The sequence below is a fragment of the Serratia sp. CY83965 genome, from assembly GCF_052166375.1.
In the GTDB taxonomy this organism is placed as follows: domain Bacteria; phylum Pseudomonadota; class Gammaproteobacteria; order Enterobacterales; family Enterobacteriaceae; genus Serratia; species Serratia marcescens.
In genome coordinates this window covers 1,075,498-1,295,546 of sequence record NZ_JBJNOV010000001.1, presented here as the reverse complement: position 1 = coordinate 1,295,546, position 220,049 = coordinate 1,075,498, and the positions used below count along the sequence as shown (strand labels likewise).

The 220,049-nt window shown below is 57.9% G+C and carries 236 protein-coding genes, 2 tRNA genes, 1 other RNA gene and 10 pseudogenes (2 of these 249 only partly in view); 92 read left to right on the top strand and 157 right to left on the bottom strand.

Annotation, left to right across the window (positions count from 1 at the left end; translation table 11 throughout):
* Positions 1-1,410: the 3' portion of a glycoside hydrolase family 32 protein gene (locus ACJ8PL_RS06590; RefSeq protein WP_097102281.1), read on the top strand. The gene continues 33 nt to the left of window position 1, outside the view; 1,410 of the gene's 1,443 nt are visible here — the last part of the coding sequence; its start codon lies off the left edge, out of view; its stop codon occupies positions 1,408-1,410.
* Positions 1,411-1,451: 41 nt separating this feature from the next.
* Here ACJ8PL_RS06590 and ACJ8PL_RS06585 read toward each other — a convergent pair whose 3' ends face one another.
* The 3 genes from ACJ8PL_RS06585 to ACJ8PL_RS06575 form a co-directional block, all read right to left on the bottom strand.
* Positions 1,452-2,453 (bottom strand): LacI family DNA-binding transcriptional regulator, encoded by a 1,002-nt coding sequence (locus ACJ8PL_RS06585; protein ID WP_028127390.1) that lies wholly within the window; start codon positions 2,451-2,453, stop codon positions 1,452-1,454.
* A 69-nt stretch (positions 2,454-2,522) separates the two neighbouring features.
* Positions 2,523-3,080 carry a HutD/Ves family protein gene (locus tag ACJ8PL_RS06580; protein ID WP_016928027.1) on the bottom strand — a complete coding sequence of 186 codons (558 nt, stop codon included), beginning with the start codon at positions 3,078-3,080 and terminating at the stop codon, positions 2,523-2,525.
* Positions 3,080-4,450: a formimidoylglutamate deiminase gene (locus tag ACJ8PL_RS06575; protein ID WP_097102283.1), complete on the bottom strand. Its 1,371-nt coding sequence runs from the start codon at positions 4,448-4,450 to the stop codon at positions 3,080-3,082. Before ACJ8PL_RS06575 ends, ACJ8PL_RS06580 begins: the two co-directional genes overlap by 1 nt.
* Positions 4,451-4,630: 180 nt before the next feature.
* Between ACJ8PL_RS06575 and hutC the strand changes: the two genes are divergently transcribed.
* The 4 genes from hutC to ACJ8PL_RS06555 all read left to right on the top strand — a co-directional run bounded on the left by hutC (position 4,631) and on the right by ACJ8PL_RS06555 (position 9,338).
* Positions 4,631-5,386: a histidine utilization repressor gene (hutC, locus tag ACJ8PL_RS06570; protein WP_028128056.1), complete on the top strand. Its 756-nt coding sequence runs from the start codon at positions 4,631-4,633 to the stop codon at positions 5,384-5,386.
* A 156-nt stretch (positions 5,387-5,542) separates the two neighbouring features.
* Positions 5,543-6,766: an imidazolonepropionase gene (gene hutI, locus ACJ8PL_RS06565; RefSeq protein WP_016928030.1), complete on the top strand. Its 1,224-nt coding sequence runs from the start codon at positions 5,543-5,545 to the stop codon at positions 6,764-6,766.
* On the top strand, positions 6,763-7,566 hold the full coding sequence (gene hutG, locus ACJ8PL_RS06560) for an N-formylglutamate deformylase (protein WP_016928031.1): 804 nt from the start codon (positions 6,763-6,765) through the stop codon (positions 7,564-7,566). Before hutI ends, hutG begins: the two co-directional genes overlap by 4 nt.
* 236 nt (positions 7,567-7,802) lie before the next feature.
* Positions 7,803-9,338 carry a serine hydrolase domain-containing protein gene (locus ACJ8PL_RS06555; RefSeq protein ID WP_442530980.1) on the top strand — a complete coding sequence of 512 codons (1,536 nt, stop codon included), beginning with the start codon at positions 7,803-7,805 and terminating at the stop codon, positions 9,336-9,338.
* Positions 9,339-9,341: 3 nt separating this feature from the next.
* Here ACJ8PL_RS06555 and ACJ8PL_RS06550 read toward each other — a convergent pair whose 3' ends face one another.
* Together ACJ8PL_RS06550 and ACJ8PL_RS06545 are read right to left on the bottom strand one after the other, a co-directional pair.
* Entirely contained in the window at positions 9,342-9,872 is a 531-nt protein-coding gene (locus tag ACJ8PL_RS06550; protein WP_028128276.1) for a chorismate mutase, read from the bottom strand.
* A gap of 114 nt (positions 9,873-9,986) precedes the next feature.
* The gene (locus tag ACJ8PL_RS06545) at positions 9,987-10,481 is read right to left on the bottom strand and encodes an anti-virulence regulator CigR family protein (protein WP_033640576.1); all 495 of its coding nucleotides are present in this window, start codon (positions 10,479-10,481) and stop codon (positions 9,987-9,989) included.
* 442 nt (positions 10,482-10,923) lie between these two features.
* Here ACJ8PL_RS06545 and ACJ8PL_RS06540 point away from each other — a divergent pair, with 442 nt between their 5' ends.
* The gene (locus ACJ8PL_RS06540; protein ID WP_025160261.1) at positions 10,924-11,103 is read left to right on the top strand and encodes a hypothetical protein; all 180 of its coding nucleotides are present in this window, start codon (positions 10,924-10,926) and stop codon (positions 11,101-11,103) included.
* A 54-nt stretch (positions 11,104-11,157) separates the two neighbouring features.
* Here ACJ8PL_RS06540 and ACJ8PL_RS06535 read toward each other — a convergent pair whose 3' ends face one another.
* The 6 genes from ACJ8PL_RS06535 to ACJ8PL_RS06510 form a co-directional block, all read right to left on the bottom strand.
* Positions 11,158-12,039, bottom strand: a complete 882-nt coding sequence (locus ACJ8PL_RS06535) for a nucleoside-specific channel-forming protein Tsx (RefSeq protein WP_028128054.1) — start codon at positions 12,037-12,039, stop codon at positions 11,158-11,160.
* Between the two features lie 416 nt (positions 12,040-12,455).
* Entirely contained in the window at positions 12,456-13,328 is an 873-nt protein-coding gene (locus ACJ8PL_RS06530; RefSeq protein WP_442530978.1) for a glycosyl transferase, read from the bottom strand.
* Between the two features lie 179 nt (positions 13,329-13,507).
* Entirely contained in the window at positions 13,508-13,780 is a 273-nt protein-coding gene (locus tag ACJ8PL_RS06525; RefSeq protein ID WP_004941292.1) for a hypothetical protein, read from the bottom strand.
* Between the two features lie 73 nt (positions 13,781-13,853).
* The gene (yddG, locus tag ACJ8PL_RS06520) at positions 13,854-14,747 is read right to left on the bottom strand and encodes an aromatic amino acid DMT transporter YddG (protein WP_016928038.1); all 894 of its coding nucleotides are present in this window, start codon (positions 14,745-14,747) and stop codon (positions 13,854-13,856) included.
* 91 nt (positions 14,748-14,838) lie between these two features.
* Positions 14,839-16,209, bottom strand: coding sequence for an APC family permease (locus ACJ8PL_RS06515; protein WP_016928039.1), 1,371 nt, complete (start codon positions 16,207-16,209; stop codon positions 14,839-14,841).
* A 308-nt stretch (positions 16,210-16,517) separates the two neighbouring features.
* Entirely contained in the window at positions 16,518-17,936 is a 1,419-nt protein-coding gene (locus ACJ8PL_RS06510) for a glutamine synthetase family protein (protein ID WP_033638248.1), read from the bottom strand.
* 219 nt (positions 17,937-18,155) lie between these two features.
* On the opposite strand from ACJ8PL_RS06510, the gene puuD reads away from it, so the two are divergent.
* Genes puuD through ACJ8PL_RS06490 form a run of 4 tightly spaced genes read left to right on the top strand, consistent with a single transcriptional unit; the run spans position 18,156 to position 22,275 of the window.
* Positions 18,156-18,917 carry a gamma-glutamyl-gamma-aminobutyrate hydrolase gene (puuD, locus tag ACJ8PL_RS06505; protein WP_025302552.1) on the top strand — a complete coding sequence of 254 codons (762 nt, stop codon included), beginning with the start codon at positions 18,156-18,158 and terminating at the stop codon, positions 18,915-18,917.
* Positions 18,914-19,471 (top strand): HTH-type transcriptional regulator PuuR, encoded by a 558-nt coding sequence (puuR, locus tag ACJ8PL_RS06500; RefSeq protein WP_016928041.1) that lies wholly within the window; start codon positions 18,914-18,916, stop codon positions 19,469-19,471. The genes puuD and puuR overlap by 4 nt, the downstream gene beginning before the upstream one ends.
* 15 nt (positions 19,472-19,486) lie before the next feature.
* A complete protein-coding gene (puuC, locus tag ACJ8PL_RS06495; protein WP_060445309.1) occupies positions 19,487-20,983 on the top strand; it encodes an aldehyde dehydrogenase PuuC in 1,497 nt (498 codons plus the stop codon).
* Positions 20,984-20,994: 11 nt separating this feature from the next.
* Complete coding sequence (locus ACJ8PL_RS06490) at positions 20,995-22,275, top strand: NAD(P)/FAD-dependent oxidoreductase (RefSeq protein ID WP_016928043.1); 1,281 nt, start codon at positions 20,995-20,997, stop codon at positions 22,273-22,275.
* Between the two features lie 44 nt (positions 22,276-22,319).
* Here ACJ8PL_RS06490 and ACJ8PL_RS06485 read toward each other — a convergent pair whose 3' ends face one another.
* Positions 22,320-23,075 carry an SDR family NAD(P)-dependent oxidoreductase gene (locus ACJ8PL_RS06485; protein WP_016928044.1) on the bottom strand — a complete coding sequence of 252 codons (756 nt, stop codon included), beginning with the start codon at positions 23,073-23,075 and terminating at the stop codon, positions 22,320-22,322.
* Between the two features lie 315 nt (positions 23,076-23,390).
* Entirely contained in the window at positions 23,391-23,819 is a 429-nt protein-coding gene (locus tag ACJ8PL_RS06480; RefSeq protein WP_033633267.1) for a universal stress protein, read from the bottom strand.
* 253 nt (positions 23,820-24,072) lie between these two features.
* Here ACJ8PL_RS06480 and ACJ8PL_RS06475 point away from each other — a divergent pair, with 253 nt between their 5' ends.
* Positions 24,073-24,750, top strand: coding sequence for an isochorismatase family protein (locus tag ACJ8PL_RS06475; RefSeq protein ID WP_016928046.1), 678 nt, complete (start codon positions 24,073-24,075; stop codon positions 24,748-24,750).
* 215 nt (positions 24,751-24,965) lie between these two features.
* Here the strand turns inward: ACJ8PL_RS06475 and ACJ8PL_RS06470 are convergent.
* Positions 24,966-25,041: pseudogene (locus tag ACJ8PL_RS06470) on the bottom strand.
* Positions 25,042-25,155: 114 nt separating this feature from the next.
* Complete coding sequence (gene cspE, locus ACJ8PL_RS06465; RefSeq protein ID WP_016928047.1) at positions 25,156-25,368, bottom strand: transcription antiterminator/RNA stability regulator CspE; 213 nt, start codon at positions 25,366-25,368, stop codon at positions 25,156-25,158.
* A 558-nt stretch (positions 25,369-25,926) separates the two neighbouring features.
* On the opposite strand from cspE, the gene ACJ8PL_RS06460 reads away from it, so the two are divergent.
* Positions 25,927-26,328 (top strand): hypothetical protein, encoded by a 402-nt coding sequence (locus tag ACJ8PL_RS06460; RefSeq protein WP_033641431.1) that lies wholly within the window; start codon positions 25,927-25,929, stop codon positions 26,326-26,328.
* An 8-nt stretch (positions 26,329-26,336) separates the two neighbouring features.
* On the opposite strand, the gene ACJ8PL_RS06455 is transcribed toward ACJ8PL_RS06460, so the two are convergent.
* The 3 genes from ACJ8PL_RS06455 to ACJ8PL_RS06445 form a co-directional block, all read right to left on the bottom strand.
* On the bottom strand, positions 26,337-26,981 hold the full coding sequence (locus ACJ8PL_RS06455; protein ID WP_015377630.1) for a Qnr family pentapeptide repeat protein: 645 nt from the start codon (positions 26,979-26,981) through the stop codon (positions 26,337-26,339).
* 74 nt (positions 26,982-27,055) lie between these two features.
* A complete protein-coding gene (locus ACJ8PL_RS06450) occupies positions 27,056-28,129 on the bottom strand; it encodes an SMP-30/gluconolactonase/LRE family protein (protein WP_442530975.1) in 1,074 nt (357 codons plus the stop codon).
* A gap of 151 nt (positions 28,130-28,280) precedes the next feature.
* On the bottom strand, positions 28,281-28,490 hold the full coding sequence (locus ACJ8PL_RS06445) for a hypothetical protein (RefSeq protein WP_004941260.1): 210 nt from the start codon (positions 28,488-28,490) through the stop codon (positions 28,281-28,283).
* Between the two features lie 141 nt (positions 28,491-28,631).
* On the opposite strand from ACJ8PL_RS06445, the gene ACJ8PL_RS06440 reads away from it, so the two are divergent.
* Entirely contained in the window at positions 28,632-28,982 is a 351-nt protein-coding gene (locus ACJ8PL_RS06440) for a GFA family protein (protein WP_016928050.1), read from the top strand.
* A 13-nt stretch (positions 28,983-28,995) separates the two neighbouring features.
* Here the strand turns inward: ACJ8PL_RS06440 and ACJ8PL_RS06435 are convergent, their stop codons facing one another.
* From ACJ8PL_RS06435 to ACJ8PL_RS06415, 5 genes are all read right to left on the bottom strand, one after another.
* Entirely contained in the window at positions 28,996-30,168 is a 1,173-nt protein-coding gene (locus ACJ8PL_RS06435) for a Gfo/Idh/MocA family protein (RefSeq protein ID WP_442530974.1), read from the bottom strand.
* A 14-nt stretch (positions 30,169-30,182) separates the two neighbouring features.
* Positions 30,183-31,106: a TIM barrel protein gene (locus ACJ8PL_RS06430; protein ID WP_442530973.1), complete on the bottom strand. Its 924-nt coding sequence runs from the start codon at positions 31,104-31,106 to the stop codon at positions 30,183-30,185.
* A 186-nt stretch (positions 31,107-31,292) separates the two neighbouring features.
* A complete protein-coding gene (locus tag ACJ8PL_RS06425) occupies positions 31,293-32,324 on the bottom strand; it encodes a LacI family DNA-binding transcriptional regulator (protein ID WP_397609502.1) in 1,032 nt (343 codons plus the stop codon).
* Between the two features lie 72 nt (positions 32,325-32,396).
* Positions 32,397-32,813, bottom strand: coding sequence for a DUF2000 domain-containing protein (locus ACJ8PL_RS06420; protein ID WP_004941246.1), 417 nt, complete (start codon positions 32,811-32,813; stop codon positions 32,397-32,399).
* 98 nt (positions 32,814-32,911) lie between these two features.
* On the bottom strand, positions 32,912-33,370 hold the full coding sequence (locus ACJ8PL_RS06415) for a hypothetical protein (RefSeq protein WP_079449331.1): 459 nt from the start codon (positions 33,368-33,370) through the stop codon (positions 32,912-32,914).
* Positions 33,371-33,598: 228 nt separating this feature from the next.
* Between ACJ8PL_RS06415 and ACJ8PL_RS06410 the strand changes: the two genes are divergently transcribed.
* On the top strand, positions 33,599-34,807 hold the full coding sequence (locus tag ACJ8PL_RS06410) for an MFS transporter (RefSeq protein WP_079449332.1): 1,209 nt from the start codon (positions 33,599-33,601) through the stop codon (positions 34,805-34,807).
* On the opposite strand, the gene ACJ8PL_RS06405 is transcribed toward ACJ8PL_RS06410, so the two are convergent.
* A complete protein-coding gene (locus ACJ8PL_RS06405) occupies positions 34,782-35,117 on the bottom strand; it encodes a LysR substrate-binding domain-containing protein (RefSeq protein ID WP_239441841.1) in 336 nt (111 codons plus the stop codon). The two genes, ACJ8PL_RS06410 and ACJ8PL_RS06405, sit on opposite strands and share 26 nt — an antisense overlap.
* A 111-nt stretch (positions 35,118-35,228) precedes the next feature.
* Between ACJ8PL_RS06405 and ACJ8PL_RS06400 the strand changes: the two genes are divergently transcribed.
* A complete protein-coding gene (locus ACJ8PL_RS06400; RefSeq protein WP_033633277.1) occupies positions 35,229-35,438 on the top strand; it encodes a tautomerase family protein in 210 nt (69 codons plus the stop codon).
* A gap of 85 nt (positions 35,439-35,523) precedes the next feature.
* On the opposite strand, the gene ACJ8PL_RS06395 is transcribed toward ACJ8PL_RS06400, so the two are convergent.
* Positions 35,524-35,661, bottom strand: coding sequence for a hypothetical protein (locus ACJ8PL_RS06395; protein ID WP_170913118.1), 138 nt, complete (start codon positions 35,659-35,661; stop codon positions 35,524-35,526).
* 294 nt (positions 35,662-35,955) lie between these two features.
* Between ACJ8PL_RS06395 and ACJ8PL_RS06390 the strand changes: the two genes are divergently transcribed.
* Both ACJ8PL_RS06390 and ACJ8PL_RS06385 read left to right on the top strand, forming a co-directional pair.
* Positions 35,956-37,071 carry an AI-2E family transporter gene (locus ACJ8PL_RS06390; protein ID WP_442530971.1) on the top strand — a complete coding sequence of 372 codons (1,116 nt, stop codon included), beginning with the start codon at positions 35,956-35,958 and terminating at the stop codon, positions 37,069-37,071.
* Between the two features lie 94 nt (positions 37,072-37,165).
* Complete coding sequence (locus ACJ8PL_RS06385; RefSeq protein WP_004941224.1) at positions 37,166-37,378, top strand: hypothetical protein; 213 nt, start codon at positions 37,166-37,168, stop codon at positions 37,376-37,378.
* On the opposite strand, the gene ACJ8PL_RS06380 is transcribed toward ACJ8PL_RS06385, so the two are convergent.
* On the bottom strand, positions 37,375-37,794 hold the full coding sequence (locus ACJ8PL_RS06380) for a GNAT family N-acetyltransferase (RefSeq protein ID WP_016928058.1): 420 nt from the start codon (positions 37,792-37,794) through the stop codon (positions 37,375-37,377). The two genes, ACJ8PL_RS06385 and ACJ8PL_RS06380, sit on opposite strands and share 4 nt — an antisense overlap.
* Before the next feature lie 145 nt (positions 37,795-37,939).
* Here ACJ8PL_RS06380 and ACJ8PL_RS06375 point away from each other — a divergent pair, with 145 nt between their 5' ends.
* Positions 37,940-38,230 carry a hypothetical protein gene (locus ACJ8PL_RS06375; protein ID WP_025302534.1) on the top strand — a complete coding sequence of 97 codons (291 nt, stop codon included), beginning with the start codon at positions 37,940-37,942 and terminating at the stop codon, positions 38,228-38,230.
* 30 nt (positions 38,231-38,260) lie between these two features.
* Here ACJ8PL_RS06375 and ACJ8PL_RS06370 read toward each other — a convergent pair whose 3' ends face one another.
* The 3 genes from ACJ8PL_RS06370 to ACJ8PL_RS06360 all read right to left on the bottom strand — a co-directional run bounded on the left by ACJ8PL_RS06370 (position 38,261) and on the right by ACJ8PL_RS06360 (position 40,623).
* Positions 38,261-39,163 (bottom strand): HNH endonuclease, encoded by a 903-nt coding sequence (locus tag ACJ8PL_RS06370; RefSeq protein ID WP_033640596.1) that lies wholly within the window; start codon positions 39,161-39,163, stop codon positions 38,261-38,263.
* A 148-nt stretch (positions 39,164-39,311) separates the two neighbouring features.
* On the bottom strand, positions 39,312-39,755 hold the full coding sequence (gene tolA / locus ACJ8PL_RS06365) for a cell envelope integrity protein TolA (protein WP_028128048.1): 444 nt from the start codon (positions 39,753-39,755) through the stop codon (positions 39,312-39,314).
* A gap of 268 nt (positions 39,756-40,023) precedes the next feature.
* Positions 40,024-40,623: a hypothetical protein gene (locus tag ACJ8PL_RS06360; protein WP_033634277.1), complete on the bottom strand. Its 600-nt coding sequence runs from the start codon at positions 40,621-40,623 to the stop codon at positions 40,024-40,026.
* A gap of 828 nt (positions 40,624-41,451) precedes the next feature.
* Between ACJ8PL_RS06360 and uspF the strand changes: the two genes are divergently transcribed.
* Positions 41,452-41,907, top strand: coding sequence for a universal stress protein UspF (gene uspF, locus ACJ8PL_RS06355; protein ID WP_016928063.1), 456 nt, complete (start codon positions 41,452-41,454; stop codon positions 41,905-41,907).
* 84 nt (positions 41,908-41,991) lie between these two features.
* Here the strand turns inward: uspF and ACJ8PL_RS06350 are convergent.
* A pseudogene (locus tag ACJ8PL_RS06350) lies at positions 41,992-42,171 on the bottom strand (isocitrate/isopropylmalate family dehydrogenase); the annotation flags it as partial.
* 158 nt (positions 42,172-42,329) lie between these two features.
* Between ACJ8PL_RS06350 and ACJ8PL_RS06345 the strand changes: the two are divergent.
* Positions 42,330-42,395, top strand: a pseudogene (locus ACJ8PL_RS06345) (DinI-like family protein); the annotation flags it as partial.
* 230 nt (positions 42,396-42,625) lie between these two features.
* Positions 42,626-44,320 (top strand): serine/threonine protein kinase, encoded by a 1,695-nt coding sequence (locus ACJ8PL_RS06340; protein WP_442530969.1) that lies wholly within the window; start codon positions 42,626-42,628, stop codon positions 44,318-44,320.
* A 204-nt stretch (positions 44,321-44,524) separates the two neighbouring features.
* Here the strand turns inward: ACJ8PL_RS06340 and umuC are convergent, their stop codons facing one another.
* The 43 genes from umuC to ACJ8PL_RS06125 all read right to left on the bottom strand — a co-directional run bounded on the left by umuC (position 44,525) and on the right by ACJ8PL_RS06125 (position 76,059).
* Positions 44,525-45,793, bottom strand: coding sequence for a translesion error-prone DNA polymerase V subunit UmuC (gene umuC, locus ACJ8PL_RS06335; protein WP_442530967.1), 1,269 nt, complete (start codon positions 45,791-45,793; stop codon positions 44,525-44,527).
* Complete coding sequence (gene umuD / locus ACJ8PL_RS06330; protein ID WP_044550118.1) at positions 45,793-46,215, bottom strand: translesion error-prone DNA polymerase V autoproteolytic subunit; 423 nt, start codon at positions 46,213-46,215, stop codon at positions 45,793-45,795. Before umuD ends, umuC begins: the two co-directional genes overlap by 1 nt.
* A 645-nt stretch (positions 46,216-46,860) precedes the next feature.
* Positions 46,861-47,559: a hypothetical protein gene (locus ACJ8PL_RS06325; RefSeq protein WP_442530966.1), complete on the bottom strand. Its 699-nt coding sequence runs from the start codon at positions 47,557-47,559 to the stop codon at positions 46,861-46,863.
* A gap of 20 nt (positions 47,560-47,579) precedes the next feature.
* Positions 47,580-48,707: a contractile injection system protein, VgrG/Pvc8 family gene (locus tag ACJ8PL_RS06320; RefSeq protein ID WP_442530964.1), complete on the bottom strand. Its 1,128-nt coding sequence runs from the start codon at positions 48,705-48,707 to the stop codon at positions 47,580-47,582.
* Positions 48,708-48,710: 3 nt separating this feature from the next.
* Positions 48,711-48,926: a tail protein X gene (locus ACJ8PL_RS06315; RefSeq protein WP_442530963.1), complete on the bottom strand. Its 216-nt coding sequence runs from the start codon at positions 48,924-48,926 to the stop codon at positions 48,711-48,713.
* Positions 48,901-49,359, bottom strand: a complete 459-nt coding sequence (locus ACJ8PL_RS06310) for a phage tail protein (protein ID WP_122078824.1) — start codon at positions 49,357-49,359, stop codon at positions 48,901-48,903. Before ACJ8PL_RS06310 ends, ACJ8PL_RS06315 begins: the two co-directional genes overlap by 26 nt.
* Complete coding sequence (locus tag ACJ8PL_RS06305) at positions 49,359-50,978, bottom strand: hypothetical protein (protein ID WP_442530962.1); 1,620 nt, start codon at positions 50,976-50,978, stop codon at positions 49,359-49,361. Before ACJ8PL_RS06305 ends, ACJ8PL_RS06310 begins: the two co-directional genes overlap by 1 nt.
* Positions 50,979-51,080: 102 nt before the next feature.
* Positions 51,081-51,380 (bottom strand): phage tail assembly protein, encoded by a 300-nt coding sequence (locus tag ACJ8PL_RS06300; RefSeq protein ID WP_442530961.1) that lies wholly within the window; start codon positions 51,378-51,380, stop codon positions 51,081-51,083.
* Positions 51,381-51,436: 56 nt separating this feature from the next.
* Positions 51,437-51,943 (bottom strand): phage major tail tube protein, encoded by a 507-nt coding sequence (locus tag ACJ8PL_RS06295; RefSeq protein ID WP_311266506.1) that lies wholly within the window; start codon positions 51,941-51,943, stop codon positions 51,437-51,439.
* Positions 51,940-53,481, bottom strand: coding sequence for a phage tail sheath family protein (locus ACJ8PL_RS06290; RefSeq protein ID WP_442530959.1), 1,542 nt, complete (start codon positions 53,479-53,481; stop codon positions 51,940-51,942). The genes ACJ8PL_RS06295 and ACJ8PL_RS06290 overlap by 4 nt, the downstream gene beginning before the upstream one ends.
* Positions 53,482-53,529: 48 nt before the next feature.
* Complete coding sequence (locus ACJ8PL_RS06285) at positions 53,530-54,261, bottom strand: tail fiber assembly protein (protein WP_442530957.1); 732 nt, start codon at positions 54,259-54,261, stop codon at positions 53,530-53,532.
* Positions 54,258-55,604, bottom strand: a complete 1,347-nt coding sequence (locus tag ACJ8PL_RS06280; protein ID WP_442530956.1) for a phage tail-collar fiber domain-containing protein — start codon at positions 55,602-55,604, stop codon at positions 54,258-54,260. The genes ACJ8PL_RS06285 and ACJ8PL_RS06280 overlap by 4 nt, the downstream gene beginning before the upstream one ends.
* On the bottom strand, positions 55,604-56,752 hold the full coding sequence (locus ACJ8PL_RS06275) for a phage tail protein I (RefSeq protein WP_442530955.1): 1,149 nt from the start codon (positions 56,750-56,752) through the stop codon (positions 55,604-55,606). The genes ACJ8PL_RS06280 and ACJ8PL_RS06275 overlap by 1 nt, the downstream gene beginning before the upstream one ends.
* Entirely contained in the window at positions 56,742-57,656 is a 915-nt protein-coding gene (locus ACJ8PL_RS06270; protein ID WP_197763124.1) for a baseplate assembly protein, read from the bottom strand. The genes ACJ8PL_RS06275 and ACJ8PL_RS06270 overlap by 11 nt, the downstream gene beginning before the upstream one ends.
* Complete coding sequence (locus ACJ8PL_RS06265) at positions 57,631-57,990, bottom strand: GPW/gp25 family protein (RefSeq protein ID WP_442530953.1); 360 nt, start codon at positions 57,988-57,990, stop codon at positions 57,631-57,633. The genes ACJ8PL_RS06270 and ACJ8PL_RS06265 overlap by 26 nt, the downstream gene beginning before the upstream one ends.
* Before the next feature lie 32 nt (positions 57,991-58,022).
* Positions 58,023-58,643 (bottom strand): phage baseplate assembly protein V, encoded by a 621-nt coding sequence (locus tag ACJ8PL_RS06260; RefSeq protein ID WP_442530952.1) that lies wholly within the window; start codon positions 58,641-58,643, stop codon positions 58,023-58,025.
* The gene (locus ACJ8PL_RS06255) at positions 58,636-59,190 is read right to left on the bottom strand and encodes a hypothetical protein (protein ID WP_430969633.1); all 555 of its coding nucleotides are present in this window, start codon (positions 59,188-59,190) and stop codon (positions 58,636-58,638) included. Before ACJ8PL_RS06255 ends, ACJ8PL_RS06260 begins: the two co-directional genes overlap by 8 nt.
* A gap of 7 nt (positions 59,191-59,197) precedes the next feature.
* A complete protein-coding gene (locus tag ACJ8PL_RS06250; RefSeq protein ID WP_420286670.1) occupies positions 59,198-59,854 on the bottom strand; it encodes a hypothetical protein in 657 nt (218 codons plus the stop codon).
* A gap of 4 nt (positions 59,855-59,858) precedes the next feature.
* Positions 59,859-60,224 (bottom strand): head-tail joining protein, encoded by a 366-nt coding sequence (locus tag ACJ8PL_RS06245; RefSeq protein ID WP_197788644.1) that lies wholly within the window; start codon positions 60,222-60,224, stop codon positions 59,859-59,861.
* 9 nt (positions 60,225-60,233) lie between these two features.
* Entirely contained in the window at positions 60,234-60,644 is a 411-nt protein-coding gene (gene gpFI / locus ACJ8PL_RS06240) for a DNA-packaging protein FI (protein ID WP_442530951.1), read from the bottom strand.
* Between the two features lie 53 nt (positions 60,645-60,697).
* Complete coding sequence (locus ACJ8PL_RS06235) at positions 60,698-61,735, bottom strand: major capsid protein (protein WP_171884969.1); 1,038 nt, start codon at positions 61,733-61,735, stop codon at positions 60,698-60,700.
* A gap of 59 nt (positions 61,736-61,794) precedes the next feature.
* On the bottom strand, positions 61,795-62,127 hold the full coding sequence (locus ACJ8PL_RS06230) for a head decoration protein (protein WP_171884968.1): 333 nt from the start codon (positions 62,125-62,127) through the stop codon (positions 61,795-61,797).
* Positions 62,128-62,138: 11 nt separating this feature from the next.
* Entirely contained in the window at positions 62,139-63,416 is a 1,278-nt protein-coding gene (locus ACJ8PL_RS06225; protein ID WP_442531042.1) for a S49 family peptidase, read from the bottom strand.
* A gap of 19 nt (positions 63,417-63,435) precedes the next feature.
* Positions 63,436-65,037, bottom strand: coding sequence for a phage portal protein (locus ACJ8PL_RS06220; protein ID WP_171884967.1), 1,602 nt, complete (start codon positions 65,035-65,037; stop codon positions 63,436-63,438).
* The gene (locus ACJ8PL_RS06215) at positions 65,034-65,240 is read right to left on the bottom strand and encodes a phage head-tail joining protein (RefSeq protein ID WP_026142328.1); all 207 of its coding nucleotides are present in this window, start codon (positions 65,238-65,240) and stop codon (positions 65,034-65,036) included. The genes ACJ8PL_RS06220 and ACJ8PL_RS06215 overlap by 4 nt, the downstream gene beginning before the upstream one ends.
* A 1-nt stretch (position 65,241) precedes the next feature.
* Complete coding sequence (locus ACJ8PL_RS06210) at positions 65,242-67,167, bottom strand: phage terminase large subunit family protein (protein ID WP_442530949.1); 1,926 nt, start codon at positions 67,165-67,167, stop codon at positions 65,242-65,244.
* Positions 67,142-67,696, bottom strand: a complete 555-nt coding sequence (locus ACJ8PL_RS06205) for a terminase small subunit (RefSeq protein WP_122078345.1) — start codon at positions 67,694-67,696, stop codon at positions 67,142-67,144. Before ACJ8PL_RS06205 ends, ACJ8PL_RS06210 begins: the two co-directional genes overlap by 26 nt.
* A 334-nt stretch (positions 67,697-68,030) precedes the next feature.
* Positions 68,031-68,486 (bottom strand): hypothetical protein, encoded by a 456-nt coding sequence (locus tag ACJ8PL_RS06200; RefSeq protein ID WP_420286682.1) that lies wholly within the window; start codon positions 68,484-68,486, stop codon positions 68,031-68,033.
* Positions 68,487-68,762: 276 nt separating this feature from the next.
* Positions 68,763-69,044: an Acb2/Tad1 domain-containing protein gene (locus tag ACJ8PL_RS06195; protein WP_442530947.1), complete on the bottom strand. Its 282-nt coding sequence runs from the start codon at positions 69,042-69,044 to the stop codon at positions 68,763-68,765.
* 123 nt (positions 69,045-69,167) lie between these two features.
* Positions 69,168-69,365 carry a hypothetical protein gene (locus ACJ8PL_RS06190; RefSeq protein ID WP_089180404.1) on the bottom strand — a complete coding sequence of 66 codons (198 nt, stop codon included), beginning with the start codon at positions 69,363-69,365 and terminating at the stop codon, positions 69,168-69,170.
* Positions 69,331-69,558 (bottom strand): Rz1-like lysis system protein LysC, encoded by a 228-nt coding sequence (lysC, locus tag ACJ8PL_RS06185; RefSeq protein ID WP_442530945.1) that lies wholly within the window; start codon positions 69,556-69,558, stop codon positions 69,331-69,333. Before lysC ends, ACJ8PL_RS06190 begins: the two co-directional genes overlap by 35 nt.
* Positions 69,518-69,904, bottom strand: a complete 387-nt coding sequence (locus ACJ8PL_RS06180; RefSeq protein ID WP_442530943.1) for a hypothetical protein — start codon at positions 69,902-69,904, stop codon at positions 69,518-69,520. Before ACJ8PL_RS06180 ends, lysC begins: the two co-directional genes overlap by 41 nt.
* Entirely contained in the window at positions 69,901-70,293 is a 393-nt protein-coding gene (locus ACJ8PL_RS06175) for a M15 family metallopeptidase (RefSeq protein ID WP_442530942.1), read from the bottom strand. Before ACJ8PL_RS06175 ends, ACJ8PL_RS06180 begins: the two co-directional genes overlap by 4 nt.
* Positions 70,283-70,639, bottom strand: a complete 357-nt coding sequence (locus ACJ8PL_RS06170) for a phage holin family protein (RefSeq protein ID WP_442530941.1) — start codon at positions 70,637-70,639, stop codon at positions 70,283-70,285. Before ACJ8PL_RS06170 ends, ACJ8PL_RS06175 begins: the two co-directional genes overlap by 11 nt.
* 656 nt (positions 70,640-71,295) lie before the next feature.
* Positions 71,296-71,703, bottom strand: coding sequence for a type II toxin-antitoxin system death-on-curing family toxin (locus ACJ8PL_RS06165; RefSeq protein ID WP_442531040.1), 408 nt, complete (start codon positions 71,701-71,703; stop codon positions 71,296-71,298).
* Positions 71,703-71,975 carry a type II toxin-antitoxin system Phd/YefM family antitoxin gene (locus tag ACJ8PL_RS06160; protein WP_442530939.1) on the bottom strand — a complete coding sequence of 91 codons (273 nt, stop codon included), beginning with the start codon at positions 71,973-71,975 and terminating at the stop codon, positions 71,703-71,705. Before ACJ8PL_RS06160 ends, ACJ8PL_RS06165 begins: the two co-directional genes overlap by 1 nt.
* Before the next feature lie 195 nt (positions 71,976-72,170).
* A complete protein-coding gene (locus tag ACJ8PL_RS06155) occupies positions 72,171-73,007 on the bottom strand; it encodes an antitermination protein Q (RefSeq protein WP_442530938.1) in 837 nt (278 codons plus the stop codon).
* Positions 73,004-73,198: a hypothetical protein gene (locus tag ACJ8PL_RS06150; protein ID WP_442530937.1), complete on the bottom strand. Its 195-nt coding sequence runs from the start codon at positions 73,196-73,198 to the stop codon at positions 73,004-73,006. Before ACJ8PL_RS06150 ends, ACJ8PL_RS06155 begins: the two co-directional genes overlap by 4 nt.
* Positions 73,195-74,169: a DUF968 domain-containing protein gene (locus tag ACJ8PL_RS06145; RefSeq protein WP_442530936.1), complete on the bottom strand. Its 975-nt coding sequence runs from the start codon at positions 74,167-74,169 to the stop codon at positions 73,195-73,197. Before ACJ8PL_RS06145 ends, ACJ8PL_RS06150 begins: the two co-directional genes overlap by 4 nt.
* Positions 74,166-75,188, bottom strand: coding sequence for a helix-turn-helix domain-containing protein (locus tag ACJ8PL_RS06140; RefSeq protein ID WP_442530934.1), 1,023 nt, complete (start codon positions 75,186-75,188; stop codon positions 74,166-74,168). The genes ACJ8PL_RS06145 and ACJ8PL_RS06140 overlap by 4 nt, the downstream gene beginning before the upstream one ends.
* Positions 75,185-75,367: a DUF4222 domain-containing protein gene (locus ACJ8PL_RS06135; RefSeq protein WP_075686568.1), complete on the bottom strand. Its 183-nt coding sequence runs from the start codon at positions 75,365-75,367 to the stop codon at positions 75,185-75,187. Before ACJ8PL_RS06135 ends, ACJ8PL_RS06140 begins: the two co-directional genes overlap by 4 nt.
* A 133-nt stretch (positions 75,368-75,500) precedes the next feature.
* Positions 75,501-75,815: a hypothetical protein gene (locus ACJ8PL_RS06130; protein ID WP_442530933.1), complete on the bottom strand. Its 315-nt coding sequence runs from the start codon at positions 75,813-75,815 to the stop codon at positions 75,501-75,503.
* Between the two features lie 16 nt (positions 75,816-75,831).
* Positions 75,832-76,059 carry a transcriptional regulator gene (locus tag ACJ8PL_RS06125; RefSeq protein WP_442530932.1) on the bottom strand — a complete coding sequence of 76 codons (228 nt, stop codon included), beginning with the start codon at positions 76,057-76,059 and terminating at the stop codon, positions 75,832-75,834.
* A gap of 97 nt (positions 76,060-76,156) precedes the next feature.
* On the opposite strand from ACJ8PL_RS06125, the gene ACJ8PL_RS06120 reads away from it, so the two are divergent.
* The 10 genes from ACJ8PL_RS06120 to ACJ8PL_RS06075 all read left to right on the top strand — a co-directional run bounded on the left by ACJ8PL_RS06120 (position 76,157) and on the right by ACJ8PL_RS06075 (position 82,726).
* A complete protein-coding gene (locus ACJ8PL_RS06120; protein ID WP_442530931.1) occupies positions 76,157-76,795 on the top strand; it encodes a S24 family peptidase in 639 nt (212 codons plus the stop codon).
* A 22-nt stretch (positions 76,796-76,817) separates the two neighbouring features.
* Positions 76,818-77,264, top strand: a complete 447-nt coding sequence (locus ACJ8PL_RS06115) for a hypothetical protein (protein ID WP_442530929.1) — start codon at positions 76,818-76,820, stop codon at positions 77,262-77,264.
* Positions 77,264-77,605, top strand: coding sequence for a hypothetical protein (locus ACJ8PL_RS06110; protein ID WP_442530928.1), 342 nt, complete (start codon positions 77,264-77,266; stop codon positions 77,603-77,605). Before ACJ8PL_RS06115 ends, ACJ8PL_RS06110 begins: the two co-directional genes overlap by 1 nt.
* Before the next feature lie 477 nt (positions 77,606-78,082).
* On the top strand, positions 78,083-78,238 hold the full coding sequence (locus ACJ8PL_RS06105; protein ID WP_442530927.1) for a hypothetical protein: 156 nt from the start codon (positions 78,083-78,085) through the stop codon (positions 78,236-78,238).
* A 911-nt stretch (positions 78,239-79,149) separates the two neighbouring features.
* The gene (locus ACJ8PL_RS06100; RefSeq protein ID WP_154582428.1) at positions 79,150-79,293 is read left to right on the top strand and encodes a hypothetical protein; all 144 of its coding nucleotides are present in this window, start codon (positions 79,150-79,152) and stop codon (positions 79,291-79,293) included.
* Positions 79,294-79,296: 3 nt separating this feature from the next.
* On the top strand, positions 79,297-80,118 hold the full coding sequence (locus ACJ8PL_RS06095) for a ParB/RepB/Spo0J family partition protein (RefSeq protein ID WP_442530925.1): 822 nt from the start codon (positions 79,297-79,299) through the stop codon (positions 80,116-80,118).
* Entirely contained in the window at positions 80,115-80,984 is an 870-nt protein-coding gene (locus ACJ8PL_RS06090; RefSeq protein WP_442530924.1) for a DNA cytosine methyltransferase, read from the top strand. The genes ACJ8PL_RS06095 and ACJ8PL_RS06090 overlap by 4 nt, the downstream gene beginning before the upstream one ends.
* Positions 80,971-81,336 (top strand): hypothetical protein, encoded by a 366-nt coding sequence (locus tag ACJ8PL_RS06085; RefSeq protein ID WP_442530923.1) that lies wholly within the window; start codon positions 80,971-80,973, stop codon positions 81,334-81,336. Before ACJ8PL_RS06090 ends, ACJ8PL_RS06085 begins: the two co-directional genes overlap by 14 nt.
* 36 nt (positions 81,337-81,372) lie before the next feature.
* The gene (locus ACJ8PL_RS06080) at positions 81,373-81,618 is read left to right on the top strand and encodes an excisionase (RefSeq protein ID WP_017892513.1); all 246 of its coding nucleotides are present in this window, start codon (positions 81,373-81,375) and stop codon (positions 81,616-81,618) included.
* Positions 81,599-82,726, top strand: coding sequence for a site-specific integrase (locus ACJ8PL_RS06075; RefSeq protein ID WP_442530922.1), 1,128 nt, complete (start codon positions 81,599-81,601; stop codon positions 82,724-82,726). The genes ACJ8PL_RS06080 and ACJ8PL_RS06075 overlap by 20 nt, the downstream gene beginning before the upstream one ends.
* Positions 82,727-82,781: 55 nt before the next feature.
* Here ACJ8PL_RS06075 and ACJ8PL_RS06070 read toward each other — a convergent pair whose 3' ends face one another.
* From ACJ8PL_RS06070 to icd, 4 genes are all read right to left on the bottom strand, one after another.
* A complete protein-coding gene (locus tag ACJ8PL_RS06070; RefSeq protein WP_442530921.1) occupies positions 82,782-83,615 on the bottom strand; it encodes an HNH endonuclease in 834 nt (277 codons plus the stop codon).
* A gap of 194 nt (positions 83,616-83,809) precedes the next feature.
* Positions 83,810-84,163, bottom strand: a complete 354-nt coding sequence (locus tag ACJ8PL_RS06065; RefSeq protein WP_060440155.1) for a nucleotide pyrophosphohydrolase — start codon at positions 84,161-84,163, stop codon at positions 83,810-83,812.
* On the bottom strand, positions 84,144-84,989 hold the full coding sequence (locus tag ACJ8PL_RS06060) for an HNH endonuclease (RefSeq protein WP_442530920.1): 846 nt from the start codon (positions 84,987-84,989) through the stop codon (positions 84,144-84,146). Before ACJ8PL_RS06060 ends, ACJ8PL_RS06065 begins: the two co-directional genes overlap by 20 nt.
* A 401-nt stretch (positions 84,990-85,390) precedes the next feature.
* The gene (gene icd, locus ACJ8PL_RS06055; RefSeq protein WP_015377612.1) at positions 85,391-86,644 is read right to left on the bottom strand and encodes an NADP-dependent isocitrate dehydrogenase; all 1,254 of its coding nucleotides are present in this window, start codon (positions 86,642-86,644) and stop codon (positions 85,391-85,393) included.
* A gap of 131 nt (positions 86,645-86,775) precedes the next feature.
* On the opposite strand from icd, the gene rluE reads away from it, so the two are divergent.
* From rluE to mnmA, 4 genes are all read left to right on the top strand, one after another.
* Positions 86,776-87,402: a 23S rRNA pseudouridine(2457) synthase RluE gene (gene rluE / locus ACJ8PL_RS06050; protein WP_016928064.1), complete on the top strand. Its 627-nt coding sequence runs from the start codon at positions 86,776-86,778 to the stop codon at positions 87,400-87,402.
* A gap of 22 nt (positions 87,403-87,424) precedes the next feature.
* The gene (locus ACJ8PL_RS06045) at positions 87,425-87,763 is read left to right on the top strand and encodes a lysozyme inhibitor LprI family protein (protein WP_033640599.1); all 339 of its coding nucleotides are present in this window, start codon (positions 87,425-87,427) and stop codon (positions 87,761-87,763) included.
* A gap of 9 nt (positions 87,764-87,772) precedes the next feature.
* Positions 87,773-88,219 carry an NUDIX hydrolase gene (locus tag ACJ8PL_RS06040; protein ID WP_015377609.1) on the top strand — a complete coding sequence of 149 codons (447 nt, stop codon included), beginning with the start codon at positions 87,773-87,775 and terminating at the stop codon, positions 88,217-88,219.
* 106 nt (positions 88,220-88,325) lie between these two features.
* The gene (mnmA, locus tag ACJ8PL_RS06035) at positions 88,326-89,426 is read left to right on the top strand and encodes a tRNA 2-thiouridine(34) synthase MnmA (RefSeq protein WP_442530919.1); all 1,101 of its coding nucleotides are present in this window, start codon (positions 88,326-88,328) and stop codon (positions 89,424-89,426) included.
* Positions 89,427-89,476: 50 nt separating this feature from the next.
* Here mnmA and kup read toward each other — a convergent pair whose 3' ends face one another.
* Complete coding sequence (gene kup, locus ACJ8PL_RS06030; protein ID WP_016928067.1) at positions 89,477-91,345, bottom strand: low affinity potassium transporter Kup; 1,869 nt, start codon at positions 91,343-91,345, stop codon at positions 89,477-89,479.
* 330 nt (positions 91,346-91,675) lie between these two features.
* On the opposite strand from kup, the gene hflD reads away from it, so the two are divergent.
* Positions 91,676-92,302: a high frequency lysogenization protein HflD gene (gene hflD, locus ACJ8PL_RS06025; protein ID WP_016928068.1), complete on the top strand. Its 627-nt coding sequence runs from the start codon at positions 91,676-91,678 to the stop codon at positions 92,300-92,302.
* A gap of 22 nt (positions 92,303-92,324) precedes the next feature.
* Positions 92,325-93,695, top strand: a complete 1,371-nt coding sequence (purB, locus tag ACJ8PL_RS06020) for an adenylosuccinate lyase (RefSeq protein WP_016928069.1) — start codon at positions 92,325-92,327, stop codon at positions 93,693-93,695.
* A gap of 51 nt (positions 93,696-93,746) precedes the next feature.
* Here purB and ACJ8PL_RS06015 read toward each other — a convergent pair whose 3' ends face one another.
* The 3 genes from ACJ8PL_RS06015 to pdxR all read right to left on the bottom strand — a co-directional run bounded on the left by ACJ8PL_RS06015 (position 93,747) and on the right by pdxR (position 96,550).
* A complete protein-coding gene (locus tag ACJ8PL_RS06015; protein WP_442530917.1) occupies positions 93,747-94,451 on the bottom strand; it encodes a GNAT family N-acetyltransferase in 705 nt (234 codons plus the stop codon).
* A gap of 15 nt (positions 94,452-94,466) precedes the next feature.
* Complete coding sequence (locus ACJ8PL_RS06010) at positions 94,467-94,919, bottom strand: GNAT family N-acetyltransferase (protein WP_049300649.1); 453 nt, start codon at positions 94,917-94,919, stop codon at positions 94,467-94,469.
* Positions 94,920-95,035: 116 nt separating this feature from the next.
* Entirely contained in the window at positions 95,036-96,550 is a 1,515-nt protein-coding gene (gene pdxR / locus ACJ8PL_RS06005; protein WP_016928072.1) for a MocR-like pyridoxine biosynthesis transcription factor PdxR, read from the bottom strand.
* Between the two features lie 138 nt (positions 96,551-96,688).
* Here pdxR and ACJ8PL_RS06000 point away from each other — a divergent pair, with 138 nt between their 5' ends.
* The gene (locus ACJ8PL_RS06000) at positions 96,689-97,453 is read left to right on the top strand and encodes a GntR family transcriptional regulator (RefSeq protein WP_016928073.1); all 765 of its coding nucleotides are present in this window, start codon (positions 96,689-96,691) and stop codon (positions 97,451-97,453) included.
* Between the two features lie 4 nt (positions 97,454-97,457).
* Here the strand turns inward: ACJ8PL_RS06000 and ACJ8PL_RS05995 are convergent, their stop codons facing one another.
* Positions 97,458-98,477: an ADP-ribosylglycohydrolase family protein gene (locus tag ACJ8PL_RS05995; protein WP_079449340.1), complete on the bottom strand. Its 1,020-nt coding sequence runs from the start codon at positions 98,475-98,477 to the stop codon at positions 97,458-97,460.
* A gap of 378 nt (positions 98,478-98,855) precedes the next feature.
* On the opposite strand from ACJ8PL_RS05995, the gene phoP reads away from it, so the two are divergent.
* The 3 genes from phoP (at position 98,856) to ACJ8PL_RS05980 (ending at position 102,196) form a co-directional block, all read left to right on the top strand.
* A complete protein-coding gene (gene phoP, locus ACJ8PL_RS05990) occupies positions 98,856-99,527 on the top strand; it encodes a two-component system response regulator PhoP (protein ID WP_004941169.1) in 672 nt (223 codons plus the stop codon).
* A 5-nt stretch (positions 99,528-99,532) separates the two neighbouring features.
* A complete protein-coding gene (gene phoQ, locus ACJ8PL_RS05985) occupies positions 99,533-100,990 on the top strand; it encodes a two-component system sensor histidine kinase PhoQ (RefSeq protein ID WP_028128045.1) in 1,458 nt (485 codons plus the stop codon).
* An 84-nt stretch (positions 100,991-101,074) separates the two neighbouring features.
* Positions 101,075-102,196 carry a ribosomal protein uL16 3-hydroxylase gene (locus ACJ8PL_RS05980; RefSeq protein ID WP_004941161.1) on the top strand — a complete coding sequence of 374 codons (1,122 nt, stop codon included), beginning with the start codon at positions 101,075-101,077 and terminating at the stop codon, positions 102,194-102,196.
* 40 nt (positions 102,197-102,236) lie between these two features.
* On the opposite strand, the gene ACJ8PL_RS05975 is transcribed toward ACJ8PL_RS05980, so the two are convergent.
* Positions 102,237-103,325, bottom strand: coding sequence for a malate/lactate/ureidoglycolate dehydrogenase (locus ACJ8PL_RS05975; RefSeq protein ID WP_028128044.1), 1,089 nt, complete (start codon positions 103,323-103,325; stop codon positions 102,237-102,239).
* Between the two features lie 91 nt (positions 103,326-103,416).
* Positions 103,417-104,646, bottom strand: a complete 1,230-nt coding sequence (gene pepT, locus ACJ8PL_RS05970; protein ID WP_004941154.1) for a peptidase T — start codon at positions 104,644-104,646, stop codon at positions 103,417-103,419.
* A gap of 57 nt (positions 104,647-104,703) precedes the next feature.
* Here pepT and ACJ8PL_RS05965 point away from each other — a divergent pair, with 57 nt between their 5' ends.
* From ACJ8PL_RS05965 to ACJ8PL_RS05940, 6 genes are all read left to right on the top strand, one after another.
* Complete coding sequence (locus ACJ8PL_RS05965) at positions 104,704-104,994, top strand: hypothetical protein (protein ID WP_126502237.1); 291 nt, start codon at positions 104,704-104,706, stop codon at positions 104,992-104,994.
* Between the two features lie 8 nt (positions 104,995-105,002).
* Positions 105,003-106,118, top strand: coding sequence for a spermidine/putrescine ABC transporter ATP-binding protein PotA (potA, locus tag ACJ8PL_RS05960; RefSeq protein ID WP_016928080.1), 1,116 nt, complete (start codon positions 105,003-105,005; stop codon positions 106,116-106,118).
* Entirely contained in the window at positions 106,102-106,962 is an 861-nt protein-coding gene (potB, locus tag ACJ8PL_RS05955; protein ID WP_004941149.1) for a spermidine/putrescine ABC transporter permease PotB, read from the top strand. Before potA ends, potB begins: the two co-directional genes overlap by 17 nt.
* Positions 106,959-107,741, top strand: coding sequence for a spermidine/putrescine ABC transporter permease PotC (gene potC / locus ACJ8PL_RS05950; protein ID WP_016928081.1), 783 nt, complete (start codon positions 106,959-106,961; stop codon positions 107,739-107,741). The genes potB and potC overlap by 4 nt, the downstream gene beginning before the upstream one ends.
* Positions 107,742-107,959: 218 nt before the next feature.
* Complete coding sequence (locus ACJ8PL_RS05945; protein WP_016928082.1) at positions 107,960-109,519, top strand: PTS transporter subunit EIIC; 1,560 nt, start codon at positions 107,960-107,962, stop codon at positions 109,517-109,519.
* 24 nt (positions 109,520-109,543) lie between these two features.
* Positions 109,544-110,929, top strand: a complete 1,386-nt coding sequence (locus ACJ8PL_RS05940; RefSeq protein ID WP_079449344.1) for a family 4 glycosyl hydrolase — start codon at positions 109,544-109,546, stop codon at positions 110,927-110,929.
* Between the two features lie 17 nt (positions 110,930-110,946).
* Here ACJ8PL_RS05940 and ACJ8PL_RS05935 read toward each other — a convergent pair whose 3' ends face one another.
* Positions 110,947-111,657, bottom strand: a complete 711-nt coding sequence (locus ACJ8PL_RS05935) for a MurR/RpiR family transcriptional regulator (RefSeq protein WP_016928084.1) — start codon at positions 111,655-111,657, stop codon at positions 110,947-110,949.
* A 236-nt stretch (positions 111,658-111,893) separates the two neighbouring features.
* On the opposite strand from ACJ8PL_RS05935, the gene potD reads away from it, so the two are divergent.
* Positions 111,894-112,937 carry a spermidine/putrescine ABC transporter substrate-binding protein PotD gene (potD, locus tag ACJ8PL_RS05930; protein ID WP_079449345.1) on the top strand — a complete coding sequence of 348 codons (1,044 nt, stop codon included), beginning with the start codon at positions 111,894-111,896 and terminating at the stop codon, positions 112,935-112,937.
* 48 nt (positions 112,938-112,985) lie between these two features.
* Here the strand turns inward: potD and cobB are convergent, their stop codons facing one another.
* The 5 genes from cobB to lolC all read right to left on the bottom strand — a co-directional run bounded on the left by cobB (position 112,986) and on the right by lolC (position 118,031).
* Positions 112,986-113,822 carry a Sir2 family NAD+-dependent deacetylase gene (gene cobB, locus ACJ8PL_RS05925; RefSeq protein ID WP_016928086.1) on the bottom strand — a complete coding sequence of 279 codons (837 nt, stop codon included), beginning with the start codon at positions 113,820-113,822 and terminating at the stop codon, positions 112,986-112,988.
* Between the two features lie 91 nt (positions 113,823-113,913).
* On the bottom strand, positions 113,914-114,831 hold the full coding sequence (gene nagK / locus ACJ8PL_RS05920) for an N-acetylglucosamine kinase (RefSeq protein ID WP_016928087.1): 918 nt from the start codon (positions 114,829-114,831) through the stop codon (positions 113,914-113,916).
* Between the two features lie 53 nt (positions 114,832-114,884).
* Complete coding sequence (gene lolE, locus ACJ8PL_RS05915; RefSeq protein ID WP_049300655.1) at positions 114,885-116,132, bottom strand: lipoprotein-releasing ABC transporter permease subunit LolE; 1,248 nt, start codon at positions 116,130-116,132, stop codon at positions 114,885-114,887.
* Entirely contained in the window at positions 116,132-116,836 is a 705-nt protein-coding gene (lolD, locus tag ACJ8PL_RS05910; RefSeq protein ID WP_004941120.1) for a lipoprotein-releasing ABC transporter ATP-binding protein LolD, read from the bottom strand. The genes lolE and lolD overlap by 1 nt, the downstream gene beginning before the upstream one ends.
* Positions 116,829-118,031, bottom strand: a complete 1,203-nt coding sequence (gene lolC, locus ACJ8PL_RS05905) for a lipoprotein-releasing ABC transporter permease subunit LolC (RefSeq protein ID WP_442530914.1) — start codon at positions 118,029-118,031, stop codon at positions 116,829-116,831. Before lolC ends, lolD begins: the two co-directional genes overlap by 8 nt.
* A gap of 38 nt (positions 118,032-118,069) precedes the next feature.
* Between lolC and ACJ8PL_RS05900 the strand changes: the two genes are divergently transcribed.
* Both ACJ8PL_RS05900 and mfd read left to right on the top strand, forming a co-directional pair.
* The gene (locus ACJ8PL_RS05900) at positions 118,070-118,330 is read left to right on the top strand and encodes a hypothetical protein (RefSeq protein ID WP_115435891.1); all 261 of its coding nucleotides are present in this window, start codon (positions 118,070-118,072) and stop codon (positions 118,328-118,330) included.
* A gap of 10 nt (positions 118,331-118,340) precedes the next feature.
* On the top strand, positions 118,341-121,814 hold the full coding sequence (gene mfd, locus ACJ8PL_RS05895) for a transcription-repair coupling factor (protein WP_049300657.1): 3,474 nt from the start codon (positions 118,341-118,343) through the stop codon (positions 121,812-121,814).
* A 32-nt stretch (positions 121,815-121,846) separates the two neighbouring features.
* Here the strand turns inward: mfd and ACJ8PL_RS05890 are convergent, their stop codons facing one another.
* Complete coding sequence (locus ACJ8PL_RS05890; RefSeq protein WP_317006194.1) at positions 121,847-122,947, bottom strand: GGDEF domain-containing protein; 1,101 nt, start codon at positions 122,945-122,947, stop codon at positions 121,847-121,849.
* Between the two features lie 324 nt (positions 122,948-123,271).
* On the opposite strand from ACJ8PL_RS05890, the gene ACJ8PL_RS05885 reads away from it, so the two are divergent.
* On the top strand, positions 123,272-123,757 hold the full coding sequence (locus ACJ8PL_RS05885; protein ID WP_004941092.1) for a heme-degrading domain-containing protein: 486 nt from the start codon (positions 123,272-123,274) through the stop codon (positions 123,755-123,757).
* 232 nt (positions 123,758-123,989) lie between these two features.
* Positions 123,990-125,678 (top strand): C4-dicarboxylic acid transporter DauA, encoded by a 1,689-nt coding sequence (gene dauA / locus ACJ8PL_RS05880; RefSeq protein WP_016928094.1) that lies wholly within the window; start codon positions 123,990-123,992, stop codon positions 125,676-125,678.
* Positions 125,679-125,725: 47 nt separating this feature from the next.
* Here dauA and kdsA read toward each other — a convergent pair whose 3' ends face one another.
* Genes kdsA through hemA form a run of 6 tightly spaced genes read right to left on the bottom strand, consistent with a single transcriptional unit; the run spans position 125,726 to position 131,100 of the window.
* The gene (gene kdsA, locus ACJ8PL_RS05875) at positions 125,726-126,580 is read right to left on the bottom strand and encodes a 3-deoxy-8-phosphooctulonate synthase (RefSeq protein ID WP_004941087.1); all 855 of its coding nucleotides are present in this window, start codon (positions 126,578-126,580) and stop codon (positions 125,726-125,728) included.
* Between the two features lie 58 nt (positions 126,581-126,638).
* Positions 126,639-127,448: an invasion regulator SirB1 gene (gene sirB1 / locus ACJ8PL_RS05870; protein ID WP_016928096.1), complete on the bottom strand. Its 810-nt coding sequence runs from the start codon at positions 127,446-127,448 to the stop codon at positions 126,639-126,641.
* On the bottom strand, positions 127,445-127,846 hold the full coding sequence (locus tag ACJ8PL_RS05865) for a SirB2 family protein (protein WP_170913124.1): 402 nt from the start codon (positions 127,844-127,846) through the stop codon (positions 127,445-127,447). The genes sirB1 and ACJ8PL_RS05865 overlap by 4 nt, the downstream gene beginning before the upstream one ends.
* 41 nt (positions 127,847-127,887) lie before the next feature.
* Entirely contained in the window at positions 127,888-128,721 is an 834-nt protein-coding gene (prmC, locus tag ACJ8PL_RS05860) for a peptide chain release factor N(5)-glutamine methyltransferase (protein WP_016928098.1), read from the bottom strand.
* Positions 128,721-129,806, bottom strand: coding sequence for a peptide chain release factor 1 (prfA, locus tag ACJ8PL_RS05855; protein ID WP_016928099.1), 1,086 nt, complete (start codon positions 129,804-129,806; stop codon positions 128,721-128,723). The genes prmC and prfA overlap by 1 nt, the downstream gene beginning before the upstream one ends.
* A 31-nt stretch (positions 129,807-129,837) precedes the next feature.
* Complete coding sequence (gene hemA / locus ACJ8PL_RS05850) at positions 129,838-131,100, bottom strand: glutamyl-tRNA reductase (RefSeq protein WP_016928100.1); 1,263 nt, start codon at positions 131,098-131,100, stop codon at positions 129,838-129,840.
* Positions 131,101-131,567: 467 nt separating this feature from the next.
* Between hemA and lolB the strand changes: the two genes are divergently transcribed.
* The 3 genes from lolB (at position 131,568) to prs (ending at position 134,176) form a co-directional block, all read left to right on the top strand.
* A complete protein-coding gene (lolB, locus tag ACJ8PL_RS05845; protein WP_004941069.1) occupies positions 131,568-132,191 on the top strand; it encodes a lipoprotein insertase outer membrane protein LolB in 624 nt (207 codons plus the stop codon).
* The gene (ispE, locus tag ACJ8PL_RS05840; RefSeq protein WP_016928102.1) at positions 132,188-133,054 is read left to right on the top strand and encodes a 4-(cytidine 5'-diphospho)-2-C-methyl-D-erythritol kinase; all 867 of its coding nucleotides are present in this window, start codon (positions 132,188-132,190) and stop codon (positions 133,052-133,054) included. Before lolB ends, ispE begins: the two co-directional genes overlap by 4 nt.
* 174 nt (positions 133,055-133,228) lie before the next feature.
* Positions 133,229-134,176, top strand: a complete 948-nt coding sequence (gene prs, locus ACJ8PL_RS05835; protein WP_004941061.1) for a ribose-phosphate diphosphokinase — start codon at positions 133,229-133,231, stop codon at positions 134,174-134,176.
* A gap of 185 nt (positions 134,177-134,361) precedes the next feature.
* On the opposite strand, the gene ychH is transcribed toward prs, so the two are convergent.
* Entirely contained in the window at positions 134,362-134,640 is a 279-nt protein-coding gene (gene ychH, locus ACJ8PL_RS05830; RefSeq protein WP_004941056.1) for a stress-induced protein YchH, read from the bottom strand.
* 301 nt (positions 134,641-134,941) lie between these two features.
* On the opposite strand from ychH, the gene pth reads away from it, so the two are divergent.
* The gene (pth, locus tag ACJ8PL_RS05825) at positions 134,942-135,532 is read left to right on the top strand and encodes an aminoacyl-tRNA hydrolase (protein ID WP_028128042.1); all 591 of its coding nucleotides are present in this window, start codon (positions 134,942-134,944) and stop codon (positions 135,530-135,532) included.
* Between the two features lie 37 nt (positions 135,533-135,569).
* Here pth and ACJ8PL_RS05820 read toward each other — a convergent pair whose 3' ends face one another.
* Positions 135,570-137,099: a SulP family inorganic anion transporter gene (locus ACJ8PL_RS05820; protein ID WP_016928106.1), complete on the bottom strand. Its 1,530-nt coding sequence runs from the start codon at positions 137,097-137,099 to the stop codon at positions 135,570-135,572.
* Between the two features lie 334 nt (positions 137,100-137,433).
* Here ACJ8PL_RS05820 and ychF point away from each other — a divergent pair, with 334 nt between their 5' ends.
* The 5 genes from ychF to ACJ8PL_RS05795 all read left to right on the top strand — a co-directional run bounded on the left by ychF (position 137,434) and on the right by ACJ8PL_RS05795 (position 144,821).
* Positions 137,434-138,525, top strand: coding sequence for a redox-regulated ATPase YchF (gene ychF, locus ACJ8PL_RS05815; protein WP_442530912.1), 1,092 nt, complete (start codon positions 137,434-137,436; stop codon positions 138,523-138,525).
* Between the two features lie 296 nt (positions 138,526-138,821).
* Positions 138,822-139,406: a TetR/AcrR family transcriptional regulator gene (locus ACJ8PL_RS05810; RefSeq protein ID WP_016928107.1), complete on the top strand. Its 585-nt coding sequence runs from the start codon at positions 138,822-138,824 to the stop codon at positions 139,404-139,406.
* 911 nt (positions 139,407-140,317) lie between these two features.
* Positions 140,318-141,484, top strand: coding sequence for an efflux RND transporter periplasmic adaptor subunit (locus ACJ8PL_RS05805; protein WP_442530911.1), 1,167 nt, complete (start codon positions 140,318-140,320; stop codon positions 141,482-141,484).
* A 10-nt stretch (positions 141,485-141,494) separates the two neighbouring features.
* Positions 141,495-144,551 (top strand): efflux RND transporter permease subunit, encoded by a 3,057-nt coding sequence (locus tag ACJ8PL_RS05800; RefSeq protein WP_442530910.1) that lies wholly within the window; start codon positions 141,495-141,497, stop codon positions 144,549-144,551.
* 9 nt (positions 144,552-144,560) lie between these two features.
* Positions 144,561-144,821, top strand: a complete 261-nt coding sequence (locus tag ACJ8PL_RS05795; RefSeq protein ID WP_258029381.1) for a transporter suffix domain-containing protein — start codon at positions 144,561-144,563, stop codon at positions 144,819-144,821.
* A gap of 54 nt (positions 144,822-144,875) precedes the next feature.
* On the opposite strand, the pseudogene ACJ8PL_RS05790 reads toward ACJ8PL_RS05795, so the two are convergent.
* Together ACJ8PL_RS05790 and ACJ8PL_RS05785 are read right to left on the bottom strand one after the other, a co-directional pair.
* Positions 144,876-145,238: pseudogene (locus tag ACJ8PL_RS05790) on the bottom strand (tautomerase family protein); the annotation flags it as partial.
* 38 nt (positions 145,239-145,276) lie between these two features.
* Positions 145,277-145,960 (bottom strand): helix-turn-helix transcriptional regulator, encoded by a 684-nt coding sequence (locus tag ACJ8PL_RS05785; protein WP_442530909.1) that lies wholly within the window; start codon positions 145,958-145,960, stop codon positions 145,277-145,279.
* Positions 145,961-146,335: 375 nt separating this feature from the next.
* Here ACJ8PL_RS05785 and ACJ8PL_RS05780 point away from each other — a divergent pair, with 375 nt between their 5' ends.
* From ACJ8PL_RS05780 to ACJ8PL_RS05755, 6 genes and pseudogenes are all read left to right on the top strand, one after another.
* Positions 146,336-146,869, top strand: a complete 534-nt coding sequence (locus tag ACJ8PL_RS05780; RefSeq protein WP_028128040.1) for a fimbrial protein — start codon at positions 146,336-146,338, stop codon at positions 146,867-146,869.
* A 59-nt stretch (positions 146,870-146,928) separates the two neighbouring features.
* Positions 146,929-147,681 (top strand): fimbrial biogenesis chaperone, encoded by a 753-nt coding sequence (locus ACJ8PL_RS05775; protein ID WP_228988404.1) that lies wholly within the window; start codon positions 146,929-146,931, stop codon positions 147,679-147,681.
* 20 nt (positions 147,682-147,701) lie between these two features.
* Positions 147,702-150,233, top strand: a complete 2,532-nt coding sequence (locus tag ACJ8PL_RS05770; protein ID WP_318669658.1) for a fimbria/pilus outer membrane usher protein — start codon at positions 147,702-147,704, stop codon at positions 150,231-150,233.
* 27 nt (positions 150,234-150,260) lie between these two features.
* Positions 150,261-151,601, top strand: a pseudogene (locus ACJ8PL_RS05765) (fimbrial protein).
* Positions 151,601-152,350 carry a fimbrial biogenesis chaperone gene (locus ACJ8PL_RS05760; RefSeq protein WP_442530907.1) on the top strand — a complete coding sequence of 250 codons (750 nt, stop codon included), beginning with the start codon at positions 151,601-151,603 and terminating at the stop codon, positions 152,348-152,350. Before ACJ8PL_RS05765 ends, ACJ8PL_RS05760 begins: the two are co-directional and overlap by 1 nt.
* A 44-nt stretch (positions 152,351-152,394) precedes the next feature.
* On the top strand, positions 152,395-153,261 hold the full coding sequence (locus tag ACJ8PL_RS05755; protein WP_033640644.1) for a hypothetical protein: 867 nt from the start codon (positions 152,395-152,397) through the stop codon (positions 153,259-153,261).
* Between the two features lie 5 nt (positions 153,262-153,266).
* On the opposite strand, the gene ACJ8PL_RS05750 is transcribed toward ACJ8PL_RS05755, so the two are convergent.
* The 5 genes from ACJ8PL_RS05750 to ACJ8PL_RS05730 all read right to left on the bottom strand — a co-directional run bounded on the left by ACJ8PL_RS05750 (position 153,267) and on the right by ACJ8PL_RS05730 (position 155,748).
* Complete coding sequence (locus ACJ8PL_RS05750) at positions 153,267-153,860, bottom strand: ATP-dependent Clp protease proteolytic subunit (protein WP_016928119.1); 594 nt, start codon at positions 153,858-153,860, stop codon at positions 153,267-153,269.
* A gap of 45 nt (positions 153,861-153,905) precedes the next feature.
* Complete coding sequence (locus tag ACJ8PL_RS05745; protein ID WP_016928120.1) at positions 153,906-154,235, bottom strand: SRPBCC family protein; 330 nt, start codon at positions 154,233-154,235, stop codon at positions 153,906-153,908.
* A complete protein-coding gene (locus ACJ8PL_RS05740) occupies positions 154,232-154,546 on the bottom strand; it encodes an ArsR/SmtB family transcription factor (RefSeq protein WP_016928121.1) in 315 nt (104 codons plus the stop codon). Before ACJ8PL_RS05740 ends, ACJ8PL_RS05745 begins: the two co-directional genes overlap by 4 nt.
* Before the next feature lie 110 nt (positions 154,547-154,656).
* Positions 154,657-155,082 (bottom strand): universal stress protein, encoded by a 426-nt coding sequence (locus tag ACJ8PL_RS05735; protein ID WP_015377548.1) that lies wholly within the window; start codon positions 155,080-155,082, stop codon positions 154,657-154,659.
* Between the two features lie 147 nt (positions 155,083-155,229).
* Entirely contained in the window at positions 155,230-155,748 is a 519-nt protein-coding gene (locus ACJ8PL_RS05730; RefSeq protein ID WP_016928122.1) for a hypothetical protein, read from the bottom strand.
* 236 nt (positions 155,749-155,984) lie between these two features.
* Here ACJ8PL_RS05730 and metQ point away from each other — a divergent pair, with 236 nt between their 5' ends.
* Positions 155,985-156,800 (top strand): methionine ABC transporter substrate-binding lipoprotein MetQ, encoded by an 816-nt coding sequence (metQ, locus tag ACJ8PL_RS05725; RefSeq protein ID WP_016928123.1) that lies wholly within the window; start codon positions 155,985-155,987, stop codon positions 156,798-156,800.
* Positions 156,801-156,847: 47 nt separating this feature from the next.
* Here the strand turns inward: metQ and ACJ8PL_RS05720 are convergent, their stop codons facing one another.
* The 5 genes from ACJ8PL_RS05720 to ACJ8PL_RS05700 form a co-directional block, all read right to left on the bottom strand.
* Entirely contained in the window at positions 156,848-157,612 is a 765-nt protein-coding gene (locus tag ACJ8PL_RS05720; RefSeq protein WP_274985380.1) for an SDR family oxidoreductase, read from the bottom strand.
* 139 nt (positions 157,613-157,751) lie between these two features.
* Positions 157,752-158,672, bottom strand: a complete 921-nt coding sequence (locus ACJ8PL_RS05715; RefSeq protein ID WP_048795219.1) for a sugar ABC transporter substrate-binding protein — start codon at positions 158,670-158,672, stop codon at positions 157,752-157,754.
* Positions 158,673-158,735: 63 nt separating this feature from the next.
* Positions 158,736-159,776 (bottom strand): ABC transporter permease, encoded by a 1,041-nt coding sequence (locus ACJ8PL_RS05710; protein WP_025160279.1) that lies wholly within the window; start codon positions 159,774-159,776, stop codon positions 158,736-158,738.
* A gap of 15 nt (positions 159,777-159,791) precedes the next feature.
* Positions 159,792-161,276, bottom strand: coding sequence for a sugar ABC transporter ATP-binding protein (locus ACJ8PL_RS05705; protein ID WP_033640651.1), 1,485 nt, complete (start codon positions 161,274-161,276; stop codon positions 159,792-159,794).
* 75 nt (positions 161,277-161,351) lie between these two features.
* Positions 161,352-162,281 carry a sugar ABC transporter substrate-binding protein gene (locus ACJ8PL_RS05700; protein WP_016928128.1) on the bottom strand — a complete coding sequence of 310 codons (930 nt, stop codon included), beginning with the start codon at positions 162,279-162,281 and terminating at the stop codon, positions 161,352-161,354.
* 484 nt (positions 162,282-162,765) lie between these two features.
* On the opposite strand from ACJ8PL_RS05700, the gene ACJ8PL_RS05695 reads away from it, so the two are divergent.
* From ACJ8PL_RS05695 to dcuR, 3 genes are all read left to right on the top strand, one after another.
* On the top strand, positions 162,766-163,608 hold the full coding sequence (locus tag ACJ8PL_RS05695; RefSeq protein ID WP_015377543.1) for a class I fructose-bisphosphate aldolase: 843 nt from the start codon (positions 162,766-162,768) through the stop codon (positions 163,606-163,608).
* A 125-nt stretch (positions 163,609-163,733) separates the two neighbouring features.
* Complete coding sequence (locus ACJ8PL_RS05690; RefSeq protein ID WP_442530906.1) at positions 163,734-165,347, top strand: sensor histidine kinase; 1,614 nt, start codon at positions 163,734-163,736, stop codon at positions 165,345-165,347.
* The gene (gene dcuR / locus ACJ8PL_RS05685; protein ID WP_016928130.1) at positions 165,340-166,059 is read left to right on the top strand and encodes a two-component system response regulator DcuR; all 720 of its coding nucleotides are present in this window, start codon (positions 165,340-165,342) and stop codon (positions 166,057-166,059) included. The genes ACJ8PL_RS05690 and dcuR overlap by 8 nt, the downstream gene beginning before the upstream one ends.
* Positions 166,060-166,096: 37 nt before the next feature.
* Here the strand turns inward: dcuR and ACJ8PL_RS05680 are convergent, their stop codons facing one another.
* From ACJ8PL_RS05680 to ACJ8PL_RS05660, 5 genes are all read right to left on the bottom strand, one after another.
* Positions 166,097-166,432 carry a hypothetical protein gene (locus ACJ8PL_RS05680; protein WP_016928131.1) on the bottom strand — a complete coding sequence of 112 codons (336 nt, stop codon included), beginning with the start codon at positions 166,430-166,432 and terminating at the stop codon, positions 166,097-166,099.
* A 48-nt stretch (positions 166,433-166,480) separates the two neighbouring features.
* Positions 166,481-166,786, bottom strand: a complete 306-nt coding sequence (locus ACJ8PL_RS05675) for a hypothetical protein (protein WP_016928132.1) — start codon at positions 166,784-166,786, stop codon at positions 166,481-166,483.
* A gap of 171 nt (positions 166,787-166,957) precedes the next feature.
* Positions 166,958-167,176 (bottom strand): hypothetical protein, encoded by a 219-nt coding sequence (locus tag ACJ8PL_RS05670; protein ID WP_049300683.1) that lies wholly within the window; start codon positions 167,174-167,176, stop codon positions 166,958-166,960.
* A 226-nt stretch (positions 167,177-167,402) separates the two neighbouring features.
* The gene (fabV, locus tag ACJ8PL_RS05665; RefSeq protein ID WP_004940952.1) at positions 167,403-168,602 is read right to left on the bottom strand and encodes an enoyl-ACP reductase FabV; all 1,200 of its coding nucleotides are present in this window, start codon (positions 168,600-168,602) and stop codon (positions 167,403-167,405) included.
* A gap of 183 nt (positions 168,603-168,785) precedes the next feature.
* Entirely contained in the window at positions 168,786-169,136 is a 351-nt protein-coding gene (locus ACJ8PL_RS05660; protein WP_442530903.1) for a DUF4377 domain-containing protein, read from the bottom strand.
* 248 nt (positions 169,137-169,384) lie between these two features.
* Between ACJ8PL_RS05660 and ACJ8PL_RS05655 the strand changes: the two genes are divergently transcribed.
* Complete coding sequence (locus ACJ8PL_RS05655) at positions 169,385-169,735, top strand: hypothetical protein (protein ID WP_033640660.1); 351 nt, start codon at positions 169,385-169,387, stop codon at positions 169,733-169,735.
* 74 nt (positions 169,736-169,809) lie between these two features.
* Entirely contained in the window at positions 169,810-170,028 is a 219-nt protein-coding gene (locus tag ACJ8PL_RS05650; protein ID WP_033640661.1) for a hypothetical protein, read from the top strand.
* Here the strand turns inward: ACJ8PL_RS05650 and ACJ8PL_RS05645 are convergent.
* A complete protein-coding gene (locus ACJ8PL_RS05645; RefSeq protein ID WP_442530901.1) occupies positions 170,025-170,429 on the bottom strand; it encodes a hypothetical protein in 405 nt (134 codons plus the stop codon). The two genes, ACJ8PL_RS05650 and ACJ8PL_RS05645, sit on opposite strands and share 4 nt — an antisense overlap.
* Before the next feature lie 287 nt (positions 170,430-170,716).
* Here ACJ8PL_RS05645 and ACJ8PL_RS05640 point away from each other — a divergent pair, with 287 nt between their 5' ends.
* On the top strand, positions 170,717-171,370 hold the full coding sequence (locus tag ACJ8PL_RS05640; RefSeq protein WP_317006201.1) for a hypothetical protein: 654 nt from the start codon (positions 170,717-170,719) through the stop codon (positions 171,368-171,370).
* Positions 171,371-171,948: 578 nt separating this feature from the next.
* Here the strand turns inward: ACJ8PL_RS05640 and ACJ8PL_RS05635 are convergent.
* From ACJ8PL_RS05635 to ACJ8PL_RS05610, 6 genes and pseudogenes are all read right to left on the bottom strand, one after another.
* On the bottom strand, positions 171,949-172,143 hold the full coding sequence (locus tag ACJ8PL_RS05635) for a hypothetical protein (RefSeq protein WP_317006202.1): 195 nt from the start codon (positions 172,141-172,143) through the stop codon (positions 171,949-171,951).
* Positions 172,092-172,301 (bottom strand): VRR-NUC domain-containing protein, encoded by a 210-nt coding sequence (locus ACJ8PL_RS05630; protein ID WP_394817499.1) that lies wholly within the window; start codon positions 172,299-172,301, stop codon positions 172,092-172,094. The genes ACJ8PL_RS05635 and ACJ8PL_RS05630 overlap by 52 nt, the downstream gene beginning before the upstream one ends.
* 235 nt (positions 172,302-172,536) lie before the next feature.
* On the bottom strand, positions 172,537-173,805 hold the full coding sequence (locus ACJ8PL_RS05625; protein ID WP_442530899.1) for a hypothetical protein: 1,269 nt from the start codon (positions 173,803-173,805) through the stop codon (positions 172,537-172,539).
* 145 nt (positions 173,806-173,950) lie between these two features.
* Positions 173,951-174,145, bottom strand: a complete 195-nt coding sequence (locus tag ACJ8PL_RS05620) for a nuclease domain-containing protein (protein ID WP_442530898.1) — start codon at positions 174,143-174,145, stop codon at positions 173,951-173,953.
* Positions 174,146-174,640: pseudogene (locus tag ACJ8PL_RS05615) on the bottom strand (DUF1367 family protein). It abuts the gene before it with no gap.
* An 83-nt stretch (positions 174,641-174,723) separates the two neighbouring features.
* Positions 174,724-175,252 (bottom strand): annotated as a pseudogene (locus ACJ8PL_RS05610) (phage N-6-adenine-methyltransferase); the annotation flags it as partial.
* Between the two features lies 1 nt (position 175,253).
* Between ACJ8PL_RS05610 and ACJ8PL_RS05605 the strand changes: the two are divergent.
* A pseudogene (locus ACJ8PL_RS05605) lies at positions 175,254-175,523 on the top strand (DUF4113 domain-containing protein); the annotation flags it as partial.
* A 181-nt stretch (positions 175,524-175,704) separates the two neighbouring features.
* On the opposite strand, the gene ACJ8PL_RS05600 reads toward ACJ8PL_RS05605, so the two are convergent.
* Positions 175,705-176,202 carry a hypothetical protein gene (locus ACJ8PL_RS05600; protein WP_442530896.1) on the bottom strand — a complete coding sequence of 166 codons (498 nt, stop codon included), beginning with the start codon at positions 176,200-176,202 and terminating at the stop codon, positions 175,705-175,707.
* Between the two features lie 62 nt (positions 176,203-176,264).
* Positions 176,265-176,962: pseudogene (locus ACJ8PL_RS05595) on the bottom strand (SOS response-associated peptidase family protein).
* A 132-nt stretch (positions 176,963-177,094) separates the two neighbouring features.
* Between ACJ8PL_RS05595 and ACJ8PL_RS05590 the strand changes: the two are divergent.
* Both ACJ8PL_RS05590 and ACJ8PL_RS05585 read left to right on the top strand, forming a co-directional pair.
* On the top strand, positions 177,095-177,292 hold the full coding sequence (locus ACJ8PL_RS05590) for an excisionase (RefSeq protein WP_317006206.1): 198 nt from the start codon (positions 177,095-177,097) through the stop codon (positions 177,290-177,292).
* A gap of 46 nt (positions 177,293-177,338) precedes the next feature.
* A pseudogene (locus ACJ8PL_RS05585) lies at positions 177,339-178,424 on the top strand (tyrosine-type recombinase/integrase).
* A gap of 318 nt (positions 178,425-178,742) precedes the next feature.
* On the opposite strand, the gene ACJ8PL_RS05580 reads toward ACJ8PL_RS05585, so the two are convergent.
* The 4 genes from ACJ8PL_RS05580 to ftnA form a co-directional block, all read right to left on the bottom strand.
* A complete protein-coding gene (locus ACJ8PL_RS05580) occupies positions 178,743-179,084 on the bottom strand; it encodes a YebY family protein (protein WP_016928154.1) in 342 nt (113 codons plus the stop codon).
* 69 nt (positions 179,085-179,153) lie between these two features.
* The gene (copD, locus tag ACJ8PL_RS05575) at positions 179,154-180,035 is read right to left on the bottom strand and encodes a copper homeostasis membrane protein CopD (protein WP_442530895.1); all 882 of its coding nucleotides are present in this window, start codon (positions 180,033-180,035) and stop codon (positions 179,154-179,156) included.
* 2 nt (positions 180,036-180,037) lie between these two features.
* On the bottom strand, positions 180,038-180,454 hold the full coding sequence (yobA, locus tag ACJ8PL_RS05570) for a CopC domain-containing protein YobA (protein ID WP_046686875.1): 417 nt from the start codon (positions 180,452-180,454) through the stop codon (positions 180,038-180,040).
* Between the two features lie 292 nt (positions 180,455-180,746).
* Complete coding sequence (gene ftnA, locus ACJ8PL_RS05565) at positions 180,747-181,265, bottom strand: non-heme ferritin (protein ID WP_015377481.1); 519 nt, start codon at positions 181,263-181,265, stop codon at positions 180,747-180,749.
* Positions 181,266-181,609: 344 nt separating this feature from the next.
* Here ftnA and ACJ8PL_RS05560 point away from each other — a divergent pair, with 344 nt between their 5' ends.
* Positions 181,610-181,840 carry a DNA polymerase III subunit theta gene (locus ACJ8PL_RS05560; protein WP_016928156.1) on the top strand — a complete coding sequence of 77 codons (231 nt, stop codon included), beginning with the start codon at positions 181,610-181,612 and terminating at the stop codon, positions 181,838-181,840.
* 32 nt (positions 181,841-181,872) lie between these two features.
* Here the strand turns inward: ACJ8PL_RS05560 and pip are convergent, their stop codons facing one another.
* Positions 181,873-182,826, bottom strand: coding sequence for a prolyl aminopeptidase (gene pip / locus ACJ8PL_RS05555; RefSeq protein WP_004928848.1), 954 nt, complete (start codon positions 182,824-182,826; stop codon positions 181,873-181,875).
* Positions 182,827-182,982: 156 nt separating this feature from the next.
* Complete coding sequence (locus ACJ8PL_RS05550; RefSeq protein ID WP_123867630.1) at positions 182,983-183,378, bottom strand: RidA family protein; 396 nt, start codon at positions 183,376-183,378, stop codon at positions 182,983-182,985.
* Positions 183,379-183,526: 148 nt separating this feature from the next.
* Here ACJ8PL_RS05550 and ACJ8PL_RS05545 point away from each other — a divergent pair, with 148 nt between their 5' ends.
* On the top strand, positions 183,527-184,423 hold the full coding sequence (locus ACJ8PL_RS05545; RefSeq protein ID WP_116403894.1) for a LysR family transcriptional regulator: 897 nt from the start codon (positions 183,527-183,529) through the stop codon (positions 184,421-184,423).
* 4 nt (positions 184,424-184,427) lie between these two features.
* Here ACJ8PL_RS05545 and dksA read toward each other — a convergent pair whose 3' ends face one another.
* Positions 184,428-184,853, bottom strand: a complete 426-nt coding sequence (gene dksA / locus ACJ8PL_RS05540; protein ID WP_442530893.1) for an RNA polymerase-binding protein DksA — start codon at positions 184,851-184,853, stop codon at positions 184,428-184,430.
* 369 nt (positions 184,854-185,222) lie between these two features.
* On the opposite strand from dksA, the gene ACJ8PL_RS05535 reads away from it, so the two are divergent.
* Entirely contained in the window at positions 185,223-185,969 is a 747-nt protein-coding gene (locus tag ACJ8PL_RS05535) for a carbon-nitrogen hydrolase family protein (protein ID WP_197818625.1), read from the top strand.
* 26 nt (positions 185,970-185,995) lie between these two features.
* The gene (gene exoX / locus ACJ8PL_RS05530) at positions 185,996-186,664 is read left to right on the top strand and encodes an exodeoxyribonuclease X (RefSeq protein WP_033641436.1); all 669 of its coding nucleotides are present in this window, start codon (positions 185,996-185,998) and stop codon (positions 186,662-186,664) included.
* Positions 186,665-186,699: 35 nt separating this feature from the next.
* Here exoX and ACJ8PL_RS05525 read toward each other — a convergent pair whose 3' ends face one another.
* From ACJ8PL_RS05525 to ACJ8PL_RS05500, 6 genes are all read right to left on the bottom strand, one after another.
* Complete coding sequence (locus ACJ8PL_RS05525; RefSeq protein WP_442530890.1) at positions 186,700-188,733, bottom strand: S9 family peptidase; 2,034 nt, start codon at positions 188,731-188,733, stop codon at positions 186,700-186,702.
* Positions 188,734-188,801: 68 nt separating this feature from the next.
* Positions 188,802-189,455, bottom strand: a complete 654-nt coding sequence (locus tag ACJ8PL_RS05520) for a tellurite resistance TerB family protein (RefSeq protein WP_033641437.1) — start codon at positions 189,453-189,455, stop codon at positions 188,802-188,804.
* A 149-nt stretch (positions 189,456-189,604) separates the two neighbouring features.
* Positions 189,605-190,183 carry a TorD/DmsD family molecular chaperone gene (locus ACJ8PL_RS05515; RefSeq protein ID WP_442530889.1) on the bottom strand — a complete coding sequence of 193 codons (579 nt, stop codon included), beginning with the start codon at positions 190,181-190,183 and terminating at the stop codon, positions 189,605-189,607.
* 42 nt (positions 190,184-190,225) lie between these two features.
* Positions 190,226-190,963, bottom strand: coding sequence for a phosphatase (locus ACJ8PL_RS05510; protein WP_004928821.1), 738 nt, complete (start codon positions 190,961-190,963; stop codon positions 190,226-190,228).
* A gap of 90 nt (positions 190,964-191,053) precedes the next feature.
* Entirely contained in the window at positions 191,054-191,995 is a 942-nt protein-coding gene (gene ghrA / locus ACJ8PL_RS05505; protein ID WP_274985366.1) for a glyoxylate/hydroxypyruvate reductase GhrA, read from the bottom strand.
* Positions 191,996-192,122: 127 nt separating this feature from the next.
* Positions 192,123-193,589 (bottom strand): peptide MFS transporter, encoded by a 1,467-nt coding sequence (locus ACJ8PL_RS05500; RefSeq protein ID WP_016928165.1) that lies wholly within the window; start codon positions 193,587-193,589, stop codon positions 192,123-192,125.
* A 447-nt stretch (positions 193,590-194,036) separates the two neighbouring features.
* On the opposite strand from ACJ8PL_RS05500, the gene ACJ8PL_RS05495 reads away from it, so the two are divergent.
* The 3 genes from ACJ8PL_RS05495 to ACJ8PL_RS05485 all read left to right on the top strand — a co-directional run bounded on the left by ACJ8PL_RS05495 (position 194,037) and on the right by ACJ8PL_RS05485 (position 194,758).
* A tRNA-Ser gene (locus ACJ8PL_RS05495) sits at positions 194,037-194,126 on the top strand.
* Between the two features lie 375 nt (positions 194,127-194,501).
* Positions 194,502-194,591: transfer RNA gene (locus tag ACJ8PL_RS05490), tRNA-Ser, on the top strand.
* Positions 194,592-194,638: 47 nt separating this feature from the next.
* A non-coding RNA gene (locus ACJ8PL_RS05485) (RtT sRNA) lies at positions 194,639-194,758 on the top strand.
* 54 nt (positions 194,759-194,812) lie between these two features.
* On the opposite strand, the gene ACJ8PL_RS05480 is transcribed toward ACJ8PL_RS05485, so the two are convergent.
* On the bottom strand, positions 194,813-195,169 hold the full coding sequence (locus ACJ8PL_RS05480) for a helix-turn-helix domain-containing protein (protein WP_033640674.1): 357 nt from the start codon (positions 195,167-195,169) through the stop codon (positions 194,813-194,815).
* 296 nt (positions 195,170-195,465) lie between these two features.
* Here ACJ8PL_RS05480 and sdeA point away from each other — a divergent pair, with 296 nt between their 5' ends.
* Positions 195,466-196,653 (top strand): multidrug efflux RND transporter periplasmic adaptor subunit SdeA, encoded by a 1,188-nt coding sequence (gene sdeA, locus ACJ8PL_RS05475; protein WP_033640675.1) that lies wholly within the window; start codon positions 195,466-195,468, stop codon positions 196,651-196,653.
* A 24-nt stretch (positions 196,654-196,677) separates the two neighbouring features.
* Entirely contained in the window at positions 196,678-199,821 is a 3,144-nt protein-coding gene (sdeB, locus tag ACJ8PL_RS05470) for a multidrug efflux RND transporter permease subunit SdeB (RefSeq protein WP_261419702.1), read from the top strand.
* 65 nt (positions 199,822-199,886) lie between these two features.
* Here the strand turns inward: sdeB and ACJ8PL_RS05465 are convergent, their stop codons facing one another.
* From ACJ8PL_RS05465 to hinT, 9 genes are all read right to left on the bottom strand, one after another.
* Positions 199,887-200,366 (bottom strand): RrF2 family transcriptional regulator, encoded by a 480-nt coding sequence (locus ACJ8PL_RS05465; RefSeq protein WP_028128027.1) that lies wholly within the window; start codon positions 200,364-200,366, stop codon positions 199,887-199,889.
* Positions 200,367-200,630: 264 nt separating this feature from the next.
* Positions 200,631-201,167 (bottom strand): glycine zipper 2TM domain-containing protein, encoded by a 537-nt coding sequence (locus ACJ8PL_RS05460; protein WP_167325016.1) that lies wholly within the window; start codon positions 201,165-201,167, stop codon positions 200,631-200,633.
* Between the two features lie 355 nt (positions 201,168-201,522).
* Positions 201,523-202,827, bottom strand: coding sequence for an NAD(P)/FAD-dependent oxidoreductase (locus ACJ8PL_RS05455; protein ID WP_004928794.1), 1,305 nt, complete (start codon positions 202,825-202,827; stop codon positions 201,523-201,525).
* Between the two features lie 332 nt (positions 202,828-203,159).
* A complete protein-coding gene (gene ycfP / locus ACJ8PL_RS05450) occupies positions 203,160-203,702 on the bottom strand; it encodes an alpha/beta hydrolase YcfP (RefSeq protein ID WP_016928172.1) in 543 nt (180 codons plus the stop codon).
* A gap of 79 nt (positions 203,703-203,781) precedes the next feature.
* The gene (gene nagZ, locus ACJ8PL_RS05445; RefSeq protein WP_016928173.1) at positions 203,782-204,801 is read right to left on the bottom strand and encodes a beta-N-acetylhexosaminidase; all 1,020 of its coding nucleotides are present in this window, start codon (positions 204,799-204,801) and stop codon (positions 203,782-203,784) included.
* A gap of 37 nt (positions 204,802-204,838) precedes the next feature.
* Complete coding sequence (gene thiK, locus ACJ8PL_RS05440) at positions 204,839-205,705, bottom strand: thiamine kinase (RefSeq protein ID WP_028128025.1); 867 nt, start codon at positions 205,703-205,705, stop codon at positions 204,839-204,841.
* The gene (gene lpoB, locus ACJ8PL_RS05435) at positions 205,686-206,276 is read right to left on the bottom strand and encodes a penicillin-binding protein activator LpoB (RefSeq protein ID WP_004928784.1); all 591 of its coding nucleotides are present in this window, start codon (positions 206,274-206,276) and stop codon (positions 205,686-205,688) included. The genes thiK and lpoB overlap by 20 nt, the downstream gene beginning before the upstream one ends.
* A gap of 26 nt (positions 206,277-206,302) precedes the next feature.
* A complete protein-coding gene (locus ACJ8PL_RS05430) occupies positions 206,303-206,692 on the bottom strand; it encodes a YcfL family protein (RefSeq protein ID WP_016928175.1) in 390 nt (129 codons plus the stop codon).
* Positions 206,693-206,703: 11 nt separating this feature from the next.
* Complete coding sequence (gene hinT / locus ACJ8PL_RS05425; protein ID WP_004928776.1) at positions 206,704-207,054, bottom strand: purine nucleoside phosphoramidase; 351 nt, start codon at positions 207,052-207,054, stop codon at positions 206,704-206,706.
* Between the two features lie 221 nt (positions 207,055-207,275).
* Here hinT and ACJ8PL_RS05420 point away from each other — a divergent pair, with 221 nt between their 5' ends.
* Positions 207,276-208,181 carry an ABC transporter substrate-binding protein gene (locus tag ACJ8PL_RS05420; protein ID WP_049191427.1) on the top strand — a complete coding sequence of 302 codons (906 nt, stop codon included), beginning with the start codon at positions 207,276-207,278 and terminating at the stop codon, positions 208,179-208,181.
* Here ACJ8PL_RS05420 and ACJ8PL_RS05415 read toward each other — a convergent pair.
* A complete protein-coding gene (locus ACJ8PL_RS05415; protein WP_072270887.1) occupies positions 208,178-208,555 on the bottom strand; it encodes a winged helix-turn-helix transcriptional regulator in 378 nt (125 codons plus the stop codon). The genes ACJ8PL_RS05420 and ACJ8PL_RS05415 overlap by 4 nt on opposite strands.
* Before the next feature lie 99 nt (positions 208,556-208,654).
* Between ACJ8PL_RS05415 and ACJ8PL_RS05410 the strand changes: the two genes are divergently transcribed.
* Positions 208,655-209,404: an SDR family oxidoreductase gene (locus ACJ8PL_RS05410; RefSeq protein WP_442530887.1), complete on the top strand. Its 750-nt coding sequence runs from the start codon at positions 208,655-208,657 to the stop codon at positions 209,402-209,404.
* A 51-nt stretch (positions 209,405-209,455) separates the two neighbouring features.
* Here ACJ8PL_RS05410 and ACJ8PL_RS05405 read toward each other — a convergent pair whose 3' ends face one another.
* The gene (locus ACJ8PL_RS05405; RefSeq protein WP_016928179.1) at positions 209,456-209,974 is read right to left on the bottom strand and encodes a YybH family protein; all 519 of its coding nucleotides are present in this window, start codon (positions 209,972-209,974) and stop codon (positions 209,456-209,458) included.
* Positions 209,975-210,132: 158 nt separating this feature from the next.
* On the opposite strand from ACJ8PL_RS05405, the gene ACJ8PL_RS05400 reads away from it, so the two are divergent.
* Positions 210,133-211,038, top strand: coding sequence for a LysR family transcriptional regulator (locus tag ACJ8PL_RS05400; RefSeq protein WP_016928180.1), 906 nt, complete (start codon positions 210,133-210,135; stop codon positions 211,036-211,038).
* A 9-nt stretch (positions 211,039-211,047) separates the two neighbouring features.
* Here ACJ8PL_RS05400 and ACJ8PL_RS05395 read toward each other — a convergent pair whose 3' ends face one another.
* The gene (locus tag ACJ8PL_RS05395) at positions 211,048-212,352 is read right to left on the bottom strand and encodes an Nramp family divalent metal transporter (RefSeq protein ID WP_028128024.1); all 1,305 of its coding nucleotides are present in this window, start codon (positions 212,350-212,352) and stop codon (positions 211,048-211,050) included.
* Between the two features lie 230 nt (positions 212,353-212,582).
* On the opposite strand from ACJ8PL_RS05395, the gene mntR reads away from it, so the two are divergent.
* The 3 genes from mntR (at position 212,583) to ACJ8PL_RS05380 (ending at position 214,258) form a co-directional block, all read left to right on the top strand.
* A complete protein-coding gene (mntR, locus tag ACJ8PL_RS05390) occupies positions 212,583-213,053 on the top strand; it encodes a manganese-binding transcriptional regulator MntR (protein ID WP_016928182.1) in 471 nt (156 codons plus the stop codon).
* A gap of 14 nt (positions 213,054-213,067) precedes the next feature.
* On the top strand, positions 213,068-213,433 hold the full coding sequence (locus ACJ8PL_RS05385) for a DUF4180 domain-containing protein (protein WP_110146879.1): 366 nt from the start codon (positions 213,068-213,070) through the stop codon (positions 213,431-213,433).
* Between the two features lie 645 nt (positions 213,434-214,078).
* Positions 214,079-214,258, top strand: a complete 180-nt coding sequence (locus ACJ8PL_RS05380; protein ID WP_071525972.1) for an ogr/Delta-like zinc finger family protein — start codon at positions 214,079-214,081, stop codon at positions 214,256-214,258.
* A 176-nt stretch (positions 214,259-214,434) separates the two neighbouring features.
* Here the strand turns inward: ACJ8PL_RS05380 and ptsG are convergent, their stop codons facing one another.
* From ptsG to pabC, 6 genes are all read right to left on the bottom strand, one after another.
* Positions 214,435-215,868: a PTS glucose transporter subunit IIBC gene (gene ptsG / locus ACJ8PL_RS05375; protein ID WP_016928184.1), complete on the bottom strand. Its 1,434-nt coding sequence runs from the start codon at positions 215,866-215,868 to the stop codon at positions 214,435-214,437.
* A gap of 343 nt (positions 215,869-216,211) precedes the next feature.
* Positions 216,212-216,988: a metal-dependent hydrolase gene (locus tag ACJ8PL_RS05370; protein ID WP_016928186.1), complete on the bottom strand. Its 777-nt coding sequence runs from the start codon at positions 216,986-216,988 to the stop codon at positions 216,212-216,214.
* Between the two features lie 19 nt (positions 216,989-217,007).
* The gene (gene holB, locus ACJ8PL_RS05365; protein WP_033640744.1) at positions 217,008-218,015 is read right to left on the bottom strand and encodes a DNA polymerase III subunit delta'; all 1,008 of its coding nucleotides are present in this window, start codon (positions 218,013-218,015) and stop codon (positions 217,008-217,010) included.
* The gene (tmk, locus tag ACJ8PL_RS05360; protein WP_016928188.1) at positions 218,015-218,653 is read right to left on the bottom strand and encodes a dTMP kinase; all 639 of its coding nucleotides are present in this window, start codon (positions 218,651-218,653) and stop codon (positions 218,015-218,017) included. The genes holB and tmk overlap by 1 nt, the downstream gene beginning before the upstream one ends.
* Positions 218,643-219,668: an endolytic transglycosylase MltG gene (gene mltG, locus ACJ8PL_RS05355; RefSeq protein WP_016928189.1), complete on the bottom strand. Its 1,026-nt coding sequence runs from the start codon at positions 219,666-219,668 to the stop codon at positions 218,643-218,645. Before mltG ends, tmk begins: the two co-directional genes overlap by 11 nt.
* A gap of 13 nt (positions 219,669-219,681) precedes the next feature.
* A protein-coding gene (pabC, locus tag ACJ8PL_RS05350; protein WP_197784514.1) for an aminodeoxychorismate lyase crosses the window boundary here: on the bottom strand, positions 219,682-220,049 show its end. 430 nt of this gene lie beyond the right edge of the window; 368 of the gene's 798 nt are visible here — the last part of the coding sequence; its start codon lies beyond the right edge, outside the window; the stop codon is at positions 219,682-219,684.

Below are 220,049 nucleotides of genomic sequence, written 5' to 3'. Positions count from 1 at the left end.
GTCGAAGCCCTGCGCGCAGAACGCCGAGACGATTATTATCCGCAGTTCCATCTCGCGCCGCCCGCCGGCTGGATCAACGATCCCAACGGACTGATCTGTATTGACGGCGTCTATCATGCCTTCTTCCAGCATCACCCCTATAGCGAGCACTGGGGCCCCATGCACTGGGGGCACGCGACCAGCCGCGACCTGATACGCTGGCAGCATCAGCCCATCGCCCTGGCGCCCGATGCGCCCTATGACCAAGACGGTTGCTTTTCCGGCTGCGCCGTGGATGACAACGGCGTGCTGACGCTGATTTACACCGGCCACGTGTGGCTGGGCGAACCCGGTGACGACAGTCAGGTGCGGGAAGTGCAATGTCTGGCCACCAGCGAAGACGGCATACGCTTCGTCAAGCACGGGCCGGTGCTGGCCCCGCCGGACGGCATTCAGCATTTTCGCGATCCGAAAGTCTGGCGCGAGAACGGCGAATGGTGGCTGGTGGTCGGCGCCAAAGAAAACGGCCTGGGCCAGGTGCGCCTGTACCGTTCTGCCGACCTGCGCGCCTGGCGCTTCGATCGGGTGCTGGCCGGCGCGCAAACGGCGCATCAAGGGTATATGTGGGAATGCCCGGATTTCTTCCCGCTGGGGGAACAACACCTGCTGCTGTTCTCGCCGCAAGGACTGGCGGCGCAGGGCTACCGCTACCGCAATCGCTTCCAGAGCGGCTATCTGCTTGGCCACTGGCGGCCTAATAGCGACTTTACGGTGACCCAGCCCTTCTGTGAGCTGGATGCCGGCCACGATTTCTATGCGCCGCAGACCTTCACCGCCGCCGACGGCCGTCGGCTGCTGTTTGCCTGGATGGATATGTGGGAATCACCGATGCCCAGCAAAGCGCACCGCTGGGCCGGCGCCCTCACCCTGCCGCGCGAGCTGACGCTGGCCGCCGACGGCAGCGTCCGCATGAACCCGGCGCGTGAACTGGCGGCGCTGCGCCGAGAATCACACACGTTGTCGGCGCAGACGCTGACCAATCGGCAACTGCCGCTGGCGAACGATATGCAGGAGCTCATCCTGACGTTGAGACCGACCGACAGCGACGCCGAGCGTTACGGGCTGGCCATTGGGAGTGCGGCGCGGCTGTACGTCGACAATCAGTCACACCGACTGGTGCTGGAGCGTTTTAATGAACATCCGGCGCTGTGCGCCTGCCGCAGTGTGCCGCTGCCGGAAGGTGACACCGTGTCGCTGCGGATCTTTATTGACCGCTCCTCGCTGGAAATCTTCGTTAATCAGGGAGAGGCCTGCCTGACCAGCCGCTTCTATCCGACGGCGGGCGATCGCCGTCTCAGCCTGTTCGCCGAAGGCGGCCGGGCGCAGTTCGAGTCAATCGAGGGATGGCAGTTGGCGAGCATCTGGGGGTAATGGGAATGAGCACCGGGCGCGCAGCGACGCACCCGGTGCGGTTACAGCGAACCACGCGCCAACAGCGGGCAAGGCACTTTCACCGTATCACGCTGTTCCCGCTGCTCGATCACATGCAGCGCCGCAAGGCGACCCAGCGCATAGTGCGGCAATTGCACCGTCGTCAACGCCGGCAGGAACAGCTCGCCGATGCCAACCATGTTGTCGTAGCCCAGCACCGCCACCTGTTGCGGTATCCGCCATCCTTGCGCCAGCAATACCTGATACACCAGAAACGCTATCCGATCGTTCCCGCATACCACGACATCGCAATCGCGCCGGCCGGCAGAGAAATGCCGCGCCAGCACCGCGACGCAGTCGCGATAGCCTTGATCGCCGCCGCTCAGATCGAGATGATACTGCCGCAGTTGTTCAACATCGCGCCCCGCTTCGCGCCAGGCGCGCTCCAGACCGCGACGGCGCAGCCCCGCCGCCAGCGTATCCGCCGGTAAATGTATGCACAGCGGCGAACGATAGCCTTTGGCGATCAGCGTGCGCGTGGCGTCATACTGCCCTTGCTCATCATCAGGAATGTAGCTGGCGATCGCGTGCGCCGGGCTGACGCAGTTGGCCAGCACCAGCCTTTTGTCCAACAGTTTGGCCGGCACATCCACCTGACGCAGCCCCATGGTGGTGAAGATCACGCCGTCCGGTCGATGCGCCAACAGCAGATCGACGGTCTGTTCAGCGTTGTCGTCGGCAAACAGGTTGACGACGAAGCTGTTCCAGCCGCGCTCACGCGCGGTTTTTTCAATCGACAGGATCATGTCCACCGAGAACGGCGTCGTGGCGGTGTCCAGCGCCAGCACGCCGAGCGTCTGTACGCGATTTCCGTCACCGCGAATACGCCGCGCCGACAGATCCGGCACGTAGTCCAACTGGTCGATCGCCTGTTTGACGCGGTGATAGGTTTCCGGCCGCAGCTTGCCGGGTTCATTGATGGCGCGGGACACCGTCATCAACGAGACTCCGGCAAGTTTTGCGACGTCTTTCAGCGAAGCCATGCGCCCTTCTTTATGATTAATGGGGAAAAGTGAATAATCCCATAACCGGGCGCAGGACTCTACTCTGCGTTAGCAGGCTGTGATGTTCGCCCACAGGATCGCGCCGTCGGCCGTCAGCGGCGTCACTTCGCCACCCGCCGCCGTCCACCAGACACCTTCGCGCGCCCGCAGTTCGCCGCCCTCCGGCAGCGACCAAACGCCGCCCAGCACATACAGCACGCCCGCCCGGTTGGGTGACAGGGTGACGGGCGCCGTGCTGCGCCGCACCTCGGCCGCCTGCCGGCCGCGGCGTGTCATGATGTTGAAATCCTGACTGGCGCCGCCCAGCAGCGTCGCTTCCAGCGCCACGTCGCCGGAAAACGCGAACGGCTCCCCGACGCGCGCCAACTGATGGTCGATATGCCCGGCGCTGAACAGCCGCACGCCGTCGCCTTCCAGCAGGGTGATCGAACGATCGATGCCCGCAAAGGCGGAAAACGGCCCGTCCTGCGCGATGGTGGCGATGCTGGCGCGCCAGTCAAAATCCTGCGCGCCCGGCGGCCAGCTGACGATTTCACGGGTTTCCCCACCGCCGTTGCGCCACGGGCTGACCGGCAGCGCGGCGAAGTTAAAACGGTTCAGGCTCATTACGCCTCCTGCTGAAAGGTTTTCAGCACCTGCAGGAACTCGGCGCTGCTCTGCTGCTGCAGCGCGTGCCGCCCCTGCTCGATCACCTGCCGGCCGCCGACGAACACGTCGCGAATTTGCTCCTTGCCGCCGGCGAACAGCCAGCGATTGAGGATCGAGGCGTCCGGCGCCGCCGCCAGATACGGATCGTCGCCGTCCAGTACCAGCCAGTCGGCGCGATAGCCGCTCTGCAGCCGACCGATCGGCGCGCCGCACGCCTGCGCGCCGCCCTGCAGCGCCTGCAGGTACAGCACATCGCCTACCGCCGACTGTTCCGGTGTCGTCAGGCGATTGCGACGCTGATCGCGCAGCCGCTGGCCGTATTCAAACCAGCGCAGCTCTTCCACCACGTTGAGCGAAACGTGGCTGTCGGAACCGATGCCCCAGCGCCCCTGCTGCTGCAGGTAAGCGTCGCCGGGGAAAATGCCGTCGCCGAGGTTGGCTTCGGTGGTCAGACACAGGCCGGCCACCGCGCGGCTGCGCGCCAGCGCTTCCAGCTCGTCGCGATCCAGATGGGTGGCGTGCACCAGGCACCAGCGCTGATCCACCGGCAGATGGTCATACAGCCAGGCCACCGGGCGCTGCCCGCTCCACGCCAGACAGTCGTTCACCTCTTTTTGCTGCTCGGCGATATGAATATGCACCGGCAAGGTGCGATCCGACGCGGCCAAAATCTGCTGCATCTGCCCCAGCTCCACCGCACGCAGTGAGTGGAAACACAGCCCCTGATTCTGCAACGGGCGATCCGCCAGCTGACGGGCAATCACCTGCTGCTGATGCAGATAGCTTTCGGTGTCCTGGATAAACCGATTCTGCCCCGGCTGGGCCGGCTGGGCGCCGAAACCGGCGTAGCTGTAAAGCACCGGCAGCATCGTCATGCCAATGCCGGCCTGATGTGCGGCCTCGCTGAGGCGGCCGGTCATCTCACCGCGATCGGCGTAAGGCTTGCCGTCGGCGTCGTGATGCAGGTAGTGGAATTCGGCCACCTGGGTGTATCCGCCCTTGAGCATTTCGATATACAGTTGACGGGCGACCACCTCCACCTGCTCCGGCGTCAGACGCTGCACCAGGCGGTACATCAGATCGCGCCAGGTCCAGAAGCTGTCCTGCGGGTTGCCCGCCACTTCCGCCAGCCCGGCCATCGCGCGCTGGAAAGCGTGGGAGTGCAGGTTCGGCATGCCCGGCACCGCGTCGCCGTGCAGCCGAATGCAGCCTTGCGGCTCAGCGTTGGCGGTAACTTGAGTCAGATAACCTTGCGCATCGACGTCCAGCCGGACGTTATGCGCCCAGCCCTCTGGGAGCAAAGCGCGTGGGGCAAAATAAGCAGGCATGGCAGTATTCCACGGTTAATGTAACGGCGAATAAGGCGCGGCGATGGCGCGTCTTAAGGAATTTTTGGCGGTCGCCGGCAAGTTTCTGGCGCGACGGCCACTAGTTGTATATACATATACATACGCCGACATCAACAGTAAACTGGTGTTATTATTTTTTTATTTGACGAGGTTAACGTCGTGGCTGAACAACAGACCGTGTTACAACTGGCGGCTGCAATGAGCGATGCCCCCGCCCCGATCTACCAACGGGTCAAACAGGCGATCGTGAATCAAATCCGTGCGGGGCATTGGCAACCGCACCAGCGCGTGCCCTCCGAAAGTGAACTGGTGGCGGAACTGGGCGTCAGCCGCATGACCATCAACCGCGCGCTGCGCGAGCTGACCAGCGAAGGTTTTTTGATTCGCATGCAGGGCGTCGGCACCTTCGTCGCCGAAGCCAAGGCGCATACCGCACTGCTGGAAGTGCACAACATCGCCGATGAGATCGCCGCGCGAGGTCATCACCACAGCAGTAAAATCCTCGAGCTGAAGGCCCGCCCGGCCAGCGAGGAAGAAGCGACGGCGCTGGGCATTCAGCCCGGCCAACGGCTGTTCTACTCCCAGATCGTGCATTACGAAAACGACGTGCCGGTGCAGGTGGAAGACCGCTGCGTCAACCCACTGGTGGCGCCGGATTACCTGAAGCAGGATTTCGACCGCGTCACGCCCTATACCTATCTGACGCAGGCCGCGCCGCTGACCGCCGGCGAACACATCGTCGAAGCGGTGATCCCCACCCGGCGCGAGCGCGAGCTGCTGCAGCTGGAGGACCACGAACCCGGCCTGCTGATCCATCGCCGCACCTGGTCCGGCAAAACCGTGGTCACCTCGGCCCGGCTGCTGTACCCCGGCAGCCGTTATCAACTGTTCGGCCGCTTCACCAGCGAAGTCTGATCCCCGGCGGGCGCCCCTGCGCCCGCATCTCCGCGGTCGATCACATCCTGATAACAAAATCTCTCCCGCCTCTTGTGACATCCCGGTGAATGCGTTAGGTTGTTTTTAATTGTATATACAACCATGTGGGAGCTGCGGCTCCGGCGGAGGAAAGCAATGACGTCTGAGATTCACTGTGACAGCCTGTGGCACGGCGCCGATATCGTCACCATGCGCGACGGCAAATATCACACCCTGACCGACGGCGCGATCGCCGTGCGCGACGGCAAGATCGTCTGGATTGGCGAACATGCGGCGTTGCCGCCCGGCCTGATCGCGGACGAAACGGTGAAATTCGACGGCGGCATCGTCACCCCCGGCTTTGTTGACTGCCACACGCACCTGGTGTTCGGCGGCAACCGCAGCGGCGAGTTCGAACAGCGGCTGAACGGCGTAAGCTACGCCGACATCGCCGCACAGGGCGGCGGCATTATCTCCACCGTGAAAGCCACCCGCGAGGCCGACGAAGCGCTGCTGCTGGAGCAGGCGCTGTTCCGCCTGCGGCCGCTGCTGGCGGAAGGCGTCACCTGCGTGGAGATCAAGTCCGGCTATGGCCTCAGCCCGGAGAGCGAACTGAAAATGTTGCGGGTGGCGCGCAAGTTGGGCGAGCTGCTGCCGGTCGAGGTGAAAACCACCTGTCTGGCGGCCCATGCGCTGCCGCCGGAATACGCCAACCGCGCCGACGACTACATTAATCTGGTCTGCGACACCATCATCCCGCAGGCGGCGGCCGCCGGCCTGGCGGATGCGGTCGACGCCTTCTGCGAGCATCTGGCGTTCTCACCGGCGCAGGTGGAGCGAGTCTTCGCCGCCGCCGAAGCCGCCGGTTTGCCGGTCAAGCTGCACGCCGAGCAGCTCTCCGCCCTCGGCGGCAGCACGCTGGCGGCGCGCCACCACGCGCTCTCCGCCGACCACCTCGAATACGCCACCGAGCAAGACGCCCGCGCCATGGGCGACGCCGGCACCGTGGCAGTGCTGCTGCCGGGCGCCTACTACCTGCTGCGTGAAACTCAGTGCCCGCCGGTAGCGCTGTTCCGCAAGCACCACGTGGCGATGGCGATCGCCAGCGACGCCAACCCCGGCACCTCGCCGGCGCTGTCGCTGCGCCTGATGATCAACATGGCCTGCACGCTGTTCCGCCTGACGCCGGAAGAGGCGCTGGCGGGCGTCACCACCCACGCCGCCAAAGCGCTGGGGCTGCAGCACAGCCACGGCACGCTGGAAACCGGCAAGGTGGCGGACTTCGTTCACTGGCCGCTGTCGCGGCCGGCGGAACTGGCTTATTGGTTGGGCGGTCAACTGCCCTGTACGGTGATTTTCCGAGGAGAAGTACGTCAATGACCATTCGCGATCCTTTTAGCTTCCAGACCGGCAGCCTGCCGCTGCTGATCAGCATTCCGCACGCCGGCACGCAACTGACGCCGGCGGTCGAGGCCGGGCTGACCGACGACGCTCGCCCGCTGCCCGATACCGACTGGCACATTCCGCAGCTGTACGACTTCGCCCGGGCGATGGGCGCCAGCGTGCTGGTCGGCAACTATTCGCGCTTCGTCATCGATTTGAACCGCCCGGCGGACGACAAGCCGCTGTACACCACCGCCACCACCGGCCTGTATCCCGACGTGCTGTTCGACGGCCGCCCAAGCTTCCTGCCGGGCAAAGCGCCGACGGACGAAGAACGCGCCGCCTACCTGCAGCAAATTTGGCAACCTTATCATCAGCAGCTGCAGAACGAACTGGCGCGCCTCAAAGCGCGCCATGGCTATGCGCTGCTGTTCGACGCGCACTCCATCGCCTCAGTGATCCCGCGGCTGTTCGACGGCCAACTGCCGGATCTCAATCTCGGCACCAACGGCGGTGAAAGCTGCGCCCAGGCGCTGAGCGATCGGCTGGTCGCCTGCTGCGAGCAGCAACAGCAGTACACCCACGTGCTCAACGGTCGCTTTAAGGGCGGTTATATCACCCGCGCCTATGGTCAGCCGCAGCAACAACAGCATGCGATCCAGCTCGAACTGGCGCAGGTCAACTACATGTCCGAACAGTATCCTTTCGCGTTCGAGCCCCAGCGCGCCGCCTCGCTGCAGCGCCTGCTCAAGCAGATGATTGAAAGCCTGTTGGACGGCGCCGCCAGACTGAATTGATTCCCCTTTACAGGCGCCGTCGCGCGCCTGTTTTTCTCCCGCCTCTAACCGCAACGCCAGCAGCAATCTGCGCGCTATATCAAAGTTTCGCGTGATTCCCCGCTAACTGGTCTAAACAGCGCACAAAACAGCGGCCGACGAAAAACGCACTGCGCCACAATCAGCCCAAAAGCCCGCGCTCAGCGCTGGGCGGCGTGTGGCCAGCTGGCCCGTTTCGAATACTCTCTGGAGGCCCTATGTCTGTAACACCGTTAAACTGGCGCGCTGCCGGCGCCTTGGCCGAACAACTGCTGGCCGGCTGGCAACGGCATGGCGAACCCGGCGGCGCCATCACCCTGTTTGACGCCCAACAACGCCGCGCCACCGCCTGCGCCGGCCTGGCCGATCTGGCGCAGAACACCCCCTTCACCGCCGACAGCGTGGTGCGTTATGCTTCAGTGACCAAGCATATCTTCGCCGCGCTGGCGCTGAACGCCACCGATCGCGCCATTCGGCTGGAGCAACGTCTGGGTGAACTGCTCCCCGCCCTGCAGCCCGCGTTGGCGGACGTTACCGTCGGCCAGGCGCTGGACATGACCGGCGGCCTGCCCGACGTGCGCGAGACGCTCGGCCTGCTGGGCATCTCGCTGCACGCCGTCAGCGAGGCGCAGCCGGTGATGCGGTTTGTCGAGGGGCTGGAGAAATTGAACTACGAAGCCGGCAGCGAGATCGCCTACAGCAATACCGGCTATCGGCTGCTGGAGGCCGCGCTGCGCAGCAAAGGGTATGATTTCGACCAACTGGTGCAACAGCACATCGCCCGGCCGCTGCAGGTGCAGATGCGGGCGCCGGAAAGCTGGTTCGACGTGGTGCCGGGATTGGTGCCGGGTTACTGGCGTGCGCCGCAGGGCTGGCAACACGCCAGCGCCGGCCTGCACCTTTCCGCCTCCGGCAGCCTGACCGGCAGCCTCAACGCCCTCACCCGCTGGCTGCAGACGCTGCTGGCCGACCAGGGCCCCGGCCAGGGCGTGCTGGCGCAACTCGGCGCACCGCGCCGTCTCAATCAGGGCCAGCTCAGCGCTTATGGCCTGGGTCTGGCGCAAACCCCGCTGGGCCGCCGCCGCTTGCTCGGCCACGGCGGTTCCCACGCCGGTTACAAAACCTATTTCCTGCTGGCGCCCGACCGTCAGGCCGGCGTCGCGCTGGTGGCCAATCGCGAAGACTGCGACAGTTTCGGGATGGCTTTGCAGGTGATGGCGGCGCTGCTCGGCGAACCGCTGCCGCAGCGCAGCACGGCGATCCCCGACGGCCTCTACGCCACGCTGGCGGAGCCGCACTGGCTGGAGGTCAAAGACGGCAACCTGGCCTATCTGGGCAGCGATGAACCGCTGTATCAGGGCGAGGACGGGTACGCCGTGTCGATGTCCGCCCATATGCCGCTCAAATTGAAATGGACCGGTGAAGCGATCGAGGGCGAAGTCGGGCATGTGGCGCGCCGTTTTCTGCCGGTCACGGCTAACGGCGACTGCCTGAAGCATGTGCAGGGGCTGTGGTATCACCCGCACTATCGCACCGCCTTTGAAATTCGCGGCGATCGGGTGCATATTGGCGTCGGTCCGGCGGCGCAGACCGGCACGCTCAGCCCGCTCGGCCAGGGCCGCATGCTGGTGGAGTGCCAGGACGGCCCGTGGTTAAAACGCTTTTGCCTCTATTTCCGCGGTTACAACGTGGATCTCATCGCCAACCGCAGCCGGATGCTGACCTTCCGCCGCAGCACCGTCGGCCGCGACTGACGCTCAGCGTGCGCTGCCGGTTTTGACCGCCAGCAGCGCATCCGCCAACCGCCGCTTGTCGGCGGCGCTGAGATTCACCTGATCCACCGACGCCATAAATGCCGCCCGATCCGCCTCGCCGAGCGGGCCGGCACGCAGCCGCTCCGCCAGGCGTTGCAATATCTGGCTGCTCAGTTGCGCGATCTGCGGGCGCACCTGCGCCAACGGCCGCGGCTGCCAGCCGGGCTCCGGGCTCGCCAGCCAGTCGGCGCGATAGCGGTACTGAATCGCCTTGGCGGCGTCCATCTGCGCGGCGATAAAAGGCCGCACCGACGCCGGCTCCAGCCCCAAATGCCCCGCCTCCGCCTGCGCGCTGGCCAACACCTTCGCCTCCTGCGCCAGGTCTTCGATCGGTAAATGCTGCTGCGCCTTGTAACCGGCAACGTCTTTCATCAACGACAGCCGTTGGTTCACCAGCTCGCCGATGGCGGCGGCGCCGTCTGCCAACGCCGGAAAACTGGTCAAACAGCAGGCTATCAATAACGCCCTGAACATGGCGCCTCCCTTATGATGCAGTGAAAATGTCAGGCCCAAAGTTCACCACGTCCGCCCCGCGCTGGCAAATAAAAAGGCCCCGCCGCAGCGAGGCCCGATAACGCTCGACAAACGTTAGTCGAAAACGCCATTGATCACGGAGGCCACAATCGCGGTGCTGAGTGCGACCAGCACCAGGTCGTCGCCGGCGATACGCCACTCATAACCCGGGTACTGCGGCAACTCACGCAGCATCGAGTAAGGCACCACTTTTTTGGCGATACCCGGCGGCAGCGGTTTACCGCGCGCCAGATTTTTGGCGATGCCCGGTGGCAGCGAGCTGTAGCCGGTCAGGCCATAGTTGTGCGCCAGCGAACGGGCGCGGTCGCGCGAGAGGCTGACGGAGACCAGATTATCGTCGTTCCTATAGCCGCCTTTATCTTTATTGCCTTTGTTGCCGTGATTGCCGTTGTTGCCATGGTTACCGTTATTGCCGTGATTGCCGCTGTTACCATGGCCGTTCCCGTTGCCGTTACCATTGCCGCCTTTGTCGGCCAAGGCCGGGGCGGATGACAACCCCAGCGATGCAATCAGCGCCAACACCGTGAGAGTCGTACGACGTTTGTTCATGTTGTGTATTCCTGCGTGGGTGACTCTGTTGACTATAGCCAGCCTTTTCCAGACAAAGTATAAGGAAAACTCCGAGATAACGGTGCGCTTTTACGGCATTCGCTTGCAAACCTTGTCTCAACGCAAAATGCCTCGAAAATGCCGATGCTTGTCTCAGATTTTTCTTGAAGAAAAATAAGCCTTACGCTAGCGTGGGAAGGTAACAAAAAAGAGTTAGCGTGCTCTTTTTCGTCGCACCTCAAATCTTATTCTTATCATCCATAATGATAATAGCGAACATTTCCCGCCTCTCCGTGCGGGATTCTTTTTCACACCGCTGTCGCCCCAATCTGGTGCTTTATGTTGAGATTTGGTTGCCGATAATTTACATTCGCTGTCTGAGAAACCTCAACCTCCCGCGGTGGCCAGGCTGGCAACGGGTGGGCGTTCAGGAGCAAAAGACGTGCAAATGACCCTCATGGAATACATCACTCGGCACTTTAATGGCGATCTTCATCGGTACGCGCAGTCGGAAGGCGTCAGCCGTGAACAAATCATTAGTTGGATAAATAATGAATGTCACGTGATCAAAGGCAGACTGTTTATGCCGGTGAAGCATCTCCCGGTTGAACAAGCCCAGTGATGACGAAAAAAAACCCCGCCAGGCGGGGTTTTCTGTTTCTGATAGCACGGAAAATCAGAAGTTATAGCCGACCACGAGGTAATAACCCCAACCGGTAGACTTGATCGGGCCCTGCGGGGTGCCGATATCCGCGCCATCCTGCCACTGACCGCCGTTGTGGAAATAACGCGCCACGAAAGAATAGTGCCAGTGATCGTAGTTCAGCGCCAAAATATGGCTGGAGGCGATCGAGTTGCTGGTGCGCACCTGTTTGCCGGTGCCGTCAACCCAATGGCTGTCCTTGCCCAGATCGGAACCGAAGTCGAAGTTGGTGAAGCCGATGTAGCTCAGGTTGCCGCCCCACACCTGGGTCAGCGGCACGAAGTATTTCACCTTAAAGCGGTAACCGTCCCAGCTGTTCTCGTTGGCGGCCTGGTAGTTTTCCCACTGGTATTTGGCATAGATGTTCATCGACAGGCTCATCGGCAGACCGGTGTCGATATCGGTGCCCAGACCCATGTACCAGGTGTTTTGACGGCCATCGGCGTTGTGGCCCAGATCATAGATGTAGTTGTTGGCGAAGTACCACTCTTTGAACGGACCGAAGCTCAGATCGGTGCCGGTGAGTTTGTCGATGGAGAAACGCGGTTCAATCTCCATAAACATCGGGGAGCCTTTGTCCCAGATGCCGCGATCCGGGGTATTGCCCACGCCGAAGAATTTCGGCACGTCAACGTAACCGTAGAAATCGAACCAGTCTTTCTTGGCGAAGGCTTCGTATTCGAGATACACGTCGTTATTCAGCTGCGGCCCGAAGCGGGTGTGGTAGCTGCCCACCACGTTGACGCTCTGGTGCCACCAGTCGGAGACATATTGACTGTCTTTGCTATCAGCCATTGATGATGCACTGTAAGACGCTGCGAGCAGTACACCTGCTGCGAGAGCTATTTTTTTCATTTTATTACCACATGCTTAAAGGGCCATTTCCTGCCCGTTTAGAAAAGATGACAATGAGTCTGCCGACACCTGGCGTTGTCTTCACACAGAAACTCGGATGACGCGCGCATTATAGAAACCACTGACTGTAAGAATCTGTGATCCAGTTACGCATTTCGCGAATAGGTAATCGATTGCGTTCACATTTGTCAAATTATGTTTCATGCAAATTCACATTCGCTGTGATTTTTGTCATGCAAAGCATTTTTCAGCCGAAAATTGCAGCAAATGTAACCCGCTGGTAGACGGCGGGGAAACCCGCTGAAAGTCATAAAAGATGGGCCGCGGCGATTAACGCCACAGCCCGCAGAATAGTGAACGCAAAAAACACCCTCAGGCGCCAGCGCGCGACAAACTCCCTGGGAGGGAAAGATCGACTAATCCAGCAAACCGCTCAAGAAGCGGCGCAAAAAAGGTTGTTTCTTGCGCGTAATCGGATTGCCGTCATATTTTTTCTGAGATTGCTTATTGAAACCGCCGAATAACTGCACATTCCGGTACCGTTCCAGGGTATAACCGGCCTGCAGCGCTTCGCGATAGTATTGTTCGAACAGCTCGCGCAGATCATCGCGATAATGGCTGCGGATCTTGCCATCAAACCAATGCTTGCGGCTTTCAGCCCGCAGTCTGGGAAGCGAATAACGGTGGGAAAATTGGCTGCTCATATCCGAGTAATGCAACGCCTTCAATGCTTCCAACGGCAAGTCGTCACCATCCAGATTGCTGTATTCCGGTTTCAACGGCTCGACGAACTCGGGATGTTCTTCAAAGAACCGCTGCATTTTTTTATGCCCCAATGGATCACGGCGCAACTCATCCAGCGGCGGCAAGAATCGCGCCGCTGCCTCGCAATCCCACAGCATTTCCCCCAAGCGCAGATCGTTGCCGGAACCCGCGGCCAAAATGGCAGTGCCCTCCTTCATCGGATGATGCCAAATCTCTGCGATATCACAGAGATACAGCACGTCCGCATCGGAGTAAAATGCCCGACCCTGGAAGTTACAGAAAGCGGGAATGCCCCAGCGAAATGCAGAGAACGGCGTTGCCCAACGCTCGGTGGTCCAACCTTCGCCGCCACTTTGAGAATACCAGGGACTGGCAGGGTCTCGCGACAAACGCATCCACTCAATTTGAACAGGTATTGAAGCATGCTTACGCAAGCTGTACTCCAAAACCATCATCTGTTCCAAATCGCAATCATTTGGATCACACCCGATAAAAACTCGCGCAACATCCGCAGGTGGAGTCATAAAATATATCCCTATAACACGCTATATAACCCGCATATGTTACCAATAATTTCAAAGGTCTCCTAATGGCAAATAAAATGCTTTCTCATCTTCAAAAAGCGCAGCCAGTGGAAACAATAAATTGATTTCTTTAATTTATTAACCGTCATTCAGCGTAATCGCGCCATAATCGCTGCGCGTCAGTTCACCGCCGGCACCGCCTTGGCGATGTTTTCCTGGCGGAACGCCACCTCTTCGCCGTTTTTCACCTCCCAACTGGCGACCGGAATATCGGTTTTGGGCGCCGCCGCGACGACCGAGCCGTAAATCAGCTTATCGTCGCGGCGCAAAATATAAACGTCGAGCTGATATTCATGTCGCAAATTCGCCGTGGTCAGGCGAACGGTATCGCCGCGCTCATAGTGATGCACGTCGATTTCAGGCTGTTGAATAAATTGAATGTCGCTTCTCATCGTCGTCGTTCCTTCAGGCAACATGGCTAGTTAAATTCTAGTTCAACATTGCGACGACAGCGGATAATTTCCGTTAATTTCCGCGAGTTGCCCGCCAACAGATCAGCGAGCCGAGTGTGACCATCGCTACGCCCTGCCAGAAACTGGCGGTCAGCGAGGTGTGCAGCACCAGCGCGGCGAACACCGCCGAGAGCACCGGGGTAAAATAGGAGACGGTCGCCAGCAGCGTCATGTTGCCGTGCAGAATGCCGACGTTCCAGGCGGCATACCCCGCCCCCATCGCCACCCCGGCGCACAGCAGCGTCACGGTCACGCCGACGCTGAACTGCATGCCGCTTTCCGCGCTGAAGGCGTACTTCAGCCACAGCGCCAGCGCGGTCAGCACGATAAACAGCACCACGCCGTTGCTGCCCCGGGCAATCTTCTTGGTCAGGTTGCAATACAGCGCCCAAATCACCGCGCCGCTGAAGGCCAGCGCGTAGCTGAGCGGGTTGCTGCGCACGTTGGCCAGCATCTGCGCCGGTGACCAGCCGCCCTCGCCGCTCATGATCCAGCCGATGCCGAACAGCGACAGCAGCAGCCCCGGCAGCAGCCACCATTTCGCCTTTTGGCCGTTGATCGCCAGCGCCATCAGCACGGTGAAACAGGGCCACAGGTAGTTGATCATGCCCACTTCTATCGCCTGCAGGCGGGTATTGGCGTAGCCGAGCGACAGCGACAGACAGATCTCGTAACTGACGAACAGCAGGCTGCCGACGATGAGATAAGGCCGTGGAAAGCTGCGCCATTTCGGCACGCCGAGCGCCACCAGCAAAAACACCGCGCTGACGCTGTAGATCATCGCCGCACCGCCGATCGGCCCCAGCCCTTCGCTGACGCTGCGAATCAGGCCGACCACGCTGCTCCACAGCACAATGGCCAATAAACCGAACAACGTGGCGCGGGTACGCGAGGGCAAAGCGGGCATAAGGCAGGTCCAATAGGTTATTTTTTATCAGGTTTTTCACTCTACTGCCGCACGTGCCAAAAAGAAAGGCGGGAAACTCCCGCCTGTGAATTTATTGCTGCGGTTGCCGCTCCAACTGCGGCGGCGGCTGGCGAAAGCGTCGGGTCAGCCAGGCCAAATAGCCGAAGCCCAGCGTCGCCCAGATAAGCCCCATGGTCAGCGAGCTTTTCTCCAGGTTCAGCCACAGCACCCCCACCGTCAGCGCCCCCACCAACGGCAGGAACAGGAAGTTGAAGCGATCCTTCCAGCTTTTGTTGCGCCCTTCGCGAATAAAGAAGTGGCTGATCACCGACAGGTTAACGAAGGTAAAGGCCACCAGCGCGCCGAAGTTGATCAGCGCCGTGGCGGTCACCAGATCGAATGACAGCGCCGACAACGCCACCAGCCCGACCATCAGTACGTTCAGCGCCGGCGTACGCCATTTGGGGTGGATATAGCCGAAGAATTTCTCCGGGAACACATTGTCACGCCCCATCACATACAGCAGGCGCGACACGCTGGCGTGCGACGCCAGGCCGGAGGCCAACGTGTTGATAAAGGTCACGCACAGGAAGATCGACTGGAACAGCTTGCCGCCGACGTACAGCGCGATCTCCGGCAGCGCGGCGTCGGGCTGGTGAAAGCGTTGAATGGTCGGGAAAAACAGCTGGATAAAGAACGACACGCTGATAAAGATCACCCCGCCGTACAGCGCAGTCAGGAAGATGGCGCGCGGGATCACCTTGGCGGCGTCGGGCGTCTCCTCGCACAGCGTGGTGACCGCGTCAAAACCGAGGAACGAGAAGCACAGGATGGTCGCGCCGGTAATGATCGGCAGCAGGTGCGCATTCTCGCTGAGGAACGGCCGCAGGCTCCACACCGTGCCCATCCCCTCGCCGTTGTGCAGGCCGCGCACCACCAGGTAGATAAATACCAGAATGATCGCCACCTGCGCCAGCACGAACAGGGTATTGAAGTTGGCCACCAGATTGACGCTTTTCAGGTTGATGGCGGTGATCAGGATCACGAAGCCCACCACCCACACCCAGGGTGGTACTTCCGGAAACAGCGCGGTCAGGTAAATCTTCGCCAGCAGCGTATTGATCATCGGCAGGAACAGATAATCCAGCAGCGACGACCACCCCACCAGAAAACCGACGTGCGGGTTAATCGCCTTCTGCGCATAGGTGTAGGCGGAACCGGCGGTGGGAAACTGGCGCACCAGTTTGCCGTAGCTGATGGCGGTGAACAACACGCCGGCCAGCGCCAGCAGATAGGAGGTCGGCACATGGCCGTCGGTAAGGCCGGAGACGATGCCGAAGGTATCGAACACCGTCATCGGCGTCAGATAGGCCAGGCCCATCATCACCACCTGCCACAGCTTGAGGGATTTGCGCAGTTGCGGTTTGCCCGCCGGACCGCCGTCGATGGTTTTAATCGTCATGGCGTTTCCCCTTTTGGTCCTCTGCTGTCAACCGTGCAACGTCATTCAGAGAGGCCGCGGGGAAACTGCTGCTCAGGCGGCGGGAAAAGCGGGTTGGGGTCACTGTCGGGCGGCCGGCGACCGGCCCGTAGGCACTGCGGCACAGGCAAACGTCTGCGCATGGGAATGGCTGAGTCATGGTTATTTCCTCGTCGGCGTCCTGTACGCCGTGATAGAAGAAATGCTGTACCGCAGCGCGCAGCCTCACGGGCTACAGGAGAGCCGATGAAATGCGCCGGGCGCGCGCGGTAGTCGTTGGGTGAGCGGGATCAGGCGTTTTTCAGCATCCACTCGATTTCGGTTTCGGTGATCAGGCGCTCGAACTGCACCAGTTCGTCGGTTTTGCAGGCCAGGTAGACATGGCTGAAGCGTTCGCCCAGCAACGCATTGAGCACCGGCTGATGTTCAAACTCGTACAGCGCGTCGCTCTGGCGGATCGGGAACGGCAGCCCGTCCTGCTCCAGCCCGTTGCCGGTCACCGGCTCAGGCAGCGGCAATGCGGTTTCCAGGCCGTAGACGATGCCCGCCAGAATGGCCGCCATCACCAGATAAGGGTTGGCGTCGGCGCCCGCCACGCGATACTCCACGCGGTGATTGTCGCGATCGCCGCAGGGAATGCGCAGCGCCACGGTGCGGTTGTTATGCCCCCAGGAAGCCTGGGTCGGCACATACATGCCGGGCTGGAAACGGCGATAGGCGTTGACGTTCGGCGCCAGCAGCGCCATCGAGGACGGCATCAGGGCGATCATGCCCGCCAGCGCCTGTTTCAGCAGCGCCGAATCCTCGCCGTCGTCGTCGGCGAACACATTGTCGCCTTGCGCATTCAGCATGCTGATGTGCACGTGCATGCCGCTGCCGGCGTGCTCTTCATACGGCTTGGCCATAAAGGTGGCCTGCATGTTGTGGTTCTCGGCCACCATGCGCACCAGCCGTTTCAGCGCCAGCGCATGGTCGCAGGCCTGCAGCACATCATCGGTATGGTGCAGGTTGACTTCAAACTGCCCCGGCGACGCCTCCGCCACCGCGCCGTCCGCCGGAATGCCCTGCAAACGCGCCAGCTCGTCGATTTCGCTCAGCACATCGGCGAAATGGTTCAGGTTATCGACGGAGTACACCTGGCTTTGGGTGTTGCGCTCCTGGGTTCCCGGCGCGCACGGCGGCTGCAGATAGCCTTCCGCGTCGCGTTGACGATCGATGAGATAGAACTCCAACTCTACCGCTACCACGGGGGAAAGCCCGCGCTGACGCAAACGCTGCCATACTCGGTTCAGCACATTGCGCGGTTCAACGTCAAAGGGAGTGCCATCTTCATCCAGCATGGTGAGCAGCACCTGCGCGATATATTGCGGGTCCGCCGCCGACGGCGTCAGCGTGCCCGGCACCGGCACGCACACGTGATCCGGCTCGCCCAACTCCTGCCCCAGCCCGGCCTCTTCCACCACGTTGCCGAGAATATCCATCGCAAATACCGACGCCGGGAAGTAACAACCCTTCTCCAGTTTGTTCAGGCCGCCGACCGGGATGCGTTTGCCGCGGAAGCTGCCGTTCAGATCGGTCAACAGTACGTCGACATGTTGGGTTAACGGATAACGTTCCAAATACTTCTTCACTTCGCGCTGGAACGCGCTACTTCGTCTCTCTTCACTGTGCTGAACAAAGTTTTCCACTTCTACGATGTTGGTCTGCATGATTCACCCGCCGTTTGTGTTTTGCTGTCGTCGATGTTTATTGACCGTCTTGTTCAATATAATGCCCACAAATGAAACGTAGATGAAACAAATTTGTTTTGCAAGTGTTACTTTTGGTTTGAATATTGCCCAATCGACTGCTAGATTTATAGAATATTGAACGAAATCGGCGGTGGAGAAGCTTATCGTTCATAATTTCGAACGTACCAAGGGGATAGCATGGACAATATATTTAACAGACCAGTCATTGGCGTCGTCATGTGCAGGTATAGGTTAAACGGGCACCTCACACAGACCTTGCAAGAAAAGTACCTGAATGCCGTTATCACCGCCGGCGGCTTGCCGATCGCCCTGCCGCACGCGCTGGCGGAGCCGGAAATGCTGGCGGAACTGCTGCCGCGCCTCGACGGCATTTTGCTGCCGGGCAGCCCCAGTAATGTGCAGCCGCACCTTTATGGTGAAAACGGCGATGAGCCTGACGCCGATCCTGGTCGAGACGCGTTGAGCCTGGCGCTGATCCGCCAGGCATTCGACAGGCGCATTCCCCTTTTCGCCATTTGCCGCGGCATGCAGGAAATGGTGGTCGCCACTCAAGGCACCCTGCATCGCCGCCTGTATGAACTGCCCGAGCTGCTGGAGCATCGTGAAGATCACGACCTGCCGCTGGAACAGCAATACGCCCCCGCCCACGAGGTCATCGTTCAGGAAGGGGGGCTGCTTTCGCAACTGATACCGGATTGCAACAGATTCTGGGTGAACTCGCTGCACGGCCAGGGCGCCAAAACCCTGGGCGCGAGCGTTCGCATCGAGGCGCACGCCGCTGACGGGCTGGTGGAGGCGATCAGCGTGCGCGATCAGCCCTTCGCGCTCGGCGTGCAGTGGCACCCGGAGTGGAACAGCGACGAGTACGCCCTGTCGCGCCTGTTGTTTGATGGTTTCATCACCGCCTGTCGGAACTATCAAAAGGAAAAACGCCCATGAGCGACGTCAGCTTGGCACCGGGAAAACGTCTGTCGCAGATCCGTCAACAATTAGGGTTGTCGCAGCGCCGGGTCGCCGAACTGTCTGGGTTAACCCACAGCGCCATCAGTACTATCGAGCAAGACAAGGTCAGCCCGGCCATCAGCACGCTGCAAAAGCTGCTGACGGTGTATGGTCTGTCGCTGTCGGCGTTTTTCGCCGAGCCGGAAAAACCGGCTGAGCCGCAGATCGTGATAGACAGCGACGACCTGATCGAAATCGGCAGCCAGGGCGTTTCGATGAAGCTGATCCACAACGGCGACCCGAACCGCACGCTGGCGATGATGATCGAGACCTACGAACCGGGCACCACCACCGGCGAGCGCATCAAACACCAAGGGGAAGAGATCGGCACGCTGCTGGAGGGTGAAGTGGTGCTGCAGGTCAACGGCCAGAGCTATCACCTGCTGGCCGGGCAGAGCTACGCCATCAATACCGGCATCCCCCACAGTTTCAGCAACACGTCGGCGCGCATTTGCCGGATTATCAGCGCCCATACGCCGACGACATTCTGATCAACGGAGCCAGGCATGAACTTTCACCATTTGCAGTATTGGCAACAACGGGCGCAGGCCCTGAAGATTGAGCACCAGCTGTTTATCGACGGCCGCTACCAGCCGGCCGCCGCGGGGAAACGTTTCGCCGTGGAAGATCCCGCCGGCCGCCGCGAGCTGGCGCAGGTCGCGCGCGGCGAAGCCGCCGACATCGATCGGGCGGTCAGCGCGGCGCGCGCCGCCTTTGAACGCGGCGACTGGGCCCAGGCCGCCCCGGCGCAGCGCAAAACCACGCTGCTGCGCTTCGCCGATCTGATGGAACAGCATCATGAAGAGCTGGCGCTGCTGGAAACGCTGGACACCGGCAAACCCATTCGTCACAGCCTGCGCGACGACGTGCCGGGCGCCATCCGCTGCATCCGCTGGTACGCCGAAGCGATCGATAAGGTGTACGGCGAAATCGCCCCCACCGGTCGCGAGGCGCTGGCGCTGATCGAGCGCGAGCCGATCGGCGTGGTCGGCGCCATCGTGCCCTGGAACTTCCCGCTGCTGCTGGCCTGCTGGAAACTCGGCCCGGCGCTGGCCGCCGGCAACAGCGTGGTGCTTAAACCCTCCGAAAAATCGCCGCTGAGCGCCATCCTGCTCGGCAAATTGGCTCAGCAGGCCGGACTGCCGGACGGCGTGCTGAACGTGGTGCCCGGCTATGGCCACGACGCCGGCAAGGCGCTGGCGCTGCACCGCGACGTCGACGCCCTCACCTTTACCGGCTCCACCCTGGTGGCGAAACAGCTGATGATTTACGCCGGCGAATCGAACATGAAGCGCGTCTGGCTGGAGGCCGGCGGCAAAAGCGCCAACATCGTCTTCGCCGACTGCCCGGATCTGGATCAGGCCGCCCGCAGCGCCGCCGCCGGCATCTTCTATAATCAGGGGCAGGTATGCATCGCCGGCACTCGCCTGCTGGTCGAAGCGAGCATTGAGCAAGCGTTCCTGCAGGCGCTGCGCAAACACGCGGCGACCTTCATGCCCGGCGATCCGCTCGATCCCGACACGGTGATGGGCACGCTGATCGACAGCGGCCACTGCGAGAAAGTGGCCGGCTATATCGATCGGGGGCTGAGCCAGGGCGCCGCGCTGTTCCTCGACGGGCGCGACCATCCGCAGGGCGACCACGCCGGCTATCTGGGGCCGACCATCCTCACCCAGGTGGACAATGCCATGAGCGTGGCGCGCGATGAAATCTTCGGCCCGGTGTTGGCGGTGACCGCCTTCGACGACGAGCAACAGGCGCTGCAGCTGGCCAACGACAGCGACTACGGCCTCGGCGCCGCGGTCTGGACCCGCGATCTGGCGCGCGCGCACCGCATGGCGCGCCAACTGAAGGCCGGCACGGTGTTCGTCAACAACTACAACGACGGCGATATGACCGTGCCGTTCGGCGGCTACAAGCAGAGCGGCAACGGCCGCGACAAATCGCTGCATGCGCTGGACAAGTTCACCGAATTGAAAACCACCTGGATCTCGCTGGAATAAGGGCTTATCTCATGACTGAACACGTAAAAAGCTACTATGCGGCCACGGCCAACGCACATCAGCCCTATCCGCAACTGAATGAATCGATCGAATGCGACGTCTGCGTGATCGGCGGCGGCTATACCGGCCTCTCCTCCGCGCTGTTCCTGGTGGAAGCCGGTTACGACGTGGTGGTGCTGGAAGCGGCGCGCATCGGTTTCGGCGCCAGCGGCCGCAACGGCGGCCAGTTGGTCAACTCTTACAGCCGCGACATCGATGTGATTGAAGAGCGTTACGGCGCGGAAAGCGCCCGCCTGCTCGGCAGCATGATGTTCGAAGGCGCGGAGATCATTCGCAGCCGCATCAGCCGCTACGCCATCGACTGCGACTACCGCCCCGGCGGCATCTTCGCCGCCCTGAACAACAAGCAGTTCCATGCGCTGATCGAGCAAAAACGCAACTGGGAGCGCTACGGCAATACCCAGCTTGAGCTGCTCGACGCAGACCGGGTGCGCCAGGAGATCGCCAGCGATCGTTACGTCGGCGCGCTGCTCGATCACAGCGGCGGCCACATCCATCCGCTCAATCTGGCGCTGGGCGAAGCCGAGGCGATCCGCCTGCAGGGCGGGCGCATCTTCGAGCAATCGGCGGTGACGAACATCCGCCACGGCGAACCGGCGCTCATCAGCACCGCCAACGGCCAGGTGAAGGCGCGTTTCGTCATCGTCGCCGGCAACGCCTATCTGGGCGATAAGCTGGAGCCGCGGCTGGCCAAGCGCAGCATGCCGTGCGGCACTCAGGTGGTGACCACTGAACCGCTGGCGCCGGAGATCGCGCAGGCGCTGATCCCGCAGAACTACTGCGTGGAGGACTGCAACTACCTGCTGGATTACTACCGCATCACCGCCGATCATCGCCTGCTGTACGGCGGCGGCGTGGTGTACGGCGCGCGCGATCCGGACGATATCGATAACCTGATCCGGCCGAAGCTGCTGAAGACCTTCCCGCAGCTGAAAGGGGTGCGTATCGACTATCGCTGGACCGGCAACTTCCTGCTGACGCTGTCGCGCATGCCGCAGTTCGGCCGGCTGGAGAATAACGTGTACTACATGCAGGGCTACAGCGGCCACGGCGTGACCTGCACCCATCTGGCGGGCAAGCTGATCGCCGAGCTGATGCGCGGCGACGCCGAACGCTTCGACGCCTTCGCCAAACTGCCGCACCTGCCGTTCTTCGGCGGACGCAATCTGCAGATCCCGTTCACCGCCATCGGCGCGGCCTACTACACGCTGCGCGACCGCATCGGCGTCTAAAAACAACAGGCCCGGTCATCCTGGCCGGGCCTGTGCGTTAACGCTTAGACGATCTTCGGTTGGCCGTCCGAGGCGGTCGCCCCGCCATCGACCGGAATGTTGGCGCCATTGATAAAGCTGGCGTCGTCGCTGGCCAGGAACGCCATCACCGCCGCCACCTCTTCCGGCTCTGCCGCACGCCCCAGCGCGATGCGCTCATTGAACTTGTCGCGGATCTCCTGCGGCCAGCCGTTGGTCATGTTGGTTTTGACCAGGCTCGGGCAGACCGAGTTGATGCGCACGCCGTCACCGCCGTGATCGAGCGCCATGGCGCGCGTCAGGTTGACCACCGCGCCTTTCGCCGCGCAGTAATAGGCCGCGCCCCAGTCGCCGCCCAGGCCGGACACCGACGCGGTATTGACGATGCAGCCCTTGGTCTTCAGCAGGTGCGGCAAGGCGAATTTGGAGCAGAACACCACGCCGTCAATATCAACCCCGGCGATGCGACGCCAGTCGTCGATGCTGGTTTCCAGCACGCTGCCCGCCACATGCACGCCGGCATTGTTCAGCAAGACGTCGATGCGGCCCAGTTTTTCCGCCACCTCGTTCATCATTTTTTCAACCGCGACGTGATCGGACACATCGATATGCACCGCCATCGCTCGGCCCTTCGGCAGCGAAGCTGCGACCTTGTCTACCGCTTCCTTGGCCCAGTCGGCCAGCACCACGATCGCGCCCTCGGCTGAGAAACGCCGCGCCGCCGCTTCCCCCATGCCATTGCCTGCACCGGTGATAACCACGACTTTATTGTCAAAACGCATGAGACCTCCTCCATGTGAACGTATTTATATAAGTCATACAAATCTCATTACCCCGAGGATAAGGCGCCCCTCCGCGGAGAGCCAGTCAAAACGTGCGGTTTATTAACCCAAATGAGGTATGGCAGTGATTTCAATGCGCTGGATTAACCTTTATCGGATTTTGGCCAACATATTGATGGAGAAAATAAAATTGCGGTCAGTCACTATTTTTCGGGCGGATTGTCAGCAAGCGGGATTATTGCAGGTATGCGGTTATCTTCACCCAGAGAAAAGCGATACGAATGGAAAACGGCAGCCGCCCGCAGGCGGCCGCGACTATTTTTTCTCGATGGGGACAACCAGCAGATCGACGTTCAGTTCGTTGATCGCCTGGCGCGCCGAAGAAACCAGCCGGCTCCAGACATCGTGGTGGTGGCCGAAGATCACCAGGTCGAACCCTTTTTCCTTCGCCACCCGGTTCAGCTCTTCCGTCAACGCGCCGCGGCTGACGATCACCTCTTCGACCGGATAGGACGACTGCCCTTTGATCGCATTGAGCATATTCTTCACCCGCTCCGAAAATGTGCGATCGGTGTAGTTGTAATCTCCCACGCCCAGATCGACGTAATAACCGGCGCGATGAATGTCGATATAGATCAGGGAAAGTTTGGCATTGAGCGCGGCGGCCAGTCTGGCGCCCTTGCCCAGCAGGAACTCGGCGTCTTCGCTGAGATCCGTGGCGACAACGATATGCCGATAAGCCATGATGGCGGCCCTCCTCGTCAGATCCGTAAACAGGATGGCGCTCCTTGCCGCATGTTTCTCATGCACCTTAAGTTTAGCCCAGCGCCGGCCTCCTCGCCTGCTGCAGTGTCGTTCCATTTATGGAACGATGCATCCCGACTTCAGGCTCTACCGGATTTCTCTCTCGGCTCTACACTGTATGCAAGTGCTGAGTTTCAGCCTTATCAATCAAAGAAGATACCTACTGACCTCACGACGAGAAAAGGAAAACACCATGAGCACTCCAGCCAACTTCAACGGCCAGCGTCCTGTTATTGATGCTAATGACGCAGTCATGCTCTTGATTGACCACCAGAGCGGCCTGTTCCAGACCGTCGCCGATATGCCGATGACCGAACTGCGCGCCCGCGCCGCCGCCCTGGCCAGCATCGCCACCCTAAGCAAACTGCCGGTGATCACCACCGCCTCGGTACCGCAGGGCCCCAACGGCCCGCTGATCCCGGAAATTCACCAGAATGCGCCGCACGCGCAATACGTCGCCCGTAAAGGGGAAATCAACGCCTGGGACAACCCGGACTTTGTGGCGGCGGTCAAGGCCACCGGCCGAAAGACCCTGATCATCGCCGGCACCATCACCAGCGTCTGCATGGCCTTCCCGTCCATCAGCGCAGTGGCCGAAGGCTATAAAGTTTTCGCGGTGATCGACGCCTCCGGCACCTACTCAAAAATGGCGCAGGAAATCACCCTGGCGCGCGTGGTGCAGGCCGGCGTGGTGCCGATCGACACCGCCGGAGTGGCCTCGGAGCTGCAGGGCAGCTGGAACCGCGCCGACGCTCAGCAATGGGCCGAGGTTTACACCAAAATCTTCCCAGCCTATCAGTTGCTGATCGAGAGCTACCTCAAGGCGCAGGACGTGGTGAAAAACAACGAACTGCTGGACTCGCAGCGTTAAGATCGCGGGCATAAAAAACCCCGGCCAAGGCCGGGGCTATTAATCGTGTGCCGGTGACTTTCCCGGCTGTCATGTTATGGCGTAAGCGTCCATCCCACACTCCAACATTACGCAGCCTAAGCGCGACTTTTTCACAACAGAAAAATAGACTGAAACGCGGCGTTATTAATTCTGCGGCAATCTGTTTTTCTGTTGCCAATAATCATTAATTATTGGACGTCATCGAGGAATCGAACCCCAGTCCGCCAACGAATAATTTCGCTGCCGCTCTTCCTGCTGAGCTAATGACGTATCGAGAAAGACTCCGGGCAAACCCGGAGTTTATTCAGGCTGAGGATTTCATTGCTTAACTGCTCCGGCTTAAACCATCATCGCTGTCGTAAGAAATTGCACCTCGGCCGAAAATTATAACGCGACCACGTTGCCGGCAGAAGGCCCCTTCATGCCATTTTCGATAGTGAACTCAACCTGTTGGCCTTCGTCCAGCGTTTTGAAATCGTTGCTCTGGATAGCGGAGAAGTGTACAAACACGTCTTTGCCACCGTCTGCCGGGGTGATAAAGCCAAAGCCTTTACCTGCATCAAACCATTTTACCAAACCCGTCATTTTATTGGTCATAGAGATATTTCCTTTATATTTTTGCGACGCCATAGGGCGATAGAGGTCTGTTTTTATTGGAAACTTATGGGGCACTAGAGAAGAGAATTCGCGGAAGAAGAGGTATCTGAGGGATATCGCTAATACTGAGAACTGCTTTACTAAAACTGCTTTCATAAGGTCTGAACTACAAACCGATGACGCTATTTACACACAGCTAAATTATTTAAGCAAGATATATTTTAAATTATATTCATATGGCTCATAAATTTATTACCGCAAAGGACCGCCTGCATCTGCCGCCAGCTCAGGGTTATCTGCGCGGCGTTCGGGGTGAAAAATAACGAACGATTGGACTCGCCGCGCCGGGGCCGATCATGAACGCGCAAACAGCCGCCGATTCCGCGTTCTGCTCTTCCCTTCACGCGAAACCACTCCCTGCTATAACACTGAAGAAAACCGCTTAATCGTCATGAAAGAGAAACAAAAGCTTAATAAATCAATCTGTTCTCGACACTGGTGCATTATCGTTGTTAGGATAATTATTTTACTTTACAGGAAATGACCTCAAGGATGGCTATGATGGGCAAAAGAACACTGACGCTAGCTGCACTGACGCTCAGTTTGGCAGGCTGCCAGCCGGCACCACCAAGCTATGTGGAAAACGCGAATGCCTTGATTGCCAAACAAATCAGCGCAATTAGCCCGCAAACGGCGCAGTGTAAATTTGCCCAAGACGGGCACTATTGGATTTCGGCTTGCTCATTGGGTAACGCGCGCGACACGCCGGTGTTCGCCCTGTTCGAACAGGAAGGCGTCATGCAGGCCAACGACAATCTGGCGATCGCCGTCGTGCCGCTCAACGAGCAGGCTCGCCACCTCTCACAGGATCCCCGCTTCACTATCCCGGTAATGCAACGCCGTATTCCCGTGGACGCAGAGAAAGCCTCCAATCGCTTATTTGCCCAACCGTCGCGTTAGCCATTCCCTTAGCCGATGATTGCGATCCCCAGCCGCTCCAGCAGCTGCGCGGCCTGGTGGCTGTCCATTTTGACGCCCTGCAGATCGGTGGTACGCAAATCCAACTCGCCCAGTTCCGCGTTGCTCAAATCACACTGGGTGACATCGGCGGCACGCCAGTCGAAACCGGAGAATTCGCCGCCGGACAGATCGGAACCGCTGAAACTGGCGCCGAGCACCTGCGCGCCGTGCCAGCGGTTTTCCCACAGCTCGCATTTCTCCAGCACCACCTTGGCGAAGTTGGCATAGCTCAGGTTGCTTTTGGTGATATAGGCGCTGCAAAACCAGGTGCGGCTGGTGATCATGTTCATAAAGCTGGCACCGCGAAAATCGGCGCCCTGCGCGCGGCATTCGCGGATCTCCACCCCCAGAGCGCTGGCATGGCGGAAGTCGGCCATCGACAAATCGCAGCTTCTGAAGCTGGCGTCTTTCAGTATCGCGCGGCTGAAATTGCCGCCCTGTCGGCTGTCGCGATCGTAAAACTGGCAGCCGATAAACTCGGTACCGGTCAGATCGGCGCCCGAAAAATCGCACAGCATAAAGCTGCCGTTTTCAATCTTCTCGCCGGTAAAGCGGTTACGGTCAATCTTTTCACCCTTCAACATCAGACTCATCGCAGCACACCTGTTTATTTATACAGTCAGTGCGCATTTAATCCTATTCCGGCGCGGTTGGCAATCGCCGTCGATCAGCGGCCATCCGCCGCGGCCGGTTTGAACGCCACCTTGACGATACTGAACGTCTTGGTACTTTCCGCCTGAGCGACGTCGGCAAACAGCCGGGGGTAACGGGAGTTAACGACCCACACCTCGCCATCCCGCAGCGCGGCGCCGGTCGGCCCATCCAATCCCGGCGGCGCGGCGACCGCGGCGATACGCGCGCTGGCCCAGCCGTCGGCCGAGGAGAGCAGTGACACGTCGCCGGACATGCTCCCCTTTTCATCCGGAAAAGACTGTACGATCACCAATTCATGGGCGTTTTTGAGCCGCAGCCCGTCCGGCCCTTTCAGCCGCTGCGGCAGCCTGATTTCACTGACCGCCGGCGCGTTCTCCAACGTCACCTTCCACAGCAGCCCGCGGGTGTAGTCCGCGGCAATCAGGTAGCCATCCGGGTGATACACCACGCCATTGAGATAAGGCCGCGTGCCCTGCGCAGCGGCGGGTGCGTCGGCCGGCATCAAGCGCGCTGAGCGCACCAAAATCGACGCCTGGCGCGTTCTCCGGTCGATCTTGTAAATCTGCGGCTGGAAGCTGTCGGTCACGTAGATATTGCCCTGCGCGTCGAGCGTCAGATCGTTGGGCAGCGTCAGCCCATGGCTTAGCGATGAAAGATCGTACGTCTGCTGCAGCGCGCCGGTATCGAGATTGAACTCCAGCACCTGCGCCACGCGATTGCGCGTGCCAGCGGCAGAGTTGCGGGACACGCCCACGTCTTCGTTGCACACCAGCACCCGGTTGCGCTCGGCGTCCACCAGCATGCCGGAGGTGGTGATAAGCCCCTTGCCGGTGGAAAACCGCCGATAGCGGCCATCCGGGTAGACCAGGCCAAGCTGCCCGCCGCGCAGAGAGGAAATCAGGAACGCACCGGCGCGTGCATTCCAGGCGATGCCCTCAGGGTAGGCGCCGGCGGGGTCCGGCGAAAACTCGATGCGTTGCGTGGCCTGCGCCTGCATAACGCCGCTGAACAACAGCGCTGCGCCGGCCAACTGGGTGACGCGTCGGCGGCGCGGCAATAAGAAAGAAAAGAAGCTGAAGCGGAACATGAGCATGACCCTGATGAGGACTCGGATCGCTAGAGTAGGATCGCGCCGCTCACGGCACCAGCCGGGAAAAAGGCAATGCGCCACTAAAAAAATCGCAGTAATCAGCGCAAAAAAACCGCCCGAGACGGGCGGTTGACGTGACGGCGAACCGTTACTTCAGGGCTTCCTGAATGGCGTCGGCCATCGGGCCGATGTGCTTTTCCGCCGCCTTCAGCTGGAAGTCCACGCCGTTGCCGTCGTTGGTATCCGACAGCGTGGCCTTGATCAGTTCCAGCGCCGCCTGCACCGCCACCAGCCGTTTGTGCTGTTCGTCCGTGACCGGTTCGGCGCCCATATTGGCCGGATAGTAATGTTCTAACATCGCGATCTCCTTTTGATGACGTTAACCTCTAACCTACCAGAAAACCGTGCATTTACTAAGGAAACCAGGCCGGGCGCGGCCGAGTGACGATAAATTGCACTATACTGGGCAAACACTCTCCCCTGTTACAGGATCATCGCCATGTCATTCCAGGGAAGCTGCCACTGCGGCGCCGTCACCTTTACCGTGGACGCCGAACTGCCGACCGAAGCCCTCAGCTGCAACTGTTCGATTTGCCGCCGCAAAGGGCTGCTGCTGTCGTTCTTCCCCATCAGCGCTTTCACGCTCAACAGCGGTCAGGACCAGCTAAGCACCTACACTTTCAATCACCACAGGATCCGCCATCAGTTCTGCCGAGTCTGCGGAGCCCAGCCCTTCGCCTACGGCACCGCGCCAGACGGCGCCGCGATGTGCGCCGTTAACCTGCGTTGCGTGCCGGACGTCGCGCTGGATGCGTTACAGATCCACAGCTACGACGGGGCCAGCGTCTGAGCGAATCGCTCGCTCAGTCGAAGGCGACCCAGCCGGCGTCGGTTTCGGCGGATTGCACGCAGCGCGCCACCCACTTCACGCCCAGCGCGCCGGCCTGCACGTCCGGGTACCAGAAGTCGGCCAGGAAGGCTGCGCCGCGCCGATCGGTGGCGTCCATCGCCAGCGCGAAGCGGCGGTAGAGATTCGACCAGGCTTCAAACAGCCCCTCCGCATGGCCGCCGCCGATGCGATCGTCCGCCAGCGCCGACGCGGCGAGATACGGCATGCCGCGCTCCAGGATCCGCACCGGCTCGCCCTGCACTTCGAAGCGCAGCTGATTGGGTTGTTCATCCCACCACTCCAGGCTGGCCTTTTCACCGACAATGCGCACCTTTTGGCCGTGCATCGAACCGCAGTTGACCGCCGAAGCCCACACGGAGCCGACGGCGCCGTTGTGATACTCCATCAGCACATAGGCATTGTCTTCCAACGGCGCGCGCGACGGCACAAAGCTTTGCCGGCTGCAGATCAGCCGCCGGATCTTCAACTGCGGCGCCATGGTTTCCGCCAGGAACAGCGTGTGGGTTGCCAGATCGCCCAGCACATAGCTGGGGCCGACAAAGCGCGGATCGACCCGCCAGCGAGTGCTGGGATTATCCTGCTCCACCGGCGCGGCGTGAAAGCCGTGGGCGAACTGCATATTCACCAGCCGAATTTCCCCCAGCCGGCCATCGGCAATCATCTGCCGGGCCTGCAAAATCATCTGGTGCCCGGCATAGCCGTAGGTCACGCCGATGACTTTGCGCTGCCGCTCGCACAGCGCCGCCAGCGCCTGCGCCTCTTCGACGCTGAAACACAGCGGCTTCTCGCATACCACGTGCAATCCCGCCTCCAGCGCCGCCCGGCAAATGGCGTAATGGGTGTTGTTCGGCGTGGCGATCGAGACCGCTTCGATGCCGTCCGCCCGCGCGGCTTCGGCGCGGAACATCTCGGCATAATCCGCATAACAGCGCTCCGCCGCCACACCCAGACTCCGGCCAAAATCACACCCGCGTTCGGCGTCAATGTCGAACGCGCCGGCCAACAGAGTAAACGCGCCGTCGCGCAAGGCCGCCGAACGGTGGATGTAACCGATCTGGCTGGTGCCACCGCCGCCGACCATGCCCCAGCGCAACGATCTCGCCAAAGGTTTGCTGCCGTTGATCATCGTGTTTCTCCTGATTAAAAGCCGAGGCCGCGCAAGTAGCGCAAGCTGGCGGCGACGTCCTGCAGGCTGCCCTGCACATTGCGCGGATCGCGCTCCTGCTCGATAGTGATCCAGCCCCGATATCCGCGCTCGGCCAACAACGCACGCAACTGCGGATAATCGATCGCCCCGCTGCCCAACGGGCACATGACGCCCTCGGCGCAGGCGGTGAAAAAATCGACGCCGCGCGCCAGCACCTCGCGGAACACCTGCGGATCGACGTCTTTGAAGTGCAGGTAATCAAGACGATCAAAGTGCTTGCACAGCCAGGCAGCCGGGTCCAGCCCGGCGTAATACAGATGGCCGGTATCCAGGCACAATCCGGCGGTGTGATGCGGAATGTCCGCCGCCAACCGGTCGATTTCGTCGGCGAACTCGATGCAGCCGCCGGCGTGCGGATGCACCACCGGCCGCACACCGTATTCCCGCCAGGCCAGTTCGCTGATGCGCGTAATGTGCCCGACCATCCTCTGCCACTCCCCCTGCGACAAACGCGGCGCTAAATCTGAACGCCCGGCGAACCTGGCGCGTTGCGGATTGCCGAAATCGATAATCACCAAGAACGGCGGCGCGGCGCGATCGCCCTCGGTCGGCTCCGCCCTGGGCGCCCGCGAGAGGTTGCGGCATATCCGATGAGTCAGGGCCAGCAGGCGCTCAATGTTCGCCTCGCTGACCAGATCGTCAAAAATCGTGCCGGCCACCAGCGACAGGCGATGCTGCTCCAGCGCGGCACACAGCGCCTCGCTCTGCGTCGGCAGATAGCCCCACGGCCCCAGCTCGATGCTGCGGTAGCCGGCCGCCGACGCTTCTTGCAGAACCGTGGCATAGTGCGGCAAATGGGGGTTGTTCGGATCATCCACGCCCCAACTGCAGGGCGCATTGGCGATAGGCAAAGTCATGGCGACGGCTCCTTTTTTGCGGGGAATGCCGGCAGTATCAAACAAAAATTCCAAAACCATCAATAATGAAAATTTTATTTTTTGATAGAGATCGCGCTATTTTTGATAAATTATTTGATATTTTTCAATCAAATTCAGGCAGCGCCTGGCTGCGCCCTAACCTCGGCGAACACCACTCAGCGGCCGTCAGAGGTTTTCTTTGGTGATCACATCGAAGCGATTAATGATGTGGCGTAATCCCGGTTGTTCATCGGCGGCGAGTAACGTCTCGACGATCGTGGCGGCCAATGCGGGAATGCGGTGGCACAGCAGCAGATCCACCGTGCCGTCGAGCAGCGCCATTTCACCGCCCTGCACCGGGCCGTGGCACACCAGCGTGATGTCGCGCTGCCGGCCGCTCTCTCGCAACGCCTGAATAATGCCCTCCACACCGCCGCTCGGCGCGTAAAGCGCCGCCAGTTCCGGGTGGTTCGCCAGCAGTTCACGCGTGACCCGGCGCGCCGTTTCCGCGTCCTCAAGGCTGCGCACCGGTTCCAGCACACGCTGGCCGCTCATCTGCTCACGCAGGTAGGAGCGAAAACCGATCTCGCAGGCTTCCTGGCAAGTAAAACGGTTGTCGCCGATGATCACGCCGACGTCGCCCTGACGCCGGCACAGACGATCCACCGCCCAGCCGGCGGTGCGGCCCGCTTTTTGATTATCCAGACCGATGTAGCCGGCGCGGCTGGGCACCGATAAATCCGACAGCAGCGCGAAAACGTTGATGCCCGCCTGGGCGACTTCTTCTACGGCATAGTGGATCAGGGGGTGATCCAGCGCCAGCACGCCGATCGCTTCCACCTGGCGGCTCAATTGGCTAATGGCGGCGGCGGTGTCGCCGATGGCATTGAGAGAGTGGAAGATGAACTGCGGCGGCTGACCCGGCTCATGATACGGCGCCGCTTGCGCCATCAGTTCATCAGCCAGTTGCGCATAGAAAGAGTGTTCGCGCCGCAGCAGGATAAACCCCATTTTCAGGCGGCGCTCCGGCCTGCCCAGCACCGCCGACAGGCAGTGGGACTTCTCCAACGCGAACCCCAACTTTTTCGCCGCCTCAATCACCCGGCGCTGGGTGGCGGGCCGCACCGACGCGCGTTGGTTGATCACCCGATCGACGGTGGCGATGCCGACCCGCGCCTCTCTGGCGATGGCCGCCATGGTGGTTTTCTTGCCGCTCATGTTCATCTCCATCAACGATTTGATGGAAAAATATCATAGCCGTTGCCGCCCCTGATGTGACGCCGTTCGCGATTAACGGTAGACGGAGAACTTCTTGGTGAGCGGCTTAAGCTGCTCGGTGTCACCGTAGAGCGCCACCGCCACGAAATCCAGCTGCTCGTAGGGGGTATTGGCGGTGTCGGCGATCTGCTGCTCGGCGGAGTGCGACAGCATGGTGGTGGTGAAGAAGTTGGACAGCACGCCCTCCTCCTTGCATTTGAGGATCAGGTTGCTGAGCTGGCTGCTGTTTTTAGCCTGAAGGATGACGATCGGGTAGTGGCTCATGTTGGCGCTGACGCCGTCGAGACTGCTCGGATAGTGGTGAAACTCACGCTGTTCGATCAGATCGGTGATGCCCGCCGTCAGATGGCAGGAAGCGTTAAACAGCGTGGCCGGTTCGTGATTGCGGTTGAGGATGATATAAAACTTTTTCTCGTTGTCGCTGTACATACTCTTCTCCTTGAATAGACAACCCTTTTTACCCAAGCCAAGGGCGGTTTTCAAGGCGAGATAAGGGCCGCGTCCGGCCCTGTGATAACGTTTCAGCCTCAGATCCCGCCTTCGCCCGGGCCCTGCGGCTGCGCCACCTGATGCAGCACGGTGATGTTCTGCAAAAGCGTGCCGCCGTCGATCGGTTTCATCTGGCCGTCGCGGTCTTTATAGTGCGTCGGCTTGGCGCCATGGAAGAACAGCCCGGCGTTGACCTGTACGCCCAAATAGCCTGCGCTGGCCGGCAGGCGCTGCACGTCGGTCCAGGGGTTGGAAACCGGCACATACTGGAAGCCTTCGCTCGTCTTGGCGTACAGCGGGCGCAGCAGCGTGACAAAGGCCATCATCGGCGACAGCGCTTCTTTAAAGATCTGCACCGGCCGATCGACCGTCATCAAGAAACCCTGCGGCTGTTCCTCAACCGTGTCGAGGCTCAGGCTGCTGCTGATATCGTCACCCCGGCCGCCATAGCTCCATTCAATGGCCGGCGCCCCACTCTCGTTCATCATCTCTGACATACACTGCTCCTTATAAAATGAATTCAACACGCCTGCTGCGTGCCGGAACAGTAAACCGCTGCGGGGGGACCCGCGTCCACGCCGGGCGGCACGCTGGCGAACCAAACAACGAGGCGCGCAAAATAAAGCTCGAAATGAACAGTTTCCCCACGTGATAGCGCAGCATTTGAACGGCCTTTGCCGTAGCGCAGAGGCATAGTGATGGCGTTGCCGCCACCGGAGAGTGTTATGACCGCGATTAAACCGGACGCCATCGACCGCGTTCTCCCCGCCGCCACGCCCTGGCTGGCCGTCATCAACGTGCTGTTCGCCGGCATCGCGGCGGCGCTGCACGTGGGTAAGGCCACTATCGCGTTGCCGGCGCTGCAGGCCGAGTTTGGCCGTTCACTGGAGACGCTAAGCTGGGTCATTTCGGCCTTTCCTTTCGTCGGGGTGTTCGGCGGCATCGCCGCCGGACTGCTGGTACGCCGCTGGGGCGATCGGCGCCTGCTGGCGTTCGGGCTGCTGATCATCAGCGCCGCCAGCTTCGCCGGCGCCACGCTGCACGACTTCAGCGGGTTGATTGTCAGCCGCTTTGTCGAAGGCCTCGGCTTCGTGATCGTGGTGGTCGCCTCGCCGGCGGTGCTGAACCGCATCGTCGCCCCGGCGCAGCGCAACCTGGTGTTCGGCATCTGGAGCACCTTCATGCCGGCGGGCATCGCCATTTCACTGTTTTTCGGCCCCCATCTCGCCGGTTGGCAACAGAGTTGGCAGGCCGGTGCGGCGTTGACGCTGCTGGCCGCCCTGCTGCTGCCGCTGACCACATCCCGCCGCGCCGCCGAGGCGCACGTTCCGCCGTCGCCGCTGCGGCAAGCGCTGGGCGCGATGCTGCGGGCGCGCCAGCCGCTGTTGCTGGCGCTGATGTTCACCGCTTACAACCTGCAGTTTTTCTCGGTGATGACCTTTTTGCCGATCTTTCTGATGCAGCGCATCGGCCTGTCGCTCGCGGCCGCCGGCGGCATCAGCGCGGCGGCGGTGGCGGCCAACATCATCGGCAACCTCGCCGCCGGCGTGCTGCTGTCGCGCGGGCTGCCCGCCAGAACGCTGCTCGCCGCCACCAGCCTGTTGATCGGGGTCTTCGGCGTCGGCATTTTCCTGCCGATGACGCCCAACGGCCTGCTTATCCCGCTGTGCTTCCTGTTCTGCGCCATCGCCGGCATGCTGCCCGCCACCATTCTGGCCGCCACGCCGGCGGCGACGCCGGAACCGACGCTGCTGCCGCTGAGCCTCGGGCTGGTGATGCAGGGAAACTACCTCGGCCAGGTGATCGGCCCGGTCGCGCTGAGCGCCATCGTGGCCGCGGCCGGCTGGGCGGCCCCGGCGTGGCTGGTGCTCGCGGCGGCGGTGTCAGGAGCCGTATTGGCGCTGGCGGCTACGCTTCCGTCAGGAAATCGATGAATTTCCGCACCTTCAGCGGGACAAAGCGCGCATAAGGGTAAAGCAGGATGAAGGGGCGCGAGGCGCCGGCATAATCTTTCAAAACCTCGACCAGCGCCCCGTTGCTCAACTCTTGTTCGACGGTAAAGCGATACACCTGCATCAGTCCGGCGCCGCTTTTCACCAGCGTCAGCGTAGCGAGGTAATCTTCCTGGCAAAGCCAGCGTCCGGCAGTGTCCACTTTGCTATTTTCGCCCTGAATCTTAAACGTCCAGGCGGTTTTTCTGCCGGTGCTGGGCAACGCATACTGAATGCAATCGTGCCGGGCCAGATCCGCCGATGCGGTGCTGTATCTGACCGACGCCAATTTCGTTACCGGCGCGGCGCTCGTGGTTGACGGCGGCGCCACCGCCGGGGTCTGGTGAAACCGGGGGAAAACGCCATGCCATACGTCAACATTAAAGTGACCGACGAAGGGGTCAGCGCCGCGCAAAAGCGCATGCTGATCGAGGGAGCCACCACGCTGCTGGAGCGGGTGCTGAATAAGCCACGCCACACCACTTTCGTGGTGATTGACGAGGTGGCCACCGACAACTGGGGCGTCGGCGGAGAGAGCGTCACCGCCCTGCGCGCCAAAGAACGAGGCGAATAACGGATGATTGATGCTGTGAGTCTCGTGTCGTAGGGTACAGCCGCTCATTATCGTTATCGGGCCTGCATGATGAGACCAAGCACGCTTAGCGCGAAGGATAAGGCCAGTGGTGATCAAGGCCCGATAATGACAAGGCGCCGGTAGTGGCAAGATAAACCAGCACGCCGGCGAAAGCGATCAGCAGCACCTTTTCGATAACGGCAAGTCGTTTGTGTTCAGTCATTTGCATACTCCTTCGTGATATCGGGCGAACGGCCGCCCTCCTAAAAACTAGGAAAGCCTGGCGCAGGCGGCAAGTGCGGCTCACAAAATGAAACACAATCGATAAATTTATTTAATTATTTAGCCCTCTTTCTTTTCTCTCGCCGCCGCCTGTTCACCGTGCGGCGCCCGCCTTGCCCTTAATAACCCTATGGAATACGCTACTAAAAATCCCCTACCGGTTAAGCAAAGGTGATGATAGTGTTGTTTTCATTCAGTTCATCTATGCTGAAAATTCATCTTTTGAGGGACGACTATGATGTCTAAAGGCATTTCCAAAGGATTCTTTATTCTGATCCTGTTCATCGTTACCGCCGCCTTTCTCGACGTGCTGGGGCCTTATTACTCCTCGGTGCTGTGGGCGGTTATTCTGGCGGTGATTTTCCATCCGGTGAAAAAGAAGTTGAAGCAGTACGTCGGCGAACGCAACGGCGTGGTGTCGCTGCTGACGGTGGTGCTGATCTGCCTGATCGTGTTCACGCCGTTGGCGATCATCGCCTCGTCGCTGGCGATGGAATTCAACGTGATCTACACCAAGCTGCAGACCAACAACAGCCAATTACCGACCATGCTAGCGGACTTTATGCGCCACCTGCCCGGCTGGGCGCAGCGCTTCCTGGCGGAGCATAACCTCAACAGCGCCGCCGAGATCCAAAAGCAGCTTTCCGAGGTGGCGCTCAAGGGCGGGCAATATCTGGCGGGCAGCGTGTTCCTGATCGGCAAGGGCACCTTCAACTTCGTCGTCGGTTTCGGCGTGATGCTCTACCTGCTGTTCTTCCTGCTGAAAGACGGCCCCTATCTGGTGAACCTGGCGCTCGAAGCGCTGCCGCTCTCCCAGCACGTGAAACACCACCTGTTCGTGAAGTTCGCCGCCGTTTCCCGCGCCACCGTCAAGGGCACGGTGGTGGTCGCCGTGGTGCAAGGCGCGCTCGGCGGGCTGGCGTTTTACTTTACCGGCATCGACGGCAGCCTGCTGTGGGGCGCGCTGATGGCGTTCCTGTCGATCATCCCGGCCGTGGGCTCCGCCATCATCTGGGTGCCGGCGGTGATCTACTTCTTCGCCACCGGCATGCTGTGGAAAGCCATTTTCCTGGTAGTGTTCTTCGTGGTGGTGATCGGCCTGGTGGACAACATCCTGCGCCCGCTGCTGGTGGGCAAAGACACCAAAATGCCGGACTACCTGATCCTGATCTCCACCCTGGGCGGCATGGAGATTTACGGCATCAACGGCTTCGTCATCGGCCCCTTGATCGCCGCGCTGTTCATCGCCTGCTGGAACATCCTGTCCGGCCGCGACAGCGAGGATAACATCGAAGAGATCGACGAAGAGTTTATCGAGGAAGGCAAAAACCATCCCGACGCGCTGGAGTAAACCTCCCGCAGCGAATCACGCAGGGGCCCGTTTGGGCCCCTTTTTTTTGTCTGTGGTATCCTTGCCAGGCTCACAAGGAAGAACGGGTTTCGTTATGCTTATTTTCTACGCCACGCTGGCCATCGCCTTCACCCTGCTGTGCCTGCTGGCCTTTATCTCTTGCGCTTACCAGCTTTCGAAGCACGGCGACGTCAAATTTTTGGCCTCGCTTTCGGTGCTGATCTTCGCGCTGCTGGCCTTCTATGCCGCTTATGGCTACGTCAGCACCTGGCTGCAACAGCAGGCGGTCGATGTCCGGTTGTATTAGCGCAGCGGGATAAAAAAGACCTGCTCCGGATCGCCGTCATCGAGATTGTCAATCTGGCCGCTGGCGACAAATCCGGCGTTCAGCAGCAGCCGCTGCATCGGCAGGTTGGAACGATTGGTGGAAGTGAACAGCTTCGGGTTTCGGCAATGGGACTTCAATGCCGTAATCAACGCCTGCCCGACGCCCCGGCGGCGATAGCGCTCGCCGACCATCAGCATCTCGATAAAGCCGCAGCCGAAGAAATGATAGTGCAATACGCCATAGCCCATCACCACGTCCTGTTCCTTGGCAAGATAGCACTCCCCCTGCCCGCACCAGGCCCGGATCTGCGCCGCGCGCTGCGGTTCGTGTTCGGCGACGCTGTCGAGGGCGATCAGGGCTGCGACATCGCTGTCAGTGGCCTGGCGAACAAACATGTTTTAATCCTCATGCTGATGGATACGGCGACACCGCTTCAACGAAACGGCAACCGAAGCGGGATAACTTTTACATCCCCGCCGAATTTTGTAATCCTATTATAGAGTTACTAAAACACACGCCAAGGAAGGAAAGCTTTTCCCGATGAGAATACCGCAAATCTCCGCCGCCCTGCTGTTTACCCTGCTGCTGGCGGGCTGCCAGTTCCACAAAACCGTGTTCCCGCCGCCGTATATCGGCACCCCGCAAGAGATCAGCACCTACGAAGTGAAAGGGCTGACGTTCGTCACCACCGTCACCTTCAGCGGCCTATTCGCCGAAGATCTGGTGCGCGAATACGCACAGAAACATCACTACCGCTATTACGTGGTAACGATGCGCAGCAACGGTTTTAAAGATCGGGCCGAGCGCGTGAGCGCGATGATGTATCGGTAAGAGCCCCGGCTCTGATTTGGCAAACCTGCATCAGGGCACAGTTTCAAACCCCCACTTCACTCGATGCCGTTGCAGGTATGCTCTGTTCTTTTCAGACAACCCGCTAATATTGGCGTCCAACGGGATCCTCAGCTCACATAGCAAACCGCTCATCGTCCGTGAATACAGCAAACGTCCGTCATCGGCAAAACTGATCATGCCACGATCGAACAGCTTGTCCAGATTGGGGATTAACGGCAAACCATTGTGCGGATCCACTTTTTCTTCTGGGGTCGCAATCGACCAGGCAACGATGTGAGAGGCAATGAGAATGGACGGCTCCGCAATCCCCGTGACGGCGCACCGGTTTCCCCACCGCTTAAACATTTTATCGCGATAGGGACCATGCCCAATCCGCGCCTGAATCACCCTTTCTTGCTCACCACCGACCTCTCTGGTGATTTCGACGGTATCCGCATGGAAGTTGATAGAGAGATTTTCCGAGAGAAAACCGGCGATCAACGCGGCTGCCGGCGCGGGGATCTCGCACATATAGTTTTCGGTGCATCCGCCTTTCTTATTAAAAACGCGCGGAAGGCAAGCCTGGTTGTGCATGCGTGTGAACGCTTGATTAAAAAGGGAAACATCAATAGGTAGTTCAAGACGCGTCAGTTCCAAATCGACTTGGGTACCCGCAATATGCGGCGGTCCCGCGACCCGATGCTCAGGCCGCGGTGCAGAGTAAGCATCGCGTACCGCTGTCGCCACGCCGATGATCTTCCTACCCTTGTGGCAAAAAATCAGGTCACCCTCTTTGACTTTTTTGACCGTTTCCCACCCGGCAGGTTTAAACATGTTCCCAGTCTTATTTATTCCATATTGCGGCGCCCACAGGAATTCGCCCTTAAAAACTTCCGCGACGCTGCCACCAATGTTGACCCAGAAAAAACGCATGGCCACTCTTTTATAATCAGGATTTTTAAGGGTTATCGTCACCCTTCATCAAGGGCTTTAGTGATTCTCACCAATTAACGCAGGGTGACGGCAATAAAAAATCCCGGCCTTGACCGGGATAGCGTTGCACGGAAACAGCGTTGTTTATTCACTGCGGGCGAAATTCCAACGCGCTGCTTTTGACCGCTTCGTAAACCGCGGCCGTAGGCGGCTTAGGCAGACGCGCATTGGTGATTGCCTTGATCGCGGCCTGGCAAAGTTCCGGTTCCCCTTGCTCAGCCCGAATGCTGATCAGCATACCGTCCGGCGCCAGCTTGATGCTCAATGTGCAACGCTTGCCTGAGTAGGCCTCGGCATCTTTCAAATGGCTTTGAATCGCGGCCTGCAACTGGGCGATATAGTGTTCTTTCTCTTTTCCCGGTGCCGGCGTCTTTGGGTCGCCAAGGTTGGTGAAAAGATCGTCAACCTCTTTATTTACCGGATCGGTTTGGCTGGGGGCCGTGCTCTTGGCACACCCCGTTAATGCCAGCGCGGTCATCGCCGCCAATACTGTAGCAACGCCGGTTTTATAGCCTGAATGCGTTATTTTCATATCCCTGTCCTTATGGATGTTGTCAGTTGAAAAACAATAACAATAGCAGCTCAATATTCACAATCGAAAAGTGATGTAAGACTCATAAAAAGCAGCCGTCAGCGTAGAAGACGAGAGTTTCGATGAAACAGCCCTCTCCCTTAAGGTTAAACGCATATTTTCTTCACATGTCAAATACACTCTCAATTTAAAAAAATGAAAAAAATGTATATAGCGATAAGGCACATCAATCCCCATTAACAATCAACATACTGAAATTATTAATAATTTATACCTTTTCTTTGTTGCGCTTTCGTTTTCGGTCATTAAGCAAAACAATCACATCATGATAATATGCAACAAAAGCCAATATAAATACAGACACGACTATCAAAGCCAGGTAATTACTCTCCCTAAGCCCTTGGATTATTTCTCCAATTGATAGATAACCATGAAGGAAACTGAAGAAAATAAGCATAAATGAAATCAAATTCAGCGCAGATGCTTTGATACAATAACGCTCAAGCTCGCTGGCGATATTGTTCAGACTGGTTAATTTTTTATCCATATCTTTATCTTCGGATATAAATAAGTCGTCTATTATTGCATTCGCATTTTTTAATTCAGCATTAGACGCATGGAATCCATGGAACACGGCACCAATCAATGTAATAAATATCACGATCCCCCATGAAGAAAACACATCCCAGTCAAAGTCAACATGAATACTGGCGTTTAAGTCACCCTTATTGAATGAAAGATCAACAATTTTAAAAACGAATACACATAACGCCATCCAAATAGTCATTATTGCAATTGATAATTGTACTGTTTTTCTGCCTCTATCCAGAGCAGTATTATATCTGTAAAGTATCAAACTAAAATTCATTATGCACCTCTTGATCGTCATTAAAAATTTATGTTAAAGGCAACTATTATCTATAACACTAAACATCAAATTATTTCAAACAAAACAGTTCAATTAGGTATTATTAGAAAATGTAAAAACATGGTGGGTTAAGTTCCTGCATAATCATCTATACCTATATCAAAAAAAAGCCATAGAAACCATATCGGCAAGCCATAACCCATAGAAGATCGATAGTCTATTTTGACCTAAAAATAGACTCCTCAATACTAATAAAAATCATAAAAACGTTAAAATAATACAACCGAAAAATGCCTATATTCAGGTACATTATTTTTCCGAATCATTAACAAGTCACCTTACGGAATTATGTCAATGATTATTACATATGCATCAAGACGAACACGCTGAGATTTGTCTTCCATTAAAACACCGAACGTATTAAATATGCCTAAAGGTAGCACCACGAAGCTCTGAACATTTCAGCAAATTAGCACCTTCTATGCCTCTAACGTCCAGGTAAACCTCACCCCCCAGGTAGTAGAGTGTTAGACTAATCGTCCAGTAGCAAGCTTTCGATTAGTATTGCTAATTTAGCAAAACTGTTTTTGTATTGACTATCCAGACGCACTCATAACCCATTGAATAAAAATAATTATTTAGTTTTTCTTGCTGTTTATCCCTTAGTTCATCTGATATTCTCTGTTTATACTCTATAACCAAGGTAGCGATTATCTCCGATTGTTGGCGGCCAATTTCTTTAGTTCTGCCACCTGGATCTCCCCTTTCCCTGCGTTAAGCAGCTATAATCCAAAAAGTGGAGTTTTTTGAAAACGATAAGGAGGGAGTATGTACAAAACTATTTTGGTTCCCGTGGATATTACCGAGCCGGAATTAACACAGCAGGTCATCCCGCATGTCAACGCGCTCGCCAGGCTCGAAGACTCCCACGTCCATTTCTTGGCGGTGATCCCGTCGCGCGCCACCTATGCCGCTTTCGGCTTTGCCGCCACGGCGGCGATAGAAACCAAAGACGAAATCATTGCGGTAGCAACCGAAGGGCTGGCAAAAGCGGCCAAAGAATTCAGCGTGCCTGAAGATAGAGTGACCACGCACGTTGCCGTCGGCGATCCCAAAGATCAGATCCTGGAGCTCGCCGATGCGCTCAACGCGGAGATTATCGTGATGGGTTCCAACCGCCCTTCTGCCATCACTTATCTCCTCGGCTCCAATGCCACCGCCGTCGTCCGCCACGCCAATTGCCCGGTGCTGGTCGTGCGTGAATCAGCTAACGCCGCGCAGTGAGCCTGTCCGACACCTCACTCATATTTGAACAGTAAAAAAACGGGAGCCCTAAGGCTCCCGTTCTCATTCTAACGCCAAACACCCTTACATGTGTTTAACGATGGCGTCGCCAAACTCTGAACATTTCAGCAGCTTAGCGCCTTCCATCAGGCGTTCGAAGTCGTAGGTCACGGTCTTGGCAGCGATGGCGCCTTCCATGCCTTTAACGATCAGGTCAGCCGCTTCGAACCAGCCCATGTGACGCAGCATTAGATTGCGGCCCAGATCATAACTGATTGAATATAAAAATAAAAATTACATTCAATCTATATTGTTGTATCATTTAAGGCAATTCGTAACTCTTTGATTATAATTAATGTTTATCTAGTTTTGATAATGCCTTTGACTACGCTCACCGTCATGAGGGGTCAGCGCGAAACGGTACACCAGCGGACAGAGGGGCTATCGAGGAAATGCTGCAGGAAGCGTGGGAAAATGCAGATGACTGATTTCAACCATTGCTCAAGTGTATTAACCCAGGCTTGAACTGACACAGCTAGCGCCCAGAGCCAATCTGACAGGCAGCTCGCTGCCAGGAGCGGACTATACTGACAATTTGCGTATTAAATAATGACTGGATAGATTTATATCCATATGTTATCTACTTTTGATGAAACACAGCAAATGAAAACTTGCCTCAATGCATGAGCTCGGGGACAATAATAGAAAAGGATACATTGTGACTCATAACCTACCATGTAGTTTACCCGAAAACCTTCCGCAAGTGTTGTGGACTGAAAATATATCATTTGAGAAAAACTGGAGAATTTTAATAGAAAATATGGCCGAGGGAGGTCAAGGCGTTGGGCATAAAGTAATATCTAAGAATGGTATCCAAATAGCATTTTTAAAAATAATGCATGAGGTGGGAAGTACCGAACGGCGTACGAGATTTTTTAATGAAGCTCGTGCCTATTCCTTTCTTAGTGATGCTCAGGTTCCAAAAATAATTGAGTCAAATGCTAATTTATATAAAAATAAAGACATCAAACTATATATCGTAACGGAATTCATTGAGGGACTCACACTCCAGAAATGGCGCAACAAGGTAGGAAATATTTCACTTGATCGAGCTATTGCTATAACACTTCAATTACTAGACACAATTGGCCTGGCGCACGAAGCTGGAATTCTTCATCGAGACATTAAACCTGATAACATCATCATGAAAGAAGATGATACCCCAGTTCTAATCGATTTTGGCATTGCTTATAATAAAAACGACGAGGAAATTAAGCAACTAACTCGTATCAATGACGCTCTAGGAAACAGATTCCTTTTGTTACCTGAGTTAGCGGGCGGCAGCGATGATAAACGAAATCCTGTCTCAGATCTTACCGCCATTGCTGGCGTCTTTTTTTTCCTTATAACGGGAAAGAAACCTTCTATACTTCAAGATCAAAAAGGGAAATTACCTCACCAGCGCAATAACTCCCTTCCATATTTTTCAGAAATTGGAAGAACTTCAATTCTTAATTTTTTTGACAAGGCATTTTCATATCATGTAAGTGACAGATATCAAACAGAAAAATTCATGGCAAATGCACTACATAAAGTTTTGAATCAATATTTACGCATGGGACCAAGTACTAGACGCGAGCAGTTGTTTGAGCTTTTGGATAACGCGACATTCAAGAGTAGAGGAGAACGGTCACTACGTATTAGAGATGCCTTAAATTGGGCGATGGGAATGTACAGCTCTGTCGTTTCCGATATAAGTAGCGGTAATCTTAGAGCCCACCAAACAGATATGAATGATTCCAAATCGCCTGGTTATGTGAGGATTCGTTGGGACTTAGCTGGTGAATATCTATTCTCATCCTATCTCTGGGTAGAAGCAATTGGTGGAGAGTTTGTATGGTACACCACAATTGGCGAGGTTTATCGTGCAAGTATGGATACGATATTTAGCCAAGACTATCCCACAACTTTCATACAGAACGCAGTGGAGGCGGACATGCATAGAATTCTATCTCAAGAACCTAAAGACATCTTGCCAGAATTTTCATGTCTTCATACTTTAAGGGACAGTTTAACTTACACATGGAATGAAGCATTAGTACTATCGAAAGCACTAAGTCTTCCGGTTGTCGCCATTGTTTATGATTGTACACAGCCGATAGCACACAGAGAGCATTTACTAGACCGCGTACTAGGAGATGATATTGTTCAAACAACAATCCGCTCAACCTTTGTATTGTTAATATCAAAGCGATCAAGTATGCCTGAGTGTCTTGGCATTCCAACAGGCAGTGACTATCTAGGGATTATTGTTAATGGTGAGTGGACGGAACAACAAAACTTAGCCGCAAACCGACAAGCTGCACGTATTCTTTTCTCTACACTTAAGGATAAATTCAGTCGAAATGAGTAACCAGCCATGGTTTTAGTTTCATTTTTTAAGTTGGTGTATGAAAGTAATTTCCGTACCATCGCTCATGATGGCCCTTCGGGGCTATCAGTCCGGAAGGGCCGTGCCAACAGCAGATTTTGATATGACCGCATCAGTGGTGAGAGCAATTGCGAACTTCCACTCCTCGCTCAAAGCTGACTGTCACATGAAATTTTTGTCACTGCTTTAGTACACCCGAGCGCGTGGAAGATCACTTAGCCGTGTCGTGTATGCCGGTGATAGTAGCTCACGCTTCATCGACCATGACTGGAGTGCCCCTTGCCCTGCGAACCATAGCTGGGCCCTCCCCGAGTTATTGATGCGGTCAAGTACTCCCATCAGCTTCTCGCTGTTATGCCTTGGCTGATGTTCATCGAATAAACCCAACTGGGCCACACCCTGACTGAAAAAGTCCTGCAGCATCACCCCACCTTTCTGGTACCGATGACCGGGTTGCCAAATCGCATCAAGACAGCGAATGCAGGCGGCGATAATGTCTCGGGTATCCTGCGTAGGTGTGCTCAGTTTTATGCTGCCCGTGTTGCCGTAGTACTCCTCATTTATTGCAAACGGGCTGGTCTTTATCCATGCACTGACGTGCCGGCAATACTGATGCTCTTCCCGTAGCTTCTCCGCTGCGCGTGTCGCGTACATACAGATCGCCTGATGCATTGCATCATAATCAGTGATACGGTCACCAAAGCTGCGACTACAGATAATCTGCTGCTTCGTCGGCGCGAATTCCTCCAATTCAAGACAGGGCTGACCGCGTAGCTCGCGCACAGTGCGCTCTATTACAACGCTGAAGTGCTTGCGGATCATCGTCGTGCTGGCATCAGCCAACTGCAGCGCGGTTTCGATACCCATCATGTTGAGTTTTTTCGATATCCGCCGGCCGATACCCCAGACCTCATTCACCGGCAGTAAGTCCATAAGTTTGCGCTGGCGCCCTTCGTTGGACAGGTCCACAACCCCGCCAGTCTTGTCCCACTTCTTCGCCGCAAAGTTGGCCAGCTTCGCCAGTGTCTTGGTTTGGGCAATGCCAACCCCGACTGTTAGGCCGGTATTGCGTAACACTTTAGCCCTCACCTGGCGGCCAAAGGTTTCAAGGTCGATACAATTACGCACGCCGGTCAGATCCATGAAACTCTCATCAATCGAATAAATCTCCGCACGCGGTGCCATCTCTTCTAAAACGGCCATCACTCGCTGTGACATGTCAGCATAAAGCTCGTAATTACTGCTGAACGCTATCCCCCCGACGCTCTCAAATTCACGCTTAATTTTGAAATAGGGTTCCCCCATTTTCAGGCCCAGAGCCTTCGCCTCTTTGCTCCTGGCTACCACGCACCCATCATTATTCGAAAGAACGACAACAGGCCGGCCGCGCAGGTCTGGACGCCACAAGGTTTCGCAGCTCGCATAAAAGCTATTCACATCAGCAAGCGCATACATTACTTAAGCCTCGTTATCGATGACACCACGACGCCTATCACCTCCAAATCGTCGCCGCTGTCATGGAGTAGGATCGGCTCATACTTTGGATTCATTGGCTCCAGCTGCGCGCGCGGATGTAAGCAGAGACGTTTCACAGTGAACTCGCCAGCGATGCTGGCAATAACTATATCGCCATGAGCTGGGCTGATACTGCGATCGACAACGAGCATAGAGCCCTCCGTGATGCCCGCCTCCAGCATCGAGTCGCCGGTCGCATAGAGGAAATAGGTCGCGTTAGGGTGGCTGATGCAGTACTCGTTCAAGTCGATACGTGAACTGACGTAATCAGCTGCAGGACTGGGAAAGCCCGCAGGTACCTTATCGGAAAACAGCGGGATCTCTAGTTTGGTGGGGTTTGGTGTTGGATAAAAGAAAGTCATAATGTTGCCCTGATACTGTGTTTTTATACAGTATAAACGCAAGTTTTTAGCGGGGGAAAGTTCGGAAATCTCTCAGAAAGGTAGGATATTGATCGGTAAAGAAAGATAGTTTTGATGAATGAAGATGAAGTTCTACCAGTATCTTGCCTACGTGAATAAGTACACAAGCACGATAAAAACTTCAGCCATTATACGTTCCCCCAACACAACTGCAATTCTGTGTTCCCTACCGAGGCATTTCAATGTACAGACAAGCCTGGTAGCCACCTGGCTAATCGTAAGCGATCGTTTTCAACGATCAATCTGCAACTAATTGATCGGCAATACCCATTTGCAACTCCGAGACAATACACGCACCATTAATAATGGTTTTCATATGGAGGTGTATCATGTCTGCACACAACATGACGTTTTGCAGAACGTGCGGGTTATGGATAGCTGAAACCACCGGTTGGGCAAACGGCGAACCGAGCTACTGTGAGAAATGCAAGCCACCATCAATTTTAAGACGTGCTGCGACAAGATTCGGAAACATTATCCGAACGATATTTATTGGTATGATTAAAAGATAAAAAATCCACCAGCACCAGGGATACTAAAAGAGGCAGATTATCTGCCTCTTTTTCTTTATAAACTTCAATGTAATTATGGTACCGATGGGGCCATATCCCCAAACGTATATTTAACGCTTACCCCCCACGCTACTCCCTCTTTGTAATCTTCTAAAACTCCGGAAACGATATCCAATAATTTAATGGGAGCGCCAACAATGGCCAATATCATAACAGAATGCTGACGCCAGACTCCACCGACCTTTTTACTTGTCATCCCGACACTTAACGTATACTGCAAAGGGATCCCCGAGCTATCACAGGGTATTTTCCCCAGCGTGATATCAACAATGACCGCACCATTAGCCGTACTTGGTACTCGGCTAAGCATAAGGGTATTTTTCACTCTCCAAATGCCGCCCGTTTCACTAAAAGCGTTATCCTTAGTGAAGTCAGGCCCCGCGCTAGTACTCACATACGTGCCGGTAATACCCACACAAGGGGCCTTGTAACGGTCTAACATAAGTCCCGCGTTACTATTACTTAGCAAGTTATTAGCGCTGGGATCTAACTTGATATCACCAGGCGATCCCCCATCGAGTAAATCAACGATATTTTTTATTGTCGTCGCCTCAGTCACCCCTTCATTGACAACGGGAACCAAAGCAGTGAGATTTAATTTATCAGTAGGTGGCAGCTTGGATATTGGCAATGATAATTCATTGTCTTGAATGTTTCGGCCACCTGATTTTAATTGTTGTGCAGAACGGACAAGCCTTAACTCTTCCATCATTTTACCTTACTTGAATAGCGTTAATCGAAATAGCCAATGCCATCGGATTTTTTTCCTTTCTTCGCAGCTTTCGCTTTGTTCTCTGCAGGCGGTTTAATATCAGTGACCAGATTAAACGCCATCGTCAGGCCGGAGCTGTTCAAAGAGAACGCCAGGGACTCAATTAACCAAGTGCGATCCTCTTCCTCACCAAAACCGGCCGTTGTTATCCGAGCCTCTGCCGTTAACGGGACGTACTGCGGCCGCCCCGGGCCGCTAAGCGTCATTCGCCGCTCGTTGCGGTTGGCCTTCGTCATTTTGGCTTTGGCGCTGCTATCAGCCTGGGCCTTGCTCGGTTGCGTGAAGGGATTAGCCTGGTCAGGCCCGTTATGCTCGAGCGATTGCGTTTTAGTCCGGCCGTCGGCGGCGTCGTAGTATGCAACGCTCACCTTGCCCTTTTTGCCTTTACCGTCCGCCGTCTTCGCTGGCTTTTCAGTGGTAGCGCCGCGCTGGCCATCTGAATAACTCCACGATGTCAGCGCCTCCCGGGTGATCGTCACATTGGTAAGCCGGCGCCCGCTCGCGGTCGTCGCCTCTCCTTGTTCCAGGAATAGCCAATAGCCGCCGGCAGGCTTGCTAACCGCGTTATACATTCGCGCCAGGCGAGTCATCAGCGCCGCGTCAGACTCACGCACCTGATCGATATGCTCGATCGCAATGCTGGCCAGCTGCTCGGCAACCTTCGGGATCAGTCCGTTATCCTTTGCGACCGTCGTCACAATGTCCCCTAGTGTCACAGCGTCCCAGCTGCGGCTTTTCTGGCTCTGTACGTCTCCGGGTTGCTTTTGCGCATTCATAGGGGCGGCAGTGGCATACAGCACGATTTTTCGCGGCGGTCCGCTGCTGGCGCGGCCGGATACAACAAACCAGCCCTTGTCGACCAGCTGGCCATTGAATCCCAGGGAAACCCGGAGGCGGGCGCCCTTTGGCGGTAGTTTTAGGGTTTCAGACAGGAGGGTGATCTGCAGCTCGTCAGCCTTGCCCGTGGCGCCACCATTATCGGTCAGGCTGAGATCAACCAAGTTTTCTCGCAGAATCGCGGTAATATCTCGCCCCTCTGCAGTTATGCGAAATTCTGGCCGAAATTCGGCCGGCTGTTTTTGTTGCATCGGTTAATCCCATAGCTGTATAGGCGATTCTGGCGTCAGCGTCTCAATGTCTGGCAAGGTGATGACTATCCCCGCCGGATAGACGGCCCCCAGGGCCGCCAGTTCGCGATTTGCGTCCAAAACCGTTACAACGGTTTGGGAAAGGTTCTCTGTGCCGTAGTGAGCCGCACAGACGGCATCCAGCACATCACCCTCACGGGTTAGATAATTCGTCGGCATAGTGTTTTATGGTGATCGAGTAGGTTTTCTTGCGAGGAGCGCCGCCAGGCAAAAACGCCGGCGTCGTGTCGGTAAAATCGGTAATAACCCACCAGCCCAACACATCACCGGCGCTGCTCACCAGTTGTTGAGGTTCGGCCTTGTCGGCCAGGTCATAAAGCGTATCAATGCTGGCCACACCGTTTCGAAACTGGGAATGCGCCTCCCCGTCCATTTTGACCGTCCGGGCGGATTTCCCTGTGTACTGCAGCAAGTCCTGTTTGCCGATCCGCTCCTGCTCACTCCAGCGCCAACGGGCTTCCCGCGTCAACTGGTTATAGGTCGTCGTGTCGATAGAAAATTCAAAGGTGCCGAGCATCATCATAATGCTGGCGCTGTCCGCCGGCCGCCGTGCATCATAGGCGCCCGTGATCGTGCCAATAATGTCCACCATTACCAGGCCTCCGCTGGGTCATGCATCGCATTGTTGCCGTTGAATACATCCATATTTTTCATTGACGACACCGCGCTATCCGCCACCGCTTGCGCATCCTGACCAGGTTGAGCGATCACCGTCATATTGACCTCTTGCCTGCGATTGTCTGTCATCGCAGGCTTGTCGCCAGCGGCGCCTTGATTGGTCAGTGAAGACAGGAAAGAAAAGGCCCCTTCTAACGGATCATCACCTTTGTCAATTTCCCCGATAGCGGCCAGCATCCGATCGTCGGCCTTGTCCCAATATTCGCCCGGGCTGAATACGCGTTCAGAGGTCACGGAATATTGCGTATCGCGGTAAATCCCCTGCAGGGTCTTTTGCTTCTCCGGGTCTGCCAGAATTGACTCAAGCCAGGAGCCTAGCCCGTGCGACTGCGCAAAATCGCGCGCGCCGGCAATGTCACCGCTCCCGAGTGAGCGCACTATGGCTTTTTTGTCGCTCTGCTCGTTAGGTAAAAGCCAGGACAAACGGCGGGCAATGGCCAGAAACAGCTTTGTTACGGTCATGATGCCGTTGGCGAACTCCACCAGGTTCGGGATCCATTTGTTCCTGATCGTGGTGGAGATAATTTCTATGCCGCCATTTTTGAACCAGGCGGAAAGCTCGTCCGCCAGCTGCGTCACTTTCGGCGCCAATGATCCGCCCAGCTTGCCGGCGATTTCCTCAACGGCCGACCCCCACACGCTGCGCAGATTGCTAAACGCGATATTGCCGCGAATGGCGCCATCTGCGCCTTCTTTCGTCACCAGGTTGTAACGCTTCTGCTGATCCATCATCTCCTTGTAGCTTTTGCCGGTCAGGCGCATGTACGTCAGGATTTTATTGGCCTCGCCCCCCATCAGCATATCGACGGCGGACGCCGCCTCCTGCTCGTCTTTGTGCGTTAGGGCGCGCTCCATGATTTTTTCAAACTGCTGTTCATTGGTCAGGCCGGCAAAGTCGCCGGCGCCAAATTTCAGCATCTTGAAAGCATCGTTAAGCGAGGATTGCTCCCCGGTCGCCTTATATTCGCCGGCTTTGTTCTTCAGCTCCTCGAGGAGGTCCCCGAAGTTTTCACCGTTCAGCCCCATTTGCTTTCCGAAGCTGTCCCAGGCGTTATACGTCTCGATGCCCACGCCATAGGTTTTCGCTTTGCCGACGGCTTCAGCGGTCCGGGCATTCATGTTCACAGGGGAAAGGATCGCGCCGGCAGCGGCAGCCAGCGCGCCACCGCCGAGCGTCATCCCGATCCCCGCTTTCAGCGTGCGGCCGACCGCCGTTTTTGCGCCGGCACCGAAGCGGCGCAGGCGTTCGGCGCGCTGCAAATCACGGTTAAAGGCCTCCTGAGCGGCATCCGCTTTTTTTATCTCGCGCGTCACGCCGGCATAGTCGCGTTTCAACCCGGAGATATCTTTGCCGGCTAACTTCGCCTTCTTCATTTCCAGCGCAAGCGCCTTCTGTTGCTTGCCCAGCTTTTCAGACTGTTTTTCTACAGAACTCAATCCCTTTTTCAGGCCGTCCGTAGAACGGCCCCAGGAGGAGTCGATATTGCCGCCGAAACTGATAACGGCCTTTAATTTCTGGCTAAGTCCGGCCACGATTGATTATCTCCACTTCAAGCACCAGAAAATCGCTAAACACGCTGAATGGCATGTTCAGCCAGTCGCCCAGCGTGTAATGCAGCCGGCGCCCCAGGAGCCTTAGCCCTTGCTGGATTTCGGTTTCCCCCGCTTGTCGGGCGGCAGCAAAAAATCGTTAAACATGTCCTCAAGCTGGGAGAAGTCCGCCGAAGTCAGGCGCTCAACGTCAGCAACGTTCATATTGCAAAGATTCGCGATCATGGCCACTTCATTCTCCAGGTCATTCCCTTTCATCCGGGAGAACTCAATACGGTCACGCACCAGCGGCTCCCGCATGAGCACATGGGTTAACTGGTTGCCGTTTTCGAGGGTCAGCGGGGAGTAAAACTTGATTTCTTTCGTATTGGCTGGATAGCTCATAAAAAACTCCAATAAAAAAGCGGCCCGGAGGCCGCTTGTCAGCGATAAGGAAAGGTTTAAAGGCGGATTTTGGCGGCGATACCGCGCAGCTGATCCACGCCGTTCACGCGGCGAATAAAGCGCTCTGTGTCGATTTCGAACAGCTCGCGGCCTTCAAGGGTTTGCTTGTAGTAGTTGATCGCGATTTCGACCGTTGTCGCCTTCTCAGACAGCGTTTGATTGTCCCGGGCGTCAGGGGTGATCTTCGAGACAAAGCCCTCAATTTCGTCAATCGCCCCCAGCGCACCGCCGTTGCTGAGATAGCCCTCGTAAGCCGCAAAGCGGTTACGGTTGCCCGTCACAAAACCAAAGCGGGACAACATGTCCGCATCGATGCCGTAAAACTTGATCTGACAGGTGAGCGCCTCCATACCGTCATCCATCGGCGTCGGCGCGTCCTGCGCGCCGGTACGCAGGTCCGTTTTAACAATCGACAGTTCCGGCGGCGTATACTCATGCGCGCCCTGAATACGGAAACCGCCGGCGAAAAACGTCCAGGCCCTTAACGTTGTTGGTTGGCTCATACAGTCCCCAGCTCCTCTACAGCATATTTGTTGTTAATGCGGACCCGCATCGTGATCCGCTCGGTCGGCGACTTCGGCCCAAAATCGTAATCGATATAGACTTCGCCAGCCGCCAGGGTTTCGGCAGTGTTCAGCTCCTCATCCAGCCAGGCGCGCCCGCCAAAAATGGCTTTGAGCTTGGTCAGTGTGCGCATGTAGGAGTTAATCGTGCCAAGGATGTCATCGATGTTTTCAAGGTCCAGCGGGCGATCGACGTACAGCAATACAGTCTCCTGAATGCTGTCCTCGATAACGTCAGCCGTTCGGCGCACAGACTCAAATTGCCATTGCGGATGCTTGATACAAAGGCGGTTCCCCCAATGGCGAAAACCATCATGGCGGATAATGGTTGTGACGTTTTCCATATTCAGGAGGTTAGCCTGGCAGTTGCGATCGCCGAGAATAAACTCGTCAACCTGTTCAACACCGAGAATATTGGCGATCGGCTGATTCGACTTACTCCACCACCAGCCCTTTTCCAGGTCGATTTTGGCGCGCAGGCCGGCCGCACAGGCGGAGTAAGGGCGAAACGCGATCTCACCGTTGGCCTTCACTTTCGAGACGCGGGGGCGTAACAGCTCAACCCGTGCGCCGTACATCTGGCGGCGGGTCACAACCTCTTGCGGCGTGGCCATCGACTCACAATCAACATAAGCCACCGCGCGCAATTTGTTTGCGGCCGTCTCCAGCGCCTTCCCGATCGCGTCATCTTCACTAAACCCCGGGGCAATCAAGATCCGCGGGCGGTAGCCGGTGATTGATTCACTTTGCGACCAGGAACCCATTGCGGCGATCAAGCTGGCCCGGGTATTCACGTCAACATCAAATTTTTGCTCTGTAAGAAGTTTGGCGCCGCCCTCTGTAGTTAAGGCCTCTCCTTTCTCAGTGCTCAGCACGCCGGCGGACTTCCCTTCTTCTTTGTCAGCTGCACGCACGACAATGATCAGCGCGTTCGTTTGATCGGTGATATCCGTGATCGCCTCGCCCAGCGTACCACCAGCACCGAGGGCGCTGAGTTGAGTGCCCCCAATGACGGCAACAGGCGTATTGACAGGAAACGGCTCATCGGTCCCGCCGGTTAACAGGGCAGTGAATGGCGCCACAATCCCCGCCGCCGTCGTTTCTTCGGCCTTGATTTTGCTATCGGCCACGGCATTCACCGCTGTCACCACGTCGGCCGTCGTCGCAGTCACAGCGCCTTTATCATCTGCAGCCAAGATGATCGACAGCACGCCGGCCGCATAGCTGGCCGAGGTTTTCACGCCGGTGGCGCCGGCGACAGCTTCAACACTGTACTGATTACCCTGGCGGCCAGGGTCTACCGCTCTGAATACCAGCTCGTTATCCAGTAACGGTGTCCCGGTCGTCACACTGGCCGGCGAGCCTTTCGACGCGTTCGGCGCCGTTCCCACCAGGCCGATAATCGCGGTCTGAATCGTCGTCACAGCAACAGATCCGCTATTCAGCTCTATCGTTTCAACACCATGTAATTCTGCCATTGTTATCTCCAGGCATAAAAAAACCGCCGGCGGCGGTCAAGGGAGGGGTTATTCAGCTGGCAATGGTGGCCAGGGAACATCTGGGGCCGTGTCGAGGCTGATACGGCTCAACATCACGCGGTATTTCTTCCACGCAGCCAGGCGCTGCTCATCGCCGGCGGCAGCAATTCCCGTTTCTGCTGCATCGTTTAGCAATTCGATTTGCCGATCTGCCTGCTGCCGCAGCTGCAGCCTCGTTACCGTCGCTTGTTCTACGGCGGCCCGCTTCATAGCATCCGTATCTGTTACCCATTGCTCACCGTCCCAGCGGTCCCATTGCGACGCCGGCGCGGTAAAGGTGCAATCAGGAGGGAGGACAAAATAAGCATTGGGAACCAACTGGGGACTCCCGTCGGCGGTGTAATACGTCTGCCCTGAACGATCTTCAACTTGCTGCCAGGCGCCGGCGGTATACAACACAACGTGGCCAGGTTCAGGCGCCGGCGGCGCTTCGGTTACTGCCCACTCAGGAAATGCGGCCAGCTCCATCATGACAAACGGCCGGCCCTGTTCATCCCAATATGTAGCGCCGCGCACGTCGGCCACATATTTCCAGCCTTCCCCGTTCCATATTCCCGCCTGGCCAGCTTTCGGGCTGCACTTCACAGGCGTGCAATTCGCCGGTAAGCCGGTATGCGGCGCAACGTAAAAGTTGAGCGACCCGGTGAAAATGCCGGCATCATCAAAACGGTAAACCCATACCCAGCGCGGGCTATCAGAAAATTCAAAACTATCAGTCATGCAAGCCTCACGATGTAGTTAAAGGCAATGTTATCGACGGTGTTTTTTGCGGCACCGAACGCATCGATGCGCAGGCCGTGGCCGTGCGGACCAAGCCAAAGAGAGTGTTTATGAGGCGGAATCCCTTCAATTAACCCGTAGTCCGTAAACTCTTTTGACTGATCAACGGAATGCCTGTTGCTCGTACCGCCATCCAACGCAGTATTGGACGGATAAGACCGCAGGCGAGGACTATAACCACCGGTTTCATTCGTTTCTCGCGACCCTAAATCAGCCGCATAGACCTCCCCGTTGTGGCCGTGGCTCTTAACCTCACCATCAGCCAACGATAGCGGGCCGCGATCATCGGGTTTCCCCAAAATAGTCCGGCCTCGCATGTCGGGAAAAATACCCGACGGGAACGCCTGCGCCGTGCGCGGATAGGCGTTTTTATCGAAAGCCTGCCCAACCATGAAGGCATGATCTATCGGTGGGGTGTCACCAGAAAAAGGCAGCGGAACGATCGGCTGCAGCTCCTCTATCGCGAACGTACCCGCTTTACTTCTCAGCCCCCCGCTCTGTGTATCAAACTCCCAAATACACTCCATCCCGCTATCACCGATTGCGTGGATAACAGGATGAGCGTGCATATCTGTACCGGGCATAAGGTAGCCAAAGCTAACGGCCGTCGGCCACCCTTTGCCTTTTCGAGTCCCTCGCCCTTTAACCAGCGGGATATAAGTGCTTCCAGGTGTCACTGACCAGTGATAATCAGGCGAATAAAATGGGGCGTGGTTGTCCAATTGCTCCTTGTACATGCCTGAGCCGGCCGGTATGCCGTTCGTGCCGTTTGCCTGGAACATTGGCGCGCCCAGATCACCCGTCGCTGTGTCTCCCTTCCTGAATAGATAGCGGGCGTCAGCCTCTTCAATCGTCAGCACCGAAATATTGGGGTCAATCTCGAGCACCACGCTTTCGGCATGTACCAGCGGCATAGCAAAGTTCACCACCAGCTCTTTTACGATCGAGTCATTTTGTTCCGGTAAGTAGGTGTCTGGATAGGCGCCATAGGCAATCAGAACGCCGGCGCTACTCATCAGCCCAAACTCCCGGACTACTTTACCCGGGTGCTTACGGGCGTTAATCACCGCCTGGCCGGCAATCATGCCGCTACCCGACTCGCCCTGCGTAAAGGGCACATCCCCAAATTTATTGACCAGTTTGGTTACGGCAGGGTCAGGGGTCACAGGGGCCCCGCCACCATCACCGAACGCGACGATCGGGATAGTGACCACCTCGCCGGCCTGATATGCCGCCTCTATCGCCTCGGCCCCGACGGCGGTTAAAATTAATCCTGAAGCCATTAGTTTTTCTCCAATTCAATCACGGCGGCCGTCGAATAATCATTAGGGTCCCACGGCGAAACACTGCCGAATGTTGCAGAGGTCAACCGCACAAAACGCCTGAAGCTTGAGGGACTCCCCGGGGAGCCTGTGACCCAGCGGGCCTCTTCCGAGGTCGACCCCATCCAAAATTTTCGCCAGCCGTAGGCCGTCATGTTTCCCCACTCCCCCCACAGATGCCCCATTTCGCGGACCTTTGTTCCGCCGGCTTGCGGCCAGCGAATTAAATCCTCAACCAGGCACATTCTGCCGCCCTGTTTTTCAATAAACGCGGGCATCTCAGACTGGCTAAGCTGAATATCGGCAGGTGTGGGGATGAAGTAACGGGCCGGGTTGATCGCATGACTTATCGAGCGGTTCCGGGCATCCGTCCCCGTGATAGCAACAGCTCCGGGGCCGGTAATGGTTACTGTTCCATCACTGGCCACCGTCGCCGGGCCTGTAACGTGCCAGGTGATCGCGCCAAAATTACCTTGTGTTACCAGCGTATAAACGGCCCCATAAAACGACGATGTAGGCGCAAACTCCGACGTCATCCAGCCGTTGATATGTACGCCGATAAATTCAAATACGGGTATGATTGAGAATGACTCCGACGCTATCATGTAGCCGGCTAAAATCGCCTTGCCGTCCAGGTTCCCCTTAAATGTCACATCGAACCAGGAGCGCAAATTCTTCCCTTTCATCACCGCGCTTTTCAGGTCCTGCACATCGCCCAACGTGATCGGCCGGTCGTCCTGCGTCACCTCAAGAGAGAACGTGTAAGGCTCCCCCCGGGGCGTCTTTTCGAACCACTCGATAACATCGCTGGCGAACGGCGAGGAGGACAACGACATTTCGATCGCCGCCCGCGTACCTCTGTGCCGATGGATATAGGCAGCACGGGCAATAGCCGCCCGTTTCTCCGCCTCCGTCCAATCCGTGTTCCAGGTGTCTACGCTGAACTCCCACGCCAGCCACGGCAGCAGTTCAACGGGACATAACGCCGGGTTTTTCACTATCCGGATCAGGTCCGGGATAGAGATCACCTCTTCAATTGTCGCCTGCTCAAGCGCGCGCTCTGCCGGAATGGCATTGGGCGGGAGGAGGGTTTTAAATTTATTCGGCATTGATGATCACCTTACGCAGCGTGACTTTTGAGCATCGCGGCGCCTGCCCCATTGCCATGCTGATATCTGCAGCAGGTGAAAGCAGCTTTACCGTCACTATCCCGGGCTGATGTAAGGCACGGTCTATGGCCGAACGCGAAACCAGCCGGCCGAGGCGGTGAACAATGGCCAGGTACTTGTCCAGCGCATCCTCCGCCGCTTTCATCACCGTGTCAGTGTCCGGGCCGTAGGGGATCTGGATATCTGCGGTCACTTCAAAATCCACCAGTTCCGCCGGCTTTACCGTGACAAAATCGGTCAGCGGCCGAACCTCTTTTTTATTGACCGCCTCGGCGACCTTCTTCAGCACCTCGGCCGAAGGGATCCCCCCGTTGGTGCGGGACAACACATAGAGATAGACCTCGCCGAGAAGCTGGTGATCTTCAGGGCCGTATGCGCGGACGTCGAGCACATCGGGATCGGCAGACGCGGCAAAAAACGTATACGCATTTTCAGCGCCGGCGGTACTTAATCGGGACCACGCCAGCTGTATTCGGGTCCGAAATGCCTCATCATCTTCGTATACCGGTTCAACCGGCGGGACCGCACTCGGATCCCCGGGCTTTATCAGCAGCCGCTCCACATCAAAGTTGGCGCCGATCTGGTCAAGGTCATTCCCTTTCGCGCTGGCCAGCAATACAGCCCGAATGGAGTCATTCATACCCTGGCGGATCAGCGTTGAGTGATACGCCAGGACTTCCCCTTGTTTAAAAACGGGGTCAGACTCCAGCAAGGCATCATAAACCGGGTCCAGCTCACGGAGCCGCGCCAGCCAGCCGGCAAAAATCAGCGCCGGATCGGGCATCTTAACCGCATCGGGTACGGGCAGCTCCGACAGGTTAATCGTTGCGGAATTGGTCGCCATTTATCGTTAGCTCCTCCAAAGTGATCGGGTAGCCCGTTTCTGTGTTGATGCCGTAAATCGTCAGGTCAAATTGCCCGGCGCCGGAAAACTGCACCGTCACCGATTTAACCTGCAGGCGTGGCTCCCAGCGAGCCAGGGCGCCGGCAGTCGCTGCGATGATATGCACGCGTGTGCTTTCGTCCTGGGGATTGTCCACCAGGTCTAACAGGCGGCTCCCGTAATCTCGAACTAAAACGCGACTACCGATCGGCGTTGTCAGAATGTCAAAGACGGACTGGCGCAGGTGCGCTGTCCCTGCCAGGCGCTTACCGCTGGCCGCATTAACTCCCTGCATAGTGCCCCCATAAAAAAACCCGCCGGAGCGGGTTACATTTGGTTGTTCGGTTTATCGGTGTCCCCACCGTGGGGATCGGGATGTGTGTGGTCGTTGAAAATTTCTCTGACCCGCGTCAGCGTGCTTTTGCCGTCGGAAATATCCCCCGTGGCGGACAGGTCGCCGGCAACGGCAGTGTCTGCCTGCAGTTCCGTTTTACCTTTCACCGTCAGCGTGTCCGTTATTTCTACCGGCCCGCGCAACGTCCCTTTGCCGATAATTTCATAGGTGCCGTTTTCGGGGAGCGTCAACGTAAAAGCGTGCGTTTCGCGGTTGTAACGGAACTCGGCGCCGTCGCTGAATCGGGTGATGTGTTCCGCGTCGCTGCCTTCTGGCGCCGGCATGGCGCCCGTATTCCAGCCCGGGAAAACACGGCCGTTATTCAGCTCCCCGCTTTCTGAGAGCACCGTAACCGGATCGCCCACTGCACAGGGGTTTGAGTCACTGCGATAGGCGCCGGCGAAGCCCTGGCATAACGGGAGCCAGGTTGTAATATTCTCGCCAATCTCCACGCGGCAGAATGGCTGCGGGCCGTGCTTTACCGAATGAATAACCCCTCGTCGGACCATGTTGGCCACTCGGCGCTGCAGGTCTGATAACACGTCATCACTCATCGCCGGCGCCCTCTTTTTTCTCGTAAATAAGGCGATAATCGTCAACGTGCGCGCGGCCGATGTTTGGCGCCTTGCCCAGAAAGACCTTTTTCAATGGCCCGGCTTTCGACTCAAACGGATCCTCGCCCATCGCGGCCACCTGGCTGAACGTGATACGCCAGACGATATAATCATCCATTGCGATATCAAATTCATCCGGGCCAGCTCTGACAAACTCCGCCGGCTCCAACCCCTCAAGCCCAAACGTTCTCCCCTGGATCCATTGACTCAAGTCCGCGGCTGCCGTTCGGATGTAAACCTGGGGCTTTGTGATTTCGTTTGTGCCGGCACGGTCAACGACAACAAAGAGATCATGCTCAAACTCAACGCGCAGTTGGCCATCCGAACCGGGGGCATTTTCCCAGCCGGCGATCGACAAATACACCGCCGGCGTTTCCAGCTGCGTCACTACTTCCGGGTAATCATCTGCATTGGCCACCCACTCAATTTCGCGCAGTGCGGACAATATCGCGTCGTGATAGCTCGCCATTAAAATCGGTGTTGGCATAAACCCCTCACACGTTGATCCGCGCCTTCACGCGGCCTTTTAAATCCGTTTCAAAGTGATGGAAGAAAATCCGCGCCACGTCCGAAAATGCGTTGTCTTCGATGTAATCCAGCATCGGAGCATAGATATCTACCTCGGCCTCTTTTGCGCGGCGGGTCTGAGGGTCGCGGATCAATACTGTCCGACGGCCGGCGCGCGTTCGGCCCACTTCACCATCAGGGAAGTTTTTTGCAGCCAGCAAGGCCCCTTTAGGCTCAAACCCAACTTCAGCGGCGGCCCGGCGCCTGGCTGCGATAAATCGCCCCGTTCTCGGGTCCCGACGGTCATGATGAGGCCGGATCCGACCTTTTACCCGGCCTTTCAAGTCCTTCACCTTGATAGCATTCAGACCAAACCACAATTTACCCTCGTCCAGCTGGGAGCCACGGGTTAGGCGAAACGACAGGAGACGCCGGCGGATCATGGATTGGTTGCGCGGCGCTATGCCGGCCTTCATATCGGCAACGACACGCTTTCGCAACGTCGCGGCAGTACGGTTTAATGCCCGGGAGTAGGCGCGCAAATACTGCTTATGGTTCGCGCCGGCGGAAACGGCTATTCGCTGTAGCACCTGCAGATCGATATCAAACGGCAGATCACGCCTTAACCTGCTTGCTCGGGCCATATCATTAACTCCATTTGTCGATCGCCGGCGCGGGCTTCCCTGGCACTCCGCGCGCCAATGTAACAACACAGGTTCCTGTGTCGTCCGGGCCGACCTTCACCACCCAAAAGGCCTCCGCGCCAATCTCCACCCGATCTTTAGGCTTCAGGCCTGCAATCAGCGCCGTTTTTACAAATAAACGAGGGGCGACGTCCTGGACCGTGGCGGCGCCATAAGGCAGGGTAGTATCAGCGGCCGGCTCATCAAAAACGGCACGGACAGGCGTCGGCGATCCATTGATAAACACCTTCATTTCCCGCCCCATCGCCTCAATAATTCGGCTGTCAGCATCGAAAAGAGCCTCATCAAAAAGGTTATCGAACCCATCCATGCCGCCCCCTTAAAGCTCTGTAACGTAGCCAGCGTCTTCCAGCTCGTCCACGTCCGAATCCAGCACGCGGACCGTATCGCCGGCATACGCCATTTTCACCGGTTGATTGCGCGTCTCATGCAAGGCGTTGATGTGCAACGTCGTCAGCACGCGGACCGTTACCCACTCGATTTCGCCTTCTGATTTTGGCGCCATTGGCTGGCGTTGTTCGGTGGTCGCCTGCAGCAACGGACCGGCACCAGAGATCCCACCGGTGCCACCGTCTGTACCGTCGCCGTCTTCCTCCTGAGCCTCGATTTCCTCTTCGGCTTCGCGGATACGCAGTTGCAAAACTGCGATAGTTCCTTCCGTGCTCAGTTCACGGCCCAGCACCTTGCCCAACTCGCCCAGCTTGGCGATCAAATCGTCTTTAGCAGCCATTGTGTTCTCTCTCTAAAACAGGGGAAAAGGGGCCGTAGCCCCTACAGGATGGGTTAAGCGACTTTCACCACCACGAACTCATTGGCATCAGCCAATAGCATCAGCGGCGCGGTTTGCGTCATGGTGTATTCGCGCGCCGGATCGCCCGTTTGAATCCAGTTTTTTGGATAACGGCGGGCCTTGGTAATGCCTTCGTTCAGCGCCTCAACATCCTGAATAGCGCCATAGGTTCGGATACCCCGCGCCTCGTTATTACCCATCACAAAGGTGTTTTCAGGCATGTAGTTGGTTTTTTTCTGGGTCTTAGGGTCGATATACTGGCCAACGTAAACCACGATGGCCACATCGCCATACATGCCCTTAACCGATACCGCTTTGCCCAAATCCTTCAACGCGGTTTCCAGGTAAGCCACAGATCCCCGGCGGGTATCGAGCTTTTTCTGCACCGCTTTGAAAGACTGGAAGAGGGACCAGGCTTTAGGATCCATCACAACCAGATTGACAATCCCGGACGCATTGAGCGCGTACTCCTCAAGATCTCCGGTCGGGTCGTAGGTTTCCTTGTCCTGGGTAGACCAGCGACCGGCGCCAGCCTGCGTGATGTTGTTGGCCGGGTCGCGCTGCAGGTCTACTTCGACCTCTTCGAACGCTTCGCCGGTCATGATGTATTTGCCACTGATCACCGCATCGACAGCCTGTTTTTCTTCAACCTGGGCGATAGCCAATTCTTCATCTTTCAGGTTCTGCAGGATGATGCGATTACGACGATAAGCGGGATCTTTCAACTGCTCCGGATCTTCATCTGGCAGACGACGCAGCACCATTTGCGGGTTAACTTCGTGCTTTGGCTTAACGTAGCCCGGCTTAAATTGCGTGGTCAGGCCGCCACGCGAACGCAGCACTTTACCCTCAACCGTTGGAGAGATATAAACCGCCATTGCGACCTCGCCGGGGATCTTGGCCAGGTCTACGGTTTCACTATCAAATTCGTAGCTTTCACGGTAGAAAATACGCAGAAACAGCGGGTCAAACTTGAATTTTGTCTCAGTGACGGCGATCAATTTGCTCGTCGAGTACATGGATTGGGACATGAGTTTTCCTCATAAAAAAACCGCGCCAGGCGCGGTTATAAAGTGGTGATCGTGAGCTATTAGTTAACGCTGATAGCCGTACCGGCAAAGGCGTTAAATTTCAGTTCATCAGTGGCCGCAGCTTCTGGCCATTGCACTTCCTCAACCCGGAATGTACCGGATTTGTAGTACGTGATTTTCGGTTGCGGGCCATCGATGGCCAGCGCCAAAATAGCAACGGCCGTCCCTGCTTTTGCCCCATCCCATGCCACCAGCGTGTTAGTGTCTTCTTTCAACATTAGCGGGGTGAGCGCCGGCGTTGCCGCAGTAAGGCCACTAATGCCGATCGCGGTATGTGCCGCATCGCTGCCACCAAGGGGCTGAACATGCTTAAACTCTTCTTGATTTACCATTCTTGGATTCCTTACACCGGGGTGTTCATTAAATCGTCAATATCGGTCTTGGCCGTAGCCACTTGCCCCAGCGCTTCGGGAGAATCGGCCATCAGGCGATCAAGTCCCGTTTCAGTCCGCACCTGAGCGCTTTCCGGCATACTGGCAAGAATGCGCTGGGCATTTTCTACCGTCATGCCTGGCGTGGCTGCCAGGGCACGCGCGGAAGCGCCACGGCCTTTCGCCTCATCACAATCTAAAATCCCCATGATGCGGGCATTTTCGGCCTGAATGGCATCATTAACGGCCGCTGTTACATTTCCTGCGGGCTGAGCCGCTGCCGGATCCGCTACCGTTTGTGCTGTAGCCACTTCTGATCCTGTTGGCGTATCCGCTGCGGTTTGGGTTTGATTTACTGACATTTGGCCTCCTATAGACCGGGTTACTTTTGAGTTGCTGATAGCCTCACGCATGACCGCTAACGCATCGGTGTTGATAACCAGTTCGTCAGACAGACCTGCGTCTATCGATTCCTGGCCGGTATACACGGCCGCTTCGGTATCGAGCACCGCCTGAACGGAAATACCGGTATAGCCCGATACTTTTTCCGCAAAGGCTTGCCGGATGGCGTTCATTTTTGCCTGAAATGTTGCCCGGACCTCCTTTGGCAAGGCTTCCCAGGGGTTCCCGTCCACCTTGTGAGCACCAGCAAAAATCAGGGTGATATCAACCCCGGCTTGCTCCAGATTGCCGGCGTAATTACTGTGGGCCATCAGGACGCCGATAGAGCCGGTTTTAGCCGTTTGCGTGACTAATCGCCGAGAGCACGCGCTGGCCAGCAACTGACCGGCGCTGCAGTTCATATCGTTGGCCAATGACCATATCGGCTTTTGATTACGCAGGCGGGCGATAATGTCGGCCGCATCAAATCCGCCGGCGACCATCCCGCCCGGGGTGTCCATATCGAGCAAAACCCCGTCAACGTCGGGATCGTTAATTGCCGCTGTCACCCGGGAAACAATCCCGTTGTAGCCGGTCATACCAGAATACGGACGCAAAGAGCCGGACTTGCTGACCAATGTCCCTGATATCGGGACAATGGCGATCCGCCCCTGGATGTCATAGCCGTTATCCGAGACAGTCACTCGCCCCGGCCCATAAGACGCGGCTAATTCCGTCATTTGCGGCGGTGATAAGACCGTGTTTGTTGTGCCATCAATCAGGCGCCCCACGCCCAGCTCGTTACCCAACGCGCAAAAGAAAACCCGCGCATAGGCGGGTTCTAATAAAAGCGGCTCATTGAGTGCCATACTGGCGATATGGGGCAAGTTACGCGCTTGATCCACGCTGACCTCCCTCGTTTTGTGTTGAGTTCTGCAGCTGAGCCTGGAAAGCTGCAGCCACCCACGCAGGCTGCGTTAAGCCGGCGGCCTTGCGTTCTTCTGCTTCCCGGACCTGCTGGCGGAAAATGTCCTGATAATCTTCGCCCAGCTTGCCGCACTCCTTTTCAAAGGTACTTAAACCCGCCTCTATCAGCATGACGGACTCCTGCACCTCTTTCAGGCCATCAATGGCCATGCGACCGGCGCCGATCCATTCTGAATTACTCCAGGCGCATCGCGCCTCACTGAACGAGAAACGGGCACGGGACGGCATTTTTACCACCCCACGGATCAAGGCTTCTTCCAGCCAGCAGGAAAACATCATGCTCGCCTGGCGTGACGCAATAAACTTGCGGCGGCCGAGGAAGTAACGCCAGGATTCGTTAGCCGATGCCCGGGCACTGGAGTAACTCACCTGCGAATAATCGCGGGAAAGCTGTTCATAGGACACCCCCAGGCCGGCGGCGATGTATCTCAACAGCGACTGTTCAAAGACTGAATAGCCGTTATCCGCGTTCTGCGCGGTTTTCAGTTCCAGTTTGTCCCCAGGGAACAGGTGCGGGACTTTGGCACCGCCAAACTTCACTTGCGCGGCCTGGTAATAAATCAGGTATTGCTGCAGGAATTTATTCATCGGGGGTTCCTGGCCTTGCGCGTTCCCCGCCCCCAGGATGTAATCAAACGCCTTTTCTGTATCCAGCTCAGATTCAATGGTTGCGGCATACATCGCCTTAACGATCGCACTCTGCAGCTGCGTGTTCTGCAGCGTATCGAGCATCTTCATCTGCTCCATCACGCTGTAAAACCGGTTGGCACCACGCGTCTGGCCATCCTCCAGGGGTTCAAAGATGTGGATCATCGCCGGCCGACCATTTGCCAGCTCACGGGGCACATAGGAAACACGGCGGGTGCCCCAGCTCGGATAGCTGTCATCCACCACGTTGTAGCCAATGGCGGCACCATATTTGTCCAGCGAAACACCGGCCCGCTGTGTATTGCTGTCGAGCACTCCTGGTGCGTTTCGGATACGTTTGGGGCTGACCATCTTAAACTGCGTGCGAAACAGTCGATGCGGAGCACGATCCCAGCAAGGCTGGGTAAAGACTTCCCCGTTAAACGCGTGCATGGCCACGCCTTCACGGATCATCATCGTAAAGGTTCGTTTGCGCTCCACGTCCAGGCAACAATCAGGGTCCTCTGCGTACTCTCGCCAGGCCGCTTCTACCTCGTCAGAAAACGCCCGAGACTCTTCTTCAGCGATACCGAGATATCGCCAGTTTGGCCGATAGCTAAGGCGAAAGAAGGAGCCGACGATATGATCCTGGTGCAATTGCACACCATTGGCTGCGTAGCCGTTATTTCGCACCAGGTCATCCGCCCGGGCGTTCCCCCGTTCAAATTGCGGCAGTAATGCGGCGTCTACGCTCTGTGACGACGGTTGCCAGCCGGCAATTTGGCCACCAAAGCCCACACCGCCACCGGTATAACCAGCGTACTCACGCAGCGGCGTAGCGCCATCCGGGCCAAGTAAGGTTGGATTTTTATTCATACCCCGAACCCCGCCGGACCTCGGCGCCGACTGGCTAACCCCAGTTGAACCTCTAAATCGGAGATATAGGCGCGCAGCTCGTTTAACGTGGCGGAGGTGAACGTCACGGCGCGCCCGTCTTTTTGAATCGATGCCACACGTTTACCCGTTAGCAGTTCGTGTAAGGCTTTTCGGGCTTCTTCCAATTGTGCCAGTGTCGCCACGTTATCCTCCCAATTGAGCCGCAATAGCGGCGAGGTCATTATTACTTCTGGCCTGCTGGCCGGACGGTGATTGTTGACGGCTGGCCAGTAACACATCCAAATCCAGCTGCCAGCGCGAAACGCTGATACGCAAAGCCGCCAGGGCATAAACAAAACAGTCGAGGGCCTCGTTTCGGCGTTTTTTGGCGTCCCAGAGCAATTTAATTTTCCCTTTCTCATATTTTTCTATGAGTTCCTCTGCCGTCATCTGCTCGGCTTCGGCCAGGTCAAAAACCGCCGGATTATTCGGGTAGTGGATAAGCCCAGGAACGGGGGAGCCATCAGCGGAGCGCTCCAGTTTGTAGCGGCTGTAAATGACTTCTTTGGCGACGTCAGTGCCGATTTCTGTCAGAAAAACGCCATGACTGTTTTTCTTTCGCGGCATGTTGGCCACAGGCTTCCCATAAACACTGGCTCCCTTGATCGGGATTACCCGGAAGAGGCCCAGCTTTTTCGAACGGTTATAAACAATCGCCGGATCGATACCGCCAGAGTCCCAGCAAACGCGGCCAATGGTCATGATCGTGCCGTCGGCTAACTGGTACTGTTTGTTGATGGCCTCATCAACACGCAGCAACGTTTCCTCTTCATCGTGCCGACCCATGATAATCACGCGGTCGATCAGGAATGCCTCTTCACCTGGCGCCCAGCCCCACACACGCATTTCATAACGATCAAGCTGGGAGTCAATGCCGGCGGTGAGGTAAACCACACGATCGGGCACTTCTGCCCGGTAATGTTCGGCCAGTTCGAGCAGGGTTTCAGGTAACGGACGCTCCCCCACTTCCTCGGCCCAGGTTTCGCCAAGCGTCGTGTTGGTGAACGTTTTCAGCTTGCCCGGGTCGCCCTTCGTCTTTCTAAAGTCCTTAACGATTTGCGCCCAGGTAGTAAACGAGCTGTAAGCGGTCCAGATGTGAAAGGATACTGATTCAGGGGGATCAACCTCCTGCCCCGTCGATTCGAACCAGCGGAGGCCATCAGCCGTGTAAAGGCCCGTGTTTTCACAGATATAACGCGCATCACTAAAATTAAGTTCCTGCTGGCGTATCACGCAGGCGTTATGCTCACAGAGATAAAAAACCGTCTTCGGCTTCCCTGATTCCCACTTAAAACCGTAGGGCGTTTCACGATCGCCGAACTTTAAAAACTGCTCCACGCCGCAATGCGGGCATTTCACATGAAAACGCATCAAATGCCCGGATTCACTGGCGGCGCGTTCTATCTGGCATATGCCCCTGATTTTTGGTGTAGATCCGCGTATCGACTTTGGCCACACTGAGCCTTCTATGCGTTTATCGCCCAGGAACGTCGGAGAGCCTTCCTTCTCCACATCCTCATCAAAAGCAGCCAATTCGTCATAGCCGACATAGTCGACCGATTTTTCACGGTAGTTTTTTGCCGCTTTACCCCCCAGGCACCAGAAACCCCGACCGTTCGAAAAACGCTTCATCGACAGCGTGTTGTCGCGGTGTTTTTTTCCGTACCAGGTAGCCATTGCCAAGAGACTGGGCACGTCGCGGATCGTCGGTTCGACGTGCGACTTCATAAAATTTTCAGCGTCGCCATCCGTCGGCTGCCACAAAAGCCCGTTTCGCTGTTTGTGCTGGATAAAATACGCCACGACGGCCAGCAACATTTTTGAATAGCCGACGCGCGCCGACTTAATCAGGTTCACCTCCCGAATGTCATCGCTTCCCATTGCGTTCATGATCGCAACTTGGAACGGCATCGTTTCCCAGCGCCCCTCTTGATAGGAGGATTCTTTGGGGATGTAATAATATTCGTTTGCCCACTCTACCGCCGTCATAGGAACGGGGCGGAATAGCGAGCGCAGACCGGCGGCAACCCAATAACGCAGCCGATCAATCCGTTTGTTCGATATACTCATTCAGCAACCCCGGAAGAATTTCATCCAGCGCAGCCGCTTTATTCATGGCTTTCACCACATCCCGCTTTAAAAATTCGATATGCCGATTTTCCAGTTCAGGAAAGCGCCGCTGCATTGAGAGAGGAATACCGTCAAGAATGCCGGCAATCTCCCCCGCGACCTTTGACAGGACAAACATGCAGAAGCCGGTTTCCACTACCTCGGCGGAGTCTTTAGCATTCTTTAATTCCTGGCCGTCGGCCTGAGCGCGGGTTAAACGGTAGCGCTCATAATCGATAGTGCCGGGCTGCAAGGCCTCATCCCCGCTTTGCTGCAGGGCGTCCAGCTCTTTACGCAATATCTCGTTTTCTAGCGAGGCCTCGCGGTCGGCGTACCAGGTAATAACGTCCTTTGTCGAATAGGTATTTTCCCCGCCTTTACCGCCGTTCCCCTCGCCGGCCACTACCGGCATTCCTTGCGATTGCCATGTGGTGATCGTGCGCGTTGAAACTTCGAAGAGATCCGCCAGTTGTGCCTTTGTTACATTCATAAATCCCCCCGAAACTCCTTTTTATTAACATTTATTTAACCGGGAAGTGATTTCCCGAAAATCGAGAGGATCTCGATAGGATCACTTCCCGCTCTGGCCACAGGTGAATCAAGTAAAAACAATGCGTTAGGTATCAAGTGAGAAGGAAGTAGGATCCGCGTCCAAAAAGCTCATAAATAGCGACTTTTCGCGAGTCTAGCGCCCCTCGGTGTTTTGAACCCCAGGAAGGACCCATGAAAATTGATAGCAACGCTCATCCAGTCTTGTTTTAACCCTTGCTTTTCGATAAAAAAACCCGCCGGAGCGGGTTTAGTCATTCTTGCTTCACGCTTTATTACGAAATGCTATCGGGAAAAGAGCAGGTAAAGTTTACCGACACCTCTAAACTTGTATCCGGTGCTCGCTCAATAATATACCCCTGATCTAACGAATAAAAATTGGCAACCTTACCAAACACCCAAAGCTCTACTGTTGCCGCTGGAAGAGATTTACCATTTTCAAAAATATTACTGCTAACAACAGCTAATGAATATGGCAATGGATTCTCTTCCGCATCCATTGGCAAGTAACGCAAGCTGGCAGAGATATGAGTATCTGGGAAAGCAGGGATCTCATCGCCATACTTACTAATTAATTCAACTGTTGTTTTGGAGCGATAAACACGTTCATCTTCATGAAACGCTTTTTGTTTTGAAAAATCAGAGCCAACATTAATAATCCCATTGGGAAGATTTGTCGTCACTCCACCAACAACAAGGTTCACTGCATCTTTATAAACAGATAGTTTCATACAAAAATCCTTAATGTGAGTTTTCCATTGGAACTTAAATAACCAGGTGATAAAAACATATAAAAATGCACAACTACCTTATTAGACATATTTTTTAAATGCCAGAATCTCATGATAATTAAGTTCAAACATCATCTGATCTGTAGATAATTTTCGCATCAGATGCATTTACATTAAGAAATTACTTCCAATAATAAAATTGAAAACTACTGTGCCATCCTTGGTACAATGCATTATCGATGACCTTCGTAACGGCCACTTTGAATACCGTTGGTATTAGCAGTCAGAATCCGGTCGGGCCACCGCACGACAGGCCCACATGCAGGCTTCCTGCATCTTGGTGTGGGCGATAGCCAGGCAACGTGCGGCCTCATGCGCTTCAGCTGAGTGATTTCCCGTTTCACTTAACTCAGCTGCAACCTCATCACGCTCAGTTTCGATCAGATTGCAAAAGTGCCGGCTGGCATCTTTGAGACGGTTCATGCGCTCAATATCACCTGGCGTTAAAGTGCGGTATCCCTTCACGGTACTACCGTCTTGCGGTTTAGCTTCGCTCATATAGAACTTCCTGCTGGTTCGTTGGATATAACCCCGGCGATGCAGTTGAACACCACGCGAGAATTCGGTGTGTTTATTCTGTCAAAGGCATTCGGTGAATGCCCTTTGCAGAATTTTATAAATTCACCCCAATTGCAGAACGCTGTGCTCTTCCGAATCCGAATAAGCAATCAGGCCGTTGTACTCCTCAACCATCTCGCCATCCTCAGCCTCAAACTCCGGAATAGTGCCGGTGGTAATGGTGTAGGACGGCTGGCCTTCCTCTTCTGCGAAACGTGCCAGCTCTTTAATCTGTTCCAGGGTAAGTACGATTTTGCTCATTGTTTCTCCCGGCGGCTTCCCGCCACTGATTCAGCGTGACCACTTGGCCGGCGCATATTGATAAAGCTGTTTGCAGTGCCAGCGCATAGCTCCCGATGTCCCCCCAGGTATTACCCTGCAACGTCGGGCGCTCGCACAGCCTAAATGTAGATTCAGGGGGTAACAGGATGATGGGGGCCGGTGGCGGTGGCATCCGTGCCGTGCAGGAGGCCAAGCACAGCGTCAGGAGCACGGCCACGGGCGCACTCATCGTTTTTGATAGCATCCTGAAACTTCCTTTGATAGATTTCGGCCTGCTGACGCAGCTGCTGTTCTCGTTGTTGTTGTGCTGCTTCTAGAGCTCTATTCTTCCGCTCTTGTTCTTGCAGTGTTGAGATCAGTCCTGACTGCTGCGCCAGCGTCTTCTGCTGCTCTACAACCTGTTGGCGTGTCAGCTCCAGCCGATGCGACAATAACGCGCTGTAGCTGCCGAGGCAGATAGCAGCCAGCAATAACAGCACCAACCCGCCCTGCATCAGTTTTTGCAGCCAACTGCTCATGCAGGGTAATCCCGAAACGCCAGCTGGAAGTGCGGGCCGTCTTTCAAGGTTTTCCAGTCGCCGCCCCACTCGATCACCGTCCCCAATTCTTTGCCGGCCTGTTTAAACGCTGCGGCGATCTGTTCGTAATATTTCCAGTCCCAGCTGATGTTGGCGCCCAAATATGCAACCACATCCACCGCGTGCCCCGTCAAATGGCGGCTGTTCATTGTCTGGCTGGCACCAGCGGCAACCATCTTTTTTTGACGCTCACGGCTACGGAGCCCTTCAGTGATACCGAAATCAACAGACGATAGCTCAAGAGCCCGGCGAACAACCGCTACCAACGCAGGATTGACGCCAACCAGGTTTTTCTCGCTGCGTTGGCTGAAACGGTAATTAGACGTCATTTTTAGGCTTCTCCTTTTCATCCATTGGCGTGTGGGTCTTCATGCTGGAAAAAGTGCGGAGAATTGCCAGGCAACGTTCCACACCGATGCCACCAATCACGACGCCAATCAGCAACGCGTTGTCCTGGCTCATTCCGAATAGCTCCAGGGAGTTGATAACGCCCAGAGAGATCAGCAAGCAAATGGCCCCAGCATAGAGCGCATCCAGCCACGATTTGCCATCACGCAAGGTCAGCAAGGTAGCCATGCCGAACGCAGCGAACGAACCATAAAGCACAGGTGCATTAGTTTTCATCCACAGCAAAGTAGCCTCCAGGAACCCCGGCGGCAGGTGTTGATTATTCATTGCCCGACTCCGGGTTTCAGAAAGTAAAAAGCCCCGGCGGATGCCAGGGCTAAGATTGGGTGCCGGTCTTTCCCGGCTGTCAGCAATTAACCCTAAGAATTACACGCGCAACGCGATCGCTGCGCACTTAGGATAATCGGTCTTTCCCGACGGTCACATCAAAGGGGCGCACTCAGCAAACCCCAGGGCAGGGATTAACTAATGCTTGTCTACTGAATACGCTTCTCTAATGATTAACTCTACGGTGCCGGGTGCCTCCCGATGAGCCTTTGTCCAGCATCCATGGCTCGCGTCTTTTAAGCATTGACACATTACTGATTCGCCCCTCCGCTAGGGGGATTCACCGTAGAAGTTAGATGCTATCTCAGTGAATTTTAAATTAGAACATGCAGCCTAATTTTTCAGAAACTTCTAATGGAAGATTAACTAAATATAACTTTAAACTCCCCAGCAACCCTACTACCGTTGGAAAACACCACCAGCAGTCGAAATCTGATCCACCAAAACGCAAAAGCCCCGGCGGATGCCAAGGCTTGGGCTAGATGCCGGTCTTTCTCCCGGCTGTCACTTCTCATCAGAGGGGCGCACTCAGAAACTCCCCACCAAAGGGTTCGATAGTGCGTATCAAAACTAAATGCGCCCTTCTGCTGTTAGTGCTAAATGTATTCTTCTGGATAGTCAGCCATCAGATGATCTTCATAGTCAGAAAGAAGCATTAAGGAAAACGCAACATCACGCATGTTTGCATTATCCATTGCGGCCATAACTGTAAGCTTAACTAACCTAAACGACGTTCCGAGCTCAAAACCATTCATCATTAAAAAGATAGAAGCAGCCTGAAACGCTGTGCGCTTGTTCGCATCGTTAAATGCATGAGCCTTAGCGATCGCAACCAAATACATCGCCGCTAACATAAAAACATCGTCGCATTCTTCATATTGATGCAATGTATGAATACGATTCAATGCACCTTCAAGAAGATCCATGTTAGGCGGACCACTATTAGGTAATGTTGACGACTGAATATCTATAACCTGCTCCGTGGTAAGAAACTCAATCGCCATCACTTATCCTCCAGCGCTTTAATGATGCCAGCGTGTTTCTTTTTAGTCTTTTCCTTGGCCTCATCAAAACTGACACGTTTACTGTTAGATTTGAACACCGAGCTAAAGATACTTTTACTTTCTATGCCCATATAGCGACGCGGCTCTTGTGCGGAGGCTATTGTAATATCAGGGCGTCCGCGTTGAGTTACTGTGATGCTTTCTCCGTTGCGGAGTGCATCCAGAACATCAGCCAGTTCTTCTCTCATTTTGGTATAGCTAATCGTTTTCATGCTGACCTCCAATCTGTACATGTACAGAATATCTCAATCAGCTCACAATACAACCACCAGATACAAAAAAACCCGCACGGAGGCGGGTCAATCAACGTCAGGCGCAAAACACCCATCGTTAGAGAAATGATTCCACAAAAACCGCAAAAACGCAAGAAACAGCCACTAAAAAAATCAAAAATATCGATAAAGTGCTCACTTCGTCACTTTCGACAACTGATCCCCTGCTATTGATTCTTGCTTTTCGCACTCAGTAATAAGCTGTTCGTAGAATGGCTTATAGAGACAGCGCCAAGATGATTCAGGAAGATCGGGAATATATTCCTGTATGGCTCTATAGGCTTTCGATGCCGGTAGGCGTTCATATCCTCGCCCAGAACAGCGCTTGCATGGTTTCTTCACTGGTGTGCCCTGCCGTTCTGACTCAGCTTTGTCGACCACCACGCAGCGCCCACGGCAATCATTGCACGCCGTCTTGATGACTCGCTTGCCGTTACATTTCGGACACACCTTGCGCGTAACATCATAGAAGGTGTGCTTCACCAGCATCTCCCGGCCTTCAATTAGCGTAATTGACGCGGGCAGGTCTCCACGAACAAAGCTATAGGACGTGTCGTGAGCCTGAGCCAATTTATTCATGACAAACTTCCGTTCCTCTATGAACCCCTCGTCACACGCATCACAGGGCACCTCACTGGCAGCACTACGGCAGTAATCCATATACGCAAACACAGCCAACGTGAGCACCACTCTGGCCTTTACCTCTCCCGGCAGCTTGCGGATTGCAGCGAACTTGTCGCAGTACGCCATACCATGCTTTGCCAACAGCACTACAGCTTTCACCTTATCCGTTTCGCTTATGCCCACTTTACCCAGGAACGCTGCCAGGCCAAACTCAGCTTGCGCCTGGCACATCCCGAATGCCGCCATCACGTCAGTACCGGTCAAAGAATCCGAAGCCGTCGCGCGCGGTGAATCGCTAAATGTCGGTGATTTCGGTGCAAAGTATTTCGGAATCGACTCTAATCTCATTGTTTTTCTCCCACGGCTTCCTGAAGTTGCTGGCGAATTTTTTGTAATAGCTTGCTGGCCTGGCGGTGAACTTTTTCCGATCGCTTGTCGGCGGTAGAAAGCAGCAAAAGCTGCTCGTTCAGATTGGCTGTGTTGAGCAGCGCATCGCAGACGTTCCGGTACTGCTGGCGTGTTATGGTCACCTCTTTCATGAGATAGCTCCCATGCATACCGAGTAGTCAAAGAACTGAGCGAACAAATCTGTTTGGCTCCCATGCTCGGCTTCCCACGCTGCGGGCTCGTCATGCAAATTGCGGTGGCAGGTGCGACACAACGGGATTGTCAGGTAGTCGCTTGGCTTGGTTCCCATCCCGCCCAAACCGTGGCCGATGATGTGGTGAGGGTCATCAGCTCGGGCGCCGCAGCCAAGGCACTTCTGTGATTTAACCCAACGGGTGTATTTGCTGTCCTCTACGCGGGTAAGCTTCGGCCGCAGCAGGAAGGCCTTGGGCGGTTCAGGATCCACGGTGAAGCACTTGACCGCCTGCTTGGAAATAATCGCAGTGGCCGCCGGCGTGCAGTCCATCTCGGATTCCTTTCGGGTGCCGGTGATAACCTTCGGCTCTGGCAAGTCGGTGACGGTGCGCGCGACGTCATCGGGGATCAGGTCGAATACACCGGATAGCATGGCCCACAGCATCAGCTCTGGGATTGTCAGCTGCCCCTCAGACTTCAGGCGATGTTTGGCCGTTGCTACCACCCAGCGAGCCGTGTTGCGAGCAGCGATTTTTTCAATCTTCGGTGATACACCCAGGCTTTGTTTGTAGCATTGTGGGCAGATGCGAACAGCTGAATGCCCTACCCGTTCCGTGTCCAGAATCGTCGCCGGCCGATCATGCTTGCTGTACTGGCATTTCGTGAACTGCGTCGCCCAGGCTTCAATCGCGTTAACCCCACCGCAGGCGTTTGTGACGCGCTCATGCTTGAAGAAATCCTGCAGGCGCGGGTCATTGGCGATCTCATGCTCCACTGCCGGCAGAATGCCTTCAGGCGAGCTCTTGAACTCTTCCGGCAACGTGGTAACCATCACACGGCCTGTCATGTACGGCGCCAGCTTTTCGTCTACCGGGATCAGGGCAATACCCAGATCACGCTGCACAGCTGCTTTGACTATCGCTCTCATGCCTGAACTCCTGACATTGCGTAAGCTCTGGTTAAAATTGGGCGCCACTGCTGGCGAGCCTTGCTCTCGTCCACGTTTCCAAATCCGTTCTTGCGTACCTGCTGCTGCGCGCGTTTCTCAGCGTCATTTTCTGGCATCGCTGCATCACGGATCAGGCGATCGAAAGCCTCATCGAAATCAATCTCCGGCGCGTCACCGGCCACCGGCTCTTGGCGCTGCTGTTCGACTGCTTCGGCCATAGCGGTTTTGTAGCTGCGCTGACGATCCCAGGCTTTGGCAGCTGCCAGATACCCACCGAACCGGATGGCATCGAAAATCATCTTGGCGCTGAGCATGTGACCCATCTTCGGATCGCCCAGAAGCAGACTTGCGCGGTGTTCAGCCACCAGCTTCAGTTCGGCGGCGCGGTTGCCTTCAGCCAGGCGCTCGGTAATCTCACGCAACGTGTCGGCACGCTTTGGCGTCCTGCCTTTAATTTTTTCATTCAGAAAATCGAGAACTTCCCCAGCCTCAGCTGATGGGTTCTCTGCTGCAGCATCGCCTTGGGAGGCTTTGGGGGGATTTTCTTTTGGTTCAATGACTGGTTCAAAAGAGTGACTGGTTCTGGTGCCATCTGCTGGCATAGGGGGTGTGCTTTCTGACGGCACACCCTGTGTCACCTGCTGGCACCCCCCTGTGCTTTTTGACGCCATAGGGCTATGCTTTTTGACGGCACAGGGGGCTATGCTTTCTGACGGAACAGGGTTATCCAGTGTCAGATAGTAGAGATTCGAGGTATTACCCTTGCCGTTGTTCACGCCCAGGCGGTTCTCTTTGGTGAGTAAACCCATCTTTATCAATGCCTCAATGTGCGCCCGTACAGCGCTTTTGCTGCACTCACAGTGGTCAGCGACATGCTGATATGAAGGCCAGCACTCGCCCTTGTCGTTCGCGTTATCAGCTATCTTGATCAGCACCAACTTGCGCAGTGGGTTGCCCACTTTGATGCTCATAGCCTGCGCCATCAGGTTCATGCTCATACTTCGACCCGCTTAAATTTCTCTTTGAACCTCTCAAGGGGTTGCATGCACTCATGCGGATAACCCTCTCGCGTGAAAATGACCTGGCGCTCAACCCGATCCCAGCGGATGACGTGAACCTGCACGCCCCGCCAGTCCGTGTAATACCGATCGAGCTCAGTGCTTTGCGAGCCTGACATTTTTCAACCCTTGACGAGATACCGACATATCGATAACAATCAGGCTGTTCATTGCAAAACTCCCAGTTAGAAAAGTGATTGCCGACCAGCTGCAACTGCTCGGCTTTCTTCTTGCCCCAGGCCATAAAGCCCCCTATTCCGTCTTTGGCTCCCGGATGTGCTCAAGCATCGAAAGCAACTTTTTAGCCTCATCCCCGGTCAGCACTACGTTTTGCTCGCATCCTGTAGCTGTAACGCACCCTTCCGGTAATCCAAGCTCCAACACCATCCGAGCCGCCATTTTCACGATGCGAACCTTGTCTCGGCTCAATCCCGAAGGGTGGATCCCCATCACCATCGCCAGCGGCTTGTTGCCGCGCAAAATGGCCTCCTTGTGAAAAAAGCTTTCCAGCACTTCAGGCTTGCAATTGACGCGTACTGAATTGCGACTTGTTGCGACTGATTCCATTTACAATTTTCCTAAGTTATGCGGCGGTTAGTTCAGGCCAAATCTTCTGCCAATCGTCAGGTCGAAGATCACGCCGACTAACCTTGCCATCCGTAGCGGCTTCAATTTCTACGCAGCGAGCAGGAGAGATTGAACAACGACCAGAGGCCATTTGAGACAAGTATGAACTTGAAACCAAAAGACTTTTTGCAAGCTTCTTGGCTTCACCACGCTCTAATTCATCGATGTATTGCTTTAATTGCATAGGTCACCTCATAAGTTAAATTGAGTTTAATAAACACTAAACTAATCGTCAAGCATTTGCTTGTTTAGTAATTGCTACGCAAAATGGACGCATGGACATGAAAGAAAATCGGCGTGAGCGCCTGAAGGCTTGGTTTTCAGAGAAAACGATTCCAGCCAAAGAAAAAAGCTACCTGTCACAACTTATGACGGGTAAGGCTTCATTTGGTGAAAAGGCAGCAAGGCGCCTTGAGCAAAGTTATGGAATGCCATCAGGATTTCTAGACAGTACTGATGATGAACGAGTTGCCGAACAGGAAAGTCAAAATTTTAAAGTTGAGGTTCTTGATGTTCAGGCAAGTGCCGGGCCAGGAGTGATCAATAACGAAGTGGTCCAGACAATACGTTCTATTGAGTACACCGATGATCACGCCGTACAGATGTTCGGAGGGAAGCAAGCATCACAAATAAAGATGATCACCGTTGATGGTGACAGCATGGCTGGCACGATTGAGTTAGGTGATGCGATTTTTGTTGATGTGAGCAAAGACTACTTTAGCGGTGATGGTATCTACGTGTTCCTGTACAAAAACCATCTGCACGTAAAAAGACTCCAGATGTTGCCGGATCACCTCCTGGTTCATTCAGACAACTCACAGTACTCAGACTGGGTGATCACAGAAGAAAACGAGCACAAACTGAAAGTAATCGGTAGGGTGCTGTTAAGTCAGTCGCAAGCGTTTAAGCGTCACGGTTAGCGTTTGATATAAAGGATTTAATATGCAATCACGGCAGGAAAAAATTGCCTTTTTATACCCAACCCTGATTCTAGAGGGATCTGCAGCGTCGGGGATACTGCCTCCAACGCTAATTCTATATGGCATTGATTTTTCTAAACTATATTCTTTTTACATCACTGCAGGATTGCTATTTTTAGATGAGCATATGTATATGACATCCGCAGATGTATTCTACGATGGGAAATCAGTGTTAAAGGTGGATAAAAACGAAGAGAGCTCTATGAATGTTCCTTTGTATGGCACACCTATCCCCAATCAAACAGCACTTATCTCCTCAATGTACATGCGTGGTGTAGCTTTAGAAAAGCCTGGTATTTACACATTCGAACTAGAATTATTCAGATATAAATCTGATGGAAAGGAAAAAGACCTGGTTGAGAAAAAATCTTGCTCTCTTATCGTTGCTGAGCATAAGGATGGTGATTAATGGGCCAGGTGTTCAAGTTCCCACACAATCTATCTACAATTGAAAACCAGCCAGAACAACCCCATACTATTAAACATGGTGATGGCAACGGTGGAGGTGATGACATGCTCGAACGAGTGAAAAAGCTTGAAGAGAAGCTATCCACGCTAGCTATTGATATTGCAGTCATCAAATCAAACTATGCGACTGGAAGCGACGTTGCATCGGTAAAAACTGAGATTGCGAATGCCAAAGCTGATTTGCATAGCGCTCTAAGGCTACAAGTCCTTACGATAATTGGTTCGATGGTTGCTATCATAGGCGTAGCATCAGGGGTTCTAATCAAATTTTTGCACACATAATTAACCTGGCCACCGCGCCGGGTTTTTTGTGCCTACAGCTCGGCCCCCTTCCCATTTATCCGCCGCTCTACACCAACATCATCCACTATCTTACACGCCTCTCATATGCCGGTTCTGAATCTGGTTCCACCACACACCTCAGTACAAATTTCACTCAACACACACGAAACCCGGTCCAGTCATTCTCTTCAAATAACTTTTAAAAACTAAATTATCTAAACACTCAATTAGTTAACGCTTAACCATGACCTTTTGTTTAGCGTTTGCTTGACGATTAAGTTTATTATTTATTAAACTCATTCCATCGACAGCAACAACGTCACCGGCAGGCAGCCACACAGGTAAGACGCCCAGGGGTGAGCGATGCAATCACTCCCCGGCCCCGAGAGGGATCGACCGGTAACGTTCTTTAGGGAAAGAGTGAACTTATCAAGCGTCCTTCGGGGCGCTTCATTAAGACCACTCAGGAGTAAAACGATGAAACTCGAAAAAAACGCGAATTGGCAGACCAAAGCACGCGGCGACAACGACAGCGAATATCAAATTTACCTTGCCTGTGCTGACGACGGTAAAGGCAACGAATTCATGACCGGAAAACCGCTGAAAACGTATGACGAGTGGCTGAACAGCTAAGTGATTTTACCGCTGCCCTTGCGAGCGAGGGCTTCGGCAAGACCACTACAGCATAGGGTTACAAGATGCGGCATATGATCCACGCGGCAACAAAATTCGAATACAAGACTGATGGAAAAAACGTCTGGCGATTTTCAAGCACGAAACAGGAGTGGATACCCGCTCCAGAAATGACGGTTTCAGTTTTTGAAAACATTATTAAAACCGGCAACGGATACGAAAAATAACACTCTCCGCGCCCTACGGGGCGCACTGAGGCAATCATGACATTCAATCAAATCGTCTGGCTTGGCGTGTTTGTCTTATGCGCTGCCTGCTGGTCAGCAATCGGTTTTATCATCGCCGGTTAATTCCGGCGTATTAGGCTGACCACTCGCCCGATTCCTTAAATTCTGGAAGCGGTGAAGGATCCTACCTCATGAGTGGTCAGCCCAATACCTCACCTATCTGGTGGCGTATCGTTCCGGTTCACCTTTTAACCTACACAGTATAAAGCCCCGGTTCGATGCGCCACCAGGTGCCTGAGAAATCACAAGCCTGCTCAGTTCCCTTGTCACATCCTTTGCCCCGCTCGCCGGGGCTCTTTTTTTCACATCAGTAAAGGCGCTGCCCTGCTCCAGTGTGCTGGAACCGTAGGGAAACCGAGCGCGTGCATCAACTCAGGCAGCGCCTTTATCCATGTGAATTTCATTGAGAGGACATGTTATGCAAACCACTACCCAACGCTGTGAGCACTGCGGCCAGACGCGCGACGTAGCAAAACAGGCCGTGAGCATTCAGCGCTATGAAGACGGCAGATATAAGGCCGTGAGAATCCTCGTCTGCTCCGACACCTGCGCGCCGGTGTACGTCGTCCGCCAGAACATCAGAACACTGCAGCGCCGCCTGCACACTCAGCAGCGGAGGCCAACATGGTAAGCCTCAACGCCCGCATTCAGCACAAGTACGACCTGACCGGGGGCGATTTCGCCCCTAAACGTCACCACGGCAAACACCTCTTCTACCTTCTCATTTTTACCCTATGCCTGCTGACTGCCGGCGCGGTCTGGAGTTAATGCATGGCGAACTCATTCAAGCAGATGAAGAACAACGGAACGCTCAAGCGGACTGACTCCGGGATGTTCATCAAACTGGATGATATTCACGTCCAGGAAGGCTTCAACAAGCGCGTAGACGATGAGCGCACACAGGCCGCTGATGATGACCTGTTTAATCACCTGTCATCAGGCAAGCCTGTTCCTCCGCTTGAGGTTCGCCCACGCGATGAAGGCGGCGTTTGGATTGTTGAGGGCCACCGTCGGCACCGCGCATATTTACGTTGCCGTGACGCGGGAAAGCCCGTTGAGTGGATAGCCATCCTACCGTTCACTGGTAGCGATGTGGAGCGCATAGCGCGCATCATGAACAGCAATAGCCAGCTGGCGCTTACCCCATACGAGCAATCGCAGGTGGTAAAAGAGCTCTCAGGCTTCAACCTATCACCAGATGAGATTGCCACACTGGTCGGCAAAAGCCGTACAACGGTCGATAAACTGTTGGCGTTGAGTCAGACCAACCACGATGTGCAAACGCTGGTGAAAGATGGCTCTGTAGCCGTTGATGCCGCTCTTGAGCGCGTGAAGGTTCACGGTGAGTCAGCCGGTAAGGTTTTGACGAATGACGTTGAGAAAGCCCGTAAACAGGGCAAGAAAAAAGTCACGAAATCCGTTATCAGTCGTGAATTCAGTGCCAAAAAAGCCCGCAGACTCTGCGAACTTCTTTACGATGCCGCCCCAATGACCCGCGAGGAAGGTGATGTTTTACTTCTCGCCAAGGGAACCCGAGAAGAAATTAACTCCATCCTCAACGAATATCGACGGCTTAACGGGGAGGCCACATGAAAAAGCGCCCAGTGGCCTACTACAACGAAATCGACCCATACGCTGCAGAGTGGCTGCGCAACCTGATAGCCGCCGGCCATATCGCGCCAGGTGATGTTGATGAACGCTCGATCGAGGATGTGAAACCTGATGACCTACGAAACTACACCCAATGCCATTTCTTCGCCGGGATCGGAGTCTGGTCATATGCCTTGCGCAACGCCGGATGGCCTGACGATAAACCCGTCTGGACAGGTTCTTGCCCATGCCAGCCTTTCAGCCCGGCAGGCAAAGGTGATGGGTTTGATGACGAGCGGCACCTATGGCCACATTTGCATTGGCTCATCAGCGAGTGCCGCCCTGAGCACGTCCTTGGCGAGCAAGTTGCAAGCGGCAACGCAAATGCTTGGTTCGACCTTGTACAAGCTGACCTGGAAGCAATGGACTACGCCATCGGGATTGTCCCGTTCCCGTCTGCGGGCGTCGGCTCTCCGCACATCCGTGACCGCGCATACTGGGTGGCCAACGCCTACCACGAGGGACTGGAAGGACGGAAAAGAATGTCTGAATGTTCCACTGAACTCATTGCTGGGACGAGTGGCGTGGTTGACAGAATGGCCAGAGCCGAAGGCATTAGATGGGGAAAAGGCAGCAAGGCCTGCCTACGGAGCCAGAACCCAAGCCAGACTAATGGTTTCTGGCGAGATGCTGACTGGCTTTTCTGCAGGGATGGAAAGTGGCGGCCAGTTAGACCCGGCTCATTCCCGTTGGTTAATGGGGTTACCGCAAGAGTGGGACGACTGCGCGCCTACGGCAATGCCATCAATGCAGAAGCTGCGCAAACCTTCATAAATGCATACATGGAGATCATCAATGGCGAAGACTAATGCGGAGCGTAAAGCAGCCCAACGTGAGCGCCAGCGACTGGCTGGCATTGTCCCTGTCGAAATCAAGCTAGATCAGCAAGAGGCTGAGATGTTACGAGAGAATTGTGCAGTTCGCCGGCCACAACGCGAGCCATACGACTTGGATGAATACATTACCATGCTGATCAGGAATGATAACGCCGAGTTAAAAAAGCAGCTGGCGGCACGTAATAAACGGAGCTGCGGTAAGTGCAAAGACAAACTACCAGGTGACCCAGCAGGTTGTTATTTCCTTGGTGATTCTGAGTGTTGGCAAACCTACGGATGGCATGAAACCAAATTAACAGTGTGTGACATGTCACAATTGAATTAATACCCGAATGCAGCGGGTGATGTGTGGAGGTATTTGATGTTACAGATGTTGACACTTGAAGAATGGGCTGCGGAGCGATACCGCAGCAAACCGCCCTCTCTTAATACCTTGCGGCGTTGCGCTAAAGAGGGGCACTTCGCCCCGCCCGCACGTAAAGAAGGCAAGTTATGGCGCGTGCGAGAAGATGCTGAGCTAGTTGGCCCACTCACCACTCCAGTCATTAAGCACAACGATAATCCGAAGCTTCGAAGGATATTGAACGATGGCAGCCCGACCGCGTAAGAACAATGTTGATATTCCTAACCTGTATCCCCTATTTAGCCGCAAGGCCAATAAGGTCTACTGGCGATACCGTCATCCGGTTACAGGGAAGTACCATGCTCTTGGTGACAATGAGCAGGAAGCTCGTGAGATTGCGATAGAAGCCAATAGCCGACTAGCGGAGCAACGTAGCCGGCAGATCCTGGCACTTAGCGATCGAGTGGCACAAATTAAGGGTAAAGATATAACTGTTAGTACCTGGCTCGACCGCTATTGGAAAATACAGGAGGAACGCCTGAGCACCGGTGATATCAAGCCCAATACGTTTAAACAAAAACGTAAGCCTGTGGACCTTCTACGCCAAAAATTTGCAATGAAATCCTTGCCCGAGGTTGATGCCAGAGATATCGCTTCGTTGCTAGACGATTACACAGGCGCCGGACAGCCACGTATGGGCCAGGTTGTTCGCTCAGTGCTGATCGATGTGTTTAAAGAGGCTCAACATGTCGGTGAAGTTCCTCATGGCTACAATCCTGCGCTTGCCACGAAGCAACCACGCAGGAAGATTACCAGGCAACGCTTGAGTTTAGAGGAGTGGCAGAAGATTTTCGACATTGCTGATAAACAGCATCGATACATGGGCAATGCGATGCTGTTGGCTGTGGTTACAGGACAGCGTTTGGGTGATATTTCAGCAATGAAATTCAGCGATATCTGGGATGATCACTTACATGTTGTGCAAGAGAAGACTGGTGCAAAATTGGCATTACCTCTTTCCCTTCGTTGCGATGCTTTGAACACGAGCTTACGTGAGGTTATCTCGCGTTGTCGAGATTATGCTGTCAGTCAGTTTCTTGTACATTACTTCCGTTCGACATCAATGGCCAAACGTGGTGCCAAAGTGCTTGGCAATACATTGACAACCAACTTTAGCAAAGCCAGAGATAAAACTGATATTGATTGGGGGGTCGGCACACCAGCAACATTTCATGAACAACGATCGCTGGCTGAAAGGCTATATAAGTCCCAAGGAGTAAACACACAGATACTTCTGGGACACAAAACGCAGTCTCAGACTGACCGTTATCACGATGACAGAGGGAAGGAATGGATAAAAGTGAATTGCTAGCCTGATGGGATACCCTCGATCTATCACCTATCAGTATCCCAGCAGAACTAACTAATCATCTTTGCAATCTTTTAATTTTTATATAAAGCATCTCAATCAGCTCTTCAGAGTTTTCACTGTAATGCAACGCCCTATGACAATTCGGGCATAGCGCAACACAGTTGCTAACGGTATCCGCACCAGATAATGAGAGCGGTATCACATGATGCACTTCGAGATATGGACTATCAGAATTAATTGAGAAAGGTGCATATTCGCCACACCTCTCACAGTATCCCTTGCTATGCCGCAATACCCAAGCTTTAACAGCAGGATCTCTAACATAAACCCTCTTAACCCTTTCCACTGTACTAGGTATTTTATATCCTTCGGGTTCTTTCAAAGGTAGTTTTATTAACCTGCTGACCCTTTCACTTAGAACACTATCATCATCAGTCGGTTCGAAGAACGCTGATGTGTCTCCATATATAATAGAACCCCAAAACTCAGCACAGTTAACACCTGGAACACTTATCATTATTCGCTTGGTCCTGTTCCCAGAGGGTGCAGTTTTTTTACCCGTACTACTGAAATTGGCCTGATACCTACACATTTTTTGTCGAATATCGGAAGGGGAATTACCAATTAGAGGAAAATACTCATCAGGATGTATTTTCCTTTCAGCTATAAATGGCATAAATCTTCTGGCTGGCAATGAGGCCAAATACACAGTGACCTTATCTATTCCAGAATAAATCAGCCGCTCAATGATATAATCGAGTGCCACATTATAATCTTTGTTTCTATGTGCAGGCCCCCAAGACTCAAGGATCAGGCCATAAACGCCATCCTCTTCGCCCACTAAGCACTCGGCATTCAGCTCAATTCCATTTCTATCAAGAACATACATTGGTTTTATCTTTTATAAGTGTTTTCTACAAAATACTCCGCATCTATATGAACATGCAACATTTTTATAGAGATCATGTTCACATCTATACTTACTGGCATTCTCCGCCTTGATTTTTTCATAAGCTTGAGATATCTCGTAATATACATCTGGAGTAGAATAGACCCTGCTGTCATTCAGGGCTCCTTTTCGTGCTAAAGCTCTGTGTACTTTTTTGCTGATCCAAAGCAAGCCTCAACAGGATATTTATCATTGTTCGCTTCAAGTTTCCTATAAGCAGCCTCCAAAATATTAATATTCAATTTCCCCGAAAGCTGAAGAAGGTATAAAAGGACATCAGACATCTCTTCCTCAACCTGAATTAATTGTTCCGAACTGAGGTTATTACTCTCTTCCTCCGTTAACCATTGGAATATTTCTATTAACTCGCTAGCTTCGACAGAAAGTGCTATCGATAGATTTTTTGGAGAATGGAATTTATCCCAGTCTCTGGCCTTAGCAAAGTCAGCAAGTATCTTCTGTAGATCTTCAAGACTTTTGTTTTTCATAAATTCCCTTCAATTCATCAAGTGATAACCATGGACGTTTCCTATGAAGCATCCGATGACAATTTGCACAGACAATAGCAAGATCGTGAATAGACGTTTCTTTGTTTTTATCCCGTAGACTTAAGGGCTCTTTGTGGTGACACTCAGCAAAACCTCGGCCCAACTCACCGTATATTTCCTCAAAATTCATTGAACAGATTTCGCACTCAAGTTTTCCGGTCTCGTTAAATATAAGATCTTTCTTCTGTTTGACAATTTTGGGATCTCTTTCCCGGGACTGGTGTAACCTCATAATAGGTTTACCTTCATAACCAAGTTCGACAACAGATGATTCTTCGTCATCCTGATCATTGGCGTTATATGTAATATCTTCCAGTAAATCTATCGAACTGGCTAGGGTAATAGAACCTTGGGTACAAGCCGAATAGCGCACCGCTTCAACGAATGCTTCATTGAAGAACTCTGTACCAAAATAAATATTTTCACCGAAATCCTGAACAATTTTGAACTTAAAACGATGCGGGTAAATCTCATCATCAGGCCAAACTTTAGTGGAAGATGTATAAAATCCCTCGGTTACTTGACCAATTATGATTTTTTGCACCAGTCCTCGGAAATTTTGTAGCTGATCTTTCCCCACACGCGAGAATCCTGGAGGAGCTGCTCCCTCAGCCTTTAGCCAAGAAATAGAGTAAACAAAGGCAATCAGATCATCTTTCCTTATCTCTTGAACAGTTGCTTTCTTCGTCTCTTTAACCCCCCAAATGCCTTGATTCATACCAATGGGGAAGTTAATTCTTGAATGCGGTTTATCAGATATGTACACAGCCCAAATCACGTTGTAGCCCTATTATATAACGATTTTTCTAATCTTAACGTCATGTGCGACAAGAATAAACACTAATACGCTGCGGTTATGAAGAACCTAATTGTGACTGATAGACTTTACATGGTCGGCAGGTTAGCGCCCGTTACTAGCTAAAATGCTCGTCAGATTTGACTTGTGCAGTTACTGATTTTGTTTAAAGCAAACAAGTAATTTGGAAACGGGACTACCCCATTCCTATGGTTTGCACTGAACTCACTCTTTAGATTGATCCACTCAAAAATACCTAAATGGCCGAGTTTTGATAACTTATTTTGATAACGTTTTGATAATCGTTGCAATTGGAATAATAAAAAACGGGAACCATCAGGTTCCCGTTATCATTTAATGCTAAAACATTCTTACATGTGTTTAACGATAGCGTCGCCAAACTCTGAACATTTCAGCAGTTTAGCGCCTTCCATCAGGCGTTCGAAGTCATAGGTCACGGTCTTGGCGGCGATGGCGCCTTCCATGCCTTTAACGATCAGGTCAGCCGCTTCGAACCAGCCCATGTGGCGCAGCATCATCTCTGCGGACAGGATGATGGAGCCTGGGTTCACTTTGTCCTGGCCGGCGTACTTCGGCGCGGTGCCGTGAGTCGCTTCGAACAGCGCGCAGTCGGAGCCGATGTTGGCGCCCGGTGCGATGCCGATGCCGCCTACCTGGGCCGCCAGGGCGTCGGAGATGTAGTCGCCGTTCAGGTTCATACAGGCGATCACGTCGTATTCCGCCGGGCGCAGCAGGATCTGCTGCAGGAAGGCGTCGGCGATCACGTCTTTAACCACGATCTCTTTGCCGGTGTTCGGGTTCTTGATCTTCAGCCATGGGCCGCCGTCGATCAGCTCGCCGCCGAACTCTTCGCGCGCCAGCTCATAGCCCCAATCCTTGAAGGCACCTTCGGTGAACTTCATGATGTTGCCTTTGTGAACCAGAGTCACGGAGTCGCGGTCGTTGGTGATGGCGTATTCGATCGCCGCGCGCACCAGACGCTTGGTCCCTTCTTCGGAGCATGGCTTCACGCCGATACCGCACTGCTCTGGGAAGCGGATTTTCTTCACGCCCATTTCGTCGCGCAGGAATTTGATCACTTTGTCCGCTTCGGCGGAGCCGGCTTTCCACTCGATGCCGGCGTAGATGTCTTCGGCGTTTTCGCGGAAGATCACCATGTCGGTCAGCTCAGGCTGTTTCACCGGGCTTGGGGTGCCCTGGTAGTAACGCACCGGGCGCAGGCACACGTACAGGTCCAGCTGCTGGCGCAGGGCCACGTTCAGAGAACGGATGCCGCCGCCGACCGGGGTGGTCAGGGGGCCTTTGATGGCGACGCGGTAGTCGCGGATCAGGTCCAGAGTTTCGTCCGGCAGCCACACGTCTTTACCGTAAACGTGGGTAGATTTTTCGCCGGTGTAGATTTCCATCCAGGAGATTTTACGTTCGCCGTGGTAAGCCTTTTTAACGGCCGCATCAACCACGTGGATCATGGCAGGAGTCACGTCAACGCCGATGCCGTCGCCTTCGATGAACGGGATGATCGGGTTATGAGGAACAACCAGTTTACCCTGGGCGTCAACCGTGATTTTTTTACCTTCTGCCGGAACAACTACTTTGCTTTCCATCAACCTCTCCTTCAAGCGCAATTTTGTTAATGCTTTGTAAGATGCGTGTAGATACTACTTGAATATTCGGTCCGCGCCAATCCGAAACGGATTCGGTTATAATGCGCTTATCATCCGTAATCTCAACCGTTATGAAAAAATTCTCTGTTAGAAATCACAACGTTAAACGATTCAGCAAGCCGAATGCCGCCAAACCCGCCGCGCCGAAGGGGCCGCGCCGCATTGTGTTATTCAACAAGCCCTTCGACGTGCTGCCGCAGTTCACCGACGAAGCCGGCCGCGCCACGCTGAAAGAATACATCCCCTTCCCCGACGTTTACGCCGCCGGGCGCCTGGATCGCGACAGCGAGGGGCTGCTGGTGCTGACCAATGACGGCCAGCTGCAGGCGCAGCTCACCCAGCCGGGCAAGCGCACCGGCAAAATCTATTATGTGCAGGTCGAGGGCGCGCCGCAGGAGAGCGATCTGGCGCCGCTGCGCAGCGGCGTCACGCTGAAAGACGGCCCGACGCTGCCCGCCGGTGTTGAGTTGGTGGCCGAGCCGCAGTGGCTGTGGCCGCGCAACCCGCCGATCCGCGAGCGTAAATCCATCCCCACCAGTTGGCTGAAAATCACCCTGTATGAAGGGCGAAACCGCCAGGTGCGTCGCATGACGGCGCATATCGGGTTCCCTACCCTGCGCCTGATTCGCTACAGTATGGGTAATCTTTCGCTGGGTTCACTGCAGCCCGGTGAATGGAAAACCATCGATTCCCTGTAGACCGATAACTGATGGAGGCGCCATGAAATCTACTCCGATCGCGCTGCTGCTCGCCGCTCTGGCGGCCCCGTTCGCCGCCCCGGCCGCCAGCTTCGACTGTGCCAAGGCGGCAGGCAGCGATGAACGCACCATCTGCGCCAACCGCACGCTGAACGATCTGGACGTGCAAATGGCCACCAAGTACCAATTCCTGCGCGGCCTGTTCGCCATGGGCGCGCGCGGCGCGATGCAGGACAGCCAGCAGGCCTGGCTGGCCAAACGCCAGCGGTGCGGCGGCGACACCGCCTGCCTGCTGCAAAGTTACCGCACCCGCATCGCCGAGCTGGACGACATCTACCGGCGCATCGACAAACCGCTGTAAGGAGACCGCATGTTCAAACCGCACGTCACCGTAGCCTGCGTGGTGCACGCCGCCGGCAAATTTTTGGTCGTCGAAGAGACCATCAACGGCAAAGCGCTGTGGAATCAGCCGGCCGGCCACCTGGAGGCCGACGAGACGCTGGTGCAGGCCGCCGAGCGCGAGCTGTGGGAAGAGACCGGCATCCGCGCCACGCCGCAGGCGTTCCTGCGCCTGCACCAGTGGATCGCGCCGGATCGCACGCCGTTCCTGCGTTTCTGCTTCGTCATCGAGCTGGAACAGCCGCTGCCGACCGAGCCGCACGATAGCGACATCGATCGCTGCCTGTGGTTGAGCGCCGACGAGATTTTGCAGGCGCCCAACCTGCGTTCCGCGCTGGTGGCCGAGAGCATTCGCAGTTATCAGCAGCCGGAGCGTTACCCGCTGTCGCTAGTCGGCAGCTTCGCCTGGCCACATTGAGGACGCCGGGCAGCACAAGATGAACAGTGCGCCGGCGCGGGCAACGTGGTAAAATCCTGCGCTTGTTTTTATCAGCACGGTTCGTGTTCAAGTTCGTGAGATCCCCATGTCAGACAACAGCCAGAAAAAAGTAATCGTCGGTATGTCCGGCGGCGTCGACTCTTCCGTTACCGCCTATCTGTTACAGCAACAGGGCTATCAGGTCGCTGGGCTGTTCATGAAAAACTGGGAAGAAGACGACGACGAAGAGTACTGCTCCGCCGCGACCGATCTGGCCGACGCGCAAGCGGTCTGCGACAAGCTGGGCATCGAACTGCACACGGTGAACTTTGCGGCGGAATACTGGGACAACGTGTTTGAGCTGTTCCTGGAAGAGTACAAGGCCGGCCGCACGCCGAACCCGGACATCCTGTGCAATAAAGAGATCAAATTCAAAGCCTTCCTGGAGTTCGCCGCCGAAGATCTGGGGGCCGATTTCATCGCCACCGGCCACTACGTGCGCCGCCAGGACGTGGACGGCAAAAGCCGCCTGCTGCGCGGCGTCGACGGCAACAAAGATCAGAGCTACTTCCTCTACACCCTGAGCCACGAGCAGGTGGCGCAGAGCCTGTTCCCGGTCGGGGAGCTGGAGAAGCCGGAGGTGCGCCGCATCGCCGAGCAACTGGAGCTGGTCACCGCCAAGAAGAAAGACTCCACCGGCATCTGCTTCATCGGCGAACGCAAGTTCCGCGACTTCCTCGGCCGCTACCTGCCGGCGCAGCCGGGCCCGATCGTCAGCGTCGACGGCCAGACCGTCGGCGAACACCAGGGTCTGATGTATCACACCCTGGGCCAGCGCAAAGGGCTGGGCATCGGCGGCCTGAAAAACAGCAGCGAAGATCCGTGGTACGTGGTGGATAAAGACGTGGCCAACAACGTGCTGGTGGTTGCGCAGGGGCACGATCACCCGCGTCTGATGTCCGTCGGCCTGATCGCGCAGCAGCTGCACTGGGTGGATCGTTTGCCGCTGACCGGCCCGTTCCGCTGTACGGTGAAGACCCGCTATCGCCAGCAGGACATCCCTTGCACCGTGACCCCGCTCGACGACGAACGCATCGAAGTGCGTTTCGACGAGCCGGTCTCCGCCGTCACCCCCGGTCAGTCGGCGGTGTTCTACCAGGGCGAAATCTGCCTCGGCGGCGGCATCATCGAACAGCGCCTGGCGTAATTCGCCTGCCGCCCAAGAAAAACGCTGCGTTTACCGCAGCGTTTTTTTATTCAAAATTCCACCTGCGCGCCCAGCTCGATCACCCGATTCGGCGGGATTTCGAACAGATCTGGCGCCCGCAGCGCGTTGCGCTGCAATAGCTGGAACACCTTGCCGCGCACGCGCAGATACCAGGGCCGCTTGCCCAGCACCAGCGTATCGCGCGACATGAAGAACGAGGTCTCGTTCATGGTGAAGCTCATCCCCTCCAGCCCGCAGCGATAAAGGATATCCGTCACGTTGGGCGTCTCGCGCCAGCCGTAGCTCGCCACCACCCGCCAAAAGCTCGCCGACAGCTGTTCGATCGCCACCCGCTGCACATTGTGCACGTACGGCATGTCGGTGGTGACGATGGTCAGCAGCACCACGCGCTCGTGCAGCACCTTGTTGTGCTTCAGGTTATGCAACAGCACCAGCGGCACCGCATGCGGCGTGCGCTCCATAAACACCGCGGTGCCCGGCACCCGCTTCGGCGGCGCCTTCTCCAGCGATTCGATCAGCGCGCTCAGCCCTTCCTGGTTGTCGCGCAACCGGCGGATCAGGCGCGAACGCTCGGTCTTCCAGGTCAGCATGATCAGCAGAATCGTCAGCCCAAGCGCCACCGGCAGCCAGCCGCCGGTCGCCAGCTTGATCAGGTTGGCGCCGAACAGCGGCACGTCGATGCACAGCATGACCAGCAGCATCAACCCGCCCAGCGCGCGCGGCCAGCCCCAGTTTTTCACCGCCACGATGCTCAGCAAAATCGACGACAGCAGCATGGTGCCGGTCACCACGATGCCGTAAGCCGACGCCAGGTTGCTGGAGTGTTTGAAACTGATAATCACGATCAGCACCGCCGCGAACAGCAGCCAGTTCACCACCGGAATGTAGATCTGCCCGGACTCCTGATCGGAGGTATAGATGATGCGCATCGGCGGCAGGTAGCCCAGCCGCACCGCCTGCCGCGTCAGCGAGAACACGCCGGAGATCACCGCCTGCGAGGCGATCACCGTCGCCAGCGTGGCGATCACCAGCAGCGGGATCAGCGCCCAGGTCGGCGCCAGCAGGAAGAACGGGTTGTTGATCGCCGCCGGATTGGCCAGCAGCAGCGCCCCCTGGCCGAAGTAGTTCAACACCAGCGCCGGCGCCACCAGCGTAAACCACGCCAGACGGATCGGCTTTTTACCGAAGTGGCCCATATCGGCGTACAACGCTTCTGCGCCGGTGACCGACAGCACCACCATGCCCAGCGCAAAGAATGACACCGCCTTGTATTCGAGGAAGAAATTCACCGCCCAGTAAGGGTTCAGCGCCCGCAGCACGCCGGGGTGATGCAGAATGCCGCCGATGCCCAGCAGCGCCAGCGTCAGGAACCAGATAACCATCGCCGGGGCAAACAGTTTGCCGACGCTGCCGGTGCCGCGTTTTTGGATCGCGAACAACGCGGTCAGCACCAGCAGCGACAGCGGCACGATAAAGCTGTCCAGCTCGGGGGCGATAATCTGCAGCCCCTCGATGGCCGAGAGCACCGAAATGGCCGGGGTGATCACCCCGTCGCCGTAAAAGAAGCTGCCGCCCACCAGCCCGATCAGCACCGCCGCCGGCACCCAGCGCGCATCCAGCTTGCGGATCGCCAGCGACATCAGCGTCAGAATGCCTCCCTCGCCGTCGTTGTCGGCGCGCATCACAAAACAAATGTATTTAATGGACACCACCAGCGTCAGCAGCCAGAAAATCAGCGACAAAAAGCCGTAAATCGAGGCCGGCGTCAGGGTGATGCCCTCCTCCGCCGTCAGGCATTCGCGCAGGGTATACAGCGGGCTGGTGCCGATATCGCCGTACACCACGCCGATGGCCGCCAGCGTCACCGCCGGCAGCGGCTGCTTGTTTTTTACGTGCATATAAAGGTCTTTATTTAAGGGTTCACGTTGGCAGTATAGATGCAGCCGCCGCACTTTATTTGCCGCCGCAACAATAAGTTCGCGCCGCCGCGCCGGCGATTTTCGCCGCCTTATTGCGCAGTTCTGCGCCGCACGGCGCCTCCGCCTCGTCACAGACGTATTAGACGCTGGGTTTACCCTCGATTTTGTGGCATGATCCGCGGCATTCGTTGTCATCGTTGTTACAGCCACGCCGAGCGTTACCGTTCGCGGCCGCCGCCGTTGCCCCTGCGATACACACAACCTTATGCAGTAAGCCATGTACCGTTCACCGCGTTTACAGGAGTCATCGTGGCGAAGAATTATTATGACATCACGCTGGCCATGGCGGGCATCAGCCAGTCGGCGCGTTTGGTTCAGCAGTTGGCCCATGAAGGGCAATGCGACCGCGAAGCGTTTCAGACCTCGCTGAAAAGCCTGCTGCAAATGGATCCGCCCTCCACGCTGGCGGTGTTCGGCGGCGAAGAACGCAATTTGATGGTCGGCCTCGAAACCCTGATGGGCGTGCTGAATGCCAACAACAAAGGGCCGGGCGCGGAACTGACCCGCTACACCATCAGCCTGATGGTGCTGGAGCGCAAGCTCAACGCCAACAAACAGGCGATGAACACGCTCGGCGAACGCCTCGGCCAGCTTGAGCGCCAGTTGGCGCACTTCGATCTTGAGTCAGACACCATCATCAGCGCGCTGGCCGGCATTTACGTCGACGTGGTCAGCCCGCTCGGGCCGCGCATTCAGGTGACCGGCTCGCCGGCGATCTTGCAGAATCCGCAGGTGCAGGCCAAGGTGCGCGCCACGCTGCTGGCCGGCATTCGCGCCGCCGTGCTGTGGCAACAGGTCGGCGGCAGCCGCCTGCAGTTAATGTTTTCCCGTAATCGTCTGTTCAAGCAGGCGCAAAATATCGTTGCTCATTGTTAATCGATCCCAGGAGTTGCTACCGATGGAATTATCCTCACTGACCGCCGTTTCCCCCGTTGATGGACGCTACGGTGATAAAGTCAGCGCACTGCGCCCCATTTTCAGCGAATACGGTCTGCTGAAATTCCGCGTACAGGTTGAAGTACGTTGGCTGCAAAAACTGGCCGCCTGCGCAGAAATCAAGGAAGTTCCCGCTTTTGACGCCGACGCAAACGCTTTCCTCGACAAAATCGTCGCGGAATTCAATGAAGAAGACGCACAGCGCATCAAAACCATCGAACGCACCACCAACCACGACGTGAAAGCGGTCGAGTATTTCCTGAAGGAAAAAGTGGCGGCGGTGCCTGCGCTGCACGCGGTGTCCGAGTTCATCCACTTCGCCTGCACCTCCGAAGACATCAACAACCTGTCGCATGCGCTGATGCTGCAAAGCGCCCGTCAGGACGTGGTGTTGCCTTACTGGCGCAAGATCATCGACGCGCTGAAAGGGCTGGCGCAGGAATACCGCGATATCCCGCTGCTGTCGCGCACCCACGGCCAGCCGGCAACCCCGTCGACCGTCGGCAAAGAGTTCGCCAACGTGGCTTACCGCATGGAGCGCCAGTACCGCCAGCTGGAGCGCGTGGAGATCATGGGTAAAATCAACGGCGCGGTCGGCAACTACAATGCCCACATCGTCGCTTACCCGGAAGTGGACTGGCATCAGTTCAGCGAAGCGTTTGTGACCTCGCTCGGCATCACCTGGAACCCGTACACCACGCAGATCGAACCACATGACTACATCGCCGAACTGTTCGACTGCGTAGCGCGTTTCAACACCATTCTGATCGACTTCGACCGCGACATCTGGGGCTACATCGCCCTGAACCACTTCAAGCAGAAGACCATCGCCGGCGAAATCGGCTCTTCCACCATGCCGCACAAGGTCAACCCGATCGACTTCGAAAACTCCGAAGGCAACCTGGGCCTGGCCAACGCCGTGCTGGGCCACCTGGCGGGTAAACTGCCGGTTTCCCGCTGGCAGCGCGATCTGACCGACTCCACCGTGCTGCGTAACCTGGGCGTGGGTCTGGGTTATGCGCTGATCGCCTATCAGGCCACCCTGAAGGGTATCAGCAAGCTGGAAGTGAACCAGGCGCACCTGTTGGACGAACTGGATCACAACTGGGAAGTGCTGGCCGAGCCGATCCAGACCGTGATGCGCCGTTACGGCATCGAGAAGCCTTACGAGAAGCTGAAAGAACTGACCCGCGGCAAGCGCGTGGACGCCGCCGGCATGCAGGCGTTCATCGATGGCCTGGCGCTGCCGGAAGAAGAGAAAACCCGTCTGAAGGCGATGACCCCGGCCAACTACATCGGCCGCGCCACTACCCTGGTCGACGAGCTGAAGTAAGCGCGTTAGACCCACAACGACAAGGCGGCCCACGGGCCGCCTTGTTGCTTATTATTCGCCGCGCAACACCTGCAGCCGGGCAATCTGCCGCCCCTGCGCATCGAAGTTGTCCGCACTCAGCCAACGCTCAAACGCCTGCCGCACCGCAGGCCAACGGTCAGCGGTGATGGCGAACCAGTCGGTATCGCGGCTGCGCCCTTTAACGATCACCGCAAAGCGGAAGTTGCCCTCGTAACGGAAGCCAAAACGCAGAGCGGCCTGGCGCGATGGCGCGTTATGGCTGTCGCACTTCCACTCACAGCGGCGATAGCCCAGCGTGTCGAAGGCGTAACGCAGCAGCAGCGCGATGGCCTCGGTGGCGCTGGAGCGCTGTTTCATCAACGGTGACCAGCTGACGTGGCCGATCTCCAGCACGCCGTTGGCCTCGTCGATGCGCATCAGCGCCACCGTCCCCACCGGCGCGTCGCTGGCGGCATCGAACACCGTCAGATTGACCAGCGTCGGGTTGGCCTGCAGCGTCTCCAGATGCAGCAGCATCGCCGCCGGCGTGTCGGGCCGTTCGATAGACAGATAGGTCCAGTCGCGGCCGTCCGGCGCCAGCTGGAAAGCGTCGTACAGCGCGGCGTAATCCCGCTGCGGCTCGAGCGGCGCCAGCGAGCAGAAATGCCCGCCGAGCGTTGCGCCGCCCGGGCGACGAGCCGGCTGCCAATCCGGCATCGGTTCGCCAATCGGCTGACCATAACGATTCATTGCCATACGCGCCTCCTGCGGTTAACGGGTATAAACGATAAACGAGCTTCTTCTGCCGATTTTGTCGTACAGCGAACGCGCCGGCGCGTTGTACTCCTGAGTCATCCAATAGACCCGATCGCTGCCGCGCGCCTCCGCCAGTCGATACGCCTGTTCGAACAGTTTTTCCGACACTTTATGGCCGCGCGCCTGCGGCGACACATAGAGATCTTCGATATAACAATAGCCCATCGCGCTCCAGGTGGACGGATGGAATACCAGGTTCATCAGCCCCAACAGCCGGCCATCGGCATCCTCCGCCACCAGCCCGTACACCTGTTCATCCTGCCCCAACCGTTCGAAGGTGCGATCGGTCACCTGCGGCGCCACGTCGGCGCGGTAAAAGTCGAGATAGCCCTGCCACAACGCCAGCCATTGCGCTCTGTCGTCGCCATTGATTCTGCGGATGGTCACTTCACGATTTGATGGGTTCATAGCGCCTCACGGGGTTAAGATATTATTTCCATTAGGGAAATAACCGAGTAGCGGCAGGATACACCGCGCAGCGGCGGCGTAATACGGACCAATTCAAAACGCCGAGCAGACCAATTTTAACCGCCGCTTTCCCGCGGCAGCGCGTTGAACACCTGCGCCAGTGTGGCGATAAAGCGCACTATCTCGTCCGGCGTATAGGCCGAAAAACCGAGCACCAGCGCCCCGCGCTGCGGCGCGCCGGTGTAGAAATCCGCCAGGCCGTACAACCGTATTCCTCGTTCGGCCGCCGCCGCCACCAGCCGCCGCTCCGTCGCCGCATCCGCCAACGGGCAAACCAGCTGCAGCCCACCCTGCGGCAAGGCCGGGTGCGTCCAGGGCGCGAGATGGCGTTGCACCGCGTCGTACAGCACATCCAGCCGCGCCTTGTACAGCGTGCGCATATTGCGCAGATGCTCGGCGTAGCCGCCCTCATGCAGGCAGTGGAACAGCGTCATCTGCGCCAGCGCCGACGTGTAGCCGTCCTGAAACTGCCTGGCGGCGACCAATGGCCGCACCAGCTGCGGCGGCGCAATCATGAAGCCGATGCGCAGCCCCGGAAACAGCGTCTTGCTGAAGGTGCCGATGTACAGCGTGCGCCCGCCGCTGTCCAGCCCCTGCAGCGCCGCCTTGGTTTGTCGATCGTAGTTGAACTCGGCGTCGTAATCGTCTTCGATGATCCAGGCCCGCCGACGCTGGGCCCACTGCAACAGCGCCAGACGCCGCTCGAGGCTCAGCGAATACCCCAGCGGGTAGTGATGGGACGGCGTGATGTAAACGCCCCGCCCGCCGCCCGTGGCGTGCATCAGTTGCCCGACGTCCATCCCCTGCTCATCGATGCCGATCGGCCGCGCCTGCAGCCCCGCCGACTGCACCAGCTTTTTCGCCCCCTGGTAGCCCGGCTCTTCGACGAATACCGCATCGCCGGGATCGAACAGCACCTGGGTGCACAGCGCCAGCGCCTGCTGAGAGCTGGTGACCACGATCACCTGCTCCGCCGACGCCTTGACGCCCCGCTCCCGCTGCAAATAGTGCGCGATCGCCGCGCGCAGTTCCGGCAAGCCCTGCGGATCGGCATACCCCAACAGCCGCTCGCCGTGGCGCCGCAGCGCCTGCTTTTCCCACTGCAGCCATGAATCGATGGGAAACGCCCGCAGATCCGCCAGCGAGGGCGTCAGCGAAGCCTGGCGGCTGGTGTGCGGCGTATGGCTGACCGCCAGCAACGCCCGGCCGCGATCGCTTAACTCGCGTTCCGCCAGCCGCGCCTCCTGGCCTGCCTGCGTCGCCAGCAGTTCACGGCCGAGCAGCGTATCGCAGCGATAACGCACAAAGCTGCCGCGCCCCACCGTTCGGCTGATAAACCCCTCCGCCTCCAGCCGTGCGTAGGTCTGTTCCACCGTGTCACGCGCCACCGTCAACCGGGCCGCCAACGCGCGGCTCGGCGGCAGCTTCGCCCGCCACGGCAGTTCCCCGGCGGTGATGAGCCGCAACAGGGCCTGATGCAGCGCCGAACGTCGGGTCAGCCCCTGCTGACGCTGCTGGGTGAAGGCTGCCAGGATTGCCGCGTCGTCCGCGTGTCGTGGGGTGTCACTCATGGGCAGTCTGTTTCTCCGAGCCTGGGGCGATAGCACACTACTCTACCTCATTTCTCCCAGCGGCGGCGGCAGTTGCGCTGCCCGGCGAAATCCCCTTAAATAAGCCATCGCATTGCGGCTACAGGACTTCCGTCAGCTATGAGCAAGGAGATCAACCAGCGTCTGCTGGAAAAACTGCTGCAGGATCTGGCCAGCGCGGGCGCGATGCCGTTATATCTGCGCTTTAACGCCTCGGTGCGCCAGGCTATCGAGCAAGGATTACTGAACGCGGGGGATTTCCTGCCCAGCGAGCGCCTGTTTACCGAACAGCTTGGCATCTCGCGCATCACGGTGCGCAAAGCGCTGGCCTGCCTTGAGCAAGACGGCATCATCGGCCGTTCACGCGGCTACGGCACCTTTATCCAGCCGCAACGGCCCGCGCCGAAGCTGCGCTATTCATTAGCGGACATCAAAGGGTTCTCGCGCGAGGCGACGCAACAGGGGCGTCAGCCGGATACGCAATGGATCAGCCGCGAGCGGGTGCCGGCCAGCGCCGAACTGGCGGAAAAACTCCGGCTGGCGGTTGGAGCGCCGATCTACCAACTCAAGCGCATTCACTTTATCGATCGGCGGCCGATGTCGGTGGCGGTGTCCTACGTGGTGGCGGCGGCGATTGCCAACGTCGACGAGATTGGCATCTCGCTGTACGACTACTTCCGGCGCAACAATGTGGAGATGGGCTCGCTGCGCAGCCAGGTCAGCGCGGCGATGGCCGACGACGACATCCGCCAGGCGCTGCAGCTATCCGAACCGATGCCGCTGCTGATCGTGCGCCAGACGTTGTTCGACCACCGCAAGAAGCCGATCGAATACAGCGAAAGCTTCTGCCGCAGCGACATGTACGAGTTTACCAGCGAAAGCTGATCCGTCACGCCTCGCCCTGCCGGCGGCGGCGAAAACGCGCGAACGCCTGGGCATACGCCTCAACGTCCAGCGGATTCACCCGCTGCAACTCCGCCAGCAGGGCAGGATCCATCGCGTCGGCGCCGTGCAGCGCGCCGCAGACAGCGGTGGCCATCGCGCCGATGGTGTCGGTATCGCCGCCCAGATTGGCGCACAGCACCGCGCAACGGGTAGGATCGGTTTGCGCCAGCTGCACCATCGCCAGCGCCGCCGGCACCGACTCGATGGTGCTCACCCCGGCGCCAATCAGTTGATATATCCGCTCAGAGGCCTGCTCGGGATCGGCGGCCTCATCCACCACCTGAAACGCCAACTCGATGCGCGCCGCCAGCGAGGGGCTGAACGTCGTCACCTGACGGCGCTGGGCATACTCCGCCACGCCTGGCAGCGCCAGGCGAATCGAGGCCCAGTCCGCACCCTCCACCGCACGCGAAACCGCCCAAGCGATCGCGACGGCACCGGCGACGGCGATGTCGGATTTGTGCGTCGGACTGGAGGCCAGCCACACCTGCTGACAGAAATCCTCCAGCGGCGCAGACGGCAGCACGCAACCCAAAGGCGAAATGCGCATTGCTGCGCCATTGGTGATGCCGTTGTTTTCCAACTCGGCGATCGGCGTGCCCGCTTTCTGCTCGCTCAACGCCAGTTTGGAACTGGGGCCGAGAATGTTCTTGTTGAAGGCGTCAAAACTGTCCACCCAGCGGATCACATTGCGGGCGATCAGCGCCGGCACCACCTCACCTTCAGCTTCCCGCAGCGCATCGGCCAGCGCCAGTGCCATCGCGGTATCGTCGGTATATTGCCCGGCCTTGAAGTAACAGGCGGCCGAGTTCTCCGCCGGCCCATCGAGAAAACCGTCTATCCAGCCGAAATGGCGCTTAACCCGCTCGCGCGGCCACAGCTCGGAAGGCATGCCGAGCGCGTCGCCCAGCATCTGTCCGTAAAGTGCGCCCGCTATGCGTTCTGCCTGGGTTAACTGCTTCATCCGTCGCTCCTGAGAAAATGTGCCGTTGCCTCAATAATACCTTATTAGTACCTTTAAAGCTTATCAAGCGCCCGGCTCACACTTCCCTTTCGCGGGCAATGCCCGGCGCGTTTAAGTTGTGTTTAATGTTGCCCCGCCGCTGTTTATCCGACGTTTATCAGAGCTTGTCGATAATGTCGGCGAACAAATTGATAACGCTTATTTTAATACATTGCTTCGGCTCTCTTGCGGGCCGGGCGGGTTATACCTACCATAGCCTCAGCACTTTTTGTCAAAATGGTTCAGGTGGCCGCGTTATTCCCTGACACGCCGCGGAGCGTGTTCCCTTTTATCGCGTGGGTGACAGGATGTTCACCCGCATAGTCACAGGAGTTCGCCATGCGAGTACTGGTTGTTGAAGATAATGGTTTGCTGCGTCACCACCTTTCCGTTCAGATGCGCGAGATGGGCCATCAGGTCGACGCGGCCGAAGACGCCAAGGAAGCCGATTATTTCCTGCAGGAACACGCGCCGGATATCGCCATCGTCGATCTCGGCCTGCCGGGTGAAGACGGCCTGAGCCTGATCCGCCGCTGGCGCGCCCATCAGACCAAGCTGCCGATCCTGGTGCTGACCGCCCGCGAAAGCTGGCAGGACAAAGTGGCGGTGCTGGAAGCCGGCGCCGACGACTATGTCACCAAGCCGTTCCACCTGGAAGAGGTGATCGCCCGCATGCAGGCGCTGATGCGCCGCAACAGCGGCCTGGCTTCGCAGGTGATCGTGCTGCCGCCGTTCCAGATCGATCTGTCGCGCCGCGAACTGAGCGTCAACGATCAACAGATCAAGCTGACCGCCTTTGAATACACCATCATCGAAACCCTGATCCGCAACGCCGGCAAGGTGGTGAGCAAGGATTCGTTGATGCTGCAGCTCTACCCGGACGCCGAACTGCGTGAAAGCCACACCATCGACGTGCTGATGGGCCGCTTGCGCAAGAAAGTGCAGGCGGAATACCCGCATGAAGTGATCACCACGGTACGTGGCCAGGGCTATCGTTTTGACGCGAAGTGAACATGATGTTCAACAAGAATAAAAAACCGTTTTCGCTGCGTGCCCGCTTCCTGATGGCGACCGCCGGGGTGATCCTGGCGCTGTCGCTCTCTTACGGTTTGGTGGCGGTCGTCGGCTATATCGTCAGCTTCGACAAAACCGCCTTCCGTCTGCTGCGCGGCGAGAGCAACCTGTTCTTCAGCCTGGCGCAGTGGAAAGACAACAAACTCACCATCGCCATTCCCCCCGATCTCGATCTCAACTTCCCGACGCTGGTCTTTATCTACGACGATAAAGGCAATCTGCTGTGGAGCCAGCGCAAGGTGCCGGAGCTCGAGAAGCTGATCAACAAGGAATGGCTGGAGGAGTCCGGCTTCTACGAAATCGACACCGACACCCGCGTCAGTAGCGAAGTGCTGGGGGACAACCCCAAAGCGCAGGATCAGCTGAAGAATTACGACGATACCGATCAGAACGCGCTGACCCACTCTGTGGCGGTCAACACCTATGCCGCCACGCCTCGCCTGCCGGCGCTGACCATCGTGGTGGTTGACAGCATTCCGCAGGAGCTGCAGCGATCCGACGTGGTGTGGGAGTGGTTCAGCTACGTGCTGTTGGCCAACCTGCTGCTGGTGGTGCCGCTGCTGTGGCTGGCGGCCTACTGGAGCCTGCGGCCGATCAAGGCGCTGGTCAATCAGGTGGGCGAACTGGAGAACGGCGAGCGCGATCAGCTGGATGAGAACCCGCCCAGCGAGCTGCGCGGGCTGGTGCGCAATCTGAACATTCTGGTGCGTAACGAGCGCCAGCGCTACACCAAATATCGCACCACCCTGTCGGATCTGACCCACAGCCTGAAAACGCCGCTGGCGGTGCTGCAAAGCACCCTGCGCTCGCTGCGCAGCGGCAAGCAGACCACCATCGAAGAAGCCGAGCCGATCATGCTGGATCAGATCGGGCGCATCTCGCAGCAGATCGGTTACTACCTGCACCGGGCCAGCATCAACTCCGGTCAAACGGTGTTAACGCGCGAGATCCACTCGGTGCCGGCGCTGCTCGACAGCCTGGTGGTGGCGCTGAACAAGGTTTACCAGCGCAAAGGGGTGGTGATCACGCTGGACATCTCGCCGGAAGTGACCTTTATGGGCGAGAAGAACGACTTTATGGAAGTGATGGGCAACGTGTTGGAAAACGCCTGCAAATACTGCCTGGAGTTCGTTGAGATCACCTCGCTGCACTCAGAGAAAAATCTCATCCTCGTCATCGACGACGACGGCCCGGGCATCCCGGAAAGCAAGCGCCAGCTGATCTTCCAGCGCGGCCAGCGGGTGGACACCCTGCGCCCCGGCCAGGGCCTTGGCCTGTCGGTGGCGGCGGAGATCATCGAGCAATACGACGGCGAAATCGTCATCAGCGACAGCCCGCTCGGCGGCGCGCGCATGCAGGTCACTTTCGCCCGCCAGCACGATACCCACCACAACGAATAAATTATGCCGCTGCGGCCCCGATCCACGGGGCCAAACTTCCGTTATAATCGCACTCAGGCTCACTCCCCTATCCTGGAATAGAACATGGATTATCAATTAGATCTGGACTGGAACGATTTTTTGCAACGTTATTGGCAAAAGCGTCCGGTGATTCTGAAGCGCGGCTTCAAAAACTTTATCGATCCGATCTCCCCGGATGAGCTGGCCGGGTTGGCGATGGAAAACGAAGTGGACAGTCGTCTGGTCAGCCACCAGGACGGCCGTTGGCAGGTTGCGCACGGCCCCTTCGAGAGCTTCGACCACCTGAGCGAAAACAACTGGTCGCTGCTGGTGCAGGCGGTGGATCACTGGCATGAGCCTTCGGCGGCGCTGATGCGCCCGTTCCGCCAACTGCCGGACTGGCGGATGGATGACCTGATGATCTCCTTCTCGGTGCCGGGCGGCGGCGTCGGCCCGCACCTCGATCAGTACGACGTGTTCATCATTCAGGGCACCGGCCGCCGCCGCTGGCGCGTCGGGGAAAAAACGCCGCTGAAACAGCACTGCCCGCACCCGGATCTGCTGCAGGTCGAACCGTTCGACGCCATCATCGACGAAGAGATGGAGCCGGGCGACATTCTCTACATTCCGCCGGGCTTCCCGCATGAAGGCTACGCGCTGGAAAACGCGCTCAACTACTCGGTGGGCTTCCGCGCGCCGAACGGCCGCGAGCTGGTGAGCGGCTTCGCCGACTACGTGCTGGCGCGCGAACTCGGCAGCAAGCGCTACGGCGATCCGGACGTTAAACTGCGCGAACACCCGGCGGAGATCCTGCCGCAGGAAGTGGACGCCTTACGGCAGATGATGCTGGATCTGGTGCAACAGCCGGAGCACTTCCAGCACTGGTTCGGCGAGTTTATCTCCCAATCGCGCCACGAGCTGGATCTGGCGCCGCCGGAGCCGCCGTATCAGGCCGGGGAAATCTACGAACTGCTGCAACAGGGTGAAGCGCTGCAGCGCCTGGGCGGGTTGCGCGTGCTGCGCGTCGGCGATCGCTGCTTCGTCAACGGCGAACTGATCGACACCGACCAGCTGCAGGCCGCAGACGCCCTGTGCCAGCACTTCAGCGTCGACGCCGCCCTGCTCGGCGACGCGGTGGACGATCCGTCATTCCTGGCGCTGCTGACCGCGCTGGTCAACAGCGGCTATTGGTACTTTAACGACTGATTGCCGTCACGCGCACAAGCCACCCTGCCGGGTGGCTTTTTTATGCCTGCCGCGCCTGCGCGCGAAAGCCGGCCAGCGCTTCATCCGCCATGCCCGCCTGCTCCGCCGCCGCGCAAATCTGCCGCCAGGTATTAGCGTCTATCGGTATGCCCTGCTCCAGCCGCGCCGCGCGGTTGGCCTCCTCCCATTCGCCCGGCACCGCGATCGGCTGTTCACCGCTCGGCGGCGACGCCTTCACCCAGCCGATGAACGCTTCGGCCTCGGCCTGCATTTGCGGGGCGTCGAAGGCCTGAGGATCGAGGATCAGGGTCGTCATGCAGTTGAAGATGGCGTCGCTGTCGGCTTTCAGCGTGGCGTCGTGGGTGGTGCGGCCGCCGGAGAGCGCGCCGCCGAGGATCTCGCACATCGCCGCCAGCGCATAGCCTTTGTGCAAGCCGAACGGCAACAGTGACCCGAAGGGCGCTTCGTGCATCACCTTCGGTTCGGTAGTCGGTTGCCCGTGTTCGTCGATCAGATAGCCCGCCGCCACCGACAAGCCTTTGTTATAGGCCACCCGAGTCTTGCCGAAGGCGATGCCGCTGGTGGCGAAATCCAACAGCAGCGGCGTGCGGCCCGGCCGCGGGAAAATGGCGCAGAACGGGTTGGTGCCGAAGCGGCGATCGCTGCCGCCAAACGGCGCCACCATCGGATCGCCCACCACGTTGACGAAGTGAATCGAGATAAAACCGGCGCGGGCGCACTGCTCCGCCCAATGGCCGATGCGGCCGATATGGTGCGCGTTGTGCAGCGCCACCGCCGCCAGGCCCAGCTTGCCGGCGCGTTCAATGCCCAGCGCCATCGCTTCGCTGGCCACCACCTGACCGAAGCCGCGCGCGCCGTCGAGCGTCAGCACCGCGCCGGCGTCGCGCACCACCTCGGCATGTTGATTAAGCTGCAATTGCCCCTGCGCCAACGATGCCATGTAACTGGGGATCATGCCGACGCCGTGCGAGTCGTGTCCGGCCAGATTGGCCTGCACCAGATGATCGGCCACCAGCTCGGCTTCGCGTGCCGTGCTGCCGGCCTGGCGCCAAATCGCCTGAACGAACTGCGCCAAATGCGGGCTGGCGATACGGTATTCGGTGCTCATCATGCGGTCCTTATGCGTAGGGAATGTACCTCCACACTATGAGCAACGCCTTGTTTCGGCAAGCGATTATGCCGATCGCAAGCGTCCCGTTTTACCGCGCCCGCTCGGCGGCCAGCGCCGCGATGCGCATAATTACCGCCACCGCTTGCTCCATGCCCTCCAGCGTCACGAATTCGTGCTTGCCGTGGTAGTTGTAGCCACCGGTGAACAGGTTCGGGCACGGCAGACCGCGGAACGACAGCTGCGCGCCGTCGGTGCCGCCGCGGATCGGCTTCATCACCGGTTCGATGTCGCAGTCGCGCATCGCCTGCTGCGCCAGCGCAATCACGTGCGGGTGCTCCGCCACCTGTTCACGCATGTTGTAATAGCTGTCTTCGATGCTCACTTCGATATAGCAATCGCGCGGCAAGCCTTTGCCGACCTCGCGAGCGATGTCCACCATCTTGCGTTTGCGCGCCTCAAACCCCTCACGCTCGAAGTCGCGCAGGATGTAGTGCATTTCGGCGCGCTCTACGCTGCCCTTAATGCTGCTGAGATGATAAAAGCCCTGGTAGCCTTCGGTGGTCTCCGGCGCTTCGTCCGCCGGCAGCGCCTGATGAATGCGGGTGGCCAGCGACAGCGCGTTGACCATCACCCCCTTGGCGCTGCCGGGGTGCACGCTGTTACCGAGGATTTTGATCGTCACCGAGGCGGCGTTGAAGTTCTCGCACTCCAGCTCGCCGACGCCGCCGCCGTCCACCGTGTAGGCCCATTCGGCATTGAAGGCCGCCACGTCGAACAGCTGCGCCCCCTTGCCCACCTCCTCGTCCGGGGTGAAGGCCACGCGGATGTCGCCGTGCGGGATTTTGCGCGCGCGCAGGCGCACCATAGCGGTGAGGATCTCGGCGATGCCCGCCTTGTCGTCGGCGCCCAGCAGCGTCTTGCCGTCGGTGGTGATCAGCGTCTGCCCCAGCATCTGGTGCAAGATCGGGAACATCACCGGCGACAGCACTTCATCGCCGATGCCGAGCGCAATGTCGCCGCCGCGATAGTTCTCGACGATCTGCGGATTGACATGTTTGCCGCTGAAATCCGGCGAAGTATCCAGATGGGCGATGAAACCGACCGCAGGCACCGGCCAGGCGACGTTACCCGGCCAGGTACCCATCACGCAGCCGTGTTCGCTGAGCGACACCCGCTCGAAGCCGAGCGCGATCATTTCCTGCTGCAACGCACGCGCCAGCTTCAACTGCCCGTCGGTGCTCGGCACATGCTTTACGTTCGCTTTGGACTGGGTGTCGAAAGAGACGTAGTTGAAAAAGCGGTCAAGTAATTTGTCCATGGTAGCGGCCCCTCAGAATATCGCGTTTCATTATGCGGAACCGATCAGGATCAAATATTGCGTCAGGTCATTTTTAACCAGAATTCGCCAATATCATTAATCTTTGTGATGATTTCTGAGGGGAATAATGCTGTCATCACAGGGTCATTTGTCGCTATCATGATGAAAAACGCGGCATCTGGGCCGGATCGGCTTTCAATTCCGGCATTCAGCGTCTATCATGCGCGCTCGAAAAATTTCCATTGGCGTAACTGGTTTGAGCTTCTTTTGAATCGCGGGCATTCCCGCAAGCTCCGGCAGTCTTTTCCAGTTGCGGTTCTATCTGCATTAGCCCACGGGATAGAGTAATACGATAAATGACTGAGACATCCTCTCCGACTCCCCTTGTTGAACTGCATGCCCTGAGCAAAGCGTTCGATGGCAAAACCATCATTGCCGATCTGGATCTGACGATTAACCACGGCGAATTCCTCACCATTCTCGGCCCCTCCGGCTGTGGCAAAACCACGGTGCTGCGCCTGATCGCCGGTCTGGAAGACGCCGATTTGGGCCGCATCGTGCTCGACGGCCAGGACATCACCGCCATTCCGGCCGAACATCGCCACGTCAACACCGTGTTTCAAAGCTACGCCCTGTTTCCGCACATGTCGGTGTTCGACAACGTTGCCTTCGGCCTGCGCATGCAAAAGGTGCCGGCGGCGGAACTGACGCCGCGCGTGGAAGAGGCGCTGCGCATGGTGCAGCTGGATGCGTTCGCCAAGCGGCGGCCGGGGCAGCTCTCCGGCGGCCAACAGCAGCGCGTGGCCATCGCCCGCGCGGTGGTCAACAAACCGAAGGTGCTGCTGCTGGACGAATCGCTGTCGGCGCTGGACTACAAGCTGCGCAAGCAGATGCAGAACGAACTGAAAGCGCTGCAGCGCAAACTGGGCATCACCTTCGTGTTCGTCACCCACGATCAGGAAGAAGCGCTGACCATGTCGGATCGCATCGTGGTGATGCGCGAAGGCCGCATCGAGCAGGACGGCACGCCGCGTGAGATCTACGAAGAGCCGAAGAACCTGTTCGTCGCCAGCTTCATCGGCGAGATCAACATCTTCGACGCGGTGGTTTTGCAACGCCTCGATCCGCAGCGGGTGCGCGCCAACGTCGAGGGCCGCGAGTGCGACATCTACGCCGATCTGCCGGTGGAGCCGGGCCAAAAGCTGAAGGTGCTGCTGCGCCCGGAAGATCTGCGGGTGGAAGAAGTGAACGACAGCGCGCAGCACGACGGGTTGATTGGGTACGTGCGCGAGCGCAACTACAAAGGCATGACGCTGGAGTCGGTGGTCGAGTTGGAGAATGGCAAAACGGTGATGGTCAGCGAGTTCTTCAACGAAGACGATCCGGACGTCGATCACTCGCTCAATCAGAAGATGGCGGTGACCTGGGTCGAAAGCTGGGAGGTGGTGCTGGCCGATGAAGAAATCGCGTAAAGTCTTTCAGAATGTGGTGATCGTCGGCGTCGTCGCCTGGCTGCTGCTGTTCGTGTTCATGCCGAACCTGATGATCATCGGCGCCAGCTTCCTGACCCGCGACGACGCCAACCTGGTGCAGATGGTGTTCACGCTGGATAACTACCGGCGTTTGTTCGATCCGCTGTATGCCCAGGTGCTGCTGCACTCGCTGAACATGGCGCTGATCGCCACCCTGTGCTGCCTGGCGATCGGCTATCCGTTCGCCTTTATCCTGGCGCGCTTGCCGCAGAAGGTGCGGCCGCTGCTGCTGTTTCTGCTGATCGTGCCCTTCTGGACCAACTCGCTGATCCGCATCTACGGCCTGAAGCTGTTTCTCAGCACCCGCGGCTATCTCAACGACGCGCTGCTGTGGATCGGCGTCATCGACAAGCCGCTGCGCATCATGTACACCTCGGAAGCGGTCGTCCTCGGCCTGGTGTATATCCTGCTGCCGTTTATGGTGATGCCGCTCTACTCCAGCATCGAAAAGCTCGATAAATCCTGCCTGGAGGCGGCGCGCGATCTCGGCGCCAGCAAGCTGCAGACCTTTATCCGCATCATCGTGCCGCTGACCATGCCGGGCATTATCGCCGGCTGCCTGCTGGTGGTGCTGCCGGCGATGGGGCTGTTCTTCGTCGCCGATCTGATGGGCGGCGCCAAAAACCTGCTGATCGGCAACGTGATTAAAAGCCAGTTCCTCAATATCCGCGACTGGCCGTTCGGCGCGGCCACCAGCATCTGCCTGACGCTGGTGATGGGGCTGTTGCTGCTGGTCTATTACCGGGCCGCACGCCTGCTGAACAAGAAGGAGGATCTGGCATGATCGGACGTCTGCTGCGCGGCGGCTTTATGACGCTGGTATACGCCTATCTGTATATCCCGATCGTCATCCTGATCGTCAACTCCTTCAACGCCTCACGCTTCGGTATCAACTGGCAAGGGTTTACCACCAAGTGGTACAGCACGCTGCTGAATAACGACAGCCTGCTGCAGGCCGCGGGGCACTCGCTGACCATGGCGGTGCTCTCCGCCACCTTCGCCACGCTGATCGGTTCGCTGACCGCGGTGGCGCTGTACCGCTACCGCTTCCGCGGCAAGCCGTTTGTCGGCGGCATGCTGTTTGTGGTGATGATGTCGCCGGACATCGTGATGGCTATCTCGCTGCTGGTGCTGTTCATGCTGCTGGGCATTTCGCTCGGCTTCTGGTCGCTGCTGTTCTCGCACATCACCTTCTGCCTGCCGTTCGTGGTGGTGACCGTCTACGCGCGCCTGAAAGGCTTCGACGTGAAGATGCTGGAAGCCGCGCGCGATCTCGGCGCAAGCGAGTTCACCATCCTGCGCAAAATCATCCTGCCGCTGGCGATGCCGGCGGTGGCGGCCGGTTGGCTGCTGAGCTTCACCCTGTCGATGGACGACGTGGTCGTCTCCTCCTTCGTCACCGGGCCGAGCTACGAGATTTTGCCGCTGAAGATCTACTCGATGGTGAAAGTCGGCGTCTCGCCGGAGGTCAATGCGCTGGCCACCATTTTGCTGCTGCTGTCGCTGGTGCTGGTGATCGCCAGCCAGTGGGTGATGCGCGATCGCGCGCCCAAGGCAGAATAATCCTTCCCGCCGGGCGCCGCAGCGCCCGGTTGTGATCCCCTTCACAACCGGCACCGGTTGTCACTCTCTGACCATCGGTGCCTATTTCCGCCTCGCCGATTGCAGCGGCGAAAACTTCCCCCTATAACTGAATCCAGGCAAGGTGCCTTATTTTTTCTCGCTTCCAGGGAGTTTATTCAGCAACGTCGTCATCCATTAAAATATAAAAAGGAACTGCCATGAAAGGTATTATCGATAATATCTTAAATAAGCTGCAGCTTTTCTCCAAAGCCATGATGGGGCCGATATTTTTCCTGCCGGTAATCGGTCTGATTCTGGCGCTCAGTTCTATTCTTACCAATGCCACATTAATCAATGAACATTCCGCCATCTTCTCTATCGGTAAAATGATCGGTGATACCTTTTGGCCGTTATTCGGCAATCTCGGGCTGATTTTCTGTATCGGTATTACCTACGGCCTGGCCAAAGACAAGAAAAGCGAAGCGGCGCTGGTCGCGGTGATGTGCTTTATCATGTTCCTCGGCGCCAATTCTTCTTATCTGCAATTCAGCGGCCACGTCGCGGCCAAGATCAACGGTGAGTATTATGGCACCGGGCAGACGGAGTTGCTGGGTTTTACCGTGGTGGATATGGGCATTTTCCTCGGTCTTATCCTCGGCGTCACCATCGCCTGGGTGCATAACCGCCTGTGCAACGTCGAACTCAACGGCGTGTTCTCGGTCTACGGCGGCGCCAAGCTGGTGCTGATTGCCATGACGCCGATCATCATGCTGTACGCCGTCGCCTTCAGCTACCTATGGCCGGCGATTTCACAGGGCCTGATCGCGCTGACCGGCTTTATGAAAAGCGCCGGCTCGCTCGGGGTATTCGTCTACGGCTTCTTTGAGAAATTCCTGATCCCCACCGGGCTGCACCACTTTATCTGGTCGCCGTTCCAGCTCACCAGCATCGGCGGTTCGATCGTGCAGGACGGCCAGACCGTCTCCGGTTCGCAGGCGATTTTCCTGGCCTACATGCGCGACCCGAGCATCTCGCCGCTGATGAACGAGGCGCTGCGCTTCTCGCAGCAAGGGATGGTGACCATCTTCGGCCTGTCGGGCGCGGCATTGGCTTTCTATCACACCGCCAAGCCGGAAAAGAAAATGCTGGCCAAGGCGATTCTAATCCCCGCCATCACCACCTCAATCCTGGTCGGCATCACCGAGCCGATAGAGTTCACCTTCCTGTTTATCTCTCCGCTGCTGTGGGTGATCCACGCCGTGTTGACCGCGTTGTCGCAGGTGGCCTGCAACCTGTTGCAGGTGCGCCCCTGGGGGGCCAGCGGGCTGGTCGAGTTCCTGGCCTACAACCTGCCGCTGCCGGTTTCCCTCACCCGCTGGCCGCTGTATGTGGTCATCGGCCTGGTGCAGTTTGCGGTGTATTACCTGGTGTTCAAAACGCTGGTGCTGAAGCTCAATCTGAAGACGCCGGGCCGTGAAGATGATCAGGACGTCAAACTCTATTCCAAACAGGATTACCGGAACCGCAAAAATACCCCGGACGAGCCGAGCGGCATCATTATTCGCGCGCTGGGCGGCAAGGAAAACATTATTTCCGTCGATAACTGCTTTACCCGGCTGCGGGTGGAATTAAAGGATATGGCGCGGGTGGATGAGGCCGCGTTGAAAAGCACCGGCGCCAAAGGCGTGGTAAAGAATCGCCGTGAAGTACAGGTGATTTACGGCGTCACGGTCGGCAAGGTCAAAAATCAGGTAGAGAAATATTTAGCGGCACTCTAACGCTTTATTAATGGGAGATATCGAATGAAATTAACCGTTCTCGGCGGCGGCGGCGTGCGTTCCCCGTTCCTCGCCAAGTCCATCGCCTATAACGCCCATCGCATCGGCATTACCGAAGTGGTGTTTATGGATACCGATGAGCGCCATCTGGCGATCTACGGCGCCCTCGCGCAGGGCGTATTCCAGCGCATTCGCGGCGACATTGCTTTCAGTCTCAGCAGCGATCCGCACCAGGCGCTGCAAGGCGCCGATTACATTATCACCACCCTGCGCATCGGCGGCGAGGAAGGCCGCATCCATGACGAGCGCATCGCGCTCAATCACCAGTTGCTCGGGCAAGAAACCACCGGCGCCGGCGGCTTCGCCATGGCGATGCGTTCGATTCCGGCGATCCTCGACTATTGCCGCCTGATCGAGCAGCTTTCCTCGCCGGACGCGGTTCTGTTCAACTTCACCAATCCTTCCGGCATGGTGACCGAGGCGATCATCAAATCCGGCTTCCAGCGCCGGGTCTACGGCATCTGCGACGCCCCCAGCGAGTTTATCCGCGAACTGGCCGAGCTGCTGGACTGCCGCGAAGACCAACTGAGCGTCGACTGTTTCGGCCTCAACCATCTTTCCTGGTTCCGCAATGCGCGCGTCAACGGCGAACCGGTCACGGATCGGTTGCTGGCGGATCCGCGCCTGTATCGCGACACCTGCATGAAGTACTTCTCGCCGGAGCTGGTGGCGCTGTCGGACAATTTGATGCTCAACGAGTATCTCTACTATTACTACTACCGTGAGCAGGCGATCGCCGCCATCGTCGCGGGCGGCGAGACCCGCGGCGAACAAATCGCGGCGATCAACCGCCAAATGCTGTCAGAGTTAGGCGAGCTGGACATCCCCCGTCAGTTGGAACACGCCTTCTCTGTCTATTTCTGCCATTACCTGCAGCGCGAAAACTCCTACATGCAGCGCGAGTCCAACCAGGGCAAGGTGAAAACGCGTGAGATGCTGACGCTGCAACAGTTTATCGAACAGCCGGACAGCGGCGGCTATGCCGGGGTGGCGATCGACATTCTGGAGGCGGTCAACAGCGGCCGGCAAAAACGCGTGGTGGTATCGATGCAAAACCGCGACACGCTCGATTTTCTGCACCCGGAAGACGTGATCGAAATCAGCTGCGAATTGAGCAGCGCCGGCATTCAGCCGGTCAAAATGCGCGATATTCCCGACACCCAGAAAAACCTGATTTCGCAGGTGAAAGAGTACGAACGGCTGGCGGTGACGGCGATCCTGACCGGCAATCGCCAGCTGGCCATCAAGGCGCTGATGGTGCACCCGCTGGTCAACTCCTACTCGCTGGCGAAAACGCTGGTGGAGGAGTACCTGCAGGCTCACCGTCAGTATGCCGGGCACTGGCGCTAAATGGCGCGGCGCGGCCGTCAGCGGCCGCGTCGTTCAAACCAGGCGGTGATCACATTCTCGAATCCCAACAGACAGTGACCGAAAAACGGGTTGGGATAGTAGATATCGTGATCGTATTTTTGCCGGTCCTCAAACAGAAAGGTCATGTCGGCCTGCTGCGCCAGCGGGCTGTCGCCGTCGCCGCAGAAGGCCGCCAGCAGAATGCGGTTACGCTTCACAGCCTCGCCCCAGCTCAGCGCCGAGCCGCTGTTGCCCGACTTTGAAATCACGATCACCATGTCGAAGCGAAAGCGCGTCTCACGGTCAAGAATATCGAAATCCGGCCACAGCGACAGGTAACTGTCTACGCCCAGCGTCATAAACTTGTTGTACATATACTGCGCCACCAGCTGCGAAAAACCGCTGCCGTGGATCAGGATCTTGCCGCTGTCGAGCAGATCGAGAAACTGCGCCTGCTGGGCCGGCGGTGCCGCCGACGTAGGGCGTTCCGCCTGGTAGGCCGGCGCCATCGTCAGGTTGAATTTGATGAAATAGACCAGTTCGAGATAGCCGCGAAAGCCCAGCTTTTTAGCCAGCCGCACCAGCGTCGAGGGGGAACTGTAGCAGCGCGCGGACACCGCGCGGATGCCGTCGTCGATGCAGGCGTCCGGGTTGTCGAGAATGCAGTGCAAAATCGTCAGATCCGTCTTGCTAAGCTCCGCCTGGCTGAAGACCTGTTTGAAATTCATTGCCGCCCTCGTTTATTCGCCAAAATTATTGTTTCGCACGCGCTTCACCGCCTGTCCAGCGCGAGACACACAAATTGTGATGCGCTTTAAGCCGCCGAACCCCTTGATTTGCCAGCGGGATAACCGCCTTTACCCACCCCGTCCCGGCCCCTATAATGGCCCCTTTCTGGGGTATGGCGCGGCCGACAACGGCAGCCCATACGGGTTCGGCTCACTACTGCTGAAGGATACGCTGCATGAAAAAGTGGTCACATCTGCTCGCAGCCGGGATGATGGCGCTGAGTTTCTGCTCTGCAAACGCCTCTGACGGCAAAACGCTGTATTTCTATAACTGGACTGAATACGTCCCGCCGGGGCTGCTGGAGCAGTTCACCAAAGAAACCGGCATCAAGGTGATCTATTCCACCTATGAATCCAACGAAAGCATGTACGCCAAGCTGAAGACCTACAAGGACGGCGCGTACGATCTGGTGGTGCCTTCCACCTACTTCATCGCCAAGATGAGCAAGGAAGGCATGCTGCAAAAAATCGACAAGAGCAAGCTCAGCCACTTCAAGGATCTCGATCCCACCCTGCTGAACAAGCCGTTCGATCCCAACAACGACTACTCCATTCCTTACATCTGGGGCGCTACCGCCATCGGCGTCAACAGCGACGCGCAGGATCCGTCCACCGTCACCGCCTGGGCCGATCTGTGGCAACCGCAGTACAAGGGCCGCCTGCTGCTGACCGACGACGCGCGCGAAGTGTTCCAGATGGCGCTGCTCAAGCTGGGTTATTCCGGCAACACCACTGACCCGAAAGAGATCGAAGCCGCCTACCACGAACTGCAGAAATTGATGCCGAACGTGCTGGCCTTCAACTCCGACAACCCGGGCAACCCGTTTATGGAAGGGGAAGTCAACGTCGGCATGGTGTGGAACGGTTCGGCCTTTGTGGCGCGCCAGGCCGGCACGCCGCTGGAGATCGTCTGGCCGAAGGAGGGCGGGATCTTCTGGATGGACAGCCTGGCCATTCCGGCCAACGCGCGCAACGTCGAAGGGGCGCTGAAGCTGATCGACTTCCTGCTGCGGCCGGAAATCGCGGTGCAGGTGGCGGAAACCATCGGTTACCCGACGCCGAACCTGGCGGCGAAGAAGCTGCTGTCGCCGGAGATCGCCAACGACAAGTCACTCTACCCGGATAAGACGGTGATTGAGCACGGCGAGTGGCAAAACGACGTCGGCGACGCCAGCACGCTGTACGAAAGCTACTTCCAAAAGCTGAAAGCCGGGCGCTAATACGCCCCGCCATCCCATCAGGGCGCGCAGTGCGCCCTGATGCCTTTCTCAGGGCCGGTCGGCCCGTGCCACCTTGCCCACCAGGAACTTGTGCACAAAACGCGGCACCACTTCGCTGGCCAGACCGTAGTGTTTCTCATCGAACTGGCTCTCTACCTGGCTCGGTTCCAGGTTCAGCTCCATGGCGTAAGCGCCGCCCAGCCGCGCCTCATGCACGAAGCCGGCCGCCGGGTAGACATGGCCGGAGGTGCCGATGGCGACGAAGAAATCGGCCTTGCTCAGCGCCTGGTAGATGTCGTCCATGCCCAGCGGCATCTCACCGAACCACACCACGTGCGGCCGCAGCGGCGCCGGGAACTGGCAGCAATGGCAACGATCGTCAACGCTGAGATCGCCGGGCCATTCGAACACCTGCCCCGACTGGGTGCAACGCACCTTCAGCAGTTCGCCGTGCATGTGCAGCACCCGCTTGCTGCCGGCGCGCTCATGCAGGTTATCAATGTTTTGCGTGACCAGCAGGAAGTTGTCCCCCAGCCACTCTTCCAGATCCGCCAGCGCGCGGTGCGCGGCGTTCGGGACGATCTCCTCCGTCTGCAGCTGACGCCGGCGTTCGTTGTAAAACGCCTGCACCAGCGCCGGATCGCGCTGGAAACCTTCCGGCGTGGCGACGTCCTCCACCCGATGCTCTTCCCACAGCCCATCCGCGGCGCGGAAGGTGCGAATGCCCGACTCGGCCGAAATGCCGGCCCCGGTCAACACCACCACAAACGGCTTTTTCAGCTCGGCCGCCGCCATGGTATCACGGTGAAAAATGCGTGAACGAAAGCGCTGATGCAGCACATGCTTACTCTTGCGAAACTGACACAGCCGATGGCGAGTGTGCATTAACTCTCTCCTTACTTTTCCCTGTTTACCCTTCTTACTGGACATTGCGGCGTTGTTGGCTGCATACATTCACGCCTTGCCTCAACGCCCATTACGTTGGGCGAGCCAAATTGAGGAACGCCGCGCCGCGCACGCCGCCGGCGTCGCCATAGCGCGCCTTCTCGATGCGCGGCAGCCGGGCCACCCGCAGCAGGTGCGCCGGCAGCCGCTGCGGCAACGCCTGGTAAATGGCGTCGAAGTTCGACAGCCCGCCGCCGATCACCACCAGGTGCGGATCCAGCACCGTCAGCAGGTTGCCCAGGCAGATCGCCAGCACGTCCATAAAGCGGTCGACGTGAGCCACCGCCTGCGGCTCGCCCGCCTGATAATGCGCAATGATCTCGGTGGCAGGCAAGCGCCGGTCATAGAAATGGGCGTACATCCATTCGAAACCGCGGCCCGATATGTAATTTTCAATGCAACCCTGATGGCCGCACCCGCAGGCAACGCGAGGCACATCACGCCCCAGCACCTCGAGCGCGTCCACCGGCAGGCGCAAATGGCCGAACTCGCCGGCGATATAGTTGCGCCCGGGCACCGTCTTGCCGCCGACGATCAGGCCGCCGCCCACGCCGGTGCCGAGAATGATACCCAGCACCGTCGGGTAGCGGCGGAACTCGTCGTCCCAGGCTTCCGACAGCGCAAAGCAGTTGGCGTCGTTATCGACGCGCACCTCGCGCCCGATCAGCGCCGCCAGATCGCGCGGCAGGGGCCGCCCCATCGCCGCCGGCACGTTGGCGGTAAACAACGTGCCGTCATCGTCGTTGGGCAGGCCCGGAATACCGATGCCGACGCTGCCGCGCCGGCCGCAAAACGCATCCGCCTCAAGGGTCAGATCGCACAACGTGGCCAGCAGTTGCCGGTAATCTTCACGCGGCGTCGGCACCCGCTTTTGCCAAATGCGCTGCAGATTGTCGTCGAACACCCCCAGCTCAATCTTGGTGCCGCCCATATCGAAACCGTAGTACATAACCCATCCCCAGGCTAAAAAAACGGGGCGGCATCGCTGCCTCCCCGTCGGTTTTATTGTCCGCTCAGCACCCGCGCCGGATCGATGCGGCTGGCGCGCCTCGCCGGATACCAACTGGCCAACAGGCTCAGCACGATGGCGGTCGCCAGCACGATCAGCACATCCAGCCAGTGCAGCTCGGAAGGCAGGAAGTCGATGAAGTAAATATCGCCCGACAGGAAGGAGTGACCGACCAGTTTCTCGACGCCCCGGATGATGTTGGTCAGCTGCAGCGAGGCGATCACCCCGATCACCACGCCGCTCAGGCTGCCCAGCAGCCCGGCCAGCAGCCCGTACCAGATGAAGATGGCGCGGATAAAGCCGTCTTTGGCGCCCAGGGTGCGCAGCACCGCGATGTCGGCGCTTTTGTCTTTCACCGCCATCACCAACGTGGAGACGATGTTGAAGCAGGCCACGCCGATCACCAGCACCATCGCCAGGTACATGATGGCGCGGATCATCTGGATGTCGCGGTACATGTAGCCGTACTTGCCGATCCAGCTCTTGATGTAGATGTAAGCGTTGGTCACTTCGCCGGCGTCGCGCACCAGCTTGTTGGCGGCGAACACGTCGTTCATCTTGAGCGCGATGCCCGTGACGCTGTCACCCATGTCGAGATACTGCTGCGCATCGGCCAGCGGCACCAGCGCCAGGCTGTGATCGAGCTGGCCGCTGAGCTGCAAAATGCCGGTCACGTGCAGGCGAATGCGCTTCGGCTGCAGCAGCTTCATTTCCGGGTCGCTGTTGGGGATCATCACCGTGACATAGGCGCCCTGCTTGACGCCCAGCGCGTCGGCCACGCCCTTGCCGAGGATCACCTGCTGCTCGCCGGGCTTGAAGTTGGCCCAGGCGTCGCCCTGCACATACTGCGGCAGCGCGCTCAGTCGGCTCTCCTGCTGCGGATCCACGCCTTTGACTTCCACCGCGCGCAGCTGCGCGCCGTTTTCCATCAGGCCGGTAAAGTTAATGTACGGCGCGGCGGCCAAGATGCCCGGCACCTTTTCCACCCGCTGCAGAATCGACGGCCAGCCGCTGAACGGCTGATTGACCGGTTCGAGCTCGCCGTGCGGCACCACCGCCAGAATGCGGTTCTTGAGCTCGCGCTCAAAGCCGTTCATCGCGCTCAGGCCGACGATCAGCACCGCCACCCCCAGCGCGATGCCGATGGTGGAGATGACCGAGATCAGCGACACCATGCCGCCGCGTTTACGGCCGCGGCTAAAACGCAGGGCCGTCAGGAAGGACAGTGAGGCTCCCGCCATTACTCGGCCCCCATCAGGGTCAGCTGCGCCTGCAGGTGGCCGTCGGCCATTTCCAGCTGGCGGCTCAGGCGCTTGGCCAGCTGCAGATCGTGCGTTACCACCAGGAAAGCGGTGCCCTGGCGCACGTTCAGCTCGCCGAGCAGATCGAAGATGCTGTCCGCGGTGCGCTTGTCGAGGTTGCCGGTCGGTTCGTCCGCCAGCACCAGTGCCGGGTTATTGACCAGCGCGCGCGCGATCGCCACGCGCTGACGCTCGCCGCCGGAAAGCTCGGACGGGCGGTGTTTGCTGCGCTTTTCCAGCCCGACCGCCGCCAGCATCTCCCGCGCTTTCTCCTGCGCCTGCGCCGGTTTGGCGCCGCCGATCAGCAGCGGCATGGCGGCGTTTTCCAACGCGGTGAAGTCCGGCAACAGATGGTGGAACTGATAGATGAAGCCCAGCTGGCGGTTGCGCAGCTCGGCCTTGGCCGCCGAAGACATGGCGTTCAGCGATTCGCCCTTGAAGATCACCTCGCCGGAGGTCGGCGAGTCCAACCCGCCCAGCAGGTGCAACAGGGTGCTCTTGCCGGAACCCGAGCTGCCGACGATCGCCATCATCTCGCCCTGCTGCATGGCAAAGCTGACATTGCGCAGCACGTCGGTGTGCAGATTGCCTTCCTGGTAGGTCTTGCACAGGTTGTCACACTGCAGCAAAAGATGGTTACTCATAACGTAAAGCCTCAGCGGGTTGTACGGCGGCAGCGCGCCATGAAGGATAAAGCGTGGACAACAGGGAAACCGCCATCGCCACCACGGCGATGATCGTCACCTGCAGCGGATCGACCGCCACCGGCAGCGAAGCGCCGTCGATCAAGGCGCCGAGGATCGGCATCAGGTTATTCAGGTTGGTGGCCAGCAGCACGCCGAGCAGCGTGCCGAGCAGCGAACCGATAATGCCGGCGCTGGCGCCTTGCACCATGAACACCGACATAATCTCGCGGCGGGTCAGCCCCTGGGTCTGCAGAATGGCGACCTCGCCCTGCTTCTCCATCACCAGCAGGCCGAGCGACGTAATGATGTTAAACGCCGCCACCGCCACGATCAGACTGAGCAGCAGCCCCATCATGTTCTTCTCCATACGCACCGCCTGGAACAGCTCGCCCTTGCGATCGCGCCAGTCTTTCCAGACAGTGCCCGCCGGCAGCGCCTGCTGGCTGAGGGTATCGACCGCCAGCGGCTGTTGCAGGAACAGACGCCAGCCGGTGATGTTGCCGGCCGGGTAGCGCATCAGGCGCGAAGCGTCCTGTTGGTTGACCAGCAGCTGATAGCCGTCCACCTCGCTGTTGGCGTGGAAGGTGCCGATGAGAGTGAACAGGCGCTGGCTGGGAATGCGGCCCATCGGCGTGAACTGGCTGGCGCTCGGCACCATCACGCGCAGCGAATCGCCGCGCTTGACGCCCAGTTGCCCCGCCAGCTGTTCGCCGATGATGATGTTGTATTGGCCCGGCTGCAGTTGCTGCTGCTTGACGTTGACCAGATACGGGGTCAGCGGATCGGCCTCGTCGGGATTGACGCCGAGCATCACCCCGACCGCCACGCTGCGGGCGCTTTGCAGCACCACGTCACCGGTGGTCAGCGGCGCGACGCGCGTGACGCCCTGCAGCTTCTGCACCTCGGAGGCTGGCAGCTGCTGCGGGTTGATCGATCCTTGCGGACTGGTGACCAACGCCTGCGGCATCAGGCCGAGAATGTTGTTTTCCAGATCCTTTTCGAATCCGTTCATCACCGACAGCACGGTGACCAACGCCATCACCCCCAGCGTAATGCCGATGGTGGAAAGCCAGGACACAAACCGCCCGAAGCGGTCTGAGGCTCGCCCGCGCATGTAGCGCAGGCCAATGAATAACGCGACAGGTTGATACATGAAATCCGTTTGATAGCCGTGGCTTAAGCAAAGTGATCATGGATAATAAAGGCTCTCCCTCGTTTAGGGAACACCCGACGGCCTTTTATTGCGTGGCGGCGAAGAGGGAGACGGCGGCAGCTTCGCGCGTTATTTATCCTCAACCGCAAAAAACAGACGGCACTAACCGGTTAAATAACCGGCAGAAAATTGATGAGCAGCGCTTTTTGCTGTGTCAGTTTGCCGGCCGCTGGGCTACTATAAACAGCATAAAGGCGCTGGGTTATCCGTGCCGGGACGCCATCCAACACATTGATTAAAGATACCTGAATGAGCACTTCCGATAGCCGTAACCGTTCTTCATCCCCCCGTTATTCTCTGCCCGATCGCGCGGGCGATCTGCGCCAACTGGGGCAACTGACCGGCGCGGCCTGTGCCGTGGAGTGCGCCGAGATCGTCGAACGCCACCCTGGCCCGGTGATGCTGATCGCGCCGGACATGCAAAACGCCCTGCGGCTGCGCGACGAGATCCAGCAGTTCACCGATCAGATGGTGACCACGCTGTCCGACTGGGAAACCCTGCCGTACGACAGCTTCTCGCCGCATCAGGAAATCATCTCGGATCGTTTGTCGAGCCTGTATCACCTGCCGACCATGGCGCGCGGCGTGATCATTCTGCCGGTCAACACCCTGATGCAGCGCGTCTGCCCGCACGAATTCCTGCACGGCCACGCGCTGGTGATGAAGAAAGGCCAGCGCCTGTCGCGCGACAAGCTGCGCGCGCAGTTGGAACAGGCCGGTTACCGCAGCGTCGATCAGGTGATGGAGCATGGCGAATTCGCCACCCGCGGCGCGCTGCTCGATCTTTACCCGATGGGCAGCGATGAGCCTTACCGCATCGACTTTTTCGATGACGAAATCGACAGTCTGCGCATCTTCGACGTCGATACCCAGCGCACGCTGAGCGAAGTCGAGGCCATCAATCTGTTGCCGGCCCACGAGTTCCCCACCGACAAGAACGCCATCGAGCTGTTCCGCAGCCAGTGGCGCGAGCAGTTTGAGGTGCGTCGCGACGCCGAGCACATCTATCAGCAGGTCAGCAAAAGCGCCTGGCCCGCCGGTATCGAATACTGGCAGCCGCTGTTCTTCAGCCAGCCGCTGCCGTCGCTGTTCAGCTACCTGCCGGCCAATACGCTGATCGTCAATACCGGCGATCTGGAGGGCGCCGCCGAGCGCTTCTGGCAGGACGTCAACCAGCGTTACGAAAGCCGCCGCGTCGATCCGATGCGTCCGCTGCTGGCGCCGGATACGCTGTGGCTGCGCGTTGATGCGCTGTTCGGCGAGCTGAAGGCCTGGCCGCGCATCGCGCTGAAAACCGATGAGCTGCCGGCCAAGGCCGGCAATACCAATCTGGATTACCATGCCCTGCCCGATCTGGCGGTGCAGGCGCAGCATAAATCCCCGCTGGATAATTTGCGGCGCTTTATCGAAGGCTTCGACGGTAGCGTGATTTTCTCCGTCGAGAGCGAGGGGCGGCGTGAAACGCTGCAGGATCTGCTCGGCCGCATCAAGCTGGCGCCGGCGCTGATTCAGCGTCTCGATCAGGCGGAGACGACAGGCCGTTACATGATGGTCGGCGCCGCCGAACACGGCTTCCTCGACGGCCTGCGCCAGCGGGCGCTGATCTGCGAAAGCGATCTGCTCGGCGAGCGCGTCAGCCGCCGCCGGCAGGACAACCGGCGCACCATCAACACCGATACCCTGATCCGCAACCTGGCGGAGCTGCATCCCGGCCAGCCGGTGGTGCACCTGGAGCACGGCGTTGGTCGCTACGTCGGCCTGACCACGCTGGAAGCCGGCGGCATCAAGGCCGAATACCTGATCCTCTCCTACGCCGGTGAGGACAAGCTGTACGTGCCGGTGTCCTCGCTGCATCTGATCAGCCGCTACGCCGGCGGCGCGGACGAAAACGCTCCGCTGCACAAACTGGGTGGCGACGCCTGGACGCGCGCGCGGCAGAAAGCGGCCGAGCGGGTGCGCGACGTAGCGGCCGAGCTGCTGGATATCTACGCCCAGCGCGCCGCCAAGGCCGGTTTCGCCTTCAAACACAACCGCGAGCAGTACCAGCTGTTCTGCCAGAGCTTCCCGTTCGAAACCACGCCGGATCAGGAACAGGCGATCAACGCGGTGCTGAGCGACATGTGTCAGCCGCTGGCGATGGACCGCCTGGTGTGCGGCGACGTCGGCTTCGGCAAAACCGAAGTGGCGATGCGCGCCGCCTTCCTGGCGGTGGAAAACGGCAAGCAGGTGGCGGTCCTGGTGCCGACGACACTGCTGGCGCAGCAGCACTTCGACAACTTCCGCGATCGCTTCGCCACCTGGCCGATCCGCATCGAGATGATGTCGCGTTTCCGCAGCGCCAAAGAGCAGCAGCAGGTGCTGGACGACGCGGCCGAAGGCAAAGTGGACATCATTATCGGCACCCACAAGCTGTTGCAGAGCGATCTGCGCTGGAAAGACCTGGGGCTGCTGATCGTCGATGAAGAGCACCGCTTTGGCGTGCGCCACAAGGAACGCATCAAAGCGATGCGCGCCGACGTCGATATCCTGACGCTGACCGCCACGCCGATCCCGCGTACGCTGAACATGGCGATGAGCGGCATGCGCGATCTGTCGATCATCGCCACCCCACCGGCGCGCCGGCTGGCGGTGAAGACCTTCGTGCGCGAATACGACAGTCTGGTGGTGCGCGAGGCGATCCTGCGCGAAGTGCTGCGCGGCGGCCAGGTTTACTACCTCTACAACGACGTGGAAAACATCGAGAAAGCGGCGCAGCGCCTGGCTGAGCTGGTGCCGGAAGCGCGCATCGCCATCGGCCACGGCCAGATGCGCGAACGCGATCTGGAGCGGGTGATGAACGATTTCCACCACCAGCGCTTCAACGTGCTGGTGTGCACCACTATCATCGAAACCGGCATCGATATCCCCAGCGCCAACACCATCATCATCGAGCGGGCCGATCGCTTCGGCCTGGCGCAGCTGCACCAACTGCGCGGCCGCGTCGGGCGTTCGCACCACCAGGCTTACGCCTATCTGCTGACGCCAAACCCGAAAGCCATGGGCACCGACGCTCATAAACGGCTCGAGGCCATCGCGTCGCTGGAAGATCTCGGCGCCGGTTTCGCGCTGGCGACCCACGATCTGGAGATCCGCGGCGCCGGTGAGCTGCTGGGAGAAGATCAGAGCGGCCAGATGACCACCGTCGGCTTCTCGCTCTATATGGAGCTGCTGGAAAGCGCCGTCGACGCGTTGAAAAACGGCCGAGAACCGTCGCTGGAAGATCTCACCAGCAGCCAGACCGAGGTAGAGTTGCGCATGCCGGCGCTGCTGCCGGAAGATTTCATTCCCGACGTCAATACCCGCCTGTCCCTGTATAAGCGTATCGCCAGCGCGAAAAACGACGGTGAGCTTGACGAGCTGAAGGTCGAGCTGATCGACCGCTTCGGTCAACTGCCGGATGCGGCGCGCAATCTGTTGCAGTGCGCGGCGCTGCGCCTGCATGCGCAGAAACTGGGGATCAAACGCATCGAGAGCAACGAGCGCGGCGGCTTTATCGAGTTCGGCGACAACAACCGCGTCGATCCGGGTTATCTGATCGGCCTGTTGCAGGGCAATCCGCAGGTTTACCGCCTGGACGGCCCGAGCAAGCTGAAGTTCACGCTCGATCTGGCCGATCGCCAAAAACGCCTGTCGTTCACCGAAGAGCTGCTGAACGCCTTCCGCGAGCATACGCTGGCGGCCTGAGCCAACGCCCCCGCCGTGGCGGCGGAGGCGGCTTATTCGCGCGGGAATCCGGCGCCCAGCGGCGCCAGCTGCATCACGCGGCTGGTCACCACCCGGTTTTTGCCGCCGCGCTTCGCCTCATACAAGGCCTCGTCGGTCATGGCGATCGCCTTGTCCAGCGTCATGCCCGGCAGATACAGCGACACGCCGATCGACAGCGTGATGTGCGCTTCGTCATGCGCATTCAGCAAGAACGTCGAGTTCTCAACCGCGCTGCGAATGCGCTCCGCCACCCCGCCGATGACCTTCGGATCGTAGCTGGCGGTGATCACCATAAACTCTTCGCCACCGTAGCGCCCGACGAAGTCCTCATTGCGCACGCTGTTTTGCAGCAGCCGGCCGACGCTGGCCAGCAGCACGTCACCGGCCGGATGACCGTAGGTATCGTTGATGCTTTTGAAGTTATCCAAATCGAGGATCATCAGCCCGCACGGGCGGCGTTCGGCACGCTGCAGCATCAGCTGATAATCGACGCTGGCGCGGTTGTTGATGTGGGTCAGGCTGTCGGTAGTGGCGCGCGCGCGCATCGCGAAATAGGCGTAGATATGGCGCTCTTTGAAATTCAGCGCATGATAACAAATCGCCAGACAGAGCGCCGAAGCCGCCTGGTACAGCAACACATCCGGCCACAGCCCGCTCAGGTCCACCAACAGCCACACCACAACGATGCGATACAGCGCGATGACGCCGATCGTCAGGTAAAACACCCGATGGGATTTCTTCAGCCACACCCGCGACAGCAGCAGCGGCGCGACGATCGAGGCGATGAACAGGTTATCGACGGTGAAGCCGCCGGTCAGCGCCATAGCGAACAGAAAGCTTACCAGCCCGCTGACGCCGCCGCCGAAGAACGTCACCAATATCATCGGGATCATAGCAAAGCTGTAATGCACCTTATCGGTCAGCTCCAGCCGATCCTGGCTCAAATACAGCACCGCCACCCCGGCCAGCAGGCCGAAAACAACGCGCTTCCACAGTGCGGATTGATAAGAAAAAGGGGCATTCTTGCTGAGAAGGAAATAGCTTATCGACAACGTCGCGTAGGTGATGCAGGCGTCGCTGTAAAGGGTGGAAATGGACGCAATGTAAGTCATAAATAGTCAGCGCGCTCCTCGGGATCGCCAGGGGGGTAATGTGCAGACGTTGAATAACGCATCCCTGTCGTCTCCGCTTCGGCGGCGGCCATTTATACCCGTCGTCTTTCAAACCGCAGCGTTGTTACCTGCACGCTCTCACCCCAGTCACTTACCTGAGGAAGCTCCCGGGGATGCGATCGCTGGGCGCCTAGCTGCAATTTGAAATCCATAGGGATACACAGTCTATTAATAGAGTAGCAGTTCTATCTTATCGCCAAGCCGTCTATCTCACGACGCACGCTTCAGGCTACTCTGAGCGTTGTGTTATCGGGGGAGAACCGCATGAATATCGACGATGAACTGCAAGCGCTCAGCGAACAGGAAGCGACGCTGGCCTTTACCCATTTTGACGCCGCCACCGCCTGGGAACTGGGCGCGGCGCTGAAAACCGCCGCCGAGCGGCGCGGCCTGAGCATCGCCATCGAGATCCAACTGGCCGGGCAGACGCTGTTTTATTACGCCATGCCGGGCGCCACGCCGGACATTGCCGACTGGGTGCGGCGCAAGCGCAATCTGGTGAACCATTTTCACAAAAGCTCTTACGCCATCGGCCTGCGCCTGCAGCAGCGGCAAACGTCGCTGGAGGAGCGTTACGGGCTGAGCGTGCGCGACTATTCGGTGCACGGCGGCGCCTTCCCGCTCACCCTGACCGGCCTCGGCTGCGTCGGCAGCATCAGCATTTCCGGCGCGCCGCAGAAGGAAGATCACCAACTATTGGTGAGCACTTTAGCCCACTTTCTCGGCTTATCCCTGCCCGCCCTGCAATAACCGTTAAAACCTTGACTGTCACTTTCCTTTTCAGCCGCAGAATCTGCGGCTGACTTCTCTATTTTCGGCATTTAGCGCCGAACAAAAGGGCGACTCTCTGATTTCCTGCGCCAAATTGACACAGGTCTGGTAATCCGCTGAACAAAAGGCGTATGGTATCTGTCACGTGACAAGACGGACCTCATCGGGCCCGCCATTCCTTTCACTTTTGAAGATTTGGTACGCACCGTAGATGAAAACCCATGAAATAAACAAAATTCGCCCCTTCAGCGCGCTGATAGACGCCTGCTGGCGGGAACCTTATAACCTGGCGCGGTTGCTGAAAGACGCTATCGCCGGGGTGACGGTCGGTATTATCGCCATCCCGCTGGCGATGGCGCTGGCGATCGCCAGCGGCGTGCCGCCGCAGTACGGCCTGTATACCGCCGCCATCGCCGGCATCGTCATCGCCGTCAGCGGCGGTTCGCGCTACAGCGTCTCCGGCCCCACCGCCGCCTTCGTAGTGATCCTGTATCCGGTTTCTCAGCAGTTCGGCCTGGCCGGCCTGCTGGTCGCCACGCTGATCTCCGGGGTATTTCTGCTGCTGATGGGGCTGGCGCGCTTTGGCCGGCTGATCGAGTACATTCCGCTGCCGGTGACGCTCGGCTTTACCTCCGGCATCGCCATCACCATCGCCACCATGCAGATCAAGGACTTTTTCGGCCTGCAGCTGGCGCACACGCCGGAAAATTACGTCGGCAAGCTGTACGCCCTGCTGCAGGCGCTGCCGACGCTGGATTTCGGCGATACCCTGATCGGCGCCGTGACGCTGCTGATCCTGATCTTCTGGCCCAAGCTCGGCCTGCGGGTGCCAGGCCACCTGCCGGCGCTGCTGGCGGGCACCGCGCTGATGGGGCTGCTGACGCTGTTTGACCACCCGGTGGCGACCATCGGCTCCCGCTTCAGCTACCTGCTGGCCGATGGCAGCAGCGGCCAGGGCATCCCGCCTATCTTGCCGCAGCTGCTGCTGCCTTGGGATCTGCCGGGCGGCGGCGGGCAGCCGTTCACTCTGAGTTGGCAAACCGTTTCCGCCCTGTTGCCGGCGGCGTTTTCGATGGCGATGCTCGGGGCGATCGAATCGCTGCTGTGCGCGGTGGTGCTCGACGGCATGACCGGCAAGAAGCATAACTCGAACAGCGAACTGATCGGCCAGGGCGCGGGCAACATCATCGCGCCGTTCTTCGGCGGCATCACCGCGACCGCCGCGATTGCCCGCTCGGCCGCCAACGTGCGCGCCGGCGCCACCTCGCCGGTGTCCGCCATCATCCACGCGCTGCTGGTGCTGTTGGCGCTGCTGGTTCTGGCGCCATGGCTCTCTTATCTGCCGCTGGCGGCGATGGCGGCGCTGCTGTTGATGGTCGCCTGGAACATGAGCGAGGCTCACAAAGTGATTTACCTGCTGCGCCGGGCGCCGAAGGACGACATTCTGGTACTGCTGCTGTGCATGTCGCTGACGGTGTTGTTCGACATGGTGATCGCCATTACCGTGGGCATCGTGTTGGCGTCGCTGCTGTTTATGCGCCGCATCGCCCGCATGACGCGGCTAAGCGAACTGAGCACCGATGACGGCCGTCTGGTGCTGCGAGTGAATGGCCCGCTGTTCTTCGCCGCCGCCGAGCGCATCTTTAGCGAACTGCTGGCGCGCAGCGAGGACTACCGAACAATCGTGCTGCAGTGGGATGCGGTGCCGGTGCTCGACGCCGGCGGCCTGAACGCCCTGCGGCGCTTTATCGACGTGCTGCCGGCGGATAAAAAGCTGGTGATCACCGACGTGCCATTCCAGCCGCTGAAAACCCTGGCGCGCGCGCGGGTGCAGCCGATCGAGGGCCGCTTGCAGTTCTATCCGACCCTGCCGGAAGCGCTGGCGGCCACCGGCGCCTAAACGTAAAAAAGCCCGACAAGTCGGGCTTTTTTTATGGCGACGAGCGCTTAGTTGCTGGTATCCAGCTCCGGGAAGCTCTTCACCAGGTCGTCGATGGCTTTCATCTGCGCCAGGAACGGTTCCAGTTTGTCCAACGGCAGCGCGGAAGGACCGTCGCACTTGGCGTTGTTCGGATCCGGGTGCGCTTCGAGGAACAGGCCGGCCAGGCCAACCGCCATACCGGCGCGCGCCAACTCGGCCACCTGAGCGCGGCGGCCGCCGGACGCGGCACCGAATGGATCGCGGGTCTGCAGCGCGTGGGTCACGTCGAAGATCACCGGATGGCCGCCAGTGACGTTCTTCATCACGTTGATGCCCAGCATGTCGACCACCAGGTTGTCATAGCCAAAGTTGCTGCCGCGATCGCACAGGATCACCTGGTCGTTGCCGCCCTCTTTGAACTTGTCGACAATGTTGCCCATCTGCCCCGGGCTGACGAACTGCGGCTTCTTGACGTTGATCACCGCGCCGGTTTTCGCCATCGCTTCCACCAGATCGGTCTGACGCGCCAGGAAGGCCGGCAGTTGGATCACATCAACCACTTCGGAAACCGGCTGCGCCTGCGCCGCTTCATGCACGTCGGTGATGATTTTCACGCCGAAGGTTTTTTTCAGCTCTTCGAAGATCTTCATCCCTTCTTCCAGGCCCGGACCGCGGTACGAGTGGATGGAAGAACGGTTGGCTTTGTCGAAGGAAGCTTTGAATACGTAAGGAATGCCCAGTTTTTGCGTCACGGTGACGTAGTGCTCGCAGATGCTCATCGCCAGATCGCGCGATTCCAGCACGTTCATACCGCCAAACAGCACAAACGGCAGGTCGTTTGCTACGTCGATGTCGCCAATGCTAACCACTTTCTGTTTCATGCTTTCGCCTTTGTTAAGGTTGTTACCGTCGCCTTGCAAACTGCACGGAGTCATTGAATTAATGCAGCGTCACCTGTTTCGGCTCAATCGAGTGGATCTGTACTTTGATCACTTCGCTGACCGGGTCTTCAGGACACTGCTCGACAAAATAGTTGAGATCGGAAATCGCGATGTGGTTGCACTCCAGCTGGGCATAAATCAGCCCGCGGTCGCGGATCTCGTACGGATCTTCCGGATCGAAGCACAGCACCGTTTCGCTGGTGCGCAGCGCCATTTCCAGCTGCTTTTCTTCCATCAGGGCGGCCTTCAACGTGTCCAGCATCTTGCGCACCACCATGATGTTCTCCGACTCATCGAGGTCGTCGTCTTCCAGCTCGGCGCCCAGCCCCAGGTTGCCCTTGATCCACACTTCCAGCTGGTGCTCACTCAGGGTTTCGCCGTTCAGCGGGTTGATCAGCCACAGCTCTTCGTCCAGCCAATCGGCGCGCAGGATCAGCTGGGTAGGGAAAATCACCGGCAGCAGCGGCAGATCCAGCGCGTTGGCGATGTGCAGGAAAATGGTGCCCAGAGAGACCGGCGTGCCCTGCCGCCCTTCCAGCACCTTGTCCAGCCAGATGGCGTCCGACAGGCGGTACACGCCGCTGGCGCCGCCGAATCCCCAGGTCTTGTAGAACAGTTCAATGAGCGCATCCAGTTGCTGCTCCTGAGTGATATCGACCGGCACTGCCGCACGCGCTTCATCCACCAGCTGTTGCAGCTTTCGCTCCACGTCGGCAGCCGGGAAGTCGCGCCGCACCGACTGCGACACCAGGATCACCCCTTCGCTCAGCGGCGAGGTGTTAAATTCAAAATCAGCAATGCTACTCATAGGTATCCCATCAGAAACGGTATTTTCGTCGTGGCAAGTTTAATTATCAGATACAGACAGCCCAACGCCAGCACGAACGCCACGGTTCGCAGCCGCTGACTTTTGGTCTTCTTGCCCAATGCGACATAGCCAAGCAGGATATAGATAATAACGCCAAACAGCTTCTCGGTCAGCCATGAGTCCATACCCAGCAGCGGATAAAACCCGAACGTCACCACCAGCGCGATGCCGCTGACGAACAGCAGCGTGTCATTCAGGTGCGGCGCTACCTTGACCCAGCGGCGCCCCATGATCGGCGAGCGGCGCCACTGCCAGTAGAAACGCAGCACAAACAAGGTAATACTGATGGCGACCGTCAGCAAATGGAAATGTTTCAACGCGGTGTATGCAGTCATGATGCTCCCTTAAATGGCCCGGGCGTCGTTATTATGAGGGGCGCTTATCCCGGCCATTGGCCGAGCGTCACGCGGTCGTTGTCGCCGTAATCACGGTGGGTGGCGACAGCGGAAAATCCGGCGGCCTGCAGCAGCGCGCGCACGCTCTCGCCCTGCTGCCAACCATGTTCCAACAGCAGCCAGCCCTGCGGCTGCAAATAGTGCGGCGCCTGGCGCACGATGGCGGCCAGATCCGCCAGCCCGCGATCGGCGGCGACCAGCGCGCTGCCCGGCTCGAAGCGCACGTCGCCCTGTGACAAATGCGGATCGGCGGCGTCGATATAGGGCGGATTGCTGGCGATCAGCGCAAAGCGTTGCCCCGCGACGGGCGCAAACCAGCTGCCCTGTAGAAATCGGACGTTGTCGATCCTCAGCTTGTGCGCATTGTGCTGCGCCAGCGCAACCGCCTCCGGCTGCACATCAACGCCGATAGCCGAACAATCCGGGCGCTCGCTGGCCAGCGCCAGCGCGATGGCGCCGGTGCCGGTGCCGAGATCGAGAAAGTGGCAGGATTGCGGCGGCAGGCGCGCCAGCGCCAGTTCCACCAGGCATTCGGTATCCGGGCGTGGGATCAGCGTCGCCGGCGAGACCGACAGAGGCAGCGACCAAAACTCGCGTTCACCCACCAGATAGGCCACCGGCTCACCGCGTTCGCGGCGCGCCAGCAGCGTCTCCAGCTGCTGTTGCTGCGGCGGCGTCAGCAGGGTTTCCCCGAACGCCATCAGGAAGGTTCTGGCCTTGCCGGTCACGAAACCCAACAGGATTTCCGCGTCGCGCCGGGCGCTGTCGCTGTGGGTCAAACGCGCGGCGGCGGCTTTCAGCCAGTGTTGATAATCCATCACTCTTGCTCGGCGGACAGCGCAGCCAGCTGATCGGCCTGATACTCCTGCACGATCGGCTGGATCAGCATGTCCAGTTTGCCTTCCATCACTTCGTCCAGACGGTAGAGCGTCAGGTTGATGCGGTGGTCGGTCACCCGCCCCTGCGGGAAGTTGTAGGTGCGGTTGCGGTCGGAACGATCGCCGCTGCCCAGCAGGTTGCGGCGCGTGGACGCCTCGGCCTGCTGGCGCTTGGCCATCTCGGCGGCGCGAATGCGCGCGCCCAGCACCGACATCGCCTTGGCTTTGTTTTTGTGCTGCGAACGTTCGTCCTGGCACTCCACCACGATGCCGGTCGGCAGGTGGGTGATGCGGATCGCCGAGTCGGTGGTGTTAACGTGCTGGCCACCGGCGCCGGAGGAGCGGAAGGTGTCGATTTTCAGATCGCCCGGGTTGATGTCCGGCAGCTCGGCTTCCGGCACTTCCGGCATCACCGCCACGGTACAGGCGGAGGTGTGGATGCGCCCCTGGGATTCGGTTTCCGGCACGCGCTGCACGCGGTGGCCGCCGGATTCAAACTTCAGCTGGCCGTACACGCCGTCGCCGGAAACTTTGGCGATCACTTCTTTGAAGCCGCCGTGTTCGCCTTCGTTGGCGCTCATCACCTCGACGCGCCAGCGGCGGCTTTCCGCATAGCGGCTGTACATGCGGAACAGATCGCCGGCGAAGATCGCCGCCTCATCGCCGCCGGTGCCGGCGCGCACTTCGAGGAAGCAGCTGCGCTCATCGTCCGGATCTTTTGGCAGCAGCAACACCTGCAGCTGCTGTTCCAGCGCTTCGCTGGTCGCCCGCGCCTGTTTCAGCTCTTCCTGCGCCATCTCGCGCATTTCCGGATCGTCCAGCATCATTTCCGCCGTCTCCAGATCCTCCTGCACCTGACGCCATTCCAGGAAGCAGCGGCTGACGTCGGTCAGCTGCGCGTATTCTCGCGACAGCGCGCGGAACCGGTCTTGCTCGGCGATGACGCCGGCATCGCCGAGCAGCGCCTGCACTTCTTCATGGCGCTCTTGTAACGCTTCCAGTTTGGCAACAATAGAAGGCTTCATGCGTGGTAATAAACCCTGTTAATAGAGAAAACTAATGCTGATCCAGCCCGAGGCTGTCGCGTAATAACTGCAACCGCTCCACGTCGCCGTCGCCGGCGGCCTGCTGGAGGGATTTGGTAGGGGCATGAATAAGACGGTTGGTCAGTTTATGGGCCAGCTCGTGAATAACCTGCTCCACGCTGGCGCCCTGCGCGATGGCGGCCAGCGCTTTGGCCTCCATCTCTGCGCGGATCTGGTCGGCCTGCGAACGGTAGTCGCGGATGGTTTCCACCGCGCCCTGCGAGCGCAGCCAGGCCATGAAGTTGGTGCTTTCCTGCTGCACGATCGACTCCGCCTGCACCGCCGCCGCTTTGCGCTGCGCCAGATTGCTTTGAATGATGGCGTGCAGATCGTCCACGCTGTACAGATAGGCGTTGGCCAGTTTGCCGACCTCCGGTTCGATATCGCGCGGTACGGCGATATCCACCAGCAGCATCGGCTGGTTGCGGCGCGCCTTCAGCGCGCGCTCCACCATCCCTTTTCCGATGATTGGCAGCGGGCTGGCGGTGGAACTGATGATGATGTCGGCGTCCGCCAGGCGTTCGTCGATCTCCGGCAGGGTGATCACTTCCGCGCCGACTTCGTCCGCCAGCAATTGCGCGCGCTCGCGGGTGCGGTTAGCGATGATCATGTGCCGCACTTTGTGCTCGCGCAGGTGGCGCGCCACCAGCTCGATGGTTTCACCGGCGCCCACCAGCAAGACGTTGAGATCGGCCAGCGATTCGAAGATCTGCCGCGCCAGCGTACAGGCGGCGAAAGCCACGGAGACCGCGCTGGCGCCGATGTCGGTTTCGGTGCGCACGCGCTTGGCAACGGAGAAGGATTTCTGGAACAGCCGCTCCAGCTCGCCGGACAGCGACTGGCCGCGTTGGGATTCGGCGAAGGCCTTTTTCACCTGGCCGAGGATTTGCGGTTCGCCCAGCACCAGCGAGTCCAACCCGCTGGCCACCCGCATCAGATGGCTGACCGCGTCGTTGCCTTGATGCCAGTAGAGGCTTTTCTTCACCTCTTCCGGACGCAGGTTGTGGTAGGCGCACAGCCAGGCGACCAGCTGTTCGTGCATGTGCTCCTGCTGCTCCACGCTGAGGTACAGCTCGGTGCGGTTGCAGGTGGACAACACGACGCCGCCCTGCACCAACGGTTGTTGGAGCAAGCTGGTCAGCGCCTCATCGATGGACTCTGGCGAGAAGGTCACCCTTTCACGCAGAGAAACCGGAGCGGTTTTGTGATTTATACCTAACGCCAGCAGGGTCATTGCTTCGAGTAATACTTCTGTTGGTACGGGTTCTCGTTGAACGGCATTCTACTTGATGCGCGGGATCAATAAAAGTAACAACCGCATCTTCCGTTCAATCGCTGTCATAGACGACATCAATTAATGAATAAGTAATAAATACAGCGGGATAAATAGTCAAAGGGTAGGTTGATTGTTTAAATTTTAGCGCAGTTTGCGATGAGGCGCACGCTATTCGACGCACATAACGGCGGCGTTTGCGCAACTCTGCACCGCTTATCGGGAGCGCCTCCCCCGCCTTCAGGCGATTGTGTTACGCTTAATGGCAACCCCGACGCGCGCGCCGCGTTGGCACTACGCCGGTAAACGCGGCAAGATTCAACGCGATGCAGCAAAAAATTGACGCGCCGCCGGCACCCCGTTAGCGTGAGCGCTGAATCCGGGTTTCGTCGCGCATGCCCGCAAGGACAAAAGGACAAGAAAAAGTTATGCCAATACGCAAAGTTAGTTTGCTCCGTCTGATCCCGCTGGCCAGCCTGGTGCTGGCCGCCTGTACCACCACCAAGCCGACCGGCCCGGCCACCAGCCCGACCTCACCGCAGTGGCGCGCCCATGAGCAGGCGGTGCAGCAGCTTAGCACCTATCAGACCCGCGGCTCTTTCGCCTACTTGTCTGATCAGAAAAAAGTCTATGCCCGCTTCTTCTGGCAACAGTTTTCGCCGGAGCGCTACCGCCTGCTGCTGACTAACCCGCTGGGCAGCACGGAAATGGATCTCAACGTACAGAAAAACGTGGTGCAGCTGACCGACAACCAGGGCAAACGCTACGTCAGCGACAACCCGGAAGAGATGATCCGCAAGCTGACCGGCATGGCGATCCCGCTGAACAACCTGCGCCAGTGGATGGTCGGCCTGCCGGGCGAAGCCAGCGATTTTGCGCTGGATGACCAATATCGACTGAGCAAACTGACCTACCAGCAAGGCGGCCAGACCTGGAAAGTGGATTACCAGAGCTACAGCACCGAGGTGCAGCCGACGCTGCCGAACCGTCTGGAGCTGCAGCAGGGCGACCAGCGCATCAAGCTGAAAATGGATAACTGGACGCTCAAATGATCCGCCAGTGGCCCTCCCCCGCGAAACTCAACCTGTTTCTGTACATCACCGGCCGTCGTGAAGACGGCTATCACCTGCTGCAAACGCTGTTCCAGTTTTTGGACTACGGCGACACCCTGACCATTGACCCGCGCCAGGACGATCGCATTAACCTGCTGACGCCGGTCGACGGCGTGCCGGACGAGCAGAACCTGATCGTGCGCGCCGCCCGCCTGCTGCAGCGCTATTGTGATGAACAGGGTCTGCAGACCGCGCCGCGCGGCGCCGACATCAGCATCGACAAGCGCCTGCCGATGGGCGGCGGTTTGGGCGGCGGCTCCTCCAACGCCGCCACCGTGCTGGTGGCGCTGAACGAACTGTGGCGCTGCGGTCTTGGCGACGACCAACTGGCTGCATTGGGGCTCAGCCTCGGCGCCGATGTGCCGGTGTTCGTGCGCGGCCACGCCGCCTTCGCCGAAGGCATCGGCGAGCGTCTGCAGCCGGCCGAGCCGCAGGAAAAATGGTATCTGGTGGCGCATCCCGGCGTCGGCATCCCGACGCCGGTTATCTTCGGCGACCCCGAATTAAAAAGAAACACCCCGGTTCGCTCCTTAAGTGAGCTGTTGCAGGCGCCGTACGCAAATGATTGCGAACCGATCGCAAGAAAACGTTTTCGCGAGGTTGAACAGCTTCTTTCATGGCTGTTAGAATACGCCCCGTCACGCCTGACTGGCACAGGTGCTTGTGTGTTTGCTGAATTCGACACAGAAATCGCCGCCCGTCAGGTGTTAAATCAAGCCCCGGAGTGGTTGTGTGGTTTTGTAGCGCGCGGCGTTAACGTCTCCCCACTACATCGCATTCGTTCCGGGCGGTTTGAGTCGTAGCTCAACGTTTCGCTGCGCAGGGTCATGCACACCTGGCCCTGTTATCCCTGCGCTGCCTGCGGTCTCAATTTTAGTTTTACATACCCGTATGTATATTGCGCCGGCGTCGCCGACTGCCCCTTGGCGATGTCGCATGACAATATCTTCTCTGGACGCAAGCCTGAGGTTCTTCTCGTGCCTGATATGAAGCTTTTTGCTGGTAACGCCACCCCGGAACTAGCACAACGTATTGCCAACCGTTTGTACACCAGCCTTGGTGACGCCGCTGTAGGTCGTTTTAGCGACGGCGAAGTGAGCGTGCAAATCAACGAAAATGTACGCGGCGGTGATATTTTCATCATCCAGTCCACCTGTGCCCCGACCAACGACAACCTGATGGAACTGGTTGTGATGGTCGACGCCCTGCGTCGCGCCTCCGCAGGTCGTATTACCGCCGTTATCCCTTACTTCGGCTATGCCCGCCAGGATCGCCGCGTGCGTTCCGCGCGTGTGCCAATCACCGCCAAGGTTGTCGCCGATTTCCTCTCCAGCGTAGGGGTTGACCGCGTTCTGACGGTGGATCTGCATGCTGAGCAGATTCAAGGCTTCTTCGACGTACCGGTAGACAACGTGTTCGGCAGCCCGATCCTGCTGGAAGACATGCTGCAGCAGAACCTGGAAAACCCGATCGTGGTTTCCCCGGACATCGGCGGCGTCGTGCGCGCCCGCGCCATCGCCAAACTGCTGAACGACACCGATATGGCCATCATCGACAAACGCCGCCCGCGCGCGAACGTTTCTCAGGTGATGCACATCATCGGTGACGTGGCAGGCCGCGACTGCGTGCTGGTCGACGACATGATCGACACCGGCGGCACCTTGTGTAAAGCGGCTGAAGCGTTGAAAGAACGCGGTGCCAAGCGCGTATTCGCCTACGCGACGCACCCGATCTTCTCCGGCAACGCCGTGGACAACATCAAGAACTCGGTGATTGATGAAGTGATCGTCTGCGACACCATTCCGCTGTCGCCGGAAATCAAGGCACTGAAAAACGTTCGCACTCTGACCCTGTCCGGCATGCTGGCTGAAGCCATCCGCCGCATCAGCAACGAAGAGTCGATCTCTGCGATGTTCGAGCATTGATCCGTCATCTTTCCGGTGCGGCGCCCACTGCGCCGGAAAGATAGCGCGCTCGACAGCAGAAAAAGAAAAACCCGTTGGTGCGTGAGCAACAACGGGTTTTCTACTCGTAGTCCGACATGACCTCAAACCTTAATGCACGGCAGATGTTCCCTTGCCCTGCTCTTGCTTCCCTTCTGTTTTTTTAATCAATGCGACGAACGATGTTGATCGTTGCGGCACCGTTTATCAAAGTGTTTTACCCACCAGTAGCGATCCGCCACCTGCTCGCGGCCGCCGATACGCGCGCCCACCAGCCACAACAGCGCGCCGACGAAGATGCTCATGATGGCGCCGTGGGCGAAAAACTGCGGCAGATTGAACTGGGATACTTCAGCAATAATGGAGTATCCGACACCACCGATCATCACGACCAGCCCCAGCCCCATAAAAAAGTTGCCCACTCTGTCCGCGCTTCTACGTTTCATATGCCACCTCCATGATTGCCATGTGCCAACCGGGATAACGCTGCAACTTGTTAACCCACTTTGATAAGTTAAGTATAGTCCCTGTTGCGGCAAGGGGATTGCGGAGGCGATCACAAATGGTAAAGAATTATTGACACTTCTTAACACGGCGCTGAAAATTAGCGGACAAATTGAATTATTCAGCTAATGAATCACTCGCCTTTCTTACCTAAGGTGACGGCAGAGATCGGGTTTTGTCATTCACCGCCCCGACAGGTAGACTAAGGCCCTTTCCATTACCCTGATCATAGCGAATCTCCCAGTGAGCAGTATTAAATTGATAGTCGGCCTCGCCAACCCGGGCGCGGAATACGCCCAGACACGCCACAACGCCGGCGCCTGGTACGTCGATCTGCTGGCCCAGCGCCACAATCAGCAGTTAAAAGAAGAGAGCAAGTTCTTCGGCTACACCGCCCGTTTGAACCTGGCGGGCAACGACGTGCGCCTGCTGGTGCCGACCACCTTCATGAACCTGAGCGGCAAAGCGGTGTTGGCGATGGCCAATTTCTATCGCATCGAACCCAACGAGATCCTGGTGGCGCACGACGAGCTGGATCTGCCGCCCGGCGTGGCCAAAATCAAGCTCGGCGGCGGCAACGGCGGCCACAACGGCCTGAAAGACATCCAGAACAAGTTCGGCAACAACCCGAACTTCTACCGCCTGCGCATCGGCATCGGCCATCCGGGCGACAAGAACAAGGTGGTGGGCTTCGTGCTCGGCAAGCCGCCGGCCGGCGAGCAGAAGATGATCGACGAAGCGATCGACGAATCGCTGCGCTGCACCGAGATGCTGATGAAGGACGGGCTGGAAAAAACCGTTCAGCGCCTGCACAGCTTCAAGGCGCAGGCCTGAACCTTGCCGCAGCGGGCACCCTGCCCGCTACCGGCTTCTAGCCGCGCGGGTTGAAGGTCTCCTCGCCCACGCGGCGCTCATCGGCGGTGAAGCCCTCTTCCGCCACATAATACTGCGGATCGTCCAGCTCATGGCTGCAGAACGGCCCGGCGCGCTTGAGCAGGCGCACGCAGTCAGCGCTCAGGTGGCGCAGACGAATGCTTTTCCCCGCCGCCAGATAGCGCGCTGTCAGCTTATCGATCGCCTCTACGCCGCTGGAATCCATCACCCGGGTGCCGGCAAAATCCAGCACCACGCTCTGCGGATCGCTCTGCGGGTCGAACAGCTCGGCGAAAGCCGCAGCAGAGCCGAAGAACAGCGGGCCATCCAGTTGATACACCGCCACGTCGCCCGTTACCTGCCGCTGACGCACGCGGATGCGCGCCTGCTGCCAGGCGAACACCAGCGCCGAAATAATCACCCCGCTGATCACCGCCACCGCCAGATCGGTAAAGATGGTGATCAGCGTGACGGCGACCATCACCAGCGCGTCCGCCTTCGGCATGCGGCGCAAGCGACGCAGCGAGCTCCACTCGAAGGTGTTGTAACACACCACCAGCATCACCCCGGCCAGCGCCGCCACCGGCAGCAGGCCGATATAGCGCGACAGGCTGACCACGAACAGGATCAGCAGGATGGCGCCTACCGTGCCGGAGATGCGCCCGCGCCCGCCCGAGGTGAAGTTGATGATCGACTGGCCGATCATCGCGCAGCCGGCGAAGCAGCCGAACAGGCCGCATACCGCGTTACCGGCGCCCTGCGCGATACTCTCGCGGTTGCCGTTGCCCTTCTTGCCGCCCATTTCATCCAGCACCGTCATGGTCAGCAGCGATTCGATCAAACCGACCAGGGCGATCACCACCGCATAGGGCAGCACCACTCGCACCATCTCCAGGGTAAACGGCGCCGTCGGCAGGCTGAAGTGCGGCAACGCGCCGGAAATGTCCGCCAGGTCGCCCACCCGCAGCGTGTGCAGGTTGAGGCCGATCGCCAATGCCGAGACCACCAGCAGCGCCGCCAGCGAAGACGGAATGGCTTTGGTCAGGCGCGGGAACAGCACCACCACCGCAATCGCCAGCGCCACCAGGCCGTACATCAGCGGGCCCTGCCCGGCGATCATCTTCAGCTGCGCCAGCATGATGACGATCGCCAGACCGTTGACGAAGCCGTGGATCGCCGGCAGCGGCACCAGCCGAATGAACTTGCCCAACCGGAAGGCGCCGATCAGAATTTGGATCCCCCCGGCAAACAGCGTGGCCCACAGCACGTAACCCATGCCGTACTGCGCCGCCAGACTCATCAGCACCACCACAATGGAGCCGGCGGCGCCGGAAACCATGCCCGGCTTGCCGCCGAACAGCGCCGTGACCAGGCCGATAATAAACGCGGTATGCAAACCGACGATCGGCGAAAGACCGGCGACCAGCGAAAAGCCGACCGCCTCGGGGATCATCGAAACCGCCACCACAAAGCCCGCCAGGACTTCATTTTTAACGTCCGCGATCCTGACGTTACTCAGGTTAAACATGCATTATTCACTTATGACAGATGACATCATCTCCCCGCGTAGCGGGTATGGGGTACCGCAAGGGGCGGCAGACTGCAGGCGGGCACAGCTCAGGGTGGCGTAGGCAAGAAATACATCCGGCGCGTTTCCTGTCGGTTAATCGAAACGGCCAGTATGGGTAAATGTGATCCAAATCTCAATCAAAAACCGGTCGCCCGCGCTGCGCTCACCCCCGCCAAGCAAGTCTGATCGAGATAAACGCCCATTACGTGTATAATGGCGGCATTATTTTGCCCTTTATGCAGTCGGTTAAACCTAACCAGCTGATAGTTAAGATATTTAAGGTGATTACAACATGGGATTCAAATGCGGTATCGTCGGCCTGCCTAACGTAGGCAAATCCACCCTGTTCAACGCGTTGACCAAAGCGGGCATTGAAGCAGCCAACTTCCCGTTCTGCACCATTGAACCGAACACCGGTGTGGTGCCGATGCCCGATCCGCGTCTGGATAAGCTGGCCGAGATCGTCAAGCCGCAGCGCATTCTGCCGACCACCATGGAATTCGTCGACATCGCCGGCCTGGTGAAAGGCGCGTCCAAGGGTGAAGGCCTGGGCAACCAGTTCCTGACCAACATCCGCGAAACCGAAGCCATCGGCCACGTGGTGCGCTGCTTCGAGAACGACAACATCATCCACGTCAACAACAAGGTCGATCCGGCCGAAGACATCGACGTCATCAACACCGAGCTGGCGCTGTCTGACCTGGACACCTGCGAGCGCGCCATCCACCGCGTGCAGAAGAAAGCCAAAGGCGGCGACAAAGACGCCAAGGCCGAGCTGGCGGCGCTGGAGAAATGCCTGCCGCACCTGGAAAACGCCGGCATGCTGCGCGCGCTGGATCTGACCGCGGAAGACAAGGCGGCGATCAAATACCTGAGCTTCCTGACGCTGAAGCCGACCATGTACATCGCCAACGTCAACGAAGACGGCTTCGAGAACAACCCGTACCTGGAGACCGTGCGTAAAATCGCCGACGCCGAAGGCTCCGTGGTGGTCGCCGTGTGCGCCGCCGTGGAATCCGACATCGCCGAGCTGGAAGACGAAGAGCGCGACGAATTCATGGCCGAGCTGGGTCTGGAAGAGCCGGGCCTGAACCGCGTGATCCGCGCCGGTTACGAGCTGCTGAACCTGCAGACCTACTTCACCGCCGGCGTGAAAGAAGTGCGCGCCTGGACCATCCCGGTCGGCGCCACCGCTCCGCAGGCGGCCGGCAAGATCCACACCGACTTCGAGAAAGGCTTTATCCGCGCGCAAACCATCGCCTTTGACGACTTCATCACCTACAAGGGTGAGCAAGGCGCCAAGGAAGCCGGCAAAATGCGCTCCGAAGGTAAAGACTACATCGTCAAAGACGGCGACGTGATGAACTTCTTGTTTAACGTCTAACCCCTTCCCCGCAGCGTTTCTCTCCGCTGCCGGAAACGGAAAAATCCACGCTTCGGCGTGGATTTTTTGTTTCTCGGTTCTGTGTTTTGACGGTCTGGACACAGAGCATCACGGTCTCATGTTTCCCACAAAACGATCTCGCCGTACGTTTCATTGCGCCCGTCATGACGGCATTATCCCCATCGCAGCACGAAAAACGGCTCTCGTGTTGATCCCTTGTCCGACAGGAAAAAGCTTGTCATCTTCCCTCGCGTCTTTATAATGAGTATTTACTCACTTATTAAAGGAGCCTCACCGTGGCCCGTCCCCGCAGTGAAGAAAAGCAGCAGGCGCTCTTGCAGGCCGCCACCGACATTTTTGCCGAACAAGGATTAGCGGCACCCACATCGGCCATCGCCAGGAAAGCCGGCGTCTCGGAAGGCACGCTGTTCCGCTACTTTGAAAATAAGGACGTACTGCTGAGCGCAGTCTGCGACTACCTGCTTGATGAAATGGAGCGCCTGCTGACGCAAAGCTTGCAGGGCGTTTTGCCGGGTAAAGATCAAATGCAGCTCGCCTGGGATGCCTACATTGATTGGGCGCTCGCCAATCCCGCCGCGTATGCGACAGGGAACAAATTGATGGTCTCCGGCAAGTTATCCCCTGCACAGAGGGAAAGAAGCGTACGGTTCGGTGATATTTCCCAGCTGGGTATTCCATTGGTCCAAGGGCTGGATTTAGCGCAGTCGAGCGAGTTTCAGGGCATGATCTGCACGGTAATGGCCAATGGCGTTATCGATATGGCCGTTCAAAAACCGCACCTGTTGGATATTTACAAACGCGCAGGTTATGAAGCCATGGTGCGGGCCATTGAGCTTCCTGGCGCTCATACAGCCATCTAGCTTATTTTTTTAATTAAATAATGAGTATGTACTCACGCATTAAAAAGACACGACAATCATGCCACCCGTTTCAAAACTAAAAATGCTGCGGAGACGGGCCTGTCCAAAGCTCCGCCGACTCACAATTATTCTCAACGTGTCTTTGATCCTCTGCGGGTGCGTAACCTCGCCTGCATCAGACCGTCTGTCAGGAACCCAGCATGTTCCAGCAACATGGCGAGCCTCCCTGCCTGACTCGGCACACGTGCCTGTGTGGAATGCATGGCCCTCCGCCCGAAATGAATCAGGCACCCGGCGCTTGCGCGCTCCGGCTGGCAAGCCCAGTCACGAGGAGAATGAGCGCGGAGCAAAAACGCCGGTTGCGCGTGCAAATTTGGAGTGCGTTCAAGCGTTATGGAATGACGCTCGCAAACTGGTTGCGGCAGAGGCTGCGGCCCTCTATTACGCATCACGCACCTGCCGGCGACAACACGCGTTCTCTCTCCAAAGCGCGCCATTGCCTGAATCCCCCGAACGGGCGAGACAAACGCCCCCGCGTCGAACGTCCTCCCCTCTGCGTGGGGACGTCGCCGAGCGTGGCAAGACCGCTGCCGATGGAAACGGGAGCAACCGCCACACCACCAGGAATTCCGTTTCCTTGATGTTGGATTTATCGCGCGTGGATACCGAACCCGGCGAAAGCGCAGCGGATTGGCAGGCTGAACCGCATGAGCATCATAACCGCGTGCGATCGACCGTGCGGAAGTGGATACGGCGTTTGTTCACTTCGTCAGAGCGAACAGTGCTTCAACGCCAGGCTGAACCGCAGCAGAACAGCACCGGATTCGTTTGAAATTCAATACAGAACAATACATCGCCGCGCCGTTGGCGACTGGTCCGACAGACAAATAATTACCTTATGGGTTCTCCCGATGACACAACTGATAGCTCAAAACACGCGCCCCCGCTTTTGGTCTTTACAGACACTTCGTACAACCGCGCTGATGATGCCGATTGCCGCCGCCTTATCGGCCTGCGATGCGCCGGCGGACAAGGTTACCCCACCGGCAGATAAACCGACGCTGACCGTGGCCCTGACGACGCCGGCAAGACAATCCCTTTCCCGCACCATCACGGCCAATGGTTCGATTGCGGCCTGGCAAGAGGCGATCATCAGCCCGGAGGCCAATGGACTGCGCGTGCAAAAACTGTTGGTGCAGGAAGGGGATGTGGTGCGCCAGGGCCAACCTCTGGCGGAATTTACACGCGATTCCGTGATGAATGACTGGCTGCTGGCGAAAGCCGATCTCAACGAAGCGAAAGCGGTCGCGTTGAATGCGCAAGCGGATGGAAAACGAGCGCGGTTGTTGCGCGGTGTCGGCAGCCTGAGCGAACAGGATATCCAAAAACTGTTAACCCAGGAAAAAACGGCGCAGGCGCGTCTGGAATCGGCGAAAGCGCGGATGGCGGCCCAGCAGTTGCGACTAGACCAGACGATATTGCGCGCCCCCGATGACGGCATCATTTCCGCGCGATCGGCCGCGGTCGGTTCAGTTCCTATGCAAAGCACCGAAATGTTCCGCCTGATCCGCCAGGGAAAATTTGAATGGCGAGCGGAATTGTCGGCGCAGCAGCTGGAACAAATCCAACCGGGGCAAAAAGCGCAGATCGCTTCACCTGGCGGTAACACCTGGGAAGGCATCGTGCGCCTGGCGGCACCGACGGTCAATTCGACCTCGCGCCGCGGAATTGCCTATGTGGACATCCTCCCATCAACCGCGAAGAATGCCTCGCCGATTCGGCCCGGCACGTATGCCAGCGGTACGATTACGGTGGGCGATCGGCAAGGGCTGACCGTGCCGCAATCCGCCGTCGTGGCGCGCGACGGTTTTCACCTGGTGTTCACCGTAGATGACGAGCTGCATGCACATCCGCTTAAAGTCGCGGTAGGCCGTCTGGTGAATGACCAGCAGGAGATCCTGTCCGGTCTTCAAGGCGCGGAACGCATCGTCGCCAGCGGCGGCGTGTTCCTCAATGAGGGCGATAAAGTCCAGTTGGCCAACACGGCCGAGGCTTCCAACTCATCGGATCCGCGCTAAGAGGCCCATTATGAATATCTCAACCTGGTCCATTCGCAACCCTATTCCGTCCATCTTGCTCTTTGTCATCTTGAGCGTTGCCGGCTTTTATTCTTTCAAATTGATGAAGATCCAGAGCTTCCCGGACATGGATGTGCCCACGGTCACCGTATCCGCTTCGCTTCCGGGCGCTGCGCCGCCCCAGCTCGAAACGGAGGTGGCGCGCAAGCTGGAGGACACCGTCTCTTCGGTACAGGGTTTGAAGAACCTGCGCACCACGATCCAGGATGGACTGGTCGATATCTCAGCGGAGTTTCGTCTGGAAAAACCCGTTCAGGAAGCGGTGGATGAAGTCCGCTCAGCCGTGCAAAGCATTCGCACCGAATTACCGACGGATTTGCGTGATCCTATCGTTCGCAAGCTCAACATCACGGGCAAACCTGTCCTGGCCTTTTCCATCAGCGCCAGCAAGATGGATGAGAATGAGCTGTCCTGGTTTGTGGACAATACCCTGTCGCGGCGTCTGAGAGGCGTCGCCGGCGTAGGGTCGGTCACCCGTGTGGGCGGCGTGAACCGCGAGATCCAAGTCGAACTCGATCCGGTCAAACTGGAGGCGATTGGCGCCACCGCCGCCGAGGTTTCCCGCCAGTTGCGCGATGTACAGATGGACGCGACGGGCGGGCGAGTCGATCTGGGGCGGGGAAAACAGCCGCTGCGTTTGGTCGCCCGCGTCAAGAACGTGGATGAATTAGCCGCGGTCGAACTGTCGTTGCCCGGCGGGCAACGTTTTCGCCTGGACGACGTGGCGACGCTGAAAGACACCATTGCGGAACGCAGTTCACTTGCGCTCCTCAACGGCCAGAAGGTGGTTGGCTTTGAGATCACGCGCGCCAAAGGCGCCGGTGAAGTCGAGGTCGGCGACAAGGTTGAAAAAGTTCTGGCGCAATTGCGTGCGGAGCGGCCTGATTTGCACGTCACGCAGGTCTTCGACTTTGTCCGGCCTGTGCAGGAGGAGTTCGACGCCTCCATGCACATGATTTATGAAGGCGCCATTCTCGCCATCCTGGTGGTCTTCATGTTTCTGCGCGATATCCGAGCGACGTTGATCTCGGCGGCGGCATTGCCCCTGTCGATTTTACCGGCCTTCATCGGTATGGACATGATGGGCTTCTCGCTCAGTATCGTCACGCTGCTGGCGCTGTCGCTGGTGATTGGCCTGTTGGTGGATGATGCCATCGTCGAAGTGGAGAACATCGAACGCCACATCGGCATGGGCAAACCGCCGTACCAGGCCGCGATGGATGCCGCATCGGAAATCGGCCTGGCCGTCGTCGCCACGACATTTGCCTTGATCGCCGTTTTCCTGCCGACGGCCTTCATGTCCGGCGTTGCCGGAAGATTCTTCACGCAGTTTGGATGGACGGCGGCGCTGGCGGTGTTTGCGTCTCTGGTTGTGGCGCGCTTGCTGACGCCGATGATGGCCGCCTACCTGATGAAGCCGCATACGCGCCCTCAGCGCGATCCTTTCTGGATGGCGCTCTACCTGCGCGCCTGTCGGTGGACGCTGCGGCACCGCGGGCTCACCCTGGCGCTGGCCGGCGGGTTCTTTATCGGCTCTCTGATGCTTATCCCTCTGCTGCCCCAGGGCTTTTTCCCTGCAGATGACAACTCCCAGACGCAGGTGACGTTGGAACTGCCGCCGGGGAGCACGCTGGAACAAACCCAGGCAGTGGCCGAACGCGCTCGGCATCGCCTGGCCCCCATCCCGCATATCCGCAACATCTATACCACCATCGGTGGCGGCGCAACGGGCGGCGATGTCATGGCTTCCGACGGAAAAACCGATGTTCGCATGGCAACGCTGACGGTGTTGTTGGATGCGCGTAACGAGCGCCCGAAGAAACAGATCATCGAAGGCGAGATACGTACGGCGATGGCAGCACTTCCGGGCGTGCGCAGCAAGGTGGGGTTTGGCGGCTCAGGTGAGAAATACCAATTGGTGCTGGCCGGCGATGATCCTCAGCTGCTGGCAAAGGCGGCCGATGCCGTATTAAGTGACCTGCGGCAGATCCCCGGCCTCGGCAATATTGCCTCCAGCGCCGGGCTGGCGCGCAGCGAAGTCCTCTTGCAGCCCAATTTCGCCAAAGCGGCCGATCTGGGGGTATCGGGCGTCGCGATTGCCGATACCTTGCGTATCGCAACCGTGGGTGACTACGATCAGTTTCTGTCAAAATTCAACGTGGAGCAGCGCCAGATCCCGATCGTCGTCAAGCTGTCAAAGGACATCCGTGAAGATATGGGGGTACTTGAACGTTTGACCGTACCAGGCGCCAGAGGCCCGGTGCTGCTCAATCAGATCGTCAATATCGAGCAAGGCAGTGGGCCGGCGCAGATTAATCGCATCAATCGCACACGCAGCGTGACCCTTGACGTGGAACTGTCGGGCACCCAGCTCGGGGATCTGGCCGCTCAAGTGGCGAAGCTGCCGTCAGTCCAGAATCTGCCGGCCGGCGTGCACCAGGTTGTGCAGGGTGATGACGAAATGATGAAGGAGCTGTTTTCCGGTTTCGGTACGGCAATGGTCGCCGGCATCCTGGCCATCTATATCGTGCTGGTTCTGCTGTTCAAAGACTTCTTCCAACCGATCACCATTCTGGCCGCGCTCCCGCTGTCATTGGGCGGCGCATTCGTTGGGTTACTGCTGGCGGGCCAGTCGTTCACGATGTCATCCCTGATCGGGTTAATCATGTTGATGGGGATTGCGACCAAAAACTCGATCCTGCTGGTCGATTATGCGATCGAGTCACGGCGCGGCCATTACGGCCCGAATGGCGAAGTGCTCAATAAACCCATGAGCCGGACAGAGGCGCTGATTGATGCCTGCCACAAACGTTCCCGCCCCGTCATCATGACGACGTTAGCGATGGGGGCGGGCATGTTGCCCGTGGCTCTGGGTTTCGGCAGTGCCGATCCCAGCTTCCGCAGCCCGATGGCGGTGGCCGTCATCGGAGGATTGATCACCTCCACCGTGCTGAGCCTGCTGGTTATCCCTGTCGTTTATACCCTGATTGACGATCTCGAAAACTGACTGCGCAAGTTGCCCAGCCTACTGGCACGCAGCAAGAACCTGAGCGGGAGGAAAAAAGCCGGGTTTGCCATGCTTATCGTGGTTTTGCTGTATTGGCTGGCATTTCCTGTCATTCCGTTCCTCGACATTCCCTACAAGATTGTCGTTGTCTCTACGCTTGTCGTGGTCGGTGAAACCTTGTTTGTCATTGCCATCGCCCTGCTGGGCAAAGAGTATTGGGGTCAGATCAAACACTGGCTGCGGCAGAAGGTCTTTAAGCGAAAAGGCTAAGCGCTGATAACGGTTCGCGGTGGCGAATAGCGTTTTGCCGCCGCCGCGCCCCCATCAACTTCCCTCCCACGCCGAGGGCCGATTCTCGCTGCGCCACCTCTCCCCCGGCGCCGGCGGTTTCAATCCGTCAATGGTCCACAGCGAGAACGGCGTTTCGTCGGCGTGCAGTTCCCGACACAGCCCGCGGGCGGCGATGTCGGGTTGCAGGATGCGGGTGCAGGCCACCAGGAATTGCAGCTGCTCCGCGTCGTTGTCCATGGCGCGGGCGATATGATCGATGGTCACCCGCACGAAGTCATCGGCCGGCTCGCCGCCGAGATAGGCCGACCCTGGCGGCAGCGCGTGAAAAAACACGTTGACGTAAAAACGCGGCAAGAAGTCCTGATACAGGGCGGTGGCCTTCTGTGCGATCGCGCGATGGCGGCTGGCCGTCGTCCAGGCCCGTTAACGGCGCGCTACAACAGCGCAATCATCTTCAGCAGTTCCACCCGATTACGGATGCCGAACTTCTTGCCGGCATTGTTGAGGTGCGAATAAACGGTTTTCGGGTGCAAATTCAGCCGCCGCGCGGTCTGGCGGATATCTTCGGTGCGGGCGGTTTCACACAGTACCGCCGCCTCGCCAGGCGTGATCGCCGCCGCCCGATGCCGGTTCACCACGCGCCGTTCGCCCGCCGCTTCACGGCGGGCTAGCGCCGCGCAGGTTTCCCGCACCACCCGCAGCGCTTCCCGTTTGTGCAAAATCGCATCCGGCCGCGCCGCCGCGATAAATGCCAGGATCAGCGGCGAAGTCTTATCGACGAAGAACAGTATCCGGACGTCTTTATATTCAGCGCGGCAAAGGTCAACAAACCTCAAATAGGCTTCGAACCGATAGATTTCATGGGGAAAATCCATGATAATTAAATCAGGCGCCGGGCTTATATTTTTAACGATGTTAATATTAGGCGCAGATAAGGTTATCACCCCACCCCCCAATAATGTTTTCATACCTAACCGGCACAACGACGAACCGTCGATATAAATCACTCTCACTTTAATTCTCCTTATCAGCATAAAAACATGCTTCCACACCTTAGGTAGCTTGTCGCTGTTCTTTTTTGGGGTAATTCGCTTGCAAAGCACACCGATATAAAACATCTTGATAACATGTTTTTCAAATAATCACGCAGCAGTCAGTACGTTGATTAATACGCAAAAAAGGCATGAATGTTTCAAATTATTTCATAAGCAAAAACTGACAACCCAATAAAAACGCAACACAATGATATAGATCTATTTTCCATTTTGTATGACATAAGGGAAAATGAAAATAAATGTAACAACCCGTACTACCACCTTATTACCATGCGGAAAACACCTATAGGGAAAATTCTTAGTTTGTTAGGATGAAAATCCATGTTTGCCGACGCGTTTAAAAAACAATTGCGCAACATGATTAATCAACAAACGCACGTCAGTAATTTATTACTGTCAGGAAAGCTTTTCTCTAAAGTTAATTAAAGGGCATTTCACATGAATGTTAAATTAGTCGCATTATCCATGCTGGCTCTCACCGGCGCCTGTGCGGCCGCCTCATCCAATACCGTGCAATTCAAAGGCGAAGTCAGCACGCAAACCTGTTCGGTGAATATTAACGGCAACCAATCCAACCCGGTCGTGTTGCTGCCGACCGTCGCCGCCAGCAAACTCGCCGCCAAAGGCGCCACCGCCGGCGACACCACCTTTACCGTTAACGTGACGGGCTGCGCCGCGGCGACCAGCGATACGGCGATCAAAACCGTGCTGGCGGGCAACAACCCGACTACCAACGGCAACCTGGGGAACGCGGGCGATGCGGCCAAGGTGTCCATTCAACTGCTGGACAGCGACGCCACCACGCCGCTGTCATTCGCCAGCGGTTCGACCGTCACCACCTCCGCGATGACGCTGGCGAAGGACGCCACCTCCACCTCACAGAATCTGGTGGCCCGCTATTACGCGGAAGACACCGGCGTGGCGGCCGGTTCGGTGATCGCCACCGCCCAGTTCGCCATTAGCTACAAATAAGCCGGCGTCAGGCGCCATACCTGTTGATGCCAGCGCCGTTCCTTAGCGGGCGGCGCTGAATGACTCGCTCCCTTTATCGGTTCACGTTTATGCCGCAGATAACCCGCTCCGCCCGCCGATGGGCCGCCCTGTCGCTTTGCCTGATGAGTTTTGCCGCCACCCACGCCTTGGCCAGCGTAACGCTGCTCGGCAACCGCGTGATCTACCCCGCCGAGGCGCGGGAAAAAACGCTGCAATTCACCAATGACGACGGCACCCCGGCGCTGATGCAGATCTGGCTCGACATCAATAACCCGCAGTCCACGCCGGAAAACGCCGATGCGCCCTTTGTCGCCTCGCCGCAAATCTTCCGCATGAATCCGCACAGCGGGCAAATGGTGCGGCTGTCGTTCGTCGGCCAGCCGCTGGCGCGCGATCGCGAATCGCTGTTCTACCTCAACTTCCTGCAGGTGCCCGCCGTGCGTCAGACGGACAGCGACAAGAACAAACTGCTGCTGGTGGTCACCAATCGGCTGAAGGTGTTCTATCGCCCCGCCGGGCTGGCCGGCGACGCCAACCACGTCATCGATCGCCTTAGCCTGCGCCAGGTCGGCAACGCGCTGCGCGTCGACAACCCGACCGGCTACTACGCCAACGTCAGCCAGGCGGTAATTCTGAGCGGCGCGAAGCGCAGCGCCATTCCGCAGGCGGATCTGATCCCGCCCTTTTCGCAGGCCAATTGGCCGGTGAACGGGGAAGTGCGGCAGGTCGCGCTGCGCGTCATCAATGACTATGGGGTGGAAATCACGCGCACCCTGAACGTCGCGCGCTGAAACCAGACAGGGAGGCTTTCATGTTCGATGTCCGCAAGGCGACGCCGCTGCCCGCGCGCTGGTGCTGCGCGCTGCTGGCGCTGCCGCTGGGCTGCGCCGCCGCCGACGGCTATACCTTCGATCCCGCGCTGCTGCGCGGCAGCGTGCTGAGCAACAGCGCCCTGAGCCAGTTCAACCAACAGGACGCCGTCGCCCCCGGCAGCTATCAGATCGATCTGTACCTCAACGGCCAGTTTCTCGAGCGCGACCAAATTCGCTTCGTGCGCGCAGACAAGCAGGTGCTGCCCTGTTTCGATCGGCCGCAGCTGACACGCTTCGGGCTGAAGAATCCGCCGGCGGCCGAGGCGGAATGCCTGCTGCCCGGCCGGGATCTCAAAGACATCGCGGCGAACGCCGATATCTCGCGGCTGCGGCTGGATCTGAGCATTCCGCAGGCGCTGTTGAACGGCCAGCCGCGCGGCAGCGTCAACCCCGCCAGCCTGGACAGCGGCGAATCGATGGCCTTCGTCAATTACAACCTCAACCAGTACCACGTCAGCTACCGGCAGGGGCAAACCCGCGACCTCGATTCGACCTACGCCAACCTGAACGGCGGGTTCAACCTCGGGCTATGGCGCTACCGTCAGCAGTCCAGCTACCGCTACGATCGGGAGTTCGGCGGTCACCTGGACACCAGCCGCCGCTACGTGCAGCGCGCAATCCTGCCCTGGCGCAGCGAAATGCTGTTGGGCGAAGGCTTTACCGACGGGCACTTCTTCTCTGGCCTGGGCTTTCGCGGCATTCAGCTCAGTTCGGACGATCGCATGCTGCCGGATTCACAGCGCGGCTATGCGCCGGTGGTGCGCGGCGTGGCGAAAAGCAACGCGCGCGTGACGGTGCTGCAGGGCAAAAGCACGCTGTACGAAACCACCGTAGCGCCGGGGCCGTTCGCCATCAACGATCTGTACGCCACCAACTACGCCGGCGATCTGACCGTAGTGGTGACCGAAGCCGACGGCAGCGTCAGCACCTTCACCGTGCCGTTCGCCGCAGTGCCGGAATCCATCCGCCCCGGCCAGTCTCGCTACTCCGCCATTGTCGGCCGTTCCCGCTACGTCGGCGACAACGATCTGTTCAGCGAAGTGACCTGGCAGCACGGCCTGACCAACGCCCTGACCTTCAACCTCGGCAATCAGCTGGCGGACGGCTATCAGGCGATGATGCTGGGCGGCGTGTACAGCAACGAACTGGGCGCCTTCGGCATGGACACCACCTATTCCCACGCCAGCCTGCCGGACGGCGGCGCCTCAGGCTGGATGCTGCATCTCTCTTACAGCCGAACCTTCAGCCCGACGGACACCACCTTATCCATCGCCGGCTACCGCTACTCCACCGAAGGTTTCCGCGATCTCAGCGACGTGCTCGGCGTGCGGCGCGCCGCCGTCACCGGCCAACGCTGGCAGTCCGACTCCTACCGCCAGCGTTCGCGTTTCGAGGTGGCCGTCAATCAGGGCATGGGCGCGTTCGGCAGCCTGACGATGTCCGGCTCGACCCAGGACTACCGCGATCAGCGCGGCCGCGATAATCAGCTCCAGTTGGGCTGGGGGAAAACCTTCGGCAACGGCGTGGCGCTTAACCTCTCCGTCACCCGCACCCGCAGCTTGGGCTACAGCAACGGCGACTATCGCGGCTACGGGCCGCTGGACAACGTCTACAGCGCGCCGCTGGCGCAGAACACGCAGACCGTCACCGCCCTGTCGCTGAGCTTCCCGCTCGGGCGTTCGTCATCCGCCCCCAGCGTCTCGCTGCTGGCCAACCACAGCCAGGGTCAGGGCGGCAACTATCAGGCTGCGCTGTCGGGCAGCGTCGGTGACGAGCAGCCAGTCAGCTACGGCCTGAACTTCACCACCGACGACGATCGCCAACAAAGCATCTGGGGCGGCAACCTGCAAACCCGCCTGCCCTACGCCAACGTCACCGGCTCGTTCTCCACCGCGCGCCAGTATCGACAAGGCTCACTGTCGCTGCAGGGCGCGGTGGTGGCGCACCGCGGCGGCGTGACATTAGGGCCGTATGTCGGTGACACCTTCGCCCTGATCGAGGCGCCCGGCGCCAGCGGCGCGCAGGTGATGGACGGCCAAGGCGCGCGTGTCGATCGCTTCGGCTATGCGCTGGCGCCGGCGCTGGTGCCCTATCACTACAACACCGTCGCGCTGAACCCCGAGGGCATGAATGACAAAGCGGAACTGGAAGACGGCCAGCGGCGCGTCGCGCCGTACGCCGGCGCCACGGTGCGCCTGCGCTTCAACACCGTGCGCGGCCAGGCGCTGCTGATCACCGCGCAGCGGCCCGATAACGCGCCGATCCCGATGGGCGCCAACGTATTGGATAAGGCGGGGAACAGCGTGGGCATGGTCGGCCAGGCCAATCAGGTGTATCTGCGCAGCGACCGGAATGCCGGTGTGCTGACGCTGAACTGGGGCGACGCGCCCGGTCAGCAGTGCACGCTGCATTACCGCCTGCCCGTCGCGGAAGACAGCCCGATCCAACGGCTCAGCGCCCCGTGCCGCTAGCCCGTTTAACTTATCTCAGGAGAGACGATGAAACGCATTTCTTATCTGGTCGCCGCCCCGGCGCTGTTCGCCCTGTCGCTGTTCGGCGCACCCGCGGCGCTGGCGCAATGCACGCGGGTCGCCCCCTGGATCGACTCCGGCTGCGATCCTTGCGGGGTGGGCACGGCGCTGGGTCGGGTCAACCTGACCAGCACCTATCTGCAGCCCGTCGGCACGCCGCTCGGCACCAGCGTGTTCGATCTGACCTCCGGCACCCGCTACCCCGATCCCAATAAGGTGCTGTATGAATGCGATGCCGGCGATGTCGGGCAAATTTATGAAGTCTTCGCCACCAACGGCGACGATCGCGTCGGCGGTTATTACGATCTGGGCGCCAGGGACGGCAACCCCAACTATTACGCCACCTACTTCCCTTACGTCGGCATCCGTTTGACCCACCTGGATTCCGGCAAGGTTTTTACCCGTTACTGGCAGTCGGCGCCGATTACCCGCTACGCCACCGTGGGCAACAAAATCCAGATCCGGGTGAAAGACTTCAGCGCCATCCGCGCCGATCTGATCCGCATCAGCTCGCTGCCGGGCGCGGGCGCCAGCAACTACTGCGGCTACAGCGCCGGCAACCCGCTGGTGGGCATGGCGTCGACCACCGGCAATTCGAACTATACCTGCACGCAGCCGAACGGCTATGTCACCTTTCAGGGGCCCGGCATCGCCTCGGATCCTATCGGCAGCGATTCCGCCACCAACTACGCCACCTAGGGCACCGGGCGCTGGAATGCGATGGGCATGGGCACCGCACCGATCTCTTCGCTGACCTATACCGCCACCTGCGTGGCGCGCAACGTCACGCCGCTGGTGATCCTGCCGACCCTCTCCGTCAGCCAGTTGACCGCCGGGCAAACCTCACAGGCGCAGTTCACCCTCAATATCGAATGTGACAACGCCGCCGTGTCCGGCGTCAGCAGCAACAATACCGCCCTCGGCCTGCAGGTGCCGTATGAAAGCTATGTCGCGGCGCAGCGACTCGGGTTGGTCAGCGCCAACGGCGGCGTGAGTTACCTGCTCTCCAGCGGCTACGGCACCGACAGCAGCGTCGCTACCGGCGTGGGCATCGCGCTCGCCAACGCCGGCAACGGCGCGCCGATGAACTTTGTCGGCTGGGCGCGCTGCAGCGCCGGGCAATGCCCGCAGGGCAACGACGCCGGCTGGTATCCGGTGCTCAACGGCGCCAGCGGCGGCGGCAGCACCGCGGCGGGGTTTACCCACTACACCACCCAGCTCACCGCCACGCTCGCCCGGCTGCCTGGCCAAACCGTCACCGCCGGCAAGGTGGACGCCAGGGCCTACGTCTGGGTTAAGGTGCAATGATGAGAAAGAAATGCCTGATTATCGGATGCGCCCTGCTGCTGGCGCTGGCTTCCATTGGCGCGCAGGCGGGCATCATCGCCTCCGCCACGCGGGTGATCTTTCACGAGGGCGAGACGGAAAAAACCCTGATGCTGCTCAACACCAACGGCTATCCGATCGTGGCGCAAACCTGGGTCGATAACGGTGACGTCAACGCCGCCCCCGAACTGTCCCGCGCGCCGTTTGTCACCCTGCCGAGCGTATTCGCCCTGCAGCCTTCGGCGCTGAAAGGGCTGCGGATCCTGTTTGCCGGCGCGAGCCTGCCCGCCGACAGGGAGTCGGTGTTCTGGCTTAACCTGTATGAGATCCCGCCCAGCCGGCCGGCCACGCCGCCGCTGGCGGCGCGCGTGACGCTGGCGATGAACACGCAGATGAAAATCTTCTACCGCCCCAGCGCGCTGAAGGGAAACGCCGACAACGCGGCCGAGGCCGTTTCGTTCACGCTGCAAAAATCACCGCGTGGCTATCTGCTGCGCTGTCACAACCGGTCGGCGTTTTATCTCTCGTTCGCTCGCATCACCGTGCAAACCGACAGGCGCGATGCCCCGGTGCGGCAAGAAAGCGACATGATGACCGCGCCATTCAGCACGCGAGATTATCACCTGGACAACGTTGCAGCGTCGGAACTCTCCTCTCAGATCACCGTTCAGGCCACCCTCATCAACGACCAGGGCCAACAGATCGTCAAGTCATACACAGCAAACCCATAACGATAAAAAGCAGCACATTTTTTTAAGTACAGGAAATAGGGAAAATGAGTCTCAGCAGATTCCAGCTACAGTTTCACCTGGAGAAACAGGCCAACATCATCAGGCAGTCACCGGCGTTTCACGCCGCCATCGTCAAACACGGGGAGTTATTGAAAGAGACCTACAAGAAACATCCGCTGTTTTACAAAATCATCTTCAGGAACAGCCGGTTCATCATTTGTTCCACCATCCTGTCCATTTATTACCATCAGCCCGCCGCCGGGCTGAAAGACATCAAAGCCTTTTTTAAAGGGAAAAATTTGATCAGCGAGAACTCCCTGGACTCCTTTCTGTTTTTTTTGCGGGTCGGGCGCCGGTTGGAGGTCAAACCCTGTGAGCATGACAAACGCCAGTTACGCTATAAGCCTACGCCGCACGCGCTGGCGGAAACCCAGGCGCTGATCGCCTCAATGGCGCGGCCTTATCAGGCGCTGGCACCACAGATGCCCATCGCGGCGCTGCTGGCGGCGCCCGGCTTTCTGTCCACCTTTTTCGCCGCCTACGGACAACTGATGCTCAAGGAGATCTACCTGATCGATCTGGTGCAACAGTCAGGGCTGTTTATCAGCAAAGATGCCGGCCACATGGTGCTGTTGATGCTGTTTATCGAAAGCATCCGACAGGACTCCCCTTTTCTGCTGCTCTCCTCGGCCAAAATCGCCAAGTCCTGCTCCGTCTCACGCGCGCACGTGAACCGCATTCTGCAGGCGGCGGAAAAATCCGGCCTGCTGACCACCACCAATAATGTGGTGATCGAACTCAACAGTTCGTTCTTCATCATGGCGGAACGCTATTTCAGTCTCTATTTTGCGATGGTCGAATTCGGGCTTGAACGGGTTTGGCAAACGCAACAATCCGCCTCGCACTCCTGAGCCCTTTACCGCGCCCGCAATACCCGATCGATCAACCCCCAGACCGCCGCTTCGTCGGCGGTCATGAAGCGATCGCGATCCAACACCCGCTCCACCTCTTCATAACTTAGGCCGCAATGTTGGGCATACAGCCGAATCACCCGATCTTTGGTGCGCTTCATCTCTTCGGCGTGGATCAAGATGTCGGAGGCCTGCCCCTGAAAGCCGCCCAGCGGCTGGTGCACGTGCAGGCTGGCATTAGGCAGCGCCATGCGGTGCCCCGGTTCGCCGGCCATCAACAGGAACGACCCCATCGAACGCGCGGTGCCCATGCACAGCGTATGCACCGGCGCGCGGATATACTGCATGGTGTCGTAAATCGCCAGCCCGCTGGTGATCGCCCCGCCCGGCGAGTTGATGTACAGGTGGATCGGTTTTTCCGGGTTTTCCGCCTCCAGAAACAGCAACTGGGCACACAGCATTTCGGCCACGTCGTCGTTGACTTCGCCGTTAAGGAACACGATCCGATCGCGCAGCAGGCGCGAATAAATATCAAAGGAACGTTCTCCCCGGCTGGTCTGTTCCACCACCATCGGGACGAGCATCATCTTCTCACGCATCGGTGAACTCCTGGGTTGGCAACAAAGAGAAATGTGTTTAACGCGTCAGGCGGCGCGCATCACCGTCGGCGGGCCATCGTTGGCGGCGTCGAGCTGGTGGATAATCCGCAGCAGGCTGCCGCCGCCGGCGTCCGGCACGATCTGCAGGGTGACGACGCTTTCGAGAAACGGCGGTTGGTCGTCGCGCAGGCGATAGCTCACCGCCTCGCCCGGCGTGGCGGCCAACGGTTCAGCCTGCGCCAAATCCCCCGTCGGCAGCCATTGCTCGCGCAATTCGGGAACGCTGAGCGCGCGCCACACTTTTTCCGGCGGCGCCTCGATCGCATACTCCAACACCAGCCGGTCGCGCGGCGGCCGCTCAGCCTGTTTGTTCATTGATCCATGTCCTTCAGCAAGGTTTGCAGCGCGTCGATGCGCGCCGGCCAGTAGGCGCGGTACTTCGCCAGCCACTGGGCGATCTGCGCCAGCCCTTCCGGGTCGACCTGGTAATTGACGCAGCGCCCCTGCTTCGTCTCGCGTACCAGTCCGGCGTTACGCAGCACCGCCAGGTGTTGTGACATCGCCGACTGGCTGATGGGCAGCCCTTCGCGCAACGCACTGGCGTTCATGCTGGCGACAGCGAGTTTGTCGAAGATGCGGCGGCGGGTCGGATCGGCCAACGCCTTGAAGATGTCATTTTCGTTCATATAAACACATTAGTATTCACTTATGTATTATGCAACCGAGCACGGCATTTTTTGCTGCAAAAGAGACTCCGCGCCGCAGCGCGGAGTGAATGGACGAGGCATGATCGCGCTTATGAACGGATCGGGATCACCAGCACGTCGATATTCAGTTGGTTGATGGCGTTGCGGGTAGAGGAAAACAGGTTGCTCCACAGATCGTGGTGATGGCCGAACACCAACAGATCGATGTTCTTGTCCACGACCGCCGTGCGCAGTTCGTCAACGAAGCCGCCGCGCCCGATAATCACTTCCGCGATCGGGTAATTGACGTTTTGCGTGGTGGGTTCCAGCTCTTTGCGGATCTTCTCTTCGAACGGCACGCCGTCATAGCTGCGTTCCGAAAAGCCGATCGCCGCGTGGTAGGTGTCGTAGTGGACGTCCACATAGATCAGCGAGAGTTTGGCCTGCAGCGCCTCCGCCAGCAACGCCCCCTTTTCGACCAGCCGTTTGCCGTCATCGCTCAGATCGGTGGCGATGACAATATGGTGGTAACACATAGCGCCTCCTGTCATGGACTCGGTTGAGCCGAGGCTCCGATATCACGCCGGGGTCATATCGTTATGATTAATTTTAGTTCAGAAATGGCGCTCATGGCGGGAGGTGATGCGGTGGGAAAGCCCCGTTGCCGGGGCTGAAGGCAGAAATTATTTCTCGCGCTGCGCCTCAAACCAGACGTTGCACAACGACAGGATCAGCGTGTTGGCGTCTTTCACCAGCACGTTATCGCCGGGCACCCCATCAGTGCCCTGATCGGTGATGCCTTTGATAACGGTATCCGCGTGCTGAATGGCCACACGCTCGACCGACGGCGTGCTGATGCCCAGCATCGGGAAATCGATATAGGAGCTGCTGCCGGCATTGTCCTCGACAAACTCCTGCGCTTCTACGGTGCTGACGGTCGCCCCTTCGCTTTTCAGCGCCGTGTCATTCCAGCTGAACGCGTCCGCCTTATAGCTGATTTTGCCGCCGATCAGGCTCTGCGCCTGTTGCTGATCCCAGCAGCCGGTGGTTTGAGTTGGCACAATTTTGCTGACGCGCCAGTTGCCCAGCAGCTGTTTAGGGATCGGCCCGGTATCGCTCTCCGCCGCCCTAACCTGAGTCGCCGAGACGCAGGCCAACACCACCAGCGGCAGCAGCGCCTTGCTCCAAGTGTTCAATCGCATTGTCTATTCCTTCGTTTCAGTACCCAGTCTGCCCTTACGGGCCAACGGCTATCATAATAAGCCCGCCGATTCGCCGTCAAAACAATCCGCACCGCGCCGGGCAGCGACCGCTCATAGCTAATCGCTATGAGTCATAGTGAATCAGTATTTTGTTTTAGCCCAGCGATTACCTACAGTCACTGCCACTATTCTGCCCGCCAAAATTAGCAGGCAATGTTGACAAGGACCCTGGGAAAATGACATTTACGCTGAAAAACCTCACGTTGGCGCTGGCCGCCGCCGGCACGCTGCTGCTGACCGCCTGCGGCCCGACCGCACAGGACGAGCACCACATCAAGGTCGGCATCAGCGCCGGCATCGATCAGTCGCTGTGGGCGGTGGTGCAGAAGGTCGCCAAGCAAAAATACGATCTGGACGTGGAGGTGGTGACCTTCAACGATTACGTGCTGCCGAACGAAGCGCTGAACAATGGCGATCTGGACGTCAACGCCTTCCAGCACAAGCCTTACCTGGACAAGCAGATGCAGGAGCGTGGCTACAAGCTGGCGGCGGTGGGCAATACCTTCGTCTACCCGATCGCCGGGTATTCGAAGAAGATAACCGCACTCAGCCAGTTGCCGGATGGCGCGCAGGTGGCGGTGCCTAACGATCCGACCAACCTGGGCCGTTCGCTGCTGCTGTTGCAAAAACAGGGGCTGATTACCCTGAAAGACGGCGTCGGCCTGCTGCCGACCGCGCTGGATATCGTCAGCAACCCGAAAAAGCTGAAGATCGTCGAGATTGAAGCGCCGCAACTGCCGCGCGCGCTGGACGACCAACAGGTGACGCTGGCGATCATCAACACCAACTATTCCAGCCAGATTGGCCTGTCGCCGGCCAAGGACGGGCTGTTTGTCGAAGACAAAAACTCGCCTTACGTCAACATCTTCGCCAGCCGCATCGACAACAAAGACAGCGAGAAAGTGAAGGATCTGGTCAAGGCCTACCAGACCGACGAAGTGGCGGCCAGCGCCGCCGACATCTACAAAGGGGACGCCGTCAAAGGCTGGTGATCCTCCCCCCGCATGCCCGTGACGCCCGGCCACGGGCCATGCCAACCTCAGCCGCGCTGAATGGACACGCCGCCGTCCACCAGCATCGCGGTGCCGGTGACGAATGAGGAAGCGTCAGACGCCAGATACAGCGCCGCCTGCGCGATCTCCTCCGGCATCGCCAGCCGCTTCAGCGCGTGCAGATCGGCCACCTGCGCCAGCGCCTCCGGGGTATTGCTCATCTGCCGGCCCATCGCCGTGTCGGTGCCCCCCGGCAGCAGCGCGTTCACCCGAATGCCGCGCCCGCCAAACTCCACCGCCAGCGCCTGCGTCAGACCGATCAGCCCCGATTTGCCGGCCGCATAGGCTGCCGTGCCGGGAAACGCCGCGGTGTGGCCGACGAACGTGGAGGTGAAGATCACCGAGCCCGCGCCACGCGCCAGCATGGCGGGAATTTGATGCTTGGCGCCGTAATAGGCGCTGGACAGGTTGGTTTCCAGCACCTCGCGCCATTCTGACGCGCTGAGCGCCAGCGACGGCCCCAGCGGCCCCAAGGTGCCGGCGTTGTTGAAGGCGATATCCAGCCCGCCGAATTCGTCGACCGCCGTCGCCGTCAGCCGTTCGGCGAAGGCTTCGTCGCGCACGTCACCCGACACCGCCAATGCTCGGCCGCCCTCGCGCCTAATGTCCTCCACCAACTCGGCCAACAGCGGCGCGCGCCGGGCGCCCAACACCAGCGCCGCCCCCTGCCGGGCGAACAGCAGCGCCGCCGCTTTGCCGATCCCCGAACTGGCGCCGCCGATCACCGCCACCTTGCCGTTTAATGCATTCATCGCTCATCCTCACGCGGTTTAAAGATCCTCAGTGTGAGGCAAGATCCCGCGCCGCGCTGGCCGCAAGCGGACATGTAACTGACGCCAATGAAAAAGGCGCTGCAAGCAGCGCCCCGGCAACGCGAACCTGGCGGTTAACTCACGGCCTGGCCGCGTATTTTCCCTGATTGGCCGGCGTCACCAGCTCAAATGGGATCCAGTAATACGGCTCGAGCTTTTCACCGTTGATCATGCGCTGCGCCACATCGACCGAGGCCTTGCCCTGGCCGACCGCGTCCTGGAACACCGTGACCTGCATCTTGCCGGAGGCCAGCGCCTTGAGGCCGTCGGGCGTGGCGTCGATGCCGCCGATCAGCACTTTCTTGTCCGCCTTGCCCGCCTGCTGCAGCGCCATGATCGCGCCGATCGCCATCTCGTCGTTGTTGGCGGCGACGATGTCGATCGCTTCGCCGTTGGTCAGCCAGTTCATCATCAGATCCATGCCTTCACTGCGTGAATAGTTGGCGCTCTGCTTCTGCACCACCTTCATTTTCGGGTACCTGGCCACCACCTGCTCCACGTCTTTGGTGCGCTGCAGCGCGCCGGCGTCGGTCAGGTTGCCGATCATCACCGCCACGTTGCCCTGATAGTTGGCCAGCCGCGCCAACTCTTCCATCTGCAGCGTGCCGGATTCCCGCTCGTCGGAGCCGACGAACACCACGCCCTGCGGCAGTTTGGCGTCGCCCGGCGTGCGGTTCACGTACACCAGCGGCACGCCGGCGGCCTGCACCATTTTGGTCATTACCGGCGTGCTGGCCGAGTTGACCGGATCGACGATAATCGCGTCCACCCCGGCGCTGATAAAACTCTGCACCTGATCGGTCTGGCGGCCGACGTCGCCGCGCGCGTCCTCGAACTGCACGGTAATGCCGCGCGCCTTGGCCTCCTTGTCGATCGCCTGGCGGATAATGGTGAGGAAGTTCTGGTCGAAATAGGCCATCGATACGCCGATGGTTTGCGCCAATGCCGGGGTGGACGCACACAGCGCCACCGCCAGCCACAGCCCTTTCAGGTAATTCATGATGTGCCCCCCGGTAAAAAAACACCGCCGGCCAACCTTGGCGCCGGCGGCAATTCACGGCAATCAGTGTTTTTTGCGGTTGCGACGCATGTCGATCGACACGGCGGCGACGATAATCACGCCTTTGATGATGTCCTGAATGTAAGAATCGACGCCGATAAAGGTGAAACCGCTTTTGATAAGGCCGAGGATCACCGCGCCGATCAGCGTGCCGGTGATGCGCCCGACGCCGCCCATCAGGCTGCTGCCGCCGATCACCGCCGCGGCGATGGCGTCCAGCTCGTACGACATCCCCATGCTCGACTGGCCGCTGCTGACGCGCGCCGCCAGCACCACGCCCGCCAGTCCCGCCAACCCGCCGGCGATGGTGTAAACCGTCACCAGATATTTGTTGACGTTGATGCCGGACACCCGCGCCGAGGTCATGTTGCCGCCGATGGCGTAGATGTATTTGCCGTAGCGGGTGTGTTTGAGCGCGATATGGAAGATCACCGCAATCACTAGGAAGATGATCACCGGCATCGCGCCCTGGCCGATTGACGTGAAGCCGTCCGACAGGAAGCTGACCGGGTTGCCCTTGGTGTAGTACTGCGCCAGACCGCGCGCCGATACCATCATCCCCAGCGTGGCGATGAACGGCGGAATGCCGGTGCGGGTGATCAGGAAGCCGTTGATAAAGCCGCAGACAATGCCCACCCCAATCCCCGCGCCGATCGGGATCGCCGCCGGCAGATCGAGCAGCCCCGGGTACATCGGCGAAATGCTGTCCGAGGTCTGCGCCAAGCTGGCCGCCACCACCGCGGTCAGCGCAATCAGCGAACCGGAGGAGAGATCGATGCCGGTGGTGATGATCACCTGGGTGACGCCCACCGCGATGATGCCGATGATCGCCACCTGCAGCACGATCAGCAGCAGGCGGTTCGGGTTCAGCAGGAACGACTGATCGCGCATGTACCAGCCGAGGATTTCGAAGATCAGCGCGATGCCGATCATCACGATGAAGATGCCGGTATCCTTCGGCATTTTGCCGCTCAGCCCGGAGAACAGCGTTCCCTTGCCCGTTGAATCGGCGGAGAGCGGCTTCTCAATCTTTACGTTACTCATGATGTTCACCCTTCGTTATTCTGAGGCCAGCGCCAGGATCTTCTCCTGGTCCGCGTCGTCTTTGTCCAAAATGCCGGTGATGCGGCCGCCGTGCATCACCATCACCCGGTCGCTCATGCCGAGGATCTCCGGCAGCTCGGAGGAGACCAAAATGATGGCGACGCCGCGGTTGGCCAGCTCGCTGATCAGGCGGTAGATTTCCGCTTTCGCCCCCACGTCGATGCCGCGCGTCGGTTCGTCGAGGATCAGAATTTTCGGCTGCGCCAGCAGCCAGCGCGCGATCAGCACCTTCTGTTGGTTGCCGCCGCTGAGGTTATTGATGATCTGATCCATGGTCGGCGTTTTGATGTTGAGTTTTTTGATCTGATCCATGCAGTCTTTGGCCATCTGCACGTGGCTGACGAAACCGTTCTTGCCGATGTATTCCGACAGGTTGACGATGCTCATGTTCTCGACCACCGACAGCACCAGAAACAGGCCGGATTTTTTGCGGTCTTCGGTGAGAAACGCCAGCCCGCTCTCGATCGCCTTCGCCGGGGAATCGACCTTCACCGCCTGGCCTTCGATAAAGATCTCGCCGCCGTCCGCCGGGTGCATGCCGAACAGGCTTTCCATCACTTCGCTGCGCCCGGCGCCCACCAGCCCGGCGACGCCGAGGATCTCGCCGCGTTTGACGCTGAACGACACGTCATGGAACCAGCCGCTGCGGCGCAGCCCCGCCACCCGCAGCACTTCCTCGCCGATATTGTTGTTGAATTTGGGGAACATCTGCGTCAGTTCGCGCCCCACCATCATGGTGATCAGCGACTGTTTGGTCAGGTTTTCGGTTTTGTCGCAGGCGATGAAGGTGCCGTCGCGGAAAATGCTCACTTCGTCGGTGATGGCGAAGATCTCGTCCATCTTGTGGCTTATATAGATGATGCCTTTGCCCTGCTCGCGCAGTTCGCGGATGATGGCGAACAGATGCACCACTTCACCTTCGGTCAGCGCCGAGGTCGGTTCGTCCATGATCAAGACGTCGGCGTTGTAGGACACCGCCTTGGCGATCTCCACCATCTGCTGGTTGGCGATGCTCAGATCACCCACCAGCGTGTCCGGCTGCAGTTTGATGTTCAGCCGCGCCAGCAGCTCGCGGGTGTTCTCGTTCAGCTGTTCGTGGTTGACGAACCCCAACCGCGCCGGCTCGCGCCCCAGCCAGATGTTTTCCGCCACCGTCATGTAAGGCACCAGGTTCAGCTCCTGGTGGATCATGGAAATGCCCGAATGCAGCGCCTGCAGCGTGTCGCTGAAGGTGACCGGCCGGCCTTTGATTTTTATCGAGCCTTCATCCGGGTGGTAGATGCCTATCAGGCATTTCATCAGCGTCGATTTGCCCGCGCCGTTTTCTCCCATCAGCGCATGCACGCTGCCGGGTTTGATTTTAATCGAGACCTTATCCAGCGCTTTGACGCCGGGGAACTGCTTGCTGATGCCTTCGGCCTCAAGAACATAAGGGTACATACCGCTTACCTCCGCACTGACCCACGTTTTCCGCCGCGCTCGCCCCACACCGGCGCCCGCGGCGGGCTTCAAGGCTTATTTCTTGTTTTTATCGGCGAATTGCTGGTAATTGGCCTGAGTGATCAGCTGGTAAGGGATCAACACGTTGCTTTCCACTTTTTCGCCTTTCACCAGTTGAACGGCGGTCTGCACCGCGCCCTCGCCCTGGCCTTTGGCGTCCTGGAACACGCTCAGCGCCAGATCGCCCTTCTTGATGAACTCCAGCGCGTCCGGCGTGCCGTCAACGCCGGCCACCAGCACGCCGGATTTTTTGGCTTGCTTCAGCGCCAAAATAGCGCCGATGGCCATTTCGTCGTTGTTGGAGGCGATGGCGTCGATCTGCTGGCCGGACAAAATCCAGTCGGTGGTGACGTCCACCGCCTCTTTGCGGAAGAACTTGGCGGTTTGCTTGTCGACTATTTTGATGCCGGGATAGTTGGCCGCCACTTCTTCCACGCCACGGGTGCGGTCGCGCGTGGCTTCGCTCGACAGCTCGCCCATCAGGATCATCACGTTGCCCTTGCCGTTCATCAGCTTGGCCAGCGCTTCCATCTGCAGTTTGCCGGCCAGCTTGGAGTCGGATCCGACGTAGGCCATGCCGGCCGGCAGCGCCACTTCCGGCTTGCGGTTGACGAACACCAGCGGGATCTTGGCGTTCTCGGCCAGTTTGATCATCGGCTTGACGCCCTGGGTATCCACCGGGTTGAGGATGATGGCGTCGACGCCCTGGCTGACGAAGTTTTCGATTTGTTGAATTTGCTGCGCGATGTCGCCCTTGGCGTCTTCGAACTGGCCGCTGACGTTGCCGTCGGCCTTCATTTTGCTTTGCATCGACTGGCGCAGAATGGTGAGGAAGTTGTCATCGAAGTAAGCCATGGAAACGCCGATCTTGATGTCTTTGGCCAACACGCTGGCCGGCAGCATGCACATCAGTACCGAGGCGGCGATCAATTTCTTCAGCTTCATGTTCGTTACCCTTTAATCGTTAGAATGAAGAGGTCTGTTGGTTGACAGCTAATGAAAAATATTTTTTACATTCAAACAACAATACGGTCGGTGTTATCCCTTTGATACGGCGAAATTACCGCGTTATTGCCGTATTAAGGCCGTGAACAAAATGGTGATCGATATCTCAAAATAGATTAAAAACAACCAATTGAAATAAACCCCTGGTGAAGCAAGCCGCGTCTTCGCCGCTTTTTTAAATGTTTATTTCATAATTTAGACTATTGAAACTTTTTAACCCAAACAAGCGAAACATGCGTTTTGGAATGGCTTATTAACAAAAACATGACACGGATCTAACAAATGAAATGAAAGCCGCCCGCGAGCGTTCCCCTTTCGTGCGCCGGCAAAAACTGCGAGCGGGCGCGCAGTTTGCGGTTTCCGCGTTTCCCGACCATCCTTACTCGGCAATAATGGACATATCCCTATCTCAGGAGGACCTGACATGCAGCTCAGCAGTAAGGTGCGGATGAACCGCCTGTTCAACAACGGCAAGTGCCTGGATGTGGCGATCGATCACGGCATCGCCAACGAACCGGATTTTTTAATCGGGCTGGAAGATATCGAACGGGTGATGGGCAACCTGATCGCCGCGCGCCCCGACGCGATTCAGGTCAACTACGGGCAGGCGGATCTGCTGCAGCGCGCGCCGCAGCGCGAAAAACCGGCGCTGGTGATGCGCACCGACGTCGGCAACGCCTATAACGCTGCACGCCACCGTGAAATGTGGGCGGTGCTGCACAACCCGGAAGCGCCGATCCTGGCCGCGCTGCAAATGGACGCCGCCGCGGTGGTGGTCAACCTCTATATGATCCCGGATGAACCCGGCATTTTCCGCCAGTGCGTAGAAAACATCGGCCGCCTGCGCCACGCCTGCGATCGCTACGCCATGCCGCTGATGATCGAACCGCTGGTGATGGCCCCGGCCGGCCAGGGCGCCGCCTACGGATCGCTGGGTGACGTGGAGAAGATCGTGCCGCTGGTGCGGCTGGCGCGCGAGCTGGGCGCCGACATCATCAAGGCCGATCCGACCGATCGGGTGGAAGATTTCCACCGCGTGGTGGAAGCGGCGCGCTGCCCGACGCTGGTGCGCGGCGGCGGCAAGGGTGAGCTGGGCCCGGTGCTGGAGAAATCCGCCGCGCTGATGGCCCAGGGCGCCTCCGGCATGGTCTATGGCCGCAACGTCTATCAACACAGCAACCCGTCGCAGGTGGTGCGCGCCCTGATGGCGATCATCCATCAGGGCGCCAGCGGCCAACAGGCGCTGGAGATCTACCACCAGCAGTAACCCGCTTTTGTAACTAAAATAACCCCTCGCTCCCCCGGCAGCATGCTATAACCTGCTGCCGGTAACTGCAGCTTGCCGCATTCCTCGCTAGAATACGCCGTGATATCGCCATTCGGAGAACCGCCATGCCAAAACAACGGGTGCCGCTCAAGCTGAGCACCTCCATCACGCTGATGGTGTCCGCCATCATCGCTTCGGTGCTGCTGGTGGTGTTCGCGCTGTTTTTCGTGCAGATGAGCCGCGAGGGGCAAGATCAGCTGCAGCAAAAAGCCATCGCCGTCGCCAACACGCTGGCGCTCTCCAACACCGTGATCGACGGCCTGCAGCGGCGCGATCACAGCGGCGCCATTCAGCGCTTCGCCGAGCAGGTGCGCCATCAAAACGAGCTGCTGTTCGTGGTGGTGGTGGATATGCAGGGCATCCGCTATTCGCACCCTAAACCCTGGCTGATCGGCAAGCATTTTATCGGCGACGATTTGGCGCCCGCGCTGCAAGGCAACGTCAACAGCGCCATCAACCGCGGCACGCTGGCCCCGGCGCTGCGGGTGTTCGTGCCGGTGTATGACGATCAGAAAAAACAAATCGGCGTGGTGGCGCTCGGCATCGCGCTGGACACCGTGCAGCGGGTGGTGGCGGAGAGCCGTTGGATCATCTATTGGACCATCGCCTTCGCCGCCCTGGTGGGCAGCCTGGGCACCTTTTTCCTGGTTTCTGCGCTCAAACGCATCATGCTGGGTTTCGAGCCTTACGAAATCTCCAACCTGTTCGAACAGCGCAACGCCATGCTGCAGTCGATTAAAGAAGGCGTGATCGCGGTCGATAATGAATCCCGCATCACCATCGTCAATGACGAAGCCAAGCGCCTGCTGCGCCAGAGCGGGCCGGTGGAAAACCTGCTGCTGGAAGCCGCCAGCAAGCATTGGCCGGCGCAGCTGCATCTGGCGGAGGTGCTGGCCAGCGGCGAACCGCTGCGCGATCGGCAGATCAGCTTCAACGGCAGCGAACTGCTGACCAATACCGTGCCGGTGATCGTCAACGGCCAGGTGACCGGCGCCATCGCCACCTTCCGCGACAAGACCGAGATCAGCCGCCTGCTGCAGCGGCTGAGCGGCATGGCGCACTACGCCGACGCCCTGCGGGTGCAGTCGCACGAATTTATGAACAAGCTGCATGTGATACTCGGCATGCTGCACATGAAGGCCTATCAGCAGTTGGAAAACTACATCATCAACACCGCCAGCAACTACCAGGAAGAGATCGGCGCGTTGCTGCGCAAGATCCATTCGCCGGAAGTGGCGGGCTTCTTCATCGGCAAGATCAGCCGCGCCCATGAGGCCGGCATCGATCTGACCATCGAGGAAACCAGCCTGCTGCCGGAAACCGACGATGCGGAGACCACCCACGTGCTGATCAGCGTGCTCGGCAACCTGATCGAAAACGCCATCGACGCTATCGACGGCGTTGAGGGCCACGAGATCGGCCTGAGCTTCCATCATCACGACGATCAATTACACTGTATCGTCAGCGACGACGGCCCCGGCATCGATCCGGCGATCGGCGCGCGCATCTTCGAACACGGATTTTCCACCAAGGGAACGGGACGCGGCATCGGCCTGGCGCTGATCCGCAGCCATCTGGAGAAACTGGGCGGCAGCATCGATTTCGAATCCGAACCGGGCGAGCTGACCCAATTTTTCGTGCACCTTCCCTATCAGGCCAAGAGCAGAGCCCATGATTAACGTACTGATTGTCGACGACGACCCGATGGTGGCGGAGCTGAACAAATACTACCTGAGCCAGGTCGGCGGTTTTCACTGCCAGGCGACGGTCGCCACCCTGAGCCAGGCGCGCGCCCTGCTGGCCGATGCCAGCGTCAACATCGATCTGGTGTTGCTGGATATCTACATGCAGCAGGAGAACGGGCTGGATCTGCTGCCCGGTCTGCGCGAACTCGGCGAGAAGACCGATGTGATCATCATCTCCTCCGCCAGCGACGTGAACACGGTGCAAAAAGCGCTGCACTACGGCGTGGTGGATTATCTGATCAAGCCGTTCCAGTTCAGCCGCTTCAAGGAGGCGCTGAGCCACTATCGGCAACAGTCCCAGCTCTTGGCGCAGCGCGAGTTTTCGCAGGCCGACGTCGACAGTCTGTTGCGCCGCCAGCCCGGCGGCCAGGAGAGCAAAAAGCTGCCGAAGGGCCTGACCAGCATCACCCTGAGCACGGTGTGCGAGTGGATCGAACAGCAGCACGACAGCGAATTCTCCACCGACAACCTGGCCAACGCCATTGGCATTTCGCGAGTGTCCTGCCGCAAGTACCTCATCTATCTGGCGGAGAGCGGAATCCTCGGCACCCGTATTCTGTACGGCGCCACCGGCCGACCGGTCTATCTGTATCAGCTGAAACCGGACGCGATCGCCATGCTGAAAGAGCATTGCCGCCCGGCCTAAACGACGTCGGGCGCAGAAAGCGCCCGGACGTTGAAGGTTAGAAGTTGTGCCTGTAACACTTCGCCTCGGGGTGAGGATCTTTCGAGTGTCTCCGCAGGCAGCGCTGCTTTTTCTGCTGCTGTTCCAGATTCCGCTGCTGCCGCTCGGCGGTCTCAGCAGCTTCGCGCTGCTGTTCGCGTGCAATTGCCTGCTCGTTGGCCAGCGTCAGGTTATCGACATTCCACACCTTGTGGCGCAATGCGTCGCGCTTTTTCTGGTACTCCTCGGTGACCTTACTGTCCTTCGGCGCCGCCGCATGGTATTCCAGATCCACCCGCGCCTGCGCGAAGCTGGAACAACACAAGGCCACGCCGGCCAACACGATCCTTTTCATCAATGACTCCTTTTACATTACATCGCTTGACTCTGCGCACACGCTGGCTCAGCAACCGTTCGGCGATGCCGTCGGCTTTTCCTCTGAACGGGAGACGCGCTGCCCGCCGGTGACGGGCGCCTTGCCGGGCTCGATAGCGCACTCCGCCAACCGCGCCAGCTCTTCCGCATCGCGCTCCGTCGGCGGCGCTTCCTCGCTTATTTCCTGCCGCAGATCCTGCGCCAGCGCTTTCAGGCGCTTTTGAAACAGCACCGGCGACACCCCTTCGCACGGCCTGTCGTAGCGCGCTGCGCCGGCGCTTTGGCTTAGCGGCGGCAACAGCAAGAGAAAGATCGCGGCCATGTTCTTCGTCATGGGCAACTCCTTTGATTACGCCGAAATAAACCGGCGGTTCCCTATAAGGAAAACGAATTGTCTGCTAACGCAATGAATGGTCAAGCCACGGCAGAATAACGCAGGAAAGGTAAACCCTCCGACAATATCGGCAGAATGCGCGCATTAATTTGGCTGAATATATTTAGCGGTTTAACGATCGAATATTTTCGACCCATCTAACGTGCCGCCAATACCGATATTCCCTTCCTGCAATACCGACGAGGCAGACTCACCCGCCATGATGCGTTGCCGCTGTTCCCGCGTGGCCGGCTGGGGCTGAGACCAGTCTGGGGACGTCGACGTCGGCTGGATCGCGCCGCAGCCGCTCAACAAAAACAACGATACCGTGGCACAATAACGCCATGTCATAGTTTTCTCCTTAAAGGAAATAAAATACCCGCAGCCGGCGGCAAGGGTAAATAAAAAATGACTTTCTTTAGTTTAATAACCGCCGTTATTTCACCTTCCGACCGCCGATGTTAACCACTCGGTTCCTCTGTTAACCCGAAATAAACATTTTCGCTTAGCCAGCCGATAATTCGCAGGCAATAAAAAAGGCCGGGCTAACCCGACCTTGTTTGACCGCACGACGCGCTTAGACCAGCTCGATCACATCGAAATTGGCTTCGCCGCTCAGATCGGCGTCGTAGTCAACGCCCTGCAGACCAAAGCCGAACAGGCGCAGGAATTCCGCCTTGTAGCCCTGGTAATCCGTCAGTTCATTGATGTTGTTGTCGTTCAGCTGCTGCCAGATTTCACGACAGGTTTCCTGCACTTCGTCGCGCAGTTCCCAGTCATCCAGACGCAGACGGTGCTTCTCGTCGGTGTCCGGCGCCGCGCCGCTGTACAGCTTGGTGGCGAACAGACGCTGGATCTGCTCGATGCAGCCTTCGTGAATGCCCTGTTCCTTCATGATTTTGAACACGATGGAGATATACAGCGGCATCACCGGAATGGCGGAGGAAGCCTGAGTCACTACCGACTTGAGCACCGCAACGTAAGCCGCGCCGCCTTTGGCCTGCAGCTTCTGGTTGATGGCGTGCGCCGCGCGATCCAGATCTTCTTTCGCCTTGCCCAGCGTGCCGTGCCAGTAAATTGGCCAGGTCAGATCGGTACCGATGTAGGAGTAAGCGACCGACTGCGCGTTATCCGCCAGCACGCCCGCTTCGTCCAGCGCGTCCATCCACAGCTGCCAGTCCTGGCCGCCCATCACCTTCACGGTGTCGGCGATTTCTTGCTCGTTGGCCGGCTCGACCACGGCTTCAACCAGCACGTCTTTGTTGGTGTCCAGCGCAACGGATTTGTACGGCTCGCCGATCGGCTTCAGTGCGGAACGCACCACTTCACCGGTTTCCGGCATCTTACGCACCGGCGAAGCCAGCGAGTAGACCACCAGGTCAACCTGACCCAGGTCTTTTTTGATCAGATCGATCACGGTCTGACGGCACTCGTTGGAGAATGCGTCGCCGTTGATGCTTTTCGCGTACAGGCCTTCTTCTTTAGCTGCCTTGTCGAAACCGGCGGAGTTGTACCAACCGGCGGAACCGGTTTTACCTTCGCTGCCAGGCTTCTCGAAAAATACGCCGATGGTGGCCGCACCGCTGCCGAAAGCGGCATTGATGCGCGAGGCCAGACCGTAACCGGTGGAAGCACCAATGACCAGCACCTTTTTAGGCCCGTTTTTCAGTTCGCCGCGCGACTTAACGTAGGCGATTTGCTCACGGACGTTGGCTTCACAGCCTGCCGGGTGAGCGGTGGTGCAGATAAAACCACGAATTTTAGGTTTGATAATCATAGTAATTTTTTCTTGGTAGCTAAAAACCGAAGGACAATATACCTGATTTTCTCAATATACTTAAGAAAGTGCGAAAACAAGCGCAGTGAACAGACCAGTCGGAAAGCCTGCCGCCGAGACATGTCATGATGGCAAAGGGATAATCATGGCAGGCCGGGTTGCGATTACCCGGCCAGTCGAGAGTCACGCCTTGTTCTTTTCCAACTGCTCAATCAGCGTGTAACGCAGCGATGAGGCGTCGGCCGGCACGTTCTCCACCGGAGTGACGCGCACTTTCAATCGATACTGATAGCCCGGTTCGAAAGTGAAGCCCTCGATGCCGGTATAGAACAACTCCCACGGCTGCTGCGCGGAACGGCGCACCTGCATGCACTTCATCGGGCCGACGCCCACGCAGTCCACCAGCGCGCTGTTCACCAGCAACACATCCGTTTGGCCGCCTTTCTCGTTTGCGGGCTGATTCATCGAGGTTCCCTCCTGGCTGCAGCCGGCCAGCGCGGCCAACGCAACAAATAACAACGCTTTAATTTTCAATGTACTGCACCAATAGTCATCCAGGGGCGCCATGCTAACAAATTAACCGGCTCAAGAGAACGGATAGCGATGCGGATCCACACATCCAAAATATCATTCCTCTGTGCCCTATCAGACTGGAAAATATCGCAAAATAAACCCCCTGTTCTTATCCGAACCGGTAATTACCCCCGCTATTTTTTCTGTTAAAAACAGCTGGCTTGCGCAAGCTTTACTGAATTTAACTGAATCGATAAAGAGGGAATTTTATGCAAGAGATCGATGCCAAACACTTTCACCTGATCGCCGGCGCCGGCAACTTTGCCGACAACCGCGGCAGCAATGGTCGCGTCAACAACAACGGCGGCAACAAGAACGGGGGCGGGTCATCCAATCAGGGATTCTACGGCAAGCACACCTCGCCGGATTGCGTTAACGGCGTGATCACCGGCTCTCTGGGCGGCCTTGGCGGCCTGGCGGTGGGCGCGCTCAACGGCGGCTGCTTCAAGGAAGGCAGCAAAGGCGGCGGCAACGTCGGCATGGGGAAAGGCGGCAACAAAAACAGCGGCAGCAACTGCAATAACAATAGCAGTAAAGGCGGCAATACCTGTTCGCGCTAAGCGGTTTTAATTAATCAAAGCTCCGGCTGAGCCTCTCCGTTCGGTCGGCGCTTTCCGTATTTTTGGTGATAACCATGTTTAAACTGTTTCGTACCTTATGCCTGCTGCTCGGCTTCTGGATCGCCACCCTGCTGCTCAGCGGCGCGGGGGTCTCCTTTACCCACGGCTATGCCGCGCCTAAAAATCTGTCGCATTTCGTCGTCTCGCTGGTGGTGGTCGGCGCCATCCTGCTGTGGATCCATAAATTGCTGCGGTTCTTTTTTGCCGAGAAATTTGAGAAGAAACCGCGTTAAGCCGTGTTCTCGTTGGGGGCGCCGCCCGCAACGATAAAACCGGCATCGCGAATCGCCGCTTTAACCTGCCTGGCATCCATCACGGCCGTTTTCACATAGCCAAAAAAGGCCACCCGTGCGCTGGGCAAACGGATTGGCGTCGCCAGTTGAGCCATCAGCTCACGATTGCGCTGCGCCATCAGCTCGGCGCGCGCCTGCCAAAACGCGGCCGGTTCGGAAGGGGCTTCAGTGGCGGTTTCGAACCGAGACGCCAACTCGCTTAGCGCCTCCCACTCCGCCAACAGGGCGGCAACCATTTCAGGATTAGCCACCTGCCCCCAGTCAGAGGGTAACCCCCCCTCACGCCAAGCCTCGAGATAGCCGGGCAACATCATCTTTAATTGACTCAGTTGCTCGTTCACTGCGGGTTACCTTTTATAGCGCCTGATGCCGGGATATTTCCCATAATGACACTCTCGTTAAACCGTTGATGGGAGCAATGGCCGAAGCTTATCAGCGCCATAGATGACGTAATGACTTTTGGTGCGGCTAAATTAGCGATAGGTGCGGGTGGGGAGTGGGGATGGAGGTCGGGTTGGGGTGTAATCGCCAGAGCCAAAAGTGTGATTTCCGCTCTGGCGGCCACACTGGCCAAGCATTGAAACATCTCCCCACGTCCGTTATGTTACAACCATAAAAATTTCGAGGGATGGAAGTGAACAACGCAGAGATAGTGGAACGGATAGTAAAAGTCATTGTCTCCCCAGAAACAGTTGTGGGGCTGCTTGACGGCGCAATGTCTGTGCCTGTCGATTTTGGCTACCTAGCTCTAGGCATTTTTGACACAAGCAATCGTCGCAAGATGGAAGACGAACGCATTCGCATGATGCGGGCAATAAAGTCCGGTTTAATGAACTATCATCAAGTTATCAGAACGATTAAAATCATTATCGATGCATTCACCGCACACATCCCACAAGAGACGCAAGACAAAATATTTAGGGCCGTAGGCTCCACATCCGCTGGCAGAATGCTTACCACCTCTCTGATTTCATCCAGAATAGTGAATAGCATCATATCAGCAGGTGGTGCAGCCATGATTACCCGAGGTGCTGGCGTTGCTACAAGCTTCACGCTGATGGCTGGCGGAATGATAGAACGAAGCATATACAAATCAATCGGTCTCGAACGTATGCATAGTGCGGTTTACTACAAGCTTAGAAGTGCCGGAAATTTGGACTTTATATACTTTTTAGTTCAACCCTATGTTGATCCATTCATAGAAGCTTTGGCTGTACGTAAAAACCAAGGTGATGCAGAGTTTAATCGATTGCTGCAAAATATTGAGGAAAAAATGAAATGAGAAAAGACAGCATCCATATCCGCATACTCTCTTTTTTCTTTGAATTTTTCTATCAGTTAATCGGGGGAATTGGATTTTTATTGTGTATCTATTTTTTCTTTAGCTTCGACACGATAACTCAGCGCGTCGTTGCCATTTTATCGACAATAGCAATATTTTGTATCATTTGCTGGCTCGGCGACACCCTCATCAAAAAGCTACGAGGTTATTGATGTTATCAGACCGATGAGTGCCGGCCATGATTCATCAATAAGCCTTCCATGCAGAGAACGAATGCATAGCGATGTGTTCAACCGTCGAGTTTTGAGCTGCTCACGGACCATATCGACGAAGTAACGCTGTGATGTACCCCTCTAATCAAGTCCGGCCTGTACCACCGCCCAAAAAGCAAGGTAGCTAAGCCCTATTTAGCTAAGGAGATAATATGTCTGATAATAAATCAAGGCCTAGCTAGCAAACTAATGGCCGGACCCCACCGCCACCAATAAATCAGGAAAAGCCGGCACCGCCGCTGCCGCCGTCGCCTAAAGATAAAAATAGAGAGGTCGTTATGTCGAATAGCTCAAAACCTAACAACATCAGTCGCTCTGTACCAACGAATGATGGCAAAAATCCGGCACCACCAATGAATAGAGTAAAACCAATACCGCCATCGCCTCCCCCATCCCCCATCCCCCACCAAAAAAGGTTAATCGCTTCATAAAGCCCAGAATCTGGGCTTTTACTTTATATATTCTTCTATATACGTTTTTGCAGCCAAGAATCCATTGCATAAAGCAACCGCATATCCCTCACATATCAACTTATTCATCCATTTGACTTGCGCCAATGATAGTATACCTGTGCTTGACTTAATCTCCATCCAAAGCCCCGTGTAACCACCTAGAGGCAACGTGAGAAAAAGGTCAGGCAACTCCTGTCCGGACCCCACGCAGTTCCAAATCCCTTGTCGCCTTCGGCCCAAGCTTCCCTCGCAGGCTGTGTGGATCAGATAATATCCAAACCGTATGCCGTCGATAACCGTTTTAGCAACCCATTCAATCAGAGCGTCTGTTCCTCCTACTCTGGCTAGAGATGCACTTTCCTGACCTTCCCACCGCGTATTTCCAGCTTTGCTTTAGTGCATACAACTGACGTAACATCGATATCGATACTGTTCAACATCTTTACTTGCTTTTCGCCAAGACTTTCCCTGCCAATTCAGCAATAGCATTAACTCCATCCAGAGCCCCAGGAATGTTATCGCTGTCCATTTGTATTGTACTGAATATTAATGAATCAAATTTATCCAACGCTGCATCATTCAGCTCACCTTTTTCATTTTTCATTTTCTTTCTATAATTCATATACTCTTCTATGAATTGGCATAACGCTCCTCTTAAATTTATTTGTGCAAGTTGTGTTCTTAACGACTTTACTTCCGAATAAATAACCCTTGCATAATATAATATGAGAAGTTCAACAGCTGAAAATGGCGCTGCCCACGACACCCATTCAATTAAGGTTTTCCCGTTTACTAGCTGAGGAAAAAGTATATGCACACCAATACTTAGCAATGGCAATAGTATTGCTAGTATCATGGCAAGATGATAGCTATCTTTTGCTGAGTCTAGTTCTTCATCCTTACTTTTCTTTAACTCTTTAAACCCTGCATAAAGACCTACAAAGTTAAACTCCGAGTGATAACTACTCAATCTTGCTTCTATTTCATCAATACCAGCTAGGTTTGAGTTTATTTCATTCAACACCCCCTGAACCTGCTCTCCTTTCTCATTCATCAAAGTTAATAGCTCTTCTTTTTTTACATCAAAATCTTTACCTATTGTTGTTTTTGCATACTCCACAGCCCCAGTAATTTCACCAACCCCTCTAATCAGCTGCTCATTTATTTTTTCCTTTTCAGAACTGAGGTTTGAAACTAATTTTAATGCCTCTTGAAAATCGCTAGATTCCAATACAAACTTAGCCATAGAAATCTGTAATGTGTCCCTTATCCAAATGAATTGATACTCACTTCGAGGATATTCCTTTGCAAGTATAGTAAGAACATCATCCCTGCTATAAAAAACACCAACACTGCCTTCCCAAAAATTAACTTCCTTCATGACACGCAATAAATTTGAAAGAAATAAAGCCATGTCATTCCTTGCTTTATCTGCGGAAAACGCCACCATTTCACCTACGGTTTTCCTGTTAAAAACAGTGTGCGCATCAAGCATTGCCATGTCATTGCTGAATCTAGAATAAAAGCCCCCCCATGCAAAAGCAATTGCTAATTCAAACACTTCATCAACATCCAATCCAGACACGAATTTATCATCATTTATATCATTAGCACCAATAATATTAGCAATATCATCTCCATGCCTCGAATTAATATACGAATCACATTCATTTATGGCTTTTACAATATGTGCATCAGCGTAAGAAAACACTAAACCACCTATTTATTTTTTAATAATTAACATTCACAATAATTTCAGTGAATACCATATTTTAAAAGTAGCGTATAGAGCATCTATCTATAGTTGTTCTTTTTCACCCTTTTCCCAATTATACGCTTTTCGCCCATCTATCACATCATGGCAAACAGAACACCCAAACACTGCCAAAAATCATCCCTTTATAACCCATACCATGAGTTGGACTTGGTAAATGACACAGAACTGTTGTTTCCGTGTTCCCGTTGCAAATTCTAGGAATCTGCAGAGTACAGCAATGCCCCCGAGCCGAATCGCGCAGGACCTTACTCCTAAATGCTGGTGGCTTTCGCACTCAATACTCCATCAACCGATTAACGGCCTGTTCCATCTCATACTCATCGGTAAAATGCTGCTGTAGCGTCTCGTTCCAGATGACGCCGGCGACACCGCTATAAACCTTGTCGAACTTCTCCTGGCTCATGTTGACGAAGGCGATGCTCCAACGCTGTTTTAACGTTCAGCCGTCCGGATTGGCGGCCAGATCATAGAAGCCGGCTTTAACCATGACGTGGTTGAGATAAGCCTCTGTCGTTTTAACTGCTTCGGCGTCAAAGCGGCGCTGGCGCTGTGCCGCAACACGCTGCAGCACACTCTCGGCAATCAGCTTTGCGATGTTGTCATAAAGCAACGGATCGCCAGCTTGTGCCGCCAGCGTCTTGGCTACCTCATGTGCAATCCACTTATCCGGATCGCTAACGAACGTCCAATCTGGTTCCCAATACGAAAATCCCAATTCCAGCAGCTTCCAGAATTTGCGGTGATGCTTTAGGTTCCGACGATCGCCGATAGGTCACATGACGATAGGAGTGCCCGTAGGCACCCCTTTCATCGTATGCCCGTCGTGATCTGTCGCGTACTTGATCCCGCCACCTAGTAGCAGAACACCCAACGCTTCAGTCTTGTGCTTTCTCGGAGATTTAGTTTGCGGTGATCCCGTAATGCCGCGCACCTCTTAACCATTCGCATTGCTTCCCTACGAATCTGCGCCAAGAACACTTCACCATGCGCCATCAGCTGCTCCCGGCTAACATAGCTATGTGCAGGGCCACGCCAAGCCTTATCAAATATGGCGATTGCAGCGCCAAAGCCCGCGCTGGTGGCCTCTTGCCTTGCATCTGCCAGCCGGTACCACAACGGCACATCAAAGCCAATGCGACCACGAATGAACGCAACATGATCCGCATTCTCCGGCCACCACACTTCTGAGGTCGCCGACTTGATGAGGAAAACATAGCGACCGCCGAGCTCTCGCATCCCATGGGTATGGCGCATGCCGGTGATATATTCACCTTCATGCTGCTTCGCCGTGCTATACGGAGGATTGGCAAAAGCGGTGCCGTTTACGCACTGACCGGTTCTGCACCAGAGCGTTATCCTCTGCGGTGTGAAACGCAACGCAGCAGACAGGCCACCGCTATCAGAAAGCGGGCGTCATGCTGCAGGATTTCTACTCACAAGGCATTGCCCAACTGAACCTGTTTGATGAATATCAGCCGCGGCAGAATAGTGGACAACTGATGGCAGTTTTAGACCACATCAACAAGTCTGGTCGCGCGAAAGTATGGTTTGCCGGCCAGGGTACTCAACAGATATGGTCTATGAAGCGGGAGTTGCTTTCTCCTGCGTATACGACACGAATCAGAGATCTACCAATTGCCCGTATATATTAAACAAGGTTAAAGAGATTCATTTATGATATCAAAATTAATTTGGCAAATCCTGCCGACTAGAGAGAAACATGCTAAATGAATACATAAAGCCAACTTATCCTTATTGCTGATGTCAGATGCGCATTTAAATTCTGGCGCAGAAAAAAGCAACTTTTCATCTTTTGAAGTTATGAGCATAGTATTAGATAATATCTATTACAACACCATTCCTTAGTGCAACCTTTCCTGAATATCTATGATTATCGATAGGGTTCATATCTATTAATTCACTCTTCATCCTTTCTATATCACAGAAAAAAGAAGGTTTTATTTTATCAAGTTCCTTAGATATTTCAGGAGAATCACAATCAATTTTTTTCACATAATGAGCAAACCTATTCCTAAGACCTTGAATTGTCCTTAACCCATGTATTTCATTATCATACTTCACCACGCCTATGTGGATAGCCATATCTATCTTGTTGGCAAACGAAGGTGCAACGTCTTTATGAAACTTCCTCGAGTTAAATGATTTATTAAAAACCTTTATTTGCGCTGAAATCGCCAACTCCAAGCAGCGTTCAATATAAGCACTACCAATAATTGCCATTTCTCTATCAGCATGATCAGTTAACTCATATAACGACTCACCCAAATCTCCTAGAAATGGGATTTGTTCACTAACTGGTACAATTTTCATGATTTACACCGTAAAAATATTAATTTAAACAAACCTCACTTTCTAATAGCATTATTGAAAAATTAAACGATATTTTTATTTAATCTTTCCATCAATTTTATACTATTATTATGCGTACTACCAACTTCCTTTGATACAGGATGCCATGCAAAATTATCAGCATGCATGGCTCCGCTCGTGGCGAGCTCACTAGCACGCGCAGAAGAGGTATGGGGTTTAGCCATTCGCGGGCCGCCGCCGGAGGCAAAACTACCGGTCGCCGATCGTGGATATCCAGTAAGCCGGAGTCGCTGGCAGCCGTGACAATGACAAAGCCGTCATCGTGCTGCTCGGCCTCTTTGGTGTGAAATCGACTAATAGCCGCAAAGAAAATCGGCTCATCGGCATGGATAAAGTTAGGTTGTTTTATCTTCGGGTCATCCGGTGACTTCTTCCACTCATACCAACCATCGGCGGCAACCAGCATGCAGCCATGCTCCCACAACGGTTTAAACATACGGCTATTCGCTGCAGTTTCAACCCTCGCATTGATTACAGGTTGTCGCTTCATTTCAAGCCACCAATCAGGGCCATATCCCCATAAAACCGGATCCATGTGGAGCTGGGTGTCGCGCTGATTGATGAGCAGTACATGGGTGCCAGGCGCTACGTTATAGCGACCAATAAGCACAGTATCCAGAGCATCTGCATACTCGAGCTCTGAAGCTAAATAATCGAGATAGTCAGCCCTTGTTTGTACTTGGGCAAAGCGGCCGCACATACAAAAACCTCACAGTGATAGTAGGCAAAGTATAGCCCACACACGATCGACCACAGCCCCTTCCTAATCATATTAGATAAACCATAATGAGGGCGTAACAGTGTTACGCCCTTCTCTTTTGAGGAGCTGATAATGACAAAATTACTCACTCTAGAAAAATGGAGTGAAAAAATCTATGAGAGTAAACAGCCATCAATAAAAACATTACGCCGCTGTGCTCGTAGTGGGAACATTTACCCAGCGCCGGAAAATCATGGGCGAGAATACAGAGTGAAACCGAACGCAATTTATATACAATCCAAGTCATTTAATCTTGCCAGAGCATTGTAAAAAACCGGAGCAATAGAAGTTCCACCGCTGATAGAGAGAATAATCAATGGCGAAAAGACCAGAAAAGTACGACGCTAACTTACCTAAGGATCTCACTTATCGTAAGAAGTATAAATCGTTCTACTGGCGCCACCCTATCACGCAGCGAGAGCTTCCCTTGGGGCAGATTGCAAGAAAGGATGCCATTGCACAAGCAATCGAAGCGAACAACTACCTTGAGCAAAACTATCTGCCCAATGCACTCATAGATCGCCTTAAAAGCCGTAAAGACATTTTAACACTCAATGCGTGGCTAGATAGGTACGAGGTAATACTTATCCGGAGAGAGTTAAAACCGAACACTATAAAAATTCGAACTAACCAGTTAAAAATAATCAGGTCACTAATGGGTGATTATTTTCTGCCAAAAATAGACACTCGTCAGATATCTGATTATTTGGAATCACTTAACGCGCAGGGGAAAATTCGATATCAAGAGCAATGCGTTCAATTTTGTCAGATATATTCAGGGAGGCAATTGTGGAAGGTAGAATAAAAACAAACCCAGTGGAAGCAACTAGAGCCCCTCGCATTAAAGTTAAACGTGAACGTCTAAATTATGATGAGTACACAAAAATATACTTAGCAGCAAGTGAGCACCCTCAATGGGTGGGATTTGCTATGGATATGGCCCTTATCACCGGCCAAAGGCGAGAGGATGTTGTTCTGATGCGTTTTACTGACATCATCGACGATCGACTGCATGTCGAACATGGGTAAAACAGGTATGCGTATCGCCATCCCTTTAAGCCTACATCTTGAAGCGGCAAATCTTCACTTGGGGGATGTAATAGAGCGCTGCCGAGCCTCGCATTCTTCAAACTACATCATCAACACTACGCGCCGTTCTAAGAAAGGTGATACATCGTTACACCCTGACGCTTTAACCAAAGCATTTGTGAAAGCCAGGAATGCCTCAACGCTGGATCTTGGTGACAATCCACCAACATTTCACGAGATTCGCAGTCTCGCGTCACGGCTATACAGCATGGAAAAAGGAGAAGAGTTTGCACAGTGCCTACTGGGCCACAAATCAGCAATCATGACGAAGAAATATCTCGATCCCAGAGGCAAGGAATACGTACTTGTCTAAAAAGACCGGATATAGGTTTTCGTGGAAATTTCGTGTATTTTCGTGGGTGGATGAAATTTTACCTTATAAATCAATCACACAAAAAAAGACCGAATACGATTCCTATATTCGGTCTAGGGAAATGGCTCTTGGGAGAGAGCCGTGCGCTAAAAGTTGGCATTTAATGCAGGGCTTGTTCAGCCGTGCACTTTAAGAGTAGCCTACCGCGCCAGTTTTGCCAGCCGCCCGGCGGCCGCGTGATAGTTTCGTGACGAAATAACTATGCGGTAAATGCGCATCAATCTACGCACGCTGGGCAAGGCGTTGGCAAACAAGCGGTTAGTCAGCGCACAGCTTCTCGGCGCGCTCGATAAACGGCGCCATGCTCATTTTTTTCCCCGGTTCGGCAGGGTCGTCCAGCAGGATCACGTCCAGCGGCTGCGCGCGCTGATGGCCCTTCTTCACCTGCTGCTCCGCCGCGTCGTTGAGCGGATATTGCATCAGGGTGCTGTTATTCAGCACAAACAGCGCGCCGCCGCTGCGGCACTGCAGCGTCACTTCTTCCTTGGTGAACGCCCACTGTTTGCCGTACTCCAGTTTGGTGATGTTCACCAGTTTGTCTGCCGCCAGCGCGCCGGTCGCGGTTGCCAGCAGCGTAATGCCGAGTAATACCGATTTCATGTGATGGCCTTAAGGTTGCTATTCGCGCCGATTTTCCCGCAGCTTGCCCGGTTGCGGCAAGCTGAAATGTCATACCGGCGCATAGGTTGCAAATAAACTGACCAGCAGCAGCACCGCCATCCCCAACCCGACTTCGAGCCAGCAGGCCAGCACCACGCCGCGCTGCGCCAGCGCCGGTACGCGGCTCATCGCCGGCACGATGGCGTAGCGATTGGCCAGCGCCACCATCACCATCAGCGCCACCAGCGCGGTTTTGATCAGCAGCAGGCGCTGATAAGGCGAGCCGAGGTTGAGCTGCCAACCGCCGAGAATGATCAGGCTGTTGACGATGCCGGTGACGATCACCGCCGCCACCGCCAGGTGCCCCCAGCGCGAGAAACGGATCAGCGTGGTGATGGCGTCGCTGCGCCACTGCGGCGGAGGCAGGTAACGCAGGCAAACCAGCAGCGGCGCCAGGCTGCCGAACCAGTAACCGGCGGCCAGCAGGTGCACCGCATGGTTGGCGCGGTGCACCGCGCCCAACGCGCCTTCATGCATCGCCGCGTGGCCGATAAACGCCAGGCTCACCAGCAGCAGCGCCGAGCACAGCGCCAACGCCTGTGCGCGCGGCCGTTCCGGCAGCAGCAGGCTCAGGATCGCCAGCAGCGACAGGCCCAGATGCCAGCGCCACACTTCGCCGAAGGTGGTGCCGAGCACCGCCCACCAGACCTCCAGCCGCCAGGCGTCTTCCCAACCGTCGCCCATCTGCCCGGCCTGAATGGCCAGCAGCGCCACGGCGGAAAGCCCGGCAATCCAGGTGCCGGCAAGCAGCAGGGGGCGCACATCGCGGGAGAGGATCGGGGAGAGGCGCTGCGGTGACAATAAGGCGGTGAACAGACTGATGCCGAACATCAGCATCACCGCCGCAAAGTGCACCAAGCGACACAGAACGAACAGGGTCGCCAGAGTCACGATCAGTTTACGGTGAAGCTGTACTGGCCTTTGGTTTTATGCCCGTCGACCGAAACCACATGCCAGCTGACGTTGTATTTACCCGCGCTCAGCTCGCCTTCAATCGGCACGTTGACTTGGGTGTTGTTGTTCGGATCGAGCTGCAGCTTGCCGGTTTTCACCACGGCGTTGTCCGGGCCGGTGATTTTCACGCCGCTGAAGTTTGGTTCGATGCCTTCGGAGAAGCTGAGGGTCAGCGCCTTCGGCGCCGGGCTGACGCTGGCGTCGGCCTTCGGCGTTTCCACTTTCAGGTGGGCGTGCGCCAGCGCTTGCTGCGAAGACAGGCCGACGAACAGAACGAAAACGGTGGAAAGCAGGCGACAGGAGGAACGAATTTTACCGATCACAGTGGTATCCCTTAACAATATAAAGAGGGTCATAAGGGTTAAGGCCACAGCCAAGGCGATGTATCAGCGGCCCCAACCCACCGCAATGATTGCGCCACGGGTAAACAGAAAAACGGGTTGTATCGGCTAACCCGCTGTTTTGACTCTACCATCCCTGTAGCGTATCGCGGTAAATCATAACGACCACGCTGCGGCAAGTCGAGCGCATCACTGGCATTTTGCGATCCGGCAGCACGTATCGCCGCATAACCGCGATAAACGCAGGGTAAAAAAAACCGCGCGTCAGGCTCGCCCGCGCGCGGTTTTTTCGATGTTCTGATGCAGATCAGGCCTGGTCGTTGCCGCCCTGGCCCATCGCGCCCATTTTCTTCAGATCTTTGTCGATGAAGAACAGGCCCTTGCCGCTGGTGCCCACCAGCGCCAGCTTGTCCAGCACGGATTTGAACAGTTTCTCTTCTTCATGCTGCTCCGCCACGTACCACTGCAGGAAGTTGAAGGTGGAGTAATCGTGTGCGGTCATGGCGGCGTGCGCCAGTTCGTTGATCTGACGAGTGATCAGCTGTTCGTGTTCGTAGGTCTGCTGGAACACGTCCGCCAGCGATTCGAACGCTACCGGCGGCGCGGCGATGGTGCCCAGCAGCGGCAGAGAGCCGGTGTCGCTCAGATAGTCGAACAAACGTTGCATATGCTGCATCTCTTCCTGAGAATGCTCCTTAAGAAATGCGGCGGCGCCTTCAAAGCCTTTATCGCTGCACCATGCGCTCATCTGCAGATACAGGTTGGCGGAGTAGAACTCCAGATTCAGTTGCTCATTCAGCTTTTGAGTCATTTCTTGCGTCAGCATAATGATTCCTTTTATTTTGCAGGTCATGAATTTAATTTCCGCGCATTATGCCTTGCTGCCGTAAAAATAAAAACACATTATTCACACCAAGCAAACATTAATTATAAAAACGATAAATATCAATAAATTAAAATATACCCACCACATTGAGAATTCACATGATAATTATTTTCATCTTTTATTTTAATCAAAAAGCGAATCATTCTTATTTAAAAGAATAAATAGATTGCATTACTCTCGGATAAATATCGCTCCCGGCAACGGCGTAATGGGCTTGCCAAGCGCCGCCGGGTGGATTACCTTCTGCGCAGATTCAATGCGGCAAAGTAAGTAAGGAGCATAGCGTGGGTTACAATCTGGCCGAGCTGTCCAAAGAGGAAATGGACAGGGTGAATGTGGATCTCGCCGCCTCAGGCGTGGCGTACAAAGAGCGCTACAACATGCCGGTGATCCCGGAAGTGGTGGAGCGCGAGCAACCGGAAGCGCTGCGCGACTATTTTCGCGAGCGCGTGGCGCACTACCGCGCGGAATCCCACAAGTTTTCGCGCCTGCCGTACGAGCCGAAGGCTAAATAGAAAAACCCGCCGTTACGGCGGGTTTTTTTGCGTCATTTGCCGGCAAACCGGTCGGTGGCGATCATCAGCTGGTGCAAAATGCCCGGCTCATCATACGAATGCCCCGCCCCTTCCACGATATGCAGCTCCGCCTCCGGCCAGGCCTTGGCCAGGTCCCAGGCGTTCTGCACCTGGCAGGCCATGTCATAGCGGCCGTGGACGATCACCGCCGGAATATGGCGGATCAGCGGCACGTTGCGCAGCAGTTGGTCGTCGCTTTCCAGGAAGCCCAGATGGGTGAAGTAGTGGTTTTCAATGCGGGCGAACGCCAGCGCGAAATCATCCTCGCCGAACGAAGCGGATTCGCGGCTCGGCAGCAGCGTGACCGTCTCCCCTTCCCACACGCTCCACAGTTTGGCCGCTTCAAGCTGCACCTGCGGATCGGCCGAGGTCAGCCGCTGCCGGTAGGCGGCGATCACGTCTTTACGCTCGTCATCCGAGAGGATGGACAGCACGCGCTCCCATTTTTCCGGGAAGAAGCGCGAAGCGCCGTCCTGGTAATACCAATGCAGCTCCTGCTTGCGCAGGGTGAAGATGCCGCGCAGCACCATTTCACTGACGCGCTCCGGGTGGGTCTGCGCATAGGCGAGCGCCAGCGTCGATCCCCAGGAACCGCCGAACACCAGCCACTGCTCGACGCCGGCCATTTCGCGCAGCCGCTCGATATCGGCCACCAAATGCCAGGTGGTGTTGTTGTCCAGGCTGGCATGCGGACGGGAGCGGCCGCAACCGCGCTGATCGAACAGCAGCACCTTGTAGCGTTCGGGATCGAACAGCTGACGATGATGCGGGGAGATGCCGCCGCCCGGCCCGCCGTGAATGAATACCGCCGGTTTACCGTTCGGGTTACCGCTCAGCTCCCAGTAGATCCGGTGGCCATCCCCAGTATCCAGCCAACCGCTGTCGTATGCCGCTAACGGCGGGTACAAACCTCGTAATTGTTCCATGGCGCTTTCCGTCTCTCTGTGAGTCATGCTTTCATCAAAGCGGAAGCCGCCCGGCAGGTCAACGGTAAAACCCGAAAACTCGAACGCGCGCCGAGAACTCGGCGCGCGTTTGCTCAAAATCACAACGACCTGCCTGTAAAATGCCCACAGGCCCGATCAGTTAAGGTACGCGATCGCGCTGATCTCCACCAACTGCTCGGGCGAAGCCAGCCCGGTGACGCCGATCAGCGAACCGGCGGGCCGGTGATCGCCGACATAGCGCTTGAACAACGCAATGCACGGTTCAACGTGCGCCTGTACGTCGGTCAGGTAGATCTCCACATACGCCAGGTTCGAACGTTCGGCGCCGAATCCCGCCAATACCCGATCCAGGTTGTCCAACGTCTGTTGGGTTTGCCGTTCGATATCGCCCGCGCCGATAAACTCACCCTGCATATCATGGGAAAACTGCCCCGAAATGTAGAGGGTGTCTTTGACGCGAACGCCTTGGGACACGCCATTCTCCTCTTCCCAAATGACCCCGTGATGGTAGTGCGTGATGCCGTTTCTCATGCTGCTTCTCCAACCGTTTATCGTTTCCATGACGACTATAATCGTTTGATTGGCGAATGAATGTCGTCACTGAAACGACATTGACTATGCATTTAATCCATTGAATATGTTAAATTAATTATCTTATCACCGGCTCTCGGGGGGCGGCATGCTGCGGGCGAATCTCAATGACATTCAGGTTTTCATGGCCGTCGTCGACGCCGGCAGTTTTGTCGCCGGCGGACAGACGATGGGGCTATCGCGCTCGGCGGCGGGCAAGGCCATCGCGCGTCTGGAGCAGCGGCTGAGCGTGCGGCTGTTGCATCGCACCACGCGTTCGCTTGGCCTGACCGACGAGGGGCGAGAGTTTTATCGGCGCGGTCTGCAGATCCTCGCTTCGGTCGACGACGCCGAGGCCAGCGTGGCCGGCGACAAAGGCACCGCGCGCGGGGTGCTACGGTTGACCGCTCCCGCCGCCTTCGGCAGACGGATCCTGTTGCCGCTGGTGCCGAAATTTCTCGTCGCCTGGCCTGAGGTGCAGGTGGAGATCAGTTTTTCCGATCGCCTGGCGGATATCGTGGAAGAAGGATTTGATTTGGCGGTGCGGATTGGCGTCACGGCGCCGGATACCCGGCTGGTGTCCAGAACCCTCGCCAGGTATCGCGCCCTGCTGTGCGCCTCCCCCGCCTACCTCGCCGCCCGTGGCGAACCGCAAACCGTCGAGTCGCTCGCCGGGCACGAGGCTCTGCTGTTCAGCAGCCGCAACCAAAAACAGCCCTGGCGGCTGCGCGACGAGCGCGGCGAATGGGTCAAGGCCCCGCTTCGCGGCCGCCTGCGGCTGGACAGTGGGGAAGCGTTACGCGACGCCGCTCTATCCGGGTTGGGCATCGCGTATCTGCCGGAGTTTATGATTGCGGAAGATTTGGCCGCCGGCCGTCTGCGGCAGGTGTTGCGCGCCGTGGCGGGTGAAGAAGTCAGGATTGTGGCGCTCTATCCGAATAAGCGCCTGCTGGAACCCCGCGTCAGGCGCTTTCTCGATCTGTTGGTGGATACGCTCGGCGGCTGAGACCTTACCCGCCTTTACGCATATGCGGCTCGCGCATCTCCTGTGCGGCTTTCGCCTCGATGCTCAGTTCCGCCGTCGGGCGCAGCAGCAGGCGCGCCAGCCCGATGGGTTCGCCGGTTTCCCGGCAGTAGCCGTATTCGCCGTTCTGCAAGCGCGCCAGCGCCGCATCGATTTTCGGCAACAGGCGGCTTTCGCGATCCAGCTGGCGGAACAGCAAGCGCAAATCCTCTTCGCGCGCCGCCTTGTCGGCCTCATCGCCCGTCGCTTCGCCGCCGTCGATCTCTTTTTTCAGCTCATCGATGTGCAGCAGCAGCTTTTGCCGCTCATCCTGCAGCAACTGACGGAAAAACGCCCGTTGAACCGAGTTCATATAATCAGAATCCGGCATGGCCAGCAGTTGCTGCGCATCCGGTAATGCCATCACAGTCATTGCGTTCTCCGAACATTGAAAGTGTAATATTATAACATAATAATTATTTTTATCACCCGGTCATCCTAAAACAAAATCTCATGTGTAAACAGCCGGTTAAATGCAATTCGCACTTTGTCGCTTGCATCCTGCCGGCTTTAGGCGGTTAATGGCTGAGCAAGCCACCCAATCATAGGTAACGAGAGGCCATCATGAGTAAGGGAATGGATAGCAAAAAAAATGCGAAGAAGAAGCCGTTGAAAACCCCAGCTGAGAAACGTGCGGAGAAACGCGCCAAAAAAGCGCATCCGTCTGGTGAGTAAGCGTCCTTCCATCCGTCATTAAACCCGCCAAGGCGGGTTTTTTATTGCCTCACAGGAGAGATGGCCAATGCCCTGCTTTACCCTCGCCGCCGCCCAATACCCCGCCGCTGCGGCCGATATCGCCTGCAACCTTGAACGTCACCTTGAATTTGTCGCGCAGGCAGCCAAACAGCAGGCGCAGCTGTTGGTGTTTCCCGAACTGTCGCTAAGCGGCTATGAGTTGGCCAATGCTGCCGAACTGGCGCTGACGCTGGGCGATCCCCGCCTGCAACCGCTCAGTGCAGCGGCGCAATCGCGGCAGATGACGATCATCGTCGGCGCGCCTTTACACAGTGGCCAGGCGCTGCATATCGCCGCCTTGATCTTTCACCCCAACGGCACGGTGGCCGTCTATACCAAACAGCATCTGCACGGCGCGGAACAGCAATTCTTCTCGCCCGGTGAGGGCGGCACGCTGCTGGAAATACAGCAGCAACGCATCGCGCTGGCCATCTGCGCCGATACTTCGGAGCCCGGCCACGCGAGCGCCGCCGCACGGGCGGGCGCGCAGATTTATGCTGCCGGCGTGCTGGTATCTGAAGCCGGTTACGCGAAAGACAGCGCCGCGCTGGCAGACTACGCCCGGCGTTATGGCATGGTCACGCTGATGGCCAACCATGCGGCGCCGACCGGCGGCTGGATCCCGGCGGGCCGCAGCGCCATCTGGGATGAAACGGGAGCGCTTTTGGTTGCCGCGCCGGATGACGCTCCTGGGCTGATCATCGCCGGCAAGACTTCCGACGGTTGGCACGGCCGCCTGTGCCGATTAAGCTGAAGCCTGACGGCAACGCGGAGGAAAGCATGACGTTACGCGTAATAGATACCGAAACCTGCGGGCTGGACGGCGGCGTGGTGGAAGTGGCCTCCCTCGATCTGCTCGACGGCCAGTTAACCAATCCGATGAGCGATCTGATCAGCCCGGACCGCCCCATCAGCCTCGACGCGATGGCGATTCATCACATCACCGAACAGATGGTGGAAGGTAAACCGCGTATCGCGGTGGCGATCGGCCGCTATCAGGGCAGCCCCTACTATGTGGCGCACAACGCCGCCTTTGATCGCGGGGTGTTGCCGGAGATGAACGGCGCCTGGATCTGCACCCTCAAGCTAGCGCGCACGCTGTATCCGGACATCAAGTACGGCAACCAGTATCTGCGCTACGCGCTGAACCTGGACGTACAGCTGCCGGCAGACGCCACGCTGTACCCGCACCGCGCGCTGTACGACTGCTACGTCACCGCCGCGCTGCTGCAACGCATCATCAAGGATTCGGGCTGGACGCCGGAGCAAATGGTGCAGATCACCGAACAGCCGGTGCTGCTGAAGAAATTCAAATTCGGCAAGTATCGCGGACAGGAAATCGAACGCATCGCCCAGGAAGATCCCGGCTATCTGCGCTGGATGCTGAAATCCATCGACGATCTGAGCCCGGACATGAAGCACACGCTGAAATACTATCTGATTGGCTAGCACAGCGGGCGGCGCAGGCCGCCCGCTGTTCGCCGTTACTCCGCCAGCGCCAGAATGAAGGCGTACTCCAGAGCAATATCCTCATAGGCCTTGAAGCGGCCGGATTTTCCGCCGTGGCCGGCATCCATGTCGGTATACAACAGCAGCTGCCGGTCGTCGGTTTTCAGCTCGCGCAGCTTGGCCACCCACTTGGCCGGCTCCCAATACTGCACCTGCGAATCGTGCAGACCGGTGGTCACCAGCAGATGCGGGTATGCCTGCGCTTTCACCTGATCGTACGGGCTGTACTGTTTGATGTAGTCGTAATAGGCCTGCTCGTTCGGGTTGCCCCACTCGTCGTATTCGCCGGTGGTCAGCGGGATGGACTCATCCAGCATGGTGGTCACCACGTCGACGAACGGCACCTGCGCCACCACGCCGTGGAACAGCTGCGGCGCCTGGTTGATCACCGCGCCCATCAGCAGACCGCCGGCGCTGCCGCCCATGGCGAACACCCGCTTGCCGTCGCCGTACCCCTGGGCGATCAGCGTTTCGGTCACGTCGATAAAATCGTTGAAGGTGTTCTGCTTGTTGAACAGTTTGCCGTCTTCATACCACAACTGCCCCAGCTCGCCGCCGCCGCGAATGTGCGCCAGCGCGAACACGACACCGCGATCCAGCAGGCTCAGGCGGCTGGCGCTGAACGCCGGATCCATGCTGCTGCCGTAAGAACCGTAGCCGTACACCATCAGCGGGTTGGCGCCGCGCTGGAAGCTGCCCTGGCGATACACCAGCGAAACCGGCACCTCGACGCCATCGCGCGCCTTCACCCACACCCGCTCGCTGCGGTAGTTTTCCGGCGTGAAATTCTTCACTTCCTGCTGTTTGAGCATCGTCCGCTCGCCGCTGTCCATGTTCAGCTCGTACAGCGTGGTCGGGGTGGTCATCGACGAATAGCCGTAGCGCAGCAGCGCGGTTTCCGGATCCGGGTTATACGCCAGCCAGGTGGTGTAGGTCGGATCGTCGAAGGCGATGCGCTTCTCTTCGCCCGTCTGCCAGTGGATCTGGCGCAGCAGCGTCAGGCCGGCATTGCGCTCTTCCACCACCAACCAATCGCGGAACAGGCTGAAGCCCTCCAGCATGACGTCGGCGCGCGGGGCGATCAGCGTCTGCCACTGCGCTTCGTCCGCCTGCTCGCTCTGGTATAGGCCAAAGTTCTTGCCGTCCTTGTTGGAGCGGATATAGAAATGCTGGTGATAGTGATCGATGGCGTACTCGTGATCCTTGCGGCGCGGCACGAACAGCTGCGGCTTGGCGTCCGCACTATCGGCGTCCAACAGCAGGATCTCCGAGGTGGTGGTGCTGCTCAGGTGGATCAGGATAAAGCGCTCGGAGGTGGTCTTCTCCAGCCCGACGTAGAAGGTATCGTCCAGCTCTTCGTAAATCAGCTCGTCCTGCTGCGGATCGCTGCCCACCACGTGGCGATAAACCTGATACGGCAACAGCGTCTTGGCGTGCTTGCGCACGTAGTACACCGTCGAGGAGTCGTTGGCCCACTCGAAGCTGCCGGAGGTGTTTTCCAGCACTTCGTCGGCCCAGCTGCCGTCGGCCAGGTTCTTGAAACGAATGTCATACTGGCGGCGCGACAGGAAATCCTCCGCCACTCCCAGCAGCTGGTTGTCGGGGCTGACGTCCAGCCCGCCCAGGGTATAAAACTCGTGGTTCTCGGCGCGCTGGTTGCCGTCGATAAGCACCTCCCAGTACTCACTCTCGGCCTGCGGCTGGCGCACGGAAATCGCGTATTCGTTGCCCGGCTCGTAGCGCGTCTGATAGCGATAGCCATGGCGCACGTAAGGCACCGAATGTTCCTGCTGCGGAATGCGCGCCACCATCTCTTCGTACAGGGTTTCGCGCAGCGCCTGCTGCGGCTTCAGCATCGCATCGGTGTAGGCGTTCTCCGCCTGCAGGTAGTCCAGCACCTGGCGGTCCGCGCGCTCATCGTCGCGCAGCCAGTAGTAGTCATCCACGCGCGTATCGCCGTGGATGGTGATGGGATAAGGGCGTTTTTCCGCTTTCGGTGGGGTCATCATTGCTAAATCATCCGCTTACATAGATTGCGGCAAGAGTGACACGATTCCCCCCGGCTTGCCAAGCGGCGCTACGCCAGCTCGCGCTTTTTCTCGTTGACGTCGCTCTCGATGCCCTGCTTGACGTCCGCCGGGATCTTCAGCGCCTGCGCCAGCGCATCGAGGTAGCCACGCTCCATAAAGTGATCGACGTCGATCACCAGACAACTCAGATAGTAAACCTCCAGCGCCTCGTCTTCGTTTTGCACGCTGCGGGCGATCAATGCCGGGTTGAGCGGCTGATCGAGCGCTTCCTGCACCCAGCCCTGCGCCTCTTCCCCCACCTGCAGCTGCGACAGACTGTGATCGATGGCGCGCTGCTCGTCGGCATCGATATGGCCGTCGCTCTTGGCGGCGAACACCAGCGCCTGCACCAAACGCTTGGCGCGCAGATCCACCGGCGTGGTTTGCAAACCGAACTGCGGTTCGTCCTGATGGGTCTCTTTCACCCGCTGCTTATACTTGTTCCACAGTACCGCGCCCACCGCCGCGCTGCCGCCGATAATCAGCGCATTCTTGCCGAATTTGCCCACCAGCTTGCGCGAAGATTTGTTGGCCAACAGCACGCCGACCAGGCCGCCCAGCGCCGTGGGCGCCAGCAGTTTGCCGATGCCTTCCGCCCCGCCCATCGCACCGGCCTTCTGCCCGATCAACGTTTGAATCTGCTGCATCCAGTTACTTTTCATCATCTACCCCTTGCGTGAGAAAACGCGGCGCGCAGGTGCGGCCGAACCGACGGTAAACCGCCAGATTAGGGGATCTTTTGTCAATTTACGTCTGGGGGATGCAAACCTGTGTTTAGCGGGCCGGGCGGCCCGCCTGGATGCCTGCGGCGTTACGCGTCTTCGTCGCCCGCTTCGTCGTCCTGCTCGTACTCCGCAAGCTCGTCGCGCATCGCCTGGATGGCGTCGCGGGTCATCAGCGCCAGCGTGCGGTAGAAACCGGTGGTGGCGTGCGCTTCCACTTTACCGAGGAAGCGGCCGCACCACGGCAGCAGAAGCTCGTCGAACAGCGCGATCTGCGCCTGCGCTTCATCTTCCTGCGACTGATCTTCCAGCCAGGAGGCCGCCAGCAGCAGTTGGCCGAAATGGTCGGCCGGCGCCTCCGCTAGCGGCATGCCGCGCTGCTGCAGGAAGGCGCGCACTTCCGCTTCGCTGGCGCCTTCGACGTAGTCGGAGCGGAACGGCGACACGCTGCACTCGCTGCCGACGAACATCGCGTTGAAGTCGGTCGCCAGCTGGTTGACGTCACAGCCCTGTTGCAGGCGCTTCAGCAGCTCATCCTGCTCCAGCGGCCAGTGCTGCTGCAGCTTGCCCTCTTTGATCAGCGCGAACAGCGGCACCAGCAGCGGATCCTGCGGCTGGCGGTAGAACAGCGTACCCAGCACGCGGCAGACAATCGAAAACTCATTCATGATAAGGCCTTATACAATACGGAAAATTTTGCCGGGACGATGTCACAAATCGGCCAATTCCGCAATCGCCGGCTTGCCGCGCCGCTCGAGAAAATCCAGCAACCGGCGCGGGCTGACGTTAAGAATGCGCTCTTGTGGGAAGCCCACCTCTTCGATGATGCGCTCGCAGTGCTCGAAATTACCCAGTGAAAAAGCGACGTGCGAATCCGAACCCAGCGCCAGCCAGCCGCCGGCGTCGCGCACCGCGGCGGCGATCGCCCGGCAGTTGGCCTCGCTGCCCTTGCGGGAGTGGGTGAACGACGAGTTATTCAGCTCCAGCGCCACTTCGTATTTGGCGGCGGCCGCCGCGACGGCGGGAATGTCGATCGGGTAACGCGGGTTGCCGGGGTGGCTGATGATATGCACGTCCCCCTGCGCCATCGCGGCGATCATCGCTTCAGTATTGGACGCTTTATCCTGCGGCGCAAACACCGGCTCGTGGAAACCGGCGATGATCACGTCGGTGGCGGTCAGCATCGGGCCCGTGCAGTCGATGTCGCCCTGCAGGTTTTTGATGTTGGCTTCGATGCCGCGCAAGATGCCCACGCCGTTCACCCGGCGCGGCCACACGTGCATGTTCATAAAGTGCCAGTAGTGCGGCGCATCGGCCATGTCCGGGCCGTGATCGGTGATGGCGAACAGCTTGATGCCCTTCTGCTGGGCTTCGGCGATGTAATCGTGCAGCGTGCTGTAAGCGTGGGTGCTGGCGACGGTGTGCATGTGCAAATCAACGGGGTACATTGTTTCTCCTTCCAGAGGGCCCGCCCGCAAAGGTACGGGCAGGCGCGATGACGATAACAGCTTATCAGTTACCGAACGGCGGCTGAAGGATCAGTATCCCCGTTGCCTGTCGACCACGCCGGCCGGGGCATGCCCCGCCTCCAGCGCGCGAATGTTGGCGGCGATCTGATCCATCGCCTGCTGCGGCAACGTGATGGCAGCAATATGCGGGGTAATGGTGACACGCGGATGACGCCAGAACGGATGATCCTGCGGCAGCGGCTCGCGGGCGAACACGTCCAGCGTGGCGGCGGCCAGCTGCCCCTGTTCGAGCGCCGCCAGCAGATCGGCTTCCACCAGGTGCGCGCCGCGCGCGATGTTGATGAGATAGGCGCCCGTGCTCAACTGCGCGAACAGCTCACGGTTGAGAATGCCGATGGTCTCCGGCGTATTGGGCAGCAGGTTGATCAGCAGTTTGACGCCGTCGAGAAAGGCCGCGCGCTGCGCCTCCCCGGCGAAGCTTTGCACGCCGTCGATCTGTTTGGCGCTGCGGCTCCAGCAGCGCACGCGAAAGCCAAACTCGGTCAGCTTGCGCGCCACGCTCTGCCCCAGCACGCCGGCGCCGAGGATGCCGATAGTGAAATCATCCAGCGAGTGAGGATCGAGCGGCTGCCATTCCTGCTGCTGCTGGAGCGCCTGATACTCGTCGAAACGGCGGAAATAACGCAGCGCATAGCTCAGCGCATATTCCTGCATCTGCTGCGCCATGCCGGTATCCTCCAGCCGCAGCAACGGCACGCCGGCGGGCAGCGTGCCAGGGTGTTTGCGTTCCTGATCAAGAATGGCGTCGACGCCGGCGCCGAGGGCGAACACCGCTTTCAGATCGCGGCGGTTGGCCAGCATCTCGTGCGGCGGGCGCCACACCAGCGCGTAATCGGCCGGCCGCTCGTCGCCGCGCTGCCACTCGCGGATCTCGGCCTGCGGCAGGCGTTGCTTGATGCCGGCCAGCCATTCCTGGGCGTTAAACAAGGGGTGGTAATAAATGATGTTCATGCTGCGGGCTCCCGTTTGTTTTTATTGGTTTTCCTCCAGCCTTCCGCGATTCGCCGCCGGATGCAAGCGTTAAAGCCCAAAATAAAAACAGCCCCGACCAGTGGGGGCTGTTGCGCATGCTCGTCAATCAGGCGGCAGACGGGCCGTCGCGCCGGATAAGGCGCCGCAGCAGCGGAATGAGAATCAGCATCGCCACGCCGACGCCCGTCGCACCCCAGCCCAGCGCGCTGAAGATTTCGCTGTAGCCGGGGTTGGTTTGCAACGGCGTGCTGCCGCTGTTTTCCGGCATCAGGCCGGAGACGTACCCCGCCAGCACCGAGGCGACGCCGGTCACCATCATCCAGCAGCCCATCATCACGCCCTGATAGCGCGGCGGCGCCAGCTTGCCGATCATCGCGTAACCGATCGGCGAGATCATCAATTCACCGACGCTTTGCAGCACATAGCTGATGACGATCCATTTAAACGCCACCAGCCCGTCGCCGCCCGCCATGCTGATGCCCAGCGGCAACACCAGCATGCCGAGCCCGATGCAAAACAGCGATCCGGAGAACTGCAGCGGAATGTCGATGTTGCAGCCACGAGCGCGCAGGCGGTTGAACCACCAGGCCAGCAGCGGGCCGCCCACCACGATCACCAGCGTGTTGATGTTCTGGATCCACTGCGGCGCCACCTGAATGCCGTAAACGTTCAGATTGATGTTGTGCTCGGAGAACAGCATCAGCCCCATCGGCGCCAGCTGGTACAGCGCCCAAAACACCAGCGAGCCCAGCGCCAGGATCAGATAGGCCGCCATTCTGCGGCGCTCATCGCGCGGATGGTGGCGCAGCGTCACCACGCACAGCATCAGGAAGATCAGGGCACCGAGTACGATCACAAAGTGCCCGCTGAACTCGGCGTGGGTCAGCATCACGCGGATGATCGGCACCAGCGCGACCAGCACCGCCAGCCCGACCAGCATGCGCCAACGGTATTGGCTGCGGCTGGCGTCGTGCAGCGGCGTATTGAGATCCGCCAGAATCCGCCAGCGGCAGACGGCGACGATGATCGCCGCCGCATTGCCCAGCGTGGCGAACAGGAACAGCGCGCGATAGTTTTCCGTCAGTTGGAAATACCCGGCGACGGTAAAGCCAACGAAGAACCCGAGGTTCATGCCGGCGTAGTTCCACAGGAATGCCGATTCACGCCGGTCATCGTCCGGCTTGAAACGCTGGGTCAGCATCATGTTAATGCAGGTGACGTTAAGGCCGCTGCCGGTCAGGAACATCGCCAGCCCCCAGTACAGCCCCCACACGCCCGCGACGGCAATCAGCGCGCAGCCGAACACCTGCAGCACCATACCGAGCACGAACAGGTTGCGGTTACTGAGGAAACGGCCGCCGAGGTAGCCGCCGAACATGTGCAGACCATAGTTGAAGGCGCCGAACACGCCCATCATGGCGTTGGCGCTGCTTTCGTTGAAGCCCAATCGCTTGGTGGCGTACAGCACCAGCGTGGAGTAAAGCACGGCGAAGCCCAGCGTGGCGAAGATTTGGATGAAGAACAGCGCCCCTGCACCGGGGGGAATGGCATGGCGCGCTTGCGGCGCCGGCATGGCATCTGAAGGAGTCAAAACCAACCTCTACTGCATTATTATGTAATGAGTCTGTCCCTGTCTGCGGTATCGCCGGCCTGTCTCCCGGCAATCTGCGCGGCGTCGTGATGTTCCTTGCCAAAAACGCCGCGCCGACACAATTCCATTTAGCGACACATTTGACTAATAATCCAGTATTAATGCATATAACAGCAAATAGACCGATCTCATTGGCGACATATTGAGCTATTTGAACAGAAAAAGGTCAAACAATCGTCTGTCATGAATTCTGGCCGCTGCCTACCCTGCCCGCTGGCGACCGCGAGTGGGAATATCGTTCGGTAAATCAGCAAATTGCTGCAAGTTTGGCTAAACGGTCATGAGAATGAAATAAGAGGGTTGACGCTGAGATCAGATTCTCCTACATTAGCGCCCGTCGACAGCGCAAAGCGTTTTCGACAACAAAACGGTGAGGTGTCTGAGTGGCTGAAGGAGCACGCCTGGAAAGTGTGTATACGCGAAAGTGTATCGAGGGTTCGAACCCCTCTCTCACCGCCAAATTCAAAGAGAAAGCCTGGATTCGCGTCCAGGCTTTTTTTTTGCATGGCGCACCGCCGAGAGGGGTGAGAAGCCTCGACAGGGTTCGACAAAACGCCTGCGTTTTGGACCGCCAACGGCGGCCCGTAGGGTGAGCGCAACGAATCAACCCCCACAGCCCGCGCCGGTAATTCCCATTTCCACCGGTTATCCGCGAACCTTACTTCTGATTTTCCCACCTTTTCATGACTTCTGCCCTGCCGTTCGCCGCAGTTTTCAGCAAAGTGAACACGGCTTGAGCGGACGAACAAAAACACAGAAATTATTCTTGACCGGATCGGCCCCACTCCCTATAGTAGCGCCCCGTTGCAGCGATGATTTCGCAACAAAAAATATGGTGAGGTGTCCGAGTGGCTGAAGGAGCACGCCTGGAAAGTGTGTATACGCGAAAGTGTATCGAGGGTTCGAATCCCTCCCTCACCGCCATATTCTAACGAGAAAGCCTGAGCGAAAGTTCAGGCTTTTTTGTATGCATCGCGCACCGACCGGGAGGGTGAGAATCCTCGACAGGGTTCGACAAAACGCTTGCGTTTTGGACCGCCAACGGCGGCCCGCAGGGTGAGCGCAGCGAATCTATCCCTCCCTCACCGCCATACAAAAAAGCCCGAACGCAAATTCAGGCTTTTTTATCCCCACTGCCCAACCGTTCAGTGGTGCGTGCATCTCACCGACGCTGGCTGCGCCAGCGCGCGGCGCCAGTCGCCCGGCGTTTGGCCGAACTGGCGTTTGAAGCTGCGGTTGAACGACTGCTGTGAGTCGAAGCCGAGCGAGATCGCCACGCTGACGATAGGCTCGCCGCTGTTGGCCAGGCGCTCCGCCGACACTTTCAGTTTTTGCATGCGGATATACTCCCCCAGCGCGTAGCCGGTCTGGCGTTTGAACATGCGCTGCAGATGCCATTTGGAATAGCCCGCGCGGTCCGCCACGGTGTTGATATCCAGTTTCTCTTCCAGATTGTTGTCGATCCACGCCTTCAAATCGGTAATAAAGCCCGTAGTGTTCATGCAGATGCTCCCATCATTCGGCAGGGTCACCCTCTGCCCGATGCACATACGTTGCAACAGTTTCGCTTTAAATGCAATTTTTATTATTGCATTTATCGGAAAGCCGCCACTATACTCCACCCAATTAATGTAACCGATATTGATACATTAATGTGACACCAATATGTTTCAAAACCTAACGTTGCGCCATGACAAAGCGCGGCGCCCCTTCCGCCGAACGCCGGCATGAAGGGAAAAGCCCGGAAAACAGGGCTGGGTATGGGGCCAGACAGCGCTTACTTATCGGAATAAAAATAATGCCAAATCAACCAAACTCATCGTTCAACGCCGGCGGCCGCACGCGCGCCGTCGCTCTGGGCCAGCGGCTCTCCGGGGTGGCGCTGTTGGCCGCCCTGCTCGCCGGGTGTGACAACAGCGTCGCGCACAATGCCCCGCCGCCGCCGCCGGTGGTCAGCGCCGCCAGCGTGGTGGTCAAGCCGATCAGCCAGTGGGATGCGTTCAATGGCCGGGTCGAGGCGGTGCAGAGCGTGCAACTGCGCCCACGGGTCTCTGGTTACATCGAGCGGGTCAACTACACCGAAGGCGACGAGGTGAAGAAAGGCCAGGTGCTGTTCACCATCGACGATCGCACCTACCGCGCCGCGCGTGAACAGGCGCAGGCAGAGCTGGTGCGGGCGCGCAATCAGGCCGCTCTGGCGCGCAGCGAATCCTCGCGCACCGAGAAACTGATCGGCACTCAGGCCATCTCGCAAGAGGTGTGGGAACAGCGCCGTTCGTCCGCCGCGCAGGCGCAAAGCAACGTGCTGGCGGCGCAGGCCCAGCTCGATATGGCGCAGCTTAATCTCGACTTTACCCGCGTCACCGCCCCGATCGACGGGCGCGCCAGCCGCGCGATGATCACCGCCGGCAACCTGGTCACCGCCGGCGACAGCGCCAGCGTGCTGACGACGCTGGTGTCGCTCGACAAGGTCTACGTCTATTTCGACGTGGATGAAGCCACCTTCCTGCGTTATCAGCAGCAAGGCCGGCACGATGCCCGCCTGCCGGTGAAAGTCGGCCTGGTGGGCGAAGACGGCACTCCGCATCAAGGGCTGGTGGACTTCACTGATAACCAACTGAACGCCGGGACCGGCACCATCCGCATGCGCGCCCTGCTCGACAACCGCGATCGCCGCTTCACGCCGGGGCTGTTCGCTCGGGTACAGATGCCCGGCAGCGCCGAGTTCAACGCCATGCTGATCGACGACAAAGCGGTGATGACCGATCAGAACCGCAAGTTCGTTTACATCGTCGATAAAGACGGCAAGGCGCAGCGCCGCGACATCGACGTGGGCCGGATGGCCGAAGGATTGCGCATTGTGCAAAAAGGCTTGGCAAACGGCGATCGGGTGATCGTCGACGGCATGCAGAAAGTGTTTATGCCGGGCATGCCGGTCGACGCGAAAAGCGTCGCCATGACCACCACCGCCTCCGCACTTAACTAAGCTCCCAGCAGAGAACTCTGACCCATGGACTTTTCCCGTTTTTTCATCGACCGGCCGATCTTTGCCGCGGTGCTGTCGATACTGATTTTTGTCGCCGGGGTGATCGCCATCCCGCTGCTGCCGATCAGCGAGTACCCGGACGTGGTGCCGCCCAGCGTGCAGGTGCGCGCAGAATACCCGGGCGCCAACCCGAAAGAGATCGCTGAAACGGTGGCCACGCCGCTAGAAGAAGCGATCAACGGCGTCGAAAACATGATGTACATGAAATCGGTCGCCGGTTCCGACGGCGTGCTGGTGACCACCGTCACCTTCCGCCCCGGCACCGATCCCGATCAGGCGCAGGTGCAGGTGCAAAACCGCGTGGCGCAGGCCGAAGCGCGCCTGCCGGAAGACGTGCGCCGCCAGGGCATCACTACCCAGAAACAGTCTCCGGCGCTGACGCTGGTGGTGCATCTGGTGTCGCCTTCCGGCAAGTACGACTCGCTGTACCTGCGCAACTACGCCACCCTGAAGGTCAAGGATGAACTGGCTCGCCTGCCGGGCGTCGGCCAGGTGCAGATCTTCGGCGCCGGTGAATACGCGATGCGCATCTGGCTCGATCCGAACAAGGTCGCCGCGCGCGGGCTGACCGCCTCCGACGTGGTGAGCGCCATGCAAGAGCAAAACGTGCAGGTCTCCGCCGGCCAGCTCGGCGCGGAGCCGATGCCGACGCGCAGCGACTATCTGCTGTCGATCAACGCCCAGGGCCGCCTGCAAACTGAAGAAGAGTTCGGCAATATCATCCTCAAGAGCGGCGATAACGGCGAGATCGTGCGGCTGCGCGACGTGGCGCGCATCGAGATGGGTTCCGGCAGCTACGCGCTGCGCGCCCAGCTCAATAACAAGGATGCGGTCGGCATCGGCATCTTCCAGTCGCCGGGCGCCAACGCCATCGAGCTGTCGGACGCGGTGCGCGGCAAGATGGCCGAGCTGGCGACCCGCTTCCCGGATGGCATGAGCTGGAAATCTCCGTACGATCCGACGGTTTTCGTGCGCGATTCGATCCGCGCGGTGGTGGATACCCTGCTGGAAGCGGTGATCCTGGTGGTGCTGGTGGTCATTCTGTTCCTGCAGACCTGGCGCGCCTCGATCATTCCGCTGTTGGCGGTGCCGATCTCCGTGGTCGGCACCTTCGCCGCGCTGTATCTGCTCGGCTTCTCGCTCAACACCCTCAGCCTGTTCGGGCTGGTGCTGGCGATCGGCATCGTGGTGGATGACGCCATCGTGGTGGTGGAGAACGTTGAGCGCAACATCGAAGAGGGGTTGTCGCCGCTGGCGGCGGCGCACCAGGCGATGCGCGAGGTCTCCGGCCCGATCATCGCCATCGCCGTGGTGCTGTGCGCGGTGTTTGTGCCGATGGCGTTCCTCTCGGGCGTTACCGGCCAGTTCTACAAACAGTTCGCCGTCACCATCGCCATCTCGACGGTGATCTCCGCCATCAACTCGCTGACCCTATCGCCGGCGTTGGCGGCGCGCTTGCTGAAGCCGCACGGCGCGCCGAAAGATCTGCCGTCGCGCCTGATCGACCGGCTGTTCGGCTGGTTGTTCCGGCCGTTCAACCGCTTCTTCGCCAGCGGTTCGCAGCGTTATCAGCACGGGGTATCCCGCGTGCTGGGCCGACGCGGCGCAGTGTTCGTCGTCTACCTGCTGCTGCTGGCCGCCGCCGGGGTGATGTTCAAGACCGTGCCCGGCGGCTTTATCCCGACGCAGGACAAGCTGTACCTGATCGGCGGCGTGAAAATGCCGGAAGGCGCCTCGCTGGAACGCACCGATGCGGTGATCCGCAAGATGAGCGCCATCGGCCTGAGCGTGGACGGCGTCACCGATGCGGTAGCCTTCCCCGGCCTGAACGCGCTGCAGTTCACCAATACGCCGAATACCGGCACGGTGTTCTTCGCACTGGAGTCGCTGAGCACCCGTACCCGCACCGCGGCGCAGATCAACGCCGAGATCAACGCGCGCATTTCGCAGATTCAGGAAGGCTTCGCCTTCTCCATCATGCCGCCGCCGATCCTCGGCATCGGCCAGGGTTCCGGCTATTCGCTGTATGTACAGGATCGCGGCGGGCTGGGTTACGGCGCGCTGCAGACGGCAATCAACACGATGTCCGGCGCCATTATGCAAACACCGGGCATGGGGTTCCCGATCTCCTCCTATCAGGCTAACGTGCCGCAGCTGGACGCCAAAATCGATCGCGACAAGGCCAAGGCGCAGGGGGTTCCGCTCAATGCGCTGTTCAGCACGCTGCAGACCTACCTCGGTTCGTCTTACATCAACGACTTCAACCGCTATGGCCGCACCTGGAAGGTGATGGCGCAGGCCGACGGCCAGTTCCGCGACAGCGTGGAAGACATCGCCAACCTGCGTACCCGCAACGACAAGGGCGAAATGGTGCCGATCGGCAGCATGGTCAACATCGGCACCACTTACGGCCCGGATCCGGTGATCCGTTATAACGGCTTCCCGGCGGCGGATCTGATCGGCGACGCCGATCCGCGCGTGCTCTCCTCTACCCAGGCGATGGGTGCGCTGACGCAGATGGCCGATAAGCTGTTGCCGAACGGCATGAACATCCAGTGGACCGATCTGAGCTATCAGCAATCGACCCAGGGCAACGCCGCGCTGGTGGTCTTCCCGGTGGCAGTGCTGCTGGCGTTCCTCGCGCTGGCGGCGCTGTATGAAAGCTGGACGCTGCCGCTGGCGGTGATCCTGATCGTGCCGATGACCATGCTGTCGGCGCTGTTCGGCGTGTGGCTGACCGGCGGCGACAACAACGTGTTCGTGCAGGTCGGGCTGGTCGTTCTGATGGGGCTGGCCTGCAAGAACGCCATTCTGATCGTCGAGTTCGCCCGCGAGCTGGAAATGCAGGGCAAAGGCATCGTCGAGGCGGCGCTCGAGGCCTGTCGCCTGCGGTTGCGGCCGATCGTGATGACCTCCATCGCCTTCATCGCCGGCACCATCCCGCTGATCCTCGGCCACGGCGCCGGCGCCGAGGTGCGTGGCGTCACCGGCATCACGGTGTTCTCCGGCATGCTGGGGGTCACCCTGTTCGGGCTGTTCCTGACGCCGGTGTTCTACGTCACCCTGCGGCGCCTGGTGGCGCGCAAAGCGCAGCCGCAGACGGCGTAATCATCGTCTTAACATGCAAAAAGGTCGGGCATTGCCCGACCTTTTTTTATGCATGCGAACCGCGATTATTTATCGGCGGTTTCAGCCTCTTGCTCGGCGGCGTACTCCGCGCAGGCGCGTTTGTCGCCCCGCTCCAGCTCGGCCAACGAGTCGGCCACGGTGTGGCGCGCCAGCACCGCGAGCGAAGCCTGCTCGGCCTCGTTCACCACCGATTTGAAATACCAGCAGGCGTTGGCGCTCACCAGGCAGCGGGCCGGCACTTCAGGGCGGGAAGCCCAGATGCGCTTGTCGTCGATCACCGCCAGATAGATGTCCCGCAGGGTGATCTCTTCCGCCGGGCGGCCGAGGTGGATAGAGCCGTTTCGGCCCAGGGTGGAAACGATGATGCCGTCTTTGGTCAGCGGCACCATCAGTTTGCGGATAAAGCTGGGGTTGGCTTCCAGAGCGGCGGCGAGGGTGGCGCTCGTCGAACGCATGCCCTGCTTCTCAGCTACGGCGACGCTAAGGACCATTTGCAACGCTGTCGGAAAGCGAAAATCTAACATGTCGTTATCTCTGCGAGACGAAATACTCGGGTTTGGCCGGTGTGGCGATTGGCGCCGAACACACCGCTTAATCGCACAATAATATAACAAACGCGGGGGCTTTTTTGAAGTTTCGCCCAGCGATATCGCACGCAGACATTAGAACGATCGCAAATTTTTAGGCAGGCAGAAAACAGAAACCCGCGTCAATGTTAACGCCGCTCGCTTAACCGGGTTAAACGATCAGAACTAACACTGCCCGCGGGTTTAATTCGAATGTGGCGATCAGGCTCTGTTCAACACCAGCTGGCCGTTTTTATCCAACGGGATTTGCGTGCCCGGATCGTGATCCATGCGGATCTTGCCCTGCTGATTGCCGATCTTGTAGGTCACGTCATAGCCCAGCATTTTCTGAGACTTGTCGTAGACCGTTTTGCAACGCTGCTGAACGCTGGTGCTGACGTCGTTGTTCTGCATCGCCCCTTGCACCTGGTTGCCGGCATAACCGCCGCCCAGTGCACCTACCACCGTCGCCACGTCGCGCCCGCGACCGCCGCCGAACTGGTGGCCGATCACGCCGCCCGCCACTGCGCCCAGCACAGAACCGGCGATGCGGTTTTCATCCTGCACCGGTGCGCGGTGCGTCACGGTGACGTTGCGGCATTCCTGACGCGGCGTTTTGATGGTTTCTTTAATCGGCGTTGCGGCGAGCACCTGCGCATATTGCGGACCGGCAGAAAAGACGTCCAGACTGGCTACCGCGGCAATCCCCAGAGCGGCAGCGACACCAATTCCAACACCGGCTAACATTGACTTGTTCACAGGAAACCTCCTGAAAGTGTTACCACGCATTTTTTCCGGGGTCTGTTACCGGCTGCACCGCGCTTATTATTTTGCGCATGGGCGGCTTGCGGTATCCCGGTTTACGGCGTGCGCGACGCGCCGTCTGTAAACGAGGTAAAGTCTGCACAATGATCTGGAGGCCCGCAATAAGACAAGGGGACCAAAAATGCGGGAAAACGGCCGTTTTCCCGTTGTTTAGGAGGAATCTTAAGAATTTTACCCATGCCAACGACGGCTTGTGCAGAAGAATCAAACAACCGCCGCCGATCGCCTCGCGCCGCCATAAAAAAACCCGCGCGGGCGAACCGGCGCGGGTTGGTCGACAAAGGCGAGATCAGTGCATCTTCAGACGCGGACGGATCACCCGGTTGATGCCGCCCACCAGCATCATCAGGCCGGTTTTGATGTAGCCATGCAGCGCCACCTGGTGCATGCGGTACAGCGAGATGTAAACGAAGCGCGCGATGCGCCCTTCCACCATCATCGAGCCGCGCATCAGGTTGCCCATCAGGCTGCCGACGGTGCTGAAGCGCGACAGCGACACCAGCGAGCCGTGGTCTTTATACACGTATGGCTTCAGCGTCTGGCCGTTCATCAGCGCCAGAATATTGGTGGCGCAGCGCGAGGCCATCTGGTGCGCCGACTGCGCGCGCGGCGGCACGAAACCGCCGCCCTCTTTCGGACAGGAGGCGCAGTCGCCGATGGCGAAGATGTTCGGATCGCGCGTGGTCTGCAGCGTCGGCTCTACCACCAGCTGGTTGATGCGGTTGGTTTCCAGGCCGCCGATGTCCTTCATAAAGTCCGGCGCCTTGATGCCGGCCGCCCACACCATCAGATCGGCGTCGATGAATTCGCCACCCTTGGTGTTCAGGCCTTTGGCGTCCGCGCTGGTCACCATGGTGTTGGTCAGCACGCGCACGCCCAGTTTGATCAGCTCCTGGTGCGCGGCGGCGGAAATGCGCGGCGGCAGCGCCGGCAGGATGCGCTCGCCGGCTTCCACCAGCGTCACGTTGAGCGCGCTGTTGTCCAGGCCTTCGAAACCGTAGCTGTGCAACTGCTTCACCGCGTTGTGCAGTTCGGCGGACAGTTCAACGCCGGTGGCGCCGCCGCCGACGATAGCGATGTTGACCCGCTCTTTTTGCCCCGGCTGCGCCGAGAACTTCAGGAACAGGTTGAGCATTTCGTTGTGGAAACGACGTGCCTGATGGGGGTTATCCAGGAAGATGCAGTGCTCTTTCACGCCCGGCGTACCGAAATCGTTCGAGGTGCTGCCCAGCGCCATCACCAGGATGTCGTACGGCAATTCGCGCGCCGGCACCAGTTCGCCGCCCTGCTCGTCGCAGATCTGCGCCAGCTGCAGCGTTTGCGTCTCGCGGTTGATGTTGGTCAACGACCCCAGTTGGAAGCTGAAATGGTGATTGCGTGCGTGCGCCAGGTAGCTGAGCGCATCCACGCCGTCATCGAGGGAACCGGTCGCCACTTCGTGCAACAGCGGTTTCCACAAATGGCTGTGGTTGCGATCCACCAGCGTGATCTCGGCTTTGTTCTTGCGGCCAAGTTTATGGCCCAGGCTGGTCGCCAGCTCCAGACCACCGGCGCCGCCGCCAACAATAACGATTTTCTTCTTTGGCGTTGTCAAAATAACCCCCTAAATGTGAACCATTTGTTATCCCAGGGTAAATAAATAATATCCTTAGAATACATAGGGTTCGCGTAAAATAAATCGGCTCTCTGCAGCCAGAATAGCATGTGAGGTTATTTGGTCATACCAAAATTGACGTACATCAAATTTTTTTGGTTAAAGGCTGGACGCGGGGATTTTTTGGGGATTGTGATTCAAATAGTTAGCGCTGAGTCACAGTTTTAAATTTTGCCGATTGCCACAGAGAATCTTGCTTTGACGCACAAAAAAGCCGCACTTTCCGCCGGTGAAAAACGGGGCGCGCGGCTCGCGGCAGCGTTATGAAACTGTTAACCCAGCGCCTTGAACGCCTTGAGCCGCTGCAGATGCGGCGAGATGTTTTTGAACTTGTGCGTCTGCTGTTCATCCCAGACGATTTCGTAGTAGTGATGCAGCAATTCGGCGCTGCGCCGGTTATCCAGCACCTCGTCGTGGCGCGACAGCACCACCAGACAGCGATCGCGGTTTTTCTCGCGGAAATCCTCCACGCACTTGGTGGCGATATCGCGATACTCTTCCGGCCGGTCTATCTTGCCGTGCATGTGCTCTTCCGGGTACAGGTTGGGATTGAACATCGCCTGGCGAATGCCGCACAGGAAACCGATGCGCTCCGCCCAGAAGCCGCCGAGGCCGACCCCGCAGATCAACGGGTGCGCGTCGCCGCCCTGCTGCACCGCCTTGTCCACCTCTTTCAACAGATGCTGCATGTCGTGACGCGGATGCTGCGTGCTGTAGCTGATAAAGCGCACGTCCGGATCGATAAACTGCAGCTGTAACACCTTTTCATGATTGCCGGGACTGGTGGAATCGAAGCCGTGCAAATAGATAATCATGTGGATCCTCGCAACAAGCCAAGGGCCGCGGGCGCGGCCCTCATCATTTCCGCTCTGCGCCGCGGTGCGGCGCCTGGATTCACCCTTGCGAACGCTGCTTGTGCTCCTCCCAGCGCTCGCTCAGCGCGCTGAGCGCCTTGTGCGCCTGCTGCCAGCGCTCGGAGTCGCGCAGTTCCTGACGGGTGAACTGACCGCGATGATATAACCGCTTCACCTTCTCTGCTTTGACCGGGGACAGGTTATCCAACACGCTGACCGCGCCTTCGCGGTGGTTGCACACCAGGATCATGTCGCAACCGGCATCCAGCGCCGCCTGGCCGCGTTCGGCATAGCTGCCCATGATGGCGGCGCCTTCCATCGACAGATCGTCGGAGAAAATCACGCCGTCGAAGCCCAGCTCCTGACGCAGGATCTGCTGCAGCCAGTACGGCGAGCCACTGGCCGGACGCGGGTCCGCTTCAGTATAGATGACGTGGGCCGGCATGACGGCGTCCAACAGCTGGCGGTTGATCAGCTCGCGGAAGATCGCCATGTCGTGCTCGCGGATCTGCGCCAGCGGCCGCGGATCGCGCGGGGTTTCCTTGTGCGAATCGGCGCTGACGGCGCCGTGCCCCGGGAAGTGTTTGCCGGTGGTTTTCATGCCGGCGCTGTGCATGCCGAGGATGAAGCGTTCCGCCATCGCCAACGCCTGCGGCGGATCGCTGTGGAACGAACGCTCGCCGATCGCCGCGCTGCCGTGGCCGATGTCCAGCACCGGCGCAAAGCTGATGTCGATATCCTGCGCGATCATTTCCGCCGCCATCAGCCAGCCTGCCTCCTGCGCCAGACGGCCGCCTTCCTGCGCATCGTGCAACGCGGCAAACGACTGCGCCGCAGGCAGACGGGTGAAGCCCTCGCGGAAGCGCTGCACGCGCCCGCCTTCCTGATCTACCGCCACCACCAGCCGATCGTGCGATTCGGCGCGGATCTGGCGCACCAGCTCACGCAGTTGCTCCGCATCGTGGAAGTTGCGGGTAAACAAGATCAATCCGCCAACCAGCGGGTGTTTCAATATTTCGCGTTCTTCTGCATCCAGCTCGTAGCCGGCGACATCTAGCATTACTGGGCCCACGGGCACCTCACTTCATTGTGTTCGTTCAGAATTCGGATGGTGATAAACAGAATCGCCGGCGCAGCGCAGCGCCCCAGCGCAAAAATTCAACGTCGCCGCTCTGCTGCCAGCGCACTTCAAACCACAGCAGCATCAGATAATCCACCCACGGCAGCCAACGGCGCACCTGTGCCTGCAGCCGGGCGATGTCGTGATAATCCTGACGCGCGTAGTGCTGCAAAAAGCGCTGCTGCTGTTCGGCCGACCAGCCGTTGCTGCGAAACAGCGCGGCGATATCCAGCGCCACATCACCGTCGGCGGCATACTCCCAGTCGATCAGCCGCAGCCCTTCGCCGGTGGCGAGCAGATTGCCCGGATGGATATCCATGTGCAGCGGCGCCAGACGCAGCGGCCGTGGCAAGGCGCTGCGTAAAAAATGACGCTGCAGGCGCAGCCAGGCGGGGGTTAAACGCCGCGTATCCAGCTGCTGCCAGTAGCGGAGGAACTGCCGCCGCAGATCCAGCCGGTAACCGCTGAGCGGCCGCCGATGCAGCGTCGCCACCATCGCCGCCAGCTCGCCGCGCTGATTCAGCGCGTCAAACTCGGCAATTGTGACGACGTCACCTTCAAGCCATTCGAGGATAAGCCACTGATTATTCTGCGCGAAAACCCGTGGCCCCAGCCCCGGCGCGCAGCGACGCAAGACCTGCGCTTCCCGCCGCCTGCTCACGCCCAGCGCGCGTTTCTCCGCGCTGTGTTGCCGCGCCAGCAGCGTAATGCCCGCGCCGTCGATACGCCAGCTCTCGCCGGTCAGCCCCTGCACCGGGCTGAAATGACAACCGGCGGTATTCACCGCCGGCAGTCTGGTTTCCATCAATCGTCGCAGCGCGGCCTCAGCGTTTAACGGCGCCATTGCCCGACCAGACGATCTCGCCGGTTTGCACCAGCATCAGCTGCATATCCAGCGCCGGCGACTTCACGTCGCCGCTGACATCGCTGTACAGCACGTACTGCGCGCCGACGATGCGCGCCAGGCCAATCGCCTTGCTGCGCGAGCCGAAGCTGTCATCCGCCGACAGGCCCAGCGTTTGTCTGGCGCTGGTCAGCTTCGCTTCCGGCACCACGCTGAAGGTGGAGTTCGACGCCAGCGCCTTATACAGCGCCGCGGTGGCTTTGCCCATCTGCAGCGAACCGTTGGTGTTGTTCTTGACGCTGTCCAGCAGCAGCACGCTGCCGGCCGTGACGCCATCGGCCTTCAACATCTGCCCCACCAGCGGCTGAACGCTGCCCAGCCAGTCGAGCTGCTGGATTTTCGGCGGCTGCGGCACCGGCTCGGTAGTTGGCGGCTGCGGCTGCTCGACCGGCGGCGTCGGCTGATCCGGCTCGACGGTGACCGGCGGCAGCGGTTGTTCCGGCTCAGGCGGGCGCGACAGACAGCCGCTCAGGGTGAATGCGGCCAGCGCCACTAAGACGTACTTTTTCATGCTTTTTCTCCAAACCTGGCAAGCGCTTACAGGTACAGATACAGACGCGCGCTTTTAGCGTCCAGATTGCCGTTAATCGAGTAGATTTTGGCGTCCGAGTTGGGCGCCACCACGATCTCGCGCGGTTTCTCGAAGGGGCGAATATCCAGTCCCTGCGCGTCGTACCAATAGAAACGGTAATGTACGGTGACCGGCGTCGGCTGACTGTTATTGAGCACCGAGGTTGCCATCACCCGCCCGGAAGCGTTCGAAATCGAGGGCGTATCGGCCAGAATGCCGGCGGTCAGCACCGAAGGATCCATCACCACCGTCTGCCCTTGGTTGACCGCGATGCCGGGCGGTGAGCTGCATCCCATCAACAACGCGGCGGGCAGCGCCAACGCCATCAGACCACGCAGAGTTTTTTTACCGCGCATGATTTCCTCGCTTAACGTGACAACAGCGGCCCCAGCGAGCGGCCACCGACCAGGTGCATATGAATATGATAGACCTCCTGACCGGCGTGGCGATTGCAGTTGACGATCAGGCGGTAGCCGTCCTCGGCGATGCCTTCCTGTTCGGCGATTTTCGCCGCGGCGGTGATCATGCGGCCCAGCGCGGCTTCGTGCTCCACGGTCACGTCGTTGACGGTTGGGATCAGCACGTTGGGAACGATCAGCACATGGGTGGGCGCCTGGGGGGAGATGTCACGGAAAGCGGTCACCAGTTCATCCTGGTAAACCACATCAGCAGGGATTTCGCGGCGGATAATTTTACTGAAAATCGTTTCTTCGGCCATCTGGCGTTCCTTGTTTTACACAATTAGCTGTACGCAGTATGAGTGACAAATTCTACTGCTTTCAACCTGATTGCGCACTTTCCACGTCGAGTGCTGCAGATTCGCGCAGGCCGGCCCCCCGCTTGTGCATCTTTTCACTTTGGTTATTCACTATTGTTGCTTTACTTGCCCCGCGCCGCCGCCAATAGTAACCCCATGATTAACAAAGGATAGAGGGCGTTATGTTACCGAGGATTCCGGCGCTGTGCGCGCTGTTGCTGAGCGCCGCCGTGCAGGCGGCCCCGTCGGGCGGTATCGATCTGCAGGCTAATCGACAGCCGATACGCGCAGAGAAGAACCCCGCCGCTATCGCGCTGATTCCGGCGAACTTTCACTTCGCGGTGCCCGGCAAGCTGACGGTGGCGGTGGCATTCGAGAACTCCCCGCCGCTGGCGCTGTTCGCCGAAGACAATAAAACGCTGATCGGCAGCGATCCGGACATCGCCCGCCTGGTGGCCGACAGCCTCGGGCTGGAGCTGAATCTGGTGCCCACCTCCTGGGAAGATTGGCCGCTTGGCATCAGCGCGGGCAAATACGATGCGGCGATCTTCAACATCGCCGTCACCAAACAGCGTAAAACCAAATTCGACTTCGCCACTTACCGAGTGGACACGCTGGGCTTTTACGTCAAATCCACCAGCAACATCACCGCGATCAACCGGCCGCAGGACGTCGCCGGTCTGCGGATCATCGTCGGATCCGGCACCAATCAGGAAAACATTCTGCTGGGATGGGATAAGCAGAATCGCGCCGCCGGGCTGCCGCCGGTGCAGCCGATCTACGTGACCGACGACGCCGCCACCAACCTCAGCATTCAGTCCGGGCGCGCCGATGCGTTCTTCGGCCCCCACTCTACCGGCGCCTACAAGGCGGCGCTGACCGGCAAAACCAAAATGGTCGGCATCGGCCCCAACGTGGCCTATGTCGCGGTCACCACCAAAAAAGGCAACGGGTTGGTGAACGCCGTCAACGCCGCGATCAATGGCGCGATCGTCAGCGGCGAATATGCGCAGGTGCTGGAACGCTGGGGCGAGGGCGACGAAAAGGTCGAGCGTTCAACCATCAACCCGCCGGGCATCGGCGACTAGCCGCCGATCAGCTGCGGCGCATGTCGGCGCATCCACTCGGCCAGCGAGTCCAACGTTGGCCGCAGCGATTTGCCCAGCGCGGTGACCTGATACTCCACTCGCGGCGGCACTTCGGGAAACACCTGTCGCGTCACCAGACCGCGCTGTTCGAACAGCCGCAGCTGGCGCGTCAGCTCTTTTTGCGCAATGGGCGCCACCGCCCGCTGCAGCTCGCTGAATCGTACCGGGCCATCGATCATGATCAGCCGGTACAAGATCGGTATCGCCCATTTGCCCGACACCAGATTGACGAAGTCCACCATCGGGCAAGGTTCACCCGCCGTCGGCAACGCCGCCAAATTATTTTCCGCCGCTAAGGGCGCTTGCGTCGTCATTTCATCCCACCTCGTCCATTAGTATCCAAAAGGTGCCTACTATGCAAAAGTAACTATAGCGCAAATAATGCCGAAACTGACGCTAAAGAGGAATCGGTTATGTCACGACTGCAAGGCAAATACGCATTGATCACCGGCGGCACCAGCGGCATCGGGTTGGAAACCGCCCGCCAGTTCATCGCCGAGGGCGCTTTGGTTGCGATCACCGGCCGCAGCCAACGCGCCCTGGACGCGGCGGGCCAGGCATTGGCGGGCAACGCGCTGCTGCTGCTGAGCGACGCCGGCGACCTCCCACAACAGCGCGCGCTGGCGCAGCAGTTGGAGCAACGGTGGCCGCGGCTGGACGTGCTGTACGTTAACGCCGGCGATGTCACGCACCGCCCGCTGCAGGAATGGGATGAACAGAGCTACCAGCGGCTGATGGACATCAACCTCAAGGGACCGTTCTTTCTGATCCAGGCGCTGCTGCCGCTGCTGGCCAACCCTTCTTCGGTGATCCTGTGCGGTTCGGTCAGCGCCCATATCGGCCTGCCGCAGAGCAGCGCCTACGCCGCCAGCAAAGCCGGTTTGTTATCTTTGGCCAGAACGCTCTCCGGCGAGCTGCACTCGCGCGGCATTCGCGTCAACGGCCTCAGCCCCGGCCCGACCGAAACCCCGGCGCTGGGTAAGCTGGGGCTGGCGGAAGCGGATGAGCAGGCATTGCGCGACGATATCCGCGCGCTGGTGCCGATCGGCCGCATGGGCAGCGCGCTGGAACTGGCCAAAGCGGCGGTGTTTCTGGCGGCGGACGAGTCGGCATTTATGGTCGGCGCGGAGCTGCAAATGGACGGCGGCGTGGGGAACCTGTAACCGCGCGCGACACCCTAAGAAGGCCGCTTGCGCGGCCTTTATCTGTCCTTATCAGCTCACCCCTTGAATCGGATTGGTATTAAAGGTGTAGACCACGATCTTCCATTGGCCCTGCTGTTTCTCCAATACAAATACTTCACGGTTTAAATCGATCAGGGTGGCGCCGTCGCTTATTCGGGTGACCGTTGCGCCGCGATGATGGTGCGTTCGCACATAGGCCATATTACCGTTCACGCTGACGCTGTCATAAGCAAACTCGGTTTCAAATTTCTCGTTTTTAAATAAGTTGTCATATTGTTGGCGGCGCTTTTCATTGCTGTCCGCCGTCGGTTTTTCATTCCATTGCGAGTAACTTTCTGGCGCAAAAAGTGACAAAATCGTTTGTGTGTCGCCGGCGTTAAGCGCTGTCTGGTAGCGGTTTATCAGCTCATACACCGCCTTCTGCTCTGCCGCGACGCCCGCCTCTGCGGAAACCCTGTAACGTTGAGGTACGGCCTCGCTGCTTGCGGCATAAGTTTGGCCGCACAAACCCGCGCCCGCCAATAACAATACGGCAGTTAACTTTTTCATATAAATATCCTCTTCGGCGTTATTTCATTATGGCAATAAAGGATGCGATTTCAGATAAATAAAAACGCTTAAAATAAATTATCCAATGCCGCGTTAAATTGACAGCTGGCATATTTAAAAATACTCTTTTAATAATTTAAATAATGGAAACTGTTAACATGAACGAACTGCATGCGTTGCGCGTCTTCTGCCAGGTGGTGGAAATGGAGGGATTCAGCCAGGCTGCAACCAAAATGGGGCTATCCCCAGCCAGCGTCACGTACAGCATCAATCAGCTTGAAAAACAGTTCGGGCAGTCCCTCTTCAAGCGTTCAACCCGGCGCTTCTCGCTGACCAGCGCCGGGGAGCGTTGCTATCGCACCGCGCAAGAGATACTGCGGCAGTTTGACCAGCTGAAAAACGACATGTCGGGTGACTTTGAACAACCGCGCGGACCGCTGCGGGTTGAGATAGCCTCAATGCTGAGCAGCATGCATATCGCCCCGGCGCTGCCGGCTTTTTTGGCGCAATACCCAGAGTTGCAGCTCAGCGTGTCGGTTAGCGATCGCTTGGTCAATCCGGCGGAAGATCGCGCCGACGTATTTATTCGCATCGGCGCCGGCGACATCCCCGAGATGGTCAGCCGTCAATTGCTGCAACCACGCTACCTGTGCTGTGCGTCGCCCGATTATTTTGCGCGCCATGGCCGGCCGGAACACCCGGAACAGCTGCAACAGCATCAGCGGCTGGGATTTATGCGTTCAGGCGCAGCGGCGGCGGACGACTGGCAGTTCATTCGCGGCGACGAACGCTACTCTCTGGCGCCCAGCCCGCTGCTGAGCTTCAACCATTCTCAATCGCTGTGCGAGGTGGCCAGGAATCACCTCGGCCTGGTTTACTTGCTGGATTGCACGCTGGAAAATTATCTGAAAACAGGGGAATTGGAGCCGATACTGCAGGAATGGGCGCCCACAGGGGCGCCGATCAATATTCTCTATCCGCGCCTGCGGGATCGCAGCCACAAAATTCGGGTCTTCGTCGACTTCATCAGCGAGCTGTTTACCGACAAATTCGCCAGGCCCTGAGCGCGCGCCTCACCCCAGTCCAGGGATATCGACGCCGAAAGTCTGCAGCAGCAACACCCCGTTGAGCAGCACGATCACCACCGTGCCGACCACCGCCGCCAGACTGGTCCAGCGGCCGTTGGCGAACTCGCCCATGATGTCGCGGCGACGGGTGAACATCACCAACGCGATCATCGGCGCCGGCAGCGCCAGGCTCAGCACCACCTGGCTGTAGACCAGCGCGTCGGTGGCGTTGACGCCCATCGCCACCACGATAAACGCCGGCACCATGGTGACCAGGCGGCGCACCCACACCGGGATACGGAAACCGACGAAGCCCTGCATGATCATTTGCCCGGCCATGGTGCCCACCACCGAGCTGGAAATGCCGGAGGCGATCAGCGAAGCCAGGAAGATGCCGGCCGCCGCCGCGCCGAACAGCGGCGTCAGGGTATGGTAGGCAGTGCCAATTTCGGCCACGTCGCTGTTACCGGCGTGGAAGGCGCTCGAGGCCATGATCACCATCGCAATATTCACCAGCCCGGCAAGGGCCAGCGCGATCACCACTTCAATATTGGAAAAGCGCAGCAGCTTGCGCCGCTCGCCGTTGTCGCTGGCCGGGCTGCGGTGCTGGGTCAATCCCGAGTGCAGGAAAATGGCGTGCGGCATCACGGTGGCGCCGATAATGCCGACGGCGATGGTCAGCGCCTGGGCATCCGGCAACTGCGGCGTCACCATGCCGATGCCGGCCGCCTGCCAGTTCACCGGCACGATGAACATCTCCACCAGATAGCACAGCGCGATGATGCCCACCAGGCCGCCGATCATCAGCTCGACCGGGCGGAAACCTTTCTTTTCCACCATCAACAGCGCATAGGTGATCACCGCCGTCACCCCCATCCCCGCCAGCAGCGGCATATGGAACAGCAGCGCCAGCGCAATCGCCCCGCCGAGAAACTCCGCCAAATCGGTGGCCATCGCCGCCACTTCGCTGAGCAGCCACATGCCGATCACCACCGGCCGTGAAAACTGGTCGCGGCACATTTCCGCCAGATTGCGGTTGGTGACGATGCCCAGTTTGGCCGACAGCGCCTGAAACAGCATGGCGATCAGGTTGGCCATCACCACCACCCACAGCAGGCTGTAGCCGTATTTCGCCCCGGCCTGAATGTTGGTGGCGAAATTACCGGGGTCCATATAGGCGATCGAGGCAATCACCGCCGGGCCGGCGAACAGCAACGGCGTAAAGGCGCCGCGCTTGCGTCCGGCAAGGGCGGCGCCAATCGCAATGTTGGTCCGTTCGGTTAACGATGAGGGAGTAGCCGCGTCTCGCATGAAGTACCCTTAATCTTTTACTGGTTATTTTTCCACCGATCATGCTGACAATGTAGCATCGGCTACACTTTATGCAACAGGCGAAATTAATGGGCTTTGTGTAGAGATATTTCTAACTACCACAATGCGTGGCATCGAATTGATAATGTGTGCTATTTGGACTAACTTAGGGCAACCCTCCTCGCATTGCCGGGAGACGCCATTTTTATGCTTACAGGACGCCCTACGCTATGGTTACCCGCGCGCCAGATAACGCCGACCGCCACGCCCAGACCGACATGCCGGACGAGGCCGAGCACGCCCTGCGTTTTAGCCGCGCCCGCGAAGCGCAGTCCAATGCGCTGATCGAAGATTACGTTGAGCTGATCGCCGATTTGCTGCAAAGCACCCGCGAAGCCAGAACCACCGATATCGCGCGCCGCTTCGGCGTGTCTCACCCGACGGCGATCAAAAATATCGCGCGGCTCAAAAGCGCCGGGCTGGTGGAGTCGCGCCCTTATCGCGGGGTGTTTTTAACCGAGGAAGGCGAGCAGCTGGCGCAGAAGGTGCGCCGCCGTCACCGCATCGTGGTCGATCTGCTGATGTGCCTCGGGGTGCCGAGCGAAACCGCCGAGCTGGACAGCGAAGGGATTGAACACCATATCTCGGACGAAACGCTGGCGGTGTTCGAGCATTACCTGCAAAAACATGCCAAACCCTGACTCCCGGAGCGCCGATGAGCTACGCCGTGCAGCAAGTCTACGATCTGTGCCTGGTGGTTTTCGCCGAAGCCGGGCCGATGTTGAAAGACGAAAACGACGTCAGCCTGTTTATCGCGCCCGCCTTTGAACACGAGGCCGGGATGATTGCCCTCCCCATCAACCGCCTCGACGCCACCTTCTTCCAGCTCAAAAGCGGCATTGCCGGCGCCGTATTGCAGAAATTCATCAACTACCACCTGCGCGTGACGCTGCTGGGCGATATCACCCCTTGGTTAGCGCAAAGCTGCGCGCTGCAAGACCTTGTGCGCGAAGCCAATCGCGGCGAACAGGTCTGGTTCCTCCCTTCTCTCGCCGAGCTCGAACAGCGCCTTGGCGCCTGACGGCAGGCAATAAAAAAGCCCTACTTGTATTAGCTCAAACTTGACAGTCAGAGTTGGATGAAAGTAAACACAAGGATTTTATTAATGGACGGTTTATTGATATTTACATTTAGAGACTTAGTTGCCTTTATGATCCCTGCTTTTATTGGAGTACTCATCTTCATTAGGAGGAGTAAACGGAACAAAGTCAGGGTAAACTGTCTTTTTCTTTGGCTTGTTTTAATAACAGGTTCTTTTGTGGAAATATGTACAACTATATACACAACATACTCCTACAGGCACAATCACCTATATAATAATGATAATTATACCACTACATTTAATTACGACCTTGCGAGCATTGTTTTTTCTGCAATTGTCATGCTTGTTTCTGTTGTGCTTTTTCTTCAGGAGTTACGTTTAAAAAAAAATGTTCATTGAAGTATGCCGACTTCCGGCACAGCGATTTCCTGTCCGATTAGGTTAAACCTCTGTGCCGAAACAATGCCAGATCAAATCTGAGCTAATCCCCCCACTCAAGGCTCTTTCTTCTCCTGTAGCACCGCCGGCACCGCCTATATCTGCCAGTATCAAGTACAGTCAGATCACGGAAAAGAAATTGTCGGTCATACTGTACCGCAATCATGCTTGTGAGTTCGTGGTGATATACGCCAATATCATCAGTGTCAGAATTTCGAATGCAGTATCACATTCACGACGCTAAACAGCGTTGAAAAGCTGGTAACAAAGCGCGGCCCGCGCGAAGAGCTACCGCCCGACTTTATCCCGCAAGACGCTTTCCCCACGTCTCACTATGGGCGTGATCAGCTCAACCTGTCACTGTGAATCGGCACCGCCTTTGAGCGGGGTTTTTTATCATCTGTTTTCATAGAGATGCTAGGCACAGAGCAAACCAGACGGGTAAAAATGTGGTCAACAAAAATAAAAAACTTATATTTTTCAATGAAATAAAAAACAAAAAAGGGAGGCTTTCGCCTCCCTTGGTAACTCCCCTGCCTGAATCAGTGATTACGGATGTATTCGTCCATATCGGTTTTCAGGTTGTCGGACTTGGTGCCGAAGATGGCCTGCACGCCGGAGCCAGCGACGACTACGCCGGCTGCGCCCAGTTTCTTCAGGCCCGCCTGGTCGACTTTGGACACGTCGGCCACGCTGACACGCAGACGGGTGATGCAAGCATCCAGGTTAGTGATGTTTTCTTTACCGCCGAAGGCCTGAACCAGCGCCGCGGACATTTCGGAACCGCCCTGCGCAGTCTGCTCGGCAGCGGTGTCTTCACGGCCCGGAGTTTTCAGATCCAACTTGGCAATCAGCACGCGGAAGATGGTGTAGTACACCAGACCGTAGACGATGCCGACGATTGGGAACAGCCAGATTTTGCTGCTGTTGCCGCTCAGTACGATAAAGTCGATCAGGCCGTGCGAGAAGCTGGTGCCGTCACGCATGCCCAACAGGATGCAGATTGGGAACGCCAGACCGGCCAGGATAGCGTGGATCACGTACAGGATCGGCGCAACGAACATGAAGGAGAACTCGATCGGCTCGGTGATACCGGTCAGGAACGAGGTCAGCGCGGCGGAGATCATGATGCCGCCGACTTTCGCGCGGTTTTCCGGCTTGGCCGAGTGCCAGATGGCGATGGCCGCAGCAGGCAGACCGTACATTTTGAACAGGAAGCCGCCGGACAGTTTGCCCGCGGTTGGGTCACCCGCCATGTAGCGAGGGATGTCGCCGTGGAACACCTGGCCCGCCGCGTTGGTGAATTCACCGATTTGCATTTGGAACGGCACGTTCCAGATGTGGTGCAGACCGAACGGCACCAGAGCACGCTCAACCACGCCGTAAATGCCGAAGGCCACGACCGGGTTCTGATAAGCCGCCCACTGCGAGAAGGTCTGGATAGCCGTACCGATCGGCGGCCAGATGAAGGACAGCACTACGCCCAGAACGATCGCCGCCAGACCGGAAATGATCGGCACGAAACGCTTACCGGCAAAGAAGCCCAGGTATTCCGGCAGTTGAATGCGGAAGAAGCGGTTGAACATATAGGCCGCGATGGCGCCGGAGATAATCCCCCCGAGCACGCCGGTATCCGCCAGGTGTTTGGCCGCAATCTCTTCAGCCGGCAGGTGCAGCACCAGCGGCGCAACCACCGCCATGGTTTTCACCATGATGCCGTAAGCTACCACCGCCGCCAGCGCGGAAACGCCGTCGTTGTTGGTGAAGCCCAAGGCGACGCCGATGGCGAAAATCAGCGGCATATTGGCGAAGACCGAACCGCCCGCTTCCGCCATCACGTGGGAGACTACCGCAGGTAGCCAGCTAAAGTTGGCGGAGCCGACGCCCAGCAGGATACCTGCGATAGGCAACACGGACACCGGCAGCATGAGCGATTTACCTACTTTTTGCAGGTTTGCAAATGCGTTCTTGAACATAGTTGAGTGTGCTCCTGAGTAATAATGCTTTGCTACTTCTTGTCGCGATGATTCGCGCTGCAAGGGGGGGAGAAAAACCCCTGCAATTCAGGGTGTCTGAGCACCCCTTGAATTTATTACGCAGAGTAAAATAAATAGCCTGCGCAATGTTTGATGACAATCACGTTTCGATGATCGAGCCGCGCAACTTTTGCAAAAATCGGCGTTTTTTTGGCAAAACAGAGCAAAAAACGCGCGCCAACCACCTTGAAACGGGAGGGAACCTTACCCGTTTCAGTGATTAATTACGAGCTTAAAAAAAATTACGCAGACAATGACCTACAGCTATAGCCTAGGTCAAAGATCACAGTTCGAGGTGAAATAAGCGTGAAAAGTTGGCGGTGGTGGCTTCGGCCAGTTGTTCCAGGCTAACGCCCTTCAATACCGCCATGTATTCAGCCACATCACGCACATAGGCGGGTTGGTTTTCTTTGCCGCGATGCGGCACCGGCGCCAGGTACGGCGAGTCGGTTTCCACCAAAATGCGATCCAGCGGCACATAACGCGCCACTTCGCGCAGCTGTTCGGCATTGCGGAAGGTGACGATACCGGAGAAAGAGATGTAGAAGCCCAGATCCAACAGGGCTTCGGCCGTGGCCAGATCTTCGGTGAAGCAGTGCAGCACACCGCCGCAGTCCTGTGCATTCTCTTCACGCAGGATCGCCAGCGTGTCCGCGCGCGCATCGCGGGTGTGGACGATCACCGGCTTGTTCAGATCCCGGCCAATGCGGATATGTTCGCGGAAAGAGTCCTGCTGCAGCTCAAGGTTGTCTTTCTGGTAGAAGTAATCGAGCCCGGTCTCTCCCAGCGCCACCACCTGCTCCGCCGCCGCCAGGCGACGCAGTTCGGCGTAATCATAACCCTCTTCCAGATTGAGCGGATGCACCCCGCACGAGAAGGCCACGTCGTTGCGCTCGCCGATCAGTTCGGTCATGGAACGGTAACCCGGCAACGTGGTGGCGACCGCCAGCACATAGCCGACGTCGCGCGCTTTGGCCTTGGCCAGCGCGTCGTCCACATTCTGGTGCAGCGTCTGATAATCCAGACTGTCAAGGTGGCAATGAGAATCGACTAACAACATAATGTTTAACTCTTTAACTTTACAGCGAGTGAGGGTGGGAATAGCCGGCGGCGCCAAGCATCTGTTCCCAGCGAAGTAACTGTTCGGTCAGCAGCAGCTCGCGGTTGACGCCCACCACGCTGAGCAGCTGATGGCGGCAGTTCAACCACTGCTGCACGATCTGTTGCAGCGAGGCGCTGCTCAGCAGGCTGGCCAACTGATGCACCAGCGGCTGCTGATCCTGATTCAATACATAGTGATGCGCGCCCTGCTGCCACTTCATGGCGTCCACCAGCAGCGCGCACAGCCAGTGCAGGCGCTCGGCGACGTCTTCATGGTTCAGCGCCGGCAGCAGCGACAGCATATCGCGCTGCGGCAGCGCGGCGCTCAAGGCGGCGCACAACGCGCTGCGCTGCTGCCACTGCTGCGGCTGCAACAGCTGTTCGGCGGCCAGCGGCGCGCCGTCGTGCAGGCGCAGCGCCGTGAGGCGGTCCGTCTGAGAGCCGGCCGCCTGCCGGCTCAGCCACTGCAGGCTGAGTTGTTCATCCGGGCTGGCCAAATGCCAGTACAGGCAGCGGCTGCGCAACGTCGCCATCAGCCGCGACGGCTCACGGCAACCCAGCAGAAAATAGGTTTTCTCCGGCGGCTCTTCCAGCGTTTTCAACAGCGCGTTGGCCGCCGCCTCGGTCAGCTGTTCCGCCTGCGGCAGCCAAATCACCTTGGCGCCGCCCTGTTGAGCGTGAGCGTACAGCGTTTCAATCACCTGGCGAATCGGTTCGATACCCAGGCTGCTCTTGCCCTTTTCCGGCGCCAGCACATGATAATCCGGGTGGTTGCCCGCCAGCATCAGCCGGCAGCTGTGACACTCGCCACAGCTTTTTTCGCCGTTGCGCTGTTGGCAGATCAACCAGCGGCTCAAGCCGTAGGCCAGCGCATCGTCACCATTGCCCGCCGCCGCGTGCAGCAGCAGCGCATGATGGCCACGGCCCTCAGCGTACTGCCCAATCAGCTGGCGATAAGGGCCGTTCAGCCACGGGTACCAGTTCATTATGCGCCTTCCTGCTGCCGCAGCCAGTGGCCGACGCAGTCGCGGATCGCCGCGGTCACCTGCTCCAGCGGCTGGGCGGCGTCGACGGTGACGATGGTTTCATCCTGCGCCGCCAGCTCGAGATAGCGAGCGCGGGTGCGTTCGAAGAACGGCAGCGCCTCCTGTTCGATGCGATCCAACTGGCCGCGCGCCTGCGCGCGTTGCAGGCCGACCAGCGGCGGCAGATCGAGATAGACCGTCAAATCCGGGCGGAAATCCCCCAGCACGGTGTCGCGCAGCGAGGTCATCAGCTGCGGATCCACACCGCGGCCGCCGCCCTGGTAAGCCTGTGAAGAGAGATCGTGGCGATCGCCCACCACCCAGGCGCCGCGCGCCAGGGCGGGTTTGATCACGGTTTCCACCAGCTGCACGCGCGCAGCGTACAGCATCAAGACTTCGGCCTTGATGGTCGGCAATTCGCCGTCGATGCCGCGCTTGAACAGATCGCGCAGCTTCTCCGCCAGCGGCGTGCCGCCGGGTTCACGGGTGAAGACGATATCGTTGATGCCATGTTCACGCAGCACATTGACCACCGTATCGCGCGCGGTGGTTTTGCCCGCGCCTTCCAGCCCTTCAATTACAACGAATTTACTTTTCATTCTTTTCCTTTAACGCCTGACGGTACACGCGCACCGCCTGGTTATGGCTCGCCAGATTGGTGGTAAAGGTATGCCCACCCTTGCCGTCGGCGACAAAATAGAGATATGGCGTTTTGGCCGGATTGGCGGCCGCCTGCAACGAGGCCTCACCCGGCATGGCGATCGGCGTTGGCGGCAGGCCGGCGATCACATAGGTGTTGTAAGGCGTCGGCGTCTCCAGATCCTTGCGCGTGATGTTGCCATTATAGCTTTCGCCCATGCCGTAGATCACCGTCGGATCGGTCTGCAGACGCATGCCGATGCGCAAGCGGTTGACGAACACCGACGCCACCTTGCTGCGCTCTTCCGGCACGGCGGTCTCTTTCTCGACGATCGAAGCCATGGTCAGCAGCTCTTCCGGCTTTTTGTACGGCAGGCTGGTGTCGCGGCCGGCCCAAGCGGCCTGCAGCGCTTTGTTCATGCGCACATGCGCGCGTTTGAGCAGCGCGATGTCGCTCATGCCGGCGGTATACTGATAGGTATCCGGGTACAAATGTCCTTCCGGGGTTTCTCCCGCAGGAATGCCGAGCGCAGCGGCGATCTCCGCTTCGCTCTTGCCCGCCAGGGTGTGTTTCAGGTATTTGGACTGCTGCAACACCTGCTGCCAGTCACGCAGGCGTGAGCCTTCGATAAAGCGTGCGGTGAACTGCGCCTCTTTGCCGCTGGCCAACAGTTTCAGCATCTGGCGCACCGTCATGCCCGGCGTGAACCGGTAGGTACCGGCTTTAAATTCCGCCAGCTCCGGCTCCAGCTTCAGCAGCCACTGGAACCAGCGGCCATTGTGCACCAATTTATCGCGCACCAGTAACCCTTCGAGCGCTACCCGGCCAGTGCCGGCCGGCAGTTTGAAGATGGTTTCTTGTTGGATAGCCAGTGGCGTATCGGCAAAGCGTTCGATCTTCTGGTAGCCCCAAAACAACAGCGCCAATACCAGAACAACAATAACAGACAGGACCTTCAGCTTTCTTTTCTTCATCAATTAGCCATGGTTAACAGTGTGGACGCAAAAAATCATACAGCTGACGTGAAGCATAACGCCATGATTGCGCAGCGTTTACCGGCAGCAACGGCATTAGCGCATTGCTCACCAGGACTTCGTCGGCATCGGCCAGCGTATCCAGCGGTTCACTGACGCAGTGCAGACGGTATTCCGAGCCCGCCAGCAGCGCGATCACTCGCCGCCGCATCAGGCCCGCGACGCCCGCCTGGCTCAGATCCGGGGTAAATACCGCTTTTCCCTTACGCCAGAACAAATTAGCCGCACAGCATTCCACCAGCATACCGGCAGTGTCAAGCACCAGCGCCTCGTCGGCGGCCGTCTGGTCAAGATGCGCGCGGATCAGCACCTGCTCCAGGC

Bases quoted from the DNA above. Each gene is read 5' to 3' on its own strand.
- ACJ8PL_RS06585 (WP_028127390.1), bottom strand. From the start codon at position 2,453: ATGGCTTCGCTGAAAGACGTCGCAAAACTTGCCGGAGTCTCGTTGATG.
- ACJ8PL_RS06580 (WP_016928027.1), bottom strand. From the start codon at position 3,080: ATGAGCCTGAACCGTTTTAACTTCGCCGCGCTGCCGGTCAGCCCGTGG.
- ACJ8PL_RS06575 (WP_097102283.1), bottom strand. From the start codon at position 4,450: ATGCCTGCTTATTTTGCCCCACGCGCTTTGCTCCCAGAGGGCTGGGCG.
- hutI (WP_016928030.1), top strand. From the start codon at position 5,543: ATGACGTCTGAGATTCACTGTGACAGCCTGTGGCACGGCGCCGATATC.
- hutG (WP_016928031.1), top strand. From the start codon at position 6,763: ATGACCATTCGCGATCCTTTTAGCTTCCAGACCGGCAGCCTGCCGCTG.
- ACJ8PL_RS06555 (WP_442530980.1), top strand. From the start codon at position 7,803: ATGTCTGTAACACCGTTAAACTGGCGCGCTGCCGGCGCCTTGGCCGAA.
- ACJ8PL_RS06550 (WP_028128276.1), bottom strand. From the start codon at position 9,872: ATGTTCAGGGCGTTATTGATAGCCTGCTGTTTGACCAGTTTTCCGGCG.
- ACJ8PL_RS06545 (WP_033640576.1), bottom strand. From the start codon at position 10,481: ATGAACAAACGTCGTACGACTCTCACGGTGTTGGCGCTGATTGCATCG.
- ACJ8PL_RS06535 (WP_028128054.1), bottom strand. From the start codon at position 12,039: ATGAAAAAAATAGCTCTCGCAGCAGGTGTACTGCTCGCAGCGTCTTAC.
- ACJ8PL_RS06530 (WP_442530978.1), bottom strand. From the start codon at position 13,328: ATGACTCCACCTGCGGATGTTGCGCGAGTTTTTATCGGGTGTGATCCA.
- ACJ8PL_RS06525 (WP_004941292.1), bottom strand. From the start codon at position 13,780: ATGAGAAGCGACATTCAATTTATTCAACAGCCTGAAATCGACGTGCAT.
- yddG (WP_016928038.1), bottom strand. From the start codon at position 14,747: ATGCCCGCTTTGCCCTCGCGTACCCGCGCCACGTTGTTCGGTTTATTG.
- ACJ8PL_RS06515 (WP_016928039.1), bottom strand. From the start codon at position 16,209: ATGACGATTAAAACCATCGACGGCGGTCCGGCGGGCAAACCGCAACTG.
- ACJ8PL_RS06510 (WP_033638248.1), bottom strand. From the start codon at position 17,936: ATGCAGACCAACATCGTAGAAGTGGAAAACTTTGTTCAGCACAGTGAA.
- puuD (WP_025302552.1), top strand. From the start codon at position 18,156: ATGGACAATATATTTAACAGACCAGTCATTGGCGTCGTCATGTGCAGG.
- puuR (WP_016928041.1), top strand. From the start codon at position 18,914: ATGAGCGACGTCAGCTTGGCACCGGGAAAACGTCTGTCGCAGATCCGT.
- puuC (WP_060445309.1), top strand. From the start codon at position 19,487: ATGAACTTTCACCATTTGCAGTATTGGCAACAACGGGCGCAGGCCCTG.
- ACJ8PL_RS06490 (WP_016928043.1), top strand. From the start codon at position 20,995: ATGACTGAACACGTAAAAAGCTACTATGCGGCCACGGCCAACGCACAT.
- ACJ8PL_RS06485 (WP_016928044.1), bottom strand. From the start codon at position 23,075: ATGCGTTTTGACAATAAAGTCGTGGTTATCACCGGTGCAGGCAATGGC.
- ACJ8PL_RS06480 (WP_033633267.1), bottom strand. From the start codon at position 23,819: ATGGCTTATCGGCATATCGTTGTCGCCACGGATCTCAGCGAAGACGCC.
- ACJ8PL_RS06475 (WP_016928046.1), top strand. From the start codon at position 24,073: ATGAGCACTCCAGCCAACTTCAACGGCCAGCGTCCTGTTATTGATGCT.
- cspE (WP_016928047.1), bottom strand. From the start codon at position 25,368: ATGACCAATAAAATGACGGGTTTGGTAAAATGGTTTGATGCAGGTAAA.
- ACJ8PL_RS06460 (WP_033641431.1), top strand. From the start codon at position 25,927: ATGATGGGCAAAAGAACACTGACGCTAGCTGCACTGACGCTCAGTTTG.
- ACJ8PL_RS06455 (WP_015377630.1), bottom strand. From the start codon at position 26,981: ATGAGTCTGATGTTGAAGGGTGAAAAGATTGACCGTAACCGCTTTACC.
- ACJ8PL_RS06450 (WP_442530975.1), bottom strand. From the start codon at position 28,129: ATGTTCCGCTTCAGCTTCTTTTCTTTCTTATTGCCGCGCCGCCGACGC.
- ACJ8PL_RS06445 (WP_004941260.1), bottom strand. From the start codon at position 28,490: ATGTTAGAACATTACTATCCGGCCAATATGGGCGCCGAACCGGTCACG.
- ACJ8PL_RS06440 (WP_016928050.1), top strand. From the start codon at position 28,632: ATGTCATTCCAGGGAAGCTGCCACTGCGGCGCCGTCACCTTTACCGTG.
- ACJ8PL_RS06435 (WP_442530974.1), bottom strand. From the start codon at position 30,168: ATGATCAACGGCAGCAAACCTTTGGCGAGATCGTTGCGCTGGGGCATG.
- ACJ8PL_RS06430 (WP_442530973.1), bottom strand. From the start codon at position 31,106: ATGACTTTGCCTATCGCCAATGCGCCCTGCAGTTGGGGCGTGGATGAT.
- ACJ8PL_RS06425 (WP_397609502.1), bottom strand. From the start codon at position 32,324: ATGAGCGGCAAGAAAACCACCATGGCGGCCATCGCCAGAGAGGCGCGG.
- ACJ8PL_RS06420 (WP_004941246.1), bottom strand. From the start codon at position 32,813: ATGTACAGCGACAACGAGAAAAAGTTTTATATCATCCTCAACCGCAAT.
- ACJ8PL_RS06415 (WP_079449331.1), bottom strand. From the start codon at position 33,370: ATGTCAGAGATGATGAACGAGAGTGGGGCGCCGGCCATTGAATGGAGC.
- ACJ8PL_RS06410 (WP_079449332.1), top strand. From the start codon at position 33,599: ATGACCGCGATTAAACCGGACGCCATCGACCGCGTTCTCCCCGCCGCC.
- ACJ8PL_RS06400 (WP_033633277.1), top strand. From the start codon at position 35,229: ATGCCATACGTCAACATTAAAGTGACCGACGAAGGGGTCAGCGCCGCG.
- ACJ8PL_RS06395 (WP_170913118.1), bottom strand. From the start codon at position 35,661: ATGACTGAACACAAACGACTTGCCGTTATCGAAAAGGTGCTGCTGATC.
- ACJ8PL_RS06390 (WP_442530971.1), top strand. From the start codon at position 35,956: ATGATGTCTAAAGGCATTTCCAAAGGATTCTTTATTCTGATCCTGTTC.
- ACJ8PL_RS06385 (WP_004941224.1), top strand. From the start codon at position 37,166: ATGCTTATTTTCTACGCCACGCTGGCCATCGCCTTCACCCTGCTGTGC.
- ACJ8PL_RS06380 (WP_016928058.1), bottom strand. From the start codon at position 37,794: ATGTTTGTTCGCCAGGCCACTGACAGCGATGTCGCAGCCCTGATCGCC.
- ACJ8PL_RS06375 (WP_025302534.1), top strand. From the start codon at position 37,940: ATGAGAATACCGCAAATCTCCGCCGCCCTGCTGTTTACCCTGCTGCTG.
- ACJ8PL_RS06370 (WP_033640596.1), bottom strand. From the start codon at position 39,163: ATGCGTTTTTTCTGGGTCAACATTGGTGGCAGCGTCGCGGAAGTTTTT.
- tolA (WP_028128048.1), bottom strand. From the start codon at position 39,755: ATGAAAATAACGCATTCAGGCTATAAAACCGGCGTTGCTACAGTATTG.
- ACJ8PL_RS06360 (WP_033634277.1), bottom strand. From the start codon at position 40,623: ATGAATTTTAGTTTGATACTTTACAGATATAATACTGCTCTGGATAGA.
- uspF (WP_016928063.1), top strand. From the start codon at position 41,452: ATGTACAAAACTATTTTGGTTCCCGTGGATATTACCGAGCCGGAATTA.
- umuC (WP_442530967.1), bottom strand. From the start codon at position 45,793: ATGTATGCGCTTGCTGATGTGAATAGCTTTTATGCGAGCTGCGAAACC.
- umuD (WP_044550118.1), bottom strand. From the start codon at position 46,215: ATGACTTTCTTTTATCCAACACCAAACCCCACCAAACTAGAGATCCCG.
- ACJ8PL_RS06325 (WP_442530966.1), bottom strand. From the start codon at position 47,559: ATGATGGAAGAGTTAAGGCTTGTCCGTTCTGCACAACAATTAAAATCA.
- ACJ8PL_RS06320 (WP_442530964.1), bottom strand. From the start codon at position 48,707: ATGCAACAAAAACAGCCGGCCGAATTTCGGCCAGAATTTCGCATAACT.
- ACJ8PL_RS06315 (WP_442530963.1), bottom strand. From the start codon at position 48,926: ATGCCGACGAATTATCTAACCCGTGAGGGTGATGTGCTGGATGCCGTC.
- ACJ8PL_RS06310 (WP_122078824.1), bottom strand. From the start codon at position 49,359: ATGGTGGACATTATTGGCACGATCACGGGCGCCTATGATGCACGGCGG.
- ACJ8PL_RS06300 (WP_442530961.1), bottom strand. From the start codon at position 51,380: ATGAGCTATCCAGCCAATACGAAAGAAATCAAGTTTTACTCCCCGCTG.
- ACJ8PL_RS06295 (WP_311266506.1), bottom strand. From the start codon at position 51,943: ATGAGCCAACCAACAACGTTAAGGGCCTGGACGTTTTTCGCCGGCGGT.
- ACJ8PL_RS06290 (WP_442530959.1), bottom strand. From the start codon at position 53,481: ATGGCAGAATTACATGGTGTTGAAACGATAGAGCTGAATAGCGGATCT.
- ACJ8PL_RS06285 (WP_442530957.1), bottom strand. From the start codon at position 54,261: ATGACTGATAGTTTTGAATTTTCTGATAGCCCGCGCTGGGTATGGGTT.
- ACJ8PL_RS06280 (WP_442530956.1), bottom strand. From the start codon at position 55,604: ATGGCTTCAGGATTAATTTTAACCGCCGTCGGGGCCGAGGCGATAGAG.
- ACJ8PL_RS06275 (WP_442530955.1), bottom strand. From the start codon at position 56,752: ATGCCGAATAAATTTAAAACCCTCCTCCCGCCCAATGCCATTCCGGCA.
- ACJ8PL_RS06270 (WP_197763124.1), bottom strand. From the start codon at position 57,656: ATGGCGACCAATTCCGCAACGATTAACCTGTCGGAGCTGCCCGTACCC.
- ACJ8PL_RS06265 (WP_442530953.1), bottom strand. From the start codon at position 57,990: ATGCAGGGAGTTAATGCGGCCAGCGGTAAGCGCCTGGCAGGGACAGCG.
- ACJ8PL_RS06260 (WP_442530952.1), bottom strand. From the start codon at position 58,643: ATGAGTGATGACGTGTTATCAGACCTGCAGCGCCGAGTGGCCAACATG.
- ACJ8PL_RS06255 (WP_430969633.1), bottom strand. From the start codon at position 59,190: ATGCCAACACCGATTTTAATGGCGAGCTATCACGACGCGATATTGTCC.
- ACJ8PL_RS06250 (WP_420286670.1), bottom strand. From the start codon at position 59,854: ATGGCCCGAGCAAGCAGGTTAAGGCGTGATCTGCCGTTTGATATCGAT.
- ACJ8PL_RS06245 (WP_197788644.1), bottom strand. From the start codon at position 60,224: ATGGATGGGTTCGATAACCTTTTTGATGAGGCTCTTTTCGATGCTGAC.
- gpFI (WP_442530951.1), bottom strand. From the start codon at position 60,644: ATGGCTGCTAAAGACGATTTGATCGCCAAGCTGGGCGAGTTGGGCAAG.
- ACJ8PL_RS06235 (WP_171884969.1), bottom strand. From the start codon at position 61,735: ATGTCCCAATCCATGTACTCGACGAGCAAATTGATCGCCGTCACTGAG.
- ACJ8PL_RS06230 (WP_171884968.1), bottom strand. From the start codon at position 62,127: ATGGTAAATCAAGAAGAGTTTAAGCATGTTCAGCCCCTTGGTGGCAGC.
- ACJ8PL_RS06225 (WP_442531042.1), bottom strand. From the start codon at position 63,416: ATGGCACTCAATGAGCCGCTTTTATTAGAACCCGCCTATGCGCGGGTT.
- ACJ8PL_RS06220 (WP_171884967.1), bottom strand. From the start codon at position 65,037: ATGAATAAAAATCCAACCTTACTTGGCCCGGATGGCGCTACGCCGCTG.
- ACJ8PL_RS06210 (WP_442530949.1), bottom strand. From the start codon at position 67,167: ATGAGTATATCGAACAAACGGATTGATCGGCTGCGTTATTGGGTTGCC.
- ACJ8PL_RS06205 (WP_122078345.1), bottom strand. From the start codon at position 67,696: ATGAATGTAACAAAGGCACAACTGGCGGATCTCTTCGAAGTTTCAACG.
- ACJ8PL_RS06200 (WP_420286682.1), bottom strand. From the start codon at position 68,486: ATGAAACTATCTGTTTATAAAGATGCAGTGAACCTTGTTGTTGGTGGA.
- ACJ8PL_RS06195 (WP_442530947.1), bottom strand. From the start codon at position 69,044: ATGAGCGAAGCTAAACCGCAAGACGGTAGTACCGTGAAGGGATACCGC.
- ACJ8PL_RS06190 (WP_089180404.1), bottom strand. From the start codon at position 69,365: ATGAGCAAAATCGTACTTACCCTGGAACAGATTAAAGAGCTGGCACGT.
- lysC (WP_442530945.1), bottom strand. From the start codon at position 69,558: ATGCCACCGCCACCGGCCCCCATCATCCTGTTACCCCCTGAATCTACA.
- ACJ8PL_RS06180 (WP_442530943.1), bottom strand. From the start codon at position 69,904: ATGAGCAGTTGGCTGCAAAAACTGATGCAGGGCGGGTTGGTGCTGTTA.
- ACJ8PL_RS06175 (WP_442530942.1), bottom strand. From the start codon at position 70,293: ATGACGTCTAATTACCGTTTCAGCCAACGCAGCGAGAAAAACCTGGTT.
- ACJ8PL_RS06170 (WP_442530941.1), bottom strand. From the start codon at position 70,639: ATGAATAATCAACACCTGCCGCCGGGGTTCCTGGAGGCTACTTTGCTG.
- ACJ8PL_RS06165 (WP_442531040.1), bottom strand. From the start codon at position 71,703: ATGGCGATTGAGTTTCTTACCACGGAGCAGGTTATAGATATTCAGTCG.
- ACJ8PL_RS06160 (WP_442530939.1), bottom strand. From the start codon at position 71,975: ATGAAAACGATTAGCTATACCAAAATGAGAGAAGAACTGGCTGATGTT.
- ACJ8PL_RS06155 (WP_442530938.1), bottom strand. From the start codon at position 73,007: ATGAGATTAGAGTCGATTCCGAAATACTTTGCACCGAAATCACCGACA.
- ACJ8PL_RS06150 (WP_442530937.1), bottom strand. From the start codon at position 73,198: ATGAAAGAGGTGACCATAACACGCCAGCAGTACCGGAACGTCTGCGAT.
- ACJ8PL_RS06145 (WP_442530936.1), bottom strand. From the start codon at position 74,169: ATGAGAGCGATAGTCAAAGCAGCTGTGCAGCGTGATCTGGGTATTGCC.
- ACJ8PL_RS06140 (WP_442530934.1), bottom strand. From the start codon at position 75,188: ATGAGCATGAACCTGATGGCGCAGGCTATGAGCATCAAAGTGGGCAAC.
- ACJ8PL_RS06135 (WP_075686568.1), bottom strand. From the start codon at position 75,367: ATGTCAGGCTCGCAAAGCACTGAGCTCGATCGGTATTACACGGACTGG.
- ACJ8PL_RS06130 (WP_442530933.1), bottom strand. From the start codon at position 75,815: ATGGAATCAGTCGCAACAAGTCGCAATTCAGTACGCGTCAATTGCAAG.
- ACJ8PL_RS06125 (WP_442530932.1), bottom strand. From the start codon at position 76,059: ATGCAATTAAAGCAATACATCGATGAATTAGAGCGTGGTGAAGCCAAG.
- ACJ8PL_RS06120 (WP_442530931.1), top strand. From the start codon at position 76,157: ATGAAAGAAAATCGGCGTGAGCGCCTGAAGGCTTGGTTTTCAGAGAAA.
- ACJ8PL_RS06115 (WP_442530929.1), top strand. From the start codon at position 76,818: ATGCAATCACGGCAGGAAAAAATTGCCTTTTTATACCCAACCCTGATT.
- ACJ8PL_RS06110 (WP_442530928.1), top strand. From the start codon at position 77,264: ATGGGCCAGGTGTTCAAGTTCCCACACAATCTATCTACAATTGAAAAC.
- ACJ8PL_RS06105 (WP_442530927.1), top strand. From the start codon at position 78,083: ATGAAACTCGAAAAAAACGCGAATTGGCAGACCAAAGCACGCGGCGAC.
- ACJ8PL_RS06100 (WP_154582428.1), top strand. From the start codon at position 79,150: ATGGTAAGCCTCAACGCCCGCATTCAGCACAAGTACGACCTGACCGGG.
- ACJ8PL_RS06095 (WP_442530925.1), top strand. From the start codon at position 79,297: ATGGCGAACTCATTCAAGCAGATGAAGAACAACGGAACGCTCAAGCGG.
- ACJ8PL_RS06090 (WP_442530924.1), top strand. From the start codon at position 80,115: ATGAAAAAGCGCCCAGTGGCCTACTACAACGAAATCGACCCATACGCT.
- ACJ8PL_RS06085 (WP_442530923.1), top strand. From the start codon at position 80,971: ATGGCGAAGACTAATGCGGAGCGTAAAGCAGCCCAACGTGAGCGCCAG.
- ACJ8PL_RS06080 (WP_017892513.1), top strand. From the start codon at position 81,373: ATGTTACAGATGTTGACACTTGAAGAATGGGCTGCGGAGCGATACCGC.
- ACJ8PL_RS06075 (WP_442530922.1), top strand. From the start codon at position 81,599: ATGGCAGCCCGACCGCGTAAGAACAATGTTGATATTCCTAACCTGTAT.
- ACJ8PL_RS06070 (WP_442530921.1), bottom strand. From the start codon at position 83,615: ATGTATGTTCTTGATAGAAATGGAATTGAGCTGAATGCCGAGTGCTTA.
- ACJ8PL_RS06065 (WP_060440155.1), bottom strand. From the start codon at position 84,163: ATGAAAAACAAAAGTCTTGAAGATCTACAGAAGATACTTGCTGACTTT.
- icd (WP_015377612.1), bottom strand. From the start codon at position 86,644: ATGGAAAGCAAAGTAGTTGTTCCGGCAGAAGGTAAAAAAATCACGGTT.
- rluE (WP_016928064.1), top strand. From the start codon at position 86,776: ATGAAAAAATTCTCTGTTAGAAATCACAACGTTAAACGATTCAGCAAG.
- ACJ8PL_RS06045 (WP_033640599.1), top strand. From the start codon at position 87,425: ATGAAATCTACTCCGATCGCGCTGCTGCTCGCCGCTCTGGCGGCCCCG.
- ACJ8PL_RS06040 (WP_015377609.1), top strand. From the start codon at position 87,773: ATGTTCAAACCGCACGTCACCGTAGCCTGCGTGGTGCACGCCGCCGGC.
- mnmA (WP_442530919.1), top strand. From the start codon at position 88,326: ATGTCAGACAACAGCCAGAAAAAAGTAATCGTCGGTATGTCCGGCGGC.
- kup (WP_016928067.1), bottom strand. From the start codon at position 91,345: ATGCACGTAAAAAACAAGCAGCCGCTGCCGGCGGTGACGCTGGCGGCC.
- purB (WP_016928069.1), top strand. From the start codon at position 92,325: ATGGAATTATCCTCACTGACCGCCGTTTCCCCCGTTGATGGACGCTAC.
- ACJ8PL_RS06015 (WP_442530917.1), bottom strand. From the start codon at position 94,451: ATGGCAATGAATCGTTATGGTCAGCCGATTGGCGAACCGATGCCGGAT.
- ACJ8PL_RS06010 (WP_049300649.1), bottom strand. From the start codon at position 94,919: ATGAACCCATCAAATCGTGAAGTGACCATCCGCAGAATCAATGGCGAC.
- pdxR (WP_016928072.1), bottom strand. From the start codon at position 96,550: ATGAGTGACACCCCACGACACGCGGACGACGCGGCAATCCTGGCAGCC.
- ACJ8PL_RS06000 (WP_016928073.1), top strand. From the start codon at position 96,689: ATGAGCAAGGAGATCAACCAGCGTCTGCTGGAAAAACTGCTGCAGGAT.
- ACJ8PL_RS05995 (WP_079449340.1), bottom strand. From the start codon at position 98,477: ATGAAGCAGTTAACCCAGGCAGAACGCATAGCGGGCGCACTTTACGGA.
- phoP (WP_004941169.1), top strand. From the start codon at position 98,856: ATGCGAGTACTGGTTGTTGAAGATAATGGTTTGCTGCGTCACCACCTT.
- phoQ (WP_028128045.1), top strand. From the start codon at position 99,533: ATGTTCAACAAGAATAAAAAACCGTTTTCGCTGCGTGCCCGCTTCCTG.
- ACJ8PL_RS05980 (WP_004941161.1), top strand. From the start codon at position 101,075: ATGGATTATCAATTAGATCTGGACTGGAACGATTTTTTGCAACGTTAT.
- ACJ8PL_RS05975 (WP_028128044.1), bottom strand. From the start codon at position 103,325: ATGAGCACCGAATACCGTATCGCCAGCCCGCATTTGGCGCAGTTCGTT.
- pepT (WP_004941154.1), bottom strand. From the start codon at position 104,646: ATGGACAAATTACTTGACCGCTTTTTCAACTACGTCTCTTTCGACACC.
- potA (WP_016928080.1), top strand. From the start codon at position 105,003: ATGACTGAGACATCCTCTCCGACTCCCCTTGTTGAACTGCATGCCCTG.
- potB (WP_004941149.1), top strand. From the start codon at position 106,102: ATGAAGAAATCGCGTAAAGTCTTTCAGAATGTGGTGATCGTCGGCGTC.
- potC (WP_016928081.1), top strand. From the start codon at position 106,959: ATGATCGGACGTCTGCTGCGCGGCGGCTTTATGACGCTGGTATACGCC.
- ACJ8PL_RS05945 (WP_016928082.1), top strand. From the start codon at position 107,960: ATGAAAGGTATTATCGATAATATCTTAAATAAGCTGCAGCTTTTCTCC.
- ACJ8PL_RS05940 (WP_079449344.1), top strand. From the start codon at position 109,544: ATGAAATTAACCGTTCTCGGCGGCGGCGGCGTGCGTTCCCCGTTCCTC.
- ACJ8PL_RS05935 (WP_016928084.1), bottom strand. From the start codon at position 111,657: ATGAATTTCAAACAGGTCTTCAGCCAGGCGGAGCTTAGCAAGACGGAT.
- potD (WP_079449345.1), top strand. From the start codon at position 111,894: ATGAAAAAGTGGTCACATCTGCTCGCAGCCGGGATGATGGCGCTGAGT.
- cobB (WP_016928086.1), bottom strand. From the start codon at position 113,822: ATGCACACTCGCCATCGGCTGTGTCAGTTTCGCAAGAGTAAGCATGTG.
- nagK (WP_016928087.1), bottom strand. From the start codon at position 114,831: ATGTACTACGGTTTCGATATGGGCGGCACCAAGATTGAGCTGGGGGTG.
- lolE (WP_049300655.1), bottom strand. From the start codon at position 116,132: ATGGCGGGAGCCTCACTGTCCTTCCTGACGGCCCTGCGTTTTAGCCGC.
- lolD (WP_004941120.1), bottom strand. From the start codon at position 116,836: ATGAGTAACCATCTTTTGCTGCAGTGTGACAACCTGTGCAAGACCTAC.
- lolC (WP_442530914.1), bottom strand. From the start codon at position 118,031: ATGTATCAACCTGTCGCGTTATTCATTGGCCTGCGCTACATGCGCGGG.
- ACJ8PL_RS05900 (WP_115435891.1), top strand. From the start codon at position 118,070: ATGGATAATAAAGGCTCTCCCTCGTTTAGGGAACACCCGACGGCCTTT.
- mfd (WP_049300657.1), top strand. From the start codon at position 118,341: ATGAGCACTTCCGATAGCCGTAACCGTTCTTCATCCCCCCGTTATTCT.
- ACJ8PL_RS05890 (WP_317006194.1), bottom strand. From the start codon at position 122,947: ATGACTTACATTGCGTCCATTTCCACCCTTTACAGCGACGCCTGCATC.
- ACJ8PL_RS05885 (WP_004941092.1), top strand. From the start codon at position 123,272: ATGAATATCGACGATGAACTGCAAGCGCTCAGCGAACAGGAAGCGACG.
- dauA (WP_016928094.1), top strand. From the start codon at position 123,990: ATGAAAACCCATGAAATAAACAAAATTCGCCCCTTCAGCGCGCTGATA.
- kdsA (WP_004941087.1), bottom strand. From the start codon at position 126,580: ATGAAACAGAAAGTGGTTAGCATTGGCGACATCGACGTAGCAAACGAC.
- sirB1 (WP_016928096.1), bottom strand. From the start codon at position 127,448: ATGAGTAGCATTGCTGATTTTGAATTTAACACCTCGCCGCTGAGCGAA.
- prmC (WP_016928098.1), bottom strand. From the start codon at position 128,721: ATGGATTATCAACACTGGCTGAAAGCCGCCGCCGCGCGTTTGACCCAC.
- prfA (WP_016928099.1), bottom strand. From the start codon at position 129,806: ATGAAGCCTTCTATTGTTGCCAAACTGGAAGCGTTACAAGAGCGCCAT.
- hemA (WP_016928100.1), bottom strand. From the start codon at position 131,100: ATGACCCTGCTGGCGTTAGGTATAAATCACAAAACCGCTCCGGTTTCT.
- lolB (WP_004941069.1), top strand. From the start codon at position 131,568: ATGCCAATACGCAAAGTTAGTTTGCTCCGTCTGATCCCGCTGGCCAGC.
- ispE (WP_016928102.1), top strand. From the start codon at position 132,188: ATGATCCGCCAGTGGCCCTCCCCCGCGAAACTCAACCTGTTTCTGTAC.
- ychH (WP_004941056.1), bottom strand. From the start codon at position 134,640: ATGAAACGTAGAAGCGCGGACAGAGTGGGCAACTTTTTTATGGGGCTG.
- ACJ8PL_RS05820 (WP_016928106.1), bottom strand. From the start codon at position 137,099: ATGTTTAACCTGAGTAACGTCAGGATCGCGGACGTTAAAAATGAAGTC.
- ychF (WP_442530912.1), top strand. From the start codon at position 137,434: ATGGGATTCAAATGCGGTATCGTCGGCCTGCCTAACGTAGGCAAATCC.
- ACJ8PL_RS05805 (WP_442530911.1), top strand. From the start codon at position 140,318: ATGACACAACTGATAGCTCAAAACACGCGCCCCCGCTTTTGGTCTTTA.
- ACJ8PL_RS05800 (WP_442530910.1), top strand. From the start codon at position 141,495: ATGAATATCTCAACCTGGTCCATTCGCAACCCTATTCCGTCCATCTTG.
- ACJ8PL_RS05785 (WP_442530909.1), bottom strand. From the start codon at position 145,960: ATGTTTTATATCGGTGTGCTTTGCAAGCGAATTACCCCAAAAAAGAAC.
- ACJ8PL_RS05780 (WP_028128040.1), top strand. From the start codon at position 146,336: ATGAATGTTAAATTAGTCGCATTATCCATGCTGGCTCTCACCGGCGCC.
- ACJ8PL_RS05775 (WP_228988404.1), top strand. From the start codon at position 146,929: ATGACTCGCTCCCTTTATCGGTTCACGTTTATGCCGCAGATAACCCGC.
- ACJ8PL_RS05770 (WP_318669658.1), top strand. From the start codon at position 147,702: ATGTTCGATGTCCGCAAGGCGACGCCGCTGCCCGCGCGCTGGTGCTGC.
- ACJ8PL_RS05760 (WP_442530907.1), top strand. From the start codon at position 151,601: ATGAGAAAGAAATGCCTGATTATCGGATGCGCCCTGCTGCTGGCGCTG.
- ACJ8PL_RS05755 (WP_033640644.1), top strand. From the start codon at position 152,395: ATGAGTCTCAGCAGATTCCAGCTACAGTTTCACCTGGAGAAACAGGCC.
- ACJ8PL_RS05750 (WP_016928119.1), bottom strand. From the start codon at position 153,860: ATGCGTGAGAAGATGATGCTCGTCCCGATGGTGGTGGAACAGACCAGC.
- ACJ8PL_RS05745 (WP_016928120.1), bottom strand. From the start codon at position 154,235: ATGAACAAACAGGCTGAGCGGCCGCCGCGCGACCGGCTGGTGTTGGAG.
- ACJ8PL_RS05740 (WP_016928121.1), bottom strand. From the start codon at position 154,546: ATGAACGAAAATGACATCTTCAAGGCGTTGGCCGATCCGACCCGCCGC.
- ACJ8PL_RS05735 (WP_015377548.1), bottom strand. From the start codon at position 155,082: ATGTGTTACCACCATATTGTCATCGCCACCGATCTGAGCGATGACGGC.
- ACJ8PL_RS05730 (WP_016928122.1), bottom strand. From the start codon at position 155,748: ATGCGATTGAACACTTGGAGCAAGGCGCTGCTGCCGCTGGTGGTGTTG.
- metQ (WP_016928123.1), top strand. From the start codon at position 155,985: ATGACATTTACGCTGAAAAACCTCACGTTGGCGCTGGCCGCCGCCGGC.
- ACJ8PL_RS05720 (WP_274985380.1), bottom strand. From the start codon at position 157,612: ATGAATGCATTAAACGGCAAGGTGGCGGTGATCGGCGGCGCCAGTTCG.
- ACJ8PL_RS05715 (WP_048795219.1), bottom strand. From the start codon at position 158,672: ATGAATTACCTGAAAGGGCTGTGGCTGGCGGTGGCGCTGTGTGCGTCC.
- ACJ8PL_RS05710 (WP_025160279.1), bottom strand. From the start codon at position 159,776: ATGAGTAACGTAAAGATTGAGAAGCCGCTCTCCGCCGATTCAACGGGC.
- ACJ8PL_RS05705 (WP_033640651.1), bottom strand. From the start codon at position 161,276: ATGTACCCTTATGTTCTTGAGGCCGAAGGCATCAGCAAGCAGTTCCCC.
- ACJ8PL_RS05700 (WP_016928128.1), bottom strand. From the start codon at position 162,281: ATGAAGCTGAAGAAATTGATCGCCGCCTCGGTACTGATGTGCATGCTG.
- ACJ8PL_RS05695 (WP_015377543.1), top strand. From the start codon at position 162,766: ATGCAGCTCAGCAGTAAGGTGCGGATGAACCGCCTGTTCAACAACGGC.
- ACJ8PL_RS05690 (WP_442530906.1), top strand. From the start codon at position 163,734: ATGCCAAAACAACGGGTGCCGCTCAAGCTGAGCACCTCCATCACGCTG.
- dcuR (WP_016928130.1), top strand. From the start codon at position 165,340: ATGATTAACGTACTGATTGTCGACGACGACCCGATGGTGGCGGAGCTG.
- ACJ8PL_RS05680 (WP_016928131.1), bottom strand. From the start codon at position 166,432: ATGAAAAGGATCGTGTTGGCCGGCGTGGCCTTGTGTTGTTCCAGCTTC.
- ACJ8PL_RS05675 (WP_016928132.1), bottom strand. From the start codon at position 166,786: ATGACGAAGAACATGGCCGCGATCTTTCTCTTGCTGTTGCCGCCGCTA.
- ACJ8PL_RS05670 (WP_049300683.1), bottom strand. From the start codon at position 167,176: ATGACATGGCGTTATTGTGCCACGGTATCGTTGTTTTTGTTGAGCGGC.
- fabV (WP_004940952.1), bottom strand. From the start codon at position 168,602: ATGATTATCAAACCTAAAATTCGTGGTTTTATCTGCACCACCGCTCAC.
- ACJ8PL_RS05655 (WP_033640660.1), top strand. From the start codon at position 169,385: ATGCAAGAGATCGATGCCAAACACTTTCACCTGATCGCCGGCGCCGGC.
- ACJ8PL_RS05650 (WP_033640661.1), top strand. From the start codon at position 169,810: ATGTTTAAACTGTTTCGTACCTTATGCCTGCTGCTCGGCTTCTGGATC.
- ACJ8PL_RS05640 (WP_317006201.1), top strand. From the start codon at position 170,717: ATGGAAGTGAACAACGCAGAGATAGTGGAACGGATAGTAAAAGTCATT.
- ACJ8PL_RS05635 (WP_317006202.1), bottom strand. From the start codon at position 172,143: ATGCAATGGATTCTTGGCTGCAAAAACGTATATAGAAGAATATATAAA.
- ACJ8PL_RS05600 (WP_442530896.1), bottom strand. From the start codon at position 176,202: ATGAAAATTGTACCAGTTAGTGAACAAATCCCATTTCTAGGAGATTTG.
- ACJ8PL_RS05590 (WP_317006206.1), top strand. From the start codon at position 177,095: ATGACAAAATTACTCACTCTAGAAAAATGGAGTGAAAAAATCTATGAG.
- ACJ8PL_RS05580 (WP_016928154.1), bottom strand. From the start codon at position 179,084: ATGAAATCGGTATTACTCGGCATTACGCTGCTGGCAACCGCGACCGGC.
- yobA (WP_046686875.1), bottom strand. From the start codon at position 180,454: ATGACCCTCTTTATATTGTTAAGGGATACCACTGTGATCGGTAAAATT.
- ftnA (WP_015377481.1), bottom strand. From the start codon at position 181,265: ATGCTGACGCAAGAAATGACTCAAAAGCTGAATGAGCAACTGAATCTG.
- pip (WP_004928848.1), bottom strand. From the start codon at position 182,826: ATGGAACAATTACGAGGTTTGTACCCGCCGTTAGCGGCATACGACAGC.
- ACJ8PL_RS05550 (WP_123867630.1), bottom strand. From the start codon at position 183,378: ATGAGAAACGGCATCACGCACTACCATCACGGGGTCATTTGGGAAGAG.
- ACJ8PL_RS05545 (WP_116403894.1), top strand. From the start codon at position 183,527: ATGCTGCGGGCGAATCTCAATGACATTCAGGTTTTCATGGCCGTCGTC.
- dksA (WP_442530893.1), bottom strand. From the start codon at position 184,853: ATGACTGTGATGGCATTACCGGATGCGCAGCAACTGCTGGCCATGCCG.
- ACJ8PL_RS05535 (WP_197818625.1), top strand. From the start codon at position 185,223: ATGCCCTGCTTTACCCTCGCCGCCGCCCAATACCCCGCCGCTGCGGCC.
- exoX (WP_033641436.1), top strand. From the start codon at position 185,996: ATGACGTTACGCGTAATAGATACCGAAACCTGCGGGCTGGACGGCGGC.
- ACJ8PL_RS05525 (WP_442530890.1), bottom strand. From the start codon at position 188,733: ATGATGACCCCACCGAAAGCGGAAAAACGCCCTTATCCCATCACCATC.
- ACJ8PL_RS05520 (WP_033641437.1), bottom strand. From the start codon at position 189,455: ATGAAAAGTAACTGGATGCAGCAGATTCAAACGTTGATCGGGCAGAAG.
- ACJ8PL_RS05515 (WP_442530889.1), bottom strand. From the start codon at position 190,183: ATGAATGAGTTTTCGATTGTCTGCCGCGTGCTGGGTACGCTGTTCTAC.
- ACJ8PL_RS05510 (WP_004928821.1), bottom strand. From the start codon at position 190,963: ATGTACCCCGTTGATTTGCACATGCACACCGTCGCCAGCACCCACGCT.
- ghrA (WP_274985366.1), bottom strand. From the start codon at position 191,995: ATGAACATCATTTATTACCACCCCTTGTTTAACGCCCAGGAATGGCTG.
- ACJ8PL_RS05500 (WP_016928165.1), bottom strand. From the start codon at position 193,589: ATGCCGGCGCCGCAAGCGCGCCATGCCATTCCCCCCGGTGCAGGGGCG.
- ACJ8PL_RS05480 (WP_033640674.1), bottom strand. From the start codon at position 195,169: ATGAACACTACGGGCTTTATTACCGATTTGAAGGCGTGGATCGACAAC.
- sdeA (WP_033640675.1), top strand. From the start codon at position 195,466: ATGCCAAATCAACCAAACTCATCGTTCAACGCCGGCGGCCGCACGCGC.
- sdeB (WP_261419702.1), top strand. From the start codon at position 196,678: ATGGACTTTTCCCGTTTTTTCATCGACCGGCCGATCTTTGCCGCGGTG.
- ACJ8PL_RS05465 (WP_028128027.1), bottom strand. From the start codon at position 200,366: ATGTTAGATTTTCGCTTTCCGACAGCGTTGCAAATGGTCCTTAGCGTC.
- ycfP (WP_016928172.1), bottom strand. From the start codon at position 203,702: ATGATTATCTATTTGCACGGCTTCGATTCCACCAGTCCCGGCAATCAT.
- nagZ (WP_016928173.1), bottom strand. From the start codon at position 204,801: ATGCTAGATGTCGCCGGCTACGAGCTGGATGCAGAAGAACGCGAAATA.
- thiK (WP_028128025.1), bottom strand. From the start codon at position 205,705: ATGGCGCCGTTAAACGCTGAGGCCGCGCTGCGACGATTGATGGAAACC.
- lpoB (WP_004928784.1), bottom strand. From the start codon at position 206,276: ATGAAAAAGTACGTCTTAGTGGCGCTGGCCGCATTCACCCTGAGCGGC.
- ACJ8PL_RS05430 (WP_016928175.1), bottom strand. From the start codon at position 206,692: ATGCGCGGTAAAAAAACTCTGCGTGGTCTGATGGCGTTGGCGCTGCCC.
- hinT (WP_004928776.1), bottom strand. From the start codon at position 207,054: ATGGCCGAAGAAACGATTTTCAGTAAAATTATCCGCCGCGAAATCCCT.
- ACJ8PL_RS05420 (WP_049191427.1), top strand. From the start codon at position 207,276: ATGTTACCGAGGATTCCGGCGCTGTGCGCGCTGTTGCTGAGCGCCGCC.
- ACJ8PL_RS05415 (WP_072270887.1), bottom strand. From the start codon at position 208,555: ATGACGACGCAAGCGCCCTTAGCGGCGGAAAATAATTTGGCGGCGTTG.
- ACJ8PL_RS05410 (WP_442530887.1), top strand. From the start codon at position 208,655: ATGTCACGACTGCAAGGCAAATACGCATTGATCACCGGCGGCACCAGC.
- ACJ8PL_RS05405 (WP_016928179.1), bottom strand. From the start codon at position 209,974: ATGAAAAAGTTAACTGCCGTATTGTTATTGGCGGGCGCGGGTTTGTGC.
- ACJ8PL_RS05400 (WP_016928180.1), top strand. From the start codon at position 210,133: ATGAACGAACTGCATGCGTTGCGCGTCTTCTGCCAGGTGGTGGAAATG.
- ACJ8PL_RS05395 (WP_028128024.1), bottom strand. From the start codon at position 212,352: ATGCGAGACGCGGCTACTCCCTCATCGTTAACCGAACGGACCAACATT.
- mntR (WP_016928182.1), top strand. From the start codon at position 212,583: ATGGTTACCCGCGCGCCAGATAACGCCGACCGCCACGCCCAGACCGAC.
- ACJ8PL_RS05385 (WP_110146879.1), top strand. From the start codon at position 213,068: ATGAGCTACGCCGTGCAGCAAGTCTACGATCTGTGCCTGGTGGTTTTC.
- ptsG (WP_016928184.1), bottom strand. From the start codon at position 215,868: ATGTTCAAGAACGCATTTGCAAACCTGCAAAAAGTAGGTAAATCGCTC.
- ACJ8PL_RS05370 (WP_016928186.1), bottom strand. From the start codon at position 216,988: ATGTTGTTAGTCGATTCTCATTGCCACCTTGACAGTCTGGATTATCAG.
- holB (WP_033640744.1), bottom strand. From the start codon at position 218,015: ATGAACTGGTACCCGTGGCTGAACGGCCCTTATCGCCAGCTGATTGGG.
- tmk (WP_016928188.1), bottom strand. From the start codon at position 218,653: ATGAAAAGTAAATTCGTTGTAATTGAAGGGCTGGAAGGCGCGGGCAAA.
- mltG (WP_016928189.1), bottom strand. From the start codon at position 219,668: ATGAAGAAAAGAAAGCTGAAGGTCCTGTCTGTTATTGTTGTTCTGGTA.